This is a genomic window from Campylobacter sp. CFSAN093226, from assembly GCF_012897595.1.
Classification (GTDB): Bacteria; Campylobacterota; Campylobacteria; order Campylobacterales; family Campylobacteraceae; genus Campylobacter_D; species Campylobacter_D jejuni.
In genome coordinates this window covers 285389-516074 of sequence record NZ_CP040608.1, presented here as the reverse complement: position 1 = coordinate 516074, position 230686 = coordinate 285389, and the positions used below count along the sequence as shown (strand labels likewise).

General features: G+C 31.2%; 232 protein-coding genes, 8 tRNA genes, 3 rRNA genes, 1 other RNA gene, 4 pseudogenes and 1 riboswitch (2 of these 249 cut by a window edge). Of the genes and pseudogenes, 69 read left to right on the top strand and 179 right to left on the bottom strand.

The annotated features are described in order from the left end of the window. The 3 genes from FBF02_RS02740 to efp form a co-directional block, all read right to left on the bottom strand. Nucleotides 1-745 carry the 5' portion of a DUF979 domain-containing protein gene (locus FBF02_RS02740; protein WP_002858607.1) on the bottom strand. 209 nt of this gene lie to the left of the window's left edge, so 745 of the gene's 954 nt are visible here — the first part of the coding sequence; the start codon lies at nucleotides 743-745; the stop codon falls past the left edge of the window. After that, nucleotides 732-1424 carry a DUF969 domain-containing protein gene (locus FBF02_RS02735; protein ID WP_002856730.1) on the bottom strand — a complete coding sequence of 231 codons (693 nt, stop codon included), beginning with the start codon at nucleotides 1422-1424 and terminating at the stop codon, nucleotides 732-734. The genes FBF02_RS02740 and FBF02_RS02735 overlap by 14 nt, the downstream gene beginning before the upstream one ends. Nucleotides 1425-1583: 159 nt before the next feature. Next, on the bottom strand, nucleotides 1584-2153 hold the full coding sequence (gene efp / locus FBF02_RS02730) for an elongation factor P (RefSeq protein WP_002855210.1): 570 nt from the start codon (nucleotides 2151-2153) through the stop codon (nucleotides 1584-1586). 113 nt (nucleotides 2154-2266) lie between these two features. Between efp and rnpB the strand changes: the two genes are divergently transcribed. Next, nucleotides 2267-2587, top strand: an RNA gene (gene rnpB / locus FBF02_RS02725) — RNase P RNA component class A. Here rnpB and FBF02_RS02720 read toward each other — a convergent pair. From FBF02_RS02720 to FBF02_RS02620, 21 genes are all read right to left on the bottom strand, one after another. Beyond that, entirely contained in the window at nucleotides 2585-2860 is a 276-nt protein-coding gene (locus tag FBF02_RS02720; RefSeq protein WP_002776186.1) for a hypothetical protein, read from the bottom strand. The genes rnpB and FBF02_RS02720 overlap by 3 nt on opposite strands. Further along, a complete protein-coding gene (gene fliS, locus FBF02_RS02715; RefSeq protein WP_002776169.1) occupies nucleotides 2841-3227 on the bottom strand; it encodes a flagellar export chaperone FliS in 387 nt (128 codons plus the stop codon). The genes FBF02_RS02720 and fliS overlap by 20 nt, the downstream gene beginning before the upstream one ends. Nucleotides 3228-3238: 11 nt before the next feature. Then, nucleotides 3239-5170: a flagellar filament capping protein FliD gene (gene fliD, locus FBF02_RS02710; RefSeq protein ID WP_002858527.1), complete on the bottom strand. Its 1932-nt coding sequence runs from the start codon at nucleotides 5168-5170 to the stop codon at nucleotides 3239-3241. A gap of 2 nt (nucleotides 5171-5172) precedes the next feature. Further along, nucleotides 5173-5538 carry a FlaG family protein gene (locus tag FBF02_RS02705; RefSeq protein WP_002858519.1) on the bottom strand — a complete coding sequence of 122 codons (366 nt, stop codon included), beginning with the start codon at nucleotides 5536-5538 and terminating at the stop codon, nucleotides 5173-5175. Nucleotides 5539-5694: 156 nt separating this feature from the next. Beyond that, on the bottom strand, nucleotides 5695-7497 hold the full coding sequence (locus tag FBF02_RS02700) for a menaquinone biosynthesis decarboxylase (RefSeq protein ID WP_002858553.1): 1803 nt from the start codon (nucleotides 7495-7497) through the stop codon (nucleotides 5695-5697). Continuing rightward, entirely contained in the window at nucleotides 7494-8417 is a 924-nt protein-coding gene (hemC, locus tag FBF02_RS02695; RefSeq protein ID WP_021034199.1) for a hydroxymethylbilane synthase, read from the bottom strand. The genes FBF02_RS02700 and hemC overlap by 4 nt, the downstream gene beginning before the upstream one ends. Next, nucleotides 8414-8803, bottom strand: coding sequence for an FxsA family membrane protein (gene fxsA / locus FBF02_RS02690; RefSeq protein ID WP_002858525.1), 390 nt, complete (start codon nucleotides 8801-8803; stop codon nucleotides 8414-8416). The genes hemC and fxsA overlap by 4 nt, the downstream gene beginning before the upstream one ends. Further along, on the bottom strand, nucleotides 8800-10509 hold the full coding sequence (locus FBF02_RS02685; protein ID WP_004297429.1) for a proline--tRNA ligase: 1710 nt from the start codon (nucleotides 10507-10509) through the stop codon (nucleotides 8800-8802). The genes fxsA and FBF02_RS02685 overlap by 4 nt, the downstream gene beginning before the upstream one ends. After that, nucleotides 10493-11791, bottom strand: a complete 1299-nt coding sequence (hemA, locus tag FBF02_RS02680; RefSeq protein ID WP_002854989.1) for a glutamyl-tRNA reductase — start codon at nucleotides 11789-11791, stop codon at nucleotides 10493-10495. The genes FBF02_RS02685 and hemA overlap by 17 nt, the downstream gene beginning before the upstream one ends. After that, a complete protein-coding gene (locus tag FBF02_RS02675; RefSeq protein ID WP_002858511.1) occupies nucleotides 11791-12684 on the bottom strand; it encodes a hexaprenyl-diphosphate synthase in 894 nt (297 codons plus the stop codon). The genes hemA and FBF02_RS02675 overlap by 1 nt, the downstream gene beginning before the upstream one ends. A 13-nt stretch (nucleotides 12685-12697) precedes the next feature. Further along, nucleotides 12698-13234, bottom strand: coding sequence for a hypothetical protein (locus FBF02_RS02670; RefSeq protein ID WP_002858491.1), 537 nt, complete (start codon nucleotides 13232-13234; stop codon nucleotides 12698-12700). A gap of 2 nt (nucleotides 13235-13236) precedes the next feature. Further along, nucleotides 13237-13500, bottom strand: coding sequence for a DUF2018 family protein (locus FBF02_RS02665; protein WP_002854834.1), 264 nt, complete (start codon nucleotides 13498-13500; stop codon nucleotides 13237-13239). A 138-nt stretch (nucleotides 13501-13638) separates the two neighbouring features. Then, the gene (locus tag FBF02_RS02660) at nucleotides 13639-14196 is read right to left on the bottom strand and encodes a 2-oxoacid:acceptor oxidoreductase family protein (RefSeq protein ID WP_002812564.1); all 558 of its coding nucleotides are present in this window, start codon (nucleotides 14194-14196) and stop codon (nucleotides 13639-13641) included. Further along, nucleotides 14193-15038 carry a 2-oxoglutarate ferredoxin oxidoreductase subunit beta gene (locus FBF02_RS02655; RefSeq protein ID WP_002854895.1) on the bottom strand — a complete coding sequence of 282 codons (846 nt, stop codon included), beginning with the start codon at nucleotides 15036-15038 and terminating at the stop codon, nucleotides 14193-14195. The genes FBF02_RS02660 and FBF02_RS02655 overlap by 4 nt, the downstream gene beginning before the upstream one ends. Next, nucleotides 15039-16163 carry a 2-oxoglutarate synthase subunit alpha gene (locus FBF02_RS02650; RefSeq protein WP_002858560.1) on the bottom strand — a complete coding sequence of 375 codons (1125 nt, stop codon included), beginning with the start codon at nucleotides 16161-16163 and terminating at the stop codon, nucleotides 15039-15041. A gap of 8 nt (nucleotides 16164-16171) precedes the next feature. Then, a complete protein-coding gene (locus tag FBF02_RS02645; protein WP_002851088.1) occupies nucleotides 16172-16483 on the bottom strand; it encodes a 4Fe-4S binding protein in 312 nt (103 codons plus the stop codon). 14 nt (nucleotides 16484-16497) lie between these two features. Then, the gene (sucD, locus tag FBF02_RS02640; protein ID WP_002855278.1) at nucleotides 16498-17367 is read right to left on the bottom strand and encodes a succinate--CoA ligase subunit alpha; all 870 of its coding nucleotides are present in this window, start codon (nucleotides 17365-17367) and stop codon (nucleotides 16498-16500) included. Nucleotides 17368-17376: 9 nt separating this feature from the next. Beyond that, complete coding sequence (gene sucC / locus FBF02_RS02635; protein WP_002858590.1) at nucleotides 17377-18540, bottom strand: ADP-forming succinate--CoA ligase subunit beta; 1164 nt, start codon at nucleotides 18538-18540, stop codon at nucleotides 17377-17379. Further along, the gene (locus FBF02_RS02630; RefSeq protein WP_002858544.1) at nucleotides 18541-19443 is read right to left on the bottom strand and encodes a malate dehydrogenase; all 903 of its coding nucleotides are present in this window, start codon (nucleotides 19441-19443) and stop codon (nucleotides 18541-18543) included. Continuing rightward, complete coding sequence (locus FBF02_RS02625) at nucleotides 19440-21644, bottom strand: NADP-dependent isocitrate dehydrogenase (protein WP_002858520.1); 2205 nt, start codon at nucleotides 21642-21644, stop codon at nucleotides 19440-19442. Before FBF02_RS02625 ends, FBF02_RS02630 begins: the two co-directional genes overlap by 4 nt. A gap of 116 nt (nucleotides 21645-21760) precedes the next feature. Further along, a complete protein-coding gene (locus tag FBF02_RS02620) occupies nucleotides 21761-24331 on the bottom strand; it encodes a DUF3971 domain-containing protein (protein WP_002858480.1) in 2571 nt (856 codons plus the stop codon). Here FBF02_RS02620 and mltG point away from each other — a divergent pair. From mltG to FBF02_RS02595, 5 genes are all read left to right on the top strand, one after another. After that, a complete protein-coding gene (mltG, locus tag FBF02_RS02615; RefSeq protein ID WP_002859067.1) occupies nucleotides 24246-25247 on the top strand; it encodes an endolytic transglycosylase MltG in 1002 nt (333 codons plus the stop codon). The two genes, FBF02_RS02620 and mltG, sit on opposite strands and share 86 nt — an antisense overlap. A gap of 80 nt (nucleotides 25248-25327) precedes the next feature. Then, a complete protein-coding gene (gene flgB, locus FBF02_RS02610; protein ID WP_002858492.1) occupies nucleotides 25328-25759 on the top strand; it encodes a flagellar basal body rod protein FlgB in 432 nt (143 codons plus the stop codon). A gap of 9 nt (nucleotides 25760-25768) precedes the next feature. Then, entirely contained in the window at nucleotides 25769-26263 is a 495-nt protein-coding gene (gene flgC / locus FBF02_RS02605) for a flagellar basal body rod protein FlgC (RefSeq protein WP_002858484.1), read from the top strand. A gap of 6 nt (nucleotides 26264-26269) precedes the next feature. Next, a complete protein-coding gene (gene fliE, locus FBF02_RS02600; protein WP_002851122.1) occupies nucleotides 26270-26566 on the top strand; it encodes a flagellar hook-basal body complex protein FliE in 297 nt (98 codons plus the stop codon). Between the two features lie 6 nt (nucleotides 26567-26572). Continuing rightward, a complete protein-coding gene (locus FBF02_RS02595; RefSeq protein ID WP_002858598.1) occupies nucleotides 26573-28381 on the top strand; it encodes a penicillin-binding protein 2 in 1809 nt (602 codons plus the stop codon). Here the strand turns inward: FBF02_RS02595 and FBF02_RS02590 are convergent. The 14 genes from FBF02_RS02590 to FBF02_RS02525 form a co-directional block, all read right to left on the bottom strand. Further along, nucleotides 28378-29079 (bottom strand): hypothetical protein, encoded by a 702-nt coding sequence (locus FBF02_RS02590; RefSeq protein WP_002858568.1) that lies wholly within the window; start codon nucleotides 29077-29079, stop codon nucleotides 28378-28380. The genes FBF02_RS02595 and FBF02_RS02590 overlap by 4 nt on opposite strands. Before the next feature lie 153 nt (nucleotides 29080-29232). Beyond that, nucleotides 29233-29472 (bottom strand): Na/Pi cotransporter family protein, encoded by a 240-nt coding sequence (locus tag FBF02_RS02585; protein WP_126320741.1) that lies wholly within the window; start codon nucleotides 29470-29472, stop codon nucleotides 29233-29235. Between the two features lie 47 nt (nucleotides 29473-29519). After that, complete coding sequence (locus FBF02_RS02580; protein ID WP_021034197.1) at nucleotides 29520-30002, bottom strand: Na/Pi symporter; 483 nt, start codon at nucleotides 30000-30002, stop codon at nucleotides 29520-29522. Continuing rightward, nucleotides 29995-30141, bottom strand: a complete 147-nt coding sequence (locus tag FBF02_RS02575) for a hypothetical protein (protein WP_153604933.1) — start codon at nucleotides 30139-30141, stop codon at nucleotides 29995-29997. The genes FBF02_RS02580 and FBF02_RS02575 overlap by 8 nt, the downstream gene beginning before the upstream one ends. 3 nt (nucleotides 30142-30144) lie before the next feature. Continuing rightward, nucleotides 30145-30579, bottom strand: coding sequence for a hypothetical protein (locus tag FBF02_RS02570; RefSeq protein WP_002893739.1), 435 nt, complete (start codon nucleotides 30577-30579; stop codon nucleotides 30145-30147). After that, nucleotides 30579-30896 (bottom strand): rhodanese-like domain-containing protein, encoded by a 318-nt coding sequence (locus tag FBF02_RS02565; protein ID WP_002893742.1) that lies wholly within the window; start codon nucleotides 30894-30896, stop codon nucleotides 30579-30581. Before FBF02_RS02565 ends, FBF02_RS02570 begins: the two co-directional genes overlap by 1 nt. After that, entirely contained in the window at nucleotides 30893-32719 is a 1827-nt protein-coding gene (htpG, locus tag FBF02_RS02560; protein WP_002893743.1) for a molecular chaperone HtpG, read from the bottom strand. The genes FBF02_RS02565 and htpG overlap by 4 nt, the downstream gene beginning before the upstream one ends. A 72-nt stretch (nucleotides 32720-32791) precedes the next feature. Next, nucleotides 32792-33160 carry a fluoride efflux transporter CrcB gene (gene crcB / locus FBF02_RS02555; RefSeq protein ID WP_002859058.1) on the bottom strand — a complete coding sequence of 123 codons (369 nt, stop codon included), beginning with the start codon at nucleotides 33158-33160 and terminating at the stop codon, nucleotides 32792-32794. Then, nucleotides 33154-33846, bottom strand: coding sequence for a lysophospholipid acyltransferase family protein (locus FBF02_RS02550; protein WP_002893745.1), 693 nt, complete (start codon nucleotides 33844-33846; stop codon nucleotides 33154-33156). The genes crcB and FBF02_RS02550 overlap by 7 nt, the downstream gene beginning before the upstream one ends. Beyond that, a complete protein-coding gene (locus tag FBF02_RS02545) occupies nucleotides 33827-35023 on the bottom strand; it encodes an SH3 domain-containing protein (protein ID WP_021034196.1) in 1197 nt (398 codons plus the stop codon). Before FBF02_RS02545 ends, FBF02_RS02550 begins: the two co-directional genes overlap by 20 nt. Then, nucleotides 34995-35666: a phosphoribosylformylglycinamidine synthase I gene (gene purQ, locus FBF02_RS02540; protein ID WP_002858528.1), complete on the bottom strand. Its 672-nt coding sequence runs from the start codon at nucleotides 35664-35666 to the stop codon at nucleotides 34995-34997. The genes FBF02_RS02545 and purQ overlap by 29 nt, the downstream gene beginning before the upstream one ends. A 1-nt stretch (nucleotide 35667) precedes the next feature. Continuing rightward, nucleotides 35668-35913: a phosphoribosylformylglycinamidine synthase subunit PurS gene (gene purS, locus FBF02_RS02535; protein WP_002858611.1), complete on the bottom strand. Its 246-nt coding sequence runs from the start codon at nucleotides 35911-35913 to the stop codon at nucleotides 35668-35670. 8 nt (nucleotides 35914-35921) lie between these two features. Continuing rightward, complete coding sequence (gene purC, locus FBF02_RS02530) at nucleotides 35922-36632, bottom strand: phosphoribosylaminoimidazolesuccinocarboxamide synthase (protein ID WP_002858572.1); 711 nt, start codon at nucleotides 36630-36632, stop codon at nucleotides 35922-35924. Between the two features lies 1 nt (nucleotide 36633). Beyond that, nucleotides 36634-37968, bottom strand: a complete 1335-nt coding sequence (locus tag FBF02_RS02525) for a S41 family peptidase (RefSeq protein WP_021034195.1) — start codon at nucleotides 37966-37968, stop codon at nucleotides 36634-36636. A 117-nt stretch (nucleotides 37969-38085) separates the two neighbouring features. On the opposite strand from FBF02_RS02525, the gene FBF02_RS02520 reads away from it, so the two are divergent. Both FBF02_RS02520 and FBF02_RS02515 read left to right on the top strand, forming a co-directional pair. Continuing rightward, on the top strand, nucleotides 38086-38376 hold the full coding sequence (locus FBF02_RS02520) for a metal-sensing transcriptional repressor (RefSeq protein ID WP_002855280.1): 291 nt from the start codon (nucleotides 38086-38088) through the stop codon (nucleotides 38374-38376). Nucleotides 38377-38487: 111 nt separating this feature from the next. After that, nucleotides 38488-41061: an AAA family ATPase gene (locus tag FBF02_RS02515; RefSeq protein WP_002858618.1), complete on the top strand. Its 2574-nt coding sequence runs from the start codon at nucleotides 38488-38490 to the stop codon at nucleotides 41059-41061. A 27-nt stretch (nucleotides 41062-41088) separates the two neighbouring features. On the opposite strand, the gene FBF02_RS02510 is transcribed toward FBF02_RS02515, so the two are convergent. From FBF02_RS02510 to alaS, 3 genes are read right to left on the bottom strand one after another with little or no spacing between them, the layout of a single operon-like run. Beyond that, a complete protein-coding gene (locus FBF02_RS02510; RefSeq protein ID WP_002858576.1) occupies nucleotides 41089-43020 on the bottom strand; it encodes a penicillin-binding protein 1A in 1932 nt (643 codons plus the stop codon). Beyond that, complete coding sequence (maf, locus tag FBF02_RS02505) at nucleotides 43017-43568, bottom strand: septum formation inhibitor Maf (protein ID WP_002855005.1); 552 nt, start codon at nucleotides 43566-43568, stop codon at nucleotides 43017-43019. The genes FBF02_RS02510 and maf overlap by 4 nt, the downstream gene beginning before the upstream one ends. Beyond that, entirely contained in the window at nucleotides 43568-46096 is a 2529-nt protein-coding gene (gene alaS, locus FBF02_RS02500) for an alanine--tRNA ligase (protein ID WP_002858583.1), read from the bottom strand. The genes maf and alaS overlap by 1 nt, the downstream gene beginning before the upstream one ends. Nucleotides 46097-46210: 114 nt before the next feature. On the opposite strand from alaS, the gene FBF02_RS02495 reads away from it, so the two are divergent. Genes FBF02_RS02495 through hemH form a run of 3 tightly spaced genes read left to right on the top strand, consistent with a single transcriptional unit; the run spans nucleotide 46211 to nucleotide 49063 of the window. Next, a complete protein-coding gene (locus FBF02_RS02495) occupies nucleotides 46211-47284 on the top strand; it encodes a DegT/DnrJ/EryC1/StrS aminotransferase family protein (RefSeq protein ID WP_002858614.1) in 1074 nt (357 codons plus the stop codon). Nucleotides 47285-47288: 4 nt separating this feature from the next. Further along, the gene (locus FBF02_RS02490; RefSeq protein ID WP_002858502.1) at nucleotides 47289-48155 is read left to right on the top strand and encodes a Gfo/Idh/MocA family oxidoreductase; all 867 of its coding nucleotides are present in this window, start codon (nucleotides 47289-47291) and stop codon (nucleotides 48153-48155) included. Further along, on the top strand, nucleotides 48152-49063 hold the full coding sequence (gene hemH / locus FBF02_RS02485; RefSeq protein ID WP_002858523.1) for a ferrochelatase: 912 nt from the start codon (nucleotides 48152-48154) through the stop codon (nucleotides 49061-49063). The genes FBF02_RS02490 and hemH overlap by 4 nt, the downstream gene beginning before the upstream one ends. Nucleotides 49064-49124: 61 nt before the next feature. On the opposite strand, the pseudogene FBF02_RS02480 reads toward hemH, so the two are convergent. The 21 genes and pseudogenes from FBF02_RS02480 to FBF02_RS02380 form a co-directional block, all read right to left on the bottom strand. Then, nucleotides 49125-50347: pseudogene (locus tag FBF02_RS02480) on the bottom strand (ammonium transporter). 285 nt (nucleotides 50348-50632) lie between these two features. Then, nucleotides 50633-51631 (bottom strand): tRNA 2-selenouridine(34) synthase MnmH, encoded by a 999-nt coding sequence (gene mnmH, locus FBF02_RS02475; protein ID WP_002858496.1) that lies wholly within the window; start codon nucleotides 51629-51631, stop codon nucleotides 50633-50635. Next, on the bottom strand, nucleotides 51621-52106 hold the full coding sequence (locus tag FBF02_RS02470; RefSeq protein WP_002858543.1) for an HIT domain-containing protein: 486 nt from the start codon (nucleotides 52104-52106) through the stop codon (nucleotides 51621-51623). The genes mnmH and FBF02_RS02470 overlap by 11 nt, the downstream gene beginning before the upstream one ends. Before the next feature lie 9 nt (nucleotides 52107-52115). After that, nucleotides 52116-52892, bottom strand: a complete 777-nt coding sequence (gene trpC, locus FBF02_RS02465; RefSeq protein ID WP_002854779.1) for an indole-3-glycerol phosphate synthase TrpC — start codon at nucleotides 52890-52892, stop codon at nucleotides 52116-52118. Further along, entirely contained in the window at nucleotides 52889-54166 is a 1278-nt protein-coding gene (locus FBF02_RS02460; RefSeq protein WP_002858550.1) for a hypothetical protein, read from the bottom strand. Before FBF02_RS02460 ends, trpC begins: the two co-directional genes overlap by 4 nt. Then, on the bottom strand, nucleotides 54139-54513 hold the full coding sequence (locus FBF02_RS02455) for a YkgJ family cysteine cluster protein (RefSeq protein ID WP_002855009.1): 375 nt from the start codon (nucleotides 54511-54513) through the stop codon (nucleotides 54139-54141). Before FBF02_RS02455 ends, FBF02_RS02460 begins: the two co-directional genes overlap by 28 nt. Next, nucleotides 54503-55204 (bottom strand): tRNA1(Val) (adenine(37)-N6)-methyltransferase, encoded by a 702-nt coding sequence (locus FBF02_RS02450; protein WP_002858505.1) that lies wholly within the window; start codon nucleotides 55202-55204, stop codon nucleotides 54503-54505. The genes FBF02_RS02455 and FBF02_RS02450 overlap by 11 nt, the downstream gene beginning before the upstream one ends. Nucleotides 55205-55209: 5 nt before the next feature. Continuing rightward, the gene (locus tag FBF02_RS02445) at nucleotides 55210-55359 is read right to left on the bottom strand and encodes a hypothetical protein (RefSeq protein WP_002854981.1); all 150 of its coding nucleotides are present in this window, start codon (nucleotides 55357-55359) and stop codon (nucleotides 55210-55212) included. Between the two features lie 17 nt (nucleotides 55360-55376). Next, a tRNA-Arg gene (locus tag FBF02_RS02440) sits at nucleotides 55377-55453 on the bottom strand. 28 nt (nucleotides 55454-55481) lie between these two features. Further along, nucleotides 55482-57557, bottom strand: coding sequence for an elongation factor G (gene fusA, locus FBF02_RS02435; RefSeq protein ID WP_002779472.1), 2076 nt, complete (start codon nucleotides 57555-57557; stop codon nucleotides 55482-55484). Nucleotides 57558-57569: 12 nt separating this feature from the next. Continuing rightward, a complete protein-coding gene (gene rpsG / locus FBF02_RS02430; protein ID WP_002779471.1) occupies nucleotides 57570-58040 on the bottom strand; it encodes a 30S ribosomal protein S7 in 471 nt (156 codons plus the stop codon). A gap of 69 nt (nucleotides 58041-58109) precedes the next feature. Continuing rightward, nucleotides 58110-58496 carry a 30S ribosomal protein S12 gene (gene rpsL / locus FBF02_RS02425; protein ID WP_002782934.1) on the bottom strand — a complete coding sequence of 129 codons (387 nt, stop codon included), beginning with the start codon at nucleotides 58494-58496 and terminating at the stop codon, nucleotides 58110-58112. Between the two features lie 327 nt (nucleotides 58497-58823). Next, nucleotides 58824-60263, bottom strand: a complete 1440-nt coding sequence (aldA, locus tag FBF02_RS02420; protein WP_002823713.1) for an aldehyde dehydrogenase — start codon at nucleotides 60261-60263, stop codon at nucleotides 58824-58826. Nucleotides 60264-60276: 13 nt separating this feature from the next. Beyond that, nucleotides 60277-60594 carry an L-rhamnose mutarotase gene (locus tag FBF02_RS02415; RefSeq protein WP_002858606.1) on the bottom strand — a complete coding sequence of 106 codons (318 nt, stop codon included), beginning with the start codon at nucleotides 60592-60594 and terminating at the stop codon, nucleotides 60277-60279. Then, nucleotides 60595-61365, bottom strand: coding sequence for an amidohydrolase (locus tag FBF02_RS02410; RefSeq protein ID WP_002837605.1), 771 nt, complete (start codon nucleotides 61363-61365; stop codon nucleotides 60595-60597). Beyond that, on the bottom strand, nucleotides 61349-62605 hold the full coding sequence (gene fucP, locus FBF02_RS02405; RefSeq protein WP_002837603.1) for an L-fucose:H+ symporter permease: 1257 nt from the start codon (nucleotides 62603-62605) through the stop codon (nucleotides 61349-61351). The genes FBF02_RS02410 and fucP overlap by 17 nt, the downstream gene beginning before the upstream one ends. 10 nt (nucleotides 62606-62615) lie before the next feature. Further along, nucleotides 62616-63404 (bottom strand): SDR family oxidoreductase, encoded by a 789-nt coding sequence (locus FBF02_RS02400; protein WP_002825115.1) that lies wholly within the window; start codon nucleotides 63402-63404, stop codon nucleotides 62616-62618. Further along, a complete protein-coding gene (locus FBF02_RS02395; RefSeq protein ID WP_002837601.1) occupies nucleotides 63405-64691 on the bottom strand; it encodes an MFS transporter in 1287 nt (428 codons plus the stop codon). Nucleotides 64692-64702: 11 nt separating this feature from the next. Then, the gene (locus FBF02_RS02390; protein WP_002837600.1) at nucleotides 64703-65869 is read right to left on the bottom strand and encodes a UxaA family hydrolase; all 1167 of its coding nucleotides are present in this window, start codon (nucleotides 65867-65869) and stop codon (nucleotides 64703-64705) included. Nucleotides 65870-65871: 2 nt separating this feature from the next. Next, nucleotides 65872-66135, bottom strand: a complete 264-nt coding sequence (locus tag FBF02_RS02385; RefSeq protein ID WP_002858631.1) for a UxaA family hydrolase — start codon at nucleotides 66133-66135, stop codon at nucleotides 65872-65874. Further along, a complete protein-coding gene (locus tag FBF02_RS02380) occupies nucleotides 66132-67040 on the bottom strand; it encodes a dihydrodipicolinate synthase family protein (protein ID WP_002858487.1) in 909 nt (302 codons plus the stop codon). Before FBF02_RS02380 ends, FBF02_RS02385 begins: the two co-directional genes overlap by 4 nt. A gap of 230 nt (nucleotides 67041-67270) precedes the next feature. On the opposite strand from FBF02_RS02380, the gene FBF02_RS02375 reads away from it, so the two are divergent. Next, the gene (locus FBF02_RS02375; protein ID WP_002793545.1) at nucleotides 67271-68032 is read left to right on the top strand and encodes an IclR family transcriptional regulator; all 762 of its coding nucleotides are present in this window, start codon (nucleotides 67271-67273) and stop codon (nucleotides 68030-68032) included. Between the two features lie 30 nt (nucleotides 68033-68062). Here FBF02_RS02375 and rpoC read toward each other — a convergent pair whose 3' ends face one another. The 19 genes from rpoC to nssR form a co-directional block, all read right to left on the bottom strand. After that, nucleotides 68063-72616 (bottom strand): DNA-directed RNA polymerase subunit beta', encoded by a 4554-nt coding sequence (gene rpoC / locus FBF02_RS02370; RefSeq protein ID WP_002858508.1) that lies wholly within the window; start codon nucleotides 72614-72616, stop codon nucleotides 68063-68065. After that, nucleotides 72609-76745, bottom strand: coding sequence for a DNA-directed RNA polymerase subunit beta (gene rpoB, locus FBF02_RS02365; RefSeq protein WP_077409342.1), 4137 nt, complete (start codon nucleotides 76743-76745; stop codon nucleotides 72609-72611). The genes rpoC and rpoB overlap by 8 nt, the downstream gene beginning before the upstream one ends. Nucleotides 76746-76853: 108 nt before the next feature. Continuing rightward, a complete protein-coding gene (gene rplL / locus FBF02_RS02360; protein WP_002858569.1) occupies nucleotides 76854-77231 on the bottom strand; it encodes a 50S ribosomal protein L7/L12 in 378 nt (125 codons plus the stop codon). Between the two features lie 20 nt (nucleotides 77232-77251). Next, entirely contained in the window at nucleotides 77252-77731 is a 480-nt protein-coding gene (gene rplJ / locus FBF02_RS02355) for a 50S ribosomal protein L10 (RefSeq protein ID WP_002858610.1), read from the bottom strand. A gap of 151 nt (nucleotides 77732-77882) precedes the next feature. Further along, the gene (gene rplA / locus FBF02_RS02350) at nucleotides 77883-78584 is read right to left on the bottom strand and encodes a 50S ribosomal protein L1 (RefSeq protein ID WP_002854928.1); all 702 of its coding nucleotides are present in this window, start codon (nucleotides 78582-78584) and stop codon (nucleotides 77883-77885) included. 54 nt (nucleotides 78585-78638) lie between these two features. Continuing rightward, nucleotides 78639-79064, bottom strand: coding sequence for a 50S ribosomal protein L11 (rplK, locus tag FBF02_RS02345; RefSeq protein WP_002779452.1), 426 nt, complete (start codon nucleotides 79062-79064; stop codon nucleotides 78639-78641). Nucleotides 79065-79089: 25 nt separating this feature from the next. Then, on the bottom strand, nucleotides 79090-79623 hold the full coding sequence (gene nusG, locus FBF02_RS02340) for a transcription termination/antitermination protein NusG (RefSeq protein WP_002851098.1): 534 nt from the start codon (nucleotides 79621-79623) through the stop codon (nucleotides 79090-79092). A 9-nt stretch (nucleotides 79624-79632) separates the two neighbouring features. Continuing rightward, nucleotides 79633-79812, bottom strand: coding sequence for a preprotein translocase subunit SecE (secE, locus tag FBF02_RS02335; RefSeq protein ID WP_002854985.1), 180 nt, complete (start codon nucleotides 79810-79812; stop codon nucleotides 79633-79635). An 18-nt stretch (nucleotides 79813-79830) separates the two neighbouring features. Then, nucleotides 79831-79906 (bottom strand) — tRNA-Trp (locus FBF02_RS02330). Nucleotides 79907-79918: 12 nt separating this feature from the next. Next, nucleotides 79919-80077, bottom strand: coding sequence for a 50S ribosomal protein L33 (gene rpmG, locus FBF02_RS02325; RefSeq protein ID WP_002793551.1), 159 nt, complete (start codon nucleotides 80075-80077; stop codon nucleotides 79919-79921). 52 nt (nucleotides 80078-80129) lie between these two features. After that, the gene (tuf, locus tag FBF02_RS02320) at nucleotides 80130-81329 is read right to left on the bottom strand and encodes an elongation factor Tu (protein WP_002855271.1); all 1200 of its coding nucleotides are present in this window, start codon (nucleotides 81327-81329) and stop codon (nucleotides 80130-80132) included. Between the two features lie 68 nt (nucleotides 81330-81397). Beyond that, a tRNA-Thr gene (locus tag FBF02_RS02315) sits at nucleotides 81398-81472 on the bottom strand. 104 nt (nucleotides 81473-81576) lie between these two features. After that, nucleotides 81577-81653, bottom strand: a tRNA-Gly gene (locus tag FBF02_RS02310). A 6-nt stretch (nucleotides 81654-81659) separates the two neighbouring features. Further along, nucleotides 81660-81745 (bottom strand) — tRNA-Tyr (locus tag FBF02_RS02305). 49 nt (nucleotides 81746-81794) lie between these two features. Further along, a tRNA-Thr gene (locus FBF02_RS02300) sits at nucleotides 81795-81870 on the bottom strand. Nucleotides 81871-81961: 91 nt separating this feature from the next. Further along, nucleotides 81962-82723 (bottom strand): amino acid ABC transporter ATP-binding protein, encoded by a 762-nt coding sequence (locus tag FBF02_RS02295; RefSeq protein ID WP_002858600.1) that lies wholly within the window; start codon nucleotides 82721-82723, stop codon nucleotides 81962-81964. Between the two features lies 1 nt (nucleotide 82724). Continuing rightward, complete coding sequence (locus tag FBF02_RS02290; RefSeq protein WP_002864176.1) at nucleotides 82725-83381, bottom strand: amino acid ABC transporter permease; 657 nt, start codon at nucleotides 83379-83381, stop codon at nucleotides 82725-82727. Beyond that, the gene (locus FBF02_RS02285) at nucleotides 83374-84075 is read right to left on the bottom strand and encodes an amino acid ABC transporter permease (RefSeq protein ID WP_002858512.1); all 702 of its coding nucleotides are present in this window, start codon (nucleotides 84073-84075) and stop codon (nucleotides 83374-83376) included. The genes FBF02_RS02290 and FBF02_RS02285 overlap by 8 nt, the downstream gene beginning before the upstream one ends. Before the next feature lie 15 nt (nucleotides 84076-84090). Continuing rightward, complete coding sequence (gene nssR, locus FBF02_RS02280; protein ID WP_002851096.1) at nucleotides 84091-84687, bottom strand: nitrosative stress-sensitive transcriptional regulator NssR; 597 nt, start codon at nucleotides 84685-84687, stop codon at nucleotides 84091-84093. A gap of 94 nt (nucleotides 84688-84781) precedes the next feature. Here nssR and ctb point away from each other — a divergent pair, with 94 nt between their 5' ends. Next, nucleotides 84782-85165, top strand: coding sequence for a truncated hemoglobin Ctb (gene ctb, locus FBF02_RS02275; protein ID WP_002858471.1), 384 nt, complete (start codon nucleotides 84782-84784; stop codon nucleotides 85163-85165). Here ctb and recG read toward each other — a convergent pair. From recG to FBF02_RS02260, 3 genes are read right to left on the bottom strand one after another with little or no spacing between them, the layout of a single operon-like run. Continuing rightward, nucleotides 85162-86985: an ATP-dependent DNA helicase RecG gene (gene recG / locus FBF02_RS02270; protein WP_002858588.1), complete on the bottom strand. Its 1824-nt coding sequence runs from the start codon at nucleotides 86983-86985 to the stop codon at nucleotides 85162-85164. The genes ctb and recG overlap by 4 nt on opposite strands. After that, complete coding sequence (locus tag FBF02_RS02265; protein WP_002858609.1) at nucleotides 86975-88195, bottom strand: pitrilysin family protein; 1221 nt, start codon at nucleotides 88193-88195, stop codon at nucleotides 86975-86977. Before FBF02_RS02265 ends, recG begins: the two co-directional genes overlap by 11 nt. Continuing rightward, a complete protein-coding gene (locus FBF02_RS02260; protein WP_021034191.1) occupies nucleotides 88195-89241 on the bottom strand; it encodes a dehypoxanthine futalosine cyclase in 1047 nt (348 codons plus the stop codon). The genes FBF02_RS02265 and FBF02_RS02260 overlap by 1 nt, the downstream gene beginning before the upstream one ends. 73 nt (nucleotides 89242-89314) lie before the next feature. Here FBF02_RS02260 and FBF02_RS02255 point away from each other — a divergent pair, with 73 nt between their 5' ends. Continuing rightward, nucleotides 89315-90502, top strand: a complete 1188-nt coding sequence (locus FBF02_RS02255) for an MFS transporter (protein ID WP_002858477.1) — start codon at nucleotides 89315-89317, stop codon at nucleotides 90500-90502. A gap of 15 nt (nucleotides 90503-90517) precedes the next feature. Here FBF02_RS02255 and nusA read toward each other — a convergent pair whose 3' ends face one another. Then, complete coding sequence (nusA, locus tag FBF02_RS02250; RefSeq protein ID WP_002858478.1) at nucleotides 90518-91606, bottom strand: transcription termination factor NusA; 1089 nt, start codon at nucleotides 91604-91606, stop codon at nucleotides 90518-90520. 127 nt (nucleotides 91607-91733) lie between these two features. On the opposite strand from nusA, the gene FBF02_RS02245 reads away from it, so the two are divergent. From FBF02_RS02245 to FBF02_RS02220, 6 genes are read left to right on the top strand one after another with little or no spacing between them, the layout of a single operon-like run. After that, nucleotides 91734-91976, top strand: a complete 243-nt coding sequence (locus FBF02_RS02245) for an HP0268 family nuclease (RefSeq protein ID WP_002851103.1) — start codon at nucleotides 91734-91736, stop codon at nucleotides 91974-91976. Then, nucleotides 91973-93274: a tRNA (N6-isopentenyl adenosine(37)-C2)-methylthiotransferase MiaB gene (gene miaB, locus FBF02_RS02240; protein WP_002858634.1), complete on the top strand. Its 1302-nt coding sequence runs from the start codon at nucleotides 91973-91975 to the stop codon at nucleotides 93272-93274. Before FBF02_RS02245 ends, miaB begins: the two co-directional genes overlap by 4 nt. Next, nucleotides 93258-93887: a lysophospholipid acyltransferase family protein gene (locus tag FBF02_RS02235; protein ID WP_002867614.1), complete on the top strand. Its 630-nt coding sequence runs from the start codon at nucleotides 93258-93260 to the stop codon at nucleotides 93885-93887. Before miaB ends, FBF02_RS02235 begins: the two co-directional genes overlap by 17 nt. Nucleotide 93888: 1 nt before the next feature. Beyond that, nucleotides 93889-94848 carry a hypothetical protein gene (locus FBF02_RS02230; RefSeq protein ID WP_002858619.1) on the top strand — a complete coding sequence of 320 codons (960 nt, stop codon included), beginning with the start codon at nucleotides 93889-93891 and terminating at the stop codon, nucleotides 94846-94848. Beyond that, nucleotides 94845-95372, top strand: coding sequence for a hypothetical protein (locus tag FBF02_RS02225; protein ID WP_002858498.1), 528 nt, complete (start codon nucleotides 94845-94847; stop codon nucleotides 95370-95372). Before FBF02_RS02230 ends, FBF02_RS02225 begins: the two co-directional genes overlap by 4 nt. Then, the gene (locus FBF02_RS02220; RefSeq protein WP_002858493.1) at nucleotides 95362-95880 is read left to right on the top strand and encodes a hypothetical protein; all 519 of its coding nucleotides are present in this window, start codon (nucleotides 95362-95364) and stop codon (nucleotides 95878-95880) included. Before FBF02_RS02225 ends, FBF02_RS02220 begins: the two co-directional genes overlap by 11 nt. Here FBF02_RS02220 and thiC read toward each other — a convergent pair. The 3 genes from thiC to rpe form a co-directional block, all read right to left on the bottom strand. After that, complete coding sequence (gene thiC, locus FBF02_RS02215) at nucleotides 95872-97164, bottom strand: phosphomethylpyrimidine synthase ThiC (protein ID WP_002858621.1); 1293 nt, start codon at nucleotides 97162-97164, stop codon at nucleotides 95872-95874. The two genes, FBF02_RS02220 and thiC, sit on opposite strands and share 9 nt — an antisense overlap. Nucleotides 97165-97220: 56 nt before the next feature. Further along, nucleotides 97221-97325, bottom strand: a riboswitch (TPP riboswitch). 21 nt (nucleotides 97326-97346) lie between these two features. After that, complete coding sequence (locus FBF02_RS02210) at nucleotides 97347-98108, bottom strand: 3'-5' exonuclease (RefSeq protein WP_002858535.1); 762 nt, start codon at nucleotides 98106-98108, stop codon at nucleotides 97347-97349. Further along, nucleotides 98105-98752, bottom strand: a complete 648-nt coding sequence (gene rpe, locus FBF02_RS02205; RefSeq protein ID WP_002858571.1) for a ribulose-phosphate 3-epimerase — start codon at nucleotides 98750-98752, stop codon at nucleotides 98105-98107. Before rpe ends, FBF02_RS02210 begins: the two co-directional genes overlap by 4 nt. A 139-nt stretch (nucleotides 98753-98891) precedes the next feature. Between rpe and rpmB the strand changes: the two genes are divergently transcribed. The 3 genes from rpmB (at nucleotide 98892) to FBF02_RS02190 (ending at nucleotide 100593) form a co-directional block, all read left to right on the top strand. Next, nucleotides 98892-99086, top strand: coding sequence for a 50S ribosomal protein L28 (gene rpmB / locus FBF02_RS02200; protein WP_002854974.1), 195 nt, complete (start codon nucleotides 98892-98894; stop codon nucleotides 99084-99086). A gap of 184 nt (nucleotides 99087-99270) precedes the next feature. Then, a complete protein-coding gene (locus tag FBF02_RS02195; protein WP_002855201.1) occupies nucleotides 99271-99486 on the top strand; it encodes a YdcH family protein in 216 nt (71 codons plus the stop codon). A 9-nt stretch (nucleotides 99487-99495) separates the two neighbouring features. Further along, a complete protein-coding gene (locus tag FBF02_RS02190) occupies nucleotides 99496-100593 on the top strand; it encodes a methyl-accepting chemotaxis protein (RefSeq protein ID WP_002858516.1) in 1098 nt (365 codons plus the stop codon). Nucleotides 100594-100624: 31 nt separating this feature from the next. On the opposite strand, the gene FBF02_RS02185 is transcribed toward FBF02_RS02190, so the two are convergent. The 5 genes and pseudogenes from FBF02_RS02185 to acpP all read right to left on the bottom strand — a co-directional run bounded on the left by FBF02_RS02185 (nucleotide 100625) and on the right by acpP (nucleotide 105944). Then, nucleotides 100625-101221 carry an NUDIX domain-containing protein gene (locus FBF02_RS02185; protein WP_002855131.1) on the bottom strand — a complete coding sequence of 199 codons (597 nt, stop codon included), beginning with the start codon at nucleotides 101219-101221 and terminating at the stop codon, nucleotides 100625-100627. 82 nt (nucleotides 101222-101303) lie between these two features. Continuing rightward, nucleotides 101304-103387: pseudogene (locus FBF02_RS09040) on the bottom strand (TonB-dependent receptor). Nucleotides 103388-103529: 142 nt separating this feature from the next. After that, nucleotides 103530-104468, bottom strand: coding sequence for an acetyl-CoA carboxylase carboxyl transferase subunit alpha (gene accA / locus FBF02_RS02165; RefSeq protein WP_002858530.1), 939 nt, complete (start codon nucleotides 104466-104468; stop codon nucleotides 103530-103532). A 1-nt stretch (nucleotide 104469) separates the two neighbouring features. Continuing rightward, nucleotides 104470-105684 carry a beta-ketoacyl-ACP synthase II gene (locus FBF02_RS02160; RefSeq protein ID WP_002858574.1) on the bottom strand — a complete coding sequence of 405 codons (1215 nt, stop codon included), beginning with the start codon at nucleotides 105682-105684 and terminating at the stop codon, nucleotides 104470-104472. A gap of 26 nt (nucleotides 105685-105710) precedes the next feature. Then, complete coding sequence (gene acpP / locus FBF02_RS02155) at nucleotides 105711-105944, bottom strand: acyl carrier protein (protein WP_002854831.1); 234 nt, start codon at nucleotides 105942-105944, stop codon at nucleotides 105711-105713. A 109-nt stretch (nucleotides 105945-106053) separates the two neighbouring features. Here acpP and tenA point away from each other — a divergent pair, with 109 nt between their 5' ends. Then, on the top strand, nucleotides 106054-106722 hold the full coding sequence (tenA, locus tag FBF02_RS02150) for a thiaminase II (protein WP_002864183.1): 669 nt from the start codon (nucleotides 106054-106056) through the stop codon (nucleotides 106720-106722). A 23-nt stretch (nucleotides 106723-106745) separates the two neighbouring features. On the opposite strand, the gene sdhE is transcribed toward tenA, so the two are convergent. The 7 genes from sdhE to gpmI form a co-directional block, all read right to left on the bottom strand. Continuing rightward, nucleotides 106746-107603, bottom strand: a complete 858-nt coding sequence (sdhE, locus tag FBF02_RS02145; protein ID WP_002855106.1) for an 8-methylmenaquinol:fumarate reductase membrane anchor subunit — start codon at nucleotides 107601-107603, stop codon at nucleotides 106746-106748. Between the two features lie 3 nt (nucleotides 107604-107606). Then, entirely contained in the window at nucleotides 107607-108572 is a 966-nt protein-coding gene (gene sdhB, locus FBF02_RS02140; RefSeq protein ID WP_002858567.1) for an 8-methylmenaquinol:fumarate reductase iron-sulfur subunit, read from the bottom strand. After that, nucleotides 108569-110404 carry an 8-methylmenaquinol:fumarate reductase flavoprotein subunit gene (gene sdhA, locus FBF02_RS02135; protein ID WP_002858522.1) on the bottom strand — a complete coding sequence of 612 codons (1836 nt, stop codon included), beginning with the start codon at nucleotides 110402-110404 and terminating at the stop codon, nucleotides 108569-108571. The genes sdhB and sdhA overlap by 4 nt, the downstream gene beginning before the upstream one ends. A 337-nt stretch (nucleotides 110405-110741) precedes the next feature. Further along, nucleotides 110742-111152 (bottom strand): pyridoxamine 5'-phosphate oxidase family protein, encoded by a 411-nt coding sequence (locus FBF02_RS02130; RefSeq protein ID WP_010891857.1) that lies wholly within the window; start codon nucleotides 111150-111152, stop codon nucleotides 110742-110744. Nucleotides 111153-111158: 6 nt separating this feature from the next. Beyond that, the gene (gene fabG, locus FBF02_RS02125; RefSeq protein ID WP_168940566.1) at nucleotides 111159-111902 is read right to left on the bottom strand and encodes a 3-oxoacyl-ACP reductase FabG; all 744 of its coding nucleotides are present in this window, start codon (nucleotides 111900-111902) and stop codon (nucleotides 111159-111161) included. Further along, complete coding sequence (locus tag FBF02_RS09195) at nucleotides 111892-111990, bottom strand: hypothetical protein (RefSeq protein ID WP_002869268.1); 99 nt, start codon at nucleotides 111988-111990, stop codon at nucleotides 111892-111894. The genes fabG and FBF02_RS09195 overlap by 11 nt, the downstream gene beginning before the upstream one ends. Continuing rightward, on the bottom strand, nucleotides 111974-113452 hold the full coding sequence (gpmI, locus tag FBF02_RS02120) for a 2,3-bisphosphoglycerate-independent phosphoglycerate mutase (RefSeq protein WP_002858599.1): 1479 nt from the start codon (nucleotides 113450-113452) through the stop codon (nucleotides 111974-111976). The genes FBF02_RS09195 and gpmI overlap by 17 nt, the downstream gene beginning before the upstream one ends. Nucleotides 113453-113531: 79 nt before the next feature. Here gpmI and mraY point away from each other — a divergent pair, with 79 nt between their 5' ends. Continuing rightward, nucleotides 113532-114593: a phospho-N-acetylmuramoyl-pentapeptide-transferase gene (mraY, locus tag FBF02_RS02115; protein ID WP_002858494.1), complete on the top strand. Its 1062-nt coding sequence runs from the start codon at nucleotides 113532-113534 to the stop codon at nucleotides 114591-114593. Then, nucleotides 114593-115801, top strand: coding sequence for a UDP-N-acetylmuramoyl-L-alanine--D-glutamate ligase (gene murD / locus FBF02_RS02110; protein WP_002858617.1), 1209 nt, complete (start codon nucleotides 114593-114595; stop codon nucleotides 115799-115801). The genes mraY and murD overlap by 1 nt, the downstream gene beginning before the upstream one ends. Nucleotides 115802-115996: 195 nt before the next feature. On the opposite strand, the gene rrf is transcribed toward murD, so the two are convergent. The 7 genes from rrf to FBF02_RS02075 form a co-directional block, all read right to left on the bottom strand. Beyond that, nucleotides 115997-116113: ribosomal RNA gene (rrf, locus tag FBF02_RS02105) — 5S ribosomal RNA — on the bottom strand. Nucleotides 116114-116378: 265 nt separating this feature from the next. Continuing rightward, nucleotides 116379-119285, bottom strand: a 23S ribosomal RNA gene (locus FBF02_RS02100). Between the two features lie 536 nt (nucleotides 119286-119821). After that, a tRNA-Ile gene (locus tag FBF02_RS02095) sits at nucleotides 119822-119898 on the bottom strand. Between the two features lie 8 nt (nucleotides 119899-119906). After that, nucleotides 119907-119982, bottom strand: a tRNA-Ala gene (locus FBF02_RS02090). A 102-nt stretch (nucleotides 119983-120084) separates the two neighbouring features. Further along, a 16S ribosomal RNA gene (locus FBF02_RS02085) occupies nucleotides 120085-121597 on the bottom strand. The 16S, 23S and 5S rRNA genes sit together here with 2 tRNA genes alongside, the layout of an rRNA operon. Nucleotides 121598-122061: 464 nt before the next feature. After that, entirely contained in the window at nucleotides 122062-122799 is a 738-nt protein-coding gene (locus FBF02_RS02080; RefSeq protein WP_002868719.1) for a hypothetical protein, read from the bottom strand. Further along, on the bottom strand, nucleotides 122792-124018 hold the full coding sequence (locus tag FBF02_RS02075) for a membrane protein (protein ID WP_002858667.1): 1227 nt from the start codon (nucleotides 124016-124018) through the stop codon (nucleotides 122792-122794). Before FBF02_RS02075 ends, FBF02_RS02080 begins: the two co-directional genes overlap by 8 nt. Nucleotides 124019-124145: 127 nt before the next feature. On the opposite strand from FBF02_RS02075, the gene FBF02_RS02070 reads away from it, so the two are divergent. Then, nucleotides 124146-124730: a YigZ family protein gene (locus FBF02_RS02070; RefSeq protein WP_002858665.1), complete on the top strand. Its 585-nt coding sequence runs from the start codon at nucleotides 124146-124148 to the stop codon at nucleotides 124728-124730. Nucleotides 124731-124773: 43 nt separating this feature from the next. On the opposite strand, the gene FBF02_RS02065 is transcribed toward FBF02_RS02070, so the two are convergent. The 6 genes from FBF02_RS02065 to FBF02_RS02040 all read right to left on the bottom strand — a co-directional run bounded on the left by FBF02_RS02065 (nucleotide 124774) and on the right by FBF02_RS02040 (nucleotide 128561). After that, nucleotides 124774-125157, bottom strand: a complete 384-nt coding sequence (locus tag FBF02_RS02065) for a hypothetical protein (RefSeq protein WP_002858752.1) — start codon at nucleotides 125155-125157, stop codon at nucleotides 124774-124776. Nucleotides 125158-125231: 74 nt separating this feature from the next. Next, complete coding sequence (locus FBF02_RS02060; RefSeq protein WP_002859498.1) at nucleotides 125232-125567, bottom strand: hypothetical protein; 336 nt, start codon at nucleotides 125565-125567, stop codon at nucleotides 125232-125234. Further along, nucleotides 125557-127134, bottom strand: coding sequence for an ABC-F family ATP-binding cassette domain-containing protein (locus FBF02_RS02055; protein WP_002858735.1), 1578 nt, complete (start codon nucleotides 127132-127134; stop codon nucleotides 125557-125559). Before FBF02_RS02055 ends, FBF02_RS02060 begins: the two co-directional genes overlap by 11 nt. A gap of 129 nt (nucleotides 127135-127263) precedes the next feature. Then, entirely contained in the window at nucleotides 127264-127680 is a 417-nt protein-coding gene (locus tag FBF02_RS02050; RefSeq protein ID WP_002858688.1) for a hypothetical protein, read from the bottom strand. A 12-nt stretch (nucleotides 127681-127692) separates the two neighbouring features. Next, on the bottom strand, nucleotides 127693-128325 hold the full coding sequence (locus FBF02_RS02045; protein ID WP_002818736.1) for a toxin-antitoxin system YwqK family antitoxin: 633 nt from the start codon (nucleotides 128323-128325) through the stop codon (nucleotides 127693-127695). 8 nt (nucleotides 128326-128333) lie between these two features. Further along, on the bottom strand, nucleotides 128334-128561 hold the full coding sequence (locus tag FBF02_RS02040) for a superinfection immunity protein (protein WP_002858641.1): 228 nt from the start codon (nucleotides 128559-128561) through the stop codon (nucleotides 128334-128336). A 168-nt stretch (nucleotides 128562-128729) separates the two neighbouring features. On the opposite strand from FBF02_RS02040, the gene FBF02_RS02035 reads away from it, so the two are divergent. Together FBF02_RS02035 and FBF02_RS02030 are read left to right on the top strand one after the other, a co-directional pair. Beyond that, nucleotides 128730-128939, top strand: coding sequence for a transcriptional regulator (locus tag FBF02_RS02035; RefSeq protein ID WP_002858725.1), 210 nt, complete (start codon nucleotides 128730-128732; stop codon nucleotides 128937-128939). Nucleotides 128940-129027: 88 nt separating this feature from the next. Continuing rightward, nucleotides 129028-129957, top strand: a complete 930-nt coding sequence (locus tag FBF02_RS02030; protein WP_223209688.1) for a hypothetical protein — start codon at nucleotides 129028-129030, stop codon at nucleotides 129955-129957. Nucleotides 129958-129961: 4 nt separating this feature from the next. Here the strand turns inward: FBF02_RS02030 and FBF02_RS02025 are convergent, their stop codons facing one another. Both FBF02_RS02025 and FBF02_RS02020 read right to left on the bottom strand, forming a co-directional pair. Continuing rightward, nucleotides 129962-130534 (bottom strand): YceI family protein, encoded by a 573-nt coding sequence (locus tag FBF02_RS02025; protein WP_002855621.1) that lies wholly within the window; start codon nucleotides 130532-130534, stop codon nucleotides 129962-129964. 73 nt (nucleotides 130535-130607) lie between these two features. Further along, a complete protein-coding gene (locus tag FBF02_RS02020) occupies nucleotides 130608-130970 on the bottom strand; it encodes an HIT family protein (protein WP_002858673.1) in 363 nt (120 codons plus the stop codon). A gap of 107 nt (nucleotides 130971-131077) precedes the next feature. Between FBF02_RS02020 and FBF02_RS02015 the strand changes: the two genes are divergently transcribed. Continuing rightward, nucleotides 131078-131782, top strand: coding sequence for a putative metalloprotease CJM1_0395 family protein (locus FBF02_RS02015; RefSeq protein ID WP_168940565.1), 705 nt, complete (start codon nucleotides 131078-131080; stop codon nucleotides 131780-131782). A 123-nt stretch (nucleotides 131783-131905) separates the two neighbouring features. Here the strand turns inward: FBF02_RS02015 and FBF02_RS02010 are convergent, their stop codons facing one another. The 11 genes and pseudogenes from FBF02_RS02010 to lgt all read right to left on the bottom strand — a co-directional run bounded on the left by FBF02_RS02010 (nucleotide 131906) and on the right by lgt (nucleotide 144025). Continuing rightward, a complete protein-coding gene (locus FBF02_RS02010) occupies nucleotides 131906-132052 on the bottom strand; it encodes a hypothetical protein (protein ID WP_002858682.1) in 147 nt (48 codons plus the stop codon). 31 nt (nucleotides 132053-132083) lie between these two features. Further along, nucleotides 132084-132170: pseudogene (locus tag FBF02_RS09035) on the bottom strand (hypothetical protein); the annotation flags it as partial. Between the two features lie 170 nt (nucleotides 132171-132340). Beyond that, complete coding sequence (locus FBF02_RS02005; RefSeq protein WP_002851097.1) at nucleotides 132341-134062, bottom strand: GMC family oxidoreductase; 1722 nt, start codon at nucleotides 134060-134062, stop codon at nucleotides 132341-132343. A gap of 1 nt (nucleotide 134063) precedes the next feature. Further along, complete coding sequence (locus tag FBF02_RS02000; RefSeq protein WP_002857555.1) at nucleotides 134064-134792, bottom strand: gluconate 2-dehydrogenase subunit 3 family protein; 729 nt, start codon at nucleotides 134790-134792, stop codon at nucleotides 134064-134066. A 135-nt stretch (nucleotides 134793-134927) separates the two neighbouring features. After that, the gene (locus tag FBF02_RS01995; RefSeq protein ID WP_002858736.1) at nucleotides 134928-135632 is read right to left on the bottom strand and encodes a tetratricopeptide repeat protein; all 705 of its coding nucleotides are present in this window, start codon (nucleotides 135630-135632) and stop codon (nucleotides 134928-134930) included. Beyond that, complete coding sequence (locus tag FBF02_RS01990; protein WP_002858743.1) at nucleotides 135632-137461, bottom strand: dynamin family protein; 1830 nt, start codon at nucleotides 137459-137461, stop codon at nucleotides 135632-135634. Before FBF02_RS01990 ends, FBF02_RS01995 begins: the two co-directional genes overlap by 1 nt. Further along, the gene (locus tag FBF02_RS01985; RefSeq protein WP_002857319.1) at nucleotides 137451-139637 is read right to left on the bottom strand and encodes a dynamin family protein; all 2187 of its coding nucleotides are present in this window, start codon (nucleotides 139635-139637) and stop codon (nucleotides 137451-137453) included. Before FBF02_RS01985 ends, FBF02_RS01990 begins: the two co-directional genes overlap by 11 nt. Before the next feature lie 27 nt (nucleotides 139638-139664). Next, nucleotides 139665-140390 carry a fumarate reductase iron-sulfur subunit gene (locus FBF02_RS01980; RefSeq protein ID WP_002854302.1) on the bottom strand — a complete coding sequence of 242 codons (726 nt, stop codon included), beginning with the start codon at nucleotides 140388-140390 and terminating at the stop codon, nucleotides 139665-139667. Next, nucleotides 140383-142374, bottom strand: a complete 1992-nt coding sequence (locus FBF02_RS01975; RefSeq protein ID WP_002854193.1) for a fumarate reductase flavoprotein subunit — start codon at nucleotides 142372-142374, stop codon at nucleotides 140383-140385. The genes FBF02_RS01980 and FBF02_RS01975 overlap by 8 nt, the downstream gene beginning before the upstream one ends. Next, nucleotides 142358-143140: a fumarate reductase cytochrome b subunit gene (locus FBF02_RS01970; protein WP_002854660.1), complete on the bottom strand. Its 783-nt coding sequence runs from the start codon at nucleotides 143138-143140 to the stop codon at nucleotides 142358-142360. The genes FBF02_RS01975 and FBF02_RS01970 overlap by 17 nt, the downstream gene beginning before the upstream one ends. A gap of 69 nt (nucleotides 143141-143209) precedes the next feature. After that, complete coding sequence (gene lgt, locus FBF02_RS01965) at nucleotides 143210-144025, bottom strand: prolipoprotein diacylglyceryl transferase (RefSeq protein ID WP_002854600.1); 816 nt, start codon at nucleotides 144023-144025, stop codon at nucleotides 143210-143212. An 89-nt stretch (nucleotides 144026-144114) separates the two neighbouring features. On the opposite strand from lgt, the gene FBF02_RS01960 reads away from it, so the two are divergent. After that, the gene (locus tag FBF02_RS01960; protein WP_002858704.1) at nucleotides 144115-145014 is read left to right on the top strand and encodes a membrane lipoprotein lipid attachment site-containing protein; all 900 of its coding nucleotides are present in this window, start codon (nucleotides 144115-144117) and stop codon (nucleotides 145012-145014) included. Nucleotides 145015-145088: 74 nt separating this feature from the next. Here FBF02_RS01960 and FBF02_RS01955 read toward each other — a convergent pair whose 3' ends face one another. The 8 genes from FBF02_RS01955 to gatC form a co-directional block, all read right to left on the bottom strand. Beyond that, complete coding sequence (locus FBF02_RS01955; RefSeq protein ID WP_002858718.1) at nucleotides 145089-145877, bottom strand: shikimate dehydrogenase; 789 nt, start codon at nucleotides 145875-145877, stop codon at nucleotides 145089-145091. Beyond that, nucleotides 145874-146710 carry an SPOR domain-containing protein gene (locus tag FBF02_RS01950; protein ID WP_002858738.1) on the bottom strand — a complete coding sequence of 279 codons (837 nt, stop codon included), beginning with the start codon at nucleotides 146708-146710 and terminating at the stop codon, nucleotides 145874-145876. The genes FBF02_RS01955 and FBF02_RS01950 overlap by 4 nt, the downstream gene beginning before the upstream one ends. Nucleotides 146711-146723: 13 nt before the next feature. Further along, nucleotides 146724-147269 carry a DUF1882 domain-containing protein gene (locus FBF02_RS01945; protein ID WP_002859481.1) on the bottom strand — a complete coding sequence of 182 codons (546 nt, stop codon included), beginning with the start codon at nucleotides 147267-147269 and terminating at the stop codon, nucleotides 146724-146726. Continuing rightward, nucleotides 147266-148510, bottom strand: a complete 1245-nt coding sequence (locus tag FBF02_RS01940) for a serine hydroxymethyltransferase (protein ID WP_002858710.1) — start codon at nucleotides 148508-148510, stop codon at nucleotides 147266-147268. The genes FBF02_RS01945 and FBF02_RS01940 overlap by 4 nt, the downstream gene beginning before the upstream one ends. Further along, entirely contained in the window at nucleotides 148507-150012 is a 1506-nt protein-coding gene (gene lysS, locus FBF02_RS01935) for a lysine--tRNA ligase (protein ID WP_002858694.1), read from the bottom strand. Before lysS ends, FBF02_RS01940 begins: the two co-directional genes overlap by 4 nt. Beyond that, nucleotides 150013-150486 carry a Fur family transcriptional regulator gene (locus tag FBF02_RS01930; protein WP_002854230.1) on the bottom strand — a complete coding sequence of 158 codons (474 nt, stop codon included), beginning with the start codon at nucleotides 150484-150486 and terminating at the stop codon, nucleotides 150013-150015. A gap of 1 nt (nucleotide 150487) precedes the next feature. Then, entirely contained in the window at nucleotides 150488-151051 is a 564-nt protein-coding gene (locus FBF02_RS01925; RefSeq protein ID WP_002858643.1) for a CvpA family protein, read from the bottom strand. A gap of 67 nt (nucleotides 151052-151118) precedes the next feature. Further along, complete coding sequence (gene gatC / locus FBF02_RS01920) at nucleotides 151119-151403, bottom strand: Asp-tRNA(Asn)/Glu-tRNA(Gln) amidotransferase subunit GatC (protein WP_002858734.1); 285 nt, start codon at nucleotides 151401-151403, stop codon at nucleotides 151119-151121. Nucleotides 151404-151546: 143 nt separating this feature from the next. Between gatC and FBF02_RS01915 the strand changes: the two genes are divergently transcribed. From FBF02_RS01915 to FBF02_RS01885, 7 genes are all read left to right on the top strand, one after another. Beyond that, nucleotides 151547-152125 (top strand): hypothetical protein, encoded by a 579-nt coding sequence (locus FBF02_RS01915; protein WP_002851102.1) that lies wholly within the window; start codon nucleotides 151547-151549, stop codon nucleotides 152123-152125. Beyond that, nucleotides 152122-153120: a lipoprotein gene (locus FBF02_RS01910; RefSeq protein ID WP_002858656.1), complete on the top strand. Its 999-nt coding sequence runs from the start codon at nucleotides 152122-152124 to the stop codon at nucleotides 153118-153120. Before FBF02_RS01915 ends, FBF02_RS01910 begins: the two co-directional genes overlap by 4 nt. After that, complete coding sequence (locus tag FBF02_RS01905) at nucleotides 153117-153407, top strand: hypothetical protein (protein WP_002858698.1); 291 nt, start codon at nucleotides 153117-153119, stop codon at nucleotides 153405-153407. Before FBF02_RS01910 ends, FBF02_RS01905 begins: the two co-directional genes overlap by 4 nt. Further along, the gene (locus FBF02_RS01900; protein WP_002858714.1) at nucleotides 153394-154023 is read left to right on the top strand and encodes a type III pantothenate kinase; all 630 of its coding nucleotides are present in this window, start codon (nucleotides 153394-153396) and stop codon (nucleotides 154021-154023) included. The genes FBF02_RS01905 and FBF02_RS01900 overlap by 14 nt, the downstream gene beginning before the upstream one ends. Before the next feature lie 118 nt (nucleotides 154024-154141). Next, nucleotides 154142-155488, top strand: a complete 1347-nt coding sequence (locus FBF02_RS01895; RefSeq protein WP_002854402.1) for an FAD-dependent oxidoreductase — start codon at nucleotides 154142-154144, stop codon at nucleotides 155486-155488. Between the two features lie 48 nt (nucleotides 155489-155536). Next, complete coding sequence (gene pyk, locus FBF02_RS01890) at nucleotides 155537-156979, top strand: pyruvate kinase (RefSeq protein ID WP_002858708.1); 1443 nt, start codon at nucleotides 155537-155539, stop codon at nucleotides 156977-156979. A 97-nt stretch (nucleotides 156980-157076) separates the two neighbouring features. Beyond that, complete coding sequence (locus tag FBF02_RS01885) at nucleotides 157077-157712, top strand: hypothetical protein (RefSeq protein WP_002858686.1); 636 nt, start codon at nucleotides 157077-157079, stop codon at nucleotides 157710-157712. Between the two features lie 30 nt (nucleotides 157713-157742). On the opposite strand, the gene pflB is transcribed toward FBF02_RS01885, so the two are convergent. From pflB to der, 5 genes are read right to left on the bottom strand one after another with little or no spacing between them, the layout of a single operon-like run. After that, nucleotides 157743-160205 (bottom strand): motility protein PflB, encoded by a 2463-nt coding sequence (gene pflB, locus FBF02_RS01880; RefSeq protein ID WP_002858651.1) that lies wholly within the window; start codon nucleotides 160203-160205, stop codon nucleotides 157743-157745. A 9-nt stretch (nucleotides 160206-160214) separates the two neighbouring features. Continuing rightward, nucleotides 160215-161450: a serine--tRNA ligase gene (gene serS, locus FBF02_RS01875; RefSeq protein ID WP_002858681.1), complete on the bottom strand. Its 1236-nt coding sequence runs from the start codon at nucleotides 161448-161450 to the stop codon at nucleotides 160215-160217. A 10-nt stretch (nucleotides 161451-161460) separates the two neighbouring features. Continuing rightward, nucleotides 161461-162420, bottom strand: coding sequence for a tryptophan--tRNA ligase (trpS, locus tag FBF02_RS01870; RefSeq protein WP_002858719.1), 960 nt, complete (start codon nucleotides 162418-162420; stop codon nucleotides 161461-161463). Next, complete coding sequence (locus tag FBF02_RS01865) at nucleotides 162417-162914, bottom strand: shikimate kinase (RefSeq protein ID WP_002860280.1); 498 nt, start codon at nucleotides 162912-162914, stop codon at nucleotides 162417-162419. Before FBF02_RS01865 ends, trpS begins: the two co-directional genes overlap by 4 nt. After that, the gene (der, locus tag FBF02_RS01860) at nucleotides 162901-164283 is read right to left on the bottom strand and encodes a ribosome biogenesis GTPase Der (protein ID WP_002858744.1); all 1383 of its coding nucleotides are present in this window, start codon (nucleotides 164281-164283) and stop codon (nucleotides 162901-162903) included. Before der ends, FBF02_RS01865 begins: the two co-directional genes overlap by 14 nt. Nucleotides 164284-164384: 101 nt before the next feature. Here der and FBF02_RS01855 point away from each other — a divergent pair, with 101 nt between their 5' ends. Genes FBF02_RS01855 through FBF02_RS01820 form a run of 8 tightly spaced genes read left to right on the top strand, consistent with a single transcriptional unit; the run spans nucleotide 164385 to nucleotide 170094 of the window. Next, on the top strand, nucleotides 164385-165317 hold the full coding sequence (locus FBF02_RS01855; RefSeq protein WP_002865582.1) for a DMT family transporter: 933 nt from the start codon (nucleotides 164385-164387) through the stop codon (nucleotides 165315-165317). Beyond that, the gene (gene kdsA, locus FBF02_RS01850) at nucleotides 165314-166129 is read left to right on the top strand and encodes a 3-deoxy-8-phosphooctulonate synthase (RefSeq protein WP_002858652.1); all 816 of its coding nucleotides are present in this window, start codon (nucleotides 165314-165316) and stop codon (nucleotides 166127-166129) included. Before FBF02_RS01855 ends, kdsA begins: the two co-directional genes overlap by 4 nt. Beyond that, a complete protein-coding gene (gene ribE, locus FBF02_RS01845; RefSeq protein WP_002854278.1) occupies nucleotides 166126-166590 on the top strand; it encodes a 6,7-dimethyl-8-ribityllumazine synthase in 465 nt (154 codons plus the stop codon). Before kdsA ends, ribE begins: the two co-directional genes overlap by 4 nt. Further along, the gene (nusB, locus tag FBF02_RS01840; protein ID WP_002824771.1) at nucleotides 166590-166988 is read left to right on the top strand and encodes a transcription antitermination factor NusB; all 399 of its coding nucleotides are present in this window, start codon (nucleotides 166590-166592) and stop codon (nucleotides 166986-166988) included. The genes ribE and nusB overlap by 1 nt, the downstream gene beginning before the upstream one ends. After that, nucleotides 166985-167824, top strand: a complete 840-nt coding sequence (gene pyrF / locus FBF02_RS01835) for an orotidine-5'-phosphate decarboxylase (RefSeq protein ID WP_002858700.1) — start codon at nucleotides 166985-166987, stop codon at nucleotides 167822-167824. Before nusB ends, pyrF begins: the two co-directional genes overlap by 4 nt. Continuing rightward, nucleotides 167821-168606, top strand: coding sequence for a hypothetical protein (locus FBF02_RS01830; protein ID WP_002824766.1), 786 nt, complete (start codon nucleotides 167821-167823; stop codon nucleotides 168604-168606). Before pyrF ends, FBF02_RS01830 begins: the two co-directional genes overlap by 4 nt. A gap of 55 nt (nucleotides 168607-168661) precedes the next feature. Continuing rightward, nucleotides 168662-169555, top strand: coding sequence for a protein-methionine-sulfoxide reductase catalytic subunit MsrP (gene msrP / locus FBF02_RS01825; protein ID WP_002858649.1), 894 nt, complete (start codon nucleotides 168662-168664; stop codon nucleotides 169553-169555). After that, nucleotides 169555-170094, top strand: coding sequence for a sulfite oxidase heme-binding subunit YedZ (locus tag FBF02_RS01820; RefSeq protein ID WP_002858705.1), 540 nt, complete (start codon nucleotides 169555-169557; stop codon nucleotides 170092-170094). The genes msrP and FBF02_RS01820 overlap by 1 nt, the downstream gene beginning before the upstream one ends. On the opposite strand, the gene FBF02_RS01815 is transcribed toward FBF02_RS01820, so the two are convergent. From FBF02_RS01815 to rpsU, 8 genes are all read right to left on the bottom strand, one after another. Continuing rightward, entirely contained in the window at nucleotides 170091-171803 is a 1713-nt protein-coding gene (locus tag FBF02_RS01815) for an ATP-binding protein (protein WP_002858720.1), read from the bottom strand. The genes FBF02_RS01820 and FBF02_RS01815 overlap by 4 nt on opposite strands. Beyond that, nucleotides 171803-172627 carry a hypothetical protein gene (locus FBF02_RS01810; protein ID WP_002854586.1) on the bottom strand — a complete coding sequence of 275 codons (825 nt, stop codon included), beginning with the start codon at nucleotides 172625-172627 and terminating at the stop codon, nucleotides 171803-171805. The genes FBF02_RS01815 and FBF02_RS01810 overlap by 1 nt, the downstream gene beginning before the upstream one ends. 10 nt (nucleotides 172628-172637) lie before the next feature. After that, nucleotides 172638-173114 (bottom strand): lipoprotein, encoded by a 477-nt coding sequence (locus FBF02_RS01805; protein ID WP_002858715.1) that lies wholly within the window; start codon nucleotides 173112-173114, stop codon nucleotides 172638-172640. 8 nt (nucleotides 173115-173122) lie between these two features. Further along, a complete protein-coding gene (locus FBF02_RS01800; RefSeq protein ID WP_002858699.1) occupies nucleotides 173123-173614 on the bottom strand; it encodes a YajQ family cyclic di-GMP-binding protein in 492 nt (163 codons plus the stop codon). After that, entirely contained in the window at nucleotides 173604-174539 is a 936-nt protein-coding gene (locus FBF02_RS01795) for a D-2-hydroxyacid dehydrogenase (protein ID WP_002854730.1), read from the bottom strand. The genes FBF02_RS01800 and FBF02_RS01795 overlap by 11 nt, the downstream gene beginning before the upstream one ends. A gap of 2 nt (nucleotides 174540-174541) precedes the next feature. Continuing rightward, complete coding sequence (locus FBF02_RS01790; RefSeq protein WP_002858689.1) at nucleotides 174542-175711, bottom strand: glutathionylspermidine synthase family protein; 1170 nt, start codon at nucleotides 175709-175711, stop codon at nucleotides 174542-174544. A gap of 9 nt (nucleotides 175712-175720) precedes the next feature. After that, entirely contained in the window at nucleotides 175721-176326 is a 606-nt protein-coding gene (locus FBF02_RS01785; protein ID WP_002854351.1) for a UPF0323 family lipoprotein, read from the bottom strand. 119 nt (nucleotides 176327-176445) lie between these two features. Next, nucleotides 176446-176658, bottom strand: coding sequence for a 30S ribosomal protein S21 (gene rpsU / locus FBF02_RS01780; protein ID WP_002780697.1), 213 nt, complete (start codon nucleotides 176656-176658; stop codon nucleotides 176446-176448). Between the two features lie 159 nt (nucleotides 176659-176817). Here rpsU and ccoG point away from each other — a divergent pair, with 159 nt between their 5' ends. The 5 genes and pseudogenes from ccoG to cmeC all read left to right on the top strand — a co-directional run bounded on the left by ccoG (nucleotide 176818) and on the right by cmeC (nucleotide 184605). Beyond that, nucleotides 176818-178194 (top strand): cytochrome c oxidase accessory protein CcoG, encoded by a 1377-nt coding sequence (gene ccoG / locus FBF02_RS01775; RefSeq protein ID WP_002858753.1) that lies wholly within the window; start codon nucleotides 176818-176820, stop codon nucleotides 178192-178194. Continuing rightward, nucleotides 178181-178813: a multidrug efflux system transcriptional regulator CmeR gene (gene cmeR, locus FBF02_RS01770; protein WP_002843095.1), complete on the top strand. Its 633-nt coding sequence runs from the start codon at nucleotides 178181-178183 to the stop codon at nucleotides 178811-178813. The genes ccoG and cmeR overlap by 14 nt, the downstream gene beginning before the upstream one ends. A gap of 94 nt (nucleotides 178814-178907) precedes the next feature. Beyond that, the gene (gene cmeA, locus FBF02_RS01765) at nucleotides 178908-180011 is read left to right on the top strand and encodes a multidrug efflux RND transporter periplasmic adaptor subunit CmeA (protein WP_002858646.1); all 1104 of its coding nucleotides are present in this window, start codon (nucleotides 178908-178910) and stop codon (nucleotides 180009-180011) included. Next, nucleotides 180011-183134, top strand: a pseudogene (gene cmeB / locus FBF02_RS01760) (multidrug efflux RND transporter permease subunit CmeB). The gene cmeA and the pseudogene cmeB overlap by 1 nt, the downstream one beginning before the upstream one ends. Continuing rightward, a complete protein-coding gene (gene cmeC, locus FBF02_RS01755) occupies nucleotides 183127-184605 on the top strand; it encodes a multidrug efflux transporter outer membrane subunit CmeC (RefSeq protein ID WP_002858696.1) in 1479 nt (492 codons plus the stop codon). The pseudogene cmeB and the gene cmeC overlap by 8 nt, the downstream one beginning before the upstream one ends. A gap of 22 nt (nucleotides 184606-184627) precedes the next feature. Here the strand turns inward: cmeC and cmeU are convergent, their stop codons facing one another. Further along, the gene (gene cmeU / locus FBF02_RS01750) at nucleotides 184628-184879 is read right to left on the bottom strand and encodes a CmeU family protein (RefSeq protein WP_002857293.1); all 252 of its coding nucleotides are present in this window, start codon (nucleotides 184877-184879) and stop codon (nucleotides 184628-184630) included. Between the two features lie 128 nt (nucleotides 184880-185007). Between cmeU and FBF02_RS01745 the strand changes: the two genes are divergently transcribed. After that, nucleotides 185008-186354 carry a coproporphyrinogen III oxidase family protein gene (locus tag FBF02_RS01745; RefSeq protein ID WP_002851099.1) on the top strand — a complete coding sequence of 449 codons (1347 nt, stop codon included), beginning with the start codon at nucleotides 185008-185010 and terminating at the stop codon, nucleotides 186352-186354. On the opposite strand, the gene hemJ is transcribed toward FBF02_RS01745, so the two are convergent. The 4 genes from hemJ to FBF02_RS01725 all read right to left on the bottom strand — a co-directional run bounded on the left by hemJ (nucleotide 186351) and on the right by FBF02_RS01725 (nucleotide 189706). Continuing rightward, nucleotides 186351-186803 (bottom strand): protoporphyrinogen oxidase HemJ, encoded by a 453-nt coding sequence (hemJ, locus tag FBF02_RS01740; protein WP_002854237.1) that lies wholly within the window; start codon nucleotides 186801-186803, stop codon nucleotides 186351-186353. The two genes, FBF02_RS01745 and hemJ, sit on opposite strands and share 4 nt — an antisense overlap. Continuing rightward, complete coding sequence (gene lspA, locus FBF02_RS01735) at nucleotides 186787-187257, bottom strand: signal peptidase II (RefSeq protein ID WP_002858678.1); 471 nt, start codon at nucleotides 187255-187257, stop codon at nucleotides 186787-186789. The genes hemJ and lspA overlap by 17 nt, the downstream gene beginning before the upstream one ends. Beyond that, entirely contained in the window at nucleotides 187250-188587 is a 1338-nt protein-coding gene (gene glmM, locus FBF02_RS01730; RefSeq protein ID WP_002854369.1) for a phosphoglucosamine mutase, read from the bottom strand. The genes lspA and glmM overlap by 8 nt, the downstream gene beginning before the upstream one ends. Nucleotides 188588-188680: 93 nt before the next feature. Continuing rightward, the gene (locus FBF02_RS01725) at nucleotides 188681-189706 is read right to left on the bottom strand and encodes a cytochrome-c peroxidase (RefSeq protein ID WP_002854298.1); all 1026 of its coding nucleotides are present in this window, start codon (nucleotides 189704-189706) and stop codon (nucleotides 188681-188683) included. A 200-nt stretch (nucleotides 189707-189906) separates the two neighbouring features. Between FBF02_RS01725 and plsY the strand changes: the two genes are divergently transcribed. From plsY to FBF02_RS01700, 5 genes are all read left to right on the top strand, one after another. Next, nucleotides 189907-190515 carry a glycerol-3-phosphate 1-O-acyltransferase PlsY gene (gene plsY / locus FBF02_RS01720; RefSeq protein ID WP_002854681.1) on the top strand — a complete coding sequence of 203 codons (609 nt, stop codon included), beginning with the start codon at nucleotides 189907-189909 and terminating at the stop codon, nucleotides 190513-190515. Continuing rightward, on the top strand, nucleotides 190500-190817 hold the full coding sequence (locus FBF02_RS01715; RefSeq protein WP_002854273.1) for a dihydroneopterin aldolase: 318 nt from the start codon (nucleotides 190500-190502) through the stop codon (nucleotides 190815-190817). The genes plsY and FBF02_RS01715 overlap by 16 nt, the downstream gene beginning before the upstream one ends. A gap of 78 nt (nucleotides 190818-190895) precedes the next feature. After that, nucleotides 190896-191567, top strand: coding sequence for a homeostatic response regulator transcription factor HsrA (hsrA, locus tag FBF02_RS01710; protein ID WP_002851101.1), 672 nt, complete (start codon nucleotides 190896-190898; stop codon nucleotides 191565-191567). 112 nt (nucleotides 191568-191679) lie between these two features. Next, nucleotides 191680-191925, top strand: coding sequence for a YfhL family 4Fe-4S dicluster ferredoxin (locus FBF02_RS01705; RefSeq protein WP_002854647.1), 246 nt, complete (start codon nucleotides 191680-191682; stop codon nucleotides 191923-191925). Further along, nucleotides 191925-193385, top strand: coding sequence for a Ppx/GppA phosphatase family protein (locus FBF02_RS01700; RefSeq protein WP_002858654.1), 1461 nt, complete (start codon nucleotides 191925-191927; stop codon nucleotides 193383-193385). Before FBF02_RS01705 ends, FBF02_RS01700 begins: the two co-directional genes overlap by 1 nt. On the opposite strand, the gene FBF02_RS01695 is transcribed toward FBF02_RS01700, so the two are convergent. The 9 genes from FBF02_RS01695 to FBF02_RS01655 all read right to left on the bottom strand — a co-directional run bounded on the left by FBF02_RS01695 (nucleotide 193382) and on the right by FBF02_RS01655 (nucleotide 200622). Beyond that, on the bottom strand, nucleotides 193382-194179 hold the full coding sequence (locus FBF02_RS01695) for a hypothetical protein (RefSeq protein WP_002858691.1): 798 nt from the start codon (nucleotides 194177-194179) through the stop codon (nucleotides 193382-193384). The two genes, FBF02_RS01700 and FBF02_RS01695, sit on opposite strands and share 4 nt — an antisense overlap. Next, entirely contained in the window at nucleotides 194180-194488 is a 309-nt protein-coding gene (fliN, locus tag FBF02_RS01690; RefSeq protein ID WP_002824739.1) for a flagellar motor switch protein FliN, read from the bottom strand. Next, nucleotides 194488-194910: a chemotaxis protein CheX gene (locus tag FBF02_RS01685; protein WP_002854524.1), complete on the bottom strand. Its 423-nt coding sequence runs from the start codon at nucleotides 194908-194910 to the stop codon at nucleotides 194488-194490. The genes fliN and FBF02_RS01685 overlap by 1 nt, the downstream gene beginning before the upstream one ends. A 70-nt stretch (nucleotides 194911-194980) precedes the next feature. Then, nucleotides 194981-195730 carry a tryptophan synthase subunit alpha gene (gene trpA, locus FBF02_RS01680; protein ID WP_002854645.1) on the bottom strand — a complete coding sequence of 250 codons (750 nt, stop codon included), beginning with the start codon at nucleotides 195728-195730 and terminating at the stop codon, nucleotides 194981-194983. Beyond that, nucleotides 195723-196901, bottom strand: a complete 1179-nt coding sequence (gene trpB / locus FBF02_RS01675; RefSeq protein ID WP_002854204.1) for a tryptophan synthase subunit beta — start codon at nucleotides 196899-196901, stop codon at nucleotides 195723-195725. Before trpB ends, trpA begins: the two co-directional genes overlap by 8 nt. Further along, complete coding sequence (locus FBF02_RS01670; protein ID WP_002858740.1) at nucleotides 196898-197497, bottom strand: N-(5'-phosphoribosyl)anthranilate isomerase; 600 nt, start codon at nucleotides 197495-197497, stop codon at nucleotides 196898-196900. Before FBF02_RS01670 ends, trpB begins: the two co-directional genes overlap by 4 nt. Further along, nucleotides 197484-199085, bottom strand: coding sequence for an anthranilate phosphoribosyltransferase (gene trpD, locus FBF02_RS01665; protein WP_002858662.1), 1602 nt, complete (start codon nucleotides 199083-199085; stop codon nucleotides 197484-197486). The genes FBF02_RS01670 and trpD overlap by 14 nt, the downstream gene beginning before the upstream one ends. After that, a complete protein-coding gene (locus FBF02_RS01660) occupies nucleotides 199082-200332 on the bottom strand; it encodes an anthranilate synthase component I family protein (protein WP_002858746.1) in 1251 nt (416 codons plus the stop codon). The genes trpD and FBF02_RS01660 overlap by 4 nt, the downstream gene beginning before the upstream one ends. A 164-nt stretch (nucleotides 200333-200496) precedes the next feature. Then, nucleotides 200497-200622 (bottom strand): hypothetical protein, encoded by a 126-nt coding sequence (locus tag FBF02_RS01655; protein WP_002854718.1) that lies wholly within the window; start codon nucleotides 200620-200622, stop codon nucleotides 200497-200499. Between the two features lie 122 nt (nucleotides 200623-200744). Between FBF02_RS01655 and FBF02_RS01650 the strand changes: the two genes are divergently transcribed. From FBF02_RS01650 to FBF02_RS01640, 3 genes are all read left to right on the top strand, one after another. After that, a complete protein-coding gene (locus tag FBF02_RS01650) occupies nucleotides 200745-201530 on the top strand; it encodes a TSUP family transporter (RefSeq protein ID WP_002858695.1) in 786 nt (261 codons plus the stop codon). A 72-nt stretch (nucleotides 201531-201602) separates the two neighbouring features. Continuing rightward, on the top strand, nucleotides 201603-204428 hold the full coding sequence (uvrA, locus tag FBF02_RS01645; protein WP_002858721.1) for an excinuclease ABC subunit UvrA: 2826 nt from the start codon (nucleotides 201603-201605) through the stop codon (nucleotides 204426-204428). Nucleotides 204429-204432: 4 nt separating this feature from the next. After that, entirely contained in the window at nucleotides 204433-204876 is a 444-nt protein-coding gene (locus FBF02_RS01640; RefSeq protein ID WP_002858712.1) for a YqaA family protein, read from the top strand. On the opposite strand, the gene FBF02_RS01635 is transcribed toward FBF02_RS01640, so the two are convergent. Together FBF02_RS01635 and FBF02_RS01630 are read right to left on the bottom strand one after the other, a co-directional pair. After that, nucleotides 204832-205839, bottom strand: a complete 1008-nt coding sequence (locus FBF02_RS01635) for a nucleoside hydrolase (protein WP_002858745.1) — start codon at nucleotides 205837-205839, stop codon at nucleotides 204832-204834. The genes FBF02_RS01640 and FBF02_RS01635 overlap by 45 nt on opposite strands. After that, complete coding sequence (locus FBF02_RS01630; RefSeq protein ID WP_002858732.1) at nucleotides 205836-207197, bottom strand: MFS transporter; 1362 nt, start codon at nucleotides 207195-207197, stop codon at nucleotides 205836-205838. The genes FBF02_RS01635 and FBF02_RS01630 overlap by 4 nt, the downstream gene beginning before the upstream one ends. Before the next feature lie 163 nt (nucleotides 207198-207360). Between FBF02_RS01630 and polA the strand changes: the two genes are divergently transcribed. Genes polA through motB form a run of 3 tightly spaced genes read left to right on the top strand, consistent with a single transcriptional unit; the run spans nucleotide 207361 to nucleotide 211538 of the window. Then, nucleotides 207361-210000 carry a DNA polymerase I gene (gene polA / locus FBF02_RS01625; protein ID WP_002858644.1) on the top strand — a complete coding sequence of 880 codons (2640 nt, stop codon included), beginning with the start codon at nucleotides 207361-207363 and terminating at the stop codon, nucleotides 209998-210000. Nucleotides 210001-210015: 15 nt separating this feature from the next. Further along, nucleotides 210016-210792 carry a flagellar motor stator protein MotA gene (motA, locus tag FBF02_RS01620; protein ID WP_002858693.1) on the top strand — a complete coding sequence of 259 codons (777 nt, stop codon included), beginning with the start codon at nucleotides 210016-210018 and terminating at the stop codon, nucleotides 210790-210792. A gap of 2 nt (nucleotides 210793-210794) precedes the next feature. Next, entirely contained in the window at nucleotides 210795-211538 is a 744-nt protein-coding gene (motB, locus tag FBF02_RS01615; RefSeq protein ID WP_002851120.1) for a flagellar motor protein MotB, read from the top strand. Nucleotides 211539-211543: 5 nt separating this feature from the next. Here motB and flhB read toward each other — a convergent pair whose 3' ends face one another. Further along, nucleotides 211544-212632 (bottom strand): flagellar biosynthesis protein FlhB, encoded by a 1089-nt coding sequence (gene flhB, locus FBF02_RS01610; protein ID WP_002858726.1) that lies wholly within the window; start codon nucleotides 212630-212632, stop codon nucleotides 211544-211546. A 118-nt stretch (nucleotides 212633-212750) separates the two neighbouring features. Next, on the bottom strand, nucleotides 212751-213347 hold the full coding sequence (locus FBF02_RS01605) for a peroxiredoxin (protein WP_002854219.1): 597 nt from the start codon (nucleotides 213345-213347) through the stop codon (nucleotides 212751-212753). 206 nt (nucleotides 213348-213553) lie between these two features. Here FBF02_RS01605 and FBF02_RS01600 point away from each other — a divergent pair, with 206 nt between their 5' ends. The 6 genes from FBF02_RS01600 to FBF02_RS01575 all read left to right on the top strand — a co-directional run bounded on the left by FBF02_RS01600 (nucleotide 213554) and on the right by FBF02_RS01575 (nucleotide 216847). Continuing rightward, complete coding sequence (locus FBF02_RS01600; protein ID WP_002858671.1) at nucleotides 213554-213838, top strand: 4Fe-4S dicluster domain-containing protein; 285 nt, start codon at nucleotides 213554-213556, stop codon at nucleotides 213836-213838. A 112-nt stretch (nucleotides 213839-213950) separates the two neighbouring features. Further along, complete coding sequence (gene ndk / locus FBF02_RS01595) at nucleotides 213951-214364, top strand: nucleoside-diphosphate kinase (protein ID WP_002858685.1); 414 nt, start codon at nucleotides 213951-213953, stop codon at nucleotides 214362-214364. After that, nucleotides 214365-214718, top strand: coding sequence for a hypothetical protein (locus tag FBF02_RS01590; RefSeq protein WP_002858727.1), 354 nt, complete (start codon nucleotides 214365-214367; stop codon nucleotides 214716-214718). A 23-nt stretch (nucleotides 214719-214741) separates the two neighbouring features. Next, nucleotides 214742-214888, top strand: a complete 147-nt coding sequence (gene rpmF / locus FBF02_RS01585) for a 50S ribosomal protein L32 (RefSeq protein WP_002858674.1) — start codon at nucleotides 214742-214744, stop codon at nucleotides 214886-214888. A 5-nt stretch (nucleotides 214889-214893) separates the two neighbouring features. Next, complete coding sequence (gene plsX / locus FBF02_RS01580) at nucleotides 214894-215880, top strand: phosphate acyltransferase PlsX (protein WP_002858645.1); 987 nt, start codon at nucleotides 214894-214896, stop codon at nucleotides 215878-215880. After that, nucleotides 215873-216847, top strand: a complete 975-nt coding sequence (locus tag FBF02_RS01575; protein ID WP_002858639.1) for a beta-ketoacyl-ACP synthase III — start codon at nucleotides 215873-215875, stop codon at nucleotides 216845-216847. Before plsX ends, FBF02_RS01575 begins: the two co-directional genes overlap by 8 nt. Here the strand turns inward: FBF02_RS01575 and FBF02_RS01570 are convergent. The 14 genes from FBF02_RS01570 to lysA form a co-directional block, all read right to left on the bottom strand. Next, nucleotides 216844-217194 carry a RidA family protein gene (locus tag FBF02_RS01570; protein ID WP_002854323.1) on the bottom strand — a complete coding sequence of 117 codons (351 nt, stop codon included), beginning with the start codon at nucleotides 217192-217194 and terminating at the stop codon, nucleotides 216844-216846. The genes FBF02_RS01575 and FBF02_RS01570 overlap by 4 nt on opposite strands. Beyond that, nucleotides 217191-218267 (bottom strand): phosphoserine transaminase, encoded by a 1077-nt coding sequence (serC, locus tag FBF02_RS01565; RefSeq protein WP_002858670.1) that lies wholly within the window; start codon nucleotides 218265-218267, stop codon nucleotides 217191-217193. Before serC ends, FBF02_RS01570 begins: the two co-directional genes overlap by 4 nt. Before the next feature lie 9 nt (nucleotides 218268-218276). Then, nucleotides 218277-219440 (bottom strand): exodeoxyribonuclease VII large subunit, encoded by a 1164-nt coding sequence (gene xseA / locus FBF02_RS01560; protein ID WP_002851089.1) that lies wholly within the window; start codon nucleotides 219438-219440, stop codon nucleotides 218277-218279. Next, a complete protein-coding gene (gene ubiE, locus FBF02_RS01555; RefSeq protein WP_002858648.1) occupies nucleotides 219437-220144 on the bottom strand; it encodes a bifunctional demethylmenaquinone methyltransferase/2-methoxy-6-polyprenyl-1,4-benzoquinol methylase UbiE in 708 nt (235 codons plus the stop codon). The genes xseA and ubiE overlap by 4 nt, the downstream gene beginning before the upstream one ends. Before the next feature lie 2 nt (nucleotides 220145-220146). After that, nucleotides 220147-221343 (bottom strand): hypothetical protein, encoded by a 1197-nt coding sequence (locus FBF02_RS01550; protein WP_002858679.1) that lies wholly within the window; start codon nucleotides 221341-221343, stop codon nucleotides 220147-220149. A 45-nt stretch (nucleotides 221344-221388) separates the two neighbouring features. Continuing rightward, on the bottom strand, nucleotides 221389-221799 hold the full coding sequence (perR, locus tag FBF02_RS01545) for a peroxide-responsive transcriptional repressor PerR (protein WP_002858684.1): 411 nt from the start codon (nucleotides 221797-221799) through the stop codon (nucleotides 221389-221391). 85 nt (nucleotides 221800-221884) lie between these two features. After that, complete coding sequence (dxs, locus tag FBF02_RS01540) at nucleotides 221885-223732, bottom strand: 1-deoxy-D-xylulose-5-phosphate synthase (RefSeq protein WP_002858717.1); 1848 nt, start codon at nucleotides 223730-223732, stop codon at nucleotides 221885-221887. After that, nucleotides 223725-224555 (bottom strand): flagellar assembly protein FliH, encoded by an 831-nt coding sequence (gene fliH, locus FBF02_RS01535; protein ID WP_002858748.1) that lies wholly within the window; start codon nucleotides 224553-224555, stop codon nucleotides 223725-223727. Before fliH ends, dxs begins: the two co-directional genes overlap by 8 nt. Before the next feature lie 7 nt (nucleotides 224556-224562). After that, entirely contained in the window at nucleotides 224563-225591 is a 1029-nt protein-coding gene (gene fliG, locus FBF02_RS01530) for a flagellar motor switch protein FliG (protein ID WP_002854670.1), read from the bottom strand. Then, entirely contained in the window at nucleotides 225591-227273 is a 1683-nt protein-coding gene (fliF, locus tag FBF02_RS01525; protein ID WP_002858669.1) for a flagellar basal-body MS-ring/collar protein FliF, read from the bottom strand. The genes fliG and fliF overlap by 1 nt, the downstream gene beginning before the upstream one ends. A 51-nt stretch (nucleotides 227274-227324) precedes the next feature. Further along, nucleotides 227325-228419 (bottom strand): histidinol-phosphate transaminase, encoded by a 1095-nt coding sequence (gene hisC / locus FBF02_RS01520; protein ID WP_002858650.1) that lies wholly within the window; start codon nucleotides 228417-228419, stop codon nucleotides 227325-227327. After that, nucleotides 228409-229482, bottom strand: coding sequence for a prephenate dehydratase (pheA, locus tag FBF02_RS01515; protein WP_002858741.1), 1074 nt, complete (start codon nucleotides 229480-229482; stop codon nucleotides 228409-228411). The genes hisC and pheA overlap by 11 nt, the downstream gene beginning before the upstream one ends. Beyond that, on the bottom strand, nucleotides 229470-230237 hold the full coding sequence (locus FBF02_RS01510) for an HAD-IIA family hydrolase (RefSeq protein WP_002858702.1): 768 nt from the start codon (nucleotides 230235-230237) through the stop codon (nucleotides 229470-229472). The genes pheA and FBF02_RS01510 overlap by 13 nt, the downstream gene beginning before the upstream one ends. 1 nt (nucleotide 230238) lies before the next feature. Beyond that, nucleotides 230239-230686, bottom strand: partial view of a diaminopimelate decarboxylase gene (lysA, locus tag FBF02_RS01505; protein ID WP_002858733.1) — the 3' portion only. The gene runs 761 nt beyond the window's last position; only the last 448 of its 1209 coding nucleotides appear in the window; its start codon lies beyond the right edge, outside the window — the gene reads right to left on this strand; its stop codon occupies nucleotides 230239-230241.

Genomic DNA, 230686 nt, shown 5'->3' with positions numbered 1-230686 from the left:
CATGCATTTGTATGATTAAAATCGGCAAAGCAATAGCAGCAGTAATCACAGGAAAAGCTGCAAAAGCATTGCCCATTACTATAGTAAAAAGCGCCATAGCGATACAATACACAGCTACTGCAATAAAAGCATTATCTAAACTAATATAACTAGATAAAAGTTTAGATACTTGATCGCCCATTCCTGTAGAAACAAAAACTACCCCAAGTGTAGCCAAAATTTGCGGTAAAAGCGCTGCCCAACTAATGTGATCCATAGTATGTGCTGCATCTTTAACAGCTCTTTTAGGAGAAGCCTTAAACATAAAACAAGCAACTACTGAAGAAATAATTATACCTATAATCAAAGCCATCAATGTAGCATTTTTATTTTCAAAAAAACTCAAATAGGGAAATAAAAAAGTCCCAATAAGTGTAATCAAAGGAACCATTAAAGCAGGAATAAAAAGTTTATTTTTATAAATATTTGCATGTTTTATCTCATATTCTTTTTCTTCTTTGCTAACTTCGATCTTTGCTGGTTTTAATAAATTAAATCCTGCTATAAGTGCTAGTAAAATCACTATACAACCCATCACAAAATGAGGCAAAACTCCTGCTAGTAAAAAAGTAAAACTATAACTTATCCAAAATACCCCGCCGCTTATTCTTGATTTTATATCTTTAGCTTGATTAGAAAAACTTAAAATTCCAAAAACTAAAAATAAAATTCCTACAATATAATAAAGTAAATCAAGACTTATCATCACTCAACCCTTTATAAGTTTTTTCCAATCTTTTATCAAATAAATAAAGTCTAGAGCAATGGATAATTAAAGCCAAAATTCCAGTTGGTATAGCCCAAACTGATAAATGCAATGGCTCAACAATAATACCATTGCTCTCATAAAAAGCTTTAATAAATAAAATAGAATGCACGGCTATAAAAATATCCTCTCCAAAAAATACAGCAACATTATCCGTTCCCGCAGAAAAAGCTTTGATTTTTTGACTATCTTTATGTGTTAAGTTTTTAAATTTAAGCTTAGCTGCAGCTTCTGCCATAGGGGCTATTAAAGGTCTTATCATCTGTGCATGTCCGCCTAAAGATAAAAGCCCTAAAGCTGCAGTAACTTGTCTAAAAACAAAATAACACATTAAAATTCGTCCTGTACTGGCAACTTTTATTTTGGATATTAAATTTTTAGCCTGCTCTCTTAAGCCTTTGCGTTCCAAAACAGCAAGTAAAGGTAAAATAAGCCAAATTATAGCAACATAGCGATTATCTACAAAAGATTTTCCTATATCACTAACAACCTTAACAAAATCAAAACCTGAAACAAGTCCAGCATAAATTCCAACTGAAGTTACCACTAAAAAGGGGTTAATCTTTAAAGCAAAACCTAAAACAATCAAAGGTATAGAAGCAAGAAGTAACCATTCCATCAACCATCTCCACAATATGAATTAGAAATATTATAGAAATTTTAAATTGAAGAAAAGTTTAAAAAAATATTTTTAAGAATGGAATGAGAAATTAAGTAACAAAATAAATTTTATATAAATTTAAAAAAGCCTTGGAATAGTCCAAAAGCTTTTTTTGTATTATTTGTTCGCTCTTTCTATATACTCACCACGCACAGTATCAACGCGTATAACTTCACCTTCTAACACATGAAAAGGAATTTGCACTACTGCGCCTGTTTCCAATGTAGCCGGTTTTTTATTTGATCCTTGAGTATCACCCTTAAAATTTGGAGCTGTTTCGATGATTTTGAGTTCAACAACTTGTGGAACTTCTACGCCGATAGCTTTACCATTATGGAAAAGCACATCTACCATCATACCATCAAGCATCCATTTTTTCGCCTCACCTACATCATCATCACTAATAGCTACTTGTTCATATGTTTGCGTATCCATAAATTGGCAATTTTCACCATCATCATAAAGATACTGCATAGTTTTATCTTCTAAATTTGGAGCTTCACATTTATCACCTGCATGGAAAGTTTTTTCAAGTACTTTACCATCAATAAAAGATTTGATTTTAATACGCACAAAAGCAGGACCTTTGCCTGGTTTTACATGCTGATACTCAACTATTTTAAAAGGAATTCCATCGATTTCTATTTTAAGTCCCTTTTTTAAATCACCCATTGAATAAGATGCCATAAATTTCCTTTGTTAAAAAATAAAAAACAATTTTATCAAATTTTGATTGATATCACAATAAAATTATTTTATTTGATGAAAAAATAAGTAAAATTACGTTAAAATCCAAATTTAAAGCATAGTAAATGCTCGCTTCTTTTTAGGAGAGGAAAGTCCGAGCTGCTAAAGACAAACATTCCATCTAACAGATGGCTAGGGTAACCTAAGGGATAGTGCAACAGAAAGAAAACTACCACGCAAGTGGAAAAGGTGAAACGGCGGGGTAAAAGCCCACCAGCGATTTTGGTAACAATTTCGGCTATGTAAACCCAATGTGCAGCAAGAAGGGATGGTTAGCGTCTTTGTTTTAACCCTTCGCTTGATTTTGTTTGCAAAAACAAAACTAGATAAATGAGCATTCAAGACAGAACTCGGCTTATCGCTATGCTTTTTTAAGATTTAAAATATGTCAACGCTTTTTGAAATTTTTGAATTTCAACAGCTTTTGTTTTTTTCTTTTGTTCAATCAGTATAACAGCTTCTTGCAAAAGAGCTTGAACTTGATAAAATACATCATTTGCATTTTCTTTTAAAAAATCTTCTGAAGGCGATTCTTTGGCTAAATTTTTAATAAAAGCTTTCATATCAAGTTCATCAAGTAAATTTTCAAGTTTATTGACATCTTCTTGGATTAATGCAAGTTTAAAATCACTGAGCCACTGTTTCATTGTTATGCACTTCTCTCCAAGCTTCTAGCAAACCTTTGGTTACATTTATAACTTCATTGATTCTATCTTCGTTATTTTCTAAATTTGCCAAAGATAAAAGTTGAATTTCTCTTGTATAAAGCCCGCTTAAATAATGTGCCACTTCTCCGCCTTTTTCATAGTTTAAAGTATTAATAAGCTCTATAAAAATAGCCGTGGTTCTTTTTACAAAATACACTCTTTGTTCTATATCTTCATTTCTTATGGCTACTTTAGCTCTTGCACAAAAACGCAAAATTCCCTCATAAAGCATTTCAATAAGTTTTTGCGGGGACTCTATCCCCACTTGATTTTGAGAATAAGCATTATAGGCTAAATTATTTTGCATCTTTTTTATCCTTAATTATTAGAATTGTTTGCCGCATTAATCATATTAGTCACAGTATTTAGCTGTTGATTGAGTTTATTTAAAATACTCTCATATTGCAACCATTGATTCGCCATTGTATCATATCTTGTATCAATCATAGCCTGAGTCGAGTCTTTAGAGGTATTTAATGATTTAATATCATTTGTCAAACTCTCATCATATTTTGTAATTGAACCATCTTTTCCAGTCATCTCTTGCAACGTGGCTTTTAATTTTGAAAAAATACCTTTACCTTCTATAGGCTTAGAGGTTATATTTACGTCAGACAAACCTAATTCCTTGAGAATGTTAGCATCTCCTTTGATTGAAAAATCCGAGCTACCATCTCCACTAAAATTCAACCTAAACCCTGTAACATTGTTTTGATTATAGGATTCAACCTTAACTTTTAAGCCTTCAATACCTTTACTGTTTATATGATTAGCTAAATTTTGAAGCAATTCTTCCTCTGTTTTCCCTGTTAATTTAAAATTAGTACCATCAGAATTTTTAGACAAATCATATGTTTGATTATTAAAAACTATAGTAAAATCTCCTGGTTTAAATTCTAAACCATTAGTATTACCTCCATTGGAATTAAGATATTTACTTAAACTTCCTGTCTTAATTACCTCTCCTGTGTGATTAATGTCTTCGTATTTAGTAATATTTGAAAAAAAACTTTCAGTAGAGTCTGGATCTTCTTTAACTTTTTGTTCAAATTTAGAAGAATCAAAACTCAAAGTGCCTGCATCATTTAAACTTAAGCCAAAATCCTGCATAGAAAGCATAACCTTAGTGTTTACTTTATTACCATTTGCATCTTCAGTAGTTCCATCAACAACTTGAGAATCAAACAAATCAGCAAGAATGCTTGAGCGTATTGAATTTACTTCACTGATGCCTTGTAAAGTTCCTTTTGTTCCAGTTTCACTATTATAGTCAGTTGCAGCATTAAGATTGGTTACTAAATCATTATAAGCATCCACCAAATCTTGCATGGCTTTTGTCACACCTTCAAAATCTTGCTGTACATCAAAATTAATTTCACCTGTTTTATTTAAAGTTAAAGTCATTCCTACACCAAGATCGGTAACAGTATTACTTGATCTAAACATCTTAATACCATCAAGTGTGAATTCTGCATTTTGCGCAGTTTGGATATGCAAAGAAGCATCCTTAATACCATAACCTTTTTTATCCTTAGCTGGATCAATAGTCTGAGTCGTTTTATCTAATTCCCATCCAAGATTTGAAAATATTTTTTCTGCCTCTGGATCACTTTGATACTGACCCTGCGCATCTTTTTTTCCAGCATAGAAACTTATCGCACTGTCTTCGCCTGTTTCTTTACTGGTTAAAGTTAAGCGGTAAGGAGTGCCTTTCTCTCCTGTGTTTACAATCTTAGCGACAATCTCTCCTCCACTAGCTTCATTAATTTTATCAGCTAAATCTCTATAGGTTGTGTTTTTATCTACCGTAACAGTATATTCTTTGCCATTTGAAAAAAAAGTAAGATCGGTGGTTCCAGCTAAATTTGCATTAATAAAACCACTGTCATTTGCCAATCCTTGACTTTGATATACATCTTTTTGTGCAAGTTGAGTAACATTGATATTCATGCTTTGTAAAGCAACACCCGAATTAACTGTAAGACTTGCTGGAGGATTATCGCTAATACTTCCTACAACTTTTCTTTTCGCAAAAACCGTAGCATCAGCTAATGATGAAACAGCCGTCTGAAAACTTAGTAATTTAGTTTTGATTTCTGTTAAATCTTTTTGTTTGGTTGTATTTTCTTCAATTTTTTTAGTATAAGGATCAATACGAGCTTTTTGCTCTGCTTCTTTTAATTTATCTATAGTATCTTGAGTTAAAACCCCAGAACCAAATCCTAAACTAGATAGACTACCAAATGCCATTTTTAACTCTCCTTATCAAATATCATTCCTATCACATCCCTAAAATACTCAGCTAATCTCATAGCTTCTTCGCTAGGAATTTGACGGATTTCCCTTCCAGTACTTTTTTCAGTCACGCTAATATACATAGAACCGATTTTATCACTATAACCAAAACGAACATTGGTATCTAGAGAATCCATTTGCTCATTTAACTTTTTTGTAATATCAGCTAACTTTTCACTCACACCTCGTTGCTGTCCATCATCGCCTCCTTGGCTTTGACTTCTATCGGTTTGAATGTTTAAACTAGCCTGTGTCTCACTTGTTCTTTGGCTAATGTTTGCCAAAGCTGTATCCATTTGCCCATTTGCCTTCGATATTTCCATTTTAAAATCCTTTTTAAAATTTCCTATTGCTAGTTAAAAGCTTATATCGACAAATTTATAAATTTATGAACACCTATAAAGAAAATTTTATTTTTCAATAATAAAAAAATAATAAGCAAAAACTGTGCCAAAATTTTAAAATAAATCTCAATTATCTTAAAAAATTTCAAATTTATTAAAAAGATCTGGATTATTTTCTAAAATATTACGCAAGATCAAATCTTCTATCACGCTTTTAGTGCAATCTGTTTGCTTAGGCCAAGCTCTTAAATAACCCTCAGCTTCACCTTTAGCACTTGCATCTACTCCAAGTCTTTCTTCTTTGATAAAAATATCTCTTTTAGCATCTATATTATTTACCACACGCCAAACAAGCATATAAGAATTTTCAAGCTTATTTTCAGCATCTAAAAATACTAAAATCCTAAAATGTTTTTTAAATTCTAAAAGTTTGTCAAAACTTTGTTCGATTTTTTCTTTTTTATCAAGCAAAATACAAACTATAGGACTTTTACTTTCTTTATAAAATTGCTTTAAATTTAAAAGTTCTACCTTAGTTTTAAAAAGTTCTAGTAATTTTTCATCTTCTAAAATTTCAAGCTCTTCAACTTGTATTTCTTCGCAAGCATCAAGTCCTGCTTTACCCCCAAAACAAGAATTAGGTGAAGCATGATCTAATTGATCACAAATTCCTTCTGAAATTAAAATTTTCTTTGTATTAAAACGATCTAACATATAAGGAATTAAAGCATCATAATCTTTCAAAGAAGGTGCATTTTTATCCACAAAAATTGCATGCTTAACAAAACTCATTTGCCCTACTCCCCAAAATGCATGCATAATTTGTTGCGCATGAGCGGGATATTTTGCATCGATTTTTGCTAAGATAAGATTATGAAAGACCCCATTTTCAGGCATATTATAATCAATTAAATCAGGTACTGAAGTTTGAAGCAAGGGTAAAAAAATTCTTTCGGTACCAAGCCCCATGATCTTATCTTCTAAAGGAGGCTTTCCTACAACCGTTGCTTGATAGATCGCATCTTTTTTAGCATAAATTTTTTCTACTTTCATCACAGGAAAAAGTTCAGCAGGAGTATAAAAACCCGTATGATCTCCAAAAGGACCTTCGATTTTAAACTCTTCTAAATCCACATAACCTTCAATAACCACATCACTATCATAAGGTATAAAAATACCATTTTCACAAGGAGTAATTTTTGCAGGAGTTTTTTTAATAAAACCATAAAGTAAAAGTTCAAAAATTCCCTTAGGTAAAGGTGCTTGAGAACACCAAATATAAAGCGGATCTCCACCTATGGCTATACTTACAGGCATTTTTTTAAAACCAGCATTTTTGTATTCGTGATAAAAATTTGCCCCATCTTTATGAATTTGCCAATGCATTAAAAGTTCATTTTTATCACTCATTTGCAAACGATACATTCCAAGATTATTTTGAGTTTTATCTAAATTTTGTGTATAAACTTGCCCCATGGTAATAAATTTACCCGCATCATCTTCCCAAGTTTTTAGTATGGGAAGTTCTTCAAGTGAGTTTAAAATTTCATAATCATACAAGGCTTTATTTTTTTTCAGTCTTTTAGGAGGAATATTTTTAAAACTTAACAAATTCATAAAAAAATCCATTTTTGCTTTAAAACTCGTAGGAATATGAAGCTTGATGAGTTTTGAAATTTCTTCAGCCACCTCTTCATAATCACGTCCAAAAGCTAAATTTAAAGCCTTTTTATTGCAAAAAGTATTCATCAAAACAGGAAATTTATATTGTTTATTTAATTTTTTATCTATAGGATTTTTAAATAATAAAGCCTTCCCTTTTTCTCCTTTTTTAGCTTCTATATAGGCTAAATGAGCGATTTCAAGATCTACATCTACAGGTTCTTCAATTACCCTTAAAAGATCATTTTCTTTTAAAATTTGAATAAATTCTTTCATATCATACTCTCAGCTTTTTTTAAAAGTTCTTTAGCACCTTTAGCAATAAACTCCTTAGCCAAACTCTCTCCAAAACCTTTAAAATCATTCTTTTTAATCATTCTCTTATCTTTTAAAATTTCACTTCCATCGGGTAGTCCAAGTACCGCACGCATACAAATTTCATCTCCTAAGAGTTCTGCGTTAATACCTATAGGAACTTGACAACCTCCTTCTAAAGTAGCAATAAATTCTCTTTCAATGCTTGTTTCAATCAAAGCATTTTCATCATTTAAACATTTTAAAAGTTCTAAAATTTTTTCATCATTTATGCTTTCTATACCTAAAGCTCCTTGAGAAGCCGCAGGAATAAGCTCATCTTTGCTAAATTCATAAACAAAATTCACTTGCTTATCTAAGTTTAAGCGTTTAATTCCCGCCATTGCCAAAATAATCGCATCAAAATCATTATTTTTTAATTTCTCTATACGAGAATTGACATTACCACGCAAAGAAATAATCTCTAAATCAGGTCTTAATAATAAAAGCTGCATCTTGCGTCTAAGACTAGTAGTGCCTATTTTTGCACCTTTTGGTAAAGAAAGAAAATCTTTATAATTTTGACTTAGCATAGCATCATTGCTTTGCTCTCTTTTGCTTACCGCTGCCAAAACTAAACCTTGAGGAAAAAAACTAGGCACATCTTTTAAACTATGCACTGCTAAATGTGCTTCTTTTCTTAACATACTTTCTTCAAGTTCTTTTGTAAAAAGTCCTTTACCACCAATTTTTGCCAAAGGAGAATCAAGCAAAACATCGCCTTTTGTTTTAAAACCTTCTAAAAGCACTTCAATTTGATGTGTATTTTTTAAAATTTGGGCTACATGTTCACTTTGCCAAAGAGCTAATTGACTTTTTCTTGTTGCAATAATAAGCTTCATTTTCTATCCTCTATAATTTCAACATCAATAATTTCTTCATTAGAATTTTGATACTCTTGCTTGGTGTATTGATATTTTGATTTAGTTATTAATTTCAAAGCAATACCAAAGAAAAATACAAAAATTCCAAAAACACTTGTAATAATCCCTGGAAAAATAAGCAAAAACCCTGCGATAACAAAAGAAAATTGTGTTAACATATCCTTTAAGCCACCCATTTGAAATTCAAGCATATTTTTCCAAAAAATTCCCAATAAAACCGCACCAAAAATCATACTCAAAAGTATGAAAAATAAAAAATTACCAAAACCAAAAAAAACTATAAAAAGTACACTTGCAATAATTTCAAGTACAAATAAAGGGCTTAAACTTAATTTATAATTCATAACACTTTCTTTTTAAGAATTTCCATAAGTTCATCAGTTTTTATAAGTTCTTTTACCAAACCTTCTCTTTGGATAAGCTCTATTTCATTATTTTCTAATCCTTTACCAATAACTAACGCATAAGGAAAGCCCATAAGTTCAAAATCATTCATTTTAACCCCAAAACGCTCATTTCTATCATCAAGCAATACTTCTAATCCAAGATTAGTTAAATCCCTATAAAGCTTATTAGCAAATTCTAAAGCCTTTTCATCTTTGAGATTTGAAACAATAATTTCAAGCACAAAAGGAGCTAAAGTTTTATTCCAAATACATCCTTTTTCATCATGATTTGCTTCAATAGCTACAGCCAACAAGCGTGAAACACCTATGCCGTAACATCCCATATAAAAAGGCTGGCTTTTGCCATTTTCATCTAAGAAATTTGCATTCATCGCTTTGGAATATTTTTGTCCTAGCTTAAAAATATGCCCTACTTCTATACCTTTACTTTGTTTTAATTTTGCTCCACATTTAACACAGCAATCCCCTTCTTTAACTTCAATCAAATCTTTAAAACGATCTTTATTTAAATTTACAACATCAATACCGATTAAATGATAATCTTTTTCATTCGCACCCATAATCATTTGCTTTTCGTTTTCAAGCTCAAAATCTATATAAAAATCTATATCTTTTAATCCCACAAAACCTATAAAACCAGCTACTAAGCCAGCTTTTTCCAATTCTTCTTCGCTCGCATCGACTAGTTCAAGGGCACTGCAAGTATTTTGAGCCTTAACCTCTTGCAAATCATCACTTCCTCTTATAAAAAACACAACTAATTTGCTTTCATTTTCATAAATAGCTTTTTTTACCACTGCTTTAATCGTATAAAAAGCATTGATTTTAAAAAATTGTGCTAAAGAATCTATAGTTTTAATATTTGGAGTGTGAAATTTACTTGCATAATTTGCTTCAGGACGCTCATCTTGACAAGTTTTTTTAGCTCTTTTTGCAGCTTCAACATTAGCCGCATAATCACAATTTTCACAAATTAAAATATCATCTTCCCCATTTTTTGCTAAAACCATAAATTCCTTAGAGCCACTTCCACCAATAGCCCCACTATCAGCTTCAACTGCTCTAAAATCAAGCCCCATTCTTTGTAAAATTTGAGAATAAGTTTTATACATAAGCTCAAACTCACGCCCTAAATCTTCTTCATTAGCATGAAAACTATATCCATCTTTCATTAGAAATTCACGACATCTTAAAAGCCCAAATCTAGGCCTTGCTTCATCACGAAATTTAAGTCCAATTTGATATAAATGCAAAGGAAGTTGTTTATAGCTTGTGATTTTGTTTTTTACCAAAGAAAGCATAGCTTCTTCATGTGTTGGACCTAAAACAAATTCATTTTCTTTTCTGTCTTTAAAACGCAAAAGTTCTTTTCCAAAAACATTGTAACGCCCACTTTCTTGCCACAAACTTGCAGGAGTGATAAAACTAAGATTTACTTCTTGTGCTCCAGCCTTATCCATTTCTTCTTTAACTATATTTTTAATCTTGTCTAAAACTCTTTTTCCCAAAGGCAAGAAATTATAAAGTCCGCTACCAATTTGTTCTACAAAACCCGCACGCGTTAAAAAAATATGACTAGGTAAACTCGCATCTTTTGGCGCTTCTTTTAAACTTGGTGCATAAAATTTAGTAAATCTCATCATTATTCTCCATATCAAATTCACATTTATATTGATTTAAACCTTCAAGATTATTTTGCAAATCAAAAACATAACGCATAGCATTAATCACTGTATCGCTTTGCATTTTACCTTGTAAATGTTTCAAATTTACAGTAGGCGTGTGTAAAAAAGCCTTAAAAACTTGATGAATCAACTTTCTAGCCTCTTCTTTATCAGATTTTTTCAAATATCCTTTTTTTAACGCAATTTCAAGTTGTTTATCTGCATATTCTTTAGCTTGCAAGCGTATAGCTTTGATAATAGGCATCAAAGCCAAATCGTTTAAATACCTAAAAAATTCACTTGTTTCACGACCTATTATCCCATAAGCCATACGAGCTTCTTGTTCTCTTAGTGCTAAATTTTTTTGAACCACAATTTCAAGATCATCTACAGCAAAAACAGATATATTTTCATTTTCATTGATATCAATATCCCTTGGAACTGCAATATCAAAAAAATACCTTTTATAAGAAAGTTCTTCTATTAAAGAATTTGTAATAATAGCATTTGGTGCATTGGTAGCTGAGAAAAAAAACTCGTATTGATTTAAATATTTTTTTAAATTTTCTAAACTATCATATTCGCTTAAAACACCAAGTCTCTCACACAAATCTTTAGCTTTTTGTAAATCACGATTTAAAATAATCACCTTAGCACCCGCAGCAATTAAATGTTTTGCCGCGAGTTCTCCCATCTCTCCAGCTCCAATAACAACAGCTTTTTTTTGCGTTAAATCTGCAAGTTCTTTTGCTTTTGCCACGGCAACGCTAGCTACAGAAATAGAATTTTTAGAAATTTGAGTTTCATTGCGTACCTTAGCAGCACATTTAAAAGCACTATGTACTGCTCTTGAAAGGTGTACTCCACAAAAATTATTTTTTACAGCAAAAGCAAAGGCATCTTTTAATTGTCCTGCTATCTGAGTTTCTCCAACCACCAAACTATCCAAAGAACTTGCTACAGAAAAAAGATGGTGGATTGCTCCACTATCTTCAAAAATATCAGCTTTTTCAAGTAAAATATCTTTATCAACATCACAAAGTAAAGCCAAAGATTTAACAATAAACTCCGCACAGGCCATTTTTACAAAAGCAACAATTTCAACACGATTGCAAGTACTTATAACCAAACATTCTTCAATATTTTCATGAGTGCTAATGATTTTTAAAAACTCACTTTTTTTAGCTTCATTGGAAAAGCTTAACTTTTCCCTTAAGGCAATATCTGTATTTTTATGAGTAAAAGATATACAATAATACATTAAAATTCCCTATCTATCATAGCTTTAATAATATCATTAAGCTTGTTATTATCATATTTTTCAATCGCTTTACTAGCCTTTTTTGCATAAGTTTTAGCTTCTAAAATAGCTTTTTCTAAAGCTTTTTGTTCTTCAAATTTAGTTTTTAGCCACTCTTTTTCATTTTCATTTAAATCTTTTTTAAATAAAGTCTGCAAATATATCCTATCTTGTTCTTGTAAATTTTCATAAAGATAAATATAAGGTAAGGTAGTCTTACCCTCTTTAAAATCATTCATAGCAGGTTTTCCAAGAATTTTTTCATCACTCTTAATATCTAAAATATCATCAATCATCTGAAAAGCGAGTCCTAAATTTTTTCCATATTCTGCAAAATCTTTTTCATATAATCCAGCCAAAATAGCTCCGCATCTCGCACTTGCTTCGATCAAAACAGCTGTTTTATTATAGATCATTTTCAAATAAGCTTCTTTATTGATATTAAATTTCTCTCCCAAATCAACATCCATAAGTTCGCCTATAGCAAGCTTTACAACAGCGTCTGAAATAATACTTGCAAATCTAGCATCCATTTTACTTAATTCATAAAAGGCTTTTGAATACAAAATATCGCCCAACATAAGAGCATTTTTTGTACCAAATTCAGCATTAACAGATCTTGCCCCACGCCTTAATTCACTCTCATCGATAATATCATCATGTAATAAACTAGCAAGATGTATCAATTCTATAGCTGCACAAATTTTAAAAGCAATCTCACTCTCATCTGCGATAGCTAATAATAATTTAGAGCGTAATTTCTTTCCTGATTTTACATTTGAAAGCATATTTAAAATAGGTTCATAGCCAAGTTCTTCTAAAAACTGTTTTATTAATTCATCTATTTTTTGCACTATCTTTTCCTTGTTAATTGCTATTATTATTTTCTTTGCTTGTTAATGGTTTTACCTGAGGTTCGTTAAAATTAATCATAGGAACAACCTGATTATTTTGCGGTGGATTTTGTAAAGCTTTTTTTCTCGGATCTAAAAATTCTACCATTAAGCGAGATTCCTTATCTTCTATATAAACCGTAAAAGTTGCCAAACCTTTATTATAACCACTAAATTCTAAAATAAGTCTTGCTCTATCAATGTGTGGATTGGTATAATCAGGTATTAAAGTTTGAGTTACCCAATCTAAATTTCTTCTTAAACTCATCACAAATTGACGCGGATATTTGCGAAATTTCGAATGTACGATGATATTAGTATTATCAAACAAAGTCCAATAAAAATCAAAATTTTGCACCTTATCTTCATAGCCTATTTCTTTAATCTGCACACTAGCTCTCTCATCTTTTTTAAGTATAAATTTATAAGTATAATCAAAAGTTGGTTCAGATGCTAAAACATTACTAAAAATAAAAAAAATACAAATTAAACAAGGGCTTATTTTAAACAATTTTAGCCTTCGTGTCCTAAAATTTTTGCGCCCAATTCTATATAAATATCATTTTGCCTTTCTTCTATAAAATCACCATTTTCTAATATGAAATTTTTTACATCCATTTCTGTTAAACCTTGTTTTTCCAAAAGTTCCACCATGGCAATATGATCAGCAAAAAATTCCTCAAAAACTTTTTCTAAGGCTCCTAAATTTCCATTTTGTATAATTTCTATAAATTTTTCTTTTGGAGTTTTATTAAACATTTCATCAAAAAAATCCATTAATTTTCCTTGAAAATATAAGTTTTTGATTATAAAATTTTAATCGTTAAAAGTAGCTAAATTAAAATAATTAAAATTTAAATTTTATTTGCAATGTGTAAAATTTTAGAAGTTAAATTCCGCATGATGCGGAATTTATTATGAATATGGTTTTGCTTGAGTGGCGTATTTTACACCCAGATCAAAAGCTTTAGCATTTGCATCACGAGTTTTTGCAGGAACCATATGAAGCATAGTTTCTTTTAAAACATCTAAATCTATACATTTGCTCATATAAGCAGCAATTGCAAGTGCAACAACTGATTGAGTAGCCACATTTCCTACCTCATCTTTAGCTATGGTGATAATAGGGATTTCAAAAATTTGCCATTTTTTATAATCTTCACTTTCAGGATGTACTAAATTTGGCTCTACAACTATAATACCTCCTTCTTTTACACCCCCACGAAAACCTTTATAACCCTTATCTGCAGTCGAAAGCATAAAATCTACCTCCCCTTCTACAGCATAAGGAAATAAAATTTCTTTATCATCAATGATAATATCCACCTTAGTAGGGCCACCACGCACTTGTGAAGTGTAAGTAGAAGCCTTAAAAGCTTGACGACCTTCTTTAATGGCTGCTTCTGCTAAAATTTCTCCTGCGGTGATAACACCTTGTCCGCCTTCACCGCCAAATCTTAATTGATATTTCATTTTAAAGCTCCTAAATCCACCATTCTTTTTTCTTTGGCTGCACGACGTACTTCTTCATAAGCGTGGCAGTATTCTGGCTGAGAATTATCTTCATGTAAAATTCCTGTTGGAAATTTATCTTTTCTTTCTTCAAAATCCATGCTTTCAAATTTAGCTTTATCCACAACGCGATTTTTAATCCAATCAAGCATAGCTACAGCTTCGCCCATTTTGTTTTTTCTGCCTAGATTGATATGACAATTTGAAAAAACATCTACAAAACTATAACCCTTATGCGCTAAAGCCTTATAAATTAAATTTTCAAGCTTATTAGCTTCGATCACATTACCCCTTGCCACAAAAGAAGCTCCTGCAGCTTTAGTTAATTCACACGCATCAAAATTAGGGTCAATATTTCCAAATTGAGCTGTTACTGTATAAAAACCTTTTGGAGTGGTTGGGCTTGTTTGGGAATTCGTAAGTCCATAGATGAAATTATTGATTACAATATGTGTTAAATCAATATTTCTGCGACAACCATGTATAGTATGATTTCCACCAATTGCCAAAGTATCCCCATCTCCACTTACTACAATAACATGTTTACTAGGATTGGCTAGTTTAATGCCTGTTGCATAAGCTATTGCTCTACCATGAGTAGTATGAACTGTATTGCAATTTACATAAGAACTCATTCTGCCACTACAACCTATACCCGAAACAAGACAAACATCATCCATATTCCAACCAAGTTTTTCTATCGCGCGGATAATACATTTTAAAACAACACCATCGCCACATCCCCAACACCATTGAGTAGGCATTTTATCTACTCTTAGATATTCATCATAATTAAAAGCCATTTATATATTCTCCTTTACCTTAGCAATAATTTCACTTGGAGTGATAGGACGACCATTTGCACGGTGCAAACTAATAAAATCGCGACGCGAAGTTACTCTTTCAATCTCTTCAAGATATTGTCCCATATTAAGCTCGCTTACCATGACTTTTTTAAATTTGCTTACAACCTCAGCAATTTTTTTCTCAGCCACTGGATAAAGAGTAATTGGACGGAAAAGTCCCACTTTAATCCCTTGCTCTCTTAATCTTTGTATAGCTTCTTTTGCTGAACGACTCACGCTTCCATAAGCAATGATTAAAAATTCAGCATCATCAAGCATATACTCCTCATAAGTACAAATATCTTCTTGATTGTTTTTTATTTTACCTATGAGTCTTTCCATATTTTTTTTCACTATAACTCCATCTTCAGTTGGAAAACCTATATCTCCATGATGAAGTCCTGTAACATGATAACGATAACCTGTAAAGAAAGGATTTAAAGTTGCAGGCTCATTTTCTCCTGCTGCATAAGGTTTATAATCCTTTTTATCGCCTTCAAATTTTTTACGGTTATATACTTTAATATCTTTTAAATCAGGTAAAACCGCTTTACCATTCATGTGCCCTACAGTTTCATCCATAAGTAAAAATACTGGAGTCATATATTTTTCAGCTAAATTAAACGCTCTAATGGTTTCTGTATAAGCTTCTTCAAGACTTGCAGGAGCAATAGCAATACTTGCAAAATCCCCATGAGTTGGTGCTTTAGCTTGAAACAAATCTCCTTGTGCTACACGAGTTGGAAGACCTGTTGAAGGACCACCTCTCATAACATTTACAATCACAAGTGGAATTTCAGCAATAAATGCAAGTCCTATTTGCTCTGCTTTTAAAGAAATTCCAGGACCGCTACTTGCAGTCATGGATTTTACCCCACTCATTGCCGCACCAATAGCCACGCTAATACCTGAAATTTCATCTTCCATTTGTATAAAAGTTCCATCATTTGCAGGAAGCATATGGCTTAATTCATGAGCTATCTCACTACTAGGAGTAATAGGATAACCTCCAAAAAATTTACATCCACAATCAATCGCAGCTTTGGCGATTAAAACATTACCTGTTGCTATAACTTCTCTCATTATTTTTCCTATGCTAATTTTTTGTATTTGTTATTTTTTACGGCTACAGCTCTATCTTTAGCCTCAGCAGTAAGTTTGGCAAATTTAAATTCATCTCTTTTTGCCACCATAATAGCAAAATCAGGGCAATGTATCTCACACTCGGTACAGCCTATACAGGATTCAGGGTGTACCACCTCTATCATTTGTCCTAAAACCGCATGCACATCATCGCGCATAGCTAAAACCCCAGCGGGGCAATAGCTAACACAAATATTACATGCTTTACATCTATGCTCATCTACCCAAACAGGGGTATCTTTTGGAGCTGTCATACTCATGTTTTTTTCCTTTATTAACCTAATATTTTTTGAATTTCTTCACCAATTAAAGCCGGAGAATCCACCACATGAATTCCATAGCTTTTTAAAGCTTCTTTTTTAGCTGCAGCACTTTCATCAGCACTTCCTACTATGGCACCTGCATGCCCCATTCTTTTGCCTTTAGGAGCAGTTGCACCTGCAATGAATGCTACCACAGGTTTGCTAATATTTTCTTTAATAAATTTAGCCGCTTCCACTTCCAAACTACCACCAATTTCACCTATCATTACAATAGCTTTAGTTTCATCATCTTTTTGGAATTCACTTAAAAGTTCTTTATAAGCAAGACCTATGATAGGATCACCACCAATTCCTACTGCAGTAGAAATTCCATAACCACCTTGAACTACCTGATTAGCAGCTTCATAAGTTAAAGTTCCACTTTTTGAAATAAGCCCCACGCAACCTTTTTTAAAAATAAAACCTGGCATAATACCTAACTTACATTCTTCAGAAGTGATAATACCTGGACAATTTGGTCCAATGATTTTCATACCCTTTTTATTAGCATATTGCTTAGCAAACATCATATCCTTTACAGGCGTATGCTCGGTGATTACAACTGCAAGCTTAATACCCGCATCAGCTGCTTCAATCACGCTATCACCCACAGCAAAAGCAGGGACAAAGATCAAGCTCACATCAGCCTTTGTTGCTTTAACCGCATCTGCAACGGTATCAAAAACTGGTTTACCTAAATGAGTTTGTCCGCCTTTATGAGGGGTGACACCTCCAACTATATTTGTACCATAAGCCATGCATTGCTCAGCGTGAAAAGTTGCTTCTTTACCTGTAAAACCTTGAACTATTACTTTTGTATTTTTATTAACCAATATACTCATTTTCCATCCTTATCCTACTAAACTTTTTACAAGCTCTGCACCGTTTTTAAGATTGGTTGCTGCTTTGATATTTTTAAGATTTGAATTATCTAAAATTGTCTTTGCTTCTGCTGCGTTAGTGCCATCAAGACGCACTACAATTGGAATATTTACCTCAACATTCTTAGTAGCTTCTAAAATTCCATTTGCTATCCTATCACAACGAACAATACCACCAAAGATATTGATAAATATAACTTTTACATTTTTATCTCTTAAAATAATTTCAAAAGCCTTTGCAACAGTTTCTGGAGAAGCTCCCCCACCTACATCTAAGAAATTTGCAGGTTTTGCACCACTATAATTAATAATATCCATAGTTGCCATTGCTAGACCCGCACCATTTACCATACAAGCTACATCTCCATCTAATTTCACATAGCTTAAGCCAAATTCAGCCGCTTCTCTTTCAGCAGGATTTTCTTCAGTAGTATCTCTAAGTTCAGCAATTTCAGGATGACGATAAAGCGCACTATCATCAAAACTGCATTTTGCATCAAGGGCATAAAAATCCCCTTCTGCAGTTTTAATTAAAGGATTAATTTCAAGCATATTCATATCTTTATCCATGTAAAGCTTATAAAGTTTAGCTATCATAGAAATGAGTTTTTTGCCTTCATCTTTATCAAGTCCCAAAACTCTCGCTACTTCAAGTCCATGAAACATTTTAAATCCAATTTGTGGATCAATACCTACTTTTGCAATTTTTTCAGGACTTTCTTTGGCTACTTTTTCTATATCCATCCCTCCTTCACTTGAAGCGATAATGGTAATTTGCTCTGCCATTCTATTAAACAAAATAGCCAAATAATACTCTTTTACTATATTAGCACCACTTTCTATATAAAGTTTTTGCACAAGTTTGCCTTCAGGTCCTGTTTGATGAGTTACTAAATTCATTCCTAAAATTTTACTTGCATAATCTTTTACCTCATCTAAATTCTTAGCGATTTTAACACCACCACCAAGACCACGGCCTCCTGCATGAATTTGAGCTTTAACTGCCCAAACACTACCGCCTAATTCTTTAGCATTAGCCACAGCTTCATCTACGCTAAATGCAACTTTTCCCTTTAAGGTAGGGATGCCATTGTCTACAAAAATTGCTTTTGCTTGATACTCATGTATGTTCATTTATTCTCCTTTATATTGATATTTGATTAAAGATTTTTCTAATTTGTCTTTTTCTTGCAAACTAAGATCCATTTTCATGATTTCAATCACACCTTCAAGTCCTAATCTTGCCATAACTCCCAAGGCTTTGTTTTGCACTCCAAATTCTCCATGTAAAATCACACTCATAGGTAAAAACTCGCCACTTCTTATAGACTCAAGCATTCTTATACAAGCACTAGCAGGGGCTAAATAAGCTGAAGTTTTAAGATGTTTGATTACTTTAGCTCCACCTGTTTTAACTTCATTTTCTAAATCCTCAAATTCTTCTTCATTTAAAAATTCGCTTATATTTTTATTTTTAACACTTGCGTAAGATTTTACCAAAACCATATCATCATTATGAAAACCAATAAGTCTTGTATCCACTCTTGACATTTTGACATTAAGTTTTTTGGCAAGTTCATACTTAAATCTTGCATTGTCTAAAACACCCGCCATGGCTATAATTTTCTTTGATGAAAAAATCCCGCTTTCATAAAGAGTATTAAGTAGAAAATCCACAGGATTAGTTAAAATAATAAAAAGCGGATCTTCTGTAAAATCTTTAATTTTTTTAGCACAATCAAGCATAATGCTTGTATTTAACTGAAGCAATTCTTCTCTACTTTGCCCATCTTTTCTAGCAAAACCTGCACTAAAAAGCACTATATCTGAATTTTTGGTATGAGTATAATCTTTAGTGCAAAGTAAATCTATATTTAAATTTAAAGCAGCTATGCTTTGAGTAAGCTCTAGTTCTTTTGCGTAAAGCAAATCCTCGTTAATATCTACTAAAACAATTTCATTTGCTATTTCTCTTAAAATCAAAGCATAAGCTACGCTTGAACCTACATTGCCAGCCCCTATAACAGTGATTTTCATCTTTGTCCTATTTTTTCTAAAATAGCGTTAAAAGTTGCACTTGGACGCATGATTTTATTTGCTTTTTCATCATCAAATTTATAATACCCACCCAAATCCACTTTCACACCTTGTGCATCGTTAAATTCGGCTCTGATTTTTTCTTCATTAGAAGAAAGCTCTAGGGCAATATCTTTAAAAAAGCTTTGAAGCTCCATATCACTTGCCTGTCTTGCTAAATGATTTGCAAAATACATTGCTAAATAAAAATGACTTGTTCTATTATCATCTTCTTTGACTTTTCTTGATGGAGCTTTATTATTTTCAAGCCATTCGCCTATAGCCTCATCAAGACATTCTGCTAAAACCTTAGCTTTATGATTGCCACACTTATTTGCATAAAATTCCAAACTTGCTTGCAAAGCCAAAAATTCACCCAAACTATCCCAACGCAGATGATTTTCTTCGACTAATTGTTCTACTTGTTTAGGTGCTGAACCCCCTGCTCCTGTTTCAAACATAGCTCCACCATTTAACATAGGCACAACAGAAAGCATTTTTGCACTTGTTCCAAGCTCTAAAATAGGAAAAAGATCGGTTAAATAATCCCTTAAAACATTACCCGTGATAGAAATAACATCTTTACCTTCTCGGATTAACTCTAAACTTCTTAAACAAGCTTCTTTTGGAGTTAAAATGGCTACATTTTTACCCTTTTCTTTTAAACGATTTTGTACCAAAGTTATCATGATTTTATTACTAGCTCTTTTGCTATCTAACCAAAAAATAGCTTCGGCTCCACTAAGTTCTGATCTTTCTATACCTAAATCAATCCAATTTAACACTGCATCAAATTTAGCCTGATTAGCTCTATAAATATCACCTTTTCTAACCTTATGTTCTAATAAAACTTTACCGTTAGAAACTATTTTAAAAGTTCCTTCTTCTTTAGCCACAAAGGTTTTATCGTGCGATCCATATTCTTGAGCTTTTTTAGCCATTAAACCTACATTAGATACACTGCCAAGTTTTGAAGGATTTAAAGTACCATTTTTATGCAAATCTTCAATAACCGCCTCATAAATAGTTGCGTAAGTTTGATCAGGAATTACGGCATTTGTGTCCTTTTCCTTACCTTCCTTATCCCACAATCTTGCGCCATTTTTAAGCATTGCAGGCATAGAAGCATCAACGATAACATCGCTTGGAACATGAAGATTTGTAATGCCTTTATCTGAATTTACCATAGAAATATCTGCAGATTTAGCTAAAATTTCACTGTATTTTTTTAAAATTTCATCTTTTTTGCTTGAATTTTCGATCTTACTTAAAAGCTCACTTAAACCATTATTTGGATTAATGCCTAATTTTTCAAATTCATCTTGAAATTCGATAAATAATTCTTTAAAAAATACTTTTACCGCATAACCAAAAAGTATAGGATCACTTACTTTCATCATTGTAGCTTTTAAATGCAAAGAAAAAAGCACATCATCATCTTTGCTTGCTTTAATTTCTTTTGCATAAAATTCCTGAAGTTTTTGCACATCCATAAAAGTAGCGTCTAAAATTTCATTTTTTTCAAGTTTTAAGCCCTCTTTTAAAATTTCTTTTTTACCATCAACGCTTGTAAATTCTATATTAGCCACACAATCTTGATCGATTAAAACCGCTTTTTCATTAGAGAAAAAATCCCCTTCTTTCATGTAAGAAACACGAGTTTTTGAGTTTGGATTAAACTCAACCACACGATAAGGATTGTTTTTTGCATAGTCTTTTACCGCTTTTGTTGAACGACGATCTGAATTTCCTTGTCTTAATACAGGATTAACCGCTGAACCTAAAACTTTTTGATATTTTGTTTTAATTTGCAATTCTTCATCATTTTTTGGCTCATCTGGGTAATTTGGTAACATATAACCCTTATCTTGCAATTCTTTAATCGCCGCCTTAAGCTGAGGAATAGAAGCTGAAATATTTGGGGTTTTAATAAGATTTGCATCCGATCTTTTGACAAGCTCGCCTAAAAGCTCTAAAGCATCTTCACATCTTTGTTCCTCTTTTAAATACTCACTAAAAGTAGCTAAAATCCTTCCAGACAAAGAAATATCCGAGGTTTTTACTCCTATATGTGCCCTACTTAAAAAAGCTTTCACTATAGGCAAAAACGAATAAGTCGCAAGAGCTGGCGACTCATCTGTTAAGGTATAAGTAATTTGCATTTTTAGTCCTTTAAAATACTTATTTTTATTTTCATTTTTAAGTATATTACAAATAAAAAAAAATGCAAGAGTAAGTTTAAAGTTTGTTTTAGTTTTCAAACAAACTTTAAATATTTTTAATTAAGTAAATTAGCAGGAAGTTGTATGATATTTTTAATAAGATTAAAAGGGGTTTTTAGGGTATCTGTTAAAATTTCGGTATGAAATTTAGGGTCATCTATGCTTCCATCTATTTTTAAGTTTGTGCTAATTTCTTGATTTTTACCTAAAATTACATAATTTAAAATTGGAACCTTGGATATAGCTTCTGAAGCTGATTTTAAAGTTTTAAGCTCTAAACTAAAATCCACTGTATTTAATCTTAAATTTGCTGATCCTAAACCATATATATCTACACTATCACCATTTAAATTAATAGCCGAAACACTTAAAAGATCTTTTTTTCTATTAAAAATAATCTTTCCATCATGTAAGCTTAAACCTTTTTGATTAAAAGTTGGAGATTTAAACATCAATAAACTTGGTACAGTATCGATAAAGGAAATAAGCTGATTTATACCTTTTAAATCCTTCACATAAGTATTTTTAAAATCGATCTGTCCATCAAAATACTCCAATCCACTTCCTTTTATACTTAAGTTAAACACTCCATCTTGAACAGCTTGTTTTTGTAAAAACTCATTTAAATAATTATCATCAATATTGCTAACGTTTAAATTTAAATCATTAGAAGAATAATAAAGATCAAATTTTGCATTTCCTCTAGAACCTTTAAGATCTAAAGCATTGCCTTTTAAATCAGCTTCTACTCTATCAAAAGCCAAAGTTTTATTAGAATCTGCCAAAATTAAAGCTACATTTGCTCCACCAAAACTAATATTTTGGGTATTAGTAGCAATATCAAATGTTGAATTTGAAGAGTTGGAATGTTTTCTATAAATATAACTTAAATTTTTTAAATGAATTTCTTTATTATCAGAACTTATTTTAGCACTTGCTGTATCACTTTGAGTATGAATTTCCATAATGCCCTTATTTTTTACAATATCAAAGCTATCATTTTCATAAGGAGTTTGACCGTTGATAAGTAAATTATTTTTAAAATAAGCATCATTAACACTTGCATTAAAATCTTCAAAATTTAAAGTTTTATAATAAACATTTTTAGCATTGATAAACCCAAGCTTTTTAAGTAATGGAGAAAATGAAAATAAAATCTTAGGATTATTAAGATTAGCCTCAAGTCCATCTTTAAAATTTAAAATCAAATTCCACTGAGGAATGCTAATGTTAACATTTTGCGAATAATCTAATTTTACTTCTACATTTTGATTTTTTAAATCTAAAAGCTCTGCATTGTCAAAATAAAGCCTTGAAATCTGAGTATTGAAATTTCCTTGCTGTTTTTGTAAGTCAAATTTAGCATTAAAATCAGCTTCTAAAAAGCCATTTTTAACACTGGCATTTTCTATATTTAAATCATTTTGATTTAATTTTACAAATGCTTTTGTAATATTAAAATCAGCCAAAGAAATACTAGCATTCTCTAAAGCTAAAATACCACTATAAGAAATTTCACCCTTATCATGAAAATCAATTTTAAGCTCCAAATCACTTTTAATTTTTCCGCTTTTTTGATAAAAAGGTAGTGAAAAATGATAATCCTCTAAAGCTTTAGCAAGTTTTTCGTCAAATTTTAGATTATCAGACTTAATGCGCAAATAAATCCCAACTTTTTTTTCATCAAACAAATCATATAGATAAACCTTACTAGAACTTAAATCAGCACCATTATAGAAAGCTTTATTAAAGACAAAATCGAGCTTTTGTTTGTTTAAATTTAAATCGAGTTTTGGAATTTCAATAGCATTCATTTTATCATCCAAGCGAACTTTGACATTATTAACATAACCTGATGCACTAATATTGTCTAAATAATAATTATCTTTAGTAAAATCTATAAAGCCCTGCAAATAATCTAAATGATAAAATTCTCCCTTAGCCCTATATGCTACCCAAAGATTTAAACTCTGCGGAAGTTCTATTCTTTTATTAACTCTTTTAAAAATTTCCGTAATATTTCTAATGTTTAAATCTTCTATTTTATAAGCTAAATTTTTATCTTTGTAAGAGATGCTTGCGTTAAAGTCAAGCAATTCTCCACTTGCTCTACCTTGAAAATAATAAAACTCGCTCTTAGTATTGATACTTAAATTTCCATCAATACTTAAATCATAATCTTTTAATAAAAGTTTTTTAATATCAGCTATAAGTTCTTTATTTTGACGCTGTAATGTTAATTTTAAAAACAATAAATCATTATCTATAAAAAATTCATTATCTTTAAATAAAATACGCACATGATTATCTTTTATATTTAAATTTTGTATATCAATCTCTTTAACAAAAGTATATAGATATTTTAAATTTTTTGTTATTTTTAAAATCTCTGTTGAAGCATTATCAGAAGAGTGGGTTTGTGATGAAATTTCGGAATTTTGAGTCTCATTTATAGTGATATTTTTTGCTCGTACAATTAATTTTTTATCTAATTTAATATATAATTGTTCCAATTTTAAAAAATCAAATTGGATACTAGAGATGACAATTCCATTTTTAAGCACTATAAACAAAGCTAATATAAGCACAACAAAAAATACAACAATATATAAAATTTTCTTTTTCATACGCAACTTCTTTTTGATATTTATTTTGGGGATTTTTTATTATCTAACTCAGCCTTTAAAAAGCAATTCTGTGGTATTTATTCCCCAAGGTTCAATTTCTCAAATTATAACATATTTAAAGCAAAATAAATATCAGATGAGTAATATTGATAAATATATTTTATTTTTTTTAGGACACCCTCAATCAGGCTGGATCAACATAGGTACAAAAGATTTAAATAGAGCTGAATTTCTACATAAACTCACTATTGCTAAAGCAGCACTTCAAACCATTACTCTTATCCCAGGAGAAACAAGCGTAATCTTTCTAGAACAAGCAGCCAAACAACTTGGACTTGATAAAGATATACTTTTAAAAGAATTTCAAGCTCAAGCTCCTTATGATGAAGGAGTTTTTTTACCAGAAACTTATAAAATCCCGAAAGGCATTACAGAAAATCTACTCATTCAAATGCTTTTAAACCATGCTGAAATTTCCAATAAAAAAACTTCTGAGAAAATTTTTGGTGATTATAATCCAAAAAAATGGCACCAATATATCATCATCGCTTCTGTAATACAAAAAGAAGCTGCTAATGACAATGAAATGCCTATAGTTGCAAGCGTAATTTACAATCGACTTAAAAAAGGTATGAAACTTCAAATGGATGGAACTTTAAATTATGGAATTTATTCCCATGTAAAAGTTACCCCACAAAGAATAAGACAAGATAATAGCTCTTATAATACCTATAAATTTACAGGATTGCCTAAAGAAGCGGTTTGTAATGTTTCTTTAGCTGCTATTCGTGCAGCTATTTTTCCTTTAAAGACAGATTATTTATATTTTGTGCGTGATAAAAATACTGGAGTTCATATTTTTAGCACAAATATAGATGATCACAATAAAGCCATAAATTTACAAAAAGGAAAATAATTTTTGATATTTTTATACAAAATAGTTAAATTGGAACAGTATTTGCTTATTAATATTAAAAATTATAAAAAGGATAAAAAATGATTAACCCATTTAAATCAAAAGAACTGGTCACTGGTGCTTTAGCGGGTAGAAATCTAAGAAATCAACTCATCAATGCCAATCTTGCAAATGTTGATACTCCTTTTTATAAAGCAAGAGATATTGAATTTGAAACAGCTTTGGTAAATCGTGCAAATGAAATTTTCAAAAAAAATGATAATAAAGAATTGCAATTAGCCGTAACTGAAGAAGAGCATCAAAAACCTTGGAAATTCCCTGATCCTAGTAAATCTACTATTTACTTAAGAGATGGTCATTTAGCAAGAAATGATGCAAATACTGTTGATCTAGATGTAGAAACCACAGAAATGAGTAAAAATACAGTTATGATAACAGCTCTTGATGGAGTTTTAAGAAGACAAAGCAATATCTTTAGTTCTATACTTGATGCAAGCTCTAAATTAAGTTAAAGGTAAATTATGGCATACTTAAGTGATTTTGATATTAGTGGTTATGGTTTAAGTGCTCAGCGTTTTAGAATGAATGTTATTAGCTCTAATATAGCTAATGCAAACACTACAAGAACAGCTGAAGGTGGGCCTTATAGAAGACGCGAAGTGATCTTTAAAGCAACAGATTTTGATAAGCTTTTAAATGAGCAAATTAACAAAGATAATAATTTTTTAAAATATGAAAATCCTTTAAATGATCCAAGTTCGCCAGAAGAAGCTAAACCTGCTATTCAAAGTGTTGTAGTGGATAAAGTGGTCAGAGATGACAAAGATTTTCGTATGAAGTATGATCCAAGCCATCCTGATGCAAATGCTGAAGGTTATGTAGCGTATCCAAATGTAAACCCTGTTATTGAAATGGCAGATTTGATTGAAGCTACAAGAGCTTATCAAGCCAATGTAAGTGCTTTTACAAGTGCAAAAACTATATCTCAAAGTGCGATTGATTTATTAAGAGGATAATAAAAAATGAACAATATTAATGATTTAAGATTAAATAATAATATTTCAAATACCAACAAAAGTCAAAATTCCACAGGAATTGGTGATGAATTTGCCAAGATGCTTAAAAATGAAATCAATGATTTAAATAAAGCACAAGAAAGTGGAGAAGCTGCAATGACAGACATTGCCACAGGACAAGTAAAAGATTTACATCAAGCAGCTATAGCTATCACTAAAGCTGAAAGCAGCATGAAATTTATGCTAGAAGTAAGAAATAAAGCAATCAGTGCTTATAAAGAAATCACAAGAACTCAAATTTAAACCCTAATGCAAGAATATAAAAAAAATAGGGTTTCAAAAGTTGCCTTTGCCTACTGCATGGCACTTTTGTTTATGATTATTTTTATCAGCTCTACTTTTTTTCTTACATCAAAACGTCATATACCTAACACTGAAAAAGATCAATACGCTCTTGCTCTAAGAGGATCGATTATAACCAAAGATAATTTTACTATCACAAGTTCTAAACAAATTTATCGTGCTGAAATTGATCTTAGAAGCATTAACAAAGATAAATTTGATCTATTTTTAAAGCTTTTTCAAATTTATAGTGGGATAAGTAACGATCAAGTAGCAGATATTAAAAAAAGAATGCAAAATCAAAAAAAACGCTCTTATAATTTTGTTCTTTTACAAAACTTAGACTCCAAGCAAGCAAGCTACCTTAAAGATCTTGCTAAAAAACTTTATATACAAGGTTTTTTCAAAGCTTTTACAAATAACTCAGGAAGAGTTGAAACAAGAGGATTAAATATCATCGAACATGAAGAAGATAGAATTTACATGTCAAAAGATTCTTTTACTCCTATTATCGGTTATACTAAAATGATATTAGATCCAGAAAGTGGAATTTTAAAAAATATAGGAGTTAAAGGTTTAGAAAAATACTACGATGCATGTCTAAGCCCTGTTCAAAATGAAAAAATTCAAGGACTTAAAGATATAGGTGGAAATATTATTTTAAATCTAAATTCACTACAACAAAAAAAGATCAATGGTTGTGATTTATATTTAAATCTTTCTTTAAAACTGCAAAAAAGTATAGAGAAAGCTATAGATCAAAGAAATGAGGATTTAAAAGCCAATGAAATCATCGTTGGGGTAATGGAAAGTAAAACAGGAAGAATTTTAGCTCTAGCAAGCTCAAGGCGTTATGACCCACAAAATCGCGGAAAGGATCTATCAGTTCTTAATGCAAGCGCTATAGAATACGGCTATGAAGCAGGTTCTGTTATCAAACCTTTTATCTTTACAACAGCCTTAAGACTTGGTAAAATAAAAATGGATGAAGTGATTAATACTTATGGCGGTTCTTACAAGCTAGGACGTTTCACCATCAAAGACGATCACAAAATGGACAAAATGACTATGGAGGAAGTTATAAGATATTCTTCAAATATAGGCATGATACAAATTGCTAAAAGGCTTAACAATATAGAAATCGTATCAGGACTTAAAATATTTAAATTTGGCGAAAAAAGTGGTATTGATCTACCCTATGAACAAAAAGGAGAAATTCCAAATCCTAAGCGCTTAAGAGATATAGAAAAATCTGTTTTAAGTTATGGTTATGGACTTAAAACAACCTTTATACAACTCCTTGCAGCTTATAATGTTTTCAACAATGATGGGTTTTATATCACACCACGTTTAGCTGAAAAATTCTATCAAAATGGACGCTTTACAAATCTTGATGATGATGTAAAAAAAGAAAAAATTCTTTCTAGCGAAGCCGCTAAAACGATGCAAAATGTTCTTATAAATGTTATAGAAAAAGGAACAGGAAAAAAGGCAATTACACAAGGTATTATTGCAGGAGGTAAAACAGGAACGGCAAGAATAGCCGAAAGACAAGGTTACACCTCAAATCGCTACAATGCATCCTTTTTTGGTTTTGCAAATGATTTAAATCACGCCTATACCATAGGAGTTCTCGTAAGACATCCTACTAAACCTTATAGTTATTATGCTGCACAAAGTGCTTTGCCTATGTTTAAAGATGTTGTTGATATTTTAATCAATGAAGAATTTCTAACGCCTATACAAGACAATAACCAAACTAGCACAAACAACTAGTTTGATATATCTTTAGAAAATATCACCTCAACAGCACCTATAAGTTCTTCAGCAATCTTAGCAGCAAAAGTTGTATCATTAAGTATTGAAATTCCTTCAGCTGTTGTGATTTTTCTTACTGAAATAAGATGTTCAACATTGCTCAAGGTTAAAGTATCGATTTCTTTTAAAATTTCTTTTCCTTTTTGAAGATTTTTAATAATCAAATAAAGCTTTTCACGATCTTCAACAACTCTAAGCTCTTCGATACTTCTTAAAAGCTCTCCTAAATTCGATCTAATTTTATTGTACTCTAAAGCCAAAAATTCATTAGAAGAACTAGAATATTTCTTAATATTTGCTTGGATAATTTTTAAATTTTTAGTTGTTTCGGCTAAATTTTTAGCTGCCATCTTAAAGGTAAAAATTTTATGATTCTTTGTTTCATCGTTAATATAAACTTGTGCTTTAGTTGAAAAATCGATAATAGCTTCAAAAAGAACCTTTATCCTAGTTTGATACAAATAGTCCAAATCCACATTTTTACTAAACCACTTTTTATTTTCTAAAATTTCTTTAAAACTTTTATCACTTTGTATATCTTTACGACTAAAACCTATAGCATGAGCAACAACTGCATAGGTATTGTTATAAAGATGCTCGCTTTCTTTCCTTAAAGCTTCGATGGCTGTGTCACTAAATTTAACCAAACTAATCAAGATATAAAGGCTTGTCTTTATTCTTATCTTTAGGAGCTTTTACTATTTTATTTAAAAAAACAATTTAAGGAGTAAAGAATGAAAAAAACGCAACACCAATTAAATTAAACAAAGTGTGAAATAATGCCACTTTCAAAGCTATATCTTCTATGTTTAACGCAATGGATAAAAAATTAAGAAATGTATAAAATAAGGAAAAATAAGCACTATTAAAAAAGCTATACCAAAATTAAAAATACAATTTGCAAACGCTAATTTCTTTCCTTCAATATTGGTACTTAAAGAAGCTAAAACAGCCGTTACAACTCCTCCAACACTAGTACCCAAAGTTGCTGCTAAGGAATTTTCCAAACTGATTTGTTGTGCAAGTAAAGCAGCGACAATAATAGCCATTATAACTGTGCTTGATTGTATAACTCCTGTAAGCAAAGCACCTAATCCTAAAAAACAAAAACTCCTTTAAAACCAGCAAAATCAAAACGAGAAAGATCAATTATATGTTTAAAATTTTCAAAACCACTTTTAATATAATCCACACCCAAAAAGAAAAAACCTATACCAATAAAAATATTACCCAAACCTTTTAAAATACTATCTTTTTGAAAGAAAAATAATACTCCAATAATCAAAAGCGGGATAGCCAACATTAAAATTTTAATATTTGTTAAACCAACAATCAGCCAAGAACTTGCCGTATTTCCTAAATTTACTCCAAAAATAATCCCTATGCCCGCACCCAAAGAAATAAGCCCTGCACTCAAAAAAGAAATCGTAACAATAGAAACTAAAATTGAAAATTGCATAATTAAAGTACTTAAAGTACCAAAAAGTATACTTTTTATCTTTGTATCGGTTGACTTCGCTAAAATTTTTTCAAGCAAACCACCACTAAAAGCTTTAAAACCTATACCTAAATTAGTCATTCCAATAAGAAGTATTGCCCACTCCTGCTAAAAGATTGGCAAGCTCGTCATAACGAATTAAAATAAAAATCAGAACTAAAGTAAAAATACTCCATGAAATAAATTTAAAATATTTTAAAGAATTTCTTTCCTCTTGCAATGCCTAACCTTTTAGTTTTTCAAATTCATTCATCAGAAATTCTCTTAAATTTTCGGCTTCTTCTTCACCTTTTTCTAGATACTCAAGCAATAAATTTTCTAATTCCTTTAAAAAAGAAAAAAGTTCATTTTGCCAGATACTATCGTTTTTATTGCTTAAATTCATGGTTTGTATGAAAGTCAACTCTCTGCTTAAATCCCCAAGTTTTTCTAAAAATTCATCTTTTTGATCAGAATTTTTTAATGCTAAATTAGTATTTTGGACATTTTCTTTAAATTCTCTGATTTTTTCATCGATTAAATCGCAAAATTTCGGATAAACATCCATTTTAATAGGCTCTAAAAGGGTTTGCTCGTCTATATTTAAAGTAAGCTTTTTAACAGCAAAATAAAGAGCTAAAAAAGACAAAGCTGCTATGAGTAAATAAATTCCTAGCATTAACAACCCTTAAGGGCTAGCATTCCGCCATCTAAATTGATGCTTTCAAGTCCCAATTTTTCAGCTATAAATTCAGCTGCAACCATGCTTCTATGGCCACTACGACAAATAAAAGCAAGTTTTTTACTTTCATCTCTTTTGCTTTGAAATTCATCTAAAAATTTAGCATTTAAAAGCCTTTGATTATCATATAAAGCCACACATTGCGCATTAGGTAAAATACCCTCTTCCCATTCTAAAGGAGTACGCACATCAAAAATTTGATATGCGTTTAAATCTTGCTTTGTCCAAAGACTTGCAGGGATATTTTCTATCATGAAAAAGCCTTATTGATAATTTTTGTAAGACTTGCATTAAATTCAGCAGGATTATCCACTCCCATACCTTCGCTTAGTTTTGCCATATTTAAAACTAGGGTTGCTATATCTGCACTAAAACTTTCGTTGTTTTTAAGACCTGTAAAAATAGCATGTTTTGGATTGATTTCTAAAATAGGTTTGAAATTTTGTTCTTGACCCATTTGTTTTAAGAGTTGTTGCATAGCAAAATCAGGTTTATTTTTATCATAAACTATACAACTTGGACTATCTTTTAAACGACTGGTTAGTCTTACATCTTCAACTTGATCTTTTAGAAGTTCTTTAAATTTAGCTACAAGTGGAGCAAAAGTATTTTTTTCTTCATCGCTTAGTTCATTTTTATCTTCTACTTGATTAATAGCTACAAATTTCAAACCTTCAAATTCTAGCATAGGAGTTACCAAAGAATCAATCTCATCATCCATGAGTAAAACTTCTATATTTTTTTGTTTATACTCTTCAAGCAAAGGAGAGGTTCTTAATAAACTTTCATTATTTCCTGCTATATAAAAAATTTCCTTTTGTTCGCCTTGAAGGTCATTTTTATACTCTTCTAAAGAGCGTAAATTTTCACCTTTGGTGCTTTTATAAAGCATGAGTTTTAAAAGACTGTCTTTTTCTCCGCCAAAACCATAAAGTCCTTCTTTTAATACCTTGCCAAAGGTTTTAAAGAAAGATAAGTATTTTTCTTTATCATTGTTTTTAAGTTTTTCAAGTTCACCTAAAATCTTTTTAACGCTAGCTTCTTTAACACCTTTTAAAATTTGATTTTCTTGTAAAATTTCACGACTTACATTAAGTGGTAAATCTTCTACATCGATAATCCCCCGCACAAAACGCAAATAAGTTGGTAAAAGTTCTTTATCGTCATCGCTGATAAATACGCGTTTTACATAAAGTTTTAAGCCGCTTTGATAATCCACACGGAATAAATCAAAAGGTGCATTTTGTGGTATGAAAAATAAGGAATTGTATTCTAATTTTCCTTCGCTTTTAGTGTGAAGATAAAGTAAAGGTTTGTTTGAATCATGAAAATTTTGCTCATAAAATCTTTCATAATCTTCTGCTTTAAGGCTTGATTTTTGTATTCTCCATAAAGCATTGGCTTTATTGATTTGAGAAATTTTAAGTTCAGTTTTTCCTTCTTCTTCGCCCTCTTTAGCAGGAGTAAATTCTTCTTTTTCCATGAAAATTGGAAATTGAATATGATTAGAATATTTTTCTATAATGCTTTCGATTTTATAAGTATTAGCAAACTCATCATCTTTTAAATATAAAGTAATGCTTGTTCCTTGTTCTTCTTTGCTTGCGTCATTAATCTCATAACCATTTGCATCGGAACTCCAAAGATAAGCTTTATCATCTAAAGCTTTTTTACTTAAAACTTCAATTTTGCTAGCCACCATAAAAGCAGAATAAAAACCTACTCCAAATTGTCCTATGAGTTGAGAATCTTTTTTAGCATCACCGCTCAAATTTTCTAAAAAGCTTTTAGTGCCGCTTTTTGCTATGGTTCCAAGGTTGTTGATAAGATCATCTTTATCCATACCTATACCATTATCACTAATACTTAAAGTTTTTTTATCTTTATCAATTTTGATTTCAATTTTAGGTTCAAATTTTAAGCTTTTATATTTATCATCACTTACGCTTAAAAAATTAAGCTTATCTAAAGCATCGCTTGCATTTGAAATAAGTTCTCTTAAAAAAATTTCTTTATTAGAATATAAAGAATGTATCATAAGCTGTAAAAGCTGATTGACTTCGGTTTGAAATTGCATTTTAACTTCCTTTGTAATTTTTTAAAGTGGTATTTTAGCAAAAAATACAAATTCTAAAGTAAATTTAAAGATTTATTTGAAAATTATAAAACCAAGCCATGCGGCAAATAAGCAAAGAAAGACATTTAAGATAATATTTAACGCAAAATGAAGATAATTTCCACTTTGCAAAAGAAGTAAATTTTGATAAGAAAAAGTAGAAAAAGTTGTAAAAGCTCCTAAAAAACCTGTACTTATAAAGCTTTTAAGTAAAGGAGATAAACCTTTATTTTGTGCATAAGAAAACAAAAGTCCTATGATAAAAGAACCCAAAACATTAACAAAAAGAGTTCCAAGGCTGATAGAATAAGGAAAAAATTTATTCACTAAATTAATAGAAAACATTCTTAAGATTGCTCCTATAAATCCCCCAAAACCAACAACTAAAAGGGTATTTAGCAAAGCTTAGCTCTTTCTTGATCGAGTAATTCTTGCATTTTTTTTCTGGTGTTTTCAAGCCATTTTTCATCATTTGTATCGACTAAATCCATACAAATGATTTTAAGTACTCCGCTGCTTGCACTAAAACTTTTTGTGTCTAAAATTTTTGCAGAATCCACAATTAAAATAGGTTGAACTTTAAGATTTAATTTTTCACTTAAAATTTTTGCTCCACTTTGAAATTTAAGCATTTTTTCATTTTTAGATCTAGTTCCTTCTGGAAAAATAGCCAAAACCCTATCTTCACTAATTCTTTCTTTTGCTTCTTTTAAAACTCGTACCAAATCACGCGGATTTTTTCTATCTATACAAAGAAGTTTTGGTTTTTTCATAGTAACTTTGAAAATAGGAATTTCTCCTAATTCTTTTTTGGCAATCCAGCATAAATTTTTAGGATATAATTCTTCTAAAGCGATGATATCTAAAGCACTTTGATGATTCATTAAAATCATCTGAGCTTGTGGATTAAAAGCACCAATGATTTCTTGTTTATAAGAGATAGTATATCTTTGAAATTTAGCCCAAATTTTGCGGATTTTCCAAAGTGTGTTTTGAGATTTTGTAAAGCAAAAACAAAAAATCACCAAAGCAACACTTAAAACAAAAAAAATCCAAAAATAAAGAGCTTTAATTTTTTTGTAAATCATCTTTATTAACCCAACCTATTTTTCCATCAGAAAACAATACTTTAATATAATTTTGTCTTTTGCCCAAAACTTCTACTTTTTCATCTGCATTTGCCGTATAAAAATAAGTTGAAGGCTCTGTAGGTAAAATTTTAGCCCTAGAACCAGCCTTGATAATTGCATTTTGAGTATTGGTATCTACAAGAAAACTAAGTGCAAAACAAACAACTGCCAAAGCCAGAATAATGTAATTTTTTCTCCATACAAATAAAGCTCCAAATAAAACCGCTAAAAACCATAAGGTATATTGTTTATAAATATTTAAGTCTTTATTTACAGGATTTAAATCACTCTGAGTACTAATCTCATCGTCACTAATTTTTAATTTTAAATTTATATTTTCAAGCTTTTTACTGTCCTTATTGAAATACGAAAATTCAAAATTTGTTTTACTTAATGGCAAAATAGCATAATAAAAAGCGCTAGAAGCATTAAAATCCCCTTTTAAATTTTCAATACCTTGCTTTTGAATTCCTTCTATAAAAAAGCTTTTAAGATTTGTATTGGTTGCGTTTAGTTCTATCATCATAATGATATTAGCATCATCAAAATAACTCGCTTTAACTTTTTTAATTTCCAAAGAACTTGCCACAAGGTGTGAAAAATCTTTATTGAATAAAGTATTTTCAAATTTGATAGGATTAAGATTGATATCAGCCTCTTGAAAAGCTTCATTATTTCTAAGAAGTTTGATAGAAATTTTACTCAAACTAGCATTTGAATTTTTGGCTTCAAACCATAAAGTTGTTTTATATTCATTGTTGATAAATTCCCATTTTGCATCTGGATTCAAAAAAGATAAGTTAGTTTTTTCTACGCTTATGTTAAAATCAAATTTTATATTTTCCGTAGTGCGAGCATAGATCGTAATAGGAAAAACTTCTCCAACATATACTCTACTTGGATATTCATCATTTGTAAGAACCAAACTCCCTTTGGCTACAAAAGGATCATCTACATTGCTTTCAAAGTCATTGTTTTCATCACTTGGCGGAATATTTTGATAAATTTTTTGTTCTTCTTGGGGTAATTTTTGTAATTCTTTTTGCATATTTTCATCTTGGCCGCTAAATACAGAAATTTCACCCCTGCCAAACAATACAACAATGCTAAAAATTAAAGTTAATAAAATTTTCAAGTAAAAAGCCTTTAAGCATTTTTAAACCTACATCATTACCTAGAACTTTTTCACAAGCACGCTCAGGATGGGGCATGAGTCCAAAGATTTTTTTGTTTTCATCACAAATTCCTGCGATATCAAATACAGAACCATTTGGATTTGGCTCGTATTTTAGAATAATAAGATCTTTATCTTGCAATTCTTTTAAAGTAGTCTCATCAGCGTAATAATTTCCCTCTCCATGGGCAATTGGTAAATTAATAATTTCATCTTTTTTGAAATTTTTCAAAAAGGCATTATCATTAGAAACCACTCTTAAACTTTGGTTTTTTGAGATAAAGCTAAGATTGTTGTTATGCTTCATTGCACCTTTTAAAAGACCGCTTTCAAGTAAAATTTGAAAACCATTACAAATACCTAAGATATATCCTCCTTTTTTTGCATGATTAAAAACACCTTGCATAGCAGGAGCAAGTTTTGCAATAGCTGCGCATCTTAGATAATCTCCATAAGAAAATCCTCCTGGTAAAACAACTAAATCTGCATCAAATTCTTTTTCTTCATGCCAAACAATCTGCGTCTTTACTCCAAGTTTTTCAAAGGCATAAGTTGTATCAAATTCACAATTTGTCCCTGGAAATCTAATAATAGCAACTTTCATTTTATTCTTTCTCAATTATAAGCTCATAATCTTCAATGACGCTATTTACCAACAACTCTTCACACATTTTTTTTACTTGTTCTTTGGCTAATTTTTCATCTTTCTCATCAAGAGAAATTTTGATTTGTTTTGCTATTTTTACTTCTTTAACACTATTAAAATTTAAAGAATGCAAAGCTTTTTCCACCGCTTTGCCTTGTGGATCTAAAACCCCATTTTTTAAAGAAATATTTACAATAACTTCCATATTTTTCCTTAATTTAATATTCTTTTTAAAACTTCTTCATAAGCCATTTTTACATTACCTAGATCTTGACGAAATCTATCTTTATCTAATTTTTCATTACTAAATTTATCCCAGAATCTACAACTATCAGGGCTTATTTCATCAGCTAAAACAAGCTCATTATCTTTAGTTAAACCCAGTTCGATTTTAAAGTCAATCAACCTTAAATTCTTATTGTCAAAAAATGGAGTTAAAATAGAGTTGATTTTCCTAGCCATATTTTTAATTTCACTAATTTGAGCTTCATTTTGCACTAAATTTAAAATCAAACAATGCTCATCATTGATAAAAGGATCGCCTAAGGCATCATCTTTAAGACAAAATTCCACCAAAGCAAAAGGTAGCACAGTGCCATCTTTAATGCCCAGTCTTTTTGTAAGAGAACCTGTTGCAACATTGCGTACTATAACTTCAATAGGAACAATTTTACATTTTTTAACCACTTGTTCTGTATCGCTTATAATTTCTACCAAATGGGTTTTAATCCCATTTTTTTCAAGCAAATGAAAAATTTCAGTACTGATTTTACAGTTTAATGCACCTTTTCCACTTTCATTGCCTCTTTTTTCTGCATTAAAAGCAGTTAAATCATCTTTAAACTCACTAATTAGTAAATTTTCATCATCAGTTTTGAAAAGTTTTTTACCTTTTCCTTCATAAAGCATTTCTTTTTTTGTCATTTTATTGTCCTTGTTTGATATTTAAAATTTTAATAGTATCAATAGCTGATTTTAACTGTGCGTCATCATTGATTTGTTTTTGACTGATTAGATTTTTATTGTCTTTATTTTCTTGTTTATCTTCTTTTTTATTTTTATCTATTTTTTCAAGCTCACTTTCTAAATGTTGTTTTAAGTCGCTTTCTTTTATAGAAAAACCATCTTCTTGAGTATTTACTTTACCTGGAAAAACTTCAATATCAGGTTTTACACCCACTGCTTGAATAGTACGCCCGCTTGGAAGATAATATCTTGCAATAGTAAGCCTTAAAGCTTCAGTTTTATTAATAGGTATGATTTGCTGAACACTACCTTTTCCAAAAGTATTTTCACCCACAATAACACCGCGTTTAAGATCTTGTAAAGCTCCGCTTACGATTTCACTTGCACTAGCACTTCCACCATTTACAAGCACAACCAAAGAAGCATTAGAAATTTTGTTTTTAGGATCGGCTTTATATTCTTGATTTTCACTTGCGATGCGTCCTTTTTGAGAAACAATAACACCTTTATCTACAAATAAATTTACAAGTCCTATGGCTTGATTTAAAAGTCCACCAGGATTATTTCTAAGATCTAAAATAACTCCTTTAACATTAGGATATTTTTTAAGTTCTTTACTTGCCACATCTACAACATTTTTATCAAAATTTGCAACCCTAAGATAAAGAATGTTTTCATTTTCTATCATTTTTGCATAAACACTTTCTATCTTAATAATTTCTCTTATAAGTGTAACATCAAAAGGTTTTGTTGCACCTTTTCTAAAAATAGTTAAAGTGATTTGAGTTTTTGGCTTACCACGCATTTTATCTACAGCATCATTGAGATTAATTCCTAAAGTGGCCTCATCATTAATTTTTAAAATAATATCTCCTGATTTTATCCCTGCTTTATCTGCTGGTGTTCCTTCTATAGGAGAAACAACTGTTAAAGCACCATCTTTCATACCTACGGTTATACCAAGGCCACCAAATTCGCCATTGGTTTGAATTTTCATATCATTAAAATCTTTTTCATTTAAAAAAGAAGAATGCGCATCAAGATTGCTTAAAAGTCCTGATAAAGATTTATCCACCAAATCGCTGATATTTTGATCATCCACATAGTATTGCTCTACTATGGCAAGAGTTTTTGTAAGCTTATCTAAAGCTTCTAGGCGTTTTTGAACCTGCTCTTCTTTTTGATCAACTTTAGCTTGTAAATGACTTGTTAAAAATAGACATAAAATGAAAGTAGTGGCAAAGCCTGCAAGACCCGCAAAAAATCGTTTTGTTTTCAAAATAAGCTCCATCATTGAGTTTTAGTTTAAAGAGTAAATTTTAATAAAAATTGCTTAAAAATTCGTAAATAAATTTAAATTCTTAAAAATATGTTAAAATAGACTAAAAATTTCAAAAAGAAAGTTAATACAATGTGCCAAGAAAAACATACTCATACACATTCTCAAAAACATCTTAAAGCAGTTTGCAATCGTCTAAGTAGAACCATAGGACATTTAAGCGCTATTAAAAGAATGGTTGAAAATGACAAAGACTGTAGTGAAATTTTAATCCAGCTTGCTGCCGTAAAAGCCGAAGTTAACAATACTGCAAAAGTAGTTTTAAAAGAACATTTAGCTCATTGTATGGTACACGCCGTAGAAGAAAATGATATTCAAAGTATAGAAGAATTAAACAAGGCTATAGATATGTTTATGAAATAATCTAAAATTAGTCATTTGTCCTATTATTTAAAAAATTTTACTCAATTAACTTGACATTATATGACTAAAGTTATATAATAGCAAGTCTATAAACTAAATAAAGGATAAAACATGGCAAATATACAAGATTTTTTAACTGATAATATGCTTTCAAACCTTGAAAGTGCAGCATCTTTAGCTATACATTCTAAAAATAATGAAGTTGTACCTTTACATCTTTTATGGGCTTTAAGCGTAGATAGTACAAGTATTTTAAATCAAATTTTAAATAAATTAAATATTTCTAAAGAAGCCTTAGAGCTTGAAATTAAAAGCAGAATTTCAAAACTTGCAACGAGTTCAAATGTAAACCGTGAAAATATACGCTTTTCCAATGAACTTATAAATTCATTAGAAAATGCTAAAGGATTAATGAGTGCTAATGGAGATAGTTATTTAAGTGTGGATACTTGGCTTATAAGTGAAAGTCAAAAAAGTCCTATTAAAGAAATTTTGGCGCAATTTTTAGATTTAAGAGAATTTCAAAAAGAGCTTGAAAGTCTAAGAGCGGGACGAAAAATGGATAGCAAAACAAGCGATGAAACTTTAGATAGCTTAAATAAATTTGGTATAGATTTAACCTTAAAAGCAAGCGAGGGTAAACTTGATCCTGTTATAGGCAGAGAAGAAGAAATCGAACGTTTGATGCAAATTTTAATACGTAAAACCAAAAATAACCCTATACTTTTAGGTGAACCAGGCGTAGGAAAAACAGCTATAGTAGAAGCTTTAGCACAAAGAATTATTAAAAAAGATGTTCCAAAATCTTTGCAAAATAAAAAAGTCATCGCTCTTGATATGAGTGCTTTAATTGCAGGTGCAAAATACAGAGGAGAATTTGAAGATAGATTAAAAGCTGTGGTTAATGAAGTGATAAAAAGTGAAAATATCATTCTTTTTATCGATGAAATTCACACTATAGTAGGAGCTGGAGCGAGTGAAGGCAGCATGGATGCGGCAAATATTTTAAAACCTGCTCTTGCAAGAGGTGAACTCCATACCATAGGCGCAACTACTTTAAAAGAATATCGTAAATATTTTGAAAAAGATGCAGCCTTGCAACGCCGTTTTCAACCTGTAAATGTAGGTGAGCCAAGTGTTAATGAGGCTTTGGCTATGTTAAGGGGTATAAAAGAAAAGCTTGAAATTCATCATAATGTAACCATAAATGATAGTGCTTTAGTAGCCGCAGCTAAACTTTCAAAGCGTTATATAGCAGATCGTTTTTTACCTGATAAGGCCATTGATTTAATCGATGAAGCTGCAGCTGAACTGAAAATGCAAATTGAAAGCGAACCAAGTTCTTTAAGAAAAGTACGCAAAGATATAGAAACTTTAGAAGTTGAAAATGAAGCTTTAAAAATGGAAAATGATGAAAAAAATCAAAAAAGACTCGATGAAATCGCAAAAGAACTAGCTAATTTAAAAGAAAAACAAAATGCCCTAAATTCACAGTTTGAAAATGAAAAAAGTGTTTTTGATGGCATAAGTGCTAAGAAAAAAGAAATTGATCTGCTTAAAAATGAAGCTTCTTTGGCTAAAGCTAGAGGTGAATTTCAAAAAGCAGCCGAGCTAGAGTATGGAAAAATTCCAAGTCTTGAAAAAGAAGTAGAAATTTTAGAAGATAAATGGAAAAAAATGAGTGAAAATGGAGTTTTACTTAAAAATCAAGTAGATGAGGATTTGGTTGCTGGAATTTTAAGCAAATGGACGGGTATTAGCGTGCAAAAAATGTTAACTTCTGAAAAACAAAAATTCTTAGAAGTGGAAAAACATTTAAAAGAAAGTGTCATAGGACAAGATAAGGCCTTAAGTGCTTTAGCTAGAGCCATTAAACGTAACAAAGCAGGGCTTAATGCGGACAATAAACCTATAGGAAGCTTTTTATTTTTAGGGCCAACAGGGGTAGGAAAAACACAATCGGCTAAAGCTTTGGCAAAATTTTTATTTGATGATGAAAAAGCAATGATTCGCTTTGATATGAGTGAATTTATGGAAAAACATAGTGTTTCAAGACTCTTAGGTGCGCCTCCAGGATATATAGGACATGAAGAAGGTGGAGAGCTTACTGAAGCCGTACGAAGAAAACCTTATAGCGTGCTTTTGTTTGATGAAGTTGAAAAAGCACATAAAGATGTATTTAATGTGCTTTTAGGGATTTTAGATGATGGTAGAGCAACCGATAGCAAAGGTGTAACAGTGGATTTTAAAAATACCATTATCATTCTAACTTCTAATATCGCCTCAAACGCTATTATGAATTTAAGCGGAAAAGAACAAGAAGATGCGGTAAAAAATGAGTTAAAAAATTTCTTTAAACCTGAGTTTTTAAACCGTTTAGATGATATTATCACCTTTAATCCACTTGGAAAAGATGAAGCTTATGAAATAGTCAAGCTTTTATTTAAAGATTTACAAATGAGCTTAGAAAACAAGGGAATAAAAGCAAGTTTAAGCGAAAATGCAGCCCTTTTAATCGCTAAAGATGGTTTTGACCCTGATTTTGGTGCTAGACCTTTAAGAAGAGCTATTTATGATCTTATAGAAGATAAATTAAGCGATATGATACTTGCTGATGAACTTCATGAAAATGATAGCATTATCATTGATGCAAAAGATGATGAAATAATCATCAAAAAAGCTTAATCATTTTGAAAGTAGATCTTTCTACTTTCAAAATATAATCTCGCTTTCATTAAATTTCATATTTGCTTTTGGTAATGGTGATTTGGTGGTATAATAAGCACTTTCTCCTTTATAATTTCCACGATAAACTCCATTAGGAATGCTAAATTTTCTAGTTGTATCAGGGAATTTTTCTATATATTGAGTTAAAAATTCTCTAAACACAGGAGCAGCTGTTCTAGCCCCACCTTCTGTATAACGCATAGGCTTGTTGTTATCATTTCCATACCAAATGATTGCTTCTATTTCAGGCGTAAGTCCACAAAACCAAGCATCAACACTTTTATTCGTTGTTCCTGTTTTTCCTGCTATTTCTATATCTTTTACTCTTGCATTACGCCCTGTGCCTTTTTCAACAACATTTCTCATCATATCTAAAACCAGAAAACTTTGCGCTTCATCGCTGACTTTACGCTCATTTGAGTTAAATTCCATGATGGTTTTACCAGTTTTATCCTGAACTTGTCTGATAATTTGAGGATCTTTAATCGTACCATAGTTCCCAAACATGGTATAAAATTTCGAATACTCCAAAGGAGAAATACCAAAACTTCCCAATACGATTGATAAATTAGGCGGTATATCTTTAAATCCAAATTCCATTAGTTTAGAGTAAAGAACATCAAGCCCCATATCAAGTGCGAGATTAATGGTAGCTAAATTTCTTGATCTTGTTAAAGCTTCTTTTAAGGTAATTAAACCTAAAAATTTACCCCCTTCATTTTTAGGTTTCCAATCCTCATTATTACCCGCTCCACCTTCAAAAATTCTAGAAATATCAGCAATTTCACTCATAGGCGAATATCCTAAATTAATCGCCACTTGATACACAAAAGGTTTAAAAGAGCTTCCAGGTTGACGCATACTTTGAGTAGCGCGGTTATAATTACTTTTTTCATAATCAACTCCACCTACCAAAGCTAAAACATCACCACTTTGATGATTTACCACGACCATAGCTCCGTTTAAAGTGCTTAAATTTGCATCTTTATCGCGTTTTACTATCTCATCATAACCAAATTTTAAAGCATTCTGTGCCATATTTTGAACATCTAAGTCTATATTTAAAATGATTTTATATCCACCTGTTTTTAAGTCTTTGATATTAGGGCTTAATTGTTTAATCACTTCATCTACGACATAAGGAGCAGCATTTTGAGTAAGCGTATCATCATAAACTTGCGGAATTTCTTTAATGGCTGTATCATAATCTGCTTTTGAAATCCAACCTAGATTATACATTCTTGAAATAACATTATTTGCTCTTGAGATGGAAAGATCTAAATGCTTTGTAGGATCATAACTGCTAGGTGCTTTTGGCATACCTACTAGCATAGCAATCTCTTTAAGGCTTAGTTCATTTAAATTTTTATGAAAATACCCCAAAGCTGCGGTTTTTACTCCATAATACCCATGTCCAAAAAAGATAAAATTTAAATACCTTTCTAAAATTTGTTCCTTAGTTAAAATGGTTTCCATTTTATAAGCAAGCAAAGCTTCTCGAATTTTACGCGCAATAGTTCTTTCTGGGGTTAATTCCGTGTTTTTAATAAATTGCTGAGTAAGAGTGGAAGCTCCTTCCATGGTTTTTCCACCACTTTTTATAATTTTTACGGCAGCTCTAAAAATGGCGTCGATATTAACTCCATTATGTTCAAAAAAGCTTGTATCTTCTATAGCAACCAAAGCTTCTATAAGGCGTGGAGGAAGCTCTTCATAAGGAGCGTAAAAACGATGTTGTTCAAAAATATTAGCCACAAGCTTGCCATTTCTATCGTAAATTTGTGTTGTAAGAGGAGGTTTGTATTCTTTAAAAGTATAACCCTCAGTATCAGCACTTGTGAAAAGATAAGCCACATAAATAAATCCAGTTATAAACAAAAGAGTAAAAAATGAAAAAATATATTTTAATATTTTCATAAATAAGCCTTTAAAGTTTGGATATCAAGCCCTAAAGCAGTGCTTAGATTTCCTACTTGTTGGGTGATGAAATTTTGATGAAAACCCTCACACATAATACAACCCGCCTTGCCTTTATAAAGATCATTTTCTACATAATCTCTTAAAGCATTTTCATCAAAATTTTTAAAATAAAGTGTAGTTTTTGAAAGAGAAAAAACTCTTTTTTCAGGTTTTACAAGCAAAAAAGCCGATAAAATACTTGCATACTTTCCATTTTGCAAGGCAAGCATTTCATAAGCTTCTTTTTTATCCTTTGCTTTGGTAAGAATTTTTTCATCTATACAAACTATACTATCTGCAAAAAGCAAATTTTGGTTTTGAAAATCTTTGCCTAAAGTACTTAAAAATTGTCTTTCTTTTTCAAGAACTATTTTTTGAACATATAAAAAAGGTGAAATATTTTTATTTAAATTTTCATCATAATCAAAACTAACTTGCCTAAAATCAATCTTTGCGGTTTTAAGCAAGTTAGCTCTTGAAATGGAACTTGAAGCAAGAATTAACATTAAAGTGCTTTTTCTATCGTTTCTAAGCTTTGTTTTAAAGCTTCATTGATTTTGCTTAAATCTTTTCCACCTGCAGTAGCAAAATCATCTCTTCCGCCACCATTTCCACCTAAAATTTGCGCCGCTTCTTTAACCAAAGCTCCTGCTTTTAAAGGCACATCTTTAACGCCAGCTGCTAAAGTGATTTTTTCATCTTTTACTTGGATAAGTAAAATCACCGCTTTAGCAAATTTGTTTTTAAAATCATCAATCATAGCTTTAATATCGCCATTATCTATACGTTTTACGCAAATTTCAACACCTTGGATATTTTTAGAATCAAGCTCGGTTTTACTTGAATTTTTAAGCTCATTTTTTAAACTTAAAATTTCATTTTTAAGCTTTTTAATCCCGCTTAAAATATCATTATTTTTAAGTTCATCTTTTACTTTAGAAAGTTCTTCGAGTTGATTTTTTACAAATTCTAAAGCCGCTTTAGAAACCACAGCTTCAATACGTCTAACTCCAGCACTCACACCACTTTCTTTAACTATGTAAAAACTTCCTATTTGAGCAGTATTTTTAACATGAGTTCCCCCGCAAAGTTCTTTGCTTTCACCTAGAGTTAAAACACGCACATTGCCTTGGTATTTTTCATTAAACAATGCTATAGCACCGCTTTTTTTAGCTTCTTCTAAAGGCATATTTTCTAAGATAGCTTCGCTTGAGTTTATAATCATTTTATTGACTCTTTTTTCAATGCTTTCTAGCTCTTCTTTGTTTAAAGCTTTATGATGAGTAAAATCAAATCTTAGTTTATTGCTTTCAACCAAAGATCCTGCTTGGCTTACATGAGAACCTAAAATTTCTCTTAAAGCATGATGTAAAAGATGAGTGGCTGAGTGGTGGCGTGCGATTTGCTCTCTTTTTTCTGTATCGATTCTTGCATGAACTATATCGTTAACTTTTAGTTCTTCGCCTGCTTTTATAAAGCTAAGATTGAGATTAAAAAACTTTTGCGTATCTAAAACTTCACGCTTAGCTATAAATCCACTATCAGCACTTTGCCCCCCACTTGTTGCATAAAAAGGTGTGTTTTCAAGCATCACCCAACCCGCATCTTTAAGGGTGGAAACTTCTTTAAAATCTTCATCTAAAAGGGCTAAAATTTTACTTTCGCATTCTGCTTTTTCATAACCTACGAAATGATTTTCTCCAAATTTTTCAAGTAAGTTTTTAAAATCTCCGCTTGCAGTTTTATCTCCACTTCCTTTCCAAGAAGCCTTAGCGCGTGCTTTTTGCTCATTCATGAAAAGTTCAAATTTTTCTTCATCAACTTTAAGATTTTTTTCTCTTAGCATATCAGCCGTTAAATCAAGCGGAAAACCATAAGTATCATAAAGCTTAAAGGCTACTTCTCCGCTAAAAATTTCTTTAGTGTTTTTAAGCTCTTCATTAAAAATTTCAATCCCATTTTCTATAGTGCTTAAAAATCTTTCTTCTTCAAGGCGAATTTGTTCTTTTATAAAGTCTTTTTTCTCATTAAGATAGGTATAATGTCCGCCCATTAAATCGCACACAACATCAACTAGTTTATACATAAAAGCTTGTTTAAAACCTAGCAAATATCCATGCCTTAAAGCACGACGCAAAATACGACGCAAAACATAACCCCTACCTTCTTTATCAAAACTTACCCCTTGTGCAAGTAAAAATACACTTGATCTTATATGATCAGCTATGACTCTAAAACTTGCTCCACTTTCATAAACATAAGTTTTGTTACAAAGTTTTGAAATTTCATTGATGATTGGCATAAAAAGCGAGCTATCAAAATTGCTAAATTTACCTTCTTTAATTGCTGTTACTCTTTCAAGCCCCATTCCTGTATCAATACTTGGCTTTGGCAGTGGGCTAAGCACTCCATCAGCACTTCTTTCATATTGCATAAAAACAAGATTCCAGATTTCTAAAAATCTATCTCCATCTCCGCCCATATAATCTTCGCTTGAGTTAAAATGCTCTTGTCCTTGGTCATAAAAAATCTCACTGCAAGGACCACAAGGACCAGTATCGCCCATTTGCCAGAAGTTATCTTTATCACCAAATTTGTAAATTCTTTCTTTTTGAATGTGTTTTTGCCATAGATTAAAAGCTTCATCATCGTTTTCATGCACAGTTACATAAAGTCTATCTTTAGGTAGTTTTAAAACTTCAGTTACAAATTCCCAAGCATAAGCTATGGCTTGTTCTTTAAAATAATCTCCAAAACTAAAATTCCCAAGCATTTCAAAAAAAGTATGATGGCGTGCGGTATATCCTACATTATCTAAGTCATTGTGCTTTCCACCCGCTCTTATACAAGTTTGACAGCTTGTTTTGCGTGGAGGGTTTGGGCGTGGAATTTCTCCTGTAAATATACTTTTAAAAGGCACCATACCCGCATTGGTAAAAAGTAAAGTTGCATCATCAGGAACTAAAGGACTTGACGGGGTTATCTCATGTCCTTTTGATGCAAAAAAATCCAAATAAGCTTTTCTGATATCCATGAATTTTCCTAAAGAAATTTTTATAAAAACATATCATACCAAAATTACTTTAAATTAAGTAAAACTAAAATACAATAAACATTTTTATTTAATTTTATTTCTCTAAGGTTTTTTATGAATTTTATCAATCTTCAAGCCCAATATCTCGCATACAAAGATGAAATCAATGCTGAAATTGAAAGCGTTTTATCAAGCTCTTCTTTCATAGGCGGTGCAAAGCTTAACGAATTTGAGCAAAATTTAGCTCATTTCTTAGGTGTTAAACACGCTATAGGTTGCTCAAGTGGAACTAGTGCTTTATACCTTGCCTTAAGAGTCTTAGATATTGGTAAAGATGATGAAGTTATAGTGCCTAGTTTTACTTTCATAGCAACAGCTGAAGTTGTGGCCTTGGTAGGTGCAAAACCTGTTTTTGCAGATATAAATTTATCAAATTACAATCTTGATTTTAAAGCAGTGCAAAAAGCAATAACTTCAAAAACTAAAGCTGTTATAGCAGTGAGTATGTTTGGACAAATGAGTGATTTAAGGGCTTTAGAAGAAATTTTAAAAGATAAAAATATCACTTTGATCGAAGATGGTGCACAAAGTTTTGGCGCAAGTTTCAAAGGAGAAAAATCCTGCTCTATAGCTAAAATTTCATGCACAAGCTTTTTTCCTTCGAAGCCTTTGGGAGCTTATGGCGATGGCGGGGCTATTTTTTGCCATGATGATGAAATTGCTAAAAAAATAAGAATTTTACTCAATCACGGACAAACTCAGCGTTATAAACATGAATTTATAGGTATAAATGGACGCCTTGACACCTTACAAGCAGCGATTTTAAATGTTAAGTTAAAATACCTAGAAAAAGAATTAGACAAAAGACAAAAATTAGCACAAATTTATAATGCAAATTTAAAAAACTGTCAAATTCCACAAATTAATCCAAATGCTTTTAGCGCTTATGCACAATACAGTGTTTTAGTTGAAGATAGAGCTAGTGTATTGCGAAAATTTGAAAAAGCTAATATACCTTATGCTATACACTATCCAACCCCTTTGCATAAACAACCTTGCTTTAGTGAGTTTTCAAATTTAGAACTTAAAAATTCAGAATACGCAAGCGAACACATCTTATCTTTGCCTTTTTCACCTTTTTTAAGTGAAGAAGAGCAAGAGCAAGTTATTTGTATTTTTAAAGATTAATTCCATGAAAATAGGTATCATAGGTCTTGGAAAAATGGGGCAAAACCACTTAAATGAACTTAGTAAAAATTCTCATTTTAAACTTAATGCACTTTTTGACCTTTGCAAAAATCCAAACCTAAATATTTTTGATGATATTTTTTATGATGATTTGGATAAATTTTTAAATCAAAATAATGATATTATCATCATAGCAACACCTACAAATTCACATTTAACAATAGCAAAAAAAGTTTTTAAACAATGCAAATGCGTTTTAATCGAAAAGCCTTTAGCTCTAAATTTAAAAGAAATAGACGAAATTTCAAATTTAGCTAAAGAATACAGCATAAAAGTAGGTGTAGGTTTTTGTGAAAGATTTAATCCTGCGGTTTTAGCCCTAAAAAAAGAGCTTGAAAATGAAGAAATTATCAGCATTAACATACAAAGATTTTCACCCTACCCACAAAGAATCAGCGATGTAGGGATTTTGCAAGATTTGGCTGTGCATGATCTTGATTTGCTTTGTTTTTTAAGCAAACAAGAAATAACAAAAACCAATTTGCTTAAAAAATACACCCAAGATCAAACAAGAGAAAGTGAAAGCATTATTCTATGTGGGCTTGAAAAATGTATTGCTAGCATACATCAAAGTTGGAATAGCACACAAAAACTAAGAAAAATTCATCTTATTACTAAAAATCATTTTTATGAAGCCAATTTAAATGACTTTTCTTTATTAAAAGATGGAAATTTTATAGAACTTACTCAACAAAGTCCACTTTTTTCAGAACACGAAGCTTTGTTAAAACTTATCGATAATCAACCCAATCATTTAGCCAGCACGAGCGATGCTTACAAAGTTCAAGAAATTTTAGAAAGGTTTGCGTGAAATTAGTTTTATTTTTAAATATGGGCGGAGCTACGAATTTACAAGATTGTGAAGTTTTTTTAAAAAATATGTTTAATGATCCTTATATTTTAGGAATCAAAAATCGATTTTTAAGAAAATTTGTAGCATGGATCATAACAAAGGCTCGCGTTAAAGCCATGCAAGAAAACTATAAAAAAATGGGCGGAAAATCCCCTTTAAACGAACTTACTCAAAGCCTGTGTGACAAGCTTAATTTAAAACAAGATGAATTTAAATTTGATTTTGTAAATCTTTATGTTCCTCCTTTTGCCACAGAAATTTTGCAAAAATACACTTTAAATGCAAGTGATGAAATCATTCTTTTTCCACTTTATCCGCACCATTCTTGCACCACAGTAACTTCATCTTTAGAAGTTCTGCAAAATGAAATTTCAAAGCAAAAAATTCAAGCAAAAGTAAAAACTATAGATATTTTTTACAAAAATGAGCTTTATAACGAGATGATAGTTTCGCACATTTTGGCTAAAAAAAGTAAATTTGATGCCAAAATTTTGATTTTTTCAGCGCATTCTTTACCACAAAGCATTATTGACAAAGGTGATTTATATGAAAAGCATGTAAATGATCATGTAGAAATTTTAAAAGAAAAGCTAAAAGATCATTTTGATGAATTTATTTTAGCTTATCAGTCTAAACTAGGCCCTGTAAAATGGCTTGAACCAAATACAAGCGATGTTTTGGCAAATTTAAACGATAAAGCTCTGATTTACCCTATTTCTTTTTGCATTGATTGTTCTGAAACGATTTTTGAACTAGGTATGGAGTATAAACATTTATCAAAATACAATTATGATTTGATAAGTTGCCCTAATGATAGTGATGAATTTATGGAATTTATTTTAAAGTATTTATCTGATCTTAACTAAGAATGAATTTGAGAACCTTGTCTATCATTTTTTTAAACTTTTTTGGTAAAAATTTAGCCGACTAAACCAAAGTATAAGCTTTTTCTCCGTGCAAACTCACATCTAAGCCTTTTTGTTCTACTTCTTTTTTCACTCTTAAGTCTGTAAAACAAGAAATGATCTTAAAAAATAATAAAGCTTATGAGAGCTAAAAAAATCATACAAATCATAATAGTAAGAATTTGCTCTTTTAAAAGCTCTAAACTTCCACTGATAAAAAATCCCTCCGCCAAGTGCATTTTTGGTAATCACATTAGGATTTGCTTTAACACTTGCAAAAAGCCCTGTAGCGATTCCTTCACAAACACCTCCGATTCCGTGCAAAGAAAAAACATCTAAAGAATCATCCTATTTGAGTTTGTATTTAATAAAACTCAAACTAAAATAACAAAATGCAGAAGACAAAGCCACTATAACAAGAAAAGCATAATTATCTACATAACCGCAAGCTGGAGTAATCCCTACAAGCCCACTAAGCCCACCTAAAATAGTCGGTTTTTATAGATGAGCCCTCAAGCACTACCCAAGATAAAAAGCCACAAGCTGCTGATATAATACTTACTATAAAAGCATTGATAGCAATATCATTCATTTCGCCAGCACTTCCAGCATTAAAACCCAGCCATCCTATAAAAAGCAAAATCACACCTAAGAAAGCATAAGAAATAGAATGCGCGTTTTTATCCTCATCATCACTTTTTCTAGCACCCACTATCAAAGCTCCTACAAGTCCAGCAACCCCAGAGCTAATATACACAACACCACCCCCAGCAAAATCAAGGCTTCCTCTTTTAAGTAAAAACCCTTCGCTACTCCAAATCATATGCGCTAACACATCATAAACTAAAGTACTCCAAAAAAGTAAAAATATCACCAAAACACCCAGTTTAATTCTTCCAACCAAAGAGCCTGTTATGATGGCAGATGCAATAAGTGCAAACATCATTTGAAAAATCATAAAAAGAATATTTGAAACACCTGAAGCATTATATCCGCTAATACCCTCTAAGAGAAAATTCTCGAAATTTCCTACAAGCCCAAGTCCTTCATCTTTGCCAAAAGAAAAGCTAAATCCAAGCACTACCCATTGTAAAGTAATGACACCAAAAGCAATAAAGCAATTCATTATGGTATTGAGAGTATTTTTACTTCTTACCATACCCGAATAAACATTGCCAAAGTTGGAGTTATAAGCAAAACTAGTAAAGTACACAACACAATAAAACTTGAATTTATCGTATTCATTTACTTACCCTTTCTTACAAAATATACTTGCGAGATAATTATATTTAAAATGATTTAAAAAAATATAAATTTAAGAAATATTTTATATATTTTTTTTATCAAAATTTATTTTTTTATCTTAAATTACTATAAATAGGTATTTTAAAAAATATTTTACTTCTCTATAATTCAAATTTACTAGCATTAAAATAAAAATTTGAGCCAAGTTAAAAAACAACAAAGATAAAAAGGATTATTACAAGATGATGAAGAAAAAATTTGATTATTTAATAAAATTATCTGATATTAAAAAAGTAATTGTACTTTAAAATGATCTAAAAGCTCTTCTTTAGCTTTTAAAATATCATCAGTATTTAACTCAAGATCAATCTTATCTGGTTTTTTATAAGTTTTATCATAATACTCCAAAAGCATAACAATAAGCTTTTGCCATTCTTTTCTCTCATAACTTTGAAGCAAATCTTGGCGTAAATTTAAGCTGATATAAGGACTGATTTTTTGCACACATTGTTGAAATTTCAAAGGAGTCATTTTTTCTTGATAAATTTTTTGTATTCTTCTAACGCGATTTTCCAAAGAACAAAAACAATAAATTTTAAAAGCCTTTTGCATTTTTTCATAAAATTTCAAAGGTAAGATAATATCCCCTATTTTGCGACTTTCGCTTTCTATGAAAGCAAAATTTTCTAAATTTTGAATATTGTGAAAAAGTTCTGCTTCAAAAGCTTTTTGCGTAGGTTGTTTTCCTAAAATATCACCAAAAGACGAGCCTAAATGATTTGCCATTTTTTCTAAATTTATAGCTTGTGGGAGTTGTTCTAAAAGCTCTGTTTTTCCACAACCTGTATTACCACAAAGAGCAAAAAAATCAAAATTTATTTCATTTTCGAAATAATGCGTTACAAAAGTTCTATAAGCTTTAAACCCACCTTTTAAACGCACCACCCTAAAGCCAAGCTCACTTAAAATCACTGCGATAGACTTTGAACGCAAACCCCCACGAGAACAATAAATCCCCACCTTTTCTCCTATGCGAAAATTTTGAGTGATTTCTAATATATGCTTAGTGGTATTTTGACAAATATAACTCGCACCCATAGCCTTAGCTAAAGCTTGATTTTTCTTATAAATTGTTCCTATTTCTTGATATTCTTCATCATTGAGTGCATAAAAATTTAAAGCTCCTATCAAGTGAGAATGCAAAAATTCTCTAGGGCTTCTTGCATCGATTAAAAGAGAGAAATTTTCTTTTTGAAACTCTACAAATTCAACTTCACTGAGCATTTTTAAAAGCCAAAACAAGTTTTTGATAAACTTGCTCTATATTAGTGCCACAAACCCTAGTTTCTCCTATGGTTGTGATAAAATTTGTATCTCCTGACCAGCGTGGTACTAGATGATAATGACAATGAAAAGCTATGCCAGCTCCTGCATCCTTGCTTAAATTCATACCGATATTCACTCCATTTGCATGAATTTGCTCTTTTAAAATTTTTACCCCCAAACGCACAAAATAACTCATTTCTTGCCAAATTTCATCACTTAAATTTTCTATATGCTCTTCATGTATATAAGGAATCACCATAAAATGCCCTGCAGAATAAGGATAGCGGTTCATCACTCCAAAACAATGCTTTGCTCTAAAAATCACGCCTAATTCTTCATCGCTTTTGATCTTATTAGCACAATCACAAAATGGACAAATGCTTTTTACTTTTTCAAAATACTCACTCCGCCATGGTGCATACAAATACTGCATTTTCCCTCCTTAAAGCAAAGCTTTTAAAGCCTTTCCTTCATCTTTTTCGCGCATAAAATATTCGCCGATTAAAAAAGCATCAACGCCTAAATTTTGCAAATGCTCTAAAAATTCTTTATTTTCTAAACCACTTTCTGCGATGATGATTTTTGAATTTGGGATTTGTGGGATAAGTTTTTCGCACAAACTCATATCCATAGTAAAATCCTCTAAATTACGATGATTGATACCGATAATATCCGCTCCAGCAAAAATAGCCTTACTCAAATCCTCTTTATCATGGATTTCAACCAAAGCCTCAAGACCTAAATGTCTTGCAAACTCAAGCAGTTTTTTAAGCTCTTTCATGCTTAGCATTTTAGCGATTAATAATACAAAATCCGCCCCATAAACCAAAGCTTCTAAAATTTGATACTCATCAAAGATAAAATCTTTTCTAAGTAAAGGAATTTGCGTATAACGGCGTATAAGACTTAAGTATTCTAAAGAACCTTTAAAAAAATGCGGCTCAGTTAAAACAGAAATCGCCGCAGCTTTGTTCTTCTCATAATTTAAAGCGATACTCAAAGGATCAAAGTCTTCTCTAATGACTCCCTTGCTAGGGCTTGCTTTTTTTACTTCTGCTATGATTTTAACTTCTTTTTCTACTCTTTTTAAAGCCTTAATCACATCTTTTGGAAAGAAAGGATTTGAAGCTAAAGAACGCCCTAACATATCATAAGGAAGTTTTAGTTTGCGTTCTTTTAAATCTTCTTTTGTTTTTTCAAAAATTTTATCCAATATCATGGTTTTATACACGCCTTTATCGCTTTTATATGAGCTTTGCTCTCATCAGAATTTGCAAATTCTTTATCATCTAATGTTTGTTTTAAAATTTCCCATGCTTGCTTACAATCGCCTAGTTTATAATACCCCCAAGCTAAAGAATCTAAATAATACAAATTCTGTGGATCTTTTTCTAAGGCAAGTTTCACAAGCTCTATACCTTTTTTAACATCTAAATCATAATCTATAAGCAAATATCCATAGTAGTTTAAATACAAAGCATTGCTATCTTTATCGATAGCCTGTTCGAATTTTTCTTTTACAGAATCAATTACTTTTGGAGTGATTTTTTTAGCTTCATTTGCAGCTTCAAATTCAAAAACTGCCGCTCGTAGAAGATATTCTTTATTTTTTGTTTTATGATAAAGAGCTAAACTCATTTTTTTAGCATCATCAAAGCGTTTTAAATTCTGATACAAAGCGAGTTTAATGTCATCATCTAAATCATACTGCAAAGAAATTTTTAAAGCTTCTTCTGTTTTGCCTTGAGAATTTAAAAGCTCAACTAAAGCCAATACAAAACTTTTATTTTTGGTAAGTTGATAAAGCTCTTTATATATACTTTTTAAAGCTTCGATATTTTTTTCATCAAAATAAATTTTAGCAAGCAAGACGCAAGTTTTGAGAGTACAACCATTGGTTTTTCTTGAAAATTCTAAAACATTTTTAATATTTAAAGTATCATTCAAAATCGCATAAATTCCTATGAGTTTAAATAAAATTTCTTCATTTTGCACTTGATTATAAGCAGATCTATAGTATTTTGTAGCATTTTTTAAATCATTTTTTTTAACCAAAATATCTCCGTAAAGCTCTAAATTTCTAGGATCACTATCCTTTTTTGTTAAAAGCTCTTTCATAAGTTTTTGAGCATTGTTGATATCATTTGAATTTAAAGCATAAAGAGCACTAAGTCGCTTAAGATTGTCATTTTGATTTAAATAAGGCTTTGCTAGATTATCTAACTCTGCTTGCTTGTCAAGATTGTTTGCTAAAGAAAGTAAAAATGCATTTTCTAAAAAATTAGTATTATTATAATCTTGATAAAGACTTAAAAATTCATCTCTGGCTTCTTTGTATTGTTTATAATACTCATAATTATAAGCCTTCATAACCCTTAAATCAAAATCATTGCTTTTATATTTTGTATAATCAGGATAAACAACATTGATTTTTGAACTTCCACAAGCTGCCAAAAAAAAGGCTGCTAAGACAAATAACAAATACCTATACATTCTTTTTCTAATTCCTTTTGATGTGTTTTAAAATATTCCCAAAATGGAAAAGTTCTGCATTGTTTTGGACGAAAATCGTAGATACTACAATTTCTTTTTTGAGTATCAAAAAAAATGCAAGCAAAGCCATCTTCACATTCGACCTCCTTAAAACTCATTTTAAAGCCCACTTTTCTCAAGTATTTTTCAGCAAATTCTTTGCTTTCTAAATTTAAATGCTTTCTTAATGCTTCTAATTCTTCCTTGCTCGCAAAAATATTGCCACTTTCTCCAGTGCAACACTTTCCACCGCATTTCTCACAAGCATTTTCATCAAAAGCATAAGAAAAATTTTTATCAAATATCATAACTTTTTAACCTAAATCTTAAGTGAATTTCTTGCATTTGTTTGCTTAAAATTTCATTTTCATATACAAAAAAAGGAGGTAAAATCTCACAAGGCGATTTTGAACCTTTTTTTACCTGTATCAAAACAAGTCTTGCTTTTTTGTTTTGATGTGTATGTACAAAGCAAAGCTTTGTTATTTTCATTTTCATATCTTTTAAAATAAAACAAATTTCATCTAAAGCTAAAGCTTCATAGCAAAAATACAAAGTACCATTTGGCTTAAGCATAGAATTTGTTTTAGCTAAAAAGCTATGCAAGGGTAAAAATTCCTGAAATTTACTTATAGCTTTATGCTGATCTTCACTCTTGTAAGCTCCTTGTCTATAAAATGGAGGATTGCAGACTATGAAGTCAAATTTTTTTATGATTTGAAATTGATTAAAATCATCATGAAAAATATCGCCTTGTATTTTGTTGGATTTTAAATTTTTTTCAATCAATTTTATATTTTCTTTTTGAATATCAATCAAAGATAAACTTAAATTTGCAATATTTTTTTTAAGTAAAATACCTATGATACCACAGCCCGCACCTACATCAAAAACAGCGCCTTTAATTCCTTGTTTTAAAATAAAATCAGCTAAAATTAAAGAATCACTATTGTAACGATACCCTTGTGATAATTGTGCTAGCGTAATCAGATCTGACATATATTTTAATGCGTTGGAATTTTAATGCGTTTTGGAGATTGTTCTTTAAATATATTTCGTTCTTTTGTTATATTATTATCTTCTTTAAAATTTACTGGGCTTTGTGCTGCCAAAAAAGAAATTACAAAAGTTATAAAAAAAGCAATTTTTATCATAATAACACCCCATAAAATGGTGTCCACGGCGAGATTCGAACTCACGGCCTCAAAATTAGGAATTTTGCGCTCTATCCTGCTGAGCTACGAGGACAGAAAGCGGGAAAAATCCCGCTAAAAATTTAACCGTTTCTTTTTTTGATGATTTCATCTGCAACATTTTTAGGAACTTCATCATAGTGATCAAATTCCATAGAATAAGTCGCACGACCTTGAGTTTGACTTCTAAGATCAGTAGAATAACCAAACATTTCAGCCAAAGGACAAAATGCTGTGATGATTTTATTTCCACCACGCTCATCCATGCTATTTACTTGACCACGGCGTTTGTTAAGATCTCCAATAACATCACCCATATAATCTTCGGGAGTTTCTACTTCAACTTTCATCATAGGCTCTAAGATCACAGCACCTGCTTTTCTAGCACCTTCTTTAAAGCCCATAGAAGCAGCAAGTTTAAACGCCATCTCAGATGAATCCACCTCGTGATAACTTCCATCATAAACAGTTACTTTAACATCTTCCACAGGATAACCTGCTAAAACACCATTTTGTAATGCTTCTTGAACACCTTTATCAACTGCAGGAATGTATTCTTTTGGAATTACTCCACCTTTGATATCATTAACAAATTCATATCCACTACCTGGCTCAAGTGGTTCAAGGCGTAAGAATACATGTCCATACTGACCACGACCACCTGATTGTTTAGCGTATTTGTATTCTTGTTCAACAGTTTTTCTAATAGTTTCGCGATAAGCAACTTGTGGTTGACCTACTTCAGCTTCAACTTTAAATTCACGAAGCATTCTATCAACGATAATTTCAAGGTGCAACTCACCCATACCTGAAATGATAGTTTGGCCACTTTCTTCATCTGTAGAAACTCTAAAACTTGGATCTTCTTGTGCTAATTTATTTAAAGCAATAGACATTTTTTCTTGATCTGCTTTAGTTTTTGGCTCAACTGCAACAGAAATAACTGGATCTGGAAAATCCATTCTTTCAAGGATTACCTTATCTTTTTCACTTGCAAGAGTATCCCCTGTTAAAGTATCTTTAAGTCCTACAACAGCACCAATTTCGCCTGCGTAAAGCACTTTAATCTCTTCTCTTTTGTTAGAGTGCATTTTTAACAAACGACCAATTCTTTCTTTTTTATCTTTAGTTGAGTTATAAGCATAAGAACCACTTTCTAAACAACCGCGATAAACACGCACGAAAGTAAGTTGTCCTACAAATGGATCTGTCATAATTTTAAATGCAAGTCCTGCAAACTCGCCATCATCAGTTGATTTTACAGAAACTTCTGTGCCATCTTCATATTCACCCTTGATATTTGCCACTTCATCAGGAGCTGGTAAATAAGCCACAACAGCATCAAGTAAAGGTTGAACCCCTTTATTTTTAAACGCTGTACCGCAAAGCATAGGAACGATAGAAAGACTTAAACATCCTGCTTTAATCCCTGTTTTAATCTCTTCAAGGCTTAATTCTTCTCCGCCTAAATATTTTTCCATCAACTCATCTGAAGTTTCAGAAACTGCTTCTATCATTTTTGTGCGATATTCTTCTGCCTTTTCTTTAAGTTCAGCTGGAATTTCTTTTTCTACATAATCCGTTGGCTTAGTATCATCTTCCCAAACTAAAGCTTTCATAGTTACAAGATCGATTACGCCTTTAAAATTATCCTCAGCACCGATTGGAATTTGAAGTGGAACTGGATTAGCTTTTAAACGGTTGCGAATTTGATCTTCTACATTGTAGAAATTTGCACCGATTCTATCCATTTTGTTTACAAATACTATTCTTGGAACACCATATTTATTTGCTTGTCTCCAAACTGTTTCACTTTGAGGCTGCACCCCACCCACTGAACAAAATACCGCAACAGCACCATCAAGAACACGCATAGATCTTTCAACTTCAATTGTAAAATCCACGTGGCCTGGAGTGTCAATAAGATTGATTTGATGATCTTTCCAAAAACAAGTTGTAGCCGCAGAAGTGATAGTAATCCCGCGCTCTTTCTCTTGTTCCATCCAGTCCATAGTTGCAGCACCATCATGAACTTCACCGATTTTATGACTCATACCTGTAAAGAAAAGAATTCTTTCAGATGTAGTCGTTTTACCCGCATCAATGTGAGCAGCAATACCGATATTTCTAACTTTTTTTAAAGGAGTACTTCTTGACATACACACTCCTTCTTACCAACGATAGTGAGCAAATGCTTTATTTGCTTCAGCCATTTTATAAGTATCTTCTTTCTTCTTAAATGAAGCACCTTTGCTATTTGCTGCATCTAAAAGCTCAGCTGCAAGTTTATCAATCATAGTTCTTTCGCTTCTTTTTCTTGCAAAAGAAATAATCCAACGAATCGCCAAAGCTTGTTGTCTAGCAGGACGAACTTCAACTGGAACTTGATAAGTTGCACCACCTACACGACGAGATTTTACTTCTAATAAAGGCTTAATATTTTCAATCGCATCATTAAAAATATCAATACCTTTTTTCTCGCCACCTTTTTTATCAATAGCTTCCAAAGCACCATACATAATTGTTGTAGCTGTGCTTTTTTTACCATCATACATTAAAGAATTAATAAATTTTGTGATTACTTTATTACCATAAATCGGATCAGGCAAGACTTCTCTTACCGGAGCTTTTCTTCTTCTCATTATTTTTCCTTCAAATTTTAAATTTTACTCAAACAAAATCAAATCTAACGGATTTGTCTGTATGAATGATTATTTTGCAGCGCCTGCTTTAGGACGTTTAGCACCATATTTAGAACGAGAAACTGTTCTTTTTGCAACACCTGCTGTATCAAGAGCACCACGAACGATGTGATATTTAACCCCTGGTAAGTCTTTTACCCTACCACCACGCACTAAAACAATGCTGTGTTCTTGCAAGTTATGACCTTCACCGCCGATATAGCTGATCACTTCAAAGCCACTAGTAAGTCTTACTTTGGCAACTTTTCTTAACGCTGAGTTTGGTTTTTTAGGTGTTGTAGTATAAACCCTAGTGCAAACTCCCCTTCTTTGTGGACAATTTTTAAGCGCTGGAGATTTAGATTTTTCTAAAACTTTTTTGCGCTCTTTTCTAACCAATTGATTTATGGTAGGCACAATAATTCCTTTCTTTAAAAATGTAATAAACTTTGGATGATATCTAAAATTTACTTACAAAAATATAAACTAGAAATAATTTAAATGCTTTTAAAAATTTTTATAAAATAAACCTACATAATTTACATTAATATTTATAAAACATAAACTAATTTTTAATTATTGTTTTACTTATAAAAATAATCTTACTCATTTTAGACAAAATGAAAAATTCCAAAATTGATTTTAAGAAATTACTAAAAAAGTGTTTAATCCATAGTTATAAAGCATCATACTTGATTCCAAGATTATAATAACTCCTATCTAAAAATTTAGATAGGATAAAAATCATTGTTTATTAGTATTATACTGCAAATATACCACATGGGTAGCTAAATATTCTTCAAGACCATGTTTTCCATCAGCTCCGCCTATGCCACTTTTTCTAAAGCCTGCATGAAAACCTTGCATAGCCTCAAAATTTTCACGATTAATATAAGTTTCACCAAATTTAATTTCTCTGCTAGCTCTCATTGCTATATCTAAATTTTGTGTATAAATAGAACTTGTAAGACCATATTCACAATCATTTGCCATATCAATAGCTTCATCAAGTGTATCAAATTTAGCAATAGGTAAAATCGGAGCAAAAATTTCTTTTTGCATGATCTCATCTTCGTGTTTAACATTAGTAAGAACGCTTGCGGGAAAATAATACCCACTTGTATCAATGATTTTTCCACCGCATTCTACAATCGCTCCTTTAGCTGTAGCTCTTTGAAGCATTGCCAAAGCATTATCAACTCCTGCTTGATTGACCAATGGTCCCATATCAAAATCACCTTTTAAGGTATTTCCAACACTTACTTTACTCATGGCTTTTACAAATTTGTCTACAAATTCATCATAAACGCTTGTATGCACATAAGCTCTTTCAGCACAATTACAAACTTGTCCGTTATTGCAAATTCTACTTGCTTTAATCGCTTCTACTGCTAAATCAATATCCGCATCTTTGCACACTATAGCTGGCGCCTTTCCACCAAGTTCTAAAGAAACTTTGATAATATTTTTAGCTGCAGCTTCCATTACTCTAGTCCCTGCTTCAACACTTCCTGTAAGACTTACCATACCTATATTTTCATTGCTTGATAATTCATATCCTACTACACTGCCTTTACCTGCAACTAAGTTAAAAACACCTTTTGGTAAAGAACTTTGCGAAACAAGCTTTGCAAATTCAAAAGCATTGTTTGGAGTTTCACTGCTTGGCTTTATAACAATAGTATTTCCTGTTAGTAAAGCAGGTGCCATCTTCCTTGCGATTAAGAAAAATGGAAAATTCCAAGGTAAAATTCCACCAATTACCCCAATAGCACTTTTATATAAATATATATGCTCATTAGCCCTATCGCTTTGTATGATTTCACCCTCATATCTTCTAGCCCATTCGGCCGTATAATCCATATAATCTGCTGTAAAATTAATCTCTATGCTAGCCAAAACTCTGGTTTTTCCTTGCTCTTGCATTAAAACTTCGGTTAAGAAATTAGCATTTTTGCGTATTAAACTAGCTATTTCTTTTAAATGATTTGCTCTTTCAATCGCTGGTTTAGCCTCCCAAACTTTTTGTGCTTTTTTGGCTGCTTCAATCGCTCTTTTAGTATCTTCTAAAGAAGCGCTAGCTACTCTTGAAATCACTTCTTTGGTAGCTGGATTTAAAACTTCGATAAATTCTCCATTATGTGGGATAAACTTTCCATCAATATAATTTAAATAAGTTGTCATTTTTTCTCCTTTTTTAGTCTAAGTGAAATACTTCTTCCATATTTAGCCATTTTTGTCCTACATAGCCTAAAGATATTTGACAAGGATCTGTTACTTTCCACCATTTTTGTGTGCTTTCATCTCTTGCCATTTTAGCCATGTCTACTTCAAAATCAGCACCTATATATTCAAAATATGCAAATAAATATTCCCCAAACAAATAAATGGAATAATTTTGTATATTGCATTCCTTAATCATCTCACAAACCCCTTCATAAGGCTTTGTGTGAAGCTCTTTGTATTCTTCTATTTTTTCTTTTTTTATTTTTATGATTTGACCGTATCTTTGCATTCATCCTCCTTTATAAATTAATAAAGCATTTTTGTAAAATATTTTATCTAGATCATCAAAAATTTTACTCTCTATAATAAGCTTGGCCCACTTAGCTGGAGTTATCTTTGCCACTGGATAATTGCTCCCAAATATAAATTTATTCTCACTAAAATTTTCTTTTAAAAAAGCAAAAAGCTCAAAAATAAATTCCTTAGGAGTTTCTTGCGAAAAACCATCAGGAATAGAAAGCTTGATATATAAATTTTGAAATTTTTTCAAAAAACTTAAATCTTTTTTGTATTCATTTAAACGATTTATTTTTGGACTTCCTAGATGATTTAAAACCACTTTTAAATTTGGATTTTTACTTAAAAATTTTTCTAAAAAACCAAGCTCTTCATTTTTAATACAAGCCTCAAAAGGTATATTGAAAGTTTTTAAAATTTCTATTTTTTCTTCAAAGTCTGCTTCAAATAGTCTTTTAGCTCCTTTTTTGCTCGTGTGCATTACTTCCCTAAAAGAACTAAGCTCTTCTTTATGCTTAAAATCCGCTAAACAAAACAAAAGATTATGAAGCTTTTTTTGCTCCAAAGCAAACAAAGCTTCCTTTTCTAAATCATCACTATTAACCTCAACATACATAGCACCTATAAATTCAAATTCTTTATATTCTTGTTTCATCCTAAAAAAATCATAATTTTGCTCTAATTTTTCATCGTCTTTTATCCATGAAATAGGTATTTTTTCCAAATCCCAAAGGTGTAGATGAGCATCAAAAATCTTTTGCATTTTTTCTCACTTTTGAGCCTATAAAGCCATACCAAGCCACATATAAAAACAAAGGTGCCATTGCTAAATACCCAGCGCCTGTACCATAATGATCATTAATAAAACCTATAATTATAGGCATAATTGCTCCACCTACTATGCTCATCACAAGCAAAGAACCGCCTAGTTTTACTTGATTTAAAGGTAAATTTTTTGTTGCTACCGCAAAAATAGTAGGAAAAGAAATAGACATAAAGAAAAATAAAGCTATTAAAAGCACTATGCTAAAAAACCCGCTAGCAAAATACAAGCTAAAGCATATAAGCACATTGATTAGAGAATAAAATCCTAAAATTTTTTCACCTTTGATTATCTTCATCAAAGGAGTAGAAACAATGCGCCCTAGCATAAATGCAACCAAAGCTATAGAAAAATAATAAGCACCTTGCGCATCTTTTAAACCTTCATTATGTTCTACAACATAATTGATAAAAAAAGCTCCTGCTGCAACTTGATTGGCTATATACAAAAACTGCGCTAAAAGCCCTAAGTTAAAATGTCTGTGTTTAAAAACATATATGGGCTTAGAATCATCTTTTTGCTTATAATCATCACTTACCGCACTTCCTTCTGGAAGCTTATTTGCAACAAAAGCAATTAAAATCAAAATAACAATGACAGCAATTCCTATATAAACAAGCTGGACATTTCCCATATTAGCTACCAATGCAGCCTCGATTTGCTCTTTACTCGCACCCTCTTCTTGTTTAGTAATAGATAAAAATAAAACTCCGCCTATAATAGGTCCTACAAATTGCCCCAAACCATTAAAACTTTGCGCAGCATTGATTCTAAAACTCGCATTTTTTTCATCACCAAGCTTTGTCATGTAGGGATTTGCACTAGTTTCTAAAGAACCAATACCACAAGCTAAAATAAAAAACGCAAACAAAAACAAATGAAAAGAAGCCAAATTTGTAGCAGGTATAATAAGCAAAGCTCCTATGGCATAAAGAGCTAAGCCAAAAATGATTCCCATTTTATAAGAAAATCTATTGGCTATATAACCTGCGGGTAAGGCTATGATAAAATAAGCACCAAAATAAGCAAACTGTAAAAAGCCACTTTCATGCTGGCTAATATGAAGATGATTTTGAAAATTTTTATTCATCACATCAATAAGTCCATAGCTTACTCCCCATAAAAAGAAAAGAGAAGTTACCAAAACAATAGCTATTTTTATATTTTTAGAATCAGTCATTTTTTACTCCTTAGTTTTCATCCCAATTTAATGCTCTATCTAAATGCACATAACCTCCATCTGGCATTAAAATTTGCCCTGTAGTATGTGAAGCAAGGGGACTAAGTGTAAAAACCGCTGTATTTGCAATTTCCTCTATGGTAGTAAAACGATGGCCTAAAGGTATAGCTTTTGCGATTTTTTCATATTGCTCTTTAGGATTAGGAAAATTTTGCAGCCATTTTTCATAAAGAGGAGTCATAACTTCAGCAGGAGCTATAGCATTTACCCTAACATTATCCTTAGCAAAAGCACAAGCCCATTCTCTAGTAAAACCCATTTGAGCCGCTTTGGCCGAAGCATAAGCTGAAGTTCTTCCTTGTCCTGTGATGCCTGTTTTACTCACTATATTTAAAATACTGCCTTGTTCTTTTTTAATGTAAGGCAAACATTCTTTGGTCATAGTATAATAATGAAAAAGATTATTTTCATAAGATTTTATCAAATCTTGAGTACTTGTATTTTCAATATGTAAATTATCATTTGTACCTGCATTATTTACAAGAGCATAGATTCCACCATGTTTGATAGCAACTTTTTTTACAAGCTTTTCAATTTGCTCATAATTTTTTAAATCAATTTCATAAAATTCATACTCACTAGATAATTTTTTTAATTCTTTATCGTGCTCTTTAGGCATAGATCTTGAAAAAATTACAGGAATTCCGCCTTCGCTTGCCCATAATTTAGCAATACCATACCCAATACCTTTAGCCCCTCCTGTAATAATACAAACCTTATTTTTAATTTTTAAATCCATTTATTCTCCTTTATCTAAATTTAAAGTTATTTTTAAATGTATTAATACCAATACACCTAAAATTGCTATCAATGCTAACACTATAAGTCCAAACTCAACTCCAAAATGATTTTCTATATATGTTTTTAAAGTAGGAGCTACAAAACCTCCTAAATTTCCCAAGGATCCTATAAGAGCAATAGCAGCCGCGGCTCCTTTTCCTTTTAAAACTTGAGTTGGCAAATTCCAAAATATAGGCTGAATGACTATAAAACCTATAGCAGCCAAGCTAATAAAAAATAAAAATGCCGCCAAATTTGTAACAAAAGTTGAAGCTATCATGCTCAAACTTGCTAGCAGTAAAAATAAAATCGCATGTAAATTCCAAGAATGTTTTTTATCAGCCAATGAGGTAAATATTGGCAAGGCGATAAAAACAAAAATCCAAGGTATGGCATTTAAAAGTCCAACTTCAAAACCTACATTTATTTGCAATATTTGGGCAATTTTACTTGGTAAATAAAAAAGCACTCCATAAACACTTAATTGAATACAAAAATAAACAAATACAAATTTCCACACCAAAATACTTTTAAAAATATCTTTTATAGAATAATCCTTAGCTTTAGTATTGGAAATTTCAATATGTTTTAGCAAAATATCTTTTTCTTTTATATCTAACCATTTTGCATCTTTTGGATGTGAATCAAGATAAAATAAACAAAAAATACCTACTAAAACGGTAATACCTCCTTCTATTAAAAACATCCATTGCCAATTTTTAAAATATATATTTGGTGTATAATCAAGTATAAAACCGCTAATTAAAGAACCAAAAACAAAAGCAATTGGAACTCCCATTTGATAAATTCCATAAACCTTAGATCGATATATAGCTGGGAAAAAATAACTAAGGTATAAAATAATGCCTGGACTAAAACCTGCTTCAGTTAAACCCAATAAAAATCTTAATACATAAAAACTTATTTCTCCTTGTATAAAAATCATTGCCATAGTTACAAGACCCCAAGTGATCATTATACGGCTCAACCAAATTTTTGCTCCTAATTTATGCAAAAATAAATTTGAAGGCACTTCAAAAATGGCATAACCTATAAAAAATATTCCAGCACCCAAAGCATAAGCAGCCTCACCGATGCCTGCATCAATTTCTATATGAGATTTCACAAAGCTAATATTTGTCCTATCAAGCATAGAAAGACAAAACATCAAAACAATCAAAGGCAAAATACGCCAAGATATTTTTTTACATACTAACTCTAACTTTATTGAATTTGCATGTTTCATCACTTTACCCTTTAACAAGTTGTAGCAAGTCTCCAAACTGAAAAATCATTTTGCTCGTTAAGCTCTGCTTTTACCAATTCTCCATCTGAAATTCGCACGATTAATTCTATAAGCTCATCACGCACTTCTTCTTTTGTTTTTACCCCATCTATAATGCTTCCTGCGTTAATATCAATAGCATCATTCATATTTTCATAACAAAAAGTATTAGAACTCATTTTGATAGTAGGCACGATAGCAGAACCCGTTGGAGTGCCACGACCTGTAGTAAAAACACAAATATTTGCTCCACCTGCAACCATAGCACTAAGTTGTTCTATATCATTGCCTGGTGTATTCATAAAAGTTAAACCTTTAGAAACTACAGGCTTAGCATAATCAATCACATCCATTAAGGTTCTAGTTCCTGCCTTATAAACACAGCCTAAAGATTTTTCCTCTATAGTACTAAGCCCGCCTGCCATATTTCCTGGGCTAGGATTTGCTCCTCGAATATCAGCATGAAAAGATTTGACTAAATTCTCATAAGCTAAAATCTTATCATATACCTTTTTAGCTATTTCATCGTTTTTTGCTCTCTTAGCTAGTATGGCTTCACAACCTATAAGTTCTGTAGTTTCTGCTAAAATTACCGCACCACCCTCATCGATTACAAAATCACTCAAACTTCCTAAAGCAGGATTAGCACTAAGTCCGCTATAGCTATCACTTCCACCGCATTCTGTGCCTAAAATCAAATCACTGAAATCTCCTTCACTTTTTTGTAATTTTGCAGCACTTTCAAGCATTTCATTGACTATTTTGATACCATTTTCAATGGTATTTTTACTACCACCACATTCTTGTATCACTAAATATTCAACCTTTTTATAAGGCGTTGCTTCTTTGATTTTTTCTGCTACTGCTTTGGCTTGTATTACCTCACAACCAAGCCCTATAATTAAAACACCAAAAACATTGGCATTGCTCCCATGACCTATTAAAACATCTCTAGTTTGTAAAGCATCAAATTCAAGCTGGGAGCAACCATGCTGATGGTTGATATAAACTGCTCCATTACATTTTCTAGCTATATTTTCACACACTTTATTAGCACAATGTACACTTGGTATGATAATGACTTTATTTCTTAAACCAAATTTTCCATCTTCCCTTCTATAACCCATTATCTTTTTCATTTTCATTCCTTATCTCCACGACCTCTAATTCCCGCAGTATTATGGATATGCACCCATTCCCCTGTACTAATATCGCAACTTGCACTAGCTATAGCTTCTGCGTATTTGATAATAATTTCATCTTTTTTTATATCCTTTAGTGCAAATTTATGTCCGCTTGCAATATCATTTAAAAGCTCAATATTTGCCACTTTTTCGCCTTTTTTAAAGTCACGCAAAGCTGTGGCAATATTGTCTTTTTCATTGACTATAATATATCCTTTCATAGTTTTATACCTGTTTCTTTTTCTATAGTTTTAATAAGCTCTTTTGCTTCATCAAAGCGAGTGTTTAATTCTTCTTTTGTAGCAGGTGATAAAGGATGAATACTAGCATTTACAAATTCAAATCCTCTGGCCTTTAAAAGCAAAGCAAAACCCATAGGAAAAGCTATGCTCATACCAAATCTTATGGCCTTTAATAAACTTTTTTGTATTAGCAAAGCTCTGCCTATATTTTTTTCATTGATTGATTTGTAAATTTCGCTCATAAGTTCTGGAAAAACTCCACCTATGCTAGTCATAGAACCTTTTACACCTGCTAATAATGCACCTACATAAAATTCTTCTCTTCCTACAAAAACATCAAAATTACTAGGTACTACATCTAAAATATGATTTAAAAGCAAAGCATCTCCGCTACTATCTTTTATACCCACAACATTATCAAGCTTTGAAACCTTTTCTATAAATTTTAAGCTTAGTGCTGGTGCAAAAAGAGGTATATTATAAACATATAAGGGAAGTTTCACTTCAGAAGCTAAATATTTTACATATTCAAAAAGTGCATCTTCACTCAATTTATAATAATAAGGCATAGCAAGTAATAAGGCATCAAGACCTAATTCATAAGCTTTTTGCGCCAAAATAAAAGTGTTTTCATAAATTGTCGAGGTAATACCCGTGATGATAGGTATATTATTTTTTGTAGCCTTTTTGGTGAGTTTCATTAACTTAACTTGCTCTTCCACGCTCAAAGCTTGAGAATCCCCTGCACTTCCATTACAAAACAATCCGTTCAAGCCTTTAGAAATACCAAATTCACAATAGCGAATAAATTCTTTTTCATTGATACTTCCATCATCTTTATATGGAGTAAGTAAAGCCGGTAAAGTTCCTTTTAAAATTCCCATTTTTTTCCTTTCGTATATACAAAAATATATTTATATACAAAAAATATAACAAAATATTTGTAAAAAAATCAAGCTGTTAACTTGGTAAAAATTCGTATTTTATTCTTATTAACTGCCAATTTTTACAAAAAAAATATTAAAATTAATAAATAATAAAAATTATGATTTTATGTTACTAAAAGTAAAAAATATGCTAAAATTTATAAAAATAAAACAAGGATAAAGACAATATGCATCAGCCCACTCTTAGAGTGTTAAATATTCTAGAATTACTTGCAAAAGAAAAGCTTACCTTAAGTGCTATAGCTAAAAAATTAAACATTCCTGCTGGAACTCTTTGGCCTATTTTACAAACTCTTCAAGAAAAAAAATATATCAAATGTGATTTAAAAAATAAAAGTTATTATTTGGATTTTAAGATTATAGAATTAGGATGTAATATAAAAAATGAAAATAATATTTTTGAAATAATCAAAAAGCATATGAAAAATATAAGAAATTTAACCAATCAAACTTGTCAAATGGGAATTTTAAAAGATGGAAATGTGCTTTATTTAGAAAAAATTGATGCCAATAATACAGTACAATTAAAATCTTTTATAGGCACTTCGTATCCTGCTTATGCAACATCTTTAGGCAAAGCCTTACTATCAAATAAAAATAAAAAGGAATTAGAAAAACTTTATCCTAAAAATTTTGATAAAATTACAGAAAACACCTTAAATAATATAAATGAACTCTATCAACAAATCAAGCAAATTAAAAAAGAAAAAATTGCCATAGAAATTGGAGAAATGAATCCTCAAATTGAATGTATGGCTATAGGCATAGAACATAAAAATAAAATAATTGCTGCCATTAGTATATCTTATCTAATTTATTGCTCTAATAAAGCTTTTAGAGAAAAAAATAAAAAAATACTTCTAGAAGAAAAAAATAAAATAGAAAAAGTTTTAAAAATTTATTTTAATGATTTAGATACACTGTATTAATATAGCCCCGAAGGGCTATAAAATAGAGTTTTATTCTTGTTCTTTAAGTTTTAAATTTTGTTCGCCATAAAGCCCTGTTCCAACAGGAATCATTCTACCTAGAATAACATTTTCTTTTAAATCTTCTAAGTAGTCAAATTTACCTGCTATACTTGCTTCAGTTAAAACTTTGGTAGTTTCTTGGAATGAAGCCGCAGAAATCACACTATCACTTCCAATCGCTGCTCTTGTTACACCTAAAAGCACAGGCTCGGCAATAGCTGGTTCTCCACCCATTCTAATGATTCTTTCATTTTCTTCACGGAATTTACGTCTTGAAACCAAATCACCTTCAATAAATTTCGTATGTCCACTATCTACAACTTTTACTTGTCTTAGCATTTGAGAAACGATAACTTCTATATGTTTATCAGAAATCACAACACCTTGTCCGCGATAAACTTGCTGAATTTCAGAAATCAAATAATAATGCAAGGCTTTTTCACCTAAAATTTTAAGCACATCATGACTCGAAACAACTCCATCTGTAAGTTTTTCACCTGCATGAATAAACTCTCCATCTCTTACTTGAATATGTTTTGATTTGTCGATTAAATACTCAGCACTTGTTCCATCTTCTGCTTGGATAATAATTCTTTCTTTAGAACGCAAAGGCTTATCAAAACGAACAACACCATCAATTTCTGCAATCACAGCCGCATTTTTTGGTTTTCTTGCTTCAAAAAGTTCAGAAACTCTTGGAAGACCTCCTGTAATATCCTTTGATTTAGCTGCTGCTTTTGGAGTTTTTGCTAAAATATCTGCTTGAGCAATTTTATCGCCATCATGAACAAAAATAACGGTTTTTGGTTCAAGGTGATAACGCACAGCTTTATCACCTTTTCCTGCAATTACCAAAGTTGGTCTAACTCCGCTAGGTAAATACTCATTAATTACTAAAGAACGCTTACCTGTAGCTTCATCAATTTGCTCATCGGCACTATAACCTGCTTCAATATCCTCAAAGCTTACAACACCATCAATTTCTGCAATGATAGTATTATTATAAGCATCCCATTCTGCAATCACTTTTCTTTCTTTTTTAGGAGCACTTGCAATGATAGTATTTGCGTCATCGATTTTTTCACTATCGTTAAATTCTATCTTAGATTCTCTTGGGATATAGTGTCTTTTTGCTTCTCTATCATTTTCATCAGCAATCACTACAAAGAATCCTTTTTCTTTAACAATATCACCTTTTTTAACATTTTTTACTCTATCTAAACCATCGCCTTTAAGGATGTAAAATTTGAGTGTTCCTTTTTCGCCTGCTTTGATATTTTGAACTACAGGCTCGCCATCTTCTACTAAAATTTCACTCGCAAAAGGAATACGATTTGGTACATTCCAACCCTCTTTAATCACTTCTACGATACTTTCATTTTCTTCTACTTGCATGCCGCTTTGATATGGCAAATAAAGTTTTCCATCTATACTGCCACTTACACCTGCTAATTCATTTGGTTTAGCAAGATCGTATTTTCTTAATATGTATTTTACTTCTTGTTTTTTATCTTTAATAGAAACAATCACATCTTCATGAATATTTTCTATATTAATCACACCTTTAAATGGAGTTTTGATTTTTGGCTCCACAAGTAAAACCGCCGCATTTCTACGATTTGCTACGATATTTTTACCTTCTTTGTTTTTATAAGTTTTAAGATTATAAAATCTTATAAAACCTTCTTTTTGTGCGCTTACTTGTCTATCTTGTAAATCCGTACTTGCAGTTCCCCCGCTATGGAAAGTTCTTAGAGTTAGCTGCGTTCCTGGTTCACCGATAGATTGAGCGGAAATAATTCCCACTGCTTCGCCTGGTTTTACTAATTTACCTTCACCAAGATTGATACCATAACATTTTGCACAAATTCCTTTTTTAGCTTTGCAGGTAATAGGAGTGCGGATATTGACACTTTTTATACCGCTTTCGCCAAGAATTTTTGCTTTTTCCTCATCCATTAAAGTACCTTCCGCAAAAAGCACAGAATTTGTAATAGGATCAATCACATCCTCAGCTAAAACCCTGCCTAAAATTCTTTCTTCTAAAGTTTCTATAATAGAACTATCTGCGGTAATTTCATTGATTTCAACACCCTCATGTGTTCCACAATCTTCAATGGTAATTTTTACATTTTGTGCAACATCGATGAGTTTTCTTGTCAAATAACCCGCATTTGCTGTTTTAAGAGCGGTATCTGCAAGACCTTTTCTAGCACCGTGAGTTGAAATAAAGTATTCAAGAACATTTAGCCCTTCACGGAAATTTGAAATAATAGGCGTTTCGATAATAGAACCATCAGGTTTGGTCATAAGTCCTCTCATCGCAGCAAGCTGAGAAATTTGAGCTGCACTACCCCTAGCACCAGAATCTGCCATCATATAAATAGAGTTAAAACCTTCTTTATCTTTTTCTACAAGCTTCATCATTTCTTTTGAAAGAACATTGTTTGTACTTTTCCAAATATCAATGATTTTATTGTATCTTTCCCCTGAAGTAATCAAACCGAGATTATAAGAATTTTGAATTTCTCTTACTTGTTTTTTTGCTTCATCGATAGCTTTTTGTTTATCATTAGGAACAATAATATCTGCAATCGAAATTGAAATACCTGCTTTAGTTGCATATTCAAAACCTAAATTTTTAAGTCTATCTAAGAAACTTGCTGTAATCTCTAAACCACCTTGTTTATAAACATAATCTACAAGCGCAGCAATGTCTTTTTTCTTTAAGACTTTATTCCAACTATTTTCAGGCACAAAATCAGGCAAGATGGATTTAACAATCAATCTTCCTGCTGTAGTGGTAATCTTTCTACCATCTACCATAGTTTGTATGCTCGCATGAATATCCAAACACTTGCTTTCAAGTGCCATCATCACTTCATCAATGCCTGTACAAATTTTATGCGAACCTTTAGCACCTGCTTTTTCCAACGAAAGATAATAAATTCCTAAAACCATATCTTGCGATGGAACGGTTACAGACTTACCGCTTGCTGGTAAAAGAATATTCATTGATGAAAGCATAAGCACTTTACATTCTGCAATAGCCTCTTGAGAAAGCGGTACATGCACTGCCATTTGATCCCCATCAAAGTCTGCGTTAAATGCTGCACAAACCAAAGGATGAAGTTGTATAGCCTTACCTTCCACTAAAACAGGATGAAAAGCTTGGATAGAAAGCTTATGCAAAGTAGGTGCACGGTTTAGCATAACAGGATGTCCCTTTACTACCTCTTCTAAACATTCCCAAACTTCATTGGTTTTATTTTCTATCATTTTTTTAGCTTGTTTTACTGTGGTTGCATAACCTTTTTCTTCAAGCTTAGCTAAAAGATGTGGCTTAAAAAGCTCTAAAGCCATTTTTTTAGGTAAACCGCATTGATCCATTCTAAGTTTTGGACCTACAACAATAACGCTACGACCTGAGAAATCCACCCTTTTACCTAGTAGATTTTGTCTAAAACGTCCTTGTTTCCCTTTGATGATTTCACTTAAAGATTTCAATGGGCGTTTATTTGCTCCTTTTACAGCATTAGCACGACGACCGTTGTCAAAAAGCGCATCAACAGCCTCTTGAAGCATTCTTTTTTCATTTCTGATAATGATTTCAGGTGCATCAAGTTCCATAAGTTTTTTAAGACGTGTATTTCTATTGATAACACGACGATATAAGTCATTCACATCAGAAACTGCAAATTTCCCACCATCTAAAGCCACTAAAGGACGCAAATCTGGCGGTAAAACTGGAAGATTTGTAATCATCATCCATTCAGGACGATTTGGTACAGCTTCGTCGCTATCGGTATTGGCGTTTAAATTTGAATTTAAGAAATTTTCTACAACTTTTAAGCGTTTAATGATAGTTTTTTTCTTAGCCTCTGAATTTGTAGCCCCCATTTCTTCTTTAAGCTGATTTAAAAGCGCTACAAGATCTAAATTTGCAAGTAAATCACGAACAACTTCTCCACCCATTCTTGCTTTAAAGCCGCTATTTTCATAGCGTTGCATTAAATTTTGATATTGCTCTTCGTTCAAAACATCGCAATATTCCACTTTTTTAGTACTTTCATTATCATAGAAAGCATCACCTGGGTTTTCAACAATATAAGCTTCATAATAAAGCACGCGCTCAAGATCTTTCATCTTAACACCCAAAAGCGTTCCTATACGGCTTGGAAGAGAATTAACATACCAAATATGAGCCACAGGAGTTACAAGCTCGATATGCCCCATTCTAGAACGACGCACTTTTGAATTTGCTACTTCAACACCACATTTTTCACACTTAACGCCTTTAAAACGCATTTTTTTGTATTTACCACAAAGACACTCATAATCTCTTATAGGTCCAAAAATCTTTGCACAAAAAAGCCCATCTCTTTCAGGCTTTAAGGTTCTATAATTAATAGTTTCTGGTTTTTTTACTTCTCCATAAGACCATGATTTGATTTTTTCAGGACTTGCAAGTCTTAGTTGAAATGCTTCAAAATCTCTAGGTCTTGCATCTTCTTTAATTTCTATTACTTTAAATTTACTCATTATCTTCATCCTTATCAAAAATCTCAACATCTAAAGCAAGAGATTTAAGCTCATTGGTTAATACAAAAAATGTTTCAGGAATTCCTGTTGCTGGAACATTTTCACCTTTTGTCAATGCTTTATAGGCACTAAATCTACCTTCTACATCATCTGATTTTATGGTTAACATTTCTCTTAAAGTGTGAGCCGCTCCATAAGCTTCAAGTGCCCAAACTTCCATTTCTCCAAATCTTTGTCCCCCAAAGAGTGCTTTACCACCCACAGGTTGTTGGGTAACCAAGCTATAAGGTCCTGTACTTCTTGCATGAACTTTTTCATCAACCAAGTGATGGAGTTTTAGCATATACATACATCCTACATGAACACGCTCTGCAATTTTTTCCCCCGTGCGTCCATCATAAAGTTCTGTTTTGCCATCCATATCTATCTTAGCCATTTTAAAAAGCTTGCTAAATTCTTCTATATTTACACCTTCAAAAACAGGAGTAGAAAATTTAACTCCTTTACTCCAGTCTCTAGCATAGTTTAAAAGCTCTTCATCGCTTAAGCTTTTAATAAATTCTTTTTCGTTTGCAAGTCTTGGAATAGAACAAATTTCAAGTATTTTCGCTCTTAATTCTTTAAGAAAATCTTTTTGCTTTCTATCAAAAATTTCTTGAATTTGATCCCCAAGTCTAAGTCCAACTAAACCTAAATGACTTTCTAAAATTTGACCTATATTCATACGACTTGGAACGCCAAGTGGATTAAGCGCAATATCCACGCTCTTACCATTTGGCAAATAAGGCATATCTACTTCAGGAACTATAGTTGAAACTATACCTTTATTTCCATGACGTCCTGCCATTTTATCACCGACTTTAAGCTTTCTTTTTGTAGCAATATAAACTTTAACAAGCTTAATTACCCCACTTGGTAAAATATCATCTTTTTCTAAAATTTCAAGCTTTTCATCGTGTTCTGCTTTTAATTTTTTCTTCTCATTTTGGAAATGATTTTTTAAATCATCGTATTCTTTTTGAATCTCTTTAGAATAAGCTTTAATCAAAGTTGTTAAAGTAAAACGATTGATTTTTTCAAGTTCGCTAATATCTGCAGTTTGTCCTTTTTTATAATTTTTATCTCCAATTTTTTGATCGCTATTTAAAGAGGCTTTGGAAAGAAGAGCACAAACACGAAGCATTTCTTCTCTATCCATCATCAAAAGTCTATCATGATGCTCTTTTTCTAAAGCCATTTTTTCTTTATCATAAGATTTTATTGCGCGATCATCTTTTTCATAGCCTTTTTTAGTGAAAATTTTAACATCCACAACAACACCCTCTAAAGAAGCGGTTGCATAAAGGGATTTATTCACAACATGTCCTGCTTTTTCTCCAAAAATCGCTCTTAAAAGTCTTTCTTCAGGAGTTGGTTTAACCTCACCTTTTGGAGAAACCTTACCCACCAAAATCATACCTGGTTTGATATGGGTACCAATTTTTGCAATACCGCTCTCCTCAAGATGCGCAACATCTTCTTCTTTTACATTTGGAATATCTTTGGTAATTTCTTCTATACCGTCTTTTAGTTCTCTTGCTTCAATTTCTTTTTCATAAATGTGCACGCTTGTAAAAGTATCTTCACGAATAATTCTCTCACTTACAACTATAGCATCCTCATAGTTATAACCATTCCAAGGCATAAAAGCGATTAAAGCATTTTTACCTATAGCAAGTTCGCCTTGATCCATAGAAGGACCATCTGCGATAATTTGTCCTGCTTTTACTATATCACCTTTTTTAACAATAGGGTGTTGAATATAATTTGTATTTTGATTGGTTCTTAAATTTTTCTCCATAGTGTAATGGTCAATAAATGGACCTTTATCATCTTCACCTAAAATGAAAATGCTTTTATTATCCACTTTCTCAACCACACCGCCACGCTTTGCTTTAACAGCTTCCCAAGCATCACGCGCAATAATTTGTTCCATACCTGTTCCTACTATCGGAGCTGAAGCAGTAAGAAGTGGCACAGCTTGACGTTGCATGTTTGAACCCATTAGCGCTCTGTTTGCATCATCGTGCTCTAAAAACGGAATCAAAGAAGCTGCAACTCCAACAACCATACCTGAGCAAAGATCGATTAATTGCACTTCTTCGCGTCTTGCAAGTATAGTTTCACCATCTTGCCTAGCCTCAACAAATTCTTCTACTATATTGCCTTTAGCATCAACCTTAGTTGAAGCTGGTGCGATAAACAAGCCTTCTTCTTGTGTCGCTGTAAGATAAACAACTTCATTAGTCACTTTACCATTTACAACTTTTCTATATGGCGCTTCAACAAAGCCAAGTTCATTTACTTTTGCATAAGTAGAAAGAGTGTTAATCAAACCAATATTTTGACCTTCAGGTGTTTCAACTGGACAAATTCTACCATAATGTGTCGCGTGAACATCACGCACTTCAAAACCTGCTCTTTCTTTTACAAGTCCACCTTCACCAAGCGCTGACAAACGACGCTTATGAGTAACCTCGCTTAAAGGGTTGGTTTGATCCATAAATTGCGAAAGCTGACCTCCTGTAAAAAATTCAATGATAGTTGTAGTAATCATTTTAGGATTGATTAAATCATAAGGCATTACTTTATCAAGATCCGCATTTAAAGAAGTAAATTTATCTCTGATCGCCTTTTGCATTTTTGCAAGACCTAAATGAAGTTCATTGGCTAAAAGTTCACCTATAGAACGGATACGACGATTTCCTAAATGATCTCTATCATCAATATGTCCTTTACCATTTTTTACTTTAATTAAATATTTTGCAGTTTTAATAATATCTTCATTAGTCAAAACAGTAACATACTCAGGTACTTCAAGACCTAATTTATGGTTCATTTTCATACGACCTACCTTGGTAAGATCGTATCTTTCAGGATTGAAGAATAAATCATTTACAAAAGCCTTCGCTGCATCTTTTACCACAGGTTCACCTGGGCGCATAACTTTGTAAATTCTAATCGCAGCTAAATCATTTTCATCATCGATATTTTCACTTTGTTTAAGAAGTTTTAGAGTTTCTCCATCTTGGGCAAAGGAGTTAATAATCGCTGCATCAACGCCATTAGCCAAGTCATTTGCTATATCAAAACTTTTTTGCTCTTTAATCTTAGCAAGCTTACTCTCATCTAACAAAGTTAAAGAATCAAATAAAACCTCTCCACTTTCTTTATCAATAATAGGATTTGCTAAATAACGATTAAGTAAAATTTCTACAGGATATTCTATCCATTTTAAACCGTCTTTAATAAGCTGTTCTGCTTTTTTCTTTGTAAGTCTTTTTCCAGCTTGATGAACGATTTTTCCTTTTTCATCTTTAATATCATATTCTATTCTATCCATAAAATCATTTGGATTAAATTCTGTTAAAAATTTATCTTTTTTCACATGTATAGTCTGAATAGGATAAAACAACTTAATAATATCTTGTTTTTTATACCCTAAAGCTCTAAAAAGCATAGTTACAGGAACTTTTCTACGCTTATTGATTCTTACATACAAAACATCTTTGGCATCGTATTCAAAATAAAGCCACGAACCACGATCAGGAATAATTTGTGCTGTATAAACAAGCTTATTTGCAACCGTTGAACTTTCTTCTTCTTTAAAAATAACACCAGGGCTTCTATGTAATTGATTTACAACCACTCTCTCAACCCCGTTAATGATAAAAGATACACGATCTGTCATTAAAGGAATTTCGCGGATATAAATTTCTTGTTCTTTAATATCTTTTACGCCAACTTTTTCCCCTGTTTTTTCATCTTTTTCATGCAGAGTAAGACGGATTTTCATTTTTAAATTTACAGAATAAGTCAAACCTCTTTCCATGCATTCGCGAATGGTATATTTTGGCTTGCCTATTTCACTACTAACATATTCAAGACTCAATCTATTTTGCGGATCATGAATAGGAAAAATTGATTTAAAAACTTTTTCTATACCACTTTCACCATTATCAAGATTTAAAAAATAATCAAAACTCTTTTTTTGTAATTGTAGAAGATTTGGGATTTCTATTTGTTTTGAAATGTTTGAGAAGTCTACTCTTAAACGATTTCCTAATTTATTATCTAACATATCGCACATACCTCATGGTAAATTTTGTAAATTTAAAAAAGAAGACCTAAAAATTAGGTAAAAATAAAAAAAGAAGACTTGCCTTGGCAAATCTTCTTCTAACTTTAAAGCTTAAAATTACTTAAGTTCTACTTTAGCACCAGCTTCTTCAAGTTGTTTTTTAGCTTCCTCAGCTTCAGCTTTAGCCACACCCTCTTTTAGAGTTGAAGGAGTTTGCTCAACTGCATCTTTTGCTTCTTTAAGACCAAGGCCTGTAAGAGCACGAACGATTTTAATAACTTCAATCTTTTTAGCACCGCCATCAGTTAAAACGATATCAAATTCAGTTTTTTCTTCAGCAGCAGCTACAGCACCACCAGCTACAGCACCACCAGCTACCATTACAGGAGCAGCAGACACACCAAATTTTTCTTCAAATTCCTTTACAAGTTCTGATAACTCAAGAACACTTAAATTTGAAATATATTCTAATACATCTTCTTTAGAGATTGCCATTTTTTATCCTTTTATTTAATTTATTCAGATTCTTTTTTATTTTTAAGCGCATTTAAACCTATTGTGAAATTGGTAATTGGCGCATTCCAAACTTGCAAAAGCATAGCAAGCAACTCATTGCGTGAAGGCATTTTAGCAAGAGCTTTAACCTTAGCAACATCTGCAACTTCGCCTTCAATATGAGCTGTTTTGATTTCAAATTTATCGTTATTTTCTTCAAATTTAGCAGCTACTTTTGAAACACTTAGCTGATCTTCGCCCCAAAGATAAATATTTGTATCTTTAAGAACTAGACCTGTTTTACCGGAATTGTTAAGAGCAATGTTAGCCAAAGTATTTTTAACAATTTGAACTTTTACATTGTTTTCTCTTGCATTATTTCTAAGCTCTTCTAGTTTTTTTGTGCTAAGACCTCTGTAATTACAAACTACAATAGCTTCACTAGCTTTAAAACCTTCTTCAAGTTTAGCAATAATCTCAACTTTTTCGCTTCTAGTCACATTTTCTCCTTTCCGATTGAGATTTCAAGTAGAGTGGAAATCCAATTAAGCTTACGCCTCGACTATCTTCAATCTAAAATAAACATTTCAAAAAATCAAAAATTTTTTCAAATGTTTATTTTAAAACAAAAGAGTTGCAAAAAAGCAACTCTTATTTCATATCAAGCAATTCTTGTGTTTCAAGCTTTACAGAAGGGCTCATTGTCAAAGATAAAGCCGCATTTTTAATATATCTACCTTTAGCTGCAGCAGGTTTATGTTTGTTAATTGCCTTTACAAAAGTGCTAACATTATCCCATAATTGTTCTTTGGAAAAACTTACTTTACCAAGACCTGCATGGATATTTCCTTGCTTATCAACACGGAAATTTACCTGACCACTTTTTGCATTATTAACTGCTTGAGCAACATCCATAGTCACTGTTCCAGTTTTAGGATTTGGCATTAAACCTTTTGGCCCTAAAATTCTACCAACTTTACCAACAAGTCCCATTAAATTTGGAGTAGCAATCAAAACATCAAAATTCATATTACCTTTTTGAATTTCTTCTACTAAATCATCGCTACCCACAATATCTGCACCAGCATTTTTCGCTTCATCAGCTTTTGCGTCTTTTGCAATTACAGCAACACGAACTTTTTTACCCGTTCCAGCAGGTAAAACAACAGATCCTCTTACCATTTGATCTGCATGTCTTGGATCAACATTAAGTTTTAAAGCAATTTCTACAGTCTCATCAAATTTAGCAGACTTTAAAGTCTTTATTGTATCAATTGCATCGCTTAAAGCATACTCTTTATTTGAATCAATTTTTTGTGATAATTCTTTTAATCTTTTTGCTATCTTAGCCATTTATTTTCTCCGCATTTTAAAGTGCTACCGCCTTTTACCTTGGCGGTGAAAGGATTAATCTACGATTTCAACACCCATAGAACGAGCTGAACCTGCAATAATTTTAGCAGCTTGATCTCTATCTTTAGTATTTAAATCTGCAATTTTCTTATCTACTATTTCTAAAACTTGAGCACGAGTTAACTTACCCACCTTATTTTTAAGTGGATTATCCGTACCTTTAGAAATTCCAGCTGCTTTTTTGATCAAATCCGTAGCTGGCGGTTGTTTTGTAATAAAAGTAAAACTTTTATCTGCATAAACAGTGATAACAACAGGGATATTAAAACCTGCCATATCTTTTGTTCTTTCATTAAAAGCCTTACAAAACTCCATAATATTAACACCTTGCTGACCCAAAGCAGGACCAACAGGTGGTGATGGGTTTGCTTTTGTGGCAGCAATTTGCAATTTAATTTCGCCTACGACTTTTTTAGCCATAACAAATCTCCTTACTTGATATAAATTAAATTATTTTCTCAACTTGAGAATATAAGATCTCCACTGGAGTTGAACGTCCAAAAATAGAAACATTTAATTTTAATAAACCACGAACCATATCATACTCTTCTACAATTGCAGTAAAGTTTGCAAATGGCCCTTCTGTGATTCTCACATTTTCCCCTTCTTCAAAAGAAATCTTTGGTTTAGGCGCTGCACGATTGTGAACTTTTTCCAAAATCAAATTAATATCTTTTTCTGTTAAAGGGGTTGGCTTTTTGGATTCTCCAATAAAACGACCAACCTTTGGAAGAGATTGAATGCGATGCCAAAGCTCTGTATTTAAATCAAGAAGTGCAAAAACGTATCCTGAATACAAACTTCTTTCGCTAATCTTCTCCTTTCCATTCTTAAATTCAATAACATCTTCAGTTGGAACAACAATTTCTTTAAGTTGTTCTTCAATTCCGTTATCTTTTACTAAATTTTCAATGGCTCTTTTAACTGCCATTTCACTGCCAGCATAAGTTTGAATTGCATACCATTTATGAGTACTCATTTACTCTCCTTATACGATCGCAGAAACAATAGAGGACATAAGCCAATCCACTAACGCCAAAAACAAAGAAATCACCGCAACAACCACAAAAACTGTAATATAGGCATTTCTTACCTGTTCTTTTAAAGGAAAAATTACTTTCCTTAATTCGGCTTTTGATAATTTAAAATAAGTTATTAATTTTTCCATTTATTTAAACCTTAATTATGGCAGGGCAAGAGGGATTCGAACCCCCAACCATCGGATTTGGAATCCGGCGCTCTACCGTTGGAGCTATTGCCCTAAGGGCGCAAGCTTAACTTTTTAGCTTAACTTCTTTGTGAAGTGTATGTTTTTTTAATCTTGGGCAATATTTTTTTAATTCTAATTTTTCAGTAGTATTTTTACTATTTTTATAGGTGCTATAATTAATATCACCACATTCTTCACACTTTAAACCAACTTTAATTCTCATTTCAATTTTCCTTAAAAAATTAAAGCCAAGCTTTTAACTTGGCTTTATTAAATTATTTAATAATTTTAGAAACAACACCTGAACCAACAGTTTTACCACCTTCACGAATAGCAAAACGAGTTCCTTCTTCAAGTGCTACTGGAGCGATCAAGCTTACAGTAATTCTCACATTTTCACCTGGCATAACCATTTCAACACCATCAGCTAATTTAATCGAACCTGTAACATCAGTTGTTCTTACATAAAACTGTGGTCTATAGTTGTTAAAGAATGGAGTATGTCTACCACCTTCATCTTTATTTAAGATATAAACTTCAGCTTCGAAGTCAGTGTGTGGAGTAATTGATTTTGGTTTAGCAAGAACCATACCACGGATAACTTCTTCTTTTTTAGTACCACGAAGAAGAACACCTACGTTATCTCCTGCTTCGCCTTGATCCATTTCTTTTCTGAACATTTCAACACCTGTTACAGTTGTTGTTTGAGTATCTTTAATACCAACGATTTCGATAGTATCACCTACTTTTACAACACCTTTTTCAATTCTACCTGTAACAACAGTACCACGACCTGAAATTGAGAAAACATCTTCAATTGGCATCAAGAAGTCTTTTTCAGTATCACGAGTTGGAGTTGGAATATAGCTATCAACTGCAGCCATAAGATCCATAATTTTTGCTGACCATTCACCATCTTGTCCAGCTTTAGCTTCTTCAAGAGCTTTTAAAGCAGAACCAGAAATAATAGGTGTATCATCGCCTGGGAAATCATAAGAGCTTAATAATTCTCTAATTTCCATTTCAACTAACTCTAAAAGTTCAGCATCATCAACCATATCTGCTTTATTCATAAAAACAACAATATATGGAACGCCTACTTGACGAGAAAGAAGAATGTGCTCTCTAGTTTGTGGCATAGGGCCATCTGCAGCAGAAACAACCAAGATCGCTCCATCCATTTGTGCAGCACCTGTAATCATGTTTTTAACATAATCTGCGTGACCTGGGCAGTCAACGTGTGCATAGTGACGATTGTCTGTTTCATATTCAATATGAGAAGTAGCAATAGTAATACCACGCTCTTTTTCTTCTGGAGCATTATCGATATTATCATAATCTTTAAGCTCTGCTAAACCTCTTCTAGAAAGAACAGCAGAAATAGCAGCTGTTAAAGTAGTTTTACCATGGTCAACATGACCAATAGTACCAATATTTACGTGTGGCTTATTACGTGAAAATTTTTCTTTAGCCATTTTTTTCCTCCGTATAAAAAATAAATTGAGCAAAGCAAGTCTTATATCTATATAATTTTTTCAATTCATGGAGCTCATAGCGGGAATTGAACCCGCGACCTCTCCCTTACCAAGGGAGTGCTCTACCTCTGAGCCATACGAGCGCTCAGAAAAATTATACACAATAACAGACAACAAAAACTCTTAAATGGGATATATACTGTAAGTTAAAGGTTTTAAAATACAGCTCCCAGTTCTTTTAAATTATTGGAGCGGGAAACGGGACTCGAACCCGCGACCCTCAGCTTGGAAGGCTGATGCTCTAGCCAACTGAGCTACTCCCGCAAAGCATGGTGGTGAGTCGTGGATTCGAACCACGGAAGGCGAAAGCCAGCAGATTTACAGTCTGCCCTCGTTGGCCACTTGAGTAACTCACCATAAAAATATTGCTTTTTCAATATTCTGGTCAAACACTGCTAAAATAAATGGAGCTGGTTAAGGGACTTGAACCCCCGACCTGCTGCTTACAAGGCAGCTGCTCTACCAACTGAGCTAAACCAGCAAAAATAAAAGTAAGATTATAACTCAAAAAAAAAATTTTGTCAAGACTTTTTTAGTTTTTCTATAAAATTTTAGTCTTGTAAATTTTATTATCATAAACCAATATTATTTTTATCTATATTATGATAATCAAATAAATTTAAAAATTTCTTTGCTCTTTCGCTTTTTGGATTTTTAAAAAAACTTTTAGGATCATTTTCTTCGATGATTTTTCCTTCATCCATAAAAATAATTTTATCTGCTACAGCTTTAGCAAAACCCATTTCATGAGTAACAATAAGCATAGTCATACCCTCTTTTGCAAGATTTAACATCACTTCTAAAACTTCTCTGACAATCTCAGGATCCAGCGCTGCTGTAACCTCATCAAAAAGCATTAACTCAGGATTCATGCATAAACTTCTTACTATGGCAATTCTTTGCTTTTGTCCTCCGCTAAGTTCTCTTGGATAAGCATGAATTTTATGCAAAAGCCCCACCTTTTCAAGCCAAATTTTAGCCTCTTTTAAAACCTCATCTTTCTTTCTTTTTTGCACTTTCATAGGCCCTAGAAGTATATTTTCTTCAACACTTAAATGCTCAAAAAGCTCATAAGATTGAAAAACCATACCAACTTTTTGACGCATTCTTGGCCATTCTTTAAAATCTTTATCTATTTTCTCATTATCAATATAAATATTACCACTTGCAATCTCTTCAAGCCCATTAATACAACGCAAAAGCGTAGATTTTCCACATCCGCTAGGACCTAAAATCACCACAACTTCTTTAGCCTTAACTTCTAAATTAATATCTTTTAAAGCATGATGCGAACCATAATACTTTTGTAAATTTTCTATTTTTAGTATACTCATTTTAGCTCCATTTTTTCTCTAATTTTCTTGAATATAAAGTGATAGGATAACAAAGTATAAAAAAGATAAAAAAAATCAAACCATAAATAATAAAAGGTGCAAAATCATTTCTATTATGAAATTCTATAATTTGTTGCCCTACTTTTACAAGCTCTACCGCGCCGATTAAATAAGCAAAGGTTGTACTTTTAATCATACGAGTAAGTAAATTCATGCTCATAGGAGTTAAACGACGCATAGCTTGTGGAATAATAACATAAGCAAAACTTTGCACCGTATTTAAACCTAAAGATGATGCACTTTCATACTGATGTTTTGGAATACTCTGCAAGGAAACACGCACCAAATCCATCATCTCAAAACAACCCCAAATGCTAAAAACAATAATAGCTGCACTTACAGAACTCAAATCCCACCCAAACCATCTAGGAAAACCAAAATACACCACAAAAAGCCATACTAAAAGTGGCATAACACGCACAAATTCTAAACCCAAACGACAAAAAGCATAGATATAGGTATTTTTAAAACTCATTAAAATTCCTAAAAATAACCCACCTATCGAAGTAATAATAATGCTGATAAATGAAATTTCAAGAGTGACAAAAAGCCCTTGCCAGAGTCTTAAAAGCGTATCGGTATTTAAAAGTTCAAGCATGAAGCAACCTTTTTTCAAACTTTAGCAAAATAAAAGACAAAGGCAAAATAATGCATAAATATCCCATAAACAACAAAAACAATAGCTCATCTGTCTTATAGGTTAAGGAATTTAAACTCTTCATTAAATTCACCAAATCTGGCAAGGCAATAATACTAACGACTGAAGTTTCTTTGATTAAAAATATAATATTAGCACTAATACTTGGCATAGAAATAGCCAAAGCTTGCGGCAAAATCACATAACGCAAATTTCCAAATTTTGAAAAACCCAAAGAAAGTCCCGCTTCAAACTGCTGTTTTCTTATGGCTTCAAATCCCGCTCTTAAACTTTCAGCCATATAAGAACCTCCTAAAAAACTAAGTCCTACTATAGCACAAGCAAAAGAAGGCCTTAAAGTTTCTTCTACGCTTAAGCAAATCAAATCAAGCGGTGGAATTTGCTCTAAATGTATATTAAATTTAGGTAAAGCATAATATAAGAAAAAAAGTTGAATTAATAAAGGCGTATTTCTTGAAAACTCTATATAAAGCTTGCAAATATTTTCTAAAATTTTTATTTTAAAATAACTCATTAAAATACAAAACAAACCTATTATCAAAGAAAAAATAATTCCAAAAAAGCTTAGTTTTATCGTAAGCCAAGCAGCCGTTAAAAAAGCAGGAGCTTGAGCTAATATAAAATCAAAATCCATTCTCTACCTTAAATTTTACCAAAGTTCTTTCATGATCATATCTTTATTTAAAATTTCAATTCTACCTTTTTTTGTATCAATAAGTTCTGAAATTTTAAGTTCTTTTAACACTCGAGATAAAGATTGCGCTCTAACATTTAAATCAATTGCAATTTGTTTTTGTGAAATTGTATCTAAATTTTTTTCATTTTCCAAAAGATACTTTAATAATCTCGTCCTTAAATCTAATGCATTTTGAGATAATTTCTTTTCTAAAATTTTAATTTTATCAAAAAGTGAACTGATAAGTAAAAAATTGAATTCTTTATTTTCACTGCATAAATTTTGAAAATTAATAAAATCAATTTCCAAAATTTCTCCATCCTCTTCAAAAACAGCATTAGCAGGATAATTTAATTTTTTAAAAGCAGGCATTTCTGCTATAAAATTTGGAGGATTAAAATAATGCAAAGTAATTTCTTTATCACTTGCTGTACTTTTATAAATGCGTATTTTTCCCTTGAGTAAAATAAAAAAATTTTTAGCCTCTTCGCCTTCATAAAATAAAATACTATTTTTTTGAAATTTTTTTAATTTTCCTACACTAGATAAAAGTTCTAAATAATCTTTCATTATATAATATTTCCATTCTTAACTTATGTTAAATTTAATTTATCTTATTTTTGCTATATTAACGCCATAAAATTAACATTTAAGAAAGGCTTATATGAAATTTGAAACAATTAATCAAGAAAGCATAGCAAAACTCATGGAAATATTTTATGAAAAAGTTAGAAAAGATAAGGATTTAGGTCCTATTTTTAACAATGCTATTGGAACAAGCGATGAAGAATGGAAAGAACATAAAGCAAAAATAGGAAATTTTTGGGCAGGCATGCTTTTAGGCGAAGGTGATTATAATGGGCAACCCTTAAAAAAGCACTTAGATCTACCTCCTTTTCCTCAAGAGTTTTTTGAAATTTGGCTAAAACTTTTTGAAGAAAGTTTAAATATAGTTTATAATGAAGAAATGAAAAATGTCATTTTACAGCGTGCACAAATGATAGCTTCACATTTTCAAAATATGCTTTACAAGTACGGCGGACATTAATTTGGCAATTTTTTTGCCAAATCTTTTTTTACCTTTTCTAAAATCTCCTCATCCTTGGAAAAATCAAAAAATTTAAACTCATTTCCATGTTGCATAAAACCATCGAGCAAATCTCCACTCAAACGATTTTTAAGATCAAGCTCTGCTATTTTAAACCCATCTAAAGTGCTAGCAAATTCTTTTAAACGACTCGGAATTTCTTTAAGCTTAGTATAAAGATAGCAAGCACTTTTAAGCCCTACACGACCTACACGGCCACGAAGTTGATGTAAAGTAGCAAGTCCTAAACGTTCCGCTCCTACAATCACTATCATACTCAATCTTGGCAAAGAAATACCTACTTCCACCACTGTAGTGCTTAGTAAAATATTTCCCTCGTCTCTAAAACGCTCTAAAATTTCATCTTTTTGTTTATCTTTTCCATGAGTTACAAAAACTTTTTCATAATGACTCTGCCAATATTCTTTGGCCTGCTCTAAAGAAAGATAAGGAATCTTATCACTAGCACTCAATAAGGGATAAATAATGATAATTTGATGATTTTTAGCGATTTCTTCTTTGATCTTCTCGCTAAGCTTAGAAAAACCTTCATTTTGTATGCAATAAGTTGTAATATCTTTTTTAAAAGGCATTTGTTTAATAAAGCTAAAATTTAAAAGTTCAGATTGTATCATGCTTAAAGTTCTTGGAATAGGCGTAGCTGAAAACTGTATAAAATGAGGGGCAAATTCTTGTTTATTTAAAGAATGAATTTTCTCACGCTGAGCTGATCCAAAACGATGTTGTTCGTCTATCATTACAAGTACGGCATTATGGCTTTCTAAATGAATTAGAGCATGAGTGCCTATAACAAGATTTGCTTTTTGGATATTTTGTTCTAAATCTTTTTCTTTTTTACCCCCTTTAATAAACAAAATATTCATAAAATCAGGTAAAAATTTCTTAGCCTCTTCATAAAGCTGATACGCTAAAATACTAGTAGGTGCCATTAAAATAGCTTGCTTAGGATAAACCATCAAAGCCGCACCAAGTAAAACCAAGGTTTTACCACACCCCACATCACCCATAATCACACGCCTTTTGGCTTCTTTTGAGTGTAAATCTTTTTCTATGTCTTTTAAGGCATTAAGCTGATCTTTAGTAAGAGAAAAAGGCAAATCTTTAAGCCAATTGGCTATATTAAAAACATTGATTTGATGAGCTTTAAAATGCGTTTTTTTAGCTTTTAAACGCTTTAAAAAATTATATATTTCTATATATTTTAAATCTTTGCTAAAATTTTGCAAATTTTCAAACATAAAAAAACTTTTTTCATCATAAGCATGCAAATTTAAAAGAAAATGTATATATTTATCCTCTATGCCACTTTCTTTTAAATTTTCATAATTAAGATATTTATGTATAAAAGCAGCAATTTTTGTATCTTTTAAACCTAAAATTTGATACTTTGGACTAAAACCCTCAAAAGAAGTTAAAATTTTAGGATTGTTAAATTGCCAAGTGTGATTAAAATGCGAGAGTTTAGCATTAAAAATAAGCTCTTTTCCTACCTTACAAATACCAAAATGCCAAGCTCTAGGATGAAAAAACACAAAAGAAATATTTTCTTGCCATTCCTCACAAAAACCTAAACCAAAAAGTTGATTTTTTCTTGAACTAACGCTTTTTATAGTGATTTTTTGGGTACAAATTTCATTTTCTTTAGGATTTTTACTTGGATTTAAATTTTCAATTTTTTTAGGTAAAAGAAGCGCTAAATCAATAGCACTTCTAATTTTTAATTTTTTAAAAAATTCAAAATCACTTTCTTTAATTTTCATTTTGTATGCTTGCAAAACTTATATTTAAAAGCTCTTGATGTTTTTTAATATAAGCATTTATGGTTTCAAGTTTAACCTTTTCCATAAGTTTTAACTCTTCTTTATAATATCCCAAATTTAAACCTTGATAAAATTCGTTAAAAGACATAGATAAACGCTTGCTTAAGCTTTCATAACGCAAAGGAGTTGATCCTATGAGAAAATTTTTAGCTTGATCAAGTTCATTTTGAGTCATGCCATTTTTTATAAAATCTTCAAAAAGCTCTTTTACGATTTTTTTAGCTTCTTTAGCGCTTTCATTTTTAGTTTGTAAATATCCAAAAACTCTAGAAAAAGACATATTCATATCAAGCATAGCATAAGCTGAGTATGCAAGACCTCTTTTAACACGAATTTCTTCCATAATCCTTGAACCAAATCCTCCTTGCCCTAGCACAAATAAGGCAATTTTTGCAAGATATAAATCCTTATCTTTAAAATCAGCAAAAAAAGGCGTAGCAAAATAAATATAAGCTTGTTCACTTTCTGGGCGTACCAAAATTTCATCTTTGATGTTTTTGCCTAACTCATATTTTTTTGGAGTATTTTTTTTGCCTATTTGAAGTTTTGATAAGAGTTTTAAAAGATCTTCCTTGGCTTGTTTTTCTTCTAAATCTCCTCCTAAAATCACAACCAAATCACTAAGATGGATAAAATTTTTATAAAAATTTTGCAAATCTTTTAAAGACAAAGTTTCTATACTTTTTTCATCTCCATCATTTGGACTTTGAAATTCTTTACATTTAAAAATTTGAGCATTGAGTAAATTTTTTGCTAAATAATCAAAATCACTATTTTTACTCGCGAGCTCACCTAAGGCATTGATTTTTAATTTTTGCAAAGTTTTTTCTTCTATTCTTGGTTTTAAAAGCAATTTTTCTAAACTCTTTAAAGCAAAATCAAAATTTTCTTTCAAGCAAGAAAGATTGATTTCCAAACTTTCAAAACCACTACTTGCCTCTAAATTTATCGCTCTAAATTCTAAATCCTTAAAAAATTTATCATCCACGCCTTCATTTAAAATACGTGAAAACATCTTAGCTAAGCCTGCTATTTCATCATAACTTCTAGCACAATTTCTAAAAACAAGCTTTAAAACAACAATAGGAAAATCAGAATTTTTTTCAAAAATAAAAGGGATTTTAATACCCCTACTCTCTAAATACTGCATTAAAACCTTTCTAAAATTTCATAAGCGGTATTGCGTTTAGCTGGATTTTCGCCTAAACTTCTAATCAGCCTTATCATCTCATCTTGATTCATTCTATAACTTGCTCCTGCAGCACTTACTACATTTTCTTCCATCATAGTTGAGCCTAAATCATTGGCCCCAAATTTTAAAGCAAGCTGGCCTATAAGTGAGCCTTGAGTTACCCAAGAACTTTGTAAATTTTTAAAATTATCTAAATAAAGTCTTACTAAAGCTAAAAGTCTTAAATATTTGTTAGAACTTTGTTTCATAATCTCTGGATGTTTTTGGATTAAAACAGTATTATCACTTTGAAAGCTCCATAAAATAAAAGCTCTAAATCCCCCTGTTTCATCTTGTAATTTTCTCAAATGCTCAAAATGATCGATGATTTCTTCATCATTTTCAACCGTTCCAAACATCATAGTAGCTGTACTTTTCATACCAATTTTATGAGCTTGGCGATGTACTTCTAACCAAGTAGCTGTATCACATTTATTTGGTGCGATAATATCACGCACCCTATCGCTTAGCACCTCAGCACCTGCTCCTGGTATAGAAAATAAACCTTTAGCTTGCAATCTTTTTAACACTTCAGTGATTGAAATTTTAGATGCTTTTGCAATATAAGCGATCTCAACTGCTGAAAAACCATGCACAGTGATATTTGGATAATGTTCTTTTATCCAAGAAACTAATTCTTCATACCATTCTATTTTTAATTTTGGATGCACCCCGCCTTGAAAAAGAATTTGTGTTCCCCCGATAGCTTCAAGCTCTTCTATCTTTTTGCCTATCTCTTCAAAGCTTAAAATATAAGCATCATCTTCTTTATGATGGCGATAAAAAGCGCAAAAAGAACAATCAATACAACAAACATTGGTATAATTAATATTTCTATCCACAACAAAAGTGGTGATTTTTTCAGGATGAAGTTCTAATTTTCTTTTATAAGCCATTTCTCCAAGTTCTGTTAAACTTGCATGGTGTAATAAATCTAAAGCTTCTTTTTTATCCAGTCTTTTCAAAATTTTTCCTTGTTTTTTACATAATTAAAATAATTATAGCATTTAAAATATAAATTATGCTATAGTTTCGCTTATGAATTACATTGAACTATTAAAAAATAATAAAAATATCAGAATATTAGCTTCGGTTCAGTTTATAGTATATTTTGGAGCATGGTTTTCTCAAACGGGAGTTTTTACCCTTTTAGTCGAACTTAATGCTCCTACTTGGGCAACAGCTACAAGTGCTATGCTTGCTTTTTTACCTGGAGTTTTACTTGCTCCTATTAATGGCGTCATAGTAGAGAAAAATAAACCTAAAAAACTTTTACTCAGTATGATTAGCATAGAATTAATTTCTATTTTTTGTCTTATTTTTGTCACAAGTCTTAGTATGCTTTGGCTTTTATTTATTTTAATTTTCATAAGACTTTGTGTTGCTTCGATTTATTTTCAAGCTGAAATGAGTTTATTGGCCAAAATTTTAACTCCTCAAGAACTTAAACTCGCTAATGAAATGCACAGTGTCATTTGGGCGATTTCTTATACAGCAGGTATGGCAAGTGCGGGAATTTTTATTTATTTTCTAGGAGTTAAAACCGCTTTTCTATTTGACTGTATACTTATACTCATAGGCATTTCTTTTTTAGTAAGATTAAGCATTCCTGATTTTCATCAAAAAACACAAAGTCGCTTTTTTACCATGATAAAAGAAGGATTTTTCTATGTTTTAAACAATAAGATAATTTTTCATCTTATCTTGCTTCACGCTTTTATAGGTTTAACTGCTTATGAAACCTTGGTTACGCTTTTAGCGCAACATCAATATAAAGAAGTTTTATCTGCTGCTTTAGTAATAGGGTTTTTAAATGCAGTACGTGCTTGTTCTTTAGCTATAGGACCTATGGTTTTAAGCAAATTTATTAATGATAAAAATTTATTTTACATGTATCTTGGTCAAGGCTTGGGTATTATACTTTGGGCTTTAACTCAATTTAATTTTTATATTTCTTTTTTAGGTTTAATCGGTGCAGGTTTTTTTACCTCAGCGCTTTGGGCTTACACCTACACTATGATACAAAAAAATGCCGACAAAGAATATCATGGTAGAGTGATCGCTTATACAGATATGATTTATCTTAGTTTTAGCGCTATTATTTCAATGCTTATGGGCTTTTTATTTGAAATAGGCTTGAGTTTAGAACTAATTACAGGCTTATTGGGTATGATTTTTATCTTTGCGGCATTTTATTGGAAGTGGTTTTATAAAAAATATTTGTGAAAATTCACAAATATTTTAAATTTTAAACAAATCTTGAAGATTTTTCATTGCTTCTTCATTGCTGATGGCATTATTTAGCTGCGATGAGCTTAATTCATTGAGCTCTATTTCATAACCACTTAACATAGAAGCAAGGCGAATATTAATACCATTTTTTCCTATAGCTTTGCTTTTTTGTTCGCTATTTAAACTTACAATAGCTTTTTTATCTTCAATTTTTACAGAATTTACAATAGCAGGAGCCAAGGCACGAGAAATTAAAATTTCACTCTCATTTGTAAATTCTATACAATCAATATTTTCATTATGAAGCTCTTTGCTTACCGCATTAATTCTTACACCTTTAACACCTACTGTAGCTCCTACAGGATCGATATTTGTTCCATTGGCCTGAAGAATGATTTTTGCTCTTTCACCTGGAATTCTAGCACATCCTATAATATTGACATAACCATCTTTGATTTCTGGAACCTCAGCTTCAAGTAAACATTCTAAAAATTTAGGACTTGTACGACTAAGCTCGATTTTAATACCCTTATCTGTATAAACACGGCGTATCACAGCTTTTACCACATCACCTATTTTAAACTTTTCCCCTTTAATGCGATTTTTTCTCGGTAAAAAAGCTCTTAATTCATCTATTTCAATAAAAGTATTTTCTTCATTATCCACTCTAACAACTGTACCAAAAACCATTTGCCCTACTTTGTTTTTATACTTTTCAAAAATAGTTTGTTCTAATAATTTTTGTATATGATATTCAAGTTCTTTATGCAAGGTATTTACCGCAGTTCTTCCTAAATTTTCCAAAGAACATTCATAGGTTAATTCATCTCCTATTTCAACATCTGGAGCTTCTGATTTTGCCTTACTTAACGCGATAAAACTCTCACTTTTATTTTGCAATCTCTCGTCATTATCTGCTACTATGGTAATTTTTTGATAAAGATTTAAATTTTTAGGATCCACAAAAAACTCATATTCTTGTCCATAAATTCTTTTTGCAGTATTGATTAAAGCGGTAGCTACCTTTTCTCTTACATTCTCTAAGTTTAAATTTTTTTCATTAGCAATAGATTCGATAATATCTGCTATCTTTTCCATATTTTATAAAACCTTTTTTGTGGGAAATTTAAATAATGTAGATAAAAATTATATCCTTAATAAGTTTAATTAAAAGTAAAATTTGCTAAAATTATAGATTAAAATGAAAATTCTTAAGGATTTAGCTATGGAATTAAAATTGGCAAGAACTTTGATTAATGAAAAACCTAAAAATATTAGCCTAGAAAAAATCGAAGAGGCTATAGAAAAAGAAGGACAAAAGTTTTTTTATTTTGATAAAGATAATACACACAAACAACTCATTGCCCTTGTAAATCATTTTGAAAAAAAAGGAGTAAGCATTTATCATAGAACCGTAAAATACGGACTTGATGATAATGATTTTATGTATGAGGTACATATTCTTTGAGTGCTAAAAAACTTTTTATCCAAACTTTAGGTTGTGCGATGAATGTCAGAGATTCTGAGCATATGATCGCAGAATTAACACAAAAAGAAAATTACGCACTAACAGAAGATATCAAAGAAGCAGATCTTATTCTTATTAATACCTGTTCAGTGCGTGAAAAACCTGTGCATAAACTTTTCTCAGAAGTGGGTGGCTTTGAAAAAGTTAAAAAAGAAGGTGCTAAAATAGGAGTTTGTGGATGCACTGCATCACATTTGGGAAATGAAATTTTCAAACGTGCTCCTTATGTGGATTTTGTTCTAGGGGCAAGAAATATTTCCAAAATCACTCAAGCTATAAAAACTCCAAAATTTATGGGCGTGGATATAGACTATGATGAAAGTGAATTTGCTTTTGCAGATTTTAGAAATAGTATTTATAAATCCTATATTAATATCTCCATAGGTTGTGATAAACACTGCACTTATTGTATAGTGCCACATACTAGAGGAGATGAAATTTCCATACCTTTTAACATCATCTACAAAGAAGCTCAAAAAGCTATTGAAAAAGGCGCTAAAGAGATTTTCTTGCTAGGACAAAATGTCAATAACTATGGCAAAAGATTTAGAAACGAACATAAAAAAATGGACTTTTCAGATCTTTTAGAAGAACTTAGCACTATAGAAGGTTTGGAACGCATTCGCTTTACAAGTCCACATCCTTTGCACATGGATGATAAATTTTTAGAAGTTTTTGCCAATAATCCAAAAGTTTGCAAATCCATGCATATGCCTTTACAAAGCGGCTCAAGTGAAATTTTAAAAGCTATGAAGCGTGGCTATACTAAAGAATGGTATTTAAATAGAGCTTTAAAACTTAGAGAACTTTGTCCAAATGTTAGCATTTCTACAGACATTATTGTAGCTTTTCCAGGGGAAAGTGAAAAAGATTTTGAAGAGACTGTAGATGTTTTGGAAAAAGTGCGTTTTGAACAAATTTTTTCTTTTAAATACTCCAAACGCCCTTTAACAAAAGCCGCAACCATGCCTAATCAAATCGATGAAGAAATAGCTTCAAGAAGACTTAGCACCTTACAAAATCGTCATAGTGAAATTTTAGATAAAATTGTAAAAAAACAAGAAAATAAAACTTTTAAAGTTTTATTTGAAGAATTAAGAGCAGGCAATAGCATTGCTGGAAGAACAGATAATAACTTTTTAGTTCAAGTTGAAGGTAGCGAAGAACTTTTAGGGCAATTTAAAGAAGTAAAAATAACTAATGCAAAGCGTATGGTTTTATATGGGGAAATCGTTTAAAATCCATTGCTTAACATATATAATTTTCATCTTACAATGGCTTATTTTTTTAAGCTGTAAAAAGCACTATAAAGGTGAAAAAGTTGACCGTAAAGCTGGTGTGATACTTTTTTGGCATGGAAAATTAGCACTCATGCCTTTTGCGTTTAGACATTATAGACAAAAAAATAAAAAAGCCTATGTCATGATCTCCCACCATAAAGATGGAGAGCAAATTGCAAAAATCATCAAGCTTTTCGGTCTTGATACTGTAAGAGGAAGCACTTCAAGGGGTGCTAGCAGTGCACTTAGAGCTGCATTTAAAGTTTTAGAACAAAATGACGATATAGTTATCACGCCCGATGGTCCACGAGGGCCTTATCATAGTATTTCAGATGGTTCTATCATTTTGGCTCAAAAAAAAGAACTAAAGATAAGAATTTTAAACTATGAAGCAAATCGTTTTTGGAAATTTAAAAGTTGGGATAAGATGATCTTGCCAAAACCTTTTAGTAAGATTACTTATAGTCTAAGTGAACCTTTGGATATTTTATCTTTAGATAAAGAAAAAGCTAAAGAATTTCTAATGAAACAATTTGATAAAATTAGCTTAGCTGATCAATTTAAGGAATGAAATGTTATTTTTACTTAAAAAAATATTTCCACAACTTTTTATTAGTATTATTTTAGAAGATAAAAAAAATATTGTAAAAGCTTCTATTTATAGAGGAAATAAACTAATCAGTAGCAATGAAAAAACTTTTGATAAAAGTGAAAATTTATTAGAGTACATAAAAAATTTAAGCAAGCATTTCTTATTTTACCACACTGCTTTATTTTTAGACGCCAAAGAACAAGGATTAATACCTAGTACAAATATTCAAGATTGTGAGCACTTTAATATAGGAAAAATCAGCTTACAGCATATTTTGCTTAATAATGCCCTTGTTTATACGGCTACCGAACATGTAGAATATTATAGCGAGCTTTTTGAAGAATATAGAGGTTTAGATTTTTTATATTCCCCTTTTGCTCTTCTTTACTACAATATGCAAAAAGAAAAACAGCCTGATGATCAAATTTTACTTTATGGATTTAAGCAAGGATATCTTTTGGCAATTATTGTTGCTAAAGGCAATACTATTTTATACGGTGATTTTAAAATATTTGAGCAAGAATTAGGTTTAGAGCTTGAACTTCCATCAGAAGATAATCAAGAAATTGAAAACAACAACGATGATACTGAAGTTACCTTAGATAACTTCAATGAAGCCTTAAATAATAAATTTGATCTACTTGATCAAGAAAATAATCTTGAAACTTTGGATAATAATGATAATTTTAATCTTGATGAATTAAATCAATTTAGCAATGATATGGAACTTTGCCGTTATATTATTACGAGCATTGAAAAATTTTATAATGATGATAAATATGCTGGGGTATTTATCAATGGTATTTTATTATATAGCGAATCAGATATTAACATAAATGCTATTGATTTTTTAGAAAGTGAAACTTTTTTAGAGATAAAAACGAAACAAATCAACACCTTAGATCTTATGATAGAATTGATGCGAAAGGAGGTTAAATGACTTATAGCTTTATACAGCCAAGAAAAAAACCTATTTTCACACTCTTTGATAAAATTTGGCTAGGACTTTTTGGTTTTAGTATATTATTTATCTTACTAGTATATTTTACATATACAATAAAAATTGCATTAATCAATAGCTCTATCGATGATGAAAAACAACAAGTTATAGTGCTTCAAAATCAAACTAAGCAAAATGAAATGCTTTATGAAATTTTATTTGATCAAAGCCAAATAGCGAAAAATTTTAACACTCAAAATCAAATTGTTAAAGAAAGCTTAAGAAATCTATTTGATATTATTGTAAAAACTGATAATATTACTCTTGAAAGTGTTGAACAAGACGAATATTCCTTAAAACTTATCGGAGTCACTCCTACAAGAGAAATGTTTACTCTACTTTTAGAAACCCCTTTAAAAAGCATCTTTGATCAAAGCTACACAACCTATTATCGCTTAGATAATGGGTGGTATCGTTTTGTTAGTATTAGCAAACAAATTCCAGGAGTTGCAGATGAAAGATAAAAGCCTAGAAGAAATTGATTTATTAAAGCTTATCATTTGCGCGTTAAGTTTTATAAGCGTTTGCACAGCCTTGATCTTATTTTTACTTTTACCGACATTAAAAAATTACAAACAAGCAAATCTTAGAGAAAATTCACAACTTGCTATCTTAAAAGCTGCTAAATCAAAATTTGACTTTAGCGAAGATAAAATATCAACTCTAAGAAGCGAAAACAACAAAAGTTTAGAGCAATTTGAGCAAAATTTTAATATAGGAAATTTTAATATTTTTTTACAAAAATATTTTCAAAATGTAAAAATTCAAGAAACTAAGCCCGAAAAACAAGAAAAATATCTAAAAAACCGCTTAGCCATTAAAGCGACAATGAATAATCCTAGAAGACTTTATGATTTTATTGATGCTCTAAAAAACTATAATAATTTAATCAAGCTTGATTATCCACTTAATCTTAAAGCAGGAGAGCAAGGTATCTCTATAGATCTTACTCTCAAAGTTTATTCAAGCTAAACTCACATCTTCGCCTTTTAAAATTTGATTCATAGTATTCATTGCACACATTTTTCCACACATGGAACATGAGTTTAAATCATCAGGGCGACGCTCATTAAACATTTTTTTAGCCTTTTCTCCATCAATAGCAAGTTTAAACATTTTCTCCCAATCTATCTCTTGTCTAGCCTTACTCATCTCATCATCTCTTGCTCTTTCTTTTGGAAGTTTAGCTATATCTCCCGCATGAGCTGCAATTTTAGTCGCAACTATACCCTCTCTAACATCTTCTAAATTTGGAAGTCTTAAGTGTTCAGCAGGTGTTACATAACACAGCATATCAGCACCGCTAGCTGCAGCCACAGCTCCTCCAATAGCACCACTAATATGATCATACCCTGCGCCAATATCTGTTACCAAAGGTCCTAAGACATAAAAAGGCGCTCCTTTGCATAAACGCTTTTCTAATTGCATATTTGCCTCTATTTCATTAATAGCCATATGCCCTGGACCTTCTATCATTACTTGAATCCCAACATCCCAAGCCCTTTGAGTAAGGAGTGATAATTCTATAAGTTCTGAAATTTGTGCCCCATCACTTGCATCGTGAGTAGAGCCAGGACGCAAAGCATCGCCCAAAGATAAAGTTACATCATATTTTAAACAAATGTCAAGCAAATCATCATAATACTCAAAAAAAGGATTTTCAGCATCTTTCATCATCATCCAAGCATAAAGTACAGAGCCTCCTCTTGAAACTATATTTGTAAGTCTTTTACTTTGTTTAAAAATATGCGCTGCGCGAGAATTAATACCTGCATGAATTGTCATAAAATCAACCCCACTTTTAGCATGATGATATACAACATCTAAAAAGTCTTTGGCATTAATTTGCTTTAAATCTTTTTCTAAAAATCCTACCGCATCATATACAGGAACTGTTCCTATCATAGCTTTTGAAACATTAACAAGCTCGTCTCTAAAACGACTTGTTTTGCCATAATTGCTTAAGTCCATAATCGCTTCTATGCCAAATTTATGAGCAAGCTCTACTTTTTTCATTTCCTCGCTATAATCAACGCAATCATTTGAAACTCCTAAATTTACATTAACCTTAGTACGCAGTCCAAAACCTATACCATTTGGATCAAGACTTTTATGATTAATATTTGCAGGGATAATAATTTTACCGCAAGCAATATTTTCAAGCAAAAAATCTTTACTTAAATTTTCTTTTTGCGCAACAATCTGCATTTCTTTAGTAAAAATACCTTCTTTGGCATAATTCATTTGAGTTTTCATAAATTTATCCTTTAAAAAATTTGGATAAATGAAGGGTGAGTATAAATTTTTAAAGTATTGAAATTTATAAATCTTCCCGACGCTGGTATTATCCAGATCCGGTTCGGTCTAAGCTTTTAGCTTACTCTCAGCCTGTTACACAAGCTCCCGTCATTTATGTTTTAATTATACACTTTAAATATTTATTTTTGCTTTATACGTGCAGTTTTTGTAAAATTTATAAGTTCTTCTGTAGTTTTTATATGATAAGGAAGTTTTCCAAGGCAATATTTAAAAATTTCAGCAGCTGCCAAAGCATCATCTAAGGCTCTATGATGCATATTTTCCACGCCAAGAAATTCTTTCAAAACCTCTAGTTTATATTTTGGACTTTCTATACAACATTGTGCAAATTCTATAGTGCAAATACGACGATTAAGCAAAATGCCAAAACCACACTCATTTAAAGCCTTAGAAATAAAACTATAATCAAAACGCACATTATGCGCTACAAAAATACTGTCTTTTAAAAAAAGCCTAAAATCACTTAAAACCTTTGCTAAACTTGAAGCATTTTCCACCATCTCATAAGTAATACCCGTAAGTTCAGTTATATTTTTTGGAATTTCTTTTACTTTAACAAAACTTTGAAAGCGTCCAATTTCTTTAGAATTTTGAATTTTTACCGCTCCAATTTCTAAAATTTCCCCCTTGCTCACCCCACCAGTACTTTCTATATCCACTATGCAAAAAATTTCATCTTTAATTTTTGTTGTGCGTGTTTTAAGAGTAAAAATATTATCTTTATTTAAAGTTAAACCTAACCCCAAAAGCTCAAAAGTTTCTAAATCTAAATCAAAATTTTTTAATTCTTCAACTTTGGCAAACTCTTGCATCACCCAATCATAAGGCTTGCTTTGCTTATTTAATATAGAAATAATCTGATCAATTTGCTGTAAACTCAAAATTCAAGCTTTAAAGATGAAATTGCAGTTTTATAATCATTGGAAGAAAAAATATAACTTCCAGCCACCAAAATATCAGCTCCAGATTCTTCTAAATCACTAGCATTTAAACCATTAACACCACCATCAACCTCTATAAAAACTTTAGCATTTTTTTTATCAATCATTTGGCGCAATTCTTTGATTTTTTCATGTATCAAAGGTAAAAATTTTTGCCCACCAAATCCAGGATTAACACTCATTAAAAGCACCATATCTACAAATTCTAGCATGTGTTTAATAGAATCAATAGGAGTATGTGGATTTAAAACAATAGCAGGATGGATTCCTTGACTTCTTATATATTCACAAAGCCTTATAGGATGAACTTCGCTTTCCATATGAAAAGAGATAAATTTCGGTTTTAAAGAGATAAAAAGATCTACAAATTTACTTACATCTTTAACCATTAAATGCACATCTAATGGCAACTTACTAATAGTTGAAATTTTTTCGATCACGCAAGGTCCGAAAGTCAAATTTGGAACAAAGTGTCCATCCATTACATCAATGTGTAAAAGATCCGCACCTGCAGCTTCAATAGCTTTAACTTCTTCTTCTAATTTCAAAAAATTTGCAGACAATAAACTTGGAGCTACATACATGATCAAAACCTTAAACTATATATAAATGTGATAAATAATATTTTATCGACTTATATATTAAAAAAACTATAAATTATGGAATATTTTAAGCTTAATTTTGATAAAATCTCCATTTAAAAATTTTCATAAGGACAAAAAAATGGCAAGAGTATGTCAAATCACAGGCAAGGGTCCAATGGTGGGTAATAATGTCAGCCATGCTAACAATAAAACAAAAAGACGCTTTTTACCTAATCTCAGAACAGTTCGTGTAACTTTAGAAGATGGCACCACGAGAAAAATGAGAATTGCAGCTTCTACTCTAAGAACTCTAAAAAAACAAAATTCTAAATAATTTTGAGGATTTATTCCTCAATTTTAAAATTTCCAATTTAAAAATAAACTTTAACAAATCACTTATATAACACACATTTAAAAATTATTATTAATTTTATTATTTTTTAAGCTAAAAATATCTTTTAATAGTGTAAAATACCTTATTAAATGAATTTTAAATTTCACTAATACAAGGAGAGTTTATGCTACATGAATATAGAGAATTAATGTCAGAGCTAAAAGGTAAAGATGCTCATTTTGATAAACTATTTGATCGTCATAATGAACTTGATGACATGATTAAAGATGCAGAAGAAGGTAGAACTTCTCTTAGCAGCATGGAAATTTCAACTTTAAAAAAAGAAAAGCTTCATGTAAAAGATGAACTTAGCCAATATCTAGCAAATTATAAAAAATAAGGCAAAACAATGTTTGGAAGTAAAATAAACCATTCTGATCTTCAAAAACTTGAAGAAGAAAATAAAAATCTTACACATAAAATTGAAAAATTTCAATCGGAAAATTTAGAATTAAAAAATAAAATTACATCATTAGAACAAGCGGCTTTAGAGTCTAAACTTAAAACAGATCTTTTAAATGTTTTATTAACTGGGGTTTTAAAAAATATTACTATTATTCAAGGCGATATGTTAGAAAATGTAAATAAGGCAGAAGTTATCTCTAGCTATTCTAAAACTTCTCTTGCTGAAATGGATGAACTTAACCATATTGCTAATTCTATCAATGCCTCTTTGGGAAATATTACAGAATCAGCCAATAAAACAAGAGATGTTGCAGGAACATTGCATAGAAGTGTAGATGAAATTACTAATGTAATTAATCTAATTAAAGATGTTTCCGATCAAACCAATCTTTTAGCTCTTAACGCTGCCATAGAAGCTGCACGCGCAGGTGAACATGGGCGTGGTTTTGCTGTTGTTGCCGATGAAGTAAGAAAACTAGCTGAAAAAACACAAAAAGCAACCACAGAAGTTGAAATGAACATCAACCTTCTAAAGCAAAATGCAAATGAAATGTATACTCAAAGTGAGCAAGTTGAAAAAATTTCTATAGATTCTAATGCTCATATTATGAGTTTTTCCGAAAAATTTACTCACTTAGTAAATGAAGCGCATTCTACTAATTCAAATGCAGTTGGTATCGCTTCAGAAGCTTTCGTATCTTTAGCAAAACTAGATCATATAGCTTTTAAATTAAATGGTTATAAAGAAATTTTTTCCAAATCAGGAAAGCAATTAGCCGATCATACATCTTGTCGCTTAGGAAAATGGCTTGCTAGCACAGGAAAAGAAAGATTTGGGCAAAATAAAAGCTTCTTAAAAATTAACGAGCCACATGAAAAAGTTCATGAAAATATGAATAATGCTATAACAATAGCAAATACAGAAGATATTAGCAAAGATATTACTCAACACAGCATAATTAATAAATGCGAAGTTGCTGAAAATGCATCGCTTGATCTTTTCAATGTATTTAAAGAAATGCTTGATGAGTCAGATCATTAAAATCCTAGGTTGAACCTTTTTAAGGTTTAACCTAAATAATCTTTAATTTTCCCCACTTTTCCTTTAAAAACCACATATAAGCAAAATCAAGCAAAGGCGTTCTTATCATATTTTTACATTTTTTTTCAAAATCCTGCACCTTAACATAAACAGCTTCAATCTCTTCATCATCAACTCCACCTCCAGAAGAAATTTTATCTTTTTCATCAACTTCTACGAAATAAAAGCTTTGCTTGCTTACACCTGAACCAAACCCTGTATAAAAATCTCCTATTTTTTCTAAATTTTTAGGAGCATATCCTAGTTCTTCTATACATTCTTCTTTTGCTATTTCCTCTAAAGATAATTTTTTATCCACAAGCCCAGAACAAAGCTCTATAGTATAGCCCATATCATCATCTTTTACATAATCTTTATCATGCATTTGATGATACCAAAGTGGTATACGAAATTGGCGTACAAAAATAAAACTTTCTAATTCTTTATGATACAAAAGCACTGAAACACTATCTTTAGATTCTATAAAATCCCAAGTGCAAAGCCTACCATTACTTTCATAAGCAAATCTCTTAGGCTTAATATAATTTGATTTTTCAAAAGAAAGTTCTTTTAAATTTTTAAACGCCATAATAAAACCTTTTATTTATTTTTCACATTGTACTTTATTTTTGCTTTTTTGAAAATATAAAGGTGATTAAAGCCTTAAAAAATTAAAAATCATATTTATAACTTAACCAAAAACTTCTTCCTTCTGTATAATCTTGATAGCGATTTGCATATCCAGCAGGATTAGCCCCATCCCATCTTGTAACTTGCGGATCAAAGAAATTTTTATCAAAAAGATTTTGCACTGCAAAACTTAAGCTAGATTGCTTATTGATTTTATAATTTATCCCTAAATCTACTATATAAAAAGGCTTATATTTTTGCCATGGCAAACTACCATTACCACCAACTCTTGCTTTAGCTATAGTATCGAGTCTTGCTCGTGTTTTTATATAGGAATTAAATTTACCTCGCTCATAGTTTAATTTTAACATTGCTATATGCCTTGGTAAATTTTCTATTCTATCACCACCAAACCAATTTTTTTGACTATCTTTATAGCGATTATCCATAAAAGTATAACTTGAATTTAGGCTAAAACCATTGTAAGTTTTGGTATTAAATGCAAATTCTATACCTTTAGTCTGTGTTTTTCCAAGATTAATAGGACGCTTACAAACAGTGCCATTGCTACAATTAATACCATTTTGCATACCTGTTAAATATTCACTACTGATTTGATTTGTAAAATCAGTAATAAATCCTGTGATAGAATAATGTGCAAAATCAAATACCCTAAAATCAGCACCCAATTCATAATTTATACTTTCTTCTGGTTTTAAGTCAGGGTTTCCAAAAAGAGCATTGCCATTGGCATAATTATAATATCCATTTGTCAACTGCTTGGCAGAAGGAGTTTTATAGCCTTTTGAAACACCTCCTTTAAAGGCTATATTATCATTTAAGTGATAAACCAAATAAATCCTAGGGGTAAATTCAGAATCAAACAAATTGCTATAAATATAACGCAAACCTGTAGTAAAAATCAAATCATCGGTTATAAAATACTCATTTTCCCCATAAAGCGCAACCATGGTTTGATCAAGATTTTTACCTCTTATTTAACTACCTGCGCTTGCTTGATCATTTTTTAACATCTCATAATCAATCCTTGCACCAAAGGTATTTACTAAATTACCGTATTGACCTAAATTCCAAGGTAAAACAACCTTACCTTCTCCTACCCAAATTTGACTATGTAATTCCTTATCCTTAGTGCTACCATATTGTAAATATGAGTTAGTTGAATCAAAATCATAGTTACCATCATGATTTAAAACAATATTATCCTTAAAAAGTTGTTTTTCACTTTTAATAGCCCTACTACTTATAGAATTCACTGAAATTTCATTAATATATCGCTCTATATCAAAATATATATTATTTTTATCATCTACTGTCCAATTAAGCCTAGAACCAAAACCTAAGCTAGTAAAAGCACCTGGACTATGAATAGCAATTTGGTAATTATCAGGTCTTTGTTGGTAATTATCAGGTTTTTGATTGTTATTATTCCAAACCGGTGTAGGCCATTTTAAATCAGAAGCTGCCTTATCATAATACTTCAACCTTGCAGAAATTGATAATGTATCTTCAATCAAAGGAGTTGCTACATAAGCATTAAAACGCCCGCATTGCCATAGTGATTAGAGTGCTGTTGCAAAAGAGTATTAAATTCTATATTTGCTTCGATTTTATCAGGATTTTTCTTGGTGATAATATTTATCACACCGCCTACAGCATCACTGCCATAAAGTGTAGAAGCTGGACCACGTATAACCTCGATACGCTCTATCATAGATAAAGGCGGCAGATATCCTGACTCACTGCCTTTAAAAACATTAGTATAAAACCCATTTGCAACACTTTGACGTTTTCCATCAATTAAAACTAGAGTATAAGAACTACCAAAACCTCGTATGCTAAAATCATAAGTGCCTGTTTTATCCATAGTCACATCTACACCTGGAATATCTCCTATAGCCTCCCCTATATCCTTAATTGGCTTTTTTTCAAGCTCTTCTTTTGTAATGATAGAAATACTAGCAGGCGCATCAACCAAATCTTGTTCAAAACCACTAGCGCTAACCACAACATCATTAAGTTGATATGTTTCTTCTGCTTTTAACAAAGCTCCAGATAAAATTAAAAAACACAGTAAACTTTTTTTAAATTTCATATTTTTGATTTGAGTCAAATTAATTCCTTTAAAAAAAATTATTTTGATATTTAAAATCATTTTTGGAGTATAAAAAAAGAATACTTTTAATTAACTTAATTTTGATAACAATTATAAATAATAAAATTATTTAAAAAAGCGAAGTAAAAGCCTAAGCCTCTTGATAGGCTCCAAGCTTTAAAATTTTCTGCATACGATTTGCAGAAAGTTCTCGTACATCAATATTTTCAAGTTCATTTAGGGATTTTTTTACATAATCAGCAATAGCTACTGCTGCAGCTTCTTTATTGCGATGTGCACCATTTGTAGGTTCGTCTATCACATCATCAATTAAACCTTGAGATTTTAAATCATCAGCTGTTACTTTCATAGCTTTGGTTGCAGCTTCACTTTTTGCAGGATCATTCCAAAGTATTGCAGCGCAACCTTCAGGAGAAATTACTGAAAAAACAGAATTTTTCATCATTGCAAGTTTATCTGCAACCCCTATAGCTAACGCCCCGCCACTACCGCCTTCTCCGATAACTATAGCAATGGTCGGTATTTTCAAATCACTTAATTCATATAAATTTCTAGCGATAGCTTCACTTTGTCCTCTTTCTTCAGCACCTATTCCAGGATAAGCACCTGGAGTATCTATCAAAAATAAAATAGGAATTTGAAATTTCTCTGCAAGTCCTGCTACTCTTAAGGCTTTGCGATATCCTTCAGGATGTGGCATCCCAAAATTTCTAGCGATTTTATCTTTTGTTCCACGTCCTTTTTGCTCACCAATTACAATTATTTTTTTCTCTCCTAAATAACCCATAAAACAAACAATAGCAGGATCATCTCTAAAGGCACGATCACCATGTATTTCGTGAGCGTCATTTAAAATAAGTTCAATATAGTCAAGAGCATAAGGGCGATCTGGATGACGCGCTAATTGCAAACGCTGAAAATCACTTAAATTCTTATAAGTTTTAGAAATTTCTTTTTCAAGATTTTTCTTTAAAATTGATACAGCTTCAGTATCTCCTTTAATCTGAGCATTGATAATGTCCTCGTCAATTTGCTGAATATTTTTTTCAAAATCTAAATAAGAAGCCATATTAATCTACTTTTTTAAATACAACACAGCCATTTGTGCCACCAAAACCAAAAGAATTACTCATCACCACTTTTAAATCTACTTTTCTTGATATATTTGGAATATAATCAAGATCACATTCATCATCTTTTACAAGCTGATTGATTGTAGGTGGAACTACCCCATCTCTTAAAACCATAACACTAACAACTGCTTCAATTGCACCTGCAGCACCCAAGCAATGACCTGTTTGTCCTTTGGTGGAACTTATAAGCGGGATATTATTGCCAAAAAGCTCTTTAATTGCTGCTGTTTCATTTTTGTCATTTACAGGGGTTGAAGTTCCATGTGCATTGATATAATCTACCTTTGGATTCCCTGCCATATTTAAAGCTTTTTTCATAGCCCTTAAAGGCCCATCTAAAGTTGGTGAAGTAATATGATGCGCATCTGCACTTTCTCCAAATCCAATTAATTCAGCATAAATCGTAGCACCGCGTTTTTTAGCCTCTTCATATTCCTCAAAAACTAAAGCTCCAGCACCTTCTCCCATGACAAAACCATCTCTTTCTTTGTCAAATGGTCTTGAAGCATGCTGTGGATCTTCATTTCTAGTTGATAAAGCTTTCATTGAAGCAAAACCACCTATACCCACAGGACAAATCGCAGCTTCTGCACCTATGACTAACATCTTTTTAGCATTTCCCAAAGCTATACTTTTATAAGCTTCTCCTATAGCATGAGTTCCTGCTGCACAAGCTGTAACACAAGAAATATTTGGCCCTTTAAGTCCATGCTCTATAGAAATCAAACCTCCTAACATATTTACAAGTGCTGAAGGTATGAAAAAAGGGGAAATTTTACGCGGACCTCGCTCGGAACAAATAATGGAATTTTTTTCTATGTTAGGCAAACCTCCAATACCAGAAGCCGAAACAATGCCAAATTCTTCTTTATCTAATTCTTCACTAAATCCAGCATCCTGCATTGCTTCTCTTGCTGCTTTAATTCCAAGTTGTATGAAACGGTCAATTTTTTTTACTTCTTTGCCATCAACAACCTCTAATGGATCAAAATTTTTAACTTCAGCTGCAATTTGAACAGGAAAGTCCGTAGCATCAAAAAGAGTAATTTTATTTACTCCGCTTTCTCCATTGCAAATTGCTTTAAATGAACTTTCTTTATCTAAACCAAGGGCATTGATCATACCAATACCTGTAACTACAACTCTTTTCAAGAATAAGCTCCTTGCAAGAAAAAAAATTATTTTTTTAGATTGTCAATATAATTTACAACATCTTCAATTTTAATTAATTTTTCAGCATCACTATCTGGAATTTCTACTTCAAATTTTTCTTCTAAAGCCATAATAAGCTCTACAACATCTAAAGAATCAGCACCTAAATCTTCAATAATTTTTGATTCCATTTTAACTGCATCTGCATCAATACTTAATTGCTCTACTACTACTGCTTTTACATCATCAAATGTTGCCATTTGTTCTCCTTTAAAAAATTAAAATAAAGCGTATTTTACTATAAAAAGCTTAAAATATTTATAGTTTTTCATTATACTTGAAAATAAAATATTAAAACATAAAGGAAAAATGATGCTTTTCTCTAATTTAATCAAAGAAAATCAAAAAATTTGGAATGCTTATCTACATCATGATTTTGTTAAAAAATTGGAAGATAAAAGCCTAAAGCAAGAAAATTTTCTTTTTTATCTCAAGCAAGATTATATTTATTTGCTTAATTACGCAAAATGTTATGCAAGATTAGCACTTAACTCAAATACTGCAAAAGAACTTCGTTTTGCTATGAAATTTCAAAATTATATAGTTGAAGGAGAAATGGAACTTCATCGTGCAATTTTATCTCTTGGCATTAATGCAGATGAACTCGATATAAAAGATGAAAGTTTAGTCAATATAGCCTATTCGCGTTATATGTTAAGCGTAGGTGAAAATGGAGATTTTTTAGATATGTTAGTTGCTCTTAGTGCTTGCGCTATAGGCTATGCAAAAATAGGTGCTGAAATTATAAATCGTTTAAAAAATGAAAATTTAAAAGATCATCCTTACAAGGAATGGATTTTGACCTATGGAAGTGAAAATTTTCAAAATGAAGCTAAAGAATTTGAAGATTTTGTTAATTCTTATACTTCAAGTGTTGGTGCACAAAAATTCCAAAAACTCAGCGAAATTTTTCATACTGTAACACGCTTAGAAGTGGCTTTTTGGGAGCATTCTTTAAGAATGGAATTAAATCTTTAAACATGGGCTTTTTGCCCATGTTTTTATGCAATTTTACTTGCATCAATAATATTATAATCTAAACCAACCATTTCTTTAGAAAGTCCTAATGCAAGTCCTACTAATTGTGATAAATGAATAATAGGCAATCTTGCTTTAGAATTAGTATAATCTTGAAATCTTTCTTGATAGATATCAAGCTGCATTTGACAAAGTGGACAAGGTGTTACAACACAATCAGCTTGATTTTCACTTGCATTATTGACAATTTGACTAGACATTTTTTTCACAGATTTTTCTGCAGGATAAGAAGCATGAAAACCACAACAATCAAGGCGTTTTTCAAAAGGAACTATTTTAGCCCCTAAAACTTCTACTACACTTTCAAAACTTTTTGGATTGGTTGAACTTTCTTTTTTACCGAAAGCATCTTCAGGTCTTAAACTATGGCAACCATAAAATAAAGCTACTTTTAAATTTGAAAGCGGCTTTTTCACCTTGCTTTTTAAATTATCCAAATCCTCATAAAGCTCCCACAAAAGACTTGTAATAGGCGTTGAACCTTGATATTTCATTCCACCTTGTGCTAAAAAAATATTGATGCGTTCTTTTGCACCCTTATCAAGAGTATTTTTTGCTTTAGTTAAAGTTAGCATACAAGTACTACAAGTTGTAAGCATTGGCATTTTCATCTCTTCTGCTAAAGCAATATTTCTTGCATTAGCTACCAAAGTCGCAATAGGATCAACACACTGCGCTTGAGAAGCCCCACAACAACTCCACCCCTTAATTTCATTCAACTTCCAACCCAAAATAGGTGCAATAGCTTCAAGTGAAATTTTAGATTCTTTTGCAGCTTGAGATAAAACACAACCTGGAAAAAAAGCGTACTCTTTTTGCATATTTTACTCCTTAACAGCAGCTTCTTGTGCCGCCTTTATCATTTTAACCAAATCTTTATACCCTTCTATTTCACCCTCGCCAAAAACATGCATAGGATTCATTTTTCCTGCACGCATAAGTTTAAAAGCTATATCTGTTTTACCCATAGAACCTATAACACCCTCAGAACGCAAAGCAAGATAAATTTCATTCAAGCGTCCTGAACCTTCAACTAAATCTTTATAAAAAGCTTCAGCATGATCAGGCCCTAAGCCTTCATTTAAACCTTTTTTAATCGCCATCACTCTTAAATTTGCTATATCACTTACTGAACTTATACCCTTTGGACAACGATCAGCGCACTCTTGACAATGAACACAAAGCCAAAGTCCATTCATTACGCTGGGTTTTACATGCAACATAGGATCCTTACCTCGAGAGTCCGCCGCTGCACGCCAAACATGAGTAAAAACAAAAGGTTGCATATAATCGCTACTATCTGCTTCTAATTTATTACACTCTGAAGCACAGCTACCACATAAAATACAATCCCATTGCTTGCTAATACGATCAAATTCTTCTTGACTTTGTTTACAGCCCTTTTCCGCTGAAAATTCATTTTTTGCCACCATGGCAGGACGAATTTTTCTTAAATTTTCTATAGAAGGTTCCCAATCCACAATTAAATCAGAAATTACTCTAAAATTTCCAAGCGGAGAAATGCGTATACTTGAAGGATTATCATATTCTTTTAACAAATCTTGCATTTTAGTATCACAAGCAAGATAAGAATGCCCATTCACACGAACTGCACAAGCCCCACAAATTGCAGATTGACAAGAGGCGGTAAAATTTAAAGTAATATCTTTTGTTTTTTTGATAAAAAGCAAAAGAGAGAGCAGAGTTTTTCCTTGTATATCCTTATCATCAATATCATAACTTTGTTCATATTTTTCCTTGCCATTAAAACGATCTATGATAATTTTCATTGTACTCTCCTTCCATCAAGTGAAAACTCAGTTACCACGACATCTTTATAACTAAGTTTTAATTCATCATTTTCTAAATTTACAATGCTATGTTTTAAGAAATTTTTATCATCTCGCTTTGGATAATCTTCTCTAGTATGAGCCCCACGGCTTTCAAGTCTATTTCTAGCTGCTAAACAAGCACAGCGAGAAAGTAAAATCAAATTACCAAGCTCTACATAATCTGTAAAAGCAGTATTCATCACTTCATTAGGATTTGGAATACGAATTTTTTCATATCTCGCTTGTATATCTTCTAATTTTTTTGCTAGAAGATCGAGTTTTTCTTGAGTTCTAAAAATCCCCATATTATCCCAATTTTGACTTCCTAGCTCTTCTCGCAATTCATACATTTCTTGACCATTTCCGCCATTATTTGTAATTTCTTTAAATCTAACCTGCCATTTTTGAGCAAGTTCATGAGTTTTTGCCCCTTTTCCAAAACTTGCATCTTTAGCATAATTTGTCGCACCAATGCCTGCTAAATGCCCTGTTACAACTGCATCGGCTAAAGAATTTCCCCCTAGTCTATTAGCTCCATGTATAGAAATGCAAGAAGCTTCTCCACCTACATAAATTCCAGCAATTTTAGTACCCATATCTTCAAATTTAGCCACTTCAATTCCACCCATAGAATAATGCGCCGTTGGACGGATAGGTACAGGAGTATCTACTAAATCAATATTTTCAAAAAGCATTGCAGTGTGACGAATTTTTGGTAAATCTTTTAAAATTTTTTCTTTTCCTAAGTGGCGTACATCGCACAAAACATAAGCTCCAAGTCCCTCGCCATAACCTCTACCTTCACGAATTTCTGTTTCTATAGCACGCGCAACCACATCTCGCGGTGCAAGCTCCATTTTTTCATGGTAATTTTTCATAAAACGCTCACCACGATTATTTAAAAGATATCCCCCTTCACCGCGCGCCGCTTCTGTAATAAGAGTTCCACCATTTGCAACTCCTGTTGGGTGAAATTGTATCATCTCAGGATCTTCAAAACCAAGTCCTGCTCTAAGAGCAGCTGCCACACCATCTCCTGTGGCAATAAAAGGAGTTGAAGTTCTATTATAAAATATCCTTGTGTATCCCCCTGTAGCAATCACCAAAGCTTTGCATAACACAGGATAAATTCCACCGCTTTGTATATCTCTTAAAACGACACCCTCGCATTTTCCATCCACAACACCTATATCCAAAAGTTCATGATTCATTAAAAATTTCACACCACTACTAATAGCATCATCTAAACAAGAATGCATTAAAATATGACCTGTTTTATCTGCAGAATAGTTACAGCGTTTCTTAGAAGCTCCTCCCATTAAACGCTGAGCTACTCCACCTTGCTCATTTCTTGAAAACAAGGTTCCTATAAAATCCATATTAAAAATAGCCTTTCCAGCTAATTCGCAAAATTTTAAAGCCGCATCTTGATCTACCAAATAAGCTCCGCCTTTAATAGTATCATAAGCATGTAATTTATAGGAATCTCCATTAGAAAAATCAGTAACTCCATTAATTCCACCCTCTGCCATACAAGTTGCGTTACGCGATGGCATCATCTTTGTAGCTACTACAACGCTTAATTTTGGATTTTCTTTTCTCACTGCGGCTGCAGCACACAAACCTGCTCCACCTGATCCAATTACCAAAACATCGCAAGAAGGTAAATTTATATCTTTATCCATCTTAGATGAATCATCTAAAGCATAAACTCCACTTGAACTTGCAGCTAAAGCTCCTACACTAATACAGGCTGTTTTTATAAAATCTCTTCTAGAAAATTCACCCATATCATTCTCCTTATTTAAAAAAATTAATAATAATTTTTAATGTAAGTCAATCTTACATAACCGCATGCCAAAAATCCAAAAACAAACTCTCCTTTCAATATAAAATGGATTAAAAACAAATTTATAATTTAGTAAATATAAAAAAGCATAAGATAAGTAATCAAAGAAGATAGATGAATATAATAAAATAAATATTAAAAAATTTTTGCAATATATCATAATCTATTCCTTGCAAATTAAACGGAATGATTATACCTTAAAAAAATAACAAAAAGTTAATATTAATTAAGATAATATTTATCTTAATTAATATATAGTTAATAAAATTATCAAATCATTAAGCCTTAAAAAGCTTAAATTCTCCATTCATAAATTGCATTCTAGCGCTTAAATGATCAAGATAAAAAACTTCAAATTTTGGATTTTGCGGAGTTTCATAAAGATTTACAAGATAAGGATATTTTTTAAACATCATTTTTTTAACTTCTAAATTTGGTTCAAAAACCGCATTAGCTCTAAGTCTTAAAAAAGTCCCATCTTTTGCACAAGAACAAAATTCAATATCATTATAATTTTTTATATGCTTAAAAAGTCCTTTTGTATTTGCTGTGCAAAAATAAATTTTATCTCCCACAAGCAATGGACTTTGTATAGGACGCACTCTAGGATTTCCACAAGTTCCTAAAGTGGCTAAAAATGCTGGTGCATTATCATCTAAAAATTGTGCTATTTCTTTTAAATCCATCATTTTTCCTTACATATATAAACCACCATTGATCTTAAGCACATCGCCTGTCACATAAGAGGCATAATCACTAAGTAAAAACGCTACACAATTAGCTACTTCTTTAGGCTCTGCAAAGCGTTTTAAAGGGATATTATCTTGATAGGTTTGTTTGATTTCATTGCTTAAAACTTCAGTCATATCGCTTTTTATAAAACCTGGAGTTACGCAATTAAAGCGTAAATTTCTACTTGCTCCTTCTTTAGCAAAAGATTTAGTCATAGCTATCATTCCACCCTTACTAGCAGAATAATTTACTTGCCCAGCATTGCCCATTTCTCCGACAATAGAAGCGATATTTACAACAGCACCAAAGCGTTTTTTACTCATGGTTTTTAAAGCTTCTCTACAACCTAAAAAAGCTGAGCTTAAATTCGTATCCACAACGCCACTAAAGTCCTCTAATTTCATTCTTAAAGCAAGTTTATCATTTGTAACGCCTGCGTTATTTACAAGATAACTTAACTCTCCATCACTCTCAACTATAGTTTTTACGCCGTTTTCAAACTCATCTTCTTTGCTTGCATCAAATTTAATCACAGCAGCAACACCACCACTTGCAATAATTTCATCTTTTAAAGCATCTGCAAGTTCAGGTTTTGAACGATAATTGATCCAAACTTTAAGCCCAAAACCTGCCAAAGTTTTTGCGATAGAAGCACCTATTCCCTTACTTGCTCCAGTAATTAAAACATTTTTTCCACTAAATTTCATTATCTATCCTTAATAAGTTTAATTTTAAAAATTGCAATCTTAACAAATTTCTTATAAAAAAGGCAAACAAACTAAAATAAAGCCTCATTCATTTCTTTTGGAATTTCTAAGTCTAAAATTTTAAGCACGCTTGCAGCTATATTACTCAGCCCCATATTATCTTTAATCTTTGAAACTCCCCTTGCTTGCACAAAAACAAAAACATCAAAAGTGGTGTGATTGGTAAGCAAATTTCCTTTTTCATCTTGCATAGCCTCGCAATTTCCATGATCACTTGTAATGATAAAAGCATAATCATGCTTTTTTGCACATTCTAAAATCTCGCCTAAACAAGTATCCACCGCTTCAACAGCCTTTATAGTAGCATTAAAATCACCTGTATGTCCAACCATATCTCCATTTGCAAAATTTACCACTATAAAATCCTCACCCTTTTCTATGCCTTTTTTCACTGCATCACACACTTCAAAAGCACTCATTTGGGGTTTTTCATCATAAGTTTTTACCTTGGGGCTTGGGATTAAAACCCTTGTTTCATTTTCTAAAAGCTCTTCTTTTCCGCCATTAAAAAAGAAAGTTACATGGGCGTATTTTTCGGTTTCTGCGGTATGAAGCTGACTAAGCCCTGCTTTAGAAATCACTTGCGCTAAAGTATTTTCAATTTTTTCTTTTTCAAAAAGCACAGGGAGTTTAAATTTATCATCATAAACACTCATAGTAAGTAAATTTTCAAAGATTTTTTCGCGTTCAAACTCTTTAAAATCCTTAGAATTTAACACTTCAACAAGTTGTTTCATTCTATCATTTCTAAAGTTGATAAAGATAATGCCATCTTCTTCTCTCATGCCCTTGTAATTCTCATTTTGAGCTGCTTTGATAAACTCATCAGTAACATTTTCATCGTAAGATTTTTGTAGGTATTCTAATAAATTTGGCACTTTATAAGCCTTACCTAACAAGCACTCATAATACTCTTTTACCCTATCCCAACGCTTATCTCTATCCATAGCATAAAAACGCCCACAAAGCGTAGCAAAATGCACGCCTAAGTTTTCACAAAATTCTTTTAAATCTTTTATGAAATTTAAGCCACTTTTTGGACTTACATCACGCCCATCAGTGATTGCGTGAGCAAAAACTTCATTGCCATTTTTCGCACAAATTTCAAGCATGGCTTTAAAATGCGTATCCATAGAATGTACCCCGCCATCACTATAAAGCCCTATAATATGCACTCTTTTACATTTTGCTAAAAGTTTTTTTAAATTCTCATTTTTTTCAAGTTCTTTGTTTTCAATGGCTTTATTAATACGCACTAAATTTTGATAAATAATACGCCCACTTCCTATACACATATGCCCTACTTCACTATTTCCCATCTGCCCTTCTGGCAAACCTACAGCTAAACCACTCGTTTTTAGTAAAGAATTTGGGACTTCCTTAAAAAGCTTTTCATAACTTGGTTTTTTAGCTGCTTCAAAAGCATTAAACTTACTATTCTTATTATACCCTATTCCATCTGTAATAATTAAAACGCATTTTTGCTTCATTTTTCTCTCTTTTATAAGAATTTTTTTGGTTAGATTTTACTAAAATTAAACTTTTAAAAACCAAAAAGAAGGCTAGGTTTTGTATTATCTTTCAGATTTAAGTCATTATGCTTTTTTTACTTATATTAGTGTGCGTGCAGGATTTGCATTTTTTATCGCTTTATGTTTGTCTTTATTTTTAATGCCTAAATTTATTACTTGGGCAAAAGCTAAAAATGCTAGTCAACCTATTTACGAATACGCCCCAGAAACTCATAAAACCAAATGCCATACTCCAACCATGGGTGGGCTTATTTTCATCAGTTCTGCAGTAATCGCAAGTTTATTTTGTATCAAATTTGATAATATTTTTGCTATAAGTGCTTTACTTTGTTTGATACTTTTTTGTTTGATAGGACTCATAGATGATTTAGGCAAAGTTCTAAAAAAAGATAATCATTCAGGACTTAGTCCAAGAATGAAGCTTTTAGCACAAATCATCGCTGGACTTATCTGCATCTTACCTTTATATTTTAGTTCAGAGCTTAGCACGGAACTTTTTATACCTTTTTATAAACACCCTCTTTTTGATATGGAAATTTTTGCCATTGCTTTTTGGATTTTGGTTTTAATTTCTAGCTCTAATGCTGTAAATTTAACCGATGGACTTGATGGCTTAGCTACAGTTCCAGGCATTTTTTCTTTATCTACTTTAGGGATATTCTTATATTTGAGTGGAAATTTAAATTATAGTGAATATCTACTTTTGCCAAAAATTCAAGGACTTGGTGAAGTAGTGATTATTTGTGCAGCGCTAATTGGTGCTTTAATGGGATTTTTATGGTACAACTGTTATCCTGCACAAGTTTTTATGGGAGATAGTGGAAGTTTAGCTTTAGGTGGCTTTATAGGATTTTTAGCCGTTATTAGCAAAAATGAAATTTTACTTTTACTCATAGGTTTTGTTTTTGTTCTTGAAACTGTTTCTGTAATTTTACAAGTTGGAAGTTTTAAAATTTTTAATAAAAGAGTATTTAAAATGGCGCCTATTCATCATCATTTTGAAAAAGTTGGCTGGGTGGAAAATAAAATTATAGTGCGTTTTTGGATGATAGCCTTACTTTCAAATTTGCTTGCACTTGCATCAATAAAGCTAAGATAATGAAAATTTCACTTTTTGGATACGGAAAAACCACACGTGCTATTGCTGAAAATTTAGTAGATAAATTTGGACCTTTTGATATTTATGATGATCATTTTACAGAAACAAAAAAAGATACACTAGGAAATTTACTTTTAAATCCTAATGATTTTGATGATAATTTAAGCGATATTGAAATTCCTAGTCCAGGTTTTCCACCAAAGCACAAACTCATTCAAAAAGCAAAAAATTTACAAAGCGAATATGACTTTTTTTATGATATCATGCCAAAATCCGTTTGGATAAGCGGAACCAATGGCAAAACCACCACCACACAAATGGCTACACATTTATTATCACACATTGGTGCTGTTATGGGTGGAAATGTTGGAACTCCTTTAGCAGAGCTTAATCCTTATGCAAAACTTTGGATACTTGAAACTTCATCTTTTACCCTACACTACACTCATAAAGCTAAACCTGAAATTTATGCACTTTTACCTATAAGTCCTGATCATCTTTCTTGGCATGGAAGTTTTGATAATTATGTTCAAGATAAGCTAAGCGTTTTAAAAAGAATGAATGAATGTGATGTAGTAATACTGCCTAAAATTTATGCAAATACTCCAACAAAAGCTCATAAAATAAGCTATGAAGATGAAAAAGATCTAGCTGTTAAATTTGGCATTGATACGGAAAAAATTTCCTTTAAAAGTCCTTTTTTACTCGATGCTATCATGGCTTTAGCTATAGAAAAAATTTTACTTGATACTTTAAGCTATAAGCTTTTAAATAGCTTTGTAATGGAAAAAAATAAACTCGAAGAGCTTAAAGACAGTCAAAATAGGCTTTGGGTAAATGACACTAAAGCTACAAATGAAAGTGCTGTAATGGCTGCACTTAGTCGCTATAAAGATAAAAAAATCCATCTTATCATAGGGGGAGATGATAAGGGTGTAGATCTTAGCAATTTATTTGATTTTATGAAAGGATTTGATATAGAACTCTATGCTATAGGTATTAGTACCGAAAAAATGCTTGATTATGCAAAAAAAGCGAATTTGAAAGCCTATAAATGCGAAGTTTTATCTAAAGCTGTAAATGAAATTTCAAATCACTTAAGAGTCAATGAAGTAGCTCTTTTAAGTCCCGCTTGTGCAAGTTTAGATCAGTTCAACTCTTACGCAGAGCGTGGAAAAGTCTTTAAAGAATGTGTGAATAAAATTTAATTTATTTTACTTTTCATAGAAAATTTTAAATTTTATCCTTCTAGTATTTTCAAACCCCTAAAAACACCCTATTCTCTCTAAAAACCCTAACCAGCAGCAAACTCTTTTTTAAACACGATTCTAAGTATCATCTAAAACAACAATAAAAATAAACATAGGATTTATATATAAAGTAAGTAATGAAGACATTTAACAAGTCCGCAATGAGCTACTTTCCCCCTGCCAGTAAGGCGTAGTATCATCACCCACGATGTGCTTAGCTTCTTGGTTCGGGATGGAGCAAGGCGTTTCCACATCTGTATAATCACGGACATTGTTATTTAAATATTCTTTGAAAGACTGAATTTAAGAATAAAGCCTAATCTTTTATTTCTTTACTTTTTTCTTTATTCTCTTTCTTCTTTTATTTTTCTTTCTTCTTTACTTATCTTTGATAAGTCTTTATATAGAATACTTAAAAAACAATGTTAAGAGCAAGTTTTAATACAAACTCTACTTGAAAGATTTCTATTAAACTCTAAATATTATCTATATTCAAAGTCTTCTAAAAACCTTAACAAGGAAGTGATGCTTTATTAAAGATAAGCCAAACGCTCTATTAGTACTGGTCAGCTAAAGGACTTTCATCCATTACACACCCAGCCTATCAAACTAGTAGTCTTCTAGAGAGCTTAGAGAAGATTCATCTTAGAGTTGGCTTCACGCTTAGATGCTTTCAGCGTTTATCCTTTCCAAACTTAGCTACGCTGCGATGCTCTTGGCAGAACAACAGCTACACCAGTGGTTTGTTCAACCCGGTCCTCTCGTACTAGGGTCAAATCTCTTCAATCTTCTTACGCCCACGGCAGATAGGGACCGAACTGTCTCACGACGTTCTGAACCCAGCTCGCGTACCGCTTTAAATGGCGAACAGCCATACCCTTGGGACCTGCTCCAGCCCCAGGATGCGATGAGCCGACATCGAGGTGCCAAACCTCCCCGTCGATGTGAGCTCTTGGGGGAGATCAGCCTGTTATCCCCGGGGTACCTTTTATCCTTTGAGCGATGGCCCTTCCACACAGAACCACCGGATCACTAAGACCGACTTTCGTCTCTGCTTGACTTGTATGTCTTGCAGTTAAGCTGGCTTATACCTTTATACTCTACGAACGATTTCCAACCGTTCTGAGCCAACCTTTGTAAGCCTCCGTTATTATTTGGGAGGCGACCGCCCCAGTCAAACTACCCACCAGACATTGTCCCACTTGAGGATAACTCAAGCTGGTTAGCTACCCAAATAAGAAAGAGTGGTATCTCAACAATGGCTCATATACAACTGGCGTCATATACTCAAAGCCTCCCACCTATCCTGCACATTCTTATCCAAGTAGCAGTGTCAAGCTGTAGTAAAGGTCCACGGGGTCTTTCCGTCTTGCCGCGGGTAGGAGGAATTTTCACCTCCACTACAATTTCACTGGATCCCTCTTTGAGACAGCTCCCATCTCGTTACGCCATTCATGCAGGTCGGTATTTAACCGACAAGGAATTTCGCTACCTTAGGACCGTTATAGTTACGGCCGCCGTTTACTCGGGCTTCGATCAAGAGCTTCGCTAATGCTAACCCCATCAATTAACCTTCGAGCACCGGGCAGGCGTCACACCCTATACATCCTCTTACGAGTTAGCAGAGTGCTGTGTTTTTGGTAAACAGTCGGGAGGGACTCTTTGTTGTAAGTTTCCTTGCTTTCGGAGTAAATCCTAATACAAAGCTAACCACACCTTATACCGAAGATACGGTGCTATTTTGCAGAGTTCCTTAAAGAGAGTTCTTCCACGCGCCTTAGAATACTCATCCCACCCACCTGTGTCGGTTTACGGTACGGGCAACATTAGCTAAACTTAGAAACTTTTCTTGGCTCGACGGCATCAGGGGTTCTTCTATCCATCCGAAGACTTCAAAAAGCCTTTCAGTTCTCGGAGTATTGTTATACGGATTTGCCTGTATAACCTCCTACGACCTTAGACTAGCACTTCCATCCGCTAGCCCCCTTAGCCCTAAGCGTCCTTCCATCGCACACTAATGTTGGTATTGGAATATTAACCAATTTGCCATCGTCTACCCCTTTCGGACTCGACTTAGGACCCGACTAACCCTACGATGACGAGCATCGCGTAGGAAACCTTGGGTTTACGGCGTTAATGATTCTCACATTAATTATCGCTACTCATGCCTGCATGCTCACTTCTATTCGCTCCAGCACTCCTTACCGGTATACCTTCGACGCAAATAGAACGCTCTCCTACCACTTAGTAAACTAAGTCTACAGCTTCGGTACTTACTTTAGCCCCGTTATATTTTCCGCGCAAAATCACTAGACCAGTGAGCTATTACGCTTTCTTTAAAGGATGGCTGCTTCTAAGCCAACCTCCTGGTTGTTTAAGTAACTTCACATCGTTTTCCACTTAAGTAAGACTTAGGGACCTTAGCTGGTAGTCTGGGTTGTTTCCCTCTTGACGACGGATTTTATCACTCGCCGCCTGACTGCTGTGATTACATATAAGGTATTCGGAGTTTGATAGGGTTTGGTACATTGGTGTATGCCCTAGCCCATTCAGTGCTCTACCCCCTTATATTACGACACAACGCTATACCTAAATATATTTCGGAGAGAACCAGCTATCACGAAGTTTGATTGGCCTTTCACCCCTATCCACAAGTCATCCCGGGGCTTTTCAACGCCTATGGGTTCAGTCCTCCACTAGTTCTTACACTAGCTTCAACTTGCTCATGGATAGATCACTTCGTTTCGGGTCTGCAGCATCTGACTAAGCGCCCTATTCAGACTCGCTTTCGCTACGGCTTCGCGTTTGCTTAACCTTGCCAGACACCACAACTCGCAGGCTCATTATGCAAAAGGCAGTCCATCACCCTGTATTGCTACATAGGGCTCTGAATGATTGTAAGCAAATGGTTTCAGGTTCTATTTCACTCTGATCACCTCAGTTCTTTTCACCTTTCCCTCACGGTACTTGTGCACTATCGATCTGGTATTAGTATTTAGGGTTGGATCGTGGTCGACCCGGATTCAGACAGGATTCCTCGTGTCCCGCCCTACTCAGGATACTGCTAGCTAAGGTTTGTTTTTCGCATACGGGACTATCACCCTCTATGGTTATACTTTCCAGAATGTTCTGCTAAACTTACCTCTTGCATATTGCAGTCCTACAACCCCCAGTGCAAGCACTGGGTTTGCCCTCTTGCGCTTTCGCTCGCCGCTACTGACGCAATCTCTATTGATTTCTTTTCCTGAGGGTACTAAGATGTTTCAATTCCCCTCGTTCGCTCCTATATAGGTAATGTATATCTCTATACATTGGGTTGCCCCATTCGGAAATCTACGGATCAAAGCTTCTTGACAGCTCCCCGTAGCTTATCGCAGTCTAGTACGTCCTTCATCGCCTTTACCAGTCAAGGCATCCACCATTCGCTCTTAGTAGCTTACCTTTTTTACCTTTTATTATTGATTCTAAAACGCATCACTTCCTTGTTAAAGTTTTTATGATAAGACTTCTTTATCTTAAGACGGAAAGCATTCAAACACTTAATATAAAACTAAATGATTTAGTCTCAACTAAGCTGTGAGTTTGAAACTTGTCTTTAATTTATAATCCTTAAATCTAATATTCTCTTTATTCATAGAAATAAAGACAGCTAAAAGTTAAGTTAAACTAAAGAAAAGATAAATAGGTTTTATCCTTTAACAAGTCCTGTAAAATTGTTTTTATTAAAACTTGCTTGTGACTCTTAACAATGATAATTAAAAAGAACATTAGGTTTAAAACCTAAAGGAAGTATATATATTAATATAATCATTATAAATATAAATACATAATGTATATGTTATTTATATCTATCTAAAGTATATTCTTTTATAGCTAAAGATAAAAATAAATCTAAGTATTTAGAGTTTATATTTTATATTTAATCTACTTTATATACTTGCTTTAGATTTTAAAGCTTCTTTATTCAAATCTTTTTTATGGTGGGCCTAACAAGACTTGAACTTGTGACCTCACCCTTATCAGGGGTGCACTCTAACCAGCTGAGCTATAGGCCCTTAATAAATGGTGGAGAATAGCGGGATCGAACCGCTGACCTCCTGCGTGCAAAGCAGGCGCTCTCCCAGCTGAGCTAATTCCCCATAAACAATTAGCTTTATCATCAATCTTTGAAATCTAAACAAGAATCAATTGAGTTTATATATTGAAGTAATAGTTGTGAGACTTATTACTTTGTACTCTAGAAAGGAGGTGATCCAACCGCAGGTTCTCCTACGGTTACCTTGTTACGACTTCACCCCAGTCGCTGATTCCACTGTGGACGGTAACTAGTTTAGTATTCCGGCTTCGAGTGAAATCAACTCCCATGGTGTGACGGGCGGTGAGTACAAGACCCGGGAACGTATTCACCGTAGCATGGCTGATCTACGATTACTAGCGATTCCGGCTTCATGCTCTCGAGTTGCAGAGAACAATCCGAACTGGGACATATTTTATAGATTTGCTCCACCTCGCGGTATTGCGTCTCATTGTATATGCCATTGTAGCACGTGTGTCGCCCTGGGCATAAGGGCCATGATGACTTGACGTCGTCCACACCTTCCTCCTCCTTACGAAGGCAGTCTATTTAGAGTGCTCGGCCGAACCGTTAGCAACTAAATACGTGGGTTGCGCTCGTTGCGGGACTTAACCCAACATCTCACGACACGAGCTGACGACAGCCGTGCAGCACCTGTCTCTAAGTTCTAGCAAGCTAGCACCCTCTTATCTCTAAAAGGTTCTTAGGATATCAAGCCCAGGTAAGGTTCTTCGCGTATCTTCGAATTAAACCACATGCTCCACCGCTTGTGCGGGTCCCCGTCTATTCCTTTGAGTTTTAATCTTGCGACCGTACTCCCCAGGCGGTACACTTAATGCGTTAGCTGCATTACTGAGATGACTAGCACCCCAACAACTAGTGTACATCGTTTAGGGCGTGGACTACCAGGGTATCTAATCCTGTTTGCTCCCCACGCTTTCGCGCCTTAGCGTCAGTTGAGTTCCAGCAGATCGCCTTCGCAATGGGTATTCTTGGTGATATCTACGGATTTTACCCCTACACCACCAATTCCATCTGCCTCTCCCTCACTCTAGACTATCAGTTTCCCAAGCAGTTTAATGGTTAAGCCATTAGATTTCACAAGAGACTTGATAATCCGCCTACGCGCCCTTTACGCCCAGTGATTCCGAGTAACGCTTGCACCCTCCGTATTACCGCGGCTGCTGGCACGGAGTTAGCCGGTGCTTATTCCTTAGGTACCGTCAGAATTCTTCCCTAAGAAAAGGAGTTTACGCTCCGAAAAGTGTCATCCTCCACGCGGCGTTGCTGCGTCAGGGTTTCCCCCATTGCGCAATATTCCCTACTGCTGCCTCCCGTAGGAGTCTGGACCGTGTCTCAGTTCCAGTGTGACTGATCATCCTCTCAGACCAGTTAAGCGTCATAGCCTTGGTAAGCCATTACCTTACCAACTAGCTGATACTATATAGTCTCATCCTACACCGAAAAACTTTCCCTACTCAACTTGTGTTAAGCAGGAGTATAGAGTATTAGCAGTCGTTTCCAACTGTTGTCCTCTTGTGTAGGGCAGATTAACTATACCTTACTCACCCGTGCGCCACTAATCCACTTCTAGCAAGCTAAAAGCTTCATCGTTCGACTTGCATGTATTAGGCACGCCGCCAGCGTTCACTCTGAGCCAGGATCAAACTCTCCATAAAAAATTATAGATAGTTTAATCTTTTTCTTCAAAGAAAAAGTTATGAAAGATTAAAAGAAAAGTTTTTAATCTTTTTAATTATTAGATTGAATAGATTTTACATAATTGCTTATGCCTAAATCTGTTCTGGCTCAATCGATCACTTATTTAGATTTCAAAGATTGACTAATAAGATTTGAATAACAATACTAATTTAAAAGAACAAAACAAAAAATCATTTTTAAAAGAAAAGTTTTTAAATTAAAAAACAAGATTTATAAAAAAGCTTTTAGTTTATAAGACAAAAACCAAAAGAGTTAATTTATAAAATCTACTAAGCTAGTGAAACTTTATAATTTAAAAGATTTTAAGTCCTTTTTTCAAAAAAGGAAATGAAAGTATAACCAATTAAACTTAAAAGGGGATTAAATAAAGGATTAAATAGTATAAATATTTGTGTAAGTATTTATATAAGTATAATGGGGGCTATATTTTAGAGCACTCGTAATTTTTATTTTTTATATTAACAAATTGACTTTTAAGTGTTTTAAAATCTGGAATATAAACATAACCGCTAAGCGTATCTATAACGATACAAAGAGCATGCTTTTTTGATAACAAACGTATAATGCAATCTGAATTATTCTTTGCTAAAGTTTTTTCATAGGCATAATTGGCATTTTTTAACGGAGAATACACTCTGCCCATTTCATCAAATACTAATCTAGTAAATCCTGAACAAGATCCTTTGAATTCAACCTTTTCTATTCCGAATCTTTTTGTAAGATTAAATCTTTGTGTAGTTTTTTCATCATCTTTACTAATAACTCCACTTTGACCTGAATTCATTAATTTGTTATGATTGATTACATCAACAGCAATTTCTCTATCTATATTGATTTCAGTTTTACCTAAATTAGCATTTCCATCGCCATTTTTATCCAAGAAAATAGTATATGTTTGATCATAACCTGTGGCAGCTGATTTTATAAAATAAATCTGCCATTTACTTTTAAACCACTCTCTTTTTGCAATAGTCAACTCATCAACTCTTATACCTTCTTGCATCATGGCTAAACTTTGGGTATATTGGATATCATTAAGAATTTGTATCGCACCTTCTAGTAGATTGTCTTTTTTTAAGTAAAGACTGCCTAAATTAAAAACTATACCTAAAATGAGAATTATAAACACAAATTCCAACAAACTGAAAGCTTTAATCATAGTTTAAAATCTGATATACTTTTTCATATTTTCCAAGTTTTACTTTAACAATTTTTTTGTCCATATCATGCTTATCGGCTTGTTTTAAAGCTTTTAAATAAAACTTATTGCTATTTTTTATTCCATAAAATCGCAATCTTTTTTGCAAACTTGGGGCTGTTGCAAGCTCTAAAACATCTTGTTTTTTTAATTCTAGTGCCAATTCTTTAGCAAAATGATAATTATTGGCAAAATGACGATTTGGATTGTTTATAAAATAATACAATAATTGATTAGCGACGATTAAAAAGTAACAAAATATCAAAAAAATTATAGAACATTCTATAAAGATTTTATACCTTAATCGAAAAACTAGTAATCTCACCCTATAACTTTGCATTAAAGTTTTTATAAGCAAAGGAGTGCAAATAACACAAAAAGGCAAAAAATCATCTAAAAAAAGTTTTTGTCTTAAAGAAAGCAACAAACAAAATACAAATGTTACGCTCATTAAAAACCATAATAAATTTTTATATTTTTGAAAAGTCAAACGATAAATAGTATAAAAAAAATACACAAAAACCAAAGGAGAAAAACATGCAGCAAAAATTCCTAAGGTATCTAAAAAATAACCTCTTGGACGACCACCTGTATCAAAACCATAAAAACTGATACTCGCTCCAAACAAAACAAGAGATAAGGTAAATAAAATAGCATTTCTTTTATAAATCCCAAAAAAGAAAAAAGTTAAAAATAAAATATTAAAAGATTTATCAACAAATAATACTATAATCAATAATATATAAAAAAGCCATTTTTTTTCATATTCGTAAGCACATAATATAGCAAGGGTTAAAAAAATCACCAAAGATGCGGCATTAACCAGTAAAGCACTTGCAACAGTACCCGGCAATAAAACAAATAACAATAAAGAAAAAAAAGCATCAATTTTAGTTTTAGTATATTTTAAAGCTAGCAAATACAAAAGCAAACAACTTAAAAAATGAAAAAATAAAAAAGGAAGCCTTAAACCAAAATCATTTTGCCCAAAAATAAAAGTTCCAAAATGAGATATATAATAAAGCAAACTATGAGAAAAAATAAGTGATTTACCCTGCTCACCAAAATAAATATCAGCTTCATCAGCACTAATACTCAGTGTTGAAGTTCCATAAAGCAAAGCCAACAAATCAAGACTAAGTAAAATGATGATAAGTTTATAATTTTTGATTTTTTCCATAATGAAAATTTTACAAAATTAAACTTAAAATATCAATGCAAATCATACAAATATCAAATATCTTAAAAATTAACATCAAATTGATTTTAGTTTTTATAAGTATAATTTTAAATAAAAGAAGGCAAAAATGCAAACTATTGATCAAATTTTTCAAACACAAATCGATATTAAAAAATCTACTTTCTTATCTTTTCTTTGCCCTTTTAAAGATTTTAAATTTTTAATAGAAACACTAAAAAAAGAACATCCAAAAGCCGTTCATTTTGTCTATGCTTATCGTGTTTTAAATGATTTCAATCAAATTGTAGAAGATAAAAGTGATGATGGAGAGCCTAAAGGAACTTCTGGAATGCCAACTTTAAATGTTCTAAGGGGCTATGATCTTATCAATGCGGCTTTAATCACTGTAAGATATTTTGGCGGTATAAAACTTGGTACAGGGGGACTTGTAAGAGCTTATAGCGATGCAGCAAATGCTGTGATAAATAATTCTTCTTTACTTTCATTCGAATTGAAAAAAAATACAACCATTGCTATTGATTTAAAAAATTTAAATCGTTTTGAACATTTTTTAAAAACTTATTCTTTTAATTTCACAAAAGATTTTAAGGATTGCAAAGCTATATTACATATCAAATTAAATGAAAAAGAGGAGCAAGAATTTGAAATTTTTTGTAAAAATTTTGCACCTTTTGAAATAGAGAAATTATAAATTCTTGCAAGTAAATATAAAAGCTCCAAAATGGAGCTTTTGATTAAATTGCGTTCAATAAATCATTTAACAAAGTATTATTCTTACTTTGTTCATTTGCACCTTGTTGTGTAAGATCATTATGAACGCTAGCACTTTGAGCTCTCATAGACAGCTCGCCTTCATTTTGTCTAAAACGATAAGCGTAAACATTTGACATTTGAGCATAATTACTTAAATTTGAATTTGAGTTTTGCGCATTGCTTTGAAAACTACTGCTAGAATTTAAAGCATCTCCGCTTGACTTCTCATCCGCCTTATTTAACATATCCATAAAATCAGAATCTCCAGATGAAGAATAATCTTCAATCTGTTTATCCACCTGTTTATACTGACCACTAATAGCATCGTATTCATACGAGCTAATCGTTCTATAATTTACCTGCATAGTTTTCTCCTTTCAAAATATGCAAAAACTATACAAGCAAAAAGCGTTCCTTTTTATGTAAAAATTAATGTTTTTTAATCATGGTGAGTAGGCAAATGCTCCACATCAAGCTCATTGTTGGCTATAAATTCCTCCTTGGCTTTTTTACAGTTTTCATCACGCATTTTGCGGTATTCATTGCGAATGGTGATTTCTTTATCGCTTAGAGGTCTATCTTCTAAAAAACTGATATGAAAATAAGTATCATCGCTCTTTGAATAAGTTTTATAAAAATCTATATAGTCAAAATAATCCTTGCCATTATCAAACTCTACGACCTCTTCTATATAAATCGTAGGTCCAAAACCCTTGTGATTTTGCGTATAGTGCCCAAAACCTGCGCTGTATTGAATTCTAAATTTAGCCATCATTTTCTCCTAAAAATTCTTGATAAGTTCCACGAAAATCCGTAAGCTTACCATTTTCTAAATGCCAAATTCTATTAGCAAAAGCAGAAACTAACTCCCTATCGTGGCTGATACAAAGCACTACACCTTTGAAATTATACAAAGCTTCACCTAGTGCAATAATACTTTCAAGATCTAAATGGTTATCAGGCTCATCTAAAAGCAAGAAATTTGGACGCTCTAGCATTAAACGAGAAAGCATTAAACGGTGTTTTTCACCCCCACTTAAACTTGCTGCCATCTTTTCTTGATCACTGCCACTAAAAAGCATTCTACCTAAACACTTACGGATTTCATCTAGATCTTTAAATTTTTCACTCATCAACCATTCATAAAGTTTCAAATTTTCACAAATTAAATTACTTGTATCTTGAGGAAAATATCCAAGCTCTATAGTTGCCCCAAGATGTATGGATCCACTATCTGGACTTATAGCATGGGCGATGATTTTTGCCAAAGTACTTTTGCCCACACCATTTGCCCCAATCAAAGCGATTTTATCATTTTTTTCTATTTTTAGCTCCAAATTTGAAAACAATTGTTTATCATAAGCCTTGCCTATACCTTTAATTTCTAAAACTTCATTACCTATTTCACGATTAGTTCTAAATACTATACTAGGATCTCTACGGCTTGAAATTTTAATCTCTTCAAGCTCTAGTTTTTCAAGCGCCTTAGCACGGCTTGTGGCTTGTTTTGCTTTAGAAGCATTTGCACTAAAACGGCGAATGAAATTTTCTAATTCTTCTCTTTCTTTTAAGGTTTTATCGCGTTTAAGCTCAGCTTGTTTTGCCAAAAGCGTTGAAGCCATATACCAATCATCATAATTTCCCGCAAAATCACGAATTTGTTTAAAATCCACATCCAAAATCCTTGTGCAAATTTTATTTAAAAAATGCCTATCATGAGAGATGACAACCAAAGTTCCTTCATGTCTTAAAAGTTCATTTTCAAGCCAAGAAATCGCCTCTAAATCAAGGTTATTTGTAGGCTCATCTAAAAAAAGCGCATCGGCACCTAAAAACAAAACTTGAGCTAACAAAACTTTAAATTTATCCGCACTTTGTAAGGTGCTCATTAAAGCATCGAAATCTTTAATCTTTAAAGAACTTAAAATTTTTTCACAACGTGTTTCACAATCATAATTTGGATCTTCTTCAGCCGTTATTATCTCAAGCTCACCTAAACGCTCATTGATCTCATCAGTAAATTCCTCGCTCATATAAAGCTTTTCTTTTTCTTTTAAGGCCTCATATAAACGCTTATTTGCACACATCACTGCATCTTTGATGGTGTAGTTTTCAAAAGCAAATTGATCCTGTCCTAAAACTGCGATTTTCAAGCCTTCATCAAATACTATTTCACCACTACTTGACTCAATTTCTCCTGAAAGAATTTTCAAAAAAGTCGATTTTCCCGCACCATTAGCACCGATAAGTCCGTATCTTTGTCCTCGAACAAGTTTTAAATTAACATTTTCAAATAAAAGCTGATTTGCAAAACGCATAGTAAGATTTTTTACTTCAACCATGATTTTCCTTAAATTTTTTACTTATAAAAATTTTTAAGAAATTGTATCAAAAAAAGACTTGAAATTAATTGAGTATAAAATATTAGTAAGTCATGAAATTAATTCTATTGACTTACTTTAATAAAAATATTATTGGAAATCTCCATTGATATAAGTTATATCTGTAATTTTCACTTGATTTATGTTAGAAACCTTATAAACAACACTCCAAAGACCTTTTCTCTGTTCCCCTTTTAATGCAGCATTAATCGTAGCCATACAAGAATCAAAATTAAGATCAAAATTTGAAATGGAATTAACTTCGATCATATCAGTGTAATTTACCATTCCATCATGCTTGGCTATTTCCTTGAGGCCTTTTGCATAATCTTCATAATCAATCCCTTGGGCTTTAAGTCCGGATAATTCATAAAGATTTTTAAAAATTTCACTAGGAATTTTTTCTTTAAGATTTGAAACAACTGCCGTATTATCACATTTGTCTAATGAGTTGGCCTGAAGCAAGGCAAACCCCATTAAGAAAAATAAAATTACTTTTTTAAACATATCTAAACTCCTCTAATTTTTAGGTTTTGCTACTAAAATACCATTTTTATATTCTTCTTCTCTTACAATCTCCCCTTTTTTATATTCTCTAAAGACTCCATTTTTAAGTCCATTTTTATAATTTTCTTCGTCTTCTAAGGCGCCATTTTCATCATAACGCTTTTGTACTCCATCAAATTTACCTTTATTATCAAAATTATAATCACACATTAAAGTTCCATTTTCATAATATTCCTTGTAATTACCTTCAAATTCTGGCATACCATCTTCATTATAGCCAAGTAGTTTTCCCTTTGCTCTCATATTTCCATTCTCATAATAGCTTGCAAAATCACCATATCCGCGATTATCTTTAAAATGCACCTCCTCAAGTAATTGCCCATTTCTAGAATATTCCCTGCTAATTCCATCTTTTTTTCCATTTTTATAATTTTCTTCAGCTCTTAGCTGACCATTGTCATAAAAAGCTCTTTTTAACCCATGTATTCTTGAATCTTTATTATAGGGAATTTCTTCTTTTAAATTTCCATTTGGATATTTGTTTTGCTGAACTCTAGCCACATCGCTAGGTTGTCCAGGAAAATCACTTCCACAACCACTTAACAACATCGCAATTAAACTACAAATGCTTAAAAATTTTGTCATTTTTTCTCCTATTTCTCATTTTTTTCTTTAATAATAATAGTTTGCTTAAAACTTCCCGTAAAAGACCATATTAAACAAACAAGCCAAACAATAATAGTCCAACCAAAAAACAAATTTAGCAAAGAAATTATCAGCCAATTAGAATGCTTTCTGCTCAAACCAATAATAGCGGGCAACATGTATAATATAAACAATAATATTGTTACAAAAATAGACCCGCCACTTGCACCTTCCATGTAATTCTCCTTAAATAAAAATTTTATAAAAACTATTATTCCATACTATAACTTAATTAATATTGAAATATTAAATATATTTTATATAAAAGATTGAATATTTCAAGTGTTTTTAATAAAGAAATTTTAATGTAAAATTTTTTAAAGGCTAAATTTTTAAGGTAAAAAATGACAAAAAAGAGCAAGCGTGATATGGCATATGAACTAGACATTGATGTTAGCACTTTATATAATTGGAGAAAATATAAACCCAATTTATATCGTATTGTTATGCTTGGCTTTAAATTTGATGAACTTTTAGATAATAGCAAAAAAACTCATGAAGAATTACTCCATATAGAACAAACCATACAAGATGAAATTGCTAAATTTAAATAAAATCCGCTTTTAAGCTTTTTTCTATACAATTATCACTTTTATTAAAATCAAGGATTTGATAATGTTTTTATTAGATTTTTTAATATCATTGAGTTTTATTTTTGAAATTTCAGCACTTGTATTATCCTTTTACTTTAAAAATTCAAAAATTTTCTTTTTAACTTTAGTGCTATTAGGAGCCAAGTTGCCTTATTTTTATACAAGTTTTTTTCAAGCTAATTTATTTGTAGCTTTATTTTTACCTATGATTTTTACTCTATTTTGCGTTGGAAAACATCATGTTTTAATTTTAAATAAAAAAAATATCGCTTCAATTACAACCCTTATTTTTATAGGCATTTTAAGTATCATTTTACCTAGAAATACTACTTTTAATAGTGCTGGTTTAGAATTTCATTTTATTGCATTAGATTTTTTTAAACCTGTGAGTGAATTAGGATTTTTATTTTTTTTAGTCGGCTTAATACTCATTTTTATCAAAACCTTTAAAACTAAAGAATATTATCTTCTTATCGCATTTTTTACTGCGTATTTTCAATTTTTATTCCAAGAAGGAGCAGGAATAAGATATTTTGAATTTGCAAGTTTGGTTTTTTGTTTTTATCTTTTAAATCACGCTTATAGGTTAGCTTTTTTTGACACCTTAACAAAGCTACCCAATGAAAAAAGCCTTACACGCTTTACAAAAGGAAAAAACAACTATATCATTGCCTTGCTTCATTTTAATGAACTAAAAGATACCAAAGAAAGCTATACCAAACTCATTTTAAAACAAATTGCAAAAATTTTAAAACGCTTTAGAGCAAAAATTTTTATCGTAGAAAATGATTTTATTTTAATTTTTAATGATAAAAATCAAGCTTTAAATCATCTTGCTTTTTTAGAATCCACCTTGAAAAACACGGAATTTAATTTAGAAAATGAAAATTTTAAACCGGATTTTAAATTGATTTGGCAAGAAAGTGAAGAAAATTTGGATAAAAATTTACAAAGTCTAAGAGCAAGACTCTTAGACTAAAAAATTATTTTTCGTTCGCTTCAACTTCGATATTTAAATTAATATCATCACTTAAAGTAATAGTTGAAGTACTTGTTGCAAATTTAAAATCAGAGCGTTTGATTTTTCCATTTAAAGAAAATCCTATTTTTTCTTTTCCATCTTTGCCTTTAGCTACACCGCCGATTTCAGCATCTAAAACGATATCTTTAGAAACTCCAGCTATAGTTAAAGTTCCTGTCATTTTGCCTTTTTCATTATCGATTTTTTCATATTTTTTCATTGTAAAAGTCATATCAGGATATTTTTTTGCTTTGAAAAAATCATCTTGTTGTAAGTGATTATCTCTTGTTTGATTTTCTGTATTTACAGATGCGATTTTTATAGTTACATCAAGCTTTTTAAATTCAGCACTCGCAGGATCAAAATCAATCACCGCAGAATAATCTTTGAAATTTCCTTTTACATTGCTAATTTGTAAATGTTTGATTTTAAAACCTACATCTGTATGTGCTTTATCTAAAGTATATTCTTTAGCAAACAAACCTGTGCTTAACAAAGACACCGCAACCAATGAACTCAATAAAACTTTTTTCATTTTTTTCCTTTTTTATAGTAATTTTCAATATAAAAATTTTATTAGATAAAACATAACAAATCATTAATAAAAATCAAAAAATTTTACTATTTAAAAATTTTACAAATTCTTCAAATTTAGGCAAATCAAGCTTTATTGTTTCTCTTTGCTGTTTTCCCCACATACACTCTGGAAAAAACGCATCTTCTTTAAATCTTGCCATAACATGAAAATGCACCCTTGGCACATAATTTGCAAAAGAGGCGATATTGATTTTTTCAGGTTTGTAAAATTCTATCATAGCCTTTTCACAAAATAAAATTTTTTCAAAAAGTTCCTTTTGCAACTCTAAAGGACAATCGCTAAATTCTTTATAAATTTCTTTAGTAAAAATTTTAAGCCAAGGCACTTGAGCCTCCTCTTTCTCTATATAAATCAAATCATTTTCATAAATCATTACATTCCTTTGAAATTGTATTTATGATTATTTTACAAAATTTATCAAATTTTTAAGTCAAAATGCGTTAAAATTCCTAAAAATTTAAAAAACAAAAAGAAGGATAAATGCAAATTAGTTCAAGTTATAACTCTTATGATTACTACTCTAGCAAACCTTCTTTTGATAAAACAAATCAATCTGATTCCACTCAAAAAGATGAAAAAAATCTTAGTGAAAATAAAGATGATAAAGAAAAAAATGGCGAACAAACCCAAATGGTTAATGGCGTAGAGCTAAGCCAAAAAGAAGTAGCTCAAGTTCGCGAACTCCAAAGTATCGATAGAAATGTAAAGGCTCATGAAGCTGCACATCAAGCAGCGGGTGGCGGCTTAGCAGGTGCTGCAAGTTTTACTTACACAAGAGGCCCTGATAATCAAATGTATGCTACAGCGGGCGAAGTTCCTATCAGCATGCAAAAAGGAAACACACCAGAAGAAACTATAGCCAATGCAAGACAAATCGCAGCAGCAGCTATGGCTCCTGCTGATCCTAGCCCACAAGACTATAAAGTTGCAGCAAATGCTACAAAAATGGAATTTGAAGCAAGAGCTGAAGCAATGAAACTTAAAGCCGAAGAAGCCAAAGAAAAAGAAGAAGAAAATAAAGAAAAAGATGACAAAAATTCAGAAAATAGCTTAGAAAAAACAGATAAAGATTCAAAAAACAACGATAAAGATTCAAATTTTGATAAAGACTTTAAAAATCTTGTCACTAGAACTTATCAACAAAATTCACAAAATAACGACATTAAATTCAGCATCGCATCTTAAAATTCTTAATTTAAATAAAAAAATTATGCCAATCTTCCTTATAAATAAAGCTTTGTTTTAAAACTAAACGGACATGTCTAAAAATTTATTTTTTTATTATCTGCTTTATCTGTATTTGTAGAATTACTTTGCTCTTCTTTTTTGGCTTCTACTTTTTTTTGTACCTTCTTGCTGTTCCATAAGCTTTAAAGTATCATATATTTGATGAACTTCCTTAGGCATACATTTATGGAAACGATGACTTGAATTTGCATGTAAAATATTTAACATTTTTTATCCTTTTTATAATTTAAATTTTTGCATTTTCAATACTTTCATCTCTAATTTTAGTAAGTGTCTGCAGAGGATTATTTCCAAAATATCTATTAAAAGAACTTAAAGTAATCATCTTGCATACCACCCTCCAAGAGCAGACTACATTTGCCTTTTTGTATAATTGTAGTTTGAATAAGAATTTATACCATTAATCATTTTTGCCTTCCTTGATATTATATACTATATCGGAAGAAAATTAAAAATTTATAATCTTGAGAGTTTTCAAAAACTCTCAAGTTATTATCAAGCTAAGCTTTTTCCACTTTTATGATATTTTAAAATACCTTCAGCACAGCGATAAGCCAAAGCTCCCACAGTATCAGTTGGATTATATCCACTATTATGTTGGAAATTTCCTGCTCCTACAACAAAAAGATTATCCGCATCCCAGTGTTGTAAATAAGTATTAACCACACTAGTTTCTCTATCTGCGCCCATGGTTGTTCCACCTGTGTTATGAGTAGATTGATAAGGCACAACGCTATAATCCTTAAGATAAGCACCTTTTTTGATTGATTTTACTCCTTGCATTCTTTTTGCTACCTCAGCTGTTTTATCTGTGATAAATTTATGCAAAGCTCTATCTTGATCAGTGAAATTATAAGTTAAGCGTAAAAGTGGCATACCAAAAGCATCTTTATAAGTTGGATCAAGACTTAAATAATTATTCTTATGAGGCAAAGAAGCACCTTGCCCTCCTACGGTAATAGCTCTTGTGAAATTATAGTTTAATGCTTTTTTAAATTCGGCACCCCAAGTTGGAGCTCCTGCTGGAAGTGGGGCTGATTGTATAGGGCGAGTTCCAAGCTGAACGCTATAAATCATAGCTCCATGAAGGAATTTTTCCTTAGAATGATCAAAATTATCTCCGTTAAAATCATCACTCGTAGTTCCTAAAGCACCTGAACCCATAAAGGTGTTAAATTGCTCATCAAAGAAAGCTGTTGTGCCCATGTTCATTTGGTAACAATAATTTCTACCTAAAGTTCCTTTACCTGTTTTTGGATCGTATTGCTCACCTATGTTGCTTACCATTAAAAGCTTAGCATTGTTAAACATATAACTTGTAAGTACAACTATATCAGCAGGCTGGATATACTCTTTCATCGTTCTAGTATCGACAAATTTTACCCCCGTTACTTTTCCGTCTTTTTTAAGAATTTGCGTTACATTACTATAAGTGCGTATGGTGTATTTACCTGTGCTCATAGCCTTTGGAATTACTGTGTTTAAAGGACTTGCTTTTGCACCATACTCACAACCAAAACGCTCACAATACGCACAGTATTGACAAGGAGCTAAATCTTGACCATCAGGGTTTGTATAGCCACCTTTAGAATTTGAAGCTGGCAAACGATAAGTGTGTAAATTTGAACTTTTTGCTGCACTTTCAAATCGTTTAAGCATTTTAGTATTTTCAAGAGGTTCTTGTGGATAAGGACTGGATCTAAAAGCTCCCATTTTTTCCGCTAAAGGATTTGGTTCACCTGATACCCCACAGGTTTTTTCAAATCTATCATAATAAGGCTCCATATCCTTATAAGTCACGCCCCAATCTTGCAAGGTATAATCATTACCTAATTTATTACCATATCTTTGTTTGCTTAGGGTTTGAATTTCAAAGTCATAAGGCATAAACCTAAAAGTCCAACCATTCCAATGCACCCCTGCACCGCCAACATTATTACCCAATAAAAACGAACCCATTTTACGATAAGGTAAGGCTAAACCACTAGGATCATGGCGAAAAGTCACAGTGTCTTTTGAGCAATCTTGCATCAAACCATAATTAATCCCATATCTCCACTCATCATGGATATAATTAAAATTTTCAGTACTTTGCATATGTCCGCGTTCTAAACTAAGTACATTCAAACCTGCTTTAGTAAGCTCTGCAGCCACTATACCTCCAGTCCATCCTGCTCCAACTGTTACTACATCTACTTTTTTTAATACTTCAGCCATTTTAACTCTCCATATCTGCTAAACCCATAGGTTCAATGTTAAAAAATTCATCACTTGCAATTTTATCCACATAGCTCATTTGTGCGCCTGGATATTGCATCATTCTCCAACCATTTTTATTATCATTTCCGCCATAAATTGGATCAGCTAAAACTCCAGCTACTGTCATATCTCTTAAAAGTGTGAAAAAATAAGAAGATTTAAAACCTGTAGTTTGAATTTTTCCTTTTTCAAAATCGCTTAAAATTTTATCCTGATCTCCACCTTTAAGCAAAGAAAAAGATTTTTTATAACGCTTTTGAGCATTTTCTTCAAGAGCATGCACGCCTTCTAAAAAAATATCTTTGCGTTGCATAGGAGTTTGATAGCCTTGTTCGGCTTTGCCCTCCATGAAAGGCCCTTGCATATATTCTCTATCATTATAACCATAAGCACTAGCTAGCTGATTATCGATAAAATAAGGCACGCCTAAACCTATAGCTCCTTCTCCTTGCTCATCTTTAGGATAAATTCTTTCACAGGCTGCACTTAAGGTATCAAATTCAGTTTGAGTTTGAAAAAACATTCTACCTCTAATTTTATTTGATTTTCCTTGTGAAGCTTGATGCGAATGCGTAAGTTCTGCTGCCTTTAAAACAGCACCGCCACCTATAGTGCTAGCTGCTACTACAGAACCACCTAGAAGCCCTAGTTTAAAAAAGCTTCTGCGATCAATAATATTGTCTTGCATTACTTCTCCTTGATAATAATTTAAACAAGACTATATTAGTCCTATTAATATAAATTTAACTTTAAAAAGCGATAAATTTTGTGTTATTCTTAATTTTATTTAAGTATATCTTTGAAAGTAATGAAAATAGAACTTTTAATAAAGCTCTATATCTTTAGAATTAAGTTCTTTATAAGCTGCACAAGCTTCTTGATGTTTTTGATCACAAGCCATACCAAAATATCTTTTTGCCTTTGTTAGATCTTGTTTTTCTAGTTGATTATAGCGTCCTAGCAAATAACAAGCCTCACCAAAACCTAAAGTGCAAGATTTAGAATAAAAAGCAAGAGCAGATTTTACACTTGCTTTAACAAGCTCTCCTTTATCATATAAAGATCCTAACTGATAACAAGCTCTTGCATTTTTTAAATCACAAGATCTTTTATAAAAACTTGAGGCCATTTGTCCATCTTTTTCTTTTTCATAAAATAAAGCTATATTATTACAACTTAATGATTCTCCTAAAGTGCAAGCTTTATTAAAAGCCAAAAGAGCTTCATTTTCATAACCTTGATTTTGCAAAAGCAAAGCCATATTAGAACACGCATTTGCTAAACCCAATTTACAAGCTTTATCATAAAATTTATAAGCTTGATTTAAATCCTTACTCACACCCCTAGCACTTTCATGCATAAAAGCTAAAGAAAAACAAGCTTTAGAAATATCTTTTTCACAAAGACTTTTAAAAATTTCATAAGCTTTATCAAATTTATTTGCCTCGTAAAGTTTTAAACCCTCTTCTAGTTCACTTAATGCAAATAATGAATTAAAAAATAAAAATAAAGTTAAAAATATTCTCATTAATCTTCCTTTATACTTTCTCTAACATTTAAAATCTGTGCTCTTCTTTTTTGAAGCTCTGCTTTTTTAAGATCTAAAAATTTATTTTTTTCTTGGATTAAATTTTGACTTTGTTCTAAAAAATTTTTTGCAATTTTTGTCAAAATAGGCTTATTAATAAGCAAAGTTTCAAACTCATAAACATTTAATTCATTTAAAACTCTTTCATAAATTTCACTTTTTTTAGGATAAAAAAGTACAAATTCAGAACTATCAAGCTCATAAAGAACACGACTTTCATTGATTTTACGACTAAAAAATGCAAGGCTTAGTTTCGTAGCATTTTCATAATTTGTAAAAGCCTTAAGATTTAATTTTTCAAAAAATAAATCAAGCTCTAAAATACTTTTAAATAAAAGCTCCTTAAAATCTTTCAAAAAGTACTCATCACTTGCATTGCAAAAAGCTCTTAATTCACTAAAATTTTTATCACTTTGGAAAATGTGATCTTTTTGTATGTTTGAAAATTCTGCTTTAAAAAGCAAAATTTCTCTTTCAAGTATGTTTATAAAATCTTTTAATTTCATCTTGATTTCTTCAAAAGATTTATAAAGTTCATTTTTGATTTTTTTAAACTCTTTACTCATCACATCACTATTATAAAACATCGCCAAAAAAGCATCGTCGCTTGAAATATAAGGCGCTTTATAATCATATCTTGTGTATAAATCTTTCTTTAAAAATCCTTTGCTTTCTTTGTAAAAATAAGCATCTTTTTCCTTAACACTTGCAAAAATTTCACTAGAAATTCTTTCGCTAATGCTTTTAAGCTGTTCTAAAATCTGATGATTTAAAATTTCAATCTCTTTTAAAAAATTTTCATACGCTAAAAGTAAATGCTTTTCATAACTTTGAAATTGATTTAATAAACGATCAAAAATACCTACAAAAAGTTGGTTTTCATCTTCTAAAATTTCGCATAAATTTAAAATTTTTCTTTTAACAAATTTTTCTTTTAAAACTGTTGTATCTAGCTGAGTTAAAAAATCAAGCAAAGATTGAAAATTAGATTTTTCATAGCTTTGCTCATCTTTAGCTTCTTTGCAAGAAATAGCAATAAGCTCATTAAAATATTTTAAAAACACACTTTTTGCATAATTTAAAACATTATCTAGCTCTTCTGCGCTTAATTTATCTTTTTGATTTAATACACAAATGCTATTTTCTCCTAAAAGTTCTAAATTTGCTTTTATGGCATCTTCTTCACTTTTTTTACCTGCATTATCAATTAAACTTAACCAAATCGCCCCATGAATATTTTTAAGTTCATCAAGAGTTGTTAAAGTATCATTTTCATTTGCATTTAAACCTGGAGTATCTACAAGAGTGATTTTTTCAAGTAAAGGAATGGGTGCAAAAATATGCAAACTTTTTGCTTGTTTTACTTCATTTCTTTGATCCGTATAAAAGGCTAATTTTTCTATATTTGTGATAATATCACTTCCATCTTCAAATTCTACTCTTAAAAAATATTCTTTTGCATAGCGTAAAAAAGTAGGTTTAAAAGTAACAGGAACAACACCCGTAGGCAAACAATCACGCCCTAAGATCAAATTTAGCAAACTTGATTTACCACTTGAAAACTGCCCTATAATAGCGATATTAACATTCTTATCCAAAGAAAACACAAGCTCTTTTAATTCATTTTCTAAAGCATAACTTGCGTGCATAAAAGGCTCGTTAAGTTCCTTGCAAAGCTCTTGAATACGCCCTTTAAAACTATCATCAAAACTCACGCTATAGGTATTTTCATAGGCTTTTATAAAATCATTTAAAAGATTAATCTGCATTTAAAAGCCCCATTTCAAGTTGTTTTAATTTTTCAATTTTTTCTAAATTTTCTTCAAAAGAATTTAAAATATTAGCATCTTGATTTTTCAGACTCTGTAAAACTTTTTCAAGACTTTCTAATTTTGATTTTTGATTTTTTTCATAATGTTTTAATTTATCATTTAAAAACTCAAAAAATGCTCCATTGATATTTAAAGAGTTTAAAATTTCGCTCATTTTAAATTCTTTAAAAGTATCAAAAATAACCGTATCTAAATTCGTTTCAAGCTCATATAAATCTGATTTTAGATTGCTTAATTTTTCAATTTTCAATCTTAAAAGTGCAAATTTTTCGCTTTGAAAAATACTATCTATATTTTTTGAAATTCCATCTTTAAAACCTTCAAAACCATTATCAAAATCATCTTTTAAAAAATCATATTTTAAAGATAAATTTGTTTTAAGCTCCTCGATTTTTTTAATATTTTCAAATTTAATTTCTCTTAAAATATCATTAATCCCATCTTTTGTGGTAATATCAACTATATTTAAAATACGAGAAAGATTAAGCTTTTGTGCATTATTTTTCAAATATTTAAACTCATCTATCAAGCGTTCTTTTAATTTTTTAGCCAAAAGTAAAACAAGATTATCTATGCCACTATCTATATTTTTAAGTTTTGCAATGGAATTTGAAATTTCATCTTGTGCTTCTTTTAATAAGGTGTTTTGCTTTTGAAGTTCAAGTAAAAGCTTTTGATTTTCTTCACTTACACCTTGTTTATTCTCCTTAATAAGACGATTTTGCATTTCATATTCGCTTAGAATATTTTTAAGCTCTAAATGCAATTCTTTTTTGTAAGCTCTTAAGGCAATCTTACTTTTTTCTCCTGCATAAAGCTCGTTAAAAAGATAGTTTTCAAATTCTTGCATACCACTTTTTTGCAAGCTTTCCTTGGACGCTAAACCTTTATAAAAATCACTTGCCATTTTAGCGCTCACACATAAAAAATCAATCTTTTCCACTAAATTTTCATCTAAATCCACAAGTCTTGATTTTAAGCTTTCCTTGGTATAAACAATGACTTCTTCTAAATCCTTTTTGCTTAACAAATCCGCTTTAGTTAAAACAATTAAAAACTTACTCAGCCTTGAATTTAAAAGACAATGCACCAAAAAGTCTGCATCTTTTTGAGTCAAGCTTTGAGAAGCATTCATTAAATGAATTAAAAAATCACTTTCTCTAAGATACTCATTTGTAACAATTTCTCTTTGAACTACAACATCATCAAGCCCTGGAGTATCAACTATAGAAATATTATTTTTTAAAAATTCTAAATGACTTTTAATTTCTATTTTTTTAATTAAAGCTGAAATTTTATTTTTAGCAGAACTGAAATTTTTAAGCTCACAAAGTGCGATATTTTGTATCAAAGGTTTATCTTTAATAAAATCTTCTATATTTACACTCTTATCCAGCTTATCAATAAATTCTTTTAAATCTGCATTAAAGTGCGAACTTTCAAGTATATTTTGCCATTCTTTTTTATCCCAAAAATATATCTTTGCTTCTTCACTCTTACCATAGCTTAATACTGTTAAATTAGCTGTTTCAGGTATGTTTGAAACCCCTAAAAAATCTTCTTTTAAAAGAGCATTTAAAAGACTTGATTTTCCTGCATTCATCACGCCAGTGATGGCTATATTAAACTCTAAATTTTGAAATTTTTCCAAAGTTTTTTGAAGTCTTGATTTTAAATTTTCATCAAAACTTAGCTTTTGAAGCTCTAAATTAATGGTGTTTAATTCTTTAAAATCATTTTGAAATAAAGCTTTTTGATCTATACTTTGAACTTTTTCTTGTAAAATAAAATCAAATATTTCGGTATTTTTCGAAATTTTTTCTAAAATTTTTAGAGCCTTAAGTAAATCTTGCTTTGAAATAAAACCTGATTTAAAAAGATTTAAAATACAAATTTGAGCATTTTGCATACTAAAAATATCCACTCTTAAATCAATTTTTTTGCAAAGCTCTTGAAATTCTTTTAAGAGAAAATATCTTTCATAATTGTCTTTATTGACACTTAAAATAATCGCACACTCGGCTGTATCAAGTTTGCTTTTATCTTGAAATTTAGCATCAAAATTTAAAAATTGGAGTTCATTTTGCCAAATTTTTTGGAATAATTCTTTCACAATCTTCCCCTTAAAAAGGGGAAAGATTTATTTATTTCTTTGAGCGACAAGTTGTCTTCTCATATAAGCGATTTTACTTTGTAAAGGTAATTCTTTAGGGCAATTATCTTCACAAGCAAGCAATGACATACAACCAAAAACACCATCATCATCGCCTACTAATTCATAAAAATCTTCCACACTTCTATGGTCATGCGGATCTTGTAAATATCTAGCTGTTCTTAAAAGCCCTGTAGCAGCTATGAAATTTGGGCGCATAAGTTTAGTTGCACAAGAAGCTACACAAATTCCACACTCTATACAACGATCAAGTTCAAAAGTTTCATCCGCAACTTCTGGCTCAATGCGTTCTTCAAGTTTAGAAATATCAGTTTCTTTTTCATTATGCACCCAGCTTTCAACACGCTTACACATGTCTTCAAACCACTCGCCTGTATTCACGCTTAAATCTTTAATATGCCTAAATGCAGGCATAGGCATAAGCTCTATCACTCCATCAGGATAATCTTTAGTCAAAGTTTTACAAGCAAGTTTTGGCACTCCATTAATCATCATTGCACAAGATCCGCAAATCCCTGCACGACAAACAAAGTCAAAACTCAGATCTGCATCCATTTTTTCACGGATCAAAGTCAAACATACAAAAACCGTCATAAAAGGAGTTTCTTCAAGCTCATAAGTCACAAAATGTGGTTTAGAAATTTTGCTTAAAGGATTGTATTTAAATGCCTTTATTGTCAATTTTCTACTCATAATCAACTCCTATTCTTTGGTTTGGTGCTTTATATTTAGCTTGCAATTCATAAGGCATTAAGGCGTTTTGAATTTCATAACGACCTTTGCCTTCAGCTTCCATTTTTTCACGGATAGCATCCACTTCAGCTTGGCGTTTTTCACTTAAAGGATTTTCTATAATATTTCCTTTAGCACCGTATCCACGGAATGCTGGTGGAATTTCCATTTTCATAATATCAAGCTCTTCGTATTCTATGCGTGGTAAGGTTTCGCCTTCTACCCAAAAAGTATTGGTTCTTTTCATCCAATTTAAATCATCTCTTTTTGGATAATCTTCCCTATAATGCGCCCCACGACTTTCTGTTCTTAAAAGCGCTCCATAAGCTACGCAAAGTGCTATTTTTAACATTCTTGGCACTCTATACGCTTCTTCAAGCTCTGGATTTGCACAATCAAGTTCTTTACAATGTACTTTAACGTCTTGAGAATCTTTATAAAGTTTTTCAAGTTCATCTACTGCTTCTTTCAAACCTTCACCTGTTCTAAAGATGGCCACCTTATCCCACATGATTTCTTTCATTCTGTTTTTGATTTCAAAAACATTATGTTTACCTTCTTTATCTACTAAAGATTTTAAATATTGATACTCTTTAGTTAAGAAGTCTTTTACTACATTTGTGTCAATTACTTCACCATTATTTTTACAATAATCTGCAAAATAATCTCCCACTATCATACCTGCTACAACAGTTTCAGCACATGAATTCCCACCTAAACGATTAAATCCGTGCATATCCCAGCAAGCTGCTTCTCCACAAGCAAAAAGTCCGTTTAACCATTGACTTTCACCCGTTGGTTTAGTTCTAATTCCACCCATAGAATAATGCTGCATTGGAAGAACTGGCGCCCAACCTTTTGGACCCTCATCTGCTGGATCAATACCATTAAAAGTTTTACAAATATCTTGTACATCGCGGAGATTTTTTTCCACATGAGCTCTTCCAAGTATAGAAATATCAAGCCATAAATGATCCCCATAAGGGCTTTTTACACCTTTGCCTTTACGAATATGTTCCATCATTCTACGACTTACCACATCACGGCTTGCAAGTTCTTTTTTCTCTGGTTCATAATCAGGCATAAAACGATATCCATCCACATCGCGTAAAATTCCACCATCACCACGACAGCCCTCAGTAAGCAAAATACCGCTTGGCACAATAGGAGTTGGATGAAATTGCACTGCTTCCATATTTGAAAGTCTGCAAAGCCCTGTTTCAAGAGCGATGGCTGCACCTGTTCCTTCACAAATTACCGCATTTGTAGTTTGTTTATAAATTCTACCATAGCCCCCTGTTGCTATCATGGTTCCTCTTGCAATATAAGCAATGAGTTGTCCATTAGTTAAATCTCTAGCGATCACACCTAAGCATTTTTTACCATCATGGATAATTCTTACTGCTTCCATTCTATCAATAATTTTTACTTGATGTTTAATAGCTTCATTTGCTACACCATAAAGCATACAATGCCCTGTTGCATCTGCGATATAGCAAGTTCTCCATTTTTTAGTTCCACCAAAATCTCTAGCATTAATAAGCCCGTGCGCTTCTTCTTTTTCTTCAATCACAGTTTTTTGTGCATTGATTACAACAGTTCTTGGACCTTTAGTAACTCTAGTCCAAGGCACACCCCAAGCCGCAAGCTCACGCACTGCTTTTGGCGCAGTTTGAGCAAACATTCTTGCTACTTCTTGATCACAGCCCCAATCACTTCCTTTTACTGTATCTGCAAAGTGAAGATCTTCATTATCACCCTCACCTTTTGCCCCATTTGCTAAACTTGCCTGCATACCTCCTTGCACCGCTGCAGAGTGAGAACGCTTCACTGGACAAATACTTAAAAGTGTTACACTTTGGCCACTCTTTGCTACTTCAATAGCCGCTCTAAGACCTGCTAATCCTCCGCCTATTACTAAAGCATCACTATATTGTATATTCATAATTTGCTCCATTGTAGTTTTTTATCATCGCAGTAGTTTGGGTTTGATTTTGGTAGTTTTCATAACCTATTTTTATAAATGCTGCAAGACTTAACACACCTAAAACTAGGAAGAAAATACTGATTATCCATTTAGCAGTTTTAAGCTTTTTGCGACTTTCTTTTACATTTTTTCCTTCAAACCAACCCCATTTAACACAAAGTCTATAAAGCCCTATACTTCCATGAAGTTCAACACAGACTAAAAGAACAGCATAAAAAAGCCACATAAAATGACTTACAACCCTATCTCCTGACATATCGCCGCTGATTTTATCTGCATTGGTTACAATAAAAATAAGATGAGCAGAACCTAAGAAAAACATAATAAAACCTGTAAAAGCTTGAACCCACCATAACGAAGTATCGCTGTGATTCATTTTTTTACTGTGTGTTCTTAGTATTTGATACTGACGGTAATTAATAGGAAATTTTCTCATTGCAAGTAAAGCATGAACGAAAAAAACCACTAAAACACAGGCGGCTAAAAATGAAGTAAGATAACTCATAACAGGATTATCGTAAACAAATTTTAATTCTAAAAAATGCACTACAGAATTAAAAAAATCCTCACTGACTAAAATTGTAGAAACAAAAAGCATATGCACCCACATAAAAAGACCTAAAAAAAGCCCTGAAGCACTTTGGATAAAGTCTAATTTCGCAGGCATTTTACTTTTTTTGCCCTCAATGCTCTTACCCAAATAACCTTCGATAAGCTCACGCATCTTTACTCCTTTGTAAAAAGAAATTAAAAAAAATCCATTTCATTATATTACAAAAGTCTTTAAGATAGATTAAATATTTACTTTTTTAAACTTTATACAAATATAAACTAACAAAGCTGTTATAAACATTATAAAACTTAAAATTTGCCCCATACTCATACCCCATAAAACAAAACCTATACCAAAATCAGGCTCGCGATAAAATTCACATATAAATCTTGCCAATGAATAAGCACCAGCATACACAAGAATCAATTCCCCTTGAAAGCTTTGCTTAAATCTTGCTAAATAAACTATAATAAAAACAACAATACCTTCTAAAAATGCTTCATAAAGTTGCGATGGATGGCGCAATACTCCATCAACATAAATTCCCCAAGGCACATTTGTAATGCGACCAAAAAGCTCTTGATTTAAAAAATTTCCTATACGACCAAAAACATAAGCCAATGGAACACTTAAAGCAACCAAATCAAGAAAAATCCAAGGATTTGTTTTATATTTTTTACAAAACAATAAAGTAGCTATCAAAAATCCTATAATTGCTCCATGATAACTCATACCTCGAATACCTACAAATTCACCATTAATATAAGGATTAAAAATTTGCCAAGGATGAGTAATATAATACATAGTATTTGCATCATAAATCAAAATATATCCAAGTCTTGCACCTAAAATAACCCCTATTTCAACCCATATAAAATAACTATCCAAATGTTTTTCATTAATGTCTAGTTGAAATTTTCTTACAAAAAATTTAGCCAAAAGCAAAGCCAAAAGCAAAGCTATAACATACATAATGCCATACCAATGCACCTTTAAACCAAAGATGCTAAAAGCTATAACATTAAAATTTGAATAAATATGCTGCCAAAATTCCATATATCTTTCCTAATTTTCTTTTATAAAAATATAACAAAAAAACTTTAACTTGCTATAATTAACACAAACACATTAAATAAAGGTAAAAAATGAAAAAATATATTTTACTTGCTAGTAGTATGTTAATTTTAGCAGCTTGTGGGGGTACAAGTAGTAATTTTGTCAATGTTTCTATGCCAAATTTTAAACCCCAAGTTCCAACAAAGGTTGAACCTATTGATTCTGGAGTAAGCATTGCTCTTGTGCCTATTAATATAGAACAAAATAACAATTATTCTGATTATTTTGAAAATTCAGTGCTTAAAATTCGCATAGAAAAAGAAATTGATCTTTTAAAACAAAATTTAGAAGAGCAGATCAAAACCATCGCTCAACTAAAAGGCTATAAAATAGTTACTACTAATCCAGACTACACTCTTAAAAGTTCAATCAGTATTTATACGGAAGAAAAAAATGTACAAAAAACAAGCAATTTTATGAGTGGAGATTATGTAAAATCCAATTTAGGTATAAATTTTAAAGGTAAAATAGATTTTATAGATGCACACAATCCACAAAATTCAACCAATCTTTCAAGTAGCACTAAACTAGATTCTTTAGTTGCGCTTAACTATCCTATTAAAAATGATGATGGGGTTAATATGTTTAAAACTACTATCTCTACCGTACCAACTCAACTCAATAAAGGTTTAGAGCAACCTGCTTTTGAAATTGATAAAAGTTTTTTAGCTTTTTATAAAAATACATTAAATACACTTTATAACAATCTACCAAAAGCAACAGACATAGGCAAAACTATACCTAATACAAACAGTGGTTTTAATAGTTTTGATGGCGATGCTACCTTTGAAGAAAGCTTACCTCAAACAAATTCTAATCAAAATAATACAATTGAAAACGCGCCTACACAAAATATTCCTACAAATCCATCTTCAACAAATCAAAATAATCAAAGTAAAAATCAAGATGGGGTAGAAATATTTGAATGATAAAACTTGTGGGAAAATTAAACTTTCTCACACAAAAAATAAGATTTTCTTATACAAGAAAAATAACTATCATTCTACTTTAAAATCAATGCCTGTTGCATTGCATTTTTTATCATCTCTCTTTTATCTTGTATTTCAAAAAAAAGTTCAAAAGCAAAAACTCCTTGCCATAAAAGCATATCAAGTCCATCTTTAATTTTTAAATGATACTCTTTACACAATCTATAAAAAGGTGTTTCTCTGCCATAAATTACCTCAAAAGCAAATTTAGCTTTAGGTAAAATTCTATCTAAAAGCTCCCTATCACAAGGTAAATTTTCATCTTTTAATCCAGCAGAAGTTGAATTTATAACCAAATCAAAGTCAAAATCTTGCAAGTTTTTATAAAGATAAGTTGGATAAGCTAAAAAATCTTTAAATCTTTCTTTACTACGATTAGCTATATACACTTCTACGCCTTTTTGTTTTAATGCATAAGCAAGCGCCAAAGCTGTACCTCCAGCACCCAAAATCAAAGCTTTTTTTATATTATCAAAATCCTTAATAGCTTCTAAAAAACCTAAAGCATCAGTATTATAAGCGTAAATTTTATCTTCTTTTAAGCATAAAGTATTTGCAGAGCCAATATTTCTAGCAAAATCATCCTTCACATCAGCAATATCTAAAGCTTTTTCCTTAAAAGGCAAAGTAATATTAGCTCCACTAAGTCCTAATTTAAAAAAATCTTCTCTTAAACAGTTAGCATTTCTTAAATGATAGCGTGTATAAATGCTATCAAGCCCTAAGGCTTTAATAGCATTATTATGCATTCTAGGCGATTTAGAGTGAGAAATAGGATCGCCTATAACTGCTAAAAATTTCATTTTAAAGTAAAAGAAAAAGCATCTTTTGCAATATCCTTACGGATTTTAGCAAGTTCTGCTGCAATATCTGCCTTTTCAAATGGTCCTATTAAAACCTTGGTAATTTCTTTACTTCCAACTGTAGTTTTATAAAGTTTATAATCATAACCTTTTTGCTTTACAGAAGCAAGTTCTTTTGATTTTTGATCCAAATTACTTACTGAGAAAATTTGCACATAAATACCCGATGCTAAACCACTTGGATGTACAGGTTTAGCATCAACATTTTTAAATAAATCATTTGCATTTTGTTCTTTTTTAGGGGTTTGTTTTGCACTTTCTTTTTCTTTTTTTACAGCTGTTTGTTTTTTTGCTTCTTCTTTAGATTTTGCAGTTTGTGTTACTTCTTGTTTAGGAGTACTTGCTTGTGGAGTGGTATTTGCTGAAGTAGTTGCTGTTGGTTCTGCTGGAACTTCTTGATCAGGCATAGCAAAATTTGTAGTATCATTGTTATTTGAACTAGAGGTTGTTGTATTTTGAGTTGTATTTTGTTCATCTTGAAATTGTTTTCTTAATGCCTCAAATTGATCTTTTGCTGAAGTATTATCTGTAATTGGCATACTTTCAAAAGAAGTATCATTGTTATTGTCTTGAGTTGCTATAGGTTCACTTGGCAATACACTTTGATTTTGCGTATTTTCATCACCACTACCATTAATAAGCTTCATAACTATCATGATAGCTAAAAACAAAATAACTAAAGCAATAACTCGTAAAAGAATTTTTTTTACTTTTTCACTTTTATTACTTTTTTCTAAAATAATATCATCAAATTCATTTTTTTGATTTTCCATAATTTGTCCTTTCTTACATATGCTTAGACCAAGAACTTCCTCGTTCTTTTTGATAAACCTCATAAGGCAATATTAAAATATTAAATTCCCTAGGTACATCCATGCTAGGAAACACCTTCCATTCTACTGGCATTTTACTTGCAAACATCATTGAAAGTTTAGACGCTAAAGAATAACCTTCGTTTAACGCCGTGTGTCCTTTGTGAATATAAAGATGTAAATGTCCTGGAGTTTTAGTCTTATAGGCTGTGAAATTTATAAAACCTTCTTCTCTTAAAATAAGTTGTGCACGGTGATAAAATCTTTCAGCATTAAAACCATTATAATCAAAGACAATATTTTCTACTTTATTATCTTTTGTTATTAAATCATGAGCGACAACAATTTTTTTAGCAGCGTGTTCTCTCATGACATTTAAATTTAAAGGAGCATCAACTCTTTCAAATTTATCAAAAAATAAGCGACCTCTATGTGTAATTTTATTTACAATTTTATCGCGTCTTATATAATAATGATCGCCAATTATTTTAATTAGCGACATATCCATTGGTGAAATCAAAACATAGCCCTTTCATAAATAATAAAATTACTTGCAAGTTTTTTTAATTCTTGTTTAATATTCTCTTGTAATTTTTCATTATTAACATCATCTAAAATATCTGCAATATAATTTGACACAATTTCCATTTCTTTTTCTTTAAAACCTCTGGCAGTAAGGGCTGGAGTTCCAAGTCTTAATCCACTTGTGATAAAAGGACTTCTAATCTCTCCTGGAACGGTATTTTTATTTGCAGTAATACCTGCATTTCCAAGAGCTAAATCTGCATCTTTTCCACTAAATTCACGATCTAAAAAACTCATTAAAACAAGGTGATTATCCGTTCCATCGCTAACAAGTTTAAATTTTCTATCCATTAAAACATTAGCTAAAACTTGAGCATTAGTTCTTACTTGTTTTGCATAAACTTTCCACTCATCGCTAAGATTAAATTTAAATCCTACTGCTTTTGCAGCAATTACATGCATCAAAGGACCACCTTGAATACCTGGAAAAATGGCAGAATTAATTTTTTTAGCAAGCTCTTCATCATTTGTCATAATAATACCACCTCTTGGGCCACGCAAAGTTTTATGTGTAGTTGAGCTTACTACATGAGCGTATGGAAAAGGACTTGGATGCTCACCTGCCACAACAAGACCTGCAATATGTGCTATATCAGCAAAAAGATAGGCACCTATTTCATCAGCAATTTCTCTAAATTTAGCAAAATCAATCACTCTTGCATAAGCACTAGCTCCACAAACTATAAGTTTTGGTTTTTCTTTTTTAGCAATTTCTCTTACTTTTTCATAATCAATTCTTCCATCAAGTTCTACGCCGTAAAAACAGCTTTCATACATTTTGCCCGAAGAACTTACTTTTGCACCATGAGTTAAATGTCCGCCATGACTTAAATCCATTCCTAAAATTTTATCACCTGGATTAATCAAAGCCGCATAAACACCTTGATTAGCTTGAGAACCTGAATTAGGCTGAACATTAGCAAATTTACAATTAAAAAGTTTTTTACATCTTTCAATAGCTAGAGTTTCAATCTCATCAACAAATTCACAACCACCATAATATCTTTTACCCGGATAACCTTCTGCGTATTTGTTTGTCAAGATACTTCCCATAACTTCCATTACTTCAGGTAAAGTGAAATTTTCACTCGCTATCATTTCAAGACCTTCACATTGACGCTCTAACTCTTTGTTTGTTAAATCAAAAATTTCTTTATCAAACATTTCTAAACTCATTCTTTCTCCTTTAGTTCTGATTTTAATGGACGCATTGCAGGAAACAATATCACATCACGAATGGATTTTTTATTTGTCAAAAGCATAACAAGTCTATCTATACCTATGCCCTGCCCTGCCGTTGGAGGCATTCCATAACCCAAAGCATTTACAAAATCTTCATCCATTTCACAAGCCTCTTCATCGCCTGCATTTTTAGCTTCAATTTGTTTTAAAAATCTCTCATATTGATCAAGAGGATCATTAAGCTCATTAAAACCATTTGCCAATTCTCTTCCGCAAATAAACAACTCAAATCTCTCAGCAATCTGAGAATCCTCATCGCTACGTCTTGATAAAGGACTTATGGAAATAGGAAAATCAATCACAAAAGTAGGATTGATCAATTTTTCTTCCACATAATTGTCAAAAAGTTCAGCTTGCAAATGTCCAAGTTCAAGCTTTTCATTCGCTTCAAAACCATCTGCTTTTAATTTAGTAAGAATTTTTTCCTTATCTTCGATTAAATCCCTATCTAAACCACCATACTTACAAAGTGCGTCTTTATAGGTTATTCTTTCAAAAGGTTTAGAAAAATTTATCATTTTTCCATCAAATTCTATTGTTTTTCCTAAATTAAGTTTATCCAAAAGTAAAGCAAAAAGTTCTTCGGTTAAATCCATTAAATCTTTATAATTATGATAGGCCCAATAAAATTCTATAGTTGTAAATTCGGGATTATGAGTTAAATCCATACCTTCGTTTCTAAAACAACGATTGATTTCAAAAACCGCCTCAAAACCACCTACTATAAGTCTTTTAAGATAAAGTTCTGGAGCAATTCTTAAAAATCTTTCTACGCCTAAAGAATTATGAAAAGTTACAAAAGGCTTAGCGTTTGCTCCACCTGCAATCGGATGCATCATAGGAGTTTCTACTTCTAAAAAGCCTTTATTTTCAAAAAAATGACGGATTAAACTCACCACTTTAGAACGCACTAAAAAATCTTTTCTAACTTCGACATTCATTATCATATCAACATAACGTTTACGATATCTTTGCTCAATATCTGTTAATCCATGATATTTTTCAGGTAAAGGAACAATAGCTTTTGTAGCGAGTTTTACTTCACTTGCATGTAAACTAAACTCACCTGTTTTAGTTACAAAAGGAAAACCTTTAACCAAAACAATATCACCCACCTCTAAATTCTTTTTTAAAATCGTATAAAGCTCTTCGCCTACGCTATCTTTACTAAAATAAATTTGTAAATTTGTATCCTCATCTTCAATGTTTGCAAAAATCGATTTCCCAGCTATACGCAAAAGTTTCAAACGTCCTGCAACAACAGCATTGACACTTTCATCTCTTTTTTCAACTTGCTCTAAAATATAAGAAAATTTATCCTTAAAAGTCTTTAAAGACATTTCTTTTTCTAAAAAATGAGGATAAGGATTGATCCCTAAATTTTTTAATTCCTTAGCTTTTTCTATTCTTTGCTGCTCTAAAATATTATCAAACATTTATATTTTTACCTTTGCTTTTTGATTATTACAATCACCACAAACACCATAAAGCTGCATCAAATGCCCTGTAAGTTTAAAACCATGTTCTTTTGCAATCAAGGCTTGCTGTCTTTCTATAATAGGATTTTCAAATTCTATAATTTTTCCGCAATTTTTACATATCATATGATCATGGTGAGGTTTATTGGCAAGCTCGTATTTTTTACCTGCTGAACCAAAAGAAATGGAAGTTACCATTTCTGCTTCTTCAAGCAAATTTAAAGTACGATAAACAGTTGCAATTCCTACATTTAAATCAGGTTCAGCTTGTTTGATTTCCATATATAAACTTTCGGGTGTGTAATGAGTATCACTGTGATAAAGAGTTTTTAAAAGCACTTCTCTTTGCTTAGTATATTTAAGTCCGCCTTGTCTTAATATTTTTTTAAATCTCTCAAGTAAAACATCATATTCCACATTTTCTATCAGCATATCACTCCCCTTTTTGAGTATTGTTTAAATCACTTACAATATCTTGCAACTTTTCACTAGCATGATCTAGACTATTTTCTGTTAAAGGTTGATTCATAATAAAAGATCCAGTTTCTTTAAGCAAATTCAAAGTATAGCTATTTTTAGCAAAATTATCTAATTTATCATTTAAAAAATCGATTCTTGCTACACAAAAAACTAAAATTGCAAAAATTAAAAAGATTTTTGCCCCGCCAAATATAAAGCCACCAATACGATCTAAAAAACCTAGGCCACTTAATTTAATCAACTTAGAAAGAAAATTACCTGCCAACAAACAAGCTATCCAAAAAATAATTAATATGGCCAAAAATCCAGCAAATCCAGCTAAGCTTTGATTTTCTATCTTATAAAAAGTACTTTGTATAAATTCAGCTGCTTGAGTTGCATATTTTGAAGCAATAAAAACACCACCAATAATACCCAAAAGCCCAAAAATTTCTTTTATCAAACCATTGATAATACCCTTAAGCCCTAAAAGCAAGGTAAATCCTAAAATAAAAGCATCAAACCAATAAAAATTCATTTCAATCACTCTCTGATTTTTTTTGTTTTAAATTTATTCTACAAATAAGCACTAAATGCTAAGTTAATCATTCTATGATTTTAGGAACAACAAAAAAATGTTCTTGTTTTTTTGGAGCACAATCCAAAACCTCATCAATAACATTGCTATTTCTTATCTCATCAATCCTCAAAGGAGCTCCACCTTTTATAGTACTCACAGTAATCTCTTGGGAATCTAGATCAAGTTCGTTTAATTTTTCAACAAAATTCACAATTTCACTTAACTGTGCAATGGTTTCATTTCTGTTTTTTGTTATTTGTAAAGCACTTAATTTTTCAAGCTTGCTTAATAATTTCTCATCTATTTGCATTTCTTAAACCTTAATAAAAAAGTTAAAATTTTGAAAATTATATCATAAAAAGCTTTAAATTGTTTAGGATATTTTGCAATTTATATGATACAATACTATAATTTTTCTATACAAAAATAAAAATATTTTTTCAAGGATAAATTTTGGGACTAAAAGATAATTTAAAAGCTGTTAAAAATGAACTTAACACAGAAGAACAATTTATAGAAAATTTTATCAAAGGAGAGAGATTTATACGCAAGTATAAATTTTATATATCTGCTGTTGTGATAATTTTAGTTGCTTGGTTTGCTGGAAATTTTATAATCTCAAAAATAAACGATTATAAAACAAAAGAAGCAAATGAAATTTATGCCAATCTAATACAAGATCCTAGCAATAAAAATCTTTTAGAACAACTTAAAAATAAAAATACCAATCTTTACGCTATCTTTTTACTAAAAGAAAATATTAATGATTTTAATAATACAACTCTCCAAAATGAACTAAAACAAATTTATAATAATGCTCAAACAAACACTTTACTTAAAAATATTATTGCATTATCTTTAGGGGATAAATCGATATTTTTAAAAAATTATGATAAATTATTAGAAGCTTACAAACTTTTAGAGCAAAATAAAATCGAAGAAGCTAATGTTTTACTTTCTCAGATAAAAGAAAATTCAAGTTTAAATCAAATAGCTAAAAACCTCAAACATTATCAAGGCATTACACAATGAAAAAAATATTTTTAACACTATTTTGTTTAATATTTCTATGTGCTTGTGGCACCAAAAGACAATATTTTGAACCAAAACAAACCGATGGAGATTTAAGTCATAATAGCAATTTAAAAAGTAAAATCGTTGATTGGAATCTAGTTTCTGCAAAACTTAGCAATAATACAACTATCTTAAAAAATAATATCTCCATAGACAAGTTTAAACTTCCTAAAAATTATATGCTTCTAGCTTATCAAGATGGGGAATATTTTACTGCAGATAATAATGGAAATTTAAAAATTTTTGACAATTCTTATAATGAAATTTATAATTTTCAATTTGACGCTAGTGTTGTAGGAGTAGCTTCTAATGGAGATGATTTAGCCCTTGTACTTGCAAACAATACTATAGTTCTTGCAAATCGTTCTTTGGGTATTAAATTCAGTCAAACCCTAACCTCAGCTCCAGCCCAAGACAGTCGTACCGCTAATCCTATATTTTTAGACAATATCATCGTTTATCCAACACTAGATGGTAAAATTTTAATTCTTTCAAGAAACAATCTTCAAATCATTAAAGATGTGGTTATTTCAGCAGAAAATTTTTTCAACAATGTAATCCATCTAAGTGTAATCGGAGATAAACTTATAGCAGCAACAGCTAAAAAAATCATTGTTGTAAGCCCTGCTAGAACTCTTTATCTTGACGCTGACATAAAAGATGTTGCACTTAGCGATGATGGTATTTTTATACTAGAAAAAGATGGCACTATTATTAAAACTGATTATAACTTAAGAAAAATTGCGGAAAAAAAATTTGAATTTGCTATTTTTGTAAAAAGCAATATATACAATAATTATTTATATATTTTTGAAAAAACAGGCTATCTTATCAAAATGAATCTGAATTTAGATAATGCACAAGTATTTAAACTTTCAGAAGCTGTTGATAAAATTTCTTTCATGGGAAATGGTAAATTTTACTACGGAGATAAAATTTTAGATTTGCTATGATAAAAATTTTAGAACAAACAATAAAGGCTTTAAAATTAAATTTAAAGCCCTATGACTTAAGTATGTTGACTAGAAAAAAAAGTTATATTTGTGCTAAAGATCAAAATAACATTCTTTTTATGTATACAGGAAAAACAAAATTTTTAATGAAAGATGCCTTATTTTTAGAAAATCTAGCACAGCAAATTAACATAAATAACAAATATTTTTTTAGTATGGCTTCTCTTTGCTCTAAAGCAAAAAATCATCTAGAAATGAAAGGATTTAATATCTATGTTGCTCTGTGATATTGGGAATTCAAATGCTAATTTCCTAGATGATAACAAATATTTTACTCTTAATATAGATCAGTTTTTAGAATTTAAAAATGAACAAAAAATTTTTTATATCAATGTCAATGAACATCTCAAAGAACATTTAAAAAATCAAAAAAAATTTATCAATCTTGAACCTTATTTTTTATTTGATACAATTTATCAAGGATTAGGAATCGATCGCATAGCAGCTTGTTATACTATTGAAGATGGAGTTGTTGTAGATGCAGGTAGTGCTATTACAATTGATATTATTTCTAATTCTATACATCTTGGTGGTTTTATCTTGCCAGGTATTGCAAATTATAAAAAAATTTATAGCCATATTTCACCACGATTAAAAAGTGAATTTAACACTCAAGTTAGTCTTGATGCATTCCCACAAAAAACCATGGATGCTTTAAGTTATGGTGTTTTTAAAGGAATTTACCTACTGATAAAAGATGCCGCTCAAAATAAAAAGCTTTATTTCACTGGTGGAGATGGGCAATTTTTAGCAAATTATTTCGATCACGCAATTTATGATAAACTTTTAATCTTTCGAGGAATGAAAAAGATTATAAAAGAAAATCCCAATTTACTTTATTAAAAATGTTACAAAAATTCTCATTAATATCAAACCTTAATGAAATTTAACTTTTTGTAAAACAAATTCAATTAAACTTCTATTTAGAAAAAAGTTTATTAAAATAAAAAAAGGAAAAACAATGAGCCAACAAGAATTTGATGTGCTTGTCATCGGAGCTGGAATTTCAGGAGCAGCATTATTTTACGAGCTTGCAAGATATACAAATATTAAAAATATTGCTTTGATAGAAAAATATAATACAGCTGCAACATTAAATTCTAAGGGAACGAGTAATTCTCAAACCATTCATTGTGGAGATATTGAAACCAATTATACTTTAGAAAAAGCGCGAAAAGTAAAAAGAACAGCTGATATGATAGTTAAATATGGACTCATGCAAAATGCGCAAAATAATTTCATGTTTTCTCATCAAAAAATGGCTCTAGCTGTTGGAGATATAGAATGTGATTATATGAAAAAACGCTATGAAGAATTTAAAGAACTTTATCCTTATATAAAATTTTTCGATAAAGCAAAAATCAAACAAATTGAACCCAAAGTTGTTTTAGGAGAAGATTGCAATCAAGATAGACCTGAAAATATCTGCGCCATGGGTGTTGAAAGCGGCGAGGTTTTTACAACTGTAGATTTTGGGAAAATGAGTATAAATCTAATAGAACAAGCTCAAAAACAAAATAAAAATACTTTCGTTGCCTTTAATCAAGAAATTATTCACATAGAAAAAAAGGATGATATTTTTATATTAAAAACCTCAAATCATCAAGAATACCATGCCAAAAGCGTAGTTGTCAATGCTGGAGCGCACTCTTTATATTTAGCACATAAAATGAACTTAGGTATGGATAAGTCTTGTTGGCCTGTTGCAGGAAGTTTTTATTTAACCAAACAAAAACTTTTAAATGGTAAGGTTTATATGGTGCAAAATCCTAAACTTCCATTTGCAGCTCTTCATGGAGATCCTGATTTGCTTGCTGATATGAACACCCGCTTTGGACCTACCGCACTTGTTATTCCAAAACTAGAACGTTATCATGGTCTAAAATCAGTTCCAGAATTTTTTGAAGCACTAAAACTTGATAAAACTGTTTTAAAAGTAACTTTTAATATGTTTAAAGATGCAACAATTAGAAATTACATCTTTTATAATTATCTTTTTGAACTACCTTTTGTTGATAAAAGCTTATTTGTTAAAGATGCCAAAAAAATAGTCCCAAGTCTTAAAGCAAGCGATATTTATTATGCGAAAGGTTTTGGAGGCGTAAGACCGCAAGTTATTGATAAAACTAAAGGAGAATTAATGCTAGGTGAAGCAAGCATCACAGAAACCCCTGGTATTATTTTCAATATGACTCCAAGTCCTGGAGCAACAAGTTGTCTAGGAAATGCTGAAAGAGATGCAAAGCTTGTATGTAATTACCTAGGAATGGAATTTAACGAAGATAAATTTTCTTCAGAATTATTGTAATCATTTTGTTTCTATTTTTAGCTACAATAATTTCAAAAGGAGTTTACCATGCTTAAAAAAACAAAAATTGTAGCCACAGTAGGTCCAGCAAGTGAAAAGGAAGAAATTCTACGCCAAATGATTATCAATGGTGTAAATGTTTTCCGTTTAAACTTTTCTCATGGAACACATGAGTATCATAAAAAAAACTTAGATACCATAAGAAGAGTAGCTAAAGAATTGCATACTCGTATTGGAATTTTACAAGACATTAGTGGTCCTAAAATTCGTACAGGTGAACTTAAAGAACCATTTGAATTAAAAAAGGGTGATAGACTTGATTTTTATCGTGAAACAATTTTAGGGGAGAAGATTGCTCAAAATCATTATAAAATCAGTATCAATCAAAAATCCATTTTAGATATGTTAAAAATTGATGAATATATTTATCTGTATGATGGATCAATTCGTGCTAAAGTAGTAAATATAGATAATCAAAAAATTGAAACCATTATAGAAAATGATGGTTTTTTAAACTCAAATAAAGGTATTAATTTTCCGAATACTAAAATCAATATTGATGTTATTACACAAAAAGATAAAAATGATTTACTTTGGGGTATAAAAAATGAAGTAGATTTTTTAGCAATATCTTTCGTACAAAATGCGCACGATATTGATGAAGTTCGTGAAATTTTAGCACAAAATAACGCAAAAATATCTATTTTTGCAAAAATTGAAAAATTTGATGCAGTAGAAAATATTGATGAGATTATTAAATCTAGCGATGGTATAATGGTTGCAAGAGGAGACTTAGGTATTGAGGTACCTTATTATAAAGTTCCTAATATCCAAAAAGAAATTATACAAAAAGCAAACAATGCCTCTAAGCCTGTTATTACTGCGACTCAGATGCTTTTTTCATTAGCCAAAAGCAAAACCGCCACAAGAGCTGAAATTTCAGATGTTGCAAATGCTGTTTTAGATGGAACAGATGCAGTAATGCTAAGTGAAGAAAGTGCCGTTGGTATAGATCCTGCAAACGCTGTTGATATAATGTGCCAAACTATAATAGAAACAGAAAAACGCTATCCATATAACAAATTTAATGATTTTAATGATTTAGACAATACAGATAAAATCATGCGTTCTTCAGCTCATCTTGCAACAGATCTTAACGCTGATGCTATTTTTTCTTTAACAAGTAGCGGAAAATCTGCTATTAAGATTGCGAGATATCGTCCAAATATAGAAATCATAGCAGTAGGGCATTCTGAAAAAACCTTAAACTCTTTAAGTATAGTTTGGGGAGTTAATCCTGCAATCTTGGTTAACAAAAGTAATGAACTTACAGAATTATTAAAAGACTCTGTAAGATCAAGTGTTGAAAAAGGTTTTATGGATGAAGATAAATGCTATCTTCTAACTGCAGGCTTTCCAACAGGAGTAGAAGGTACTAGCAATCTTATCCGCATTCTCAATAAAGAGCAAATTGCTTATTATCTACAATAAAACATTAAATTCCTTTGAAAATAAGGAATTTAATGTCCTTATAAATTTTTTAAGTCAAAAGTCGATATAAATTAAAGCCTCACACAAAGGAGCAAATATGCAAGTGAATACTTTTTCAAATATCGCTAGCATGGCACGAACACAAGTTAGCAATAAGAAGGCAGATGATGCTAAGGAAAACACAAAAGACAAAAATGTTCAAAGTGCTAATTCTAGCAAGGATGTAGATAAAAATACCCTTGAAAAATTAAATGCACTTGGTGGAAAAGGCATTACACAAATTTACCTAGTTCAGTTTCAACAGCAAACAATGAATGCTGTAATAGGTTCGAGCAATGCCCAAACTGGACTAGATAGTCTTTTAAATGGTGCCAATTTAGATACTGCGAAATCTATACTTACAAATATTGATTTTGCATCCTTAGGCTACAGTAGCAAAAATCCACTTGATATGAATACAGATGAACTTCAACAACTTGTAAGTGAAGATGGTTTTTTTGGAGTGGAAAATACAGCCAATCGCATCGCGGATTTTGTTATTAAAGGCGGTGGCGACGATGTTGAAAAATTGAAAAAAGGTCTTGAAGGTATGAAAAAAGGATTTGAGCAAGCAGAAAAAATGTGGGGTGGAGAACTTCCTCAAATCAGTCAAAATACAATAGATGCGGCACTTAAAAAAGTTAGCGATCGCATTGATGAACTAGGCGGAAAAACTCTAGATCTTCAAGCTTAACTAAAAATGCTTAGAAATTTCTAAGCATTTTTAGTTGTTATTAATATCAAAAGTAAAAAATTCACTCTTAAAATTATTAGGTAAAGTTTTATACTGAGATATCGCAGCTTCATAGTTCTTTACTTCTTGATACAACATACCAAGAGCTGCTTTACTCTCTTTGTTATTTTTATCTGTAAGTTTAGAAAGCTGCAAAAGCGCTATAGCTGAATTTGGATTATTTGCACCTACGGCTGCTACGGCTGCTAAAAATAAAGTTTTAGTATCTTTAGCTCCATAATCATCAATCAAAGAATTATAAAGCGCATAAGCCTCCTCGTATTGCTGTGCAAAAATATCCAAATAAGCTAAAGTTTGTAAAATACCCTCATCTTTTGCTCCTGAAACATTAATCAACTCTTTAAATTTCTGTCTTTCTAAATTTAAAAGCCCTGCAATATGCATTAAATTAACATAAAATTCCCTAGCTATATTTGGCCCACCAAAAACACTACGATAATCAAGTTTTAAATTTTTAAAATGAATTTGAGCATTTTGAGCATATTCTTTAATATTTAAATTTGAATTTAAAGAATTAAAATACAAAATATTTGCCAAAATATCTTCAGGCAACTCTGAACGCAATTTAGCAATTTTCACATCTACTTGATTATTAAGGTTATTATTTTTAGCAACAATAGCTTCAAAAATCAAACTCAAAGGCGTATCTTTTTTTGTTTCATCTAAATAAGGAAGCATAGAAATATAATTATTATTAACTAAAAATAACATACTTTTTTGCATATTAGCTTTAAAATTAGAATCAGCAGCTATATTATCAAGAATTTCATTGTAAAGTTTAGTTGTATCAATATCAATTAATTTTGCACAAAACATAGCAAAAGCACCTGCTAAGTAATTTTTAGGATTAAGATGATATGAACTTGAAAAATGCTTATAAGCAAGTTCATAATTTTGCATTTGGGCATAAGTTAAAGCCAAATTATAATGTAAAATACTATGTTCTGGATAATCCTTGATAAGTTTTTGAAATTCTTGGTTAGCAAGGCGTAACTTCTGATTTAATGCATAGTTAATAATATTGGCAATTTTTACATTGGTAGATGAAAGAGCCTTGCTTATATTAAGATAAATTCCCGCATCAGTACTATCATCAACGAAATCTGTAACATTAGCTTTTTTAATATATAAAGCAGCCTGCTTACTATCAAAAACCTGATAAGGTGCAAAATAAAAAAGCAAATCGAATTGATCTTTTTGTTTTTTTAGCAAATCTTTTGAAAAAGAATTTTGAGCAACTGCTATATTAAAAAGATCCTTATTTAAACGAACTTGAATTTTATAAGTATCTAAAATCTTATATCTATCTTTATCGTTATCATAAGAATTTTGCAAGCGCGCTAACATATCTTGATAATTTCCTGTTTTAATATCAACCAATGTTAAAGCCGCCAAACTCTGATTAAAATCTCTTTCAATTTTCATCGCTGTACTTAAAGCGACTTTAGCTTTAGCATATTCTCCTATTCTAGCGTATAAAAGACCTAAAGATAAACTAGATTCAAAATTGCCTTGAGAATTTAATTGCTGTATAGCCTTGGAATCAAAGTCCATTTTTGCATAAATTTTAGCAGACAAATACTTTGCAACATCAGAATACGGCTCCACATCTGTTCTTTGTAACATTTGTAAGGCCTCAGGGTAATATCCTTTGTAATAATTAATCAAGCTTAAATAATAATCATATAATTTTGATTTTCCTTCTTTTGGAAGATACACTTGAGCTAAATCAATATAATATCTAAATTTTTCCTTATCATTAAGCTTTAAAGCACAAACAGCAGCATTGATAGCAGCTACACTTTGATTTTCTCCATTGGCTATAGCTTTCTTGAAGCTTTCAAAAGCTTCTTGGAATTTATTCTCATTCATTTGAGAAACGCCTAAATTATAATTAGATAAAGATTCATTATATACGGCAACTTGCTCATAAACTTTTAAAGCCTGTTCAACCTCACCCTTTAAATATAAAGCATTTGCTTTTTGGATCATACCATCAATTCTTTGCATATCATTGTATTTATATGATTCATCAGGCATAATAACAGGTTGTTCTAAAGGCTTAGAAGCTATAATATCTGGTTTAATTTTTCCTTCACTAAAAGTTAAATAAAAAAGTGTAAAAACTAAAATACAAATAATCCCCAAAGATAAACCCACAAGAGACATAAACTTACGATCTTTATACCAAGGCGTAGGCTCTTGACTTTCAACTTCTTCAAAAGTTGATACATCTTCAGGCGCACTTTCTCTTGTAAATTTAAAACCACTTTCACTATTTTCTTGAGGTAATTCTTCTGGCAATGATGCAAATTCTTCATCTTCTGGAGCTTGCCCCTCTTGCCCTTTAAATCCCTCTAAACTCTCATCAAGTCTTGGTTGATTTAAGCCATCTTCGGGTTTTTCTAGTATTATATCTTCTTGTTCAGCCATCTATACTCTTTAAAAATATTTTTTCAAAACATCAGGAATATGAATTTTTCCTTCTTTATCTTGATAATTTTCCATAATCGCTACCAAGGTTCTTCCTACTGCCAAAGATGAGCCATTAAGAGTGTGGACGAGTTCATTTTTTCCTTGTTCGTTTTTATAGCGAATTTTAGCGCGTCTTGCTTGAAAATCACGACAATTTGAAACCGAGCTGATCTCACGATATTTATTCTGTCCTGGAAGCCACACTTCAAGATCTACAGTTTTTGCTGCACTAAAACCCAAATCTCCAGTGCAAAGCATCAAATGTCTATGCGCTAAACCTAAAGAACTCAGCAAATCACTTGCACACTCAAGCATTTCATTAAACACACTATCACTTTGCTCAGGTTTAGTGATACTTACAAGCTCTACTTTTTCAAACTGGTGTTGTCTTATAATACCCCTTGTATCACGCCCTGCACTGCCTGCTTCTTTTCTAAAACAAGCACTATAACAAGTCATTTTTATAGGTAAAGTTTCACTCGCTAAAATTTCTCCGCTGTAAAGATTGGTTACTGGAATTTCAGAAGTTGAGATCAAATACAAATCCTCATCATCTACCTTATACATATCTTCTTTAAATTTTGGCAACTGACCCGTCCCAAACATAGTAGCACCATTTACCAAAAAAGGTACATTAACAAATTCAAATCCACGACTTCTATTAAAATCTATCATATAATTTACCAAAGCACGGCTTAATAAAGCTCCTTCATTTTTAAGCACACAAAAACGACTTTGTGAAATTTTTACCCCACGCATAAAATCAAGCCAATTTAAACTCTCGCCTAATTCAAAATGTTCTTTTGGAGTAAAATCAAAGCTAGGTGGATTTAAAACTTTTTTAAGCTCCACATTTTCATTTTCATCTTCACCCACAGGCACACATTCATCAGGGATATTTGGGATGGCATGAGCGATTTCCTCAAGCTCATTTTCTAAAGCATTTACTTTAGCGCTTTGCTCATTAATTTTGCTTTTATTTTCGCTTAATTTTGCTTTTAAACTTTCTTTATCTTCGGCTGTAGCAAGCTCTTTACTGAATTTATTTTGAAAAGCTTGAAATTCTTCCAAGGCTATTTTTTCTTTTTTTAAACTTGCAAAAAGTTCAGCAAGTTTTTTTAAGATATTTTCATCAACTTTTTTATTTTTTAACTTTTTAGCCACTTCATCAAAATTATTTTGCAAATTTTTTAAATCTAGCATTTTCTACTCCTTAAAGTCCGATTTTTTCATAAATTTTTTGCATTTTTTCTTGGGCGATTTTTCTTGCTTTTGTCGCACCAAAATCCAAAATTTCTTTCAAATGCGAAGGCTTTTCTAAAAGCTCATTATATTTTTCTCTTGCTTCTTTAAAATAAGCATTTACAAGCTCGTTTAAATATATTTTAAAATGTCCATAACCCTCACCACCTTTTTCATAGCGTATTTGTAATTCTTTTTGCCCTGATTCATCTAAAAAAAGCTTTGCGATTTTAAAAATATTGCAGTTTTCATGATCTTTTGGATCTTCTAAAGCGGTACTATCTGTAACTATGGAAGAAATTTGTTTTTTTAAGGTTTTTTCACTGCTAAAAATATCTATAGTATTTTGATAAGATTTACTCATTTTTGCTCCATCAGTACCCACAACCACAGCTACTTCTTCATTAACTCTCGCTTCTGGAAGGGTAAAAATTTCACCCCATTCATTATTAACTTTTAAAGCAATATCGCGTGCGATTTCAACATGCTGGATTTGATCTTTTCCTACAGGGACAATTCGTGTATCAAAAAGTAAAATATCTGCCGCCATTAAAACAGGATAAGAAAAAAGCCCATGTGAAGCACTAAGTCCCTTAGCAACTTTATCCTTGTAACTATGTGCACGCTCTAATAAACCCATAGGAGTAAATTGCGATAAAATCCAATAAAGCTCCATAACTTCCTTAACATCACTTTGCAACCAAAAAACGCTTTTTTGAGGATCTATACCAAGGCTTAAAAAAGCCGCAGCAGCTTTTAAGGAATTTTGTTTAAGTTTTTCTCCATCTTGAGAAGAAGTCATGGCATGATAATTAGCAATAAACATAAACATTTGGCTTTTTTCTTGTGCATCTACCATTTGCTTAATCGCACCAAAATAATTACCTATATGCAAATCGCCACTTGGCTGAAGGCCTGTTAATACTCTCATTTTATCACCTTTTTAATCTCGCTTAAAAGCTCATCTATATTTTTATTTTCTATATTTAAAATAAAATTTGCCTTTTGTTCATACTTGCTTAAACGCTCATTATATAATTTTTTTGCTTTAATTTCATCATAAAATAAAGGTCTTTTAGAAATTTCATCTTTGTCTAAACGCTTTTTTAAATATTCAAAATCTGCTTTTAAATAAATACAAAAACCTGCTTTTTCTAAATTTGAAACATTAACAAAACCCCCACCTGTAGCAATACAAGCTTTCTCACAAGAACTAAAAAAATCAGCCATTTTTTGCTCTTGTTCTCTAAAAAAATTTTCCCCTTTTTGTTCAAAAATTTCACTGACTTTTTGATTAAATTTTTGTTCTATTAAAAAATCACTATCTAAAAAAACAAGATCTAAATCCTTAGCTAAAGCTCTTGCTAAAGTGCTTTTTCCAGAACCCATAAATCCTATAAAAACGATATTTTTAGCTTTCATCATTTTCTTTACTGCCCTTTTTACGCGAAGCAATCACTAAAGGCACACCTTCAAAATTAAATTCTTTTCTGATTTGATTTTGTAAATAACGCTTATAGCTAAAATGCAAGGCCTTAGGACGATTCATAATAAGTGCAATTTTTGGCGGTGCTAAGTCATATTGTACTGCATAATAAATTTTAACCAATTTCCCATAATCATGCGGCAAAGGATGTGCTCTTGTGGCATTTTCTATCAAGGTATTAAGCTTAGAAGTTTGGATTTTTTGAGTGAAATTTTCAAAAATTTGCAAAATTTTATCGAGTAAAACATGCACCCTTTTTCCACTTAAAGCTGATACGCTAATCACGGGTGCGTAAGCTAGAAATTTAAAACGATCAAGACGCAATTCTTTTACAGTCTTATCAAAATCCATCTCACTTTTATCCCATTTATTTAAAACAATAATCACACCCAAATAATGCTTAGCCACAAGCCCAGCAATGCGTTCATCAAGCTCGTTAAAGCCCTCATGCGCATCTAAAACCAAAAGTGCTATTTGAGAATGAGATAAAATTTTTTCCGTGCGATTTAGGGCAAAGCGTTCGAGTCCTTGAATTTTACCCCTTTTTCTAATACCTGCAGTATCAACAAATTCTATCACTTTATCTTTATGAACTACACTTTCATTAACAGGATCTATAGTAGTTCCTGCAATAGAACTTACAACACTGCGTTCTTGTTTAACCAAAGCATTTAAAAGACTTGATTTTCCAACATTTACACGCCCTACAATACCCACTCTGATATGATTTTGATCGACTTCTTTAAATTGAAATTCTTTTCCTTCTTCATAATACTCTAAAAAATCTTCTAAATTTTCTTCTTCATCGGGGATTAAAAACTCTTCATGTAAAAATTTTTCAAGCCATTCATAAAGTTCATCTAAGCCTACATTATGGGTTACTGAAAGATTAAAGATTTCCTTTACGCCAAAATTTGCAAACTCCCAAGCCCTTTCTTCATCTTTTTTATTATCTACTTTATTAATCACTAAGGCTATAGGTTTTCCAAGTTTTTTTAAAGAATAAAAAAACTGTCTATCCTCATCATCAGGCGCTAATTTCCCATCAACTAGATAAAGTATGATATCGCTTTCTTTAGCTACTTTTAAAGTGTTTTTTTTCACATTTTTAAAAAGTTCATCACTTTCATCAAGCCCTCCACTATCAATAAGCATGGCTTTTTTTGAATGAATATGAATTTGCGTTTTATTTGTATCTCTAGTTGTGCCTGAAATATCACTTGTAATAGCTATTCTTTGTCTTGCCATTCTATTAAAAAGGCTTGATTTTCCCACATTTGGCTTACCTATAAGTATAATGCTTTGCATTTTTTTCCTAGAAAATTATATTTTTAAAATTATATAAAATTTGGCTTAATATTAAGCAAAAAAAGACTAGAATTAACCCAGATTTTAGTCAAGGAAAAAAAATGCTAAAAGTAATCAAGCATAATTTAGGAATTTATTTCATGATTTTAGCATGTTTGGATTTTGCACTTATGGGAGCTTGTGCAAAAATTCTTAGCAAGGAAATGAGTTCTATAGAAATTATGTTTTTTAGAAATATCATAGGAATTTTTTTCATAGTCTATCTTTTAAAACGATCTAAGGCACATAAAGAAGGGGGATATTTTTGGCTCTTGGTATTTCGTGGAGTAGTAGGCACGCTTTCACTATATATGTTTTTCTATAATGTTTCAAATATTACACTAGGTGGAGCTTTTGCTTTTCAAAAAACTGCTCCTATTTTTATTACTTTAATAGCTTTTGTTGTTTTTAAAGAAAATATTGGCATCAAAGGCTGGATAGGAATTTTAATAGCATTTGGTGGAGTGCTTTTAATCGCTCAGCCTTGGGCTCATAATTTAAATCATTCAGGCTTTGATTTAAAAAATTCAGTTATAGGTATCACGAGTGGATTTTTAGCCGCTTTAGCTCTTACAAGTGTAAGAGAACTTAGAAAATCTTACACTACAGAACAAATTGCCTTTTCTTTTATCCTTTTAGGAACCTTAATGCCTTTAATTTCTATGATCAGTGCTGAATTTTTTGAACCACAGCATCTTGATTCTTTACATTTAGATTTCATTCTAGCACCTTTTGTGATGCCAAGTCTTACAGCTTGGCTTATCATTGCCATTATGGGAACTTTAGGCACCATTTATCAAATTCATGTCACTAAAGCTTATGGTATCGCTAAACAAGCAGGAGTGGTTGCCGGAGTTAGTTATCTTGATGTAGTATTTAGTATGATAGTTGGGATAATTTTGGGAGATAATTTACCAAGTACTATGGTTTTTTTAGGTATAATAGGCATTATTTTTGGTGGATTAATTTTAGTTAAGAACAAAGGAAAAAAATGAAAAAAATGATACTCATTGCTGGTCCTTGCGTGATAGAAAGCAAAGATTTGATTTTTAAAGTTGCTGAACAGTTAAAAAATTTTAATGAAAATCCAAATATAGAATTTTATTTCAAATCAAGTTTTGATAAGGCCAATCGCACAAGTATTAATTCTTTTCGAGGTCCTGGTCTTGAAGAAGGATTAAAAATTTTACAAAGCGTAAAAGATGAATTTGGTATGAAAATCTTAACCGATATACACGAAAGCAATCAAGCAAACCCTGTAAGTGAAGTAGCTGATGTCTTGCAAATTCCTGCTTTTTTATGTCGTCAAACCGATTTACTTGTAGCCGCAGCAAAAACTAAGGCAAAAATTAATATCAAAAAAGGACAATTTTTAAACCCAAGCGATATCAAATACAGCGTTAAAAAAGTTCTACAAACCCGTGGTATAGAAGATGAAGGCTATGAAGCTGCTCAAAGAAATGGTGTTTTTGTAGCTGAAAGAGGGGCTAGCTTTGGCTATGGAAATTTAGTAGTAGATATGCGTTCTTTAGTTATCATGCGTGAATTTGCTCCAGTTATTTTTGATGCTACCCATAGCGTACAAATGCCAGGGGCTGCAGGTGGAAGTAGCGGAGGGAAAAGCGAATTTGTAGAACCTTTAGCAAGAGCGGCAGCAGCCGTAGGCATAGATGGCTTTTTCTTTGAAACACATATTAATCCTTGCGAGGCTTTATGCGATGGACCTAATATGCTTAATCTTACACGCCTTAAAAATTGCGTTAATACATTACTAGAAATACAAAATATCATAAAGGAAAACAAATGAATATTATTGAAGGAAAATTAAATTTAGACTCAAATACAAAAATTGCTATCATTAATGCAAGATTTAATCATATCATCACAGATCGCCTTGTAGAAGGAGCAAAAGATGCTTTTTTAAGACACGGGGGCAAAGAGGAAAATCTAAGCCTTATACTTGTTCCTGGTGCTTTTGAACTTCCGTATGCGTTAAAAAAAGCTATAGAAAGCAAAAAATTTGATGCAATTTGTTGCGTAGGCGCAGTAATTCGTGGCTCAACTCCGCATTTTGACTATGTTTCAGCAGAAACCACCAAAGGCATAGCCAATGTGAGTTTAAATCATAATATCCCTGTAAGCTTTGGTGTTTTAACTACAGATACAATAGAACAAGCCATAGAAAGAGCTGGAAGCAAAGCAGGCAATAAAGGCTTTGAAGCTATGACAACTGTAATCGAGATGTTAAATTTAAGCAAGGAGCTTTAATGGCAACGCGTCATCAAGTTCGCCAAAGCGTCATCTCCTTACTTTATGCTTTTGAATTAAATTCTCAAAACAACGTTTTTGTAGATGAAATTTTAGATGAAAAAAAAATACGCAATGAACAAAAAAATTTTACTTTAAATTTATATAATGGAATTTTAGATAATTTAAACAATATTGATGAAACCTTAAATTCATTTCTAAATGATAATCAAATTACAGCTTTAGGACATGTAGAAAGAGCTATACTAAGACTTGGAGCTTATGAGTTACTTTTTACCGATACTCCTAGCGCCATTGTCATCAATGAGGCTATAGAACTTGCTAAAGAACTTGCTAATGACAATTCTCCAAAATTTATAAATGGAGTTTTAGATGCCTTAATAAAGGCTAAAAAATGAAGCTTTGTGTCGCACTTGATCTTTCTACAAAAGAAGAATGCTTACAACTTGCCAAAGAATTAAAAAATTTAGACATATGGTTAAAAGTAGGTTTAAGAGCATATTTAAGAGATGGTTTTAAATTCATAGAAGAACTTAAAAAAGTTGATGATTTTAAAATATTTCTTGATCTTAAATTTCATGATATTCCCAACACTATGGCAGATGCTTGCGAAGAAGTATCAAAACTTGGTGTTGATATGATCAATATCCACGCAAGTGCTGGAAAAATAGCCATACAAGAAGTTATGACACGGCTTAGCAAATTTTCAAAAAGACCTTTAGTTTTAGCAGTTTCTGCTCTTACGAGTTTTGATGAAGAAAATTTCTTTAGTATTTATAGACAAAAAATTGAAGAAGCTGTAATTAATTTTTCAAAAATATCCTATGAAAATGGACTTGATGGTATGGTATGCTCTGTTTTTGAAAGCAAAAAAATTAAAGAGCACACAAGTTCAAATTTCTTAACCCTTACTCCTGGAATTCGTCCTTTTGGAGAAACAAATGATGATCAAAAACGTGTTGCTAATCTTGCAATGGCTAGAGAAAATTTGAGTGATTATATCGTTGTGGGAAGGCCTATATATAAAAATGAAAATCCTAGGGCTGTATGTGAAAAAATTTTAAACAAAATACACAGAAAAAATATAAGCGAAAACGATATAGAGCAAAATTATGAAGTAATTCAGCAAAAAGAATGGGATATGTGTAATCACTTTGAAGAATGGATTAAAACTCGGCCTGATAAAGAACATGCTTTAAAAGAATTTTATGCTAAGTGTGGGATAAAATATTGAATTATCAACAATTAGAATGCGATTACTTTAATCTTTACAATCAGTTTCTTAGCGTGGATTTTCAAATTTCATTATTTGAAAAAGATCATAAAGGTTTAATTAAAGATTTTATATTTTTTTATTATCAAATTTTAAAACAAAAAGACTTGAGCTACTTGCTTGAGGTAAGAAATAAAATTTCCCTGAAAGTTTATAATTATATGCAAGAGCACTCCACTTCTCCAAAAGATTTAAGTCTTATTTGTCTAAGAGAAAATAAACATATTGAATTTTTTCAAATATTTTACAAGGCTCTCGCTTATTTTGTAGCCTTTAGAAAAAAACTTGATGGAGAACAAAAAATTAAAAATTTGATTTCAAATATCAATGACTGTTTTGGCTATCATTTCTTGAATTCTGACTTTAACAATCTTCAAAATTTTCAAAAAAGCGATTTGTTCACCTTACCTGAAAAACATCTTAAATATTTTCACTTCGCCATGATTCATCTTTGTTTCATGGTTTTAAATCCTTTAAATTTTAAAGACTCTAATCGGCATCTTGATAAAGCGATTAATTATCTTGTCGATGGAACTTTTGAAATTTATGAGCTCATCTTTAAAGAATATTTTTTATTGTTTTCAAAAGATAAAGAGCTCAAGGATGAACTTAGAAAATTAAAAAAATTAGAATTTAAAATTCTAATGCAAGAAACTTCAAAAATTAAACTACTTAATCATTATAAAGAATTTTGCGAAGAAATATTCTACAATATAGAACTTGAAAAAATCACACAAAATTAATCCTGTATTAACATTGTTATAGTTTAATAATAAAAATTTTTAATAAGGAAAAATTATGCTTATAACACCTGAAAAACTTTATAAACAAAGGAGAAATTTTTTAAAACTTGGAGCGGGTGCTTTAATAAGTTCAAGCGTGCTTGCTTCTAAACTATCTGCTTTAAATTTCACAAGCGATACTAATCCAAACAAACTTGAAATCAGCGATGAAGAACTAGCTACAAATTATGTCAATTTTTATGAATTTTCAACAGATAAAAGAAAGGCTGTATCATTGGCACAAAATTTCAATACTCAAAATTGGAAAATCGATATCAGTGGAGAAATAGAAAAACCTTTAACTTTAAGCATGGAAGATATTTTAAAATTTCCACTAGAAGAGAGAATTTATCGTTTTCGCTGTGTTGAAACTTGGTCTATGGTGGTACCTTGGGTAGGCTTTGAATTGCGTCGTTTGATTGAAATGGCAAAACCTACAAGCGAGGCAAAATTTGTTAAATTCACCACTCTTTTAGATAAGAGTCAATTTCCCGATCAAGACGCTTTATTTCCAACTATAGACTATCCTTATGTAGAAGGACTTCGCATGGATGAAGCTATGCATCCTCTTACCTTGCTTGCAGTAGGAATGTATAAAAAAGCCTTAAAGCCTCAAAATGGCGCTCCAATACGTCTTGTTGTTCCTTGGAAATATGGCTTTAAAAGTATTAAATCTATAGTTAAAATAGAATTTACTAAAGAACAGCCTAAATCCACTTGGGAAAGTTACGCTCCAAGTGAATATGGTTTTTATGCCAATGTCAATCCTAATGTTTCTCATCCTAGATGGTCTCAAGCTAACGAAAGGGCTTTAGGAGACTTCTTTACCAAGCCTACTTTAATGTTTAATGGTTATGAAAAAGAAGTGGCAAGTTTATATAAAAACATGGACTTGAAAGTGAATTTTTAATGCAGACAAAATACTTTAAATTTCTTGCTTATTTTAGCTTTATCATAAGTTTAATCTATGGCTTTTATCATATCATAAAAGCCTTTGATTTTGTAAAAGAAGCCTATATTTACACCGGAATATTTGCTTTAATCTTTTTAAATTTAAGTCTTTTATTTTCTTTACTTAAATTTAAAAAAACAAAAAATTATCCTAAAATTTTAGGTATTTTTGCAGCTTTTTGGGCGATTTTGCACTTTTTAAATTATTTTATTTTTGATAGAAATGCTCAAATTTTAAGGCTTTTTGATGATATTTCACATCGTTTATTAGAAGCAATTGGATTTATCGCATTTTTAATCATATTTTTAATGCTTTTAAGTTCTTTTAAAATCTTTAAAAAACTTAGTAAAATCAGAAAACTGGGATATTTATGCTTAATTTTGGCAAGTTATCATTATTTTTTAACCCCAAAAATTCCTATGTTTTGGGAATGGAGTGCTTTAATTATAGCTTTGTTTTATTTTATAGTTCGCTATACAAAAACATTAAAAAGTTAAAATCCAACAATCTTACTTTTATCAAAACTTGAATTTAATTCTTTTTGTATACTTTCTATAAAATCTTGTATTTTAAAAACCCCATCTTTTGATACAGCTACTTTCAAAGCTGTATTCTTCACCACCATTAAAATTTGTGCTCCACTTAATTCATAATTTGATAAAATATTTATATCAAAATCTTTTTCAAATAATGCTTTTTTAGGTAGAAATTTTTCCCAAATTTTAAGCCTATCTTTAAAATCAGGTTTTTTAAATTCTATCTTATAATCAAATCTTCTTGAAAATGCACTATCTAAGCTTTCTAAAAAATTTGTCGTAGCGATAATCACACCACTAAAACGCTCGATTTGCTCTAAAAATATATTTTGCATTTGATTATGCATTTTATCACTACCACTACTTCCATCTACACGCGTACTTAAAAACTGATCGGCTTCATTGAGAAGTAAAATAGGACTTTGTTTGCAAGTTTGCACGATATTTTTATAAGTATCAAAAATTTTTCTTACATTTTGCTCACTCTCTCCAACCCATTTGCTCAAAATTTTAGAACAGTCAAAACTAAGAACAGATTTTTTCATTGATTTAGCCATAGCTAAAGCTGACATAGTTTTTCCAGTACCAGCAGGACCATAAAAAATAATTTTAGCTTCTATATTTTTATTACTCTTTATACCCCAAGAATGAAGTCTTTCTAGGACTTTTTTATCTTGTTGTTTTAAAATATTTTCTAAAAGCTCTTTTGTATTTTCAGGCATAATAATATCATTGATGTCAGTGCTTGGTTCTATAAGCTCGAAAATATCTTGATCTTTTAAAACACTTTCAATTTTGATTTTTTTACTTTGTTTTGGTTCAAAATTTATAATTCTTTGTAAAATTTCATCAATAATAAAAAAACTTTTAGAAATATCTCCAAAAGCATTTAAATATTCATCACACTCGATTAAGTTTAAAAGAGGAGCATTTTCTTGTAATAATTTTTTGTTTTTATGTCTTTCTAAATCATTTTCACTGATTAAAGAAAGTAAAGAATTCATTTCTCTAGAAATCGAACTTTCATTACTTAAGGCATATTCTTCTTTTAAAAGTGCTAGAAAAATAATTTGTTCTTTATGTTCAAGATTATATTCTTTAAAAATATCAGCCAATACATTATAAAATTTACTTTTTTTTAGTCTTTCTTTGATATGTCTTTCATAAAGTTTAATTTGGTTTTTTATTTCACTATTATAAGCACTTTTTTGTATAAAACTTAATCTTTCATATAATTGAATACGCGCAAATTCATCTTTTAAATATTCTAAATAATCTGCATAAGCCTCTTGTTTCTCAAAGTTTAAACGAGGTTTTGCTTCTAAAAATTCTAAAAAATATTCACTTAGACTAAGCTCACTTTGCAATAAGGCAAGAGTTAATGTTTGAGTTTTATTATTTTCTAAACTTTTAAAAAAACTCGAATTTTGATTTACAAAACCTCTTTCAATAAGTTTTTTTAAATCCTCCAAAGCATCAAGATAAAGATACTTATCATTTCCAAAAATTGTCGATAATAAAGTAAAGGCATTGATAGAAGAAATAGAAACGACATAATTTCTACAAAGCTCCCTAAGAATCAAAGCCTCATTTTTAGCACACTTAAGCTCTTTATAAATTTGAGTATCTTCTATATTTTTCAAAATTAAAAAATTTTTTAATTTTTCCATTATTTTTTAAATTCCTTAAGCTCATCTTCATTAAATTCTACGCAAATATTTTCATCTAAAAAATGACCTTCAAAAGGTAGATAACAAATTTTTAGTTTTCCATTATTAAGCAAAAAATTATTATTAAATTGTAAATTTTGCAGATCTTCAAAACACTCATCACATGTATTTTTAAGCTTCTCATGTAAAAGATTTTGAAATTTTTGATTTTCAGTATTATATAAATCATTTAGTTTTACAAACGCGTGAGCATTAATATCATAAACAAAATTATTCAACTCTAAAATAGCACGACTCATACCATCTTCATAAAAATAATACCATTCTTCAAAACTAATTTTTCCATCTTGTAAAAAAATAGGTTTTTGGCGAATTTGTTCAAAACTAAATACACCCTTATGAACAGGATGAAATTCTTTAAAATCATCATTAAAACCTATAAAATCAAGACTACGCTTTATACGAATGCCATCTTGCGTTTCGACAAGTTCTAAAGTAGTTGTTCCTAAATTTTCTCCTTGAAAATTTTTATTATCATATGTAAGCATTTTAGAAGAATTGATTTTATATTTTTTACGCTCATCTTGCCAAAAATCATTTATCTTAACGAGTGGAATCTCTAAATTTCCATTTATATCATCAACAATTAAAAAACTAGAACTTGTTTGATTTTTATCCCTGTCAAAAAGTGGAGTCATAGGTGCATTATCATAAACTATGGCAAAAATTTCTTTATCCTGTAAATGATAAAAATGCAATTCACCTTTATAAACTTTCGCTAAAGCTAGATTTACAAAGCAAAATACCAGTAAAAAAAATTTCAAACTCTATCCTTCAATTTTGAATATGCGTTAAGATAATTTTAGTATGTGAAATTTTATCAAAAAAACTTACTTTATTATCACAAACTTGATAAAAAATTTCATAATTTTTTGCTTTTAAATTTTGTTCAAAACCACAATCAGTTTTTTCTAAATTTTTACCCTGCCATAAAGGATTTGCCTTTAAAATATCACTTAAAATATCATCATAATATACATTTTTAAAAAATTTTTGATTAAACACTTGTTTATCATAACACACTGCATTGATACAAATTTTATCTTTGATTTTGAGTTCAAAAAAAGCTTGCCCTAGTTTATAAACTTCTAAATTTAAAGCATTATTTTCTTTTTTTAAAAAAGCTGTATCATTGATTTTTATCATAGGGGAAGCAATCAAAACCATCAAGCTTTGACTTGAAAAATTTTGATTTTTCACACTACAAGCACAAAGAAAAAAAACAAAACATAGAGCTAAACAATGTTTCAAATTTGACCTTATTTGAGATTTTTAAAACTAATATTTAACTCTAAATCAAGCTCTTTTACAAGCTTCATCACAGCTTGTAAATCATCGATTTGTTTTGCTGCAACACGAATTTCTTCACCACGAATCGAAGAATTAACTTTAAGCTTGCTATCTTTAATAACTTTATTGATTTTTTTAGCATTTTCACTATCAATAGCATCGTTTGCTTTCAAATTTAAACGAAACATTGCTCCACTTTCACGAGAAAGCTCTTTAATAGCTTTAGGATTAATTCCTCTTTTGATAAGTTTAGAAATCACTATATCTTTTAAAACATCAAGTTTTCCTTCACTAGAAGAACTGAGTTTAAAAATACTCTCTTTTTCGCTTAAATCAATCTCACACTTAATTCCTTTTAAGTCATAACGACTATCAAGTTCTTTTTTAGCTTGTTCAAAAGCATTTTTTAACTCTTGTTTATCTAAAGCTGCTGAAATATCAAAACTATGTTCACTTGCCATTTTCTATCCATTCTTTTAAATTATTATAAACTATATCCATTAAAGCATTTAAAGCCTCCTTGCTCGCCCACGCAACATGAGGAGTGATAATAAGATTTTCTTTATTTTTAATGCTTAAAAGTGGATGATTTTTCATCATAGGTTCAATTTCTAAAACATCAAGCCCTACACGAATATTTTTTTCATCTATGATTTTAGCTAAATCATTTTCATTGACAATCCCACCTCTTCCTACATTAATCAAAATCGCATTATCTTTTAAAAGCTTTAATTCTTCAAAGGCGAGTAAATTTTTGGTTTTTTCATTTAAAGGTGCGTGGATACTTATAATATCGCAAGTTTTTAATAAATCTTTTAATTCCAAATGTACAAAATCTGCGTTTTTATTAGCTCCACTCGTAGAATAATAATAAATTTCGGCTCCAAAAGCCTTTGAAATTTTTGCCACTTCTTTACCTATGGTTCCTAAACCTATAATACCATGTTTTTTACCACTTAAGGTGTTTAAAATTCTACTATAATCTGTAAAAATAGGACTTTCACACCATTTACCCTCTTTGCTCCATTTGTCATAATAAAGCACTTGATTTAAAAAAGCAAACATAAATGCAAAAGTATGTTGCACCACACTCATAGTAGAATACCCAGCAGCATTTTTTACAATAATACCTTTTTCTTTAGCATACTCAATATCGATATTATTAACCCCTGTAGCAGTTTCCAAAATGAGTTTTAAATTTTTACAAGCATCAATCACATCTTTATCAATTACAACCTTGTTTGTCATGGCGACATTAGCATCTTTTAAACGCTCTATGGTTTGCTCTTTATTTGTTGTGGTATAAATTTGCAAAGAACCAAATTTTTCAAAAACACTTAAATCATAATCCCCTAAAGTTGCCGCATCTAAACAAACAATTTTCATTTCTAATCCTTTATAATATGTCCTACAAATTTAGAATAATTATCAAGCACAAGTCCTCCTTTTCTAAATCCTAAGCCACACCCTTCATAAGCAAAGAAAACACCTGCTTGATAGTATTCGTTTTCACATGAATTAAACTCTACATATTCTTGATAAATAGCCTTATTATTCCCATAAGGACCTACATTCTCATGCAAAGTTTTTCCATCTTTAATTATACTGATATTTGCACCTTCTCTACCAAAAACAGGTTTTTTAACATAGTTTTTACCTTCCAAAGGAGTATCTTTTGTTTCTAAAAGTAATGGATGATTTGGATAAAGTTCCCATAGAATTTTTAAAATTCCCTTAGATTGAAATAAAAGCGTATAAGCAGGATTTAAAATAATTGCTCTTTGATTACGCATGATTTGAGTTAAAAGCATAGCAAGTTCACCCTCTTCTATGGCTATATCTTCCCAAGGAATAAGCTTAAACCAATACTCATAATTTTCACCCTCTTTAAAAATTCCTTCTTCACTAAATTCTACCTCATCTACAAAGGAAAAATTAGTTTGAAAACCTGCTTCATTGGCTATATGTGCAAGCAATTTTGTAGTGATTTCCTCTTCTTTACTTCCTGCAACACTTGAAAAAAGAATTTTCCATCCTTGATAATGCTCTTCAAACCCTTCAACACTTTCATCAAGGGTAATAAGTCTTTTAAAATTATCCATCAAACTTTCATAAATGCTATTAAATTGTGCGCTTTCATCCATTCCATTTTGTTTTAAAAGTGCCCATTGTAAAATCGCACTTTCAAAAAGAGCAGTAGGGGTATCAGCATTAAATTCTATAAGTTTTATAGGCTTGCCATCAAGTCCACCCGCTAAATCAAAACGCCCATATAAATGCCAATGAACCTCATTTTCCCAACTCATCTTAATCGCATCAATAAGATTAAAAGGAATTCCAAGCTCATCAAAACGATCATTATTAATCACTTCTTGCGCTGCAGCAATAAACATATCATAAAGCTCATTTACCGCTTCATAATAAGCATTAGCTTCACTTTCCTTAACACAAACTAACTTATTGCTAATATAATCACTTCCATCTTCATCTGTATGCCAAGAAAAACCTATATTTTCTAAATAATCTTTTTGAAGTTTGTCTACTTGTAATAATTGCATTATTTATCCTTAAGAGCCAAAAGAAGAACTAGAACTTGTGGCTTTAGAGCCTCCACCAAAAAAACCTGATTTTTTAGCACTTGAAGCAGAGCTTGTTGTGCCTGCTTTATTAAAACTATTAACACTCCTTTGATAAGCACTTTGATTTGAAAAAGCACCGCGTTGTTGGTTGGCAAAATTTTGATTATTGAAAAGTTTTGAACCTATCCAACTTCCTAAAATAGCACCTGCAGCACTTGCGAGTAAAGTTTCCCCTAAACTCAATCCCCCACTACTGATTTGTCCATTGTCTTTAGTTAAATTTGAAGTTCCATTATCAATTTTAGCTGCTTCTTCTTTAATCAAAGCATCCATTTCTTCTTTGGATAAAATTCTTTCTGTACCATTAAGATCTTTTAAAACTACCCTTGTTTCATCACTTGGATATTGATCTTTGATTTTATACTGCCCTGGAGCTGTTTCTTCGATAATTACAAAAGCTCCTTGAGCATTAGCCGCTTGATTTAAAGTATCTGCATTGTCATTATTACTTCCACAACCTGCTAAAGCACCTCCAGCAACAGCTGCTAAACCACCTATCATACCAATTTGAATGATTTTTTTGATTTTTTTCATAAGTTTATCCTAAAAACAGAAAATTTAAATTAGAAATTTTAACAAAAAATAATAAATACTTTTTAATTTAATACCAAATGAAGTTTGTAGATATAAAAAAGCCCTTTCGGGCTTTTGGGTTAGAGTCTTGACTCGTAGCGTCTAAGCATATAAAGTCTTTTAAGCATTTTTTTGCGTGCTGAAATTTTTTGTTTTTTGCGAATTTCAGTCATAGGCTCAAAAAATCTTCTTGCTCTTACTTCAGTCACAACTAGATTTCTATCTACTTGTTTTTTGAATTTACGATACGCTTCATCAAAAGACTCGTTAGGATGCACCTTGATTCCTGGCACAGTCCTCACCACCTTTCTGTGTAAATTTTTGTTGTGAAATATAATTATAAAACACTTCTTATTAATTCTAACTTAGAAAGCATTTAAAAATTGTTTTAGTTTTTATCGGTTATAATCCTTAATTACAAAGTGCTAAAAAATTATAATTAAGGTCTAAAAATGCAAGGACACATTACAAACTATACAAAAAAACGATATTTTGTATATTTAATTGCAAGTATTATCATATTTTCCCTACCTTTCATAAGAATTAATGAGAATCATTTTTTTCTTTTAAGTTTTGATCATTCTAAATTAAACCTATTTTTTATTTCTTTTTCAACACAAGAATTTTATCTCATGCCTTTTGTTCTTATATTTCTTTTTTTATTTATTTTTTTTATTACAACTTTAGGTGGAAGAATTTGGTGTGCTTGGAGTTGTCCACAAACGATTTTTAGAGTTATATATAGAGATATCATACAAACTAAATTTCTTAAAATTCGCAAAAATATCAATAACAAACAAAAAGAATATGAGAGGCAATATTTTAAAAAATTTCTTGGAGTGATAATTTTTTATTTTATATCTTTAGTTGCTGTTAGTAATTTACTTTGGTACTTTATTCCTCCTGAAGATTTTTTCAATTATATTCAAAATCCTGGCGAGCATCTACTTTTACTTGGAATTTTATTTTGTGCTAGCTTACTTTTTACTTTGGATATTACCTATTTACAAGAAAAATTTTGTGTTTATGTCTGTCCTTATGCAAGAATACAATCTGTAATGTTCGATCATGATACAATGCAAGTGATCTACGATGAAAAACGCGGGGGCTTGATCTATGATGGACACACCAAACTTCATAAAAAACCGCCTGAGGGAGAATGCATAGGTTGCGAAGCCTGTGTTAGTATCTGTCCAACTCATATTGACATACGCAAAGGAATGCAACTTGAATGTATTAATTGTCTTGAATGTGCCGATGCTTGCTCTAAGGTTCAAAGCAAATTTAATCGTCCAAGTTTGATCAATTGGACAAGTGCAAAAGCTATTGAAACGCGTTCTAAGGTTCATTATTTAAGATTTAGAACGATAGCATATTTTATAGTTCTTTTAATTGCTTTACTGGCTTTAATCATCATGGGAAGCAAAAAAGAAAGCATGCTTTTAAATATCAATCGTAGTAGTGAATTATATAATATTTCAAATGTTAAAGGTGAATTAGTCATTTCAAATGCTTATACCTTTTTGTTTCAAAATACAGATTCTAAACCTCATGAATATTATTTTACAGCAAATTTAGAAGGAATAAATGATGGAATTGAAATCATAAGACCAAACAAACCTTTTAAATTAAAAGCAGGAGAACAAGTCAAAAAAATAGTTGTTATCAGGGCTACAAAAAATTTAGCAAATAATGATAAAAAAGACGTAATCTTTCCTTTACATATAAAAGCTTACGCAAAGGATAATGAAAAAATTTCGGTTTTTAGAAAAAGTATATTTGTATACCCTAAAAGCACTCTTATAAAGGATAAAAATGAACTCAAATAGAACACCATCACAAAAAGTTTTAGCCAGACAAGAAAAAATCAAAGCAGTGGCCTTAGAGCTTTTTTTAACAAAAGGATACCAAGAAACAAGTTTGAGTGATATTATTAAATTATCTGGAGGATCTTATTCTAATATTTATGATGGTTTTAAAAGTAAAGAAGGGCTATTCTTTGAAATTTTAGATGACATATGTAAAAAACACTTTCATCTTATTTATTCCAAAACACAAGAAATTGAAAATGGCACTTTAAAAGAAATTTTAACTTCTTTTGGTTTAGCTTTTATAGAAATTTTCAATCAACCAGAAGCTGTAGCTTTTGGTAAAATTATCTATTCTCAAGTTTATGACAAAGATAGACATCTTGCCAATTGGATAGAAAATAATCAACAAAATTTTTCCTATAACATACTTATGGGTTTTTTCAAGCAACAAAATAATTCTTATATGAAAAAAAATGCAGAAAAACTTGCTGTTCTTTTTTGCACTATGTTAAAAGAACCTTATCATCATCTTAATGTTTTAATTAACGCTCCTTTGAAAAATAAAAAAGAACAAAAAGAACATGTTGAATTTGTTGTAAATGTTTTTCTAAATGGAATCAATAGCTCCAAAGCTTAAAAAATAATTTTATTAACCAAAATTAAGATATAATTAGCCAAAAATTTTTGTAATAAAAATTACAATTTTTAATTTAATTTTTCAAGGCAAAACCATGAAATTATTTCAAAAAAATACTATTTTAGCTTTAGGTGTTGTGCTTTTACTCACTGCTTGCAGCAAAGAAGAAGCACCAAAAATACAAATGCCGCCTCAACCTGTAACAACCATGAGTGCTAAATCTGAAGATTTACCACTTAGTTTTACTTACCCTGCTAAACTTGTCAGTGATTATGATGTCATTATAAAGCCTCAAGTTAGTGGCGTAATAGAAAATAAACTTTTTAAAGCTGGAGATAAAGTAAAAAAAGGACAAACATTATTTATTATAGAACAAGACAAATTTAAAGCTAGTGTTGATTCGGCTTACGGACAAGCTTTGATGGCTAAGGCAACTTTCGAAAATGCAAGCAAGGATTTTAATCGTTCTAAAGCTCTTTTTAGTAAAAGTGCAATCTCTCAAAAGGAATACGACTCTTCTCTTGCTACATTTAACAATTCAAAAGCTAGTCTAGCAAGTGCTAGAGCACAGCTTGCAAATGCAAGAATTGATCTAGATCATACCGAAATAAAAGCTCCTTTTGATGGTACTATAGGAGATGCTTTAGTTAATATAGGAGATTATGTAAGTGCTTCAACAACTGAACTAGTTAGAGTTACAAATTTAAATCCTATTTACGCAGATTTCTTTATTTCAGATACAGATAAACTAAATTTAGTCCGCAATACTCAAAATGGAAAATGGGATTTAGACAGCATTCATGCAAATTTAAATCTTAATGGAGAAACCGTTCAAGGCAAACTTTATTTTATTGATTCTGTTATAGATGCTAATAGTGGAACAGTAAAAGCCAAAGCTATATTTGACAACAACAACTCAACACTTTTACCAGGTGCTTTTGCAACAATTACTTCAGAAGGTTTTATACAAAAAAATGGCTTTAAAGTGCCTCAAATAGCTGTTAAACAAAATCAAAATGATGTTTATGTTCTTCTTGTTAAAAATGGAAAAGTAGAAAAATCTTCTGTACATATAAGCTACCAAAACAATGAATATGCCATTATTGACAAAGGATTACAAAATGGCGATAAAATCATTTTAGATAACTTTAAAAAAATTCAAGTTGGTAGCGAAGTTAAAGAAATTGGAGCACAATAATGTTTTCTAAATTTTTTATCGAAAGACCTGTTTTTGCTTCAGTTGTTGCAATTATCATTTCTTTAGCTGGAGCTATAGGTCTTACAAATTTACCTATAGAACAATATCCTTCTTTAACCCCTCCTACAGTTAAAGTAAGTGCAACTTACACAGGAGCTGATGCACAAACCATTGCTTCAACAGTTGCAAGTCCTATCGAAGATGCAATCAATGGCGCAGATAATATGATTTACATGGATTCAACTTCAAGTTCTTCAGGAACTATGAGTTTGACTGTTTATTTTGATATCGGTACAGATCCTGATCAAGCCACCATAGATGTTAATAATAGAATTTCAGCCGCAACTGCAAAAATGCCAGATGCAGTTAAAAAACTTGGAGTAACAGTTAGAAAAACTTCCTCAACAACACTTGCTGCAATTTCTATGTATTCAAGTGATGGCTCAATGAGTGCAGTAGATGTATATAACTATATCACTTTAAATGTTTTAGATGAGTTAAAAAGGGTTCCAGGAGTTGGAGATGCAAACGCTATAGGAAATCGTAATTATTCTTTAAGAATTTGGCTCAAGCCTGATTTATTAAATAAATTTGGAATCACAGCTACTGATGTAATTTCTGCGGTTAATGACCAAAATGCCCAATACGCAACTGGTAAAATTGGCGAAGAACCTGTAACCCAAAAATCCCCTTATGTTTATTCAATCACTATGCAAGGAAGACTACAAAATCCTAGTGAATTTGAAAACATTATTTTAAGAACAAATAATGATGGATCATTTTTAAGACTTAAAGATGTAGCTGATGTGGAAATAGGATCACAACAATACAGCTCACAAGGACGATTAAATGGCAATGATGCAGTTCCAATTATGATCAATCTTCAATCAGGGGCAAACGCATTGCATACAGCAGAACTTGTTCAAGCTAAAATGCAAGAACTTTCAAAAAATTTTCCAAAAGGTTTAACATATAAAATTCCTTACGATACAACAAAATTTGTAATAGAATCAATCAAAGAAGTTGTTAAAACTTTTGTTGAAGCTCTAATTTTAGTTATCATTGTTATGTATATGTTCTTAAAGAATTTCCGTGCAACACTTATTCCTATGATAGCTGTACCTGTTTCATTGTTAGGAACTTTTGCTGGACTTTATGTTTTAGGTTTTAGTATTAACTTGCTTACGCTTTTTGCTTTAATTTTAGCCATAGGGATCGTTGTAGATGATGCGATTATAGTTGTAGAAAATATTGATAGGATTTTACATGAAAATGAGCAAATAAGCGTAAAAGATGCTGCTATCCAAGCGATGCAAGAAGTTAGCTCTCCGGTTATTTCAATTGTTCTTGTGCTTTGTGCTGTTTTTGTACCAGTTTCTTTTATATCAGGTTTTGTTGGAGAAATTCAAAGACAATTTGCTCTTACCTTAGCTATATCTGTAACCATATCAGGTTTTGTTGCTCTTACCTTAACACCTTCTTTATGTGCACTCTTTTTGCGACGTAATGAAGGAGAGCCATTTAAATTTGTAAAGAAATTTAATGATTTTTTTGATTGGAGTACCTCTGTATTTAGCGCAGGAGTAGCATATATTCTAAAAAGAACCATTCGTTTTGTTTTAATTTTTTGTATTATGCTTGGGGCAATTTTTTATCTCTATAAAGCTGTACCAAGCTCTTTAGTTCCTGAAGAAGATCAAGGTTTGATGATTGGCATTATCAACCTTCCTTCGGCTTCAGCACTCCATAGAACAATCTCAGAAGTTGATCACATAAGCCAAGAAGTTTTAAAAACTAATGGAGTTAAAGATGCAATGGCTATGATAGGATTTGATCTTTTTACAAGTTCACTCAAAGAAAATGCCGCTGCAATGTTTATAGGCTTGAAAGATTGGAAAGATAGAAATGTGAGTGCTGATGAAATCGCCATGGAGCTTAATAAAAAATTTGCTTTTGATCGCAATGCTTCAAGTATATTTATAGGCCTACCTCCTATACCTGGATTAAGTATCACAGGCGGTTTTGAAATGTATGTTCAAAACAAAAGCGGAAAAAGCTATGATGAAATACAAAAAGATGTAAATAAACTTGTTGCTGTGGCCAACCAAAGAAAAGAGCTATCAAGAGTAAGAACAACCCTTGATACAACTTTCCCTCAATACAAGCTTATAATTGATAGAGATAAATTAAAACACTACAATCTTAACATGCAAGATGTTTTTAACACGATGAATGCAACTATAGGCACTTATTATGTTAATGATTTTTCTATGCTAGGTAAAAACTTCCAAGTAAATATCCGCGCAAAAGGTGATTTTAGAAATACACAAGATGCATTAAAAAATATTTTTGTAAGATCAAATGATGGAAAAATGATACCACTTGATTCTTTCTTAACTTTACAAAGAAGTTCAGGGCCTGATGATGTAAAACGATTCAACCTTTTCCCAGCGGCACAAGTTCAAGGTCAACCCGCACCAGGTTATACTTCAGGTCAAGCTATAGAAGCGATTGCTCAAGTAGCAAAAGAAACTTTAGGGGATGATTATTCCATAGCTTGGAGTGGATCAGCTTATCAAGAAGTTTCTAGTAAAGGAACAGCAAGTTATGCTTTTGCTTTAGGTATGATATTTGTCTTTTTAATTCTAGCTGCCCAATATGAAAGATGGCTTATACCTTTAGCAGTTGTAACAGCTGTACCTTTTGCGGTATTTGGATCATTTTTATTGGTATATTTAAGGGGATTTAGCAATGACATATATTTTCAAACAGGACTTTTGCTCTTGATTGGACTTTCAGCTAAAAATGCTATCTTAATCGTAGAATTTGCAATGGAAGAGCGCTTTAAAAAAGGCAAAGGAGTTTTTGAAGCAGCTGTTGCAGCAGCAAAACTTCGTTTTCGTCCTATCATAATGACTTCTTTGGCATTTACTTTTGGGGTCTTGCCAATGATTTTCGCAACAGGAGCAGGAAGTGCTTCAAGACACTCTTTAGGAACAGGGCTTATTGGTGGAATGATCGCAGCATCAACTTTAGCGATATTCTTTGTGCCTTTATTTTTCTATCTTTTAGAAAATTTTAATGAATGGCTAGATAAAAAAAAGAGGTAAGGTTCATGAATAAAATAATTTCAATTAGTGCTATAGCAAGTTTTACTCTTTTGATTTCAGCTTGCTCTTTAAGTCCAAATTTAAATATTCCCGAAGCAAACTATAGCATTGATAATAAGCTTGGAGCCTTATCTTGGGAAAAAGAAAACAATAGCTCTATCACAAAAAATTGGTGGAAAGACTTTGATGATGAAAATTTAAATAAAGTGGTTGATTTAGCACTTAAAAATAATAATGATTTAAAACTTGCTTTCATACACATGGAACAAGCTGCTGCTCAATTAGGTATAGATTTTAGCAGTTTGTTGCCAAAATTTGATGGTAGCGCAAGCGGAAGTCGTGCAAAAACAGCTATAAATGCTCCAAGCAATCGAACTGGGGAAGTAAGTTACGGTAATGATTTTAAAATGGGACTTAATTTAAGCTATGAAATCGATCTTTGGGGAAAATATCGCGATACATATCGCGCCTCAAAATCAGGCTTTAAAGCAAGTGAGTATGATTATGAAGCTGCAAGACTTTCTGTTATTTCAAATACAGTTCAAACTTATTTTAATCTTGTAAATGCTTATGAAAATGAAAATGCTCTTAAAGAAGCCTATAAATCTGCAAAAGAAATTTATAGGATTAATGATGAAAAATTTCAAGTTGGTGCTGTAGGTGAATATGAACTTGCTCAAGCAAGAGCCAACTTAGAAAGTATGGCTTTGCAATATAATGAAGCAAAGTTAAATAAAGAAAATTACCTTAAAGCTTTAAAAATTTTAACTTCAAATGATTTAAATGACATACTTTACAAAAATCAAAGCTATCAAGTTTTTAATCTTAAAGAATTTGACATTCCAACTGGAATTTCAAGTACCATCTTGCTTCAACGTCCAGATATTGGCTCTTCTTTAGAAAAATTAACTCAGCAAAATTATCTTGTTGGAGTAGCTCGCACGGCTTTCTTACCTAGCCTTTCTTTAACAGGATTATTGGGATTTGAAAGCGGGGATTTAGATACCTTGGTTAAAGGAGGTTCTAAGACTTGGAATATAGGTGGAAACTTTACTCTGCCTATTTTTCATTGGGGTGAAATTTACCAAAATGTAAATTTAGCCAAGCTTAATAAAGATGAAGCTTTTGTAAATTATCAAAATACTTTGATTACTGCTTTTGGAGAAATTCGCTATGCTTTAGTAGCTAGAAAAACTATACGCTTACAATACGATAATGCACAAGCAAGCGAACAATCTTACAAAAGAATCTATGAAATTGCTAAAGAACGCTATGATATAGGAGAAATGTCTTTGCAAGATTATTTAGAGGCACGTCAAAATTGGCTTAATGCTGCGGTTGCTTTTAATAATATTAAATATTCTTATGCCAATTCCATAGTAGATGTAATCAAAGCATTTGGTGGAGGATTTGAGCAAAGTGAAGATACGAGTAAAAATATAAAAGAAGAATCAAAAAATTTAGATATGTCTTTTAGAGAATAGTTTGTTCTATTCTCTAAATAAATTAAAAATCTTTGTCTAAATCTGCATCTGTAATTTCATAAGCCTTGTAAATAGCAGGCAATAATTTTCTTATAGCATAATCAAAATGATAAAATTGCTTATATACCTCTTCTGGATTTAAATTTTTAGCATTCTTAAAATCAAATACTTCAGTATTATTGATTTTGGCAATATTTTCATCAAAATAAGAGTAAAACTCTGCTCTTTGTTTAAACAAAGCATTTAAATTTTGAACAATTTTGGCTTTATCCATTTTTATATCCTTTTTAAATAATTTAAAAACTTAATCCCATTTTTTATTTAAGAAATAAAAAATTTACTCCTATTTTAGCTAAAAATTGATAAAGTTATGTCTTAAATATTTTAATATATAGGCCACTTATGAATTTATTTCAAAATTTAGCTTTAAAATACTCTCATACTATGATGGAAAAATCCCTCCAAAAAGGTTTCAATGTCGAACTTTTAAAACAACCCGAAGAAAAAATTCCAAAACAAGACAAAAGCTATATGCTTTATGCCCATGTACCTTTTTGCCATACTTTTTGTCCTTATTGTAGCTTTCATAAATATTATTATGATGAAAATTTAGCCAAAGTATATTTTCAAAATCTTAGAGAAGAAATTAAAATCATGAAAAATAAAGGTTTTGATTTTACCTCCATGTATGTGGGTGGTGGTACAACACTGATTGATGAAGAGGAATTATTAAAAACCTTAGAACTTTGTAAAAAGTTATTTAATATAAAAGAAATTTCATGCGAAAGCGATCCAAATCATATTGATCCAAATAAGCTTTCTATGTTTAAAGGTATAATTGATCGTTTAAGTTGCGGGATTCAAAGTTTTGATGATGAAACTTTGAAAAAAGTGGCAAGATATAATAAATTTGGTTCATCTAAAGAACTTCAAGAAAAAATTTCAAAAGCTTTAGGAATTTTACCTATTTTTAGTATAGATCTTATTTTCAATCTTCCAGGACAAAACGAAAAACAACTTTTAAATGACTTAGAAATTGCTAAAAATTTAGCCCCGCAACAAATCACAACCTATCCTTTAATGAAATCAAATCTTACCAAAGATAATATCGCTAAAAGTCTAGGAGTGAGCATTAAAGATAATGAATTTACTTATTATCAAATCATACGAGAATTTTTTAAAGACTATACCCAAAACAATGGTTGGAGTTTTTCTTTAGAAAAAAACAAGCTTAATGACGAATATGTCAGTTCTCATCATGAATACCTAGGAGTAGGCAGCGGGGCTTTTAGCTTTTTAGATGGGGAGCTTTTAATCAATGCATTTAATCTAAATGATTATGCTAAATTTATACAAGAAAAACAAAATGCTAATATAGCCAAAGCTTGTTTTGATAAAAAAGAAATTATCAAATATGTCTTTTTAACTGAAATTTTTTCAGGGAAAATAGAAATTGATAAATTTAATAAAACTCTAAATTGCAATCTCGAAAAAGAACTTTTCATAGAACTTTTAGGACTTAAAACAAGTGGTGCCATCATAAAAGATCAAAATGCTTTAATCGCAACTGAATTTGGTCAATATCTTTTTGTGGTTTTAATGAAAGATTTTTACACAGGAATGGATCTTGTGCGCGCAGTATTTAGAGATGATAAGCGTCTTAAAAATAAAGATTATATCGATATCATGAAAGAAAATATTGATCCGCTTAACTCCGCTAGTATGGAATTTAAAGCGGAGACAAACTAAAAGGGACGAACAACCATCATTAAAGCGATGATAATAAACATTATAGTTGGAAATTCATTATAAATTCTAAAATATTTTCCACTTTTAGTAGAAGTATCATTTGCTAAAGCTTTTAAACAATAATAATTATGTATATGAAAAATAATCAAAAGTGTAACACAGGTAAGTTTAACATGCATAAAACCCGCACCTACCATTAAAACTTCCTTATGAGCATGCAACATTAAACTTCCTGTGATTAAAGTCACAATCATTGCAGGAGTTTGTATATAATAATAAAGCTTTCTTTCTTGAATTTTTACAACCTCGACAAAACCTTTATTGTCTTTATGTTCAGCATGATACACAAAAAGACGAGGTAAATAAAAAAGACCCGCCATCCAAGAAACAAATGCCAAATAATGCACCCATTTAATCCAAAAATAATAATCATTAATCCATTCTGTCATCTTTTTTCCTTTTTTTAAATATTTCTTGTATTAAAATCAAAGCCACACTTATATTTATCATGACATCTGCAACATTAAAAATAGCAAAATTAAACCATTTATGCCAAAAAAACATATCCACTACACCTCCATGTATAAAACGATCCAATAAATTTGAAACGCCGGCACCAAGCATCATTCCAAAAGCTATGCTATGAGTTTTTAAAAGTGTTCTTTGCCAAAAAAGATAAATAAAAAGCACGCCAATTAAAGCAAGATGTAAATATTTTAAATTATGTTCTAAAAAACTCAACATTGAAAAAGCTACGCCTGTATTTAGAGCATAAGTTAAATCTAGGTATTCACTCTGCCATCTAAATCCTGCTAAAGTTAAGGATTTTACCCATTGATCAAGGGCAAAAACCAAAACAAAGGCACCCCAAAAATAAAAAATAAATTTAAAAGTTTTAGCCATTTAAAGCTTTCTTAAAAAACTCCACAACATTTTTCATTTCTTTTTCTAAGAGCTTAATATCTCTGGCTTCTAGTAAAAGTCTTATCAAATTTTCTGTTCCAGAATAGCGAAATAAGGTATTAATATTTTTATTTTCTAAATCTTTTTTTAATTCTTTTAAACCTTTAATTTTATCTAAATCTTTTTTTTCTGCAATTTTAAGATTGATTAAAAGCTGAGGATAAGGTTTAACTTGACCCAAAATAGAACTTGCAGATTTTTTCTTAGAAAGCATTAAAGCACTAAATTGCAAGGCAGCTATCAAACCATCTCCAGTTTTTGCATAATCGCTAAAAATAATATGCCCACTTTGTTCTCCACCAAAATTTCCACCATTGGCTTTTAGTTTTTCAAGCACATATTTATCGCCAACATTACAAGTATCAAGTTCTATACCATGTTTATTTAAAAACTCTTTTAAAGCACCATTACTCATTATAGTAGCCACAACACTTGATTGTAATTTACCTTGTTCTTTAAGATAAAGTGCCAATACACCCAATAAACTATCCCCATTAGCCACTTCGCCTTTTTCATCTACAACCACCAAACGATCTGCATCACCATCAAAAGCAAAGCCCACATCTGCACGCAAACGCTTTACCTCAGCAGCTAAGTTTACAGGATGCAAAGCTCCACAATTTTCATTGATATTAAGTCCATTAGGTTTATCACTCATTACTATAACTTCAGCGCCTAATTCCTTAAAAACAGTAGGTGCTACCTTATAAGCTGCCCCATGAGCCACATCTAAAACAACACGCAAAGACTTTAAAGTAAGATCTTTTGGAAAAGAATTTTTAATAGAAACAATATATCTTCCTATAACATCATCAATTCTTTTTGCTTGACCAATTTTTTCCATATCTACCTTAGAGGCTTGTATAAGCTTATCATCAAAATAAATTTCTTCTATTTTTTTCTCTATATCTTCACTGAGTTTATTTCCATGAGCATCAAAAAATTTAATACCGTTATCATAATAAGGATTGTGAGAAGCTGAAATCATAATCCCTGCGTCACAACGCATATCTTCAGTTAAGAATGCAATCGCAGGAGTTGGCATAGGACCAATTTGTATAACATTATATCCTATAGAAGTAAGCCCTGAAACAATAGCATTTTCTATCATATAGCCACTTCTTCTTGTATCTTTTCCTACTAAGATATTATTAGTAATACTTTTATCTTTAAAATAAATACCCGCAGCCATTGCTAAACGCATAGCCAAAAAACTATCTAAAAATTCACCCGCTTTTCCACGAACTCCATCAGTTCCAAAAAGTCTCATTGCAAACCTTTCTAGCAAAATTTAAAGACAATTATAACAAAGCTAAGATAAAGAAATTTAAACAAGCTCTAAAAATAGAGCTTGTTTGGAACCTTATAGTTCAGGTTTAGGAGTTTTTTCAGTAGAAATAGGAAGTTGTGGATAAACAATTGCTGGTTTTGTTCCTGTTAAGGATTTTAAGAAAGTTTCAATACTTTTTGCTTCTTTATCAGAAATTTTAATGCCAAGTTGCACACTACCCATTTCCTTAATAGCATCTTTTAGATTCCAAATAGCGCCATTATGAAAATATGGAGCAGTTTCAGCAACATTTCTTAAAGTTGGAGTTTTTACCATGCCATTTGCATCACCTTTAAAATCACCTAAATTTGCAAATTTATATTTACCAGCAACTTCAAACGCTTGCATATTGCCACCTAAATTCACACCATTATGACAAGCTACACAACCCTTGTCTATAAAAAGCTTTAAGCCTTTTTGCTCTTCTTTTGTTAAAGCTTTTTCATCGCCTTCTAAAAATTTATCAAAACGAGATGGAGTGATCAAGGTTCTTTCAAAATTTGCAATTGCATCAGCAATATTGTCAAAATTTACACCACTTTTACCATAGATTTTTTTAAACTCACTCACATATTCAGGCAATGATGAAATTTTTTCTACTGCGAGTTTAGCAGGAGTTGCCATTTCAGGATCAGCTTGGATTGGACCTTTAGCTTGATCGGCTAATGTTCCTGCACGACCATCCCAAAATTGAGTATTATTTAAAACCGCATTATAAACTGTTGGTGAATTTAAATGATGGGGATTTGCTGTCCATTTATGACCTATTGCAGTACTAACCCCATCTGTTCCACCAAGTCCTACATTGTGACAGGTATTACAAGAAATGATACCACTTTTTGAAAGGCGTGGTTCAAAATAAAGCTTTTTGCCAAGCTCTGCTTTTTCAAGAGTAAATTCACTAGCCTTTACTCCATTTTGTTTTAAAATTTCATCAACACCTTTTTGATCTTTTGGCAAGGCAACAAGACCTGAATTTTTAGCTTCATCTATAAGACTTGCAGCATTTAAGCTTGAAAAAGCAACTAAGGATGCGATTAGCAATGCTTTTACTTTCATTTATAAACTCCTATTAAAGATAAATTAAAATAAAATAATAATTATTTAGAGCTTAAATAAAGATAAATATTATTAAAAAATATTTACAATTAATTAATACTATTTTTATCCTATAAAAATTATTTTTGTTTATTTATTTTCATAAGATATAATTTTTAGTTATAAATCTTAAAATTTTAAGATGATTTGAAAAGGATATTATGGAAAATTTAATAATTTACGCTTTTATATATCTTTTAGGTTCAATCCCTTTTGGGCTAATCCTAGCTAAATTTTTTGCTAAAACTGATATCAAAAAAGAAGGTTCAAAAAGTATAGGAGCAACCAATGTTTTAAGAGTAGTAAAAGAAAAAAATCCCAAACTAGCAAAAAAACTTGCCATTGCTACAATAATTTTAGATTTTGCAAAAGCAGCTATTCCTTTATTAACCTTGAAATTTCTTCATTATGATCAAGCTTTGCTTTGGAGCGTGGCAGTTTTGGCTATTTTGGGACACTGTTTTTCAATTTACTTGTTATTTGAAGGAGGGAAAGGCATAGCAACAGGAGCAGGTGCTATGATAGTTTTGCTTCCATTGGAAGTGCTTACAGCATTTATTGTATGGGTAGTTATAGGAAAAATTTTTAAAATATCTTCGTTAGCTTCTTTAGCAGCGTTACTTGCTTTTGTTGTAAGTTCTTTTATATTTAATTATGACTTAGAAATTCATACACATGCACCCGTTTTCATTATCGCTTTTATTATAGTATATAAACATCTACCTAATATTAAAAGATTGATTTTTAAAGAAGAATGCAAAGTCATATAAAAATAAAATTTCACTTTAAGTGTATCATTGGTATATTAGATTTCGAAAGAAGGAAAAAACAAAAAATTATTATCAAGCTTAAAGCTAAAGCAAATGAATTTTTAAATTATGCAGAAGTAATTACCAAAATTAAAACATGGTATAAAAAAGAAGAATTTTACACCCTTGAAGAGTCTTTAGACTTTGTAAGCTTAAATTTAAAAAAAGATTTTCCTAATTTAACCAATCTTAACATAAAAATTTTCAAACCCCATATAATAAAAAATGCTACAGTTGGGGTTAAATTGAAAAAAAAATATTAATTTTTTTTTAAAGATATCTAAACATTTACTTAAGCTATGATATAATTCTTTAAATTTTTCTTAATAAGGATAGAACAAATGAGAATTTTAGTTATAGAAGATGAGATTAGCCTAAATAAAACAATTATAGACAATCTTAATGAATTTGGTTATCAAACTGATTCTTCTGAAAATTTTAAAGATGGAGAATACTTTATCGGCATTAGACATTATGATTTAGTTTTAGCAAACTGGACTTTACCTGATGGAGATGGAGCGGAACTTGTTAACACTATTAAGCATAAATCTCCAAGAACTTCAGTTATGATTATGTCTTCAAAAACAGACAAAGAAACAGAAATCAAAGCTTTGAAAGCTGGAGCTGATGATTTTGTTACAAAACCTTTAGATTTTGATATTCTACTCGCAAGAATTGAAGCAAGACTAAGACTTGGCGGAACCAATGTTATTAAAATTGAAGACTTAGTTATTGATCCAGATGAGGAAAAAATTACTTATAAAGATCAAGATATAGAACTTAAAGGAAAACCTTTTGAAGTTTTAACGCACTTAGCAAGACATTCGGATCAAATTGTATCCAAAGAACAACTTTTAGATGCCATCTGGGAAGAACCTGAGCTAGTAACTCCAAATGTTATCGAAGTAGCTATCAATCAAATTCGTCAAAAAATGGATAAACCATTAAATATATCTACCATAGAAACAGTTCGTCGTAGAGGATACCGTTTCTGCTTCCCTAAAAAATCTTAACAATTTTGCACCTTCGGTGCAAAAAATTTATCTTTATTTCTATTTTTATATTTTATTTAAGTTTGGTTATTGTATAAACTAAAATTATTTTTTAAATTTTTGAAAGGTTATGATGTCTCTTTTAATTACAAAAGACTGCGTATGTTGTGATGCTTGCAGAGAAGAATGTCCTGATGAAGCTATTTATGAAAATAGTCCAATTTATGTAATAGACCCTGATCTTTGTTCAGAGTGCGTTAATGATTTTTCAGAGCCTGCCTGTATTGTTGCTTGCCCATATGAATGTATCATTCCTGATCCTGATAATGTAGAAACTATAGAAGAATTAAAACTCAAACATAGAGATAGAGAATTTTAATGGCAAAAAAAACAGCCGTTGTTGATCTTGGCTCAAACTCCATTAGAATGGTGATTTTTGAAAAAACTTCTAGATATGGTTTTTATACAACTTGCGAATACAAACGCAAAGTAAGACTTGGAGAAAATGCTTATAATAATGGCAAAATTCTCCAAGAAGAAGCCATGCAAAGAGCCGAAGATGCCTTAGCTTTTTTCAAACAATGCGCTTTAAAGCATAAGTGCAAAAAAATATTTATAGTAGGCACATCAGCCTTAAGAGATGCCCCAAATTCAAAAAATTTCATTAAAAGAATCAAAGATAATCTGTCTTTAAATATACGCTGTATAGATGGAAAAAGCGAAAGTTACTTAGGTGGTCTTGCGGCTCTAAATTTATTAAGTCCTTTTAAGGATGGAACCACTTTAGACATAGGTGGTGGTTCTAGTGAATTGTGTTTAATAAAAAATAATAGAATTATTTCTTGCATATCTCTTGATATTGGCACTGTTAGGCTAAAAGAATTGTTCTATGATACTGGAAAAATGGATTCTTTAGAAGAATTTATAAAACCAATTTTAGAACAAATTCCTAAAGAATTTTACAATCAAAACCTTATTGCAATAGGTGGAAGCTTAAGAGCAATATCTAATTCCATCATGCAAAAAAATTCCTATCCACTGAAAAATTTACATGATTTTCGCTATATGCTAGATGAAGAAAAAGGACATATTTTAAAAATTTTTAATTCAAACTTAGACTCTTTAATCAATTTTGGCATAAAAAAGGATCGTTTTGATACCATTAAAGAGGGTATATTTATTTTTTTAAAGATTGCGGAAAAAATAAAAGCCAAACAAGTTATCACGAGTGGGGTTGGAATCAGAGAAGGAGTTTATTTGCAAGATTTACTTCGTCCTAAAATCACATTTCCACCAAATTTCAATCCCAGTTTAAAATGTTTGCAAGATAAATTTTTACAATCAAAACAAAAAAATAAAACTCCACATTTTGCTCTGCAAATTTTTACAACCCTTAAAAATCTTCATAAACTTAACGATAACTATAAGCATACTTTACTAAATGCTGCCAAATTATGCCATATTGGAGAATATTTAAATTTCTATTTTGCTAATGAACACTCTGCTCATTTTGTACTAGGTGGATTAAATTATGGATTTTCGCATAAAGAAAAAGCTTTAATTGCTAGTATTATTAAGCTTAATGGAAAAAAAGTTAATCCTTATAATCTTGAACCCTATAAACAACTTTTACCCAATATTCATACCATTTCATGGCTTAATTTTATTTTGTGCTTAGCTAAAACTTTAAGCACAAATGAAGATAAGATTGATTTTGCTTTTGCAAACAATACTCTTTATATATATCAAGAAAACAAAATTCTTAATTTACCCAAAGATGAGCTCAAAAAAATTGCAAAACCAGCTACCATAGCATTAGCAATCAATCAAAAAATTTAAGATTTTTTACCTTTTTGACGCTGCTCTATAAGATTTTGAATTCTTTTTTTATTCTCTTCAAAAAAAGAATCAAAATTTTTCTCTGTTTTTTCTGTATGTTTTATTGTTTGTTCCTCTGGAATTTCAACACTTTCTAAAAGTACATTGGAATTACCTATTATCATTGTATAACGTTTATTAGCGTGATCAAAAATAACAAGTTGATTATTTTTATCTAAAAATCTTTGGAAAATCATAGTAAAATCTCTAGAAACATTGTTATTTTTATAAACCATAGTCTTTTTAAACCACCAAAGCACTATTAACAAAATAACTAAAATTAGCATTACTAAGATATAATTTGTATAATCATACCCTTCTAAACTTGTACTTTTTGGTTTAGGCATTAATTCTTGAGAATTATTCACAGTAGTTGTAGGTACAGATTCGATATTTGCTTTTCCTTGCTCTATAGCTCGTATCCTTACTCCAAATTTATCATTGATAGAGCTAAGTTCTAAATTAATATTTTGTTTGTTTTGTAGCATAATATAGGTATTATTATTTTTAGAACTAATACTAATTTTATCTACAAGTTGAGAGTTAAGTTCTTTTAATTCATCTTTAGAATACGTTAAATCACTAAAAGTTAAAAGAGTTAAATTTTTTTCTTTTTTTTGAGAAATCTTGCCATTATAGGCATTATCAAAAGAAAGCATTAAATCTACTCGATCATTTCTATCGTAGATATTAAAACTAATCAGCTCAACACTATATAAAGGTAAAATTAAAAAAAATAATACTAGCAATCTCATTTAAATTTCTTTTTTAAAGTATTGAAGCACAGTCTTAGAATCCAAAATTTCATTAATTCTTATAGCGAGATTTTTTTCATAAACCATAACCTCGCCTTTGCCAAAAATTCTTTTATTGATATAAAGCTCAACGCTTTCTCCAGCAGGCTTTTCAAGATCAATAACCGAACCTACTTCAAGTTTTAAAAGCTCCGCTACACTCATATTTGTAGTTCCAAGCTCGCTTACAAAATCTACTGTAATATCTAAGATATCTTCATAAGATTGTAAAAGCCCATGATGAATGTTAAACTCTATATCATCGCTCATTATTTGCAATATCCTATTCTAAAATAACAATTTTCAAATTTATAAGTTAAAGCTTCATCTAGAACTATTTCAGAAAAATCAACTTTTCCTAAATATTCCGGAATTCCGAGTTTATACTCGTCATCACCCTTGGCATCATTTAACAAATTTTTAGCATAACCTATAATCTGATTGGCACATTCTTTAGTTAAATCGCACCAGTCATCTTCTTTAAATTTTTCATCATTAATTAAAATTTCTGCAATTTTTTTTAAAAATTCTTTTGGAAAAAATAAATAAAAATTACATTCTCCTTCGCTTTTGCCCATGATAGGAATACTCGCTCCATAAAGTTCACCGCTTATATCTTGAGCTGCTTCAATGCGAAGTCTTAAGATATGCTCGCAAAAATGAGTGATGGAATACTCAAGAATCTTTAACATAACTACCGCCTTTATAAAAAACTTAATTTAAAATTATAGTAAATATAAAATAAAAATATGTTTTAAAATTTTATTTTTTGAAAATTTCTTCAATATCTTTCATTATTATATCCAAATTTCCTTGTTTAAAACACTTTACTATGCTAGTTCCCACAATCACTCCGTCAGCAACTTTTCTCATTCTTTTTACATCTTGATTATTTTGAATGCCAAAGCCTACAAAAATAGGCAAATTTGTAAAAGATCTGATTTCTTTTACTTTATCTTGTAAGATTGCTTCTTCGACACTTTTCGTACCTGTAATACCTATGCTTGCTAATAAATAAATAAAACCTTTAGCATGTTTTACTAACTTTTTAACCCTTTCTTTAGGGGTTGTAACACTTACAAGTGTAATTAAAGCTATATTATATCTTTCACACTCTTTAATCAAATCATCACTTTCTTCAAAACTCAATTCAGGCACAATCAAAGCACAAATCCCTAAAGATTTTGCTTTTTTCACAAATTTTTCCAAGCCATAAGAAAAAATTAAATTATAATAAACCATAAAAACCAAAGCTTTTTTAGTTTTTATCCTAGCTAAAAGCTCAAAAACACTATGAATATCCACGCCTTGATCAAGAGCTATTTTTGCCGCATCTGCAATAATCTCACCATCGGCAATAGGATCACTATAAGCAACACCAAGTTCTAAAATATCAATAGGACTTTGATCCAATCTTTGCAAAAAAGCTTCACTTGTTTGAAGATTTGGATAACCTAAAACCGTATAAGCCACATTTGCATTTTCTTTATAAAATTTTCTAAAATCAACCATAAATCACCCCTTTTTTATAATCTCTAATCATTTGCATATCTTTATCTCCCCTGCCTGAAAGATTTACTACTATCACGCTTTTCTTTTTTAAAGTTGGACAAAGTTTTTCTAAAAATGCCAAAGCATGCGAACTTTCAATCGCTGCAATAATACCTTCTTCTTTACAAAGTAATTTTAAAGCCTGCATACATTCTTCATCACTTATAGCATGATATTGCGCTCTTTTGCTTTCAAATAAAAAAGCATGCAAAGGACCAATTCCTGGATAATCAAGCCCTGCAGAAACACTATGTACAGGCAAGATATTGCCTAAATCATCTTGTAAAACCTTGGTTTTCATACCGTGAATAATGCCTGTTTTTCCCTTATTTAAAGTCGCTGCATGATAAGGCGTATCAATACCAAGCCCCCCTGCTTCAATACCTATAAGTTTAACATTTTCATCTTTGATAAAATCATAAAAAATCCCAGCTGCATTGCTTCCACCCCCAACAGCTGCGATAATATAATCTACTTTTTTATTGAGTTTTTGAAGTTGCATTTTGCATTCTTTTCCTATAATACTTTGAAAATGCATTACCATTTTAGGATAAGGATAAGGACCTACCGCACTTCCAACCACATAAAAAATATTTTTAATATCTCCAACCCAAGCTTGAATAGCCGCAGTAGTAGCTTCTTTTAGAGTTTTAAGCCCACTTTGTACTGCATGAATTTTAGCACCCAAAAGCTCCATTTTATAAACATTTAAAGCCTGTCTTTGCACATCGGTTGCCCCCATATAAATTTCACATTCAAGTCCTAAAAGTGCTGCTGCAGTGGCTGTTGCAAGCCCGTGTTGACCTGCTCCTGTTTCTGCTATGATTTTTTTCTTTCCCATTTTTTTTGCTAAAAGGGCTTGAGCGATGGCATTATTGATTTTATGTGCTCCGGTATGATTTAAATCCTCGCGTTTTAAATAAATTTCATGCTGATATTTTTTGCTTAAATTTCTAGCAAAATAAAGTGGAGTAGGACGCCCTACATAAGTTTTTAAAAGCTCGTTTAATTCTTTTTTAAAGAGTTTATCTTTAGAAAATTTCAAAAAAGCACCTTCTAGCTCATTTAAAGCAAACATTGCACTTTCAGGCAAAAACTGCCCACCAAAATCCCCATAATACGCTTTTTTCATTTTTTCAACTCCTTTAAAATTTGTTTTATTTTGTTGATATCTTTTAAGCCTTTTTCATCTTCAAGTTTTGAATTAAGATCTAAAATTTTAGCTCCCGTTTTTACAGCCTTATGAACATTATCCAAACCTATGCCTCCGGCTAATATAAAATCTTTAGTATAAGAACCTAATAAAGTCCAATCAAAACTTATTCCATTACCGCCCTTTAAAATTCCCTTAGCATCAAAAAGTACTAAATTAGCAAAAATTTCACTTTTTAAATCTAAACTATTTTCCACACTAATCACCTGCCAAACAAAAACATTTTGCACCTTTAAAATTTCAAATTCTTCTTTGGTAATAGTGCGATAAATTTGTATCCCATCAAGCTTAGCTTCTTTAATACATCTTAAAATTTGTTCCAAATTTTCATCTACAAAAACACCGACAACTTTTTTATCTTTTTCATGAAAAATTGCACTTAAATTTCTTGCTTGTTCTAAACTCACTCTTCTTGGACTTTTAGCAAAAATAAGTCCAAAAAAATCAATATTTAAAAAAGCTAAATCTTTGGCATTTTTTTCATCTTTAATACCACAAATTTTAAGCTTTAGCATAAGCTTGATACTCCTTAAAATATTCTATAACCTTACCTGAATAAATGGCTTCTAAAATCATATCTTTAGCCACTAAAGGCGAACTTGCTTTATTGGCTGTATAAAGTGCAAACATAGCATTTAAAACTACCAAATCAAATTTTGCCCCTTGCATTCTACCGCTTAAAATATCTTTTAAATCTTTAGCGTTGTCATATGCACTAGATCCTATGATTTCACTATGAAAAGCTCTTTTAAAACCAAATTGTTCAGGACAGATAGAATACTCTAAAATTTCTCCTTCACAAAGCTCATAAATTTTACTTTCATCGCAAATACTAAGCTCATCCATACCATCATTTCCTCTTACCACTAAAGCTTTTTTGCGTCCTAAATTTTTTAAAACCTCTATCAAAAGCCTATGCACAGGTGCGTGATAATTTCCCATAAGTTGATATTTTAACTTTAAATTAGGGTGCAATAAAGGACCTAAAACATTAAAAACCGTTCTTACTCCAAGTCTTGATCTGATCTCTTTAAGTTCTCCTACTAAAGGATGAAAAAATGGAGCATGTAAAAAACTAAGCCCTTGATTATTTAGTTGTTTTAAAACTGATTCTAAAGTGTTTGGAGTAGTTATATTTAAAGCTTCTAACACATCTGTACTTCCGCTAGAACTTGAAATGGCACGATTTCCGTGTTTGGCTACTTTTACTCCTAAAGCTGCTAAAATAAAAGCACTAGTCGTAGAAACATTGATACTTTTAAAACCATCTCCACCTGTTCCACAAATATCAATCATCTCACTCTCATCACTAAAAGTTTGAGAATATCTTAAAATTTGTCTTACAAAAGCACTTAAAGATTTTTCATTTAAGGACTTTTCAGTGATTAAAATCAACAAAGCCACTACTTGTAAAATTTCATAATCTTTAGACATAATAATCTTACAAATTTGCTCAAAATCATCGCTTTGTAAAAAATGATTTTCACTCATTTTTTGCAAATAAAAACTTAAAGGATTTTCTTGTTTTTGTGGTTTTTTTATATCTTGTTTTAAAAAATTAGAAAAAAGTTGCAAGCCATATTCACTAAAATAGCTTTCAGGATGAAATTGCACACCATAATAAGGTAAATTTTTATGTCCCAAAGCCATAATCACACCCTTTTCATCAAGGGCTAAAATTTCAAGCTCATCACTAAGCTGTTTAACCTCTAAAGAATGATAACGCATTACACTAAAATTTGAAGGCAAATTAGAAAATAATTCATTTTCCCTGCACTGTTTTATCAAAGAATTTTTTGCATGCATAGGCTCTTGCATCTTAACCACTAAAGAATCAAAAGCTAAAGCTAAAGCTTGATGTCCTAAGCAAATGCCCAAAACAGGGATATTAAGCCTTGCTTTAAAAATTTCAAGACAAATCCCACTTTGACTTGGATGCTTTGGACCAGGACTTAAAATAATATGAGTAGGATTTAAATTTTTAATTTCACTCAGAGAAATTGCATCATTTCTTCTTACTAAAATTTCATCATTGCTGAGTTGCTCTAACATGCTTTTAACATTAAAAACAAAAGAATCATAATTATCAATTAAAAGTATCATTGATTTTCCTTTTTTAAATTTTCAAAAGCTACCAAAAGCGCCTTGCGTTTAGCACAAATTTCTGCATATTCTTTTTGACTCTCACTTTGCAAAACAATACCCGCCCCACTTGCCAAATAAGCCTTATCTTGAGTAAAAAAAGCGCAACGGATTAAAATCGCTAAAGTTATGTCTTCGTTAAAATTTAAAAATCCTACCGCACCACCATAAATTCCACGATCGCAATCTTCAAGCTCGCTAGTGATCTCTAAAGCTCTTATTTTAGGAGCTCCGCTTAAAGTTCCCGCTGGAAAAACTGCTTCAATCACATCAAAAATACTCGCATCTTCTTTCATATTGGCATACACTTCACTCACTATGTGCATTACAAATTTATTTTTAATAATAGAAAAAAGATTTTCCACTCTTGTTTGAGTGCCAAATTTAGAAGCATCATTTCTTGCTAAATCTACAAGCATCTTATGTTCACTAAGTTCTTTTTCATCGCTTAAAAGATCTTTTTCTAAAGCTAAAAGATCACAGTTATTTTCCAAATTTCTAGTTCCAGCAATAGGGGCTAAATAAATCTCTCTTTTTTTAATTTTCAATAAAAACTCTGGAGAAGAACCCAAAACAACACCATATTTACTTGGAAAATAAAACATATAAGCGCTTGGATTTAAAGCACTTAAACTCTCATAATAATCAAAAGCATTTACTTGATGTTTGATACAAAGTTGCTTACTTAAGACCACTTGAAAAATATCTCCACTTAAAAGATATTCTTTGGCTTTTTCGCACATTTTTAAAAAATCATTTTTTTCATCTTCTAAAGAATTTAAAATTTCAAAATCATTTTTTTGTTTCTTTTTCATTGGTTCAATATCATCTTTTAAATATTCAAAATATTTTGAAGCACCAAATTTAAAAAACATCTTGCTATTTTTCTCATAAATCAAATAAGCCTTAGCATTGGCAAATAAAAATAAAGGAAAATCATAATTTTTCTTAGAAGAAAGTGGAATTTTTTCAAACAAAGATACAAAATTTGCACTAAAAACTCCAAAAAATCCAGCAAAGTCGCAAATTTTATTCTTGCTTAAAGCTTCATAATATTTTGCCTTAAACTCGCTAAAGGATAATTCATTAGCATCTAAATAATCACAATCAATCCCTATAATTACCTTAGTCAAATCCTCTGCAAAATAAGAATTTTCAAATTTTTCAAGGATTTGTCTGTAATAAAAATTTACATTTTTAACAAACATAATAAACCTTTTTTTAAAAAATAAATTAAAATAATATTAAAGAAAAAATTTAGATAAAAAGAAGTTTAGAAACGCCAAGAGCGAAGAGTATGTGTAAGTTTTAAAATCAAAGAATTACTAAAAAAACCATTTTCACTCATCTTTTACCTTTCTTATAAAATATTTCAAAAATTAAGACTTTTATGAAAATTTTTAAAGTCTAAATTAATTTTAATCAATAAATATAAATTTTGCTTTAAATTTAAAATAAATATTATAAAATCTTTATATTTTATAATATTTTGAAACATTTTTACGATGCTTAAAGTTACCAAAAAATATTCTATTGTTATAAAAAAACTAAGATAATACTTAGCTTAATAAGATAAAATTATTCCGTATTTGAAATATTTAATATTTTTTAGGAAAAGCTATGGAAATCACAGATTTACCTTATCTAATCATAGGAATCATTTCAGGTATTGCTTCTGGACTTTTTGGCATTGGTGGAGGTATGATTATCGTTCCTTCTATGTTCGCACTTGGAGCAAGTGCTCACCATGCTATCGGAATTTCAGTATTGCAAATGATTTTTGCAGCAGTTTTTGGCTCTTATATTAATTATAAGAAAAAAAATCTAAATCTTAAAGATGGTATTATGATAGGTTTTGGAGGGCTCATAGGAGCAAGCTTTAGCGGAATGCTTTTAAAAGCTTTAAGTGATGTAGCTCTTACTAGCGTATTTTTGGCGGTAAGTTGTATATTTTTTATCAAATATGCTTTTGGAATTAAAGAAAACATTGTGCAAAATCAAAGAAGCGTTTGGGTAAAGAATGTCATTTTATTTATTGCTGGAGCTTTTACTGGTATTTTTGCTATTTCTTTGGGAATTGGTGGCGGACTTTTAATTGCTCCGATTTTAGCTTATTTTTTAGGCTATGATAGTAAAAAAGTTGTTTCCTTATCCTTGTTTTTTGTTATTTTTGCTTCAGTCTCTGGTATTATATCTTTTTCAAATTCTGGAGTTATAGACTCTGAAGTTATTCATAAAGGAATACTAGTAGGTATAGCTTCTATGGTTGGAGTTTTTATAGGAATTAAAATCATAGAAAAAATGCATATTTCAGCTCATAGAAAAATTTTACTTTGCGTATATGCCTTATCAATACTTGGAACCACCCACTCTTTGCTTAATAAGCTAAATTTTATAAATTTTTAACTTGGATTTATCCAAGTTCTTTTAATATTATTATGCTAAAATCTTAAATTTATTTAATGTTTAGGAAAGACTATGAACGATACCATAAAAATCATTGGCGCAAGAGAAAATAACCTAAAAAATATCCACCTTGAAATTCCCAAAAACAAACTCATTGTTTTTACAGGACTGAGCGGAAGTGGAAAATCAACCCTTGCTTTTGGAACTCTTTATGCTGAAGGACAACGCCGTTATATAGAAAGTTTAAGTGCTTACGCCAGACAATTTTTAGATAAGGTAGGCAAACCTGATGTCGATAAAATCGAAGGTTTAACTCCAGCCATTGCCATAGATCAAAAAACTACTTCTAAAAATCCACGCTCTACTGTAGGAACCATCACTGAAATTTATGATTATCTAAGACTTTTATACGCAAGAGTTGGCATTCAACATTGTCATCGATGTGGACAAAAAATTTCATCTATGAGTGTAAGTGATATAGTCAGTGAAATTTTAAAATTTCCAAAAGGTGCAAAAATCATCATCTACTCCCCACTCATACGAGAAAAAAAAGGAACTTATGCAGATTTGCTTGAAAATTTACGCAACAAAGGCTATGTAAGAGCTCAAATTGATGGAGTTTTGGTAAGACTTGATGAAGAAATTGAACTAGCCAAAACCAAAAAACACACCATTAAACTTGTCATAGATAGACTTGAAATTCAAGAAGATTTACTTTCTCGTCTTGCAAGCGATATAGAAAAAGGTTTACAGGAAAGCTTTGGAGAAATAGAAATAGAAGTTTTAAATCATGAGGAAATAAACCTTAATAAACACTATCATTTTAGCGAGCATTCAGCTTGTTTTGATTGTAAAATTTCCTTTGTTCCACTTGAGCCTTTAAGCTTTTCTTTTAATTCTCCAAAAGGAGCATGTGAAGCTTGCGATGGACTTGGAATTCGTTATACTTTAGATATGAAAAAAATCATCGATGAAAATTTAAGTCTCGAAAACGGTGCTGTTAAAATCATGTATGGTTTTAATAAAAGTTATTATTATAAATTCCTAATCGCCTTTTGCGAACAAAATGAAATTCCTATCAAAATACCTTTTATGCAATTAAACGAAGTACAAAAACGTCTTGTATTGTATGGTAATGCCAAAACTATAGAATTTCTTTGGAAAAGAAATCGCCTAAAACGCACTTTTGAAGGCGTGGTTAAAATGGCTTATGAAATGCTAAAAGATGAAAAAGATTTAGCCGAATATATGAGTGAAAAAATTTGTAAAGACTGCGGTGGGCATCGTTTAAAACCTGAAAGTTTAGCCGTGAAAGTAGCAAAAAAAAGCTTGGGTGAAATTTTAGATATGAGCATAGAAGATAGTACGGCCTTTTTTGCAGATGAGAAAAATTTTTCTTATTTAAGCGAGCAACAAAAACTTATTTCTAAACCTATCCTAAAAGAAATCAACGAAAGATTGTTTTTCTTGTATGATGTGGGGCTAGGTTATCTTTCTTTAGGGCGCGATGCAAGAACGATTAGTGGGGGTGAAGCACAAAGAATCCGCATAGCTTCACAAATTGGCAGTGGTTTAAGCGGAGTGATGTATGTCTTAGATGAGCCTAGCATAGGACTTCATGAAAGAGATACTGCAAAACTGATTAAAACTTTAAGAAATTTACAACAAAAGGGCAATACCCTAATTGTCGTAGAGCATGATAAAATGACCATAGAAGAAGCAGATTTTATTGTAGATATTGGTCCAAAAGCAGGAAAATTTGGGGGTGAGGTTGTATTTAGTGGAACTTATAAAGAACTTTTAAAAAGCAAAAGCGAAACTGCACTTTATATGAATGGTAAAAAACAAATTTCACAACTTCAAAACAGAACACAGAAAGAATGGCTTGAGCTTAAAAATGTAAATATTAACAATATCCAAGATTTAAGCGTAAAATTTCCTTTGCAAAATTTAGTCGCTATAACAGGAGTTTCAGGTTCTGGAAAAAGCTCTTTGATACTTCAAACCCTACTTCCTTTTGCACAAGAGGAATTAAACCGTGCGAAAAAAGTTAAAAAACTTGGCGGAGTACAAATAGAAGGACTTGAAAAACTTGATAAAGTCATTTATCTTGATCAAAGCCCAATTGGGCGCACACCACGTTCAAATCCTGCCACCTATACAGGTGCTATGGATGAAATCAGAAATCTTTTTGCCGCCACTAAAGAAGCCAAAATGCGTGGTTATAAAGCCGGACGCTTTTCTTTTAATGTCAAGGGTGGAAGATGTGAGAAATGTAGCGGAGATGGAGAAATCAAAATAGAAATGCATTTTTTACCTGATGTTATGGTAGTTTGTGATACTTGCGGGGGCAAACGCTACAATGATGCCACGCTAGAAATCAAATATAAAGGCAAAAATATCAGTGAAATTTTAAATATGAGTGTTTTAGAAGCGAGTGAATTTTTTACAGCCGTTCCTAAAATCAAACAAAAATTAGATACTCTAGTAAAAGTGGGTTTAGATTATCTAACTCTAGGACAAAATGCCACCACCTTAAGTGGAGGTGAAGCACAAAGAATCAAACTTGCTAAAGAACTAAGCCGTAGCGATACAGGAAAAACGCTTTATATACTTGATGAACCTACAACAGGACTGCATTTTGAAGATGTCAATAAACTCATCTTAGTTTTACAACATTTGGTTGATCTTAAAAATTCTGTTTTTGTGATAGAACATAATTTAGATGTGATTAAAAATGCTGATTATATCATCGATATGGGGCCTGAAGGCGGAGTTAAAGGTGGAAAAGTTATAAGCACAGGAAGCGTGGAAAAAGTCGCTAAAGAACACAAAAAAACCCGTTCTTACACAGGATATTATCTAGACTTAGAGCTTAAAAATACACAAAAATCATAATTTTATGTTTGATTTTTTATATAATGATATTAGCTATTTGGGGCTTTTCATGGTGTGTTTTCTTTCAAGCACACTATTACCCTTAGCAAGTGAAGCCTTTGTTTTAGGCTTTATAAAACTTGATTTTAATCCGAATTTGGTACTTATCGTAGCCACTTTGGGTAATACCTTAGGAAGTTTAAGTACTTATGCTTTAGCGTATTTTGGAAAAGAAAAAATTTTAGAAAAATACTTTAGCAAATCCTTGAAAAAATTAGAAAATTTCAATGCTAATTTTGCTAAATTTGGAAGTATATTTGCTTTTTTTACTTTTTTACCTTTAGTGGGAGATCTTTTTGCCTTGGGACTTGGTTTTGCGAAATATTCTTTTTTAAAAACTATATTTTTTATCTTACTTGGAAAATTAAGTCGTTATACTTTCATAATTTTCATAGCAAACTCCTTTTAAAAGCCTCTCTTTTATAAGTTTTAAAAGCCTTGCATTATCTACATTTTTTAAAATTTTAACACAATTTTTAGTGCTTAAATCCACCCCCATACTCATTTTTGGTTCTCTAAAACAACGCCAACTCATACCTCTTGCCAAAGAACTATCGCAAATAACATCAGCATAACACTCATCAAAATCTGCAATACTAGAATCTAATGCGCAAGCTATCGTTAAAGCATCATGTATCCAAGTTCCCTTTGTACCACGTGTTTTAGAGGCATAATCAATCCAAACACCTAAAGTTTCAACGATAAAATCACATAAAATATTCTTACCTTGCAACTCTTTTAAATCCTCGTGTGTTAATAAAGTCTGCATGGTTGCATTATAAGGTATGAGTGTAATTTTAGCTCTTGAATTTAGCACTATACTAGCCGCCTCAGGATCAAAACCAAAATTTGTATCTTTAGTGTAATAAGGCATATCAAAACTGCCGCCCATAATAAAAAGCTCTTTAAGATTTATATCAAAATCTTTAAAAATTTTCATAGTCATAGCGATATTTGTCAAAGGTCCTATCGCACAAATAGAAATTTCTTTAGGATTTTTACTCACCAACTCACCCATTTTAAAAATCGCATCAGGATTTATATTTTCTAAAATTTCAGGACTTTTTATATTTTCCCAAAGATATTCAAGTTTAAAATTTTTAACACTTTCATCAAGTCTTTGACGCCAAGCTTTACTTGGTTCTTTTAGGGCTTCATTCGCTCCCAAATAAACGGGGATATTTAAATTTAAACGTTGAAATAAATCCTTAGCCACACTATAGGCAACAAGGCTTGGAACATTACCGCAAACTGTGCTTAGCATTTCAAGTTTGATTTCTTTAGATGACAAAATCAAAGCAAGTGCTAAACCATCATCAGTATTTGCTCCTGCAATAGCATTGCCTATGTCCGTGTCTAAGATAAGTCTCATATCGCATCTTCTATTTTATTTAAATCTCTACCTCTAGTTTCTGGCGCAAAAAATGTAGTCACAAAACCTATACCTGCAGTTAATACAAAATATGTCGCGATAGGCCACCAAGAGCCATAATATGCAAGCAAAGCAGAAGCCACCATAGGCGCTGTTCCTCCTGAAAGAATAGAACCTAGCTCCTTAGCAAAAGCCATTTTTGTATAACGGTTTTTTACCCCAAAAAGCTCCACACCCCAAGCCGCTTGCACACCAAAAATCCCTAAAGATGCTAAAGACATACCTACAATAATAGTTAAAATCACAATAATTTCATTTTTACTATCTAAAAGCATAAAAGCAGGAAAAGCATAAATCATTAAAAGCAAACAAAACATTCTATAAGTAATACATCTTCCAAATTTATCACTTAAATAACCCGCCAAAGGAATAACTAAAAACCCTACCAATGAAGCTATCATTACCGCTGTAGTAGCTACTGATTTGTCTAAAAGTAAAATTTTAGTCACATAACCTACAATAAAACCTTGCGCAAGATAAGAAGGTCCATTTTCGCCTATTCTTAAGCCCACCATAGTCCAAAAAGCACGACTTCTTTGCCAAAAACTTCTTTCATCTTTTTTCATATGCTTTTCGTTATTAAGACGCAATTTCATCATTTCATTTTTTTGCTTTTCAAAAACAGGGGTTTCTTTGACATGAAAACGAATATATACAGCAAAAAGAGCGATTAAAATACTTCCCATAAAAGGAACTCTCCAGCCCCATTCTTTAAAACTTGCTTCATCCATTTGTACCATCAAAAGCCATACAAAAGACGCAAGCAAAGTTCCACTATTTGATCCTAAAGCAATCACAGAAGAAACAAGCCCTCTTCTCTTGCTAGGAGCATATTCTGCTAGCATAACTGTTCCACCTGAAAGTTCAGCTCCTGCGCCAAAACCCTGCATAAAACGTAATGCAACCAAACAAATAGGCGCCCAAACACCAATCACTGCATAACTTGGGATAAAACCTATCAGAGTAGTTGAAATTCCCATTAAAGCTATTGTAGCCATCATAACATTTTTTCTTCCGTGTTTATCACCTAAATGACCAAAAAACAAAGCCCCAATAGGTCTTGCAATAAAACCTATGCCATAAGTTACAAAACTAAGCAAAAGTGCAATTACTGGAGTTTGCTCAGGAAAAAATACTTCTGAAAAAATTGTTGCAGCTGCTAAACCATAAAGTGCAAAATCTGCATATTCCATAGCAGTTCCCAACCAGCAAGAAAAAACTGCCTTTTTAAAAACTTTTCTACCTTCAGGTGTGTTAAAATTCTTATCTGCAATTCCATCAATTTGCTGATTTGTCATTACATTTTCCTTACATTATTCATATAAAATTTTTACTCTACTCGATATTATGACTAAAAATTGAAGTATTTTCGCTTAAATATCTTTAAATTTCGAGACATTTTAAGCAAAATTTTGAAATAATATAACCAAAAAATATATTTTATCAAAAGAAGAAATTATTATGAAAACTTTAACTATTGTTGATACTTTTGGATTTTTTTTCAGACTTTACTACGCATTAAAAGGTTTTAAAAATTCACAAGGACAAGCTAGTGGAATGATTAGCGGTTTTGCAAATTTTATTTATAGCTTAAAAAATGAATATAAAAGTGATTATATTGTTTTTGCATTAGATTCCAAAGGAAAAACTTTTCGTAGCGAAATTGATCCAAACTATAAACAAAATCGCACTCCACCGCCACCTGAACTTCTAGAACAAATTCCAATTTGCATAAAGATGATAGAAAAAATGGGTTTCATAAGCGTTTCTCAAGAAGGTTATGAAGCTGATGATATCATTGCTTCTTTTGTAAAAACTTGTGAAAATAGAGATATTTTTGTACGTATTATCACTCAAGATAAAGATCTTTATCAACTCATAAAAGATGGTAAAACAAGCATTTACAGTCCTATTTCTAAAAACGACTATGATGAAGCAGCGTGTTTAGAAAAATACGGAGTAAAACCTAATCAAATCAGAGATTTTTTAGCTCTTTGTGGGGATAGTTCTGATAATATTCCAGGCGTTAAAGGTATAGGTGCAAAAGGAGCTAAAACCTTGCTTGATGAGTTTGGTAGCATAGAGGGAATTTATGAAAATTTAACCCTAGTACGTAACGAAAGAAGTCGTAACTTGCTTTTAGAGGGTAAGGAAAATGCATTTTTAAGCAAAAAATTAGCTTCTTTGTATGACAATTTAGAAGTACAAAATCTCATAGAAAAAGCCACTTATCCTGATGAAGAACCTCTTTTAAAAATACTTGAAATTTTAGAACATTACGAACTTAATACTTTGCTTAAAAAACTGCGTCAAAATCCTGATAATAAAGATAAAAATTTAGGTTTTAAAGCCACTTTAGTACAAGATGAAAACAAACTTTTTGAAATTTTAAATACCCTTGATAAAGAAAGTATTATTGCTTTTGATACCGAAACCACAGGACTTGATACTAAAGAAGCAAAAATTGTTGGTTTTAGTTTTTGCATGAATGAAAATGAAGCCTTTTACGTGCCTTTAACTCATAATTATCTTGGAGTAGGTGAGCAAATCTCATTGCAAAGTGCCAAAAAAGCTATAGAAGTAATCTTTAATCATTTTGTTATAGGGCACAATCTCAAATATGATTTTAAAATCATTCAAAACAATTTTGACTTAAATTTACCTCAAAAATACGCAGATACAATGATTTTGGCATGGCTTAAAAATCCTTCTTTAAGAGTAAATATGGATGATTTAGCCTTAAGACTTTTTAATTACGAAACCTTGCATTTTGAAAGCCTTGTTAAAAAAGGAGAAAATTTTGCAAGTGTAGAACTTGAAAAAGCTTGTAAATACGCTGCAGAAGATGCTTATATCACTTTAAGATTTTATCTTTATTTTTTAAAAAATCTTGAAACTCCTTTATTAGAACTTGCTAAAAACTGCGAATTTGATTTCATTAAAATCATTATGATGATGGAAGAAAATGGCATAAAGCTTGATACAAATGCACTTGAAATCCTTATGAAAAAATTTGAAAATGAAATCAAAAATTTAAGTGAAGAAATTTATACTCTTTGCGAGGATAGATTTAATCTAAATTCACCTAAACAAATGGGTGATATACTTTTTGAAAAACTCAAACTCCCAAGCGGAAAAAAAGGAAAAACAGGATATTCTACCGATGAAAAAGTTTTAAATATACTTTTAGATAAACATCCTGTAATTGCTAAAATTTTAGATTATAGAGAACTTGCCAAACTTTATTCCACTTATTGCGAACCTTTGTTAAAACTAGCGTTAAAAGATAAAAATTCACGCATTTATTCAAGTTTTTTACAAACTGGAACCGCTACAGGACGTCTTTCATCTAAGGATCCAAATTTGCAAAACATCCCTGCACACGGACAATATGCAAAAGATTATAAATCTTGCTTTGTAGCTAAAGATGGATTTAGTTTTATCTCTCTTGATTATTCTCAAATCGAACTTAGAATACTTGCACATTTTAGCGAAGATGAAAAACTTTTAAATGCTTTTGCCAATGATGAAGATATACACGCAAGAACAGCAATAATGATTTTTGGTGAAAGCAATTATGAAACCAGAAGTGTTGCAAAAAGTATAAATTTTGGACTTATTTATGGTATGGGTTATAAAACCTTAAGTCAAAATTTAAAAATAGAAGCTAATTTAGCCAAATCTTACATAGAAAAATATTTTGAAAATTTTACTAGCATTAAGAAATATTTTGAAAAAGTTAAAAACGAAGCTAAACAAAATGGTTTTATTGTTACTTTAAGCGGTCGCAAGCGTTATTTTGATTTTGAAAACGCAAAACCTATGCAAATTGCCATGTATGAAAGAGAAAGCATTAATTCAATCTTGCAAGGCTCAGCAGCAGATGTAATCAAGCTTGCAATGCTAGAAATCAATAAAGAATTAAATGAAGATAAAAAGCTTATTTTACAAATTCATGATGAATTAATTTTTGAAGTAAAAGACGATTTGTGTGAAAATTTTGTAAAAAAAACTAGAGATATTATGGAAAATATAGTAAAATTAAAAGTAAAATTAAAAACAAGTTCAAGTATCGCCAAAAATTGGGGCGATTTAAAATAATCAAGGAGATAATTAATGGATCTTTCAACCATATTAGGAATGGTGCTTGCAGTTACTAGTATTTCGGTAGGAGATATACTAGAGGGAGGCAATCCTTTGCATGTTGTGCATCTTTCTTCCTTTCTCATAGTTATGCCAACAGCTGCATTTTGCGCAATGACTTCTACGCATAAAAAAATTGTAAAAGCGGCCTACAAAGAACTCAAAGTTGTTTTTAAAGGTTCTGGAGTAAATTTACCCGAAAGGATAGCCCAGTTAATAGAATTTGCTATTATTGCAAGACGAGATGGTCTTTTAGCGTTAGAATCAAGAACCAGTGAGATTGAAAATGAATTTTTAAAAAATGCTATGATGATGCTTGTAGATGGTAAAAGCTTTGAAGAAATTCACGAAAGCATGGAAATACAAACCGAACAACTTGAAGAGCATTATAAAGAATGCGCAGAATATTGGATAGTATTTGGAGAAACTTGCCCTACCATGGGGCTTGTTGGAGCGGTTTTTGGTCTTATTCTAGCTCTTAAATTGCTAGACAATCCTCAAGCAATGGCAGCGGGTATTTCAGGTGCTTTCACAGCTACAGTTACGGGAATTTTTGGCGCTTATGCACTTTTTGCTCCTTGGGGGAAAAAATTAAAAGCTAATGGAATGGATCTTGTAAAAGAGCAAATTGTTATTACTGAAGCTATAAAAGGAATTGCAGAAGGTGCTAATCCTAGAGATTTAGAAGCTAAACTTTTTAACTTCTTAAGTCACGATGATCCAAGAATTTCACAATTTGACAAAGGTTAAAAATGGCTAAAAAACATAAATGCCCAGAATGTCCAGCAGGTGAAAAATGGGCTGTGCCTTATGCAGACTTTCTAAGTTTGCTTTTGGCACTTTTTATTGCTCTTTGGGCAATTTCTAAAACAAACCCTGCTAAAGTAGAGGCTTTAAAAACTGAATTTGTTAAAATCTTTGATTACACCTCTACTCAAACAGTCAAAGAAGAGAGTAAAACCCAAGAAAAATATAAAGGCGCAGCAAAAGAAGAAAGCGATGAACTCAAATCGTTAAAACAAATGACTATGACACAGCAAGAAACTATCAAACGTCTTCAAGCAGCTCTAGATCAAAGCGATAATCAGGTTGCTCTTAACCTTCCATCTAAAGTTGAATTTGAAAGAGGTAGTGCTCAAATCGTTTCAGCTGATATACAAGATTATTTAAAACGTATGGCTGAGCTAACAACATATTTGCCACCTCAAGCAAAAATAGAAATTAGAGGCTATACAGACAATAGCGACTCTATTATAAGAAGTTATGAACTCGCCTACCAAAGAGCGGAAAATGTATTAAAATATTTTATAGAAGGTGGAGCAAATTTGAAAAATATTAGCATTAAAAGCTACGGGCTTAATAATCCTATCAATGGAAATCCACAAACTCTAGAAAATAATAGAGTAGAAATATATTTTAAAGTCGATACAGCAGATACAAGTACTCAAAAATCGGTTCTTGAGCTTATTAACAAAATAGGAACTAAAGCACCTTAAAAGTTTTAGTTTCCTTTTTTTACTTGACCAGCTAAACGACTCTTATTATTTGTATTATAAACAAATCCTAGCACCTCAGCTACAGCTTTAAACATTTCCCTAGGAATAAGATCATTAACATCACAAGCTTTATAAAGCTCTCTTGCTAAAGGAGGATTTTCATAAACTACAACATTATTTTCATAGGCTACTTGTTTTATGCGAAGAGCGAGAAAATCCACTCCTTTGGCAACAACCCTAGGGGCTTGTTCTTTACCTGTATCATAACGAATAGCTACGGCATAATGCGTTGGGTTTGTGATCACCACATCCGCACCTGCAACATCTTGAACCATACGACGACGCGCAGCTTCCATTTGAAGTCTACGAATTCTACCTTTAACCTGAGGATCTCCTTCCATTTGTTTATACTCATCTTTTATTTCTTGTTTGCTCATACGCAAACCTTTAAAATACTGAAAACGCACCAAAAAAACATCTAAAACAGCAATAATTAAAAAAGCAACTATAACAATAGCTGCTAAAACAATAGCTCTGTCTCTTAGCCAAGTAAGCTGTGCAACCATAGTATAAAGCTCAACTCTTGGAAGCTCTTGCATAAATTTAAGTAAAACTATAAAAGCTATAGTAAAAACAATACCCACTTTTAAAATAATTTTTATACTTTCAACAATTTTTTTCAATGAAAAAAGGTTTTTTAAACCTTTTAGAGGATTGATTTTTCCTAAATTTGGCATAATAGGTTTAGTTGTAAAAATAAAACCAAATTGCATAATATTTCCCAAAACCCCAGCAATCATAATACTTAAAACAATAGGTGCAAGAATAATTAAAACCTCAAAAATGCTTTTAATCATAATGGCTTGAATAATACGCAAATCAAATTCAACACCAATAAAACTTTGATAGTATCTATATAAATTTACAATTCTCTCGCCCATAAAACTCATCATAAATAAAGTTATAGTTACTCCAATTATCAAAGTTACAATAGCTGCCGCATCTTGAGACTTTGGAACATTACCTTCTTTACGCGCATCTTCTATCTTTTTGGACGTGGGTTCTTCTGTTTTTTCTTGATCTTCGCCTGCCATATTTTAGCCTAAATAAAAATTTTAATATGTGTGTAAAATTATAGTAGAAAATTTATGAATTTCAATTAAAGAATAAAAATGAAGAAAAAGCCTCGTAAAGAGGCTTTATACTAAGAAATTAAAGTTTAGCTTCGTTTTTGCCAAGATATTCAGCCACGCCTTTAGGGTTAGCTTTCATACCTTCATCGCCCTTATTCCATCCTGCAGGACAAACTTCACCATGCTCATTTGTAAAAAGCATAGTATCAACCATTCTTAACATTTCATCTATATTTCTACCTAGTGGTAAATCATTAACCACAGCATGGCGAACTGTTCCATCAGCATCAAGCAAGAACGAACCACGAAGGGCAACTGCTTCTGCATAAAGTACATCAAAATTTCTAGCAATCTGCTTAGTTAAATCAGCAACAAGTGGGAATTTAACCTGACCAATACCACCTTGATTTACTGGAGTATTTTTCCAAGCAAAATGTGAAAATTCATTATCTCCTGAAATTCCAATTACTTCAATACCGCGGTTTTTAAATTCTTGATATCTTTTGTCAAAAGCTATAATTTCTGAAGGACAAACAAAAGTAAAATCTTTTGGATAAAAGAATACTACCGCTCCTTTTGGACCTATGTTTTTATAAAGATTAAAATCTTGAACAATTTCATTGTTTCCTAATACCGCTGGAGCAGTAAAATCTAAAGCTTTTTTAGTAACTATCATATTTTCTCCTAAATAATAAATTTTATTGATAACGAAATTATATCGTTTAAATCTTTATTTTTTTTTAAATATCTAAGATAATATTAAAAATTTAAAAAAGTTATAATTATTATCAAATAAGGTAAATTTTTGATTATCAAAATTTACTTTATTTAAGAATTTTATGCTAAAATCTTTTAAATCTTAATATTAAATAAGGAGAAAAAATGGCTGTAAAAATTACAGATATATGTATTGCTTGTGGTTCTTGTATTGATGAGTGTCCAGTGAATGCTATCGTTGATGATACTAACAATCCAGAAGGTGAAGATAGATATTATGTCTATGCAAACAAATGCGTTGAATGCGTAGGACATAATGATCAACCAGCTTGTGCTAGTGCTTGCCCAACAGATGGATGTATAGTTTGGAGTGCTGTAGAATCAGGACAACCAAGTCGTGATAATATTGGTGCTGATATGAGAAGTGGGGACACTCCAGTTTTTGCATAATTTTAAAAAATTAAAAAGCTAGAGATTCCTAGCTTTTTAATTTAATTTAACTTTCTTTAAACAAATTCAAGTATAATTTTAAGCTTTATTAAAATAAGGAGTTATTACAAAGATGGAAAAAACTTTATCTATAATTAAACCTGATGCTGTTAAAAAAGGTGTTATAGGAAAAATTTTAGATCGTTTTGAAAGCAATGGATTAAGAATCGCTGCAATGAAAAAAGTTCAACTTAGTAAAGAACAAGCTGAAAATTTTTATGCTGTTCATAAAGAAAGACCTTTTTTTAAAGACTTGGTTGAATTTATGATTAGCGGTCCTGTTGTTGTTTCTATACTAGAAGGAGAAGGTGCTGTATTGAAAAATAGAGATTTAATGGGAGCAACAAATCCTAAAGAAGCTAAAGCAGGAACAATTAGGGCTGATTTTGCTGAGAGTATTGACGCTAATGCTGTTCATGGAAGCGATAGCTTAGAAAATGCAAAAATAGAAATTGAATTTTTCTTTAAACCAAATGAAATTTGCTAAATGAAAATCCCTTTTTCTAAGATTAATACAAAGGAATATCCTTTTAAACTTAATCTTGAAAATATTATTTTTGAGGGAAATTTAGTAAAAATAAATCCTAAGCTTGTTAAAATAAATGCTATTATGCAAGGTTTTATCTATAGACCTTGTGATAGTTGTGGAACTGAGTTAGAACTTGAAATTAAAGAAAATTTAGAACTTTTTGCAAGTGATGGTATTTTTAAAGATGAAGCAAACGAATTGAGCAATACTATAGAATTTTTCGATGGACATATTGATTTAATAGAAGTTGCTATCAGCGAGCTTGAAGCTTATTTGAGTGATTATTTTTATTGCATAAATTGCAATAATTAATTAAATTTTATAAAGGAGAAAAAATGGCAGTACCAAAGAGAAGAGTGAGCAAAACTCGTGCAGCTAAACGCAGAACTCACTATAAAGTTAGTCTTCCTATGCCTATAAAAGACAAAGATGGAAGCTACAAAATGCCTCACCGTGCGAATCCAACAACTAAGGAATATTAAAATCAATGATTAACATTGCCATTGATGCAATGGGTGGTGATTTTGGAGAAAAACCCATTATAGAAGGCGTTTTAAAGGCACTAGAAACAAAACCTTTTAACGCTATCTTAGTGGGAAATTCTAAAATTCTAAAACCTTTAATACCAAAAAAATTAGAACAATATATACAATACGAAGAAGCTAGTGAAATTTTTTCGATGAATGGAAATGCCACAGATGCTTTAAAAAATAAAGAAACAACCATATACAAAGCTATTAATTTATTAAAAGAAAAAAAAGTAGATGCTGTAGTTTCAGCGGGTCATAGTGGAGCAAGTATGTCTTTGGCTACCTTAAAGCTTGGAAGACTTAAAGGTATTTCAAGACCTGCTATTGCCACTTTAATGCCAAATATCGTTAACAAAACTTTACTTTTGGATGTTGGAGCTAATACAGATTGTAAAGCTGAAAATTTATTTCAATTTGCCATAATGGGTGAAGTTTATGCTAGAGAAATCATGCAAATTCAAAAACCACGCCTTGCTTTACTTTCTAATGGTGAAGAAGAATGCAAAGGTAATGAACTTACCAAAGAAAGTCATCAGCTTATGAAAAAAATTCCAAATTTTATAGGTAATGCTGAAGGTAGAGATATTTTCAATGGTGAAATAGATGTTTTAGTCTGCGATGGTTTTGATGGAAATGTTATCTTAAAGGCTTGTGAAGGTGTGGCAACAGCTATTTTTCAACTTCTAAAAAACGAAGTAAAGCAATCTTTTATTTCTAAAATAGGTGCTTTACTTATGAAGCCATCTTTTAAAAAATTAAAAAAACACACAGATTGGCAAGAATATGGCGGAGCACCCCTTCTTGGAGTTAATGGCTGCGTGATCATAAGTCATGGAAAAAGCGATTCTAGAGCTATTAAAAATGCAATTTTTCAAGCTATAAATTTTAGCCAATCTCATATCAATAAATTTATAGAAAATGAACTTGGGAAATACAATGCTTAAAGCCAGTCTTAAAAGTATAGCTTCTTATATTCCAGAAAAAATTTTAAGCAATGCTGATCTTGAAAAAATGGTAGATACCACCGATGAATGGATCACTAGACGCACAGGTATTAAAGAAAGGCGCATTGCTAGTGAAAATGAAAATACTAGCGATTTGGGCACAAAAGCTGCATTAAAAGCCATAGAAAGAGCAAATTTAAAACCTGAAGATATTGATGCGATTCTTGTAGCTACTTTAAGTCCTGATTATTTTACTATGCCTTCAACGGCTTGTAAAATTGCTTCAAATTTAGGACTTGTAAATATTAGCGCTTTTGATATTTCAGCAGCTTGTTCTGGTTTTATCTATTTGCTTGAACAAGCTAAAGCCTTAGTAGAAAGTGGTTTGAAAAAAAATGTTTTAATCATAGGAGCTGAAAAAACAAGTTCAATTATGGATTACAATGACAGAAGTATTTGCATACTCTTTGGAGACGGTGCAGGTGCTGGAGTTGTAAGTTTGGATAATGAAAATCATATCCTTGATGTACATACTGCAAGCAATGGTAATTATGGAGATCTTTTAATGACTCAAAGATCGCAAAAATCAAGCCTATGTCAAACACTTTCTATGCAAATGAAAGGCAATGAAGTTTTTAAAATAGCAGTAAACACGCTTAGTAATGATGTTGTAGAAATTTTAGCTAAAAATAACATTTTAGCACAAGAAATTGATCTTTTTATTCCTCATCAAGCTAATCTACGCATCATTAAAGCCGTCCAAGAAAAACTCAATCTAAGCGATGAAAAATGTGTGATCACTGTACAAAAATATGGCAATACTTCAGCTGCTTCTATACCTATGGCAATGAATGATGCCTATGAAGAAGGTCGACTTAAAAAAGGAAATCTGATCTTACTAGATGCTTTTGGCGGTGGTTTTACTTGGGGATCTGCGCTTTTAAAATTTGGAGGAGAGAATTTTTAATTCTCTCTTAGCTTTCCAAAAGCTTGAATTTCTACCAAATAACCCTCTGCTAAAGCACTTCCTACACAAGCTCTAACAGGTTTAGGATAATTTTTAATCCAAGCATCATAAATTTCATTCATTGCATCAAAATCTTGCATATTAGCTAACCAGATTTGAATTTGAATCAAATCTCCTTTGTTTGCGCCTATTTTTTCAAACAAAGCATCAAGTTCTGCAAGCGCTTCTTTAGTTTGTTTTTTAATATCTCCGCTAGGTTCAAAAGCCACTTGTCCTGCAGTCTTAAAATATTTATCAAAAACAATAATTTGCGACATTCTATCGCACTCATCAAAACGCTTTATCATGCATATTTTCCTTGAAATTCTTTCATAAATTCACACAAGGTTTTTACCTGATCCAAATTAAGCGCATTATAAATACTTGCACGAATTCCTCCTAAAATTCTATGTCCTTTAAGTCCTATCATTCCAGCTTCTTCGGCTTCCTTTACAAAAAGAGGCTCTAAATCTTTATTTTTAGCAATATTAAAACTCACATTCATTAAAGATCTATCCTTTTTATCTGCATGTCCTTTATAAAATCCATTACTTAAATCAATACATTCATAAAGCATAGTAGCTTTTTGAGAATTTTTCTCATGCACTTTATCAAGCCCACCTTGATTTAAAAGCCAATCCATTTCAAGATTAAACATATAAATGGCAAAGGTTGGAGGCGTGTTAAACAAGGACTGATTCTCAGCATGAGTCAAATAATTTAACATACTAGGAATTTGTTTATTTTTAGATCTTTCTAACATATCTTTACGGATAAAAATACAACTTAAACCCGAAATTCCAGCATTTTTTTGCACTCCGCCATAAAAAAGAGCAATATTTGAAAAATCTACTTTTCTAGAAAAAAAATCACTCGATGCATCCACAATCAAAGGAGTTTTAGTTTTAGGATAATTTTGATATTGAGTGCCGTAAATAGTATTGTTAGAACAAATATAAGCATAATCAGCATTATCGCTAAATTCCACTCTAGGAATATGATCGAAATTACTTTCCTCACTACTTGCTACGGTTTTAACATTGACACCTAAAATTTGTGCTTCTTTAATCGCTTTTTTTGTCCAAACTCCTGTATTTGCATATTCACAAACCCCATTTAAAGCTAAATTCATAGGAATCATAGCAAATTGCAAACTTGCTCCACCTTGTAAAAATAATACTTCATAATCATCATTTAACTCGTAAAGTTTTTTAGCTTTCTCTTGTGCTCCAAAATGCACTTCTTCAAATACTTTTGTGCGGTGAGAAATTTCCATTATAGAATAACCCCTACCCTGATAATCACAGAGTTCTTTTTGAGCTTGCTCTAAAATTTCTAAAGGTAAAGTCGATGGCCCTGCACTGAAATTGATTTTTCTCATAATCTATCCTTATAAAATTTTTGCTTCTTTTTGAGAAGTTTGAGAACTTAAAATAACGATATCATCACTCTTAAGATCTTCTAAATTTGCTATTTTACCATTTTTTCTGATACAAATAAACTTTTTGCTTTTATTAAAAAAATTCTCATGTTGCAAATAAGCATTTTGCAATTTATCTAATTTTAATTCATTATAACGCATTTGATTTGCCAATAGATGATTTAATTGCTTTTCTATATTATGGCTTTGTTTTATTTTTTCATCTATTATTTTTGGCAAAGAATTAAATTTGAAAAATTTGCTTAAATTTAAAAGCAAATTTTCATAATTTTGTATTTTATAATTCCAAAGTTGCATTAATTTTTCTTCCATTAAATCCAAACTTTGCTCTATATCCAACTTAGAATAAAACAAAGTATCTATAGCAGCTGAAGGCGTTGGAGCTCTAAAATCTGCAACAAAATCACTAATAACATAATCAATCTCATGTCCTATGGCTGAAATAATAGGAGTTTTTGCTTTAAAAATCTCTCTTGCTAAATTTTCATCATTAAAACAAAAAAGATCTTCCCTGCTTCCTCCACCACGTGCTATAATAAGAACATCTAAATCCATATCATCGGCTTTTTTTAAAGCTTGTATAAGAGAAAAAGGAGCATTATTTCCTTGAGTTAAAGCATCAAAAATATAAATTTTTGCCAAAAAATATTCTTTTTGATGAATAAGTTTTAACATATCTTGCAAAGCAGCAGAAGTTTTTGAAGTTATAATACCTACTTTTTTAGGAAATTTTGGCAAAGATTTTTTAAAGCGTGGATCAAAAAGTCCTTCTTTTTGCAAACGCTCTTTTAAAGCCAAAAACTGTGCTTCCAAATCCCCAAAACCTGCTTTTTTCATACTAGTAGCGATAAATTGATAACGACCGCTTTCAGGATATAAACTCACACTTCCACAAAGCTCTAAAAAATCCCCCACCGCTGGTTTAAACCCGACTTTTAAATTAGCTCCTTTAAACATAGCACAAGCAATGCTTGATCTTTCATCTTTTAAATCAAAATACCAATGCCCTGAACCATGCAAAGTAATTTTTGAAATTTCTCCACTTAAAACTATATCATCAAAATGTGTTTCTAATAAAGCCTTTGCTTTAAGATTTAATTCTGTTGGTGTCATAGTTTTTTTGCTATAAACATTGAACTCACGCCAAAGCTAAAACTTTTATAATCAAGCATTTCAAAACCAGCATTTTTAAGTTCTAAGATGAATTCTTTCTTACTTAAAAATCCTTCAATAGAGTTTGGCAAATACTCATAAGCACTTTTATTTTTACTGATTATCCCACCTATACTTGGTAAAATATTTTTAAGATAAAAATCTCTACAAGCTGCTATAAATCCACCCTTTTCTCTTTTTGTAAATTCCAAAACTACCAAAATACCATCTTTTTGAAGTACTCTAGCAAATTCGCTTAAGGCTTTTTGTCTTTCTACAACATTGCGAATGCCATAACTAATACTTAAAATATCTAAACTTTGACTTTCTAAAGGTAAATTTTGCGCCCCTGCTTTTATAAATTCGACATTTGGAAATTTTTCTTTTGCAACATTTAGCATGCCACTACTTGGATCAATACCTTTAATATTTAAAATATTTTTTTCCATTTTTAAAGCACTCTCTTGCCAAATCTCTATCATATCCCCTGTGCCACAGGCAATATCAGCGATTTTTAAATCTTTTTTTAAATACAAACTCATCACTCTTTGACAAGCTTTTTTGCGCCACGCTACATCAGCTCCAAAGCTTAAAATTCTATTCGCCTTATCATAAGTAGGTGCAATTTGATTAAACATTTCTATAATTTTTTCTTGTTTTTGCATTTTTATCCTTTGTAAATTTTCAAATTTTTACTTGATTTTTTAAGCAATTTGCAAAATTTATTTTTATTATTGATTATTTTGGAAAAAATATTTTTATCCCTATCTTTGGAATATTTTTCATAAAGTTTGTTTAAATTTTTTATCTCTAAAAAATGATAAAAATATTCTAAAAATATTGCCAATTCAAAAAAACTATTTTCAAAAAGCTCTAAATCAAAATTTTTTAGTATATTTTTTCTAAATAAAATAATTTTTTTTCTAAGTTCTAACGCAACAAGTTGTTTAAAAAACCTATCTTTGCAATCGCCTTCATAAAAAGAATTTTCCTTTATGAAAAAATCAAAATCATTAAACAAATCTTGGATTTTTTCATCGCTTAAAAATAGCAATAAATCTTGATTTGAATTTTCACTTGCTAAAATATCTTGAGTTTTTTTCGTTATATCTTTAAACTTTAAAGCCAAAATATTACTCAAATTTTTATCTAAAATAGTATTCATACTTGATAAAACTATATACAAGCTTCTTGAATAAAATAAAAATTCGCATAAACTTTGCTTATCTTTTCTCTCTAAAGATAAAGTCCAATAAAATTTTAATTTTTTAAATAAATAAAATAAAAAAATTCTAAATCCATCATAAGCATTAATATAATTTGGAAAATCCAAGCTAAAATTCTGATTTTTTTCTATAATTTTAAAATATTTCTCTATATCAAAATTTTGATATTCAAAACCATATAAAACGATATGTTTAGAATTTAAATCATGATGTAATTCTTTTTGAATTTTAAAATCTTTAGGAATTTTAAATTCATTGGAACTATCCAAAGTTGGAAAAAATATTTTTAAAATACAAATTTTAGGCTCTTCATAAATATCAATATAACTTTTTAAAGAGCAAAATTTAAATTCGAAGCGTTCTTTTTTAATGCTCTTTCCTATAATCTTTTTTCGAGCTTTTTCAAATTTTTTTTTAGAAATTTTCTCTTCTTGATTCTGTTCTAAAATTGAATTATTAAATTTTGTAATTTTATAAAATTCATTGCAAAAACTTTGAAATTTAACACTATGATTTGAAGTTATTTGAGTATAAAAAGTTTCAAATTTAGAATTTCGAAAAGGTATATTATCTTTTTTTAAATTCTCTAAAAGAGTGCAATCAGATAGTAAAAAGTTTTTTTGAATTTCATAAACCATTAAAATAACCCTTAAAATATATGGGTTATTTTAACCTTATTTTGCTTAATGACACTTTTTGCAATTATCAACATAAGCACAAACAGACAGATGATTGACGAGATTGCCTATCTTTTTTTCTAAATGCTCTTGATATTCATAAAGCTTAGCATCTTTAAAACTTAAATCCTCTATACCACCACATTTGGTGCAAACAACATGAATATGTTCTTCTTCATAGATATCGTAACAAGTTTTTTGATTTAAAACATTGATTTCAACAACTAAACCTTGTTCTTGTAAAGTATTAAGATTTTTATAAACCGTCGCTAAAGAGATTGAAGGGTATTCTTTTTTAATTTCTATATATAATTCATCAATATTAGGATGCTCATGTCTTTTTAAAATTTTTAAAACACATAGTCTTTGCGGAGTAGCTTTTAACTCATGTTTTTTAAGCATTTGTAGTAATTCCATTTTATTTATTCCTTGCTTTTTTAAGTAAAAATAATAATAAAATTTTCATTAAAAGAAGTTTATATTAAATAATATTTTTTATTATTTAATGATAAAATTTTAAAACTTTCGTCAACAAACTATTGACATCTTTTTCTAGATTTTTTTCCACCTCACTTGTTTTTCCATGTTCAATAAATTTGTCTTCATATTCAAAGCTAACAACTTTTACATGCAAATCATATTTTTGTAAAAAATTATTAATTAAACTTTCTATACCGCCAATTTTAACATTTTCACTAAAAATAAACCAAATTTTACTTTTTTTAGCAAGCTCACACAAAAGCTCTTCATCTAAAGGTTTAGCAAAAATTAAATCAATCAAATTAGCATTATTATTCATTTCTTGCAAGGCTCTTAAGACTTGCCACGCTTTTGCCACACCTTGTCCATAACCTAAAAAAGCAATTTCACTATTATTTTTTACAAGCCATTGTGCCTTACCAAGTTTTATCTCACAAGGATTAAATTCTTTATCCAAAATAAAACTCCCTCTAGGATAACGCAAAGCAATAGGTCCTTGATGTAAATAAGCATACTCCATTATATTTTGCATCATTTGTTCATCTCTTGGGGCTAAAAGAGTGAAATTTGGCAAAGGAGCTAAAAAACTAAGATCAAAAACACCTTGATGCGTCTCCCCATCTTCGCCTACTATCCCTGCCCTATCCATAGCAAAAACCACATTTAAATTCATAATCGCACAATCATGGATCACTTGATCATAAGCACGCTGCAAAAAGGTGCTATATATTGCAATAAAAGGTTTAAATCCTTCTTTTGCCATAGCGGCCATAGAAGTTACTGCATGCTGTTCTGCAATAGCCACATCCCAAAAACGATTTGGATATTTTTCTATAAGCTTATCAAGACCTGTTCCACTTGGCATAGCCGCCGTAACCCCAACAATATTTTCATATTTTGAGGCTAAATCAAGCAAATTTTTAGAAAAAATTTCAGTAGCAGATTTTTTAGTATCACTTTTTTTAACACTCTCTCCACTATCTATATCAAAGGCTCCCACCCCGTGCCATTTAGCATGTTTTCCTTCAGCTAAAGCATAGCCTTTACCCTTTATGGTTTGAGCATGTATCACACAAGGCTTTTGCATAGCTTTTGCTTGTTTTAATGCAGAAATAATTTCACCTAAATTATGTCCATCAATAGGCCCTATATATTCAAGCCCTAATTCTTCAAACAAAAGCCCAGGGGTAATAAGTTTAAAACTCTCTTCAAAACGCTTGGCCATATAAGTAGCACTATCAGGCAATATATCCAACATTTTAGCAATACGCTTTTTAAAACTTTGATAAAACTGCGTTGCCATAGCCTGAGAAAGATACTTTGAAATTGCTCCAATTGGTTTTGAAATACTCATTTCATTATCATTTAAAAGTATTACGCAAGGAAATTTAGAATCACCCAATTCATTTAAAGCCTCATAGGCCATACCCGCACTTAAAGCACCATCTCCAATCAAAGCAACAGGAATACGCTTTTCACCCTTTAAAGCAATAGCCTTACAAGCACCTACTGCCAAAGAAATAGAGGTACTAGAATGCCCTGCTACAAAATAATCTCCCTCGCTAGGTTTTGTATAACCACTTAAACCATTGATTTGTCTTAAAGTATCAAATATTTCTTCTTTTCCGCTTAAAAGCTTGTGTGTATAAGACTGATGCGACACATCAAAAATAAAAGGATCTTTTTTTGCATCAAAAACCAAATGCATTGCTATACTAAGTTCTACAGCACCCAAATTTGAACTTAAATGCCCACCATTTTTACTCACAACTTGTATGATTTTTTCACGCATAGATGCTGCTAAATTTTCTAATTCTTTTAAACTTAGCTTTTCTAACTCTTCTTGAGTATGGGCAAATTTTTTACTCATTATTCACCATTTTTTTAATTTTAGTTAGACGAGAGTTAAGATTGGATTCTATATTGCCTGCGTCACTTATAATAACAACACTTCCTTTGCTAATTGCATCATCAAGACTTATTTTAATATGAGCATTCTGATCAAATTGCTCTTTTAAATACTCATAATCCTCTGCATTAACCTTAAGCTCAATTGCACTAGCACCCTTAAGCTCACCGATTAAATCTTTAGCCAAAGCATAAGCTATCTTACTTGAATTTAGTTCAAGTTCTTTTAAGATTACTTCTTTAGCGATATCTATAGCAGTATCTGCTAATTCTTTCTCATTTTTTTCTATGAAATTTTCAAGATTTTCGCAAGCATTATCAAGTTTGGCTATACTTTTTAAATACTTATCTTTAAAATCACTCAATTCCTTTTGAAATTCTTCTTTTGCTTTCTCATAACCCTCTTTGGTAAATTTTTCTTTAGCATTTTCAAGTTCTGAATTTAAGCGGTTATTAAATTCATTCTCTTGGCTTTCTATTTGCATTTGAAGTTTAATAATATTGCTTGACATTTCATCTGTTTTTTTAAGTAAATCTTCAACAAAGCTTGGTTGAAATGTTGGAATTTGAGTTTCCATAACAGCTTGTGTAGAGGCAATGACTTGATTTTCTTCGACTGGTTTTTCGTCATTTAAAGATATATTAGTATTTTCTTCATCTGGAGTTTGAGTATGTTTTTTTTCACCTGTATGATTATCAAATTCTGAAATAACTTTAAAACGATATCCTTCAACAACATGCTGATCAGAAGCCCCACCAGAAATTACATTACTACGATTAACCATCTCTCACCTACTCTATCATTTCATCCGCATCGCCTGTTTGAACAAGACCTTGTTCTGCAAGTTTTTGCACCACTTCAACAACCTTTCTTTGTGCATCTTCAACATCTTTAACACGCACAGCACCCAAAAAACCCATTTCTTCAAGAAAAGCTTCGCTTGCACGCGTAGACATATTGGCTAAGAATTTTTGCTTTAACTCTTCACTTGCACCTTTTAAACCTATCATTAAATCACGCTTATCGGCTACTTTTAAAATTTCTCTTATAGCCTGAGTGCTAAGTTTTTGTATATCATCGAAAGTAAACATAAGCTCTTTAATAGTCTCTGCTAAGCGTTCATCACTTTGTTCAATATAAGTAATGGTTGATTTGCTTGCTTTTTGACCCAAACGATTAAGCACTTCTGCTACTGCTCTTGGGCCGCCCACTTCAACCTTATAAGAGGTAAGACTTTCAAGCTTGCTTTCTAGCACTGCAGAAACTCTTTTAATAATACTTGGAGAAATATCACCAAGATTTGCCATTCTTATAACCACCTCAGCCCTTAATTCATCGCTAAAATACTCTAAAGTTTCTGCCGCATGAATAGAATCCATGTGTGCCAAAATAAGAGCGATGGTTTGTGGGTGCTCTTTGGTAATAAAGTCTGCAAGTTGCTGTGGTTTAATTTGCGCCAAATAAGCAAAATTTTGATTATTCTCCATACTTTTAGTGAGTTTTTCAAGAATTTTATTTGCAATCTCTGGTCCAAAAGTACGAAAAAGTATTTCTTTAGCATATTCCAAACCACCACTTTTAATATATTGATTTGATTGAAGCAGAGTGTAAAATTCTTCTAAAACTGCAGTAGCTACAGATCTATCAACATTTTTAGCCATAGCAATATAACGTGAAATTTCTGTGATTACATCAATTTCCATATGTGAAAACACAGAAGTGGTTGCATCTTCGCCAAGTTGTATAAGAAATATCGCTACCTTCTCAGGCATCGATAAATCATCATAGACCATTTTTTGTTCTTCACTTAGCTTTATCATCACATATCCTTTTCGCCAAATTCGCTATCATTTTGAATTAAGTTTTGCAAAAGTGCTGCAATTTCCTCACCTTTATCACTTACCAAACCACGCAATTTTTCAAGCAAAACCTCATACTGGATAGAATCTTCATTGAAGTTATCCCCAAAACCAAGTTGTTCTTCAACTTTTTTCCTTGCTGCATTAAATTTCTCTAAAGCATCTTCAGCATCATCTAAAACAGCATTTGGACCTTGCTGCATTTCCTCTTGTGCTGCGACATCTTCAAGCATTTTTTGAGTAAATGGAGCAATAACTTTTTTGTAAAAAATAAAAAGTAAAATCGCTGCAATAAAGTATTTAACCGGCGGAATAAATGGCTCAACAAAACGATTGTAAAAAGTTTTAACTTTACTCTCAACTCTAATCGACTCACGATGAAATGGTAAATTTTGCACCACAACACTATCACCTCTAGTAGCGCTAAAATTAATAGTATTTTTAACTATACTCTCAACACTTGCAAGCTCTTCTTTAGTCAATGGGACATATTCGCTTTTCACATCCCCATTTTCATCAACCACATCTTGATATTTTCCATCTATAGTAACAGCTGCTGAAGTGCGTAAAACTGTTGCAAATTGTTTTTTGGTATTTGTGATAGTTTTAGAAAGTTCATTATTTGTAGTAACTTGATTTTTTTTATAAGTGTCAATTTGACCCTTATTGTCAAGTCCTTCAACAGGACCTATATTAGAAACAGCACCTGGAACACCCTGAATTTCTGGATCTTTTCTACCTGTTCTTTCCTCGTTTAAAGTTTGCTCACTACGTACTATAGGATTTGGATCATAAATTTCACTTTGAGATTCTTGCTTGGAAAAATCAAAATCTATATTTACACTCACTTTTACTTTATCCATGCCACCTGCAAAAGGAGCTAAATTTTCTATAATCTTATCTTCTAAAGCTTTTTCTTGATCACTTTTAAATTTAATTTGCGCACGAACCAAGTCATCTTCATATGCTTCTTGCTCATCTAAAGGCACACCACTTTGATCACTAATCTTAACATTTTCTTTAGTAAGTTTTGGAACTGCCGCTGAAACAATATTTTTTATACCATCAATTTGTTTTCTAGTAAGCTTTAAGCCTTCGCGAACATTAACAACAACTGAAGCTGTAGGCGGAATTTGCCTTTCAGTAAAAACACTATCTTTAGGAAATGCTATGTGTACAACAGCGCTACGAATAGGTTCTAAAGTCTCAATAGTTCTTGCAAGTTCGCCTTCTATGGCTCTTTGGTATTTTACCTTTTGCTCTTCATTTGTAGCTCCAAAAGCTTGAGTATCAAAAGCTTCAAAACCCACGCGACTATCTTTTATAAGACCTTCGCTTGCAATAAACATTCTTTGACGATAAACCTGATCTTGTGGAACTAAAATTTTATTTTCACTTTCTAATTTATAGGGAATATTATTTTGTTCAAGTTTAGCTACAATTGCAGCAGAAGAACTTGGGCTTACATTTTCAACTAAAACTGCATATCCATTATTTGCATTACTACCACTTCCATGAAATAAAGCTAAAAAAACCAAAAACCCAACCACAACTATAATAGATGCAGCAATCACTATACGCTGCTTGCGAGTTAAATTTTGATAAAGTTGCCCAATTTGATGAAGCATATTTTTAAAATCCATTAATTCTCATCCCTTAGTTTAGCGAATTTTACATATTTTTATTTGATTTATCTATCTTAAAATCTTATCAAATTCTGTAAAAAATTTTTCATTTTCATAAGATGTTCCTATAGTAATGCGTATAGCATTTAAACCATAGCTTTTTAAATTTCTTATTATTATACCCTTTTTAAGCAATTTTTCAGACAAATCTGTACTATTTTTTTCATCAAAAAAATAAGTGATGAAATTTGTATAACTATCGATAATTTTGATATTATGTTTTTTAGCAAATTCTTTATAAAGCTCCATTTGAGAAAAATTATTCTCTAAAGTTTTTTCAGTAAATTCATCATCATCCATTGCTGCAACTGCTGCTTTTAAAGCAAGATTGCTCACATTAAAAGGAGCACGAAGCTTGTAAAATGCACTAATAATATTAGCATTAGCTATGCCATAACCAATGCGTAAGCCTCCTAATCCATAAAGTTTAGAAAAAGTTCCCAAATAAAGCACATTGTCAAATTCTTTAATCAATTCACAAGGTTCTAAATGTTTTTTGCTATCTTTAAAACTTGCAAATTCATTATAAGCTGCATCAATCACAACTAAACAATCCTCATTTACACCTTTAATAAACTCGGTCGCCTCACTTGCATCCAAACACTCGCCTAAAGGATTGTTTGGTAAGCATAAAAAAATAAGTTTAATTTCATCTTTGTGCGTTTCATAAAGTTTTTTAAACTCATCTAAATTATGAGTAATACTTTGAGTTTTATAACACTTTGCACCACATTGTTTGGCATAAATTTCATACATAGCAAAAGTAACTCCAGCTTGCAAAAAAGCATTTTTAGAATTTAACTTAGAATGTATAGCAAATTCAATCACTTGATCACTGCCTGCACCGATAATGATATTTTCATTTTGAACTTTGTATTTTTGAGCCAATGTGCTTTTAAGTTCTATCATACTATCATCAGGGTAAAGATGGGCTTTGTTTGCATTTTGTCTTAAACATTCTATAGCTTTTGGTGGCGTGCCAAAAGGATTTTCATTGCTTGCTAATTTTATCACTTCTTTAACGCCATATTCTTTAGCAATAACTTCTATATCTTTGCCGGGTTCATAATTGCTTAAATTATTTAAAAATTCATTAAATTTCATCTTTTTCTCCTGATAAATAAGATCCAAGCCAAACAATCTCTTGTATATCTTTTAAGGCTTTTTTTACATTTTCATCATCAATATGCCCTTCAAAATCTATATAAAAACTGTGTAAAAATTCTTTTGATTTTACAGGGCGAGATTCAAGCTTAGTAAGATTGATATTTTCTTTTTTAAACTGCTCTAATAAAAAGCTAAGTCCCCCAGGTTTATGTGCTGTGTGTGCTAAAATAGAAGTTTTACAATTTGGCATTTTAGGATTTTTAATATCGCTTAAAATTAAAAATCTTGTTTTATTGGCTGCATTATCTTCTATTTTATCAAAAAGTACAGGCACATTATAAAGCTTAGCCGCTATTCTAGAACAAATTGCTGCCGCATATTTATCTTGCGAAGCTAGGTAAGCTGCATTAGCTGTAGATTTTGAAGGAACAAATTCTATAGCACTAAGTTCATGACTTTCTAAAAATTTACGACATTGATTATAACCTTGCGGATGCGAATAAATGCGTTTGATTTCTTTTAAATTTTCATTAATTCCTACAAAAGAATGATGAATATCCATATAAATTTCGCCAAAAATTTTAAGCTCATTATACTTACCTAGACAATCTAAAGTAATGCCCACTGCACCTTCGGTATTATTTTCTATAGGTACAACACCATATTTTGCTTCTTTGTTGCTTAACTCTTTAAAAACATCTTCGATATTAGCCAAGGCTATATAACGACTCATCGCACCAAAACGACTTCTTGCTGCTTGATGTGTATAAGTTCCTTCAGGCCCTAAATAAGCTATAGTTTGAGGCATTTCTAAATTTCTTGAAACTGCAAAAATTTCTTGATAAATTGCCTCTATGGCATTTTGATCTAAAAGTCCTAAATTTGCATTTTTTAAACGATTGATAATGGCTCTTTCACGCTCAGGACGATAAATACTTCCCCCACTACTTTGCTTAAGCTCACCTATACTTTTAACATAAGTCATTCTTTCATTTAAAAGATCTAAAATTTTATCATCAACCGCATCGATTTTATTTCTAAATTCTTCTAAATTTGGCATTTTAGATCCTTTAAAAACTCAAAAACACTAGGATAAACTCCATCAAGCAAATCCGTATCAAGCCCTTTTGTGTCGCTTATCTTGCCGCTTAAAACTAGCAAGGTTTTCATGCCAAGTTCTTTTGCCTTAAGCAAGTCACCCCTAAAATCATCACTAATGATTTTAATATCTTCAAAATCAATTTTTGAATTTTGTCTTCTTATTAAATTTAAAGCTTCTTTATAAAAAGCAATGCTAGGCTTACCCACAACCTCGTATTCAAAATCAATAGCATTTTTAAGCATAGCCATAATGCTACCTACACCAGGATAAGGCCTACCATCTTTTTTATAAATACTAGTTTCGTGCATAGCTATAAATCTAACTTCTCTTCTAGCCAATTCTATCATAGTGGCAAAATCTTTAAATTTAAAATCATCATAACTAGCCACAAGCACAGCACTAGGATTTACAAAATCGAGCTCAAAACCAAGATTTTCAAGACTTTTTACAAACTCATCTGCACCAAAAGCCGCAACTTTACAAGGTCTTAAAAGGTGTTTTAAAACGCTGAAAGGATCAATATAAGCATTTTCTTTTATAACCAATCCTTTTTGCTGTAATTTTTCTAAAAAATCAAGTTTTTTTGTATTGTTAGTGATGATAAGATAAGGAAGATTTTTTGCATTTAAAAAATCGATCAGTTCTTTAGCACCATGGATTAAAGATTTATCATGATCAGAAATTAAAGTCCCTTGAACATCTAAAAAAAACATTTTAAGCCTTTAAAAATTTCTCTTCTAAAGCGATTTGATCTTCAAAATTTTCTCTTTGACGGATCAATCTTACCTGTCCTTCTTCAAGGGCTAATTCGCAAACTTTATTACGAGTATTGTAATTACTACTCATGCTAAAACCATAAGCTCCAGTATTTTTAATAACCATTATATCATCACTTTGAGTGCTAGGCAAAGACCTTGCTTTAGCAAAAAAGTCCCCACTCTCACAAATTCCACCTACAACATCACATAAACTCTCTTCGCCTTGATTATAAGGTAAGATTATTTCATGATAAGCCTCGTATAAACTTGGGCGTATAAGATCATTCATCGCTCCATCTACTACAACAAAACGCTTGGTTTTATTTTGTTTTTCATAAAGCACTGAACAAACAAATTCTCCACTTTTAGCAACTAGATACCTTCCAGGCTCCATTCCTATAGTT

Excerpts from the sequence above, each read along its gene's own strand:
- FBF02_RS02735 (WP_002856730.1), bottom strand. The coding sequence starts at position 1,424 with ATGGAATGGTTACTTCTTGCTTCTATACCTTTGATTGTTTTAGGTTTT.
- efp (WP_002855210.1), bottom strand. The coding sequence starts at position 2,153 with ATGGCATCTTATTCAATGGGTGATTTAAAAAAGGGACTTAAAATAGAA.
- FBF02_RS02720 (WP_002776186.1), bottom strand. The coding sequence starts at position 2,860 with ATGAAACAGTGGCTCAGTGATTTTAAACTTGCATTAATCCAAGAAGAT.
- fliS (WP_002776169.1), bottom strand. The coding sequence starts at position 3,227 with ATGCAAAATAATTTAGCCTATAATGCTTATTCTCAAAATCAAGTGGGG.
- fliD (WP_002858527.1), bottom strand. The coding sequence starts at position 5,170 with ATGGCATTTGGTAGTCTATCTAGTTTAGGATTTGGTTCTGGGGTTTTA.
- FBF02_RS02705 (WP_002858519.1), bottom strand. The coding sequence starts at position 5,538 with ATGGAAATATCGAAGGCAAATGGGCAAATGGATACAGCTTTGGCAAAC.
- FBF02_RS02700 (WP_002858553.1), bottom strand. The coding sequence starts at position 7,497 with ATGAAAGAATTTATTCAAATTTTAAAAGAAAATGATCTTTTAAGGGTA.
- hemC (WP_021034199.1), bottom strand. The coding sequence starts at position 8,417 with ATGAAGCTTATTATTGCAACAAGAAAAAGTCAATTAGCTCTTTGGCAA.
- fxsA (WP_002858525.1), bottom strand. The coding sequence starts at position 8,803 with ATGAATTATAAATTAAGTTTAAGCCCTTTATTTGTACTTGAAATTATT.
- FBF02_RS02685 (WP_004297429.1), bottom strand. The coding sequence starts at position 10,509 with ATGATGAGATTTACTAAATTTTATGCACCAAGTTTAAAAGAAGCGCCA.
- hemA (WP_002854989.1), bottom strand. The coding sequence starts at position 11,791 with ATGTATTATTGTATATCTTTTACTCATAAAAATACAGATATTGCCTTA.
- FBF02_RS02665 (WP_002854834.1), bottom strand. The coding sequence starts at position 13,500 with ATGGATTTTTTTGATGAAATGTTTAATAAAACTCCAAAAGAAAAATTT.
- FBF02_RS02660 (WP_002812564.1), bottom strand. The coding sequence starts at position 14,196 with ATGAAATATCAATTAAGATTTGGCGGTGAAGGCGGACAAGGTGTTATC.
- FBF02_RS02655 (WP_002854895.1), bottom strand. The coding sequence starts at position 15,038 with ATGGCTTTTAATTATGATGAATATCTAAGAGTAGATAAAATGCCTACT.
- FBF02_RS02650 (WP_002858560.1), bottom strand. The coding sequence starts at position 16,163 with ATGAGAGAAGTTATAGCAACAGGTAATGTTTTAATCGCCAAAGCTGCG.
- FBF02_RS02645 (WP_002851088.1), bottom strand. The coding sequence starts at position 16,483 with ATGAGTATGACAGCTCCAAAAGATACCCCTGTTTGGGTAGATGAGCAT.
- sucD (WP_002855278.1), bottom strand. The coding sequence starts at position 17,367 with ATGAGTATATTGGTTAATAAAAATACAAAAGTAATAGTTCAAGGTTTT.
- sucC (WP_002858590.1), bottom strand. The coding sequence starts at position 18,540 with ATGAACATACATGAGTATCAAGCAAAAGCAATTTTTGTAGACAATGGC.
- FBF02_RS02630 (WP_002858544.1), bottom strand. The coding sequence starts at position 19,443 with ATGAAAATCACTGTTATAGGGGCTGGCAATGTAGGTTCAAGCGTAGCT.
- FBF02_RS02625 (WP_002858520.1), bottom strand. The coding sequence starts at position 21,644 with ATGCAAATTACTTATACCTTAACAGATGAGTCGCCAGCTCTTGCGACT.
- mltG (WP_002859067.1), top strand. The coding sequence starts at position 24,246 with ATGACAATTCCATTTTTAAGCACTATAAACAAAGCTAATATAAGCACA.
- FBF02_RS02620 (WP_002858480.1), bottom strand. The coding sequence starts at position 24,331 with ATGAAAAAGAAAATTTTATATATTGTTGTATTTTTTGTTGTGCTTATA.
- flgB (WP_002858492.1), top strand. The coding sequence starts at position 25,328 with ATGATTAACCCATTTAAATCAAAAGAACTGGTCACTGGTGCTTTAGCG.
- flgC (WP_002858484.1), top strand. The coding sequence starts at position 25,769 with ATGGCATACTTAAGTGATTTTGATATTAGTGGTTATGGTTTAAGTGCT.
- fliE (WP_002851122.1), top strand. The coding sequence starts at position 26,270 with ATGAACAATATTAATGATTTAAGATTAAATAATAATATTTCAAATACC.
- FBF02_RS02595 (WP_002858598.1), top strand. The coding sequence starts at position 26,573 with ATGCAAGAATATAAAAAAAATAGGGTTTCAAAAGTTGCCTTTGCCTAC.
- FBF02_RS02585 (WP_126320741.1), bottom strand. The coding sequence starts at position 29,472 with ATGGCTATTATTGTCGCTGCTTTACTTGCACAACAAATCAGTTTGGAA.
- FBF02_RS02580 (WP_021034197.1), bottom strand. The coding sequence starts at position 30,002 with ATGACTAATTTAGGTATAGGTTTTAAAGCTTTTAGTGGTGGTTTGCTT.
- FBF02_RS02570 (WP_002893739.1), bottom strand. The coding sequence starts at position 30,579 with ATGCTAGGAATTTATTTACTCATAGCAGCTTTGTCTTTTTTAGCTCTT.
- FBF02_RS02565 (WP_002893742.1), bottom strand. The coding sequence starts at position 30,896 with ATGATAGAAAATATCCCTGCAAGTCTTTGGACAAAGCAAGATTTAAAC.
- htpG (WP_002893743.1), bottom strand. The coding sequence starts at position 32,719 with ATGCAATTTCAAACCGAAGTCAATCAGCTTTTACAGCTTATGATACAT.
- FBF02_RS02550 (WP_002893745.1), bottom strand. The coding sequence starts at position 33,846 with ATGATTTACAAAAAAATTAAAGCTCTTTATTTTTGGATTTTTTTTGTT.
- purQ (WP_002858528.1), bottom strand. The coding sequence starts at position 35,666 with ATGAAAGTTGCTATTATTAGATTTCCAGGGACAAATTGTGAATTTGAT.
- purS (WP_002858611.1), bottom strand. The coding sequence starts at position 35,913 with ATGGAAGTTATTGTAAATATTTCTTTAAAAAATGGGGTTTTAGATCCA.
- purC (WP_002858572.1), bottom strand. The coding sequence starts at position 36,632 with ATGACAAAAAAAGAAATGCTTTATGAAGGAAAAGGTAAAAAACTTTTC.
- FBF02_RS02525 (WP_021034195.1), bottom strand. The coding sequence starts at position 37,968 with ATGATGGAGCTTATTTTGAAAACAAAACGATTTTTTGCGGGTCTTGCA.
- FBF02_RS02520 (WP_002855280.1), top strand. The coding sequence starts at position 38,086 with ATGTGCCAAGAAAAACATACTCATACACATTCTCAAAAACATCTTAAA.
- FBF02_RS02515 (WP_002858618.1), top strand. The coding sequence starts at position 38,488 with ATGGCAAATATACAAGATTTTTTAACTGATAATATGCTTTCAAACCTT.
- FBF02_RS02510 (WP_002858576.1), bottom strand. The coding sequence starts at position 43,020 with ATGAAAATATTAAAATATATTTTTTCATTTTTTACTCTTTTGTTTATA.
- maf (WP_002855005.1), bottom strand. The coding sequence starts at position 43,568 with ATGTTAATTCTTGCTTCAAGTTCCATTTCAAGAGCTAACTTGCTTAAA.
- alaS (WP_002858583.1), bottom strand. The coding sequence starts at position 46,096 with ATGGATATCAGAAAAGCTTATTTGGATTTTTTTGCATCAAAAGGACAT.
- FBF02_RS02495 (WP_002858614.1), top strand. The coding sequence starts at position 46,211 with ATGAATTTTATCAATCTTCAAGCCCAATATCTCGCATACAAAGATGAA.
- FBF02_RS02490 (WP_002858502.1), top strand. The coding sequence starts at position 47,289 with ATGAAAATAGGTATCATAGGTCTTGGAAAAATGGGGCAAAACCACTTA.
- mnmH (WP_002858496.1), bottom strand. The coding sequence starts at position 51,631 with ATGCTCAGTGAAGTTGAATTTGTAGAGTTTCAAAAAGAAAATTTCTCT.
- FBF02_RS02470 (WP_002858543.1), bottom strand. The coding sequence starts at position 52,106 with ATGCAGTATTTGTATGCACCATGGCGGAGTGAGTATTTTGAAAAAGTA.
- trpC (WP_002854779.1), bottom strand. The coding sequence starts at position 52,892 with ATGATATTGGATAAAATTTTTGAAAAAACAAAAGAAGATTTAAAAGAA.
- FBF02_RS02460 (WP_002858550.1), bottom strand. The coding sequence starts at position 54,166 with ATGTATAGGTATTTGTTATTTGTCTTAGCAGCCTTTTTTTTGGCAGCT.
- FBF02_RS02455 (WP_002855009.1), bottom strand. The coding sequence starts at position 54,513 with ATGATATTTGATAAAAATTTTTCTTATGCTTTTGATGAAAATGCTTGT.
- FBF02_RS02450 (WP_002858505.1), bottom strand. The coding sequence starts at position 55,204 with ATGTCAGATCTGATTACGCTAGCACAATTATCACAAGGGTATCGTTAC.
- FBF02_RS02445 (WP_002854981.1), bottom strand. The coding sequence starts at position 55,359 with ATGATAAAAATTGCTTTTTTTATAACTTTTGTAATTTCTTTTTTGGCA.
- fusA (WP_002779472.1), bottom strand. The coding sequence starts at position 57,557 with ATGTCAAGAAGTACTCCTTTAAAAAAAGTTAGAAATATCGGTATTGCT.
- rpsG (WP_002779471.1), bottom strand. The coding sequence starts at position 58,040 with ATGAGAAGAAGAAAAGCTCCGGTAAGAGAAGTCTTGCCTGATCCGATT.
- aldA (WP_002823713.1), bottom strand. The coding sequence starts at position 60,263 with ATGACAACTTATTTAAATTATATTGATGGAAAGTTTATCCCACATAAT.
- FBF02_RS02415 (WP_002858606.1), bottom strand. The coding sequence starts at position 60,594 with ATGCAAAGATACGGTCAAATCATAAAAATAAAAAAAGAAAAAATAGAA.
- FBF02_RS02410 (WP_002837605.1), bottom strand. The coding sequence starts at position 61,365 with ATGCAAAAGATTTTTGATGCTCATCTACACCTTTGGGATTTGGAAAAA.
- fucP (WP_002837603.1), bottom strand. The coding sequence starts at position 62,605 with ATGACTGATTCTAAAAATATAAAAATAGCTATTGTTTTGGTAACTTCT.
- FBF02_RS02400 (WP_002825115.1), bottom strand. The coding sequence starts at position 63,404 with ATGGATTTAAAAATTAAAAATAAGGTTTGTATTATTACAGGAGGGGCT.
- FBF02_RS02395 (WP_002837601.1), bottom strand. The coding sequence starts at position 64,691 with ATGAAACATGCAAATTCAATAAAGTTAGAGTTAGTATGTAAAAAAATA.
- FBF02_RS02390 (WP_002837600.1), bottom strand. The coding sequence starts at position 65,869 with ATGAAAAAGATAATGGGTTATAGAAGGGAAGATGGAAAATTTGGTTTA.
- FBF02_RS02385 (WP_002858631.1), bottom strand. The coding sequence starts at position 66,135 with ATGAAAGGATATATTATAGTCAATGAAAAAGACAATATTGCCACAGCT.
- FBF02_RS02380 (WP_002858487.1), bottom strand. The coding sequence starts at position 67,040 with ATGGGAATTTTAAAAGGAACTTTACCGGCTTTACTTACTCCATATAAA.
- FBF02_RS02375 (WP_002793545.1), top strand. The coding sequence starts at position 67,271 with ATGCATCAGCCCACTCTTAGAGTGTTAAATATTCTAGAATTACTTGCA.
- rpoC (WP_002858508.1), bottom strand. The coding sequence starts at position 72,616 with ATGAGTAAATTTAAAGTAATAGAAATTAAAGAAGATGCAAGACCTAGA.
- rpoB (WP_077409342.1), bottom strand. The coding sequence starts at position 76,745 with ATGTGCGATATGTTAGATAATAAATTAGGAAATCGTTTAAGAGTAGAC.
- rplL (WP_002858569.1), bottom strand. The coding sequence starts at position 77,231 with ATGGCAATCTCTAAAGAAGATGTATTAGAATATATTTCAAATTTAAGT.
- rplA (WP_002854928.1), bottom strand. The coding sequence starts at position 78,584 with ATGGCTAAGATAGCAAAAAGATTAAAAGAATTATCACAAAAAATTGAT.
- rplK (WP_002779452.1), bottom strand. The coding sequence starts at position 79,064 with ATGGCTAAAAAAGTCGTAGGCGAAATTAAATTGCAAATTGCTGCCACA.
- nusG (WP_002851098.1), bottom strand. The coding sequence starts at position 79,623 with ATGAGTACTCATAAATGGTATGCAATTCAAACTTATGCTGGCAGTGAA.
- secE (WP_002854985.1), bottom strand. The coding sequence starts at position 79,812 with ATGGAAAAATTAATAACTTATTTTAAATTATCAAAAGCCGAATTAAGG.
- rpmG (WP_002793551.1), bottom strand. The coding sequence starts at position 80,077 with ATGAGAATTAAAGTTGGTTTAAAGTGTGAAGAATGTGGTGATATTAAT.
- tuf (WP_002855271.1), bottom strand. The coding sequence starts at position 81,329 with ATGGCTAAAGAAAAATTTTCACGTAATAAGCCACACGTAAATATTGGT.
- FBF02_RS02295 (WP_002858600.1), bottom strand. The coding sequence starts at position 82,723 with ATGAGTATACTAAAAATAGAAAATTTACAAAAGTATTATGGTTCGCAT.
- FBF02_RS02290 (WP_002864176.1), bottom strand. The coding sequence starts at position 83,381 with ATGCTTGAACTTTTAAATACCGATACGCTTTTAAGACTCTGGCAAGGG.
- FBF02_RS02285 (WP_002858512.1), bottom strand. The coding sequence starts at position 84,075 with ATGGATTTTGATTTTATATTAGCTCAAGCTCCTGCTTTTTTAACGGCT.
- nssR (WP_002851096.1), bottom strand. The coding sequence starts at position 84,687 with ATGAAAGATTATTTAGAACTTTTATCTAGTGTAGGAAAATTAAAAAAA.
- ctb (WP_002858471.1), top strand. The coding sequence starts at position 84,782 with ATGAAATTTGAAACAATTAATCAAGAAAGCATAGCAAAACTCATGGAA.
- recG (WP_002858588.1), bottom strand. The coding sequence starts at position 86,985 with ATGAAAATTAAAGAAAGTGATTTTGAATTTTTTAAAAAATTAAAAATT.
- FBF02_RS02265 (WP_002858609.1), bottom strand. The coding sequence starts at position 88,195 with ATGCAGTATTTAGAGAGTAGGGGTATTAAAATCCCTTTTATTTTTGAA.
- FBF02_RS02255 (WP_002858477.1), top strand. The coding sequence starts at position 89,315 with ATGAATTACATTGAACTATTAAAAAATAATAAAAATATCAGAATATTA.
- nusA (WP_002858478.1), bottom strand. The coding sequence starts at position 91,606 with ATGGAAAAGATAGCAGATATTATCGAATCTATTGCTAATGAAAAAAAT.
- FBF02_RS02245 (WP_002851103.1), top strand. The coding sequence starts at position 91,734 with ATGGAATTAAAATTGGCAAGAACTTTGATTAATGAAAAACCTAAAAAT.
- FBF02_RS02235 (WP_002867614.1), top strand. The coding sequence starts at position 93,258 with ATGGGGAAATCGTTTAAAATCCATTGCTTAACATATATAATTTTCATC.
- FBF02_RS02230 (WP_002858619.1), top strand. The coding sequence starts at position 93,889 with ATGTTATTTTTACTTAAAAAAATATTTCCACAACTTTTTATTAGTATT.
- FBF02_RS02225 (WP_002858498.1), top strand. The coding sequence starts at position 94,845 with ATGACTTATAGCTTTATACAGCCAAGAAAAAAACCTATTTTCACACTC.
- FBF02_RS02220 (WP_002858493.1), top strand. The coding sequence starts at position 95,362 with ATGAAAGATAAAAGCCTAGAAGAAATTGATTTATTAAAGCTTATCATT.
- thiC (WP_002858621.1), bottom strand. The coding sequence starts at position 97,164 with ATGAAAACTCAAATGAATTATGCCAAAGAAGGTATTTTTACTAAAGAA.
- rpe (WP_002858571.1), bottom strand. The coding sequence starts at position 98,752 with ATGTATGTAGCTCCAAGTTTATTGTCTGCAAATTTTTTGAAATTAGAA.
- rpmB (WP_002854974.1), top strand. The coding sequence starts at position 98,892 with ATGGCAAGAGTATGTCAAATCACAGGCAAGGGTCCAATGGTGGGTAAT.
- FBF02_RS02195 (WP_002855201.1), top strand. The coding sequence starts at position 99,271 with ATGCTACATGAATATAGAGAATTAATGTCAGAGCTAAAAGGTAAAGAT.
- FBF02_RS02190 (WP_002858516.1), top strand. The coding sequence starts at position 99,496 with ATGTTTGGAAGTAAAATAAACCATTCTGATCTTCAAAAACTTGAAGAA.
- FBF02_RS02185 (WP_002855131.1), bottom strand. The coding sequence starts at position 101,221 with ATGGCGTTTAAAAATTTAAAAGAACTTTCTTTTGAAAAATCAAATTAT.
- accA (WP_002858530.1), bottom strand. The coding sequence starts at position 104,468 with ATGGCTTCTTATTTAGATTTTGAAAAAAATATTCAGCAAATTGACGAG.
- acpP (WP_002854831.1), bottom strand. The coding sequence starts at position 105,944 with ATGGCAACATTTGATGATGTAAAAGCAGTAGTAGTAGAGCAATTAAGT.
- tenA (WP_002864183.1), top strand. The coding sequence starts at position 106,054 with ATGATGCTTTTCTCTAATTTAATCAAAGAAAATCAAAAAATTTGGAAT.
- sdhE (WP_002855106.1), bottom strand. The coding sequence starts at position 107,603 with ATGCAAAAAGAGTACGCTTTTTTTCCAGGTTGTGTTTTATCTCAAGCT.
- sdhB (WP_002858567.1), bottom strand. The coding sequence starts at position 108,572 with ATGAAAATTATCATAGATCGTTTTAATGGCAAGGAAAAATATGAACAA.
- sdhA (WP_002858522.1), bottom strand. The coding sequence starts at position 110,404 with ATGGGTGAATTTTCTAGAAGAGATTTTATAAAAACAGCCTGTATTAGT.
- FBF02_RS02130 (WP_010891857.1), bottom strand. The coding sequence starts at position 111,152 with ATGATGGATTTAAAAGAAATAGCACAATTTTTAGATGATAATGCACCA.
- fabG (WP_168940566.1), bottom strand. The coding sequence starts at position 111,902 with ATGAAATTTAGTGGAAAAAATGTTTTAATTACTGGAGCAAGTAAGGGA.
- FBF02_RS09195 (WP_002869268.1), bottom strand. The coding sequence starts at position 111,990 with ATGAGGCTTTATTTTAGTTTGTTTGCCTTTTTTATAAGAAATTTGTTA.
- gpmI (WP_002858599.1), bottom strand. The coding sequence starts at position 113,452 with ATGAAGCAAAAATGCGTTTTAATTATTACAGATGGAATAGGGTATAAT.
- murD (WP_002858617.1), top strand. The coding sequence starts at position 114,593 with ATGAAAATTTCACTTTTTGGATACGGAAAAACCACACGTGCTATTGCT.
- FBF02_RS02080 (WP_002868719.1), bottom strand. The coding sequence starts at position 122,799 with ATGATTAAAGCTTTCAGTTTGTTGGAATTTGTGTTTATAATTCTCATT.
- FBF02_RS02075 (WP_002858667.1), bottom strand. The coding sequence starts at position 124,018 with ATGGAAAAAATCAAAAATTATAAACTTATCATCATTTTACTTAGTCTT.
- FBF02_RS02070 (WP_002858665.1), top strand. The coding sequence starts at position 124,146 with ATGCAAACTATTGATCAAATTTTTCAAACACAAATCGATATTAAAAAA.
- FBF02_RS02065 (WP_002858752.1), bottom strand. The coding sequence starts at position 125,157 with ATGCAGGTAAATTATAGAACGATTAGCTCGTATGAATACGATGCTATT.
- FBF02_RS02060 (WP_002859498.1), bottom strand. The coding sequence starts at position 125,567 with ATGATGGCTAAATTTAGAATTCAATACAGCGCAGGTTTTGGGCACTAT.
- FBF02_RS02055 (WP_002858735.1), bottom strand. The coding sequence starts at position 127,134 with ATGGTTGAAGTAAAAAATCTTACTATGCGTTTTGCAAATCAGCTTTTA.
- FBF02_RS02050 (WP_002858688.1), bottom strand. The coding sequence starts at position 127,680 with ATGTTTAAAAAAGTAATTTTATTTTTCTTAATGGGGTTTGCCTTGCTT.
- FBF02_RS02045 (WP_002818736.1), bottom strand. The coding sequence starts at position 128,325 with ATGACAAAATTTTTAAGCATTTGTAGTTTAATTGCGATGTTGTTAAGT.
- FBF02_RS02040 (WP_002858641.1), bottom strand. The coding sequence starts at position 128,561 with ATGGAAGGTGCAAGTGGCGGGTCTATTTTTGTAACAATATTATTGTTT.
- FBF02_RS02035 (WP_002858725.1), top strand. The coding sequence starts at position 128,730 with ATGACAAAAAAGAGCAAGCGTGATATGGCATATGAACTAGACATTGAT.
- FBF02_RS02025 (WP_002855621.1), bottom strand. The coding sequence starts at position 130,534 with ATGAAAAAAGTTTTATTGAGTTCATTGGTTGCGGTGTCTTTGTTAAGC.
- FBF02_RS02020 (WP_002858673.1), bottom strand. The coding sequence starts at position 130,970 with ATGATTTATGAAAATGATTTGATTTATATAGAGAAAGAGGAGGCTCAA.
- FBF02_RS02015 (WP_168940565.1), top strand. The coding sequence starts at position 131,078 with ATGCAAATTAGTTCAAGTTATAACTCTTATGATTACTACTCTAGCAAA.
- FBF02_RS02010 (WP_002858682.1), bottom strand. The coding sequence starts at position 132,052 with ATGTTAAATATTTTACATGCAAATTCAAGTCATCGTTTCCATAAATGT.
- FBF02_RS02005 (WP_002851097.1), bottom strand. The coding sequence starts at position 134,062 with ATGGCTGAAGTATTAAAAAAAGTAGATGTAGTAACAGTTGGAGCAGGA.
- FBF02_RS02000 (WP_002857555.1), bottom strand. The coding sequence starts at position 134,792 with ATGCAAGACAATATTATTGATCGCAGAAGCTTTTTTAAACTAGGGCTT.
- FBF02_RS01995 (WP_002858736.1), bottom strand. The coding sequence starts at position 135,632 with ATGAGAATATTTTTAACTTTATTTTTATTTTTTAATTCATTATTTGCA.
- FBF02_RS01990 (WP_002858743.1), bottom strand. The coding sequence starts at position 137,461 with ATGCAGATTAATCTTTTAAATGATTTTATAAAAGCCTATGAAAATACC.
- FBF02_RS01980 (WP_002854302.1), bottom strand. The coding sequence starts at position 140,390 with ATGAGTAGAAAATTGACAATAAAGGCATTTAAATACAATCCTTTAAGC.
- FBF02_RS01975 (WP_002854193.1), bottom strand. The coding sequence starts at position 142,374 with ATGAATATACAATATAGTGATGCTTTAGTAATAGGCGGAGGATTAGCA.
- FBF02_RS01970 (WP_002854660.1), bottom strand. The coding sequence starts at position 143,140 with ATGCGTGAGCTTATCGAAGGTTATTTGGGTAAGAGCATTGAGGGCAAA.
- lgt (WP_002854600.1), bottom strand. The coding sequence starts at position 144,025 with ATGGAATTTTGGCAGCATATTTATTCAAATTTTAATGTTATAGCTTTT.
- FBF02_RS01960 (WP_002858704.1), top strand. The coding sequence starts at position 144,115 with ATGAAAAAATATATTTTACTTGCTAGTAGTATGTTAATTTTAGCAGCT.
- FBF02_RS01955 (WP_002858718.1), bottom strand. The coding sequence starts at position 145,877 with ATGAAATTTTTAGCAGTTATAGGCGATCCTATTTCTCACTCTAAATCG.
- FBF02_RS01950 (WP_002858738.1), bottom strand. The coding sequence starts at position 146,710 with ATGGAAAATCAAAAAAATGAATTTGATGATATTATTTTAGAAAAAAGT.
- FBF02_RS01940 (WP_002858710.1), bottom strand. The coding sequence starts at position 148,510 with ATGAGTTTAGAAATGTTTGATAAAGAAATTTTTGATTTAACAAACAAA.
- lysS (WP_002858694.1), bottom strand. The coding sequence starts at position 150,012 with ATGTTTGATAATATTTTAGAGCAGCAAAGAATAGAAAAAGCTAAGGAA.
- FBF02_RS01930 (WP_002854230.1), bottom strand. The coding sequence starts at position 150,486 with ATGCTGATAGAAAATGTGGAATATGATGTTTTACTTGAGAGATTTAAA.
- FBF02_RS01925 (WP_002858643.1), bottom strand. The coding sequence starts at position 151,051 with ATGAATTTTTATTGGTTTGATGCTTTTATTTTAGGATTTACCTTGCTT.
- gatC (WP_002858734.1), bottom strand. The coding sequence starts at position 151,403 with ATGCAAATAGATGAGAAATTATTAAGCAAGCTTGAAAAATTAAGTGCT.
- FBF02_RS01910 (WP_002858656.1), top strand. The coding sequence starts at position 152,122 with ATGAAAAAAATATTTTTAACACTATTTTGTTTAATATTTCTATGTGCT.
- FBF02_RS01905 (WP_002858698.1), top strand. The coding sequence starts at position 153,117 with ATGATAAAAATTTTAGAACAAACAATAAAGGCTTTAAAATTAAATTTA.
- FBF02_RS01900 (WP_002858714.1), top strand. The coding sequence starts at position 153,394 with ATGTTGCTCTGTGATATTGGGAATTCAAATGCTAATTTCCTAGATGAT.
- FBF02_RS01895 (WP_002854402.1), top strand. The coding sequence starts at position 154,142 with ATGAGCCAACAAGAATTTGATGTGCTTGTCATCGGAGCTGGAATTTCA.
- pyk (WP_002858708.1), top strand. The coding sequence starts at position 155,537 with ATGCTTAAAAAAACAAAAATTGTAGCCACAGTAGGTCCAGCAAGTGAA.
- FBF02_RS01885 (WP_002858686.1), top strand. The coding sequence starts at position 157,077 with ATGCAAGTGAATACTTTTTCAAATATCGCTAGCATGGCACGAACACAA.
- pflB (WP_002858651.1), bottom strand. The coding sequence starts at position 160,205 with ATGGCTGAACAAGAAGATATAATACTAGAAAAACCCGAAGATGGCTTA.
- serS (WP_002858681.1), bottom strand. The coding sequence starts at position 161,450 with ATGCTAGATTTAAAAAATTTGCAAAATAATTTTGATGAAGTGGCTAAA.
- trpS (WP_002858719.1), bottom strand. The coding sequence starts at position 162,420 with ATGAGAGTATTAACAGGCCTTCAGCCAAGTGGCGATTTGCATATAGGT.
- FBF02_RS01865 (WP_002860280.1), bottom strand. The coding sequence starts at position 162,914 with ATGATGAAAGCTAAAAATATCGTTTTTATAGGATTTATGGGTTCTGGA.
- der (WP_002858744.1), bottom strand. The coding sequence starts at position 164,283 with ATGCAAAGCATTATACTTATAGGTAAGCCAAATGTGGGAAAATCAAGC.
- FBF02_RS01855 (WP_002865582.1), top strand. The coding sequence starts at position 164,385 with ATGCTAAAAGTAATCAAGCATAATTTAGGAATTTATTTCATGATTTTA.
- kdsA (WP_002858652.1), top strand. The coding sequence starts at position 165,314 with ATGAAAAAAATGATACTCATTGCTGGTCCTTGCGTGATAGAAAGCAAA.
- ribE (WP_002854278.1), top strand. The coding sequence starts at position 166,126 with ATGAATATTATTGAAGGAAAATTAAATTTAGACTCAAATACAAAAATT.
- nusB (WP_002824771.1), top strand. The coding sequence starts at position 166,590 with ATGGCAACGCGTCATCAAGTTCGCCAAAGCGTCATCTCCTTACTTTAT.
- pyrF (WP_002858700.1), top strand. The coding sequence starts at position 166,985 with ATGAAGCTTTGTGTCGCACTTGATCTTTCTACAAAAGAAGAATGCTTA.
- msrP (WP_002858649.1), top strand. The coding sequence starts at position 168,662 with ATGCTTATAACACCTGAAAAACTTTATAAACAAAGGAGAAATTTTTTA.
- FBF02_RS01820 (WP_002858705.1), top strand. The coding sequence starts at position 169,555 with ATGCAGACAAAATACTTTAAATTTCTTGCTTATTTTAGCTTTATCATA.
- FBF02_RS01815 (WP_002858720.1), bottom strand. The coding sequence starts at position 171,803 with ATGGAAAAATTAAAAAATTTTTTAATTTTGAAAAATATAGAAGATACT.
- FBF02_RS01800 (WP_002858699.1), bottom strand. The coding sequence starts at position 173,614 with ATGGCAAGTGAACATAGTTTTGATATTTCAGCAGCTTTAGATAAACAA.
- FBF02_RS01795 (WP_002854730.1), bottom strand. The coding sequence starts at position 174,539 with ATGAAAATTGTTTGTTTAGATGCGGCAACTTTAGGGGATTATGATTTA.
- FBF02_RS01790 (WP_002858689.1), bottom strand. The coding sequence starts at position 175,711 with ATGCAATTATTACAAGTAGACAAACTTCAAAAAGATTATTTAGAAAAT.
- FBF02_RS01785 (WP_002854351.1), bottom strand. The coding sequence starts at position 176,326 with ATGAAAAAAATCAAAAAAATCATTCAAATTGGTATGATAGGTGGTTTA.
- ccoG (WP_002858753.1), top strand. The coding sequence starts at position 176,818 with ATGCAAGGACACATTACAAACTATACAAAAAAACGATATTTTGTATAT.
- cmeR (WP_002843095.1), top strand. The coding sequence starts at position 178,181 with ATGAACTCAAATAGAACACCATCACAAAAAGTTTTAGCCAGACAAGAA.
- cmeA (WP_002858646.1), top strand. The coding sequence starts at position 178,908 with ATGAAATTATTTCAAAAAAATACTATTTTAGCTTTAGGTGTTGTGCTT.
- cmeC (WP_002858696.1), top strand. The coding sequence starts at position 183,127 with ATGAATAAAATAATTTCAATTAGTGCTATAGCAAGTTTTACTCTTTTG.
- cmeU (WP_002857293.1), bottom strand. The coding sequence starts at position 184,879 with ATGGATAAAGCCAAAATTGTTCAAAATTTAAATGCTTTGTTTAAACAA.
- FBF02_RS01745 (WP_002851099.1), top strand. The coding sequence starts at position 185,008 with ATGAATTTATTTCAAAATTTAGCTTTAAAATACTCTCATACTATGATG.
- hemJ (WP_002854237.1), bottom strand. The coding sequence starts at position 186,803 with ATGACAGAATGGATTAATGATTATTATTTTTGGATTAAATGGGTGCAT.
- lspA (WP_002858678.1), bottom strand. The coding sequence starts at position 187,257 with ATGGCTAAAACTTTTAAATTTATTTTTTATTTTTGGGGTGCCTTTGTT.
- glmM (WP_002854369.1), bottom strand. The coding sequence starts at position 188,587 with ATGAGACTTTTTGGAACTGATGGAGTTCGTGGAAAAGCGGGTGAATTT.
- FBF02_RS01725 (WP_002854298.1), bottom strand. The coding sequence starts at position 189,706 with ATGAAAGTAAAAGCATTGCTAATCGCATCCTTAGTTGCTTTTTCAAGC.
- plsY (WP_002854681.1), top strand. The coding sequence starts at position 189,907 with ATGGAAAATTTAATAATTTACGCTTTTATATATCTTTTAGGTTCAATC.
- FBF02_RS01715 (WP_002854273.1), top strand. The coding sequence starts at position 190,500 with ATGCAAAGTCATATAAAAATAAAATTTCACTTTAAGTGTATCATTGGT.
- hsrA (WP_002851101.1), top strand. The coding sequence starts at position 190,896 with ATGAGAATTTTAGTTATAGAAGATGAGATTAGCCTAAATAAAACAATT.
- FBF02_RS01705 (WP_002854647.1), top strand. The coding sequence starts at position 191,680 with ATGTCTCTTTTAATTACAAAAGACTGCGTATGTTGTGATGCTTGCAGA.
- FBF02_RS01700 (WP_002858654.1), top strand. The coding sequence starts at position 191,925 with ATGGCAAAAAAAACAGCCGTTGTTGATCTTGGCTCAAACTCCATTAGA.
- FBF02_RS01695 (WP_002858691.1), bottom strand. The coding sequence starts at position 194,179 with ATGAGATTGCTAGTATTATTTTTTTTAATTTTACCTTTATATAGTGTT.
- fliN (WP_002824739.1), bottom strand. The coding sequence starts at position 194,488 with ATGAGCGATGATATAGAGTTTAACATTCATCATGGGCTTTTACAATCT.
- FBF02_RS01685 (WP_002854524.1), bottom strand. The coding sequence starts at position 194,910 with ATGTTAAAGATTCTTGAGTATTCCATCACTCATTTTTGCGAGCATATC.
- trpA (WP_002854645.1), bottom strand. The coding sequence starts at position 195,730 with ATGGTTGATTTTAGAAAATTTTATAAAGAAAATGCAAATGTGGCTTAT.
- trpB (WP_002854204.1), bottom strand. The coding sequence starts at position 196,901 with ATGAAAAAAGCGTATTATGGGGATTTTGGTGGGCAGTTTTTGCCTGAA.
- FBF02_RS01670 (WP_002858740.1), bottom strand. The coding sequence starts at position 197,497 with ATGCTAAAGCTTAAAATTTGTGGTATTAAAGATGAAAAAAATGCCAAA.
- trpD (WP_002858662.1), bottom strand. The coding sequence starts at position 199,085 with ATGATACTTTTAATTGATAATTATGATTCTTTTGTTTTTAATGTTAAA.
- FBF02_RS01660 (WP_002858746.1), bottom strand. The coding sequence starts at position 200,332 with ATGTTTGTTAAAAATGTAAATTTTTATTACAGACAAATCCTTGAAAAA.
- FBF02_RS01655 (WP_002854718.1), bottom strand. The coding sequence starts at position 200,622 with ATGTTTCAAAATATTATAAAATATAAAGATTTTATAATATTTATTTTA.
- FBF02_RS01650 (WP_002858695.1), top strand. The coding sequence starts at position 200,745 with ATGGAAATCACAGATTTACCTTATCTAATCATAGGAATCATTTCAGGT.
- uvrA (WP_002858721.1), top strand. The coding sequence starts at position 201,603 with ATGAACGATACCATAAAAATCATTGGCGCAAGAGAAAATAACCTAAAA.
- FBF02_RS01640 (WP_002858712.1), top strand. The coding sequence starts at position 204,433 with ATGTTTGATTTTTTATATAATGATATTAGCTATTTGGGGCTTTTCATG.
- FBF02_RS01635 (WP_002858745.1), bottom strand. The coding sequence starts at position 205,839 with ATGAGACTTATCTTAGACACGGACATAGGCAATGCTATTGCAGGAGCA.
- FBF02_RS01630 (WP_002858732.1), bottom strand. The coding sequence starts at position 207,197 with ATGACAAATCAGCAAATTGATGGAATTGCAGATAAGAATTTTAACACA.
- polA (WP_002858644.1), top strand. The coding sequence starts at position 207,361 with ATGAAAACTTTAACTATTGTTGATACTTTTGGATTTTTTTTCAGACTT.
- motA (WP_002858693.1), top strand. The coding sequence starts at position 210,016 with ATGGATCTTTCAACCATATTAGGAATGGTGCTTGCAGTTACTAGTATT.
- motB (WP_002851120.1), top strand. The coding sequence starts at position 210,795 with ATGGCTAAAAAACATAAATGCCCAGAATGTCCAGCAGGTGAAAAATGG.
- flhB (WP_002858726.1), bottom strand. The coding sequence starts at position 212,632 with ATGGCAGGCGAAGATCAAGAAAAAACAGAAGAACCCACGTCCAAAAAG.
- FBF02_RS01605 (WP_002854219.1), bottom strand. The coding sequence starts at position 213,347 with ATGATAGTTACTAAAAAAGCTTTAGATTTTACTGCTCCAGCGGTATTA.
- FBF02_RS01600 (WP_002858671.1), top strand. The coding sequence starts at position 213,554 with ATGGCTGTAAAAATTACAGATATATGTATTGCTTGTGGTTCTTGTATT.
- ndk (WP_002858685.1), top strand. The coding sequence starts at position 213,951 with ATGGAAAAAACTTTATCTATAATTAAACCTGATGCTGTTAAAAAAGGT.
- FBF02_RS01590 (WP_002858727.1), top strand. The coding sequence starts at position 214,365 with ATGAAAATCCCTTTTTCTAAGATTAATACAAAGGAATATCCTTTTAAA.
- rpmF (WP_002858674.1), top strand. The coding sequence starts at position 214,742 with ATGGCAGTACCAAAGAGAAGAGTGAGCAAAACTCGTGCAGCTAAACGC.
- plsX (WP_002858645.1), top strand. The coding sequence starts at position 214,894 with ATGATTAACATTGCCATTGATGCAATGGGTGGTGATTTTGGAGAAAAA.
- FBF02_RS01575 (WP_002858639.1), top strand. The coding sequence starts at position 215,873 with ATGCTTAAAGCCAGTCTTAAAAGTATAGCTTCTTATATTCCAGAAAAA.
- FBF02_RS01570 (WP_002854323.1), bottom strand. The coding sequence starts at position 217,194 with ATGATAAAGCGTTTTGATGAGTGCGATAGAATGTCGCAAATTATTGTT.
- serC (WP_002858670.1), bottom strand. The coding sequence starts at position 218,267 with ATGAGAAAAATCAATTTCAGTGCAGGGCCATCGACTTTACCTTTAGAA.
- xseA (WP_002851089.1), bottom strand. The coding sequence starts at position 219,440 with ATGACACCAACAGAATTAAATCTTAAAGCAAAGGCTTTATTAGAAACA.
- ubiE (WP_002858648.1), bottom strand. The coding sequence starts at position 220,144 with ATGCAAAAACAAGAAAAAATTATAGAAATGTTTAATCAAATTGCACCT.
- FBF02_RS01550 (WP_002858679.1), bottom strand. The coding sequence starts at position 221,343 with ATGGTTTATGAAATTCAAAAAAACTTTTTACTATCTGATTGCACTCTT.
- perR (WP_002858684.1), bottom strand. The coding sequence starts at position 221,799 with ATGGAATTACTACAAATGCTTAAAAAACATGAGTTAAAAGCTACTCCG.
- dxs (WP_002858717.1), bottom strand. The coding sequence starts at position 223,732 with ATGAGTAAAAAATTTGCCCATACTCAAGAAGAGTTAGAAAAGCTAAGT.
- fliH (WP_002858748.1), bottom strand. The coding sequence starts at position 224,555 with ATGGTTAATCGTAGTAATGTAATTTCTGGTGGGGCTTCTGATCAGCAT.
- fliG (WP_002854670.1), bottom strand. The coding sequence starts at position 225,591 with ATGATAAAGCTAAGTGAAGAACAAAAAATGGTCTATGATGATTTATCG.
- fliF (WP_002858669.1), bottom strand. The coding sequence starts at position 227,273 with ATGGATTTTAAAAATATGCTTCATCAAATTGGGCAACTTTATCAAAAT.
- hisC (WP_002858650.1), bottom strand. The coding sequence starts at position 228,419 with ATGAAATTTAATGAATTTTTAAATAATTTAAGCAATTATGAACCCGGC.
- pheA (WP_002858741.1), bottom strand. The coding sequence starts at position 229,482 with ATGCCAAATTTAGAAGAATTTAGAAATAAAATCGATGCGGTTGATGAT.
- FBF02_RS01510 (WP_002858702.1), bottom strand. The coding sequence starts at position 230,237 with ATGTTTTTTTTAGATGTTCAAGGGACTTTAATTTCTGATCATGATAAA.